The sequence below is a fragment of the Exiguobacterium sp. s141 genome (genome assembly GCF_018618085.1).
Classification (GTDB): Bacteria; Bacillota; Bacilli; order Exiguobacteriales; family Exiguobacteriaceae; genus Exiguobacterium; species Exiguobacterium mexicanum_A.
Genome location: NZ_JACSLJ010000001.1, coordinates 57,672 through 285,319, shown reverse-complemented (window position 1 = coordinate 285,319; position 227,648 = coordinate 57,672). Strand labels below are relative to the sequence as shown.

At 53.1% G+C, this 227,648-nt stretch carries 235 protein-coding genes, 1 tRNA gene, 1 other RNA gene, 3 pseudogenes and 4 riboswitches (1 of these 244 only partly in view); of the genes and pseudogenes, 164 read left to right on the top strand and 76 right to left on the bottom strand.

Annotated elements, in window-relative coordinates; genetic code table 11:
- Window positions 1–14 precede the first annotated feature (14 nt).
- The 6 genes from KNP74_RS01505 (at window position 15) to KNP74_RS01480 (ending at window position 4,065) form a co-directional block, all read left to right on the top strand.
- Window positions 15–356: a DUF952 domain-containing protein gene (locus tag KNP74_RS01505; RefSeq protein WP_214763212.1), complete on the top strand. Its 342-nt coding sequence runs from the start codon at window positions 15–17 to the stop codon at window positions 354–356.
- A 183-nt stretch (window positions 357–539) separates the two neighbouring features.
- A complete protein-coding gene (locus tag KNP74_RS01500) occupies window positions 540–1,328 on the top strand; it encodes a transporter substrate-binding domain-containing protein (RefSeq protein ID WP_138860293.1) in 789 nt (262 codons plus the stop codon).
- A gap of 57 nt (window positions 1,329–1,385) precedes the next feature.
- The gene (locus tag KNP74_RS01495; RefSeq protein ID WP_138859287.1) at window positions 1,386–2,045 is read left to right on the top strand and encodes an amino acid ABC transporter permease; all 660 of its coding nucleotides are present in this window, start codon (window positions 1,386–1,388) and stop codon (window positions 2,043–2,045) included.
- Window positions 2,042–2,764 carry an amino acid ABC transporter ATP-binding protein gene (locus tag KNP74_RS01490; protein WP_138859288.1) on the top strand — a complete coding sequence of 241 codons (723 nt, stop codon included), beginning with the start codon at window positions 2,042–2,044 and terminating at the stop codon, window positions 2,762–2,764. The genes KNP74_RS01495 and KNP74_RS01490 overlap by 4 nt, the downstream gene beginning before the upstream one ends.
- A 39-nt stretch (window positions 2,765–2,803) precedes the next feature.
- Complete coding sequence (locus tag KNP74_RS01485) at window positions 2,804–3,478, top strand: metal-dependent hydrolase (protein WP_214763211.1); 675 nt, start codon at window positions 2,804–2,806, stop codon at window positions 3,476–3,478.
- Window positions 3,478–4,065 (top strand): HD domain-containing protein, encoded by a 588-nt coding sequence (locus KNP74_RS01480; RefSeq protein WP_214763210.1) that lies wholly within the window; start codon window positions 3,478–3,480, stop codon window positions 4,063–4,065. The genes KNP74_RS01485 and KNP74_RS01480 overlap by 1 nt, the downstream gene beginning before the upstream one ends.
- A 32-nt stretch (window positions 4,066–4,097) precedes the next feature.
- Here KNP74_RS01480 and fadH read toward each other — a convergent pair whose 3' ends face one another.
- A complete protein-coding gene (fadH, locus tag KNP74_RS01475) occupies window positions 4,098–4,862 on the bottom strand; it encodes a 2,4-dienoyl-CoA reductase (RefSeq protein WP_034777934.1) in 765 nt (254 codons plus the stop codon).
- A 93-nt stretch (window positions 4,863–4,955) separates the two neighbouring features.
- A complete protein-coding gene (locus tag KNP74_RS01470; protein ID WP_240731339.1) occupies window positions 4,956–6,035 on the bottom strand; it encodes an N-acetylglucosaminidase in 1,080 nt (359 codons plus the stop codon).
- A gap of 67 nt (window positions 6,036–6,102) precedes the next feature.
- Here KNP74_RS01470 and KNP74_RS01465 point away from each other — a divergent pair, with 67 nt between their 5' ends.
- Together KNP74_RS01465 and KNP74_RS01460 are read left to right on the top strand one after the other, a co-directional pair.
- Window positions 6,103–7,092: an aromatic acid exporter family protein gene (locus tag KNP74_RS01465; RefSeq protein WP_214763209.1), complete on the top strand. Its 990-nt coding sequence runs from the start codon at window positions 6,103–6,105 to the stop codon at window positions 7,090–7,092.
- A gap of 179 nt (window positions 7,093–7,271) precedes the next feature.
- On the top strand, window positions 7,272–8,402 hold the full coding sequence (locus KNP74_RS01460; protein ID WP_214763208.1) for a M20/M25/M40 family metallo-hydrolase: 1,131 nt from the start codon (window positions 7,272–7,274) through the stop codon (window positions 8,400–8,402).
- Window positions 8,403–8,446: 44 nt separating this feature from the next.
- Here KNP74_RS01460 and KNP74_RS01455 read toward each other — a convergent pair whose 3' ends face one another.
- The gene (locus KNP74_RS01455) at window positions 8,447–8,620 is read right to left on the bottom strand and encodes a hypothetical protein (RefSeq protein WP_167491781.1); all 174 of its coding nucleotides are present in this window, start codon (window positions 8,618–8,620) and stop codon (window positions 8,447–8,449) included.
- A gap of 75 nt (window positions 8,621–8,695) precedes the next feature.
- On the opposite strand from KNP74_RS01455, the gene rnz reads away from it, so the two are divergent.
- Genes rnz through KNP74_RS01420 form a run of 7 tightly spaced genes read left to right on the top strand, consistent with a single transcriptional unit; the run spans window position 8,696 to window position 13,351 of the window.
- Complete coding sequence (gene rnz, locus KNP74_RS01450; RefSeq protein WP_138859294.1) at window positions 8,696–9,601, top strand: ribonuclease Z; 906 nt, start codon at window positions 8,696–8,698, stop codon at window positions 9,599–9,601.
- A gap of 1 nt (window position 9,602) precedes the next feature.
- A complete protein-coding gene (locus KNP74_RS01445) occupies window positions 9,603–10,493 on the top strand; it encodes a hypothetical protein (RefSeq protein WP_214763207.1) in 891 nt (296 codons plus the stop codon).
- A gap of 14 nt (window positions 10,494–10,507) precedes the next feature.
- Window positions 10,508–10,900, top strand: coding sequence for a DUF4430 domain-containing protein (locus KNP74_RS01440; RefSeq protein ID WP_233004359.1), 393 nt, complete (start codon window positions 10,508–10,510; stop codon window positions 10,898–10,900).
- A complete protein-coding gene (locus KNP74_RS01435; protein WP_138859297.1) occupies window positions 10,878–11,546 on the top strand; it encodes a hypothetical protein in 669 nt (222 codons plus the stop codon). Before KNP74_RS01440 ends, KNP74_RS01435 begins: the two co-directional genes overlap by 23 nt.
- A complete protein-coding gene (locus KNP74_RS01430) occupies window positions 11,515–12,477 on the top strand; it encodes an ATP-binding cassette domain-containing protein (protein WP_214763206.1) in 963 nt (320 codons plus the stop codon). Before KNP74_RS01435 ends, KNP74_RS01430 begins: the two co-directional genes overlap by 32 nt.
- Complete coding sequence (locus tag KNP74_RS01425; protein WP_214763205.1) at window positions 12,450–12,995, top strand: hypothetical protein; 546 nt, start codon at window positions 12,450–12,452, stop codon at window positions 12,993–12,995. The genes KNP74_RS01430 and KNP74_RS01425 overlap by 28 nt, the downstream gene beginning before the upstream one ends.
- A gap of 35 nt (window positions 12,996–13,030) precedes the next feature.
- Entirely contained in the window at window positions 13,031–13,351 is a 321-nt protein-coding gene (locus tag KNP74_RS01420) for a hypothetical protein (RefSeq protein ID WP_034777912.1), read from the top strand.
- A 68-nt stretch (window positions 13,352–13,419) separates the two neighbouring features.
- Here the strand turns inward: KNP74_RS01420 and KNP74_RS01415 are convergent, their stop codons facing one another.
- A complete protein-coding gene (locus tag KNP74_RS01415; RefSeq protein ID WP_233004355.1) occupies window positions 13,420–14,214 on the bottom strand; it encodes an SDR family NAD(P)-dependent oxidoreductase in 795 nt (264 codons plus the stop codon).
- Window positions 14,215–14,364: 150 nt separating this feature from the next.
- Here KNP74_RS01415 and KNP74_RS01410 point away from each other — a divergent pair, with 150 nt between their 5' ends.
- The 3 genes from KNP74_RS01410 to KNP74_RS01400 all read left to right on the top strand — a co-directional run bounded on the left by KNP74_RS01410 (window position 14,365) and on the right by KNP74_RS01400 (window position 17,998).
- A complete protein-coding gene (locus KNP74_RS01410) occupies window positions 14,365–15,267 on the top strand; it encodes a peptidase U32 family protein (RefSeq protein WP_084592826.1) in 903 nt (300 codons plus the stop codon).
- Window positions 15,268–15,277: 10 nt separating this feature from the next.
- Window positions 15,278–16,531 (top strand): peptidase U32 family protein, encoded by a 1,254-nt coding sequence (locus KNP74_RS01405; RefSeq protein ID WP_214763204.1) that lies wholly within the window; start codon window positions 15,278–15,280, stop codon window positions 16,529–16,531.
- An 81-nt stretch (window positions 16,532–16,612) separates the two neighbouring features.
- Window positions 16,613–17,998 (top strand): MATE family efflux transporter, encoded by a 1,386-nt coding sequence (locus KNP74_RS01400; protein ID WP_034777906.1) that lies wholly within the window; start codon window positions 16,613–16,615, stop codon window positions 17,996–17,998.
- On the opposite strand, the gene KNP74_RS01395 is transcribed toward KNP74_RS01400, so the two are convergent.
- Window positions 17,993–18,862: a DMT family transporter gene (locus tag KNP74_RS01395; RefSeq protein ID WP_214712636.1), complete on the bottom strand. Its 870-nt coding sequence runs from the start codon at window positions 18,860–18,862 to the stop codon at window positions 17,993–17,995. The genes KNP74_RS01400 and KNP74_RS01395 overlap by 6 nt on opposite strands.
- Before the next feature lie 126 nt (window positions 18,863–18,988).
- Here KNP74_RS01395 and KNP74_RS01390 point away from each other — a divergent pair, with 126 nt between their 5' ends.
- Window positions 18,989–21,115 carry a DNA topoisomerase III gene (locus tag KNP74_RS01390; protein ID WP_138859305.1) on the top strand — a complete coding sequence of 709 codons (2,127 nt, stop codon included), beginning with the start codon at window positions 18,989–18,991 and terminating at the stop codon, window positions 21,113–21,115.
- Window positions 21,116–21,145: 30 nt separating this feature from the next.
- Here the strand turns inward: KNP74_RS01390 and ytzI are convergent, their stop codons facing one another.
- On the bottom strand, window positions 21,146–21,313 hold the full coding sequence (ytzI, locus tag KNP74_RS01385; RefSeq protein WP_131436521.1) for a YtzI protein: 168 nt from the start codon (window positions 21,311–21,313) through the stop codon (window positions 21,146–21,148).
- Between the two features lie 155 nt (window positions 21,314–21,468).
- Between ytzI and KNP74_RS01380 the strand changes: the two genes are divergently transcribed.
- A complete protein-coding gene (locus KNP74_RS01380) occupies window positions 21,469–22,587 on the top strand; it encodes a PP2C family protein-serine/threonine phosphatase (RefSeq protein ID WP_251130056.1) in 1,119 nt (372 codons plus the stop codon).
- Between the two features lie 41 nt (window positions 22,588–22,628).
- Here the strand turns inward: KNP74_RS01380 and KNP74_RS01375 are convergent, their stop codons facing one another.
- On the bottom strand, window positions 22,629–23,564 hold the full coding sequence (locus KNP74_RS01375; RefSeq protein WP_034777898.1) for a magnesium transporter CorA family protein: 936 nt from the start codon (window positions 23,562–23,564) through the stop codon (window positions 22,629–22,631).
- Window positions 23,565–23,705: 141 nt separating this feature from the next.
- On the opposite strand from KNP74_RS01375, the gene KNP74_RS01370 reads away from it, so the two are divergent.
- Window positions 23,706–24,083 (top strand): Hpt domain-containing protein, encoded by a 378-nt coding sequence (locus tag KNP74_RS01370; RefSeq protein ID WP_138859307.1) that lies wholly within the window; start codon window positions 23,706–23,708, stop codon window positions 24,081–24,083.
- A 43-nt stretch (window positions 24,084–24,126) separates the two neighbouring features.
- On the opposite strand, the gene KNP74_RS01365 is transcribed toward KNP74_RS01370, so the two are convergent.
- Window positions 24,127–25,002, bottom strand: a complete 876-nt coding sequence (locus tag KNP74_RS01365) for a chemotaxis protein CheV (protein WP_034777893.1) — start codon at window positions 25,000–25,002, stop codon at window positions 24,127–24,129.
- A 227-nt stretch (window positions 25,003–25,229) separates the two neighbouring features.
- On the opposite strand from KNP74_RS01365, the gene KNP74_RS01360 reads away from it, so the two are divergent.
- The 9 genes from KNP74_RS01360 to KNP74_RS01320 all read left to right on the top strand — a co-directional run bounded on the left by KNP74_RS01360 (window position 25,230) and on the right by KNP74_RS01320 (window position 33,544).
- Window positions 25,230–26,666 carry an NADP-dependent glyceraldehyde-3-phosphate dehydrogenase gene (locus tag KNP74_RS01360; protein ID WP_138860294.1) on the top strand — a complete coding sequence of 479 codons (1,437 nt, stop codon included), beginning with the start codon at window positions 25,230–25,232 and terminating at the stop codon, window positions 26,664–26,666.
- Window positions 26,667–26,767: 101 nt separating this feature from the next.
- On the top strand, window positions 26,768–27,745 hold the full coding sequence (locus KNP74_RS01355) for an MBL fold metallo-hydrolase (RefSeq protein WP_138859308.1): 978 nt from the start codon (window positions 26,768–26,770) through the stop codon (window positions 27,743–27,745).
- On the top strand, window positions 27,742–28,488 hold the full coding sequence (locus KNP74_RS01350; protein WP_214763203.1) for an SDR family NAD(P)-dependent oxidoreductase: 747 nt from the start codon (window positions 27,742–27,744) through the stop codon (window positions 28,486–28,488). The genes KNP74_RS01355 and KNP74_RS01350 overlap by 4 nt, the downstream gene beginning before the upstream one ends.
- Before the next feature lie 34 nt (window positions 28,489–28,522).
- Window positions 28,523–29,692, top strand: coding sequence for an ABC transporter substrate-binding protein (locus KNP74_RS01345; RefSeq protein ID WP_214763202.1), 1,170 nt, complete (start codon window positions 28,523–28,525; stop codon window positions 29,690–29,692).
- The gene (locus KNP74_RS01340) at window positions 29,679–30,452 is read left to right on the top strand and encodes an ABC transporter permease family protein (protein ID WP_214763201.1); all 774 of its coding nucleotides are present in this window, start codon (window positions 29,679–29,681) and stop codon (window positions 30,450–30,452) included. Before KNP74_RS01345 ends, KNP74_RS01340 begins: the two co-directional genes overlap by 14 nt.
- Window positions 30,449–31,150 carry an ABC transporter permease gene (locus tag KNP74_RS01335; protein WP_034777884.1) on the top strand — a complete coding sequence of 234 codons (702 nt, stop codon included), beginning with the start codon at window positions 30,449–30,451 and terminating at the stop codon, window positions 31,148–31,150. The genes KNP74_RS01340 and KNP74_RS01335 overlap by 4 nt, the downstream gene beginning before the upstream one ends.
- Window positions 31,147–32,034 carry an ABC transporter ATP-binding protein gene (locus KNP74_RS01330; RefSeq protein WP_034777881.1) on the top strand — a complete coding sequence of 296 codons (888 nt, stop codon included), beginning with the start codon at window positions 31,147–31,149 and terminating at the stop codon, window positions 32,032–32,034. The genes KNP74_RS01335 and KNP74_RS01330 overlap by 4 nt, the downstream gene beginning before the upstream one ends.
- Entirely contained in the window at window positions 32,034–32,615 is a 582-nt protein-coding gene (locus KNP74_RS01325; RefSeq protein ID WP_214763200.1) for a CDP-alcohol phosphatidyltransferase family protein, read from the top strand. Before KNP74_RS01330 ends, KNP74_RS01325 begins: the two co-directional genes overlap by 1 nt.
- Window positions 32,612–33,544 (top strand): NAD(P)/FAD-dependent oxidoreductase, encoded by a 933-nt coding sequence (locus tag KNP74_RS01320; RefSeq protein WP_138859315.1) that lies wholly within the window; start codon window positions 32,612–32,614, stop codon window positions 33,542–33,544. The genes KNP74_RS01325 and KNP74_RS01320 overlap by 4 nt, the downstream gene beginning before the upstream one ends.
- Before the next feature lie 35 nt (window positions 33,545–33,579).
- Here the strand turns inward: KNP74_RS01320 and KNP74_RS01315 are convergent, their stop codons facing one another.
- Entirely contained in the window at window positions 33,580–33,894 is a 315-nt protein-coding gene (locus KNP74_RS01315) for a thioredoxin family protein (protein ID WP_138859316.1), read from the bottom strand.
- 127 nt (window positions 33,895–34,021) lie between these two features.
- Here KNP74_RS01315 and KNP74_RS01310 point away from each other — a divergent pair, with 127 nt between their 5' ends.
- Entirely contained in the window at window positions 34,022–34,561 is a 540-nt protein-coding gene (locus tag KNP74_RS01310; protein WP_034777872.1) for a PadR family transcriptional regulator, read from the top strand.
- Between the two features lie 3 nt (window positions 34,562–34,564).
- Here KNP74_RS01310 and KNP74_RS01305 read toward each other — a convergent pair whose 3' ends face one another.
- The gene (locus tag KNP74_RS01305) at window positions 34,565–35,395 is read right to left on the bottom strand and encodes an aldo/keto reductase (protein WP_240731321.1); all 831 of its coding nucleotides are present in this window, start codon (window positions 35,393–35,395) and stop codon (window positions 34,565–34,567) included.
- A 76-nt stretch (window positions 35,396–35,471) separates the two neighbouring features.
- On the opposite strand from KNP74_RS01305, the gene KNP74_RS01300 reads away from it, so the two are divergent.
- A complete protein-coding gene (locus KNP74_RS01300) occupies window positions 35,472–36,002 on the top strand; it encodes an NUDIX domain-containing protein (protein ID WP_138859318.1) in 531 nt (176 codons plus the stop codon).
- A 112-nt stretch (window positions 36,003–36,114) separates the two neighbouring features.
- Window positions 36,115–36,594 (top strand): ferric iron uptake transcriptional regulator, encoded by a 480-nt coding sequence (gene fur / locus KNP74_RS01295; protein ID WP_024371580.1) that lies wholly within the window; start codon window positions 36,115–36,117, stop codon window positions 36,592–36,594.
- Window positions 36,595–36,640: 46 nt separating this feature from the next.
- Here the strand turns inward: fur and KNP74_RS01290 are convergent, their stop codons facing one another.
- Together KNP74_RS01290 and KNP74_RS01285 are read right to left on the bottom strand one after the other, a co-directional pair.
- A complete protein-coding gene (locus KNP74_RS01290) occupies window positions 36,641–37,477 on the bottom strand; it encodes a Cof-type HAD-IIB family hydrolase (RefSeq protein WP_214763199.1) in 837 nt (278 codons plus the stop codon).
- Window positions 37,478–37,489: 12 nt separating this feature from the next.
- Window positions 37,490–37,870, bottom strand: coding sequence for a VOC family protein (locus KNP74_RS01285; protein WP_138859320.1), 381 nt, complete (start codon window positions 37,868–37,870; stop codon window positions 37,490–37,492).
- A gap of 262 nt (window positions 37,871–38,132) precedes the next feature.
- On the opposite strand from KNP74_RS01285, the gene xerD reads away from it, so the two are divergent.
- The 6 genes from xerD (at window position 38,133) to KNP74_RS01255 (ending at window position 43,361) form a co-directional block, all read left to right on the top strand.
- A complete protein-coding gene (gene xerD / locus KNP74_RS01280; RefSeq protein ID WP_114166052.1) occupies window positions 38,133–39,017 on the top strand; it encodes a site-specific tyrosine recombinase XerD in 885 nt (294 codons plus the stop codon).
- A gap of 23 nt (window positions 39,018–39,040) precedes the next feature.
- Window positions 39,041–40,207 (top strand): phosphopentomutase, encoded by a 1,167-nt coding sequence (deoB, locus tag KNP74_RS01275; RefSeq protein WP_131471227.1) that lies wholly within the window; start codon window positions 39,041–39,043, stop codon window positions 40,205–40,207.
- 13 nt (window positions 40,208–40,220) lie between these two features.
- Window positions 40,221–41,030 (top strand): purine-nucleoside phosphorylase, encoded by an 810-nt coding sequence (locus KNP74_RS01270; protein WP_034777854.1) that lies wholly within the window; start codon window positions 40,221–40,223, stop codon window positions 41,028–41,030.
- A gap of 28 nt (window positions 41,031–41,058) precedes the next feature.
- On the top strand, window positions 41,059–42,360 hold the full coding sequence (locus tag KNP74_RS01265) for a pyrimidine-nucleoside phosphorylase (protein ID WP_131471226.1): 1,302 nt from the start codon (window positions 41,059–41,061) through the stop codon (window positions 42,358–42,360).
- Between the two features lie 114 nt (window positions 42,361–42,474).
- Window positions 42,475–42,915 (top strand): peptidylprolyl isomerase, encoded by a 441-nt coding sequence (locus KNP74_RS01260; protein ID WP_029334855.1) that lies wholly within the window; start codon window positions 42,475–42,477, stop codon window positions 42,913–42,915.
- An 89-nt stretch (window positions 42,916–43,004) separates the two neighbouring features.
- A complete protein-coding gene (locus KNP74_RS01255) occupies window positions 43,005–43,361 on the top strand; it encodes a GNAT family N-acetyltransferase (RefSeq protein ID WP_034777852.1) in 357 nt (118 codons plus the stop codon).
- 12 nt (window positions 43,362–43,373) lie between these two features.
- Here the strand turns inward: KNP74_RS01255 and KNP74_RS01250 are convergent, their stop codons facing one another.
- Window positions 43,374–43,844 carry a DUF309 domain-containing protein gene (locus KNP74_RS01250; RefSeq protein ID WP_029595323.1) on the bottom strand — a complete coding sequence of 157 codons (471 nt, stop codon included), beginning with the start codon at window positions 43,842–43,844 and terminating at the stop codon, window positions 43,374–43,376.
- Window positions 43,845–43,922: 78 nt separating this feature from the next.
- On the opposite strand from KNP74_RS01250, the gene KNP74_RS01245 reads away from it, so the two are divergent.
- From KNP74_RS01245 to KNP74_RS01140, 22 genes are all read left to right on the top strand, one after another.
- On the top strand, window positions 43,923–44,690 hold the full coding sequence (locus tag KNP74_RS01245; protein WP_029595324.1) for a segregation and condensation protein A: 768 nt from the start codon (window positions 43,923–43,925) through the stop codon (window positions 44,688–44,690).
- On the top strand, window positions 44,668–45,261 hold the full coding sequence (scpB, locus tag KNP74_RS01240) for an SMC-Scp complex subunit ScpB (RefSeq protein ID WP_029595325.1): 594 nt from the start codon (window positions 44,668–44,670) through the stop codon (window positions 45,259–45,261). The genes KNP74_RS01245 and scpB overlap by 23 nt, the downstream gene beginning before the upstream one ends.
- Window positions 45,262–46,020: a pseudouridine synthase gene (locus KNP74_RS01235; RefSeq protein WP_029595326.1), complete on the top strand. Its 759-nt coding sequence runs from the start codon at window positions 45,262–45,264 to the stop codon at window positions 46,018–46,020.
- Between the two features lie 136 nt (window positions 46,021–46,156).
- The gene (locus tag KNP74_RS01230) at window positions 46,157–46,738 is read left to right on the top strand and encodes a redoxin domain-containing protein (protein WP_029595327.1); all 582 of its coding nucleotides are present in this window, start codon (window positions 46,157–46,159) and stop codon (window positions 46,736–46,738) included.
- A gap of 19 nt (window positions 46,739–46,757) precedes the next feature.
- Window positions 46,758–48,305, top strand: coding sequence for a cytochrome c biogenesis protein ResB (gene resB, locus KNP74_RS01225; protein WP_232819540.1), 1,548 nt, complete (start codon window positions 46,758–46,760; stop codon window positions 48,303–48,305).
- On the top strand, window positions 48,305–49,489 hold the full coding sequence (gene ccsB, locus KNP74_RS01220) for a c-type cytochrome biogenesis protein CcsB (protein ID WP_131471225.1): 1,185 nt from the start codon (window positions 48,305–48,307) through the stop codon (window positions 49,487–49,489). Before resB ends, ccsB begins: the two co-directional genes overlap by 1 nt.
- A 158-nt stretch (window positions 49,490–49,647) precedes the next feature.
- Window positions 49,648–50,364: a response regulator transcription factor gene (locus KNP74_RS01215; protein ID WP_029595330.1), complete on the top strand. Its 717-nt coding sequence runs from the start codon at window positions 49,648–49,650 to the stop codon at window positions 50,362–50,364.
- Complete coding sequence (locus KNP74_RS01210) at window positions 50,364–52,067, top strand: sensor histidine kinase (protein ID WP_029595331.1); 1,704 nt, start codon at window positions 50,364–50,366, stop codon at window positions 52,065–52,067. Before KNP74_RS01215 ends, KNP74_RS01210 begins: the two co-directional genes overlap by 1 nt.
- A 53-nt stretch (window positions 52,068–52,120) precedes the next feature.
- Complete coding sequence (locus KNP74_RS01205) at window positions 52,121–52,672, top strand: cob(I)yrinic acid a,c-diamide adenosyltransferase (protein ID WP_029595332.1); 552 nt, start codon at window positions 52,121–52,123, stop codon at window positions 52,670–52,672.
- Window positions 52,673–52,680: 8 nt separating this feature from the next.
- Window positions 52,681–53,919 carry an EF-P 5-aminopentanol modification-associated protein YfmF gene (gene yfmF, locus KNP74_RS01200; protein WP_138859321.1) on the top strand — a complete coding sequence of 413 codons (1,239 nt, stop codon included), beginning with the start codon at window positions 52,681–52,683 and terminating at the stop codon, window positions 53,917–53,919.
- The gene (yfmH, locus tag KNP74_RS01195; RefSeq protein ID WP_214763198.1) at window positions 53,916–55,175 is read left to right on the top strand and encodes an EF-P 5-aminopentanol modification-associated protein YfmH; all 1,260 of its coding nucleotides are present in this window, start codon (window positions 53,916–53,918) and stop codon (window positions 55,173–55,175) included. Before yfmF ends, yfmH begins: the two co-directional genes overlap by 4 nt.
- Window positions 55,172–55,867, top strand: a complete 696-nt coding sequence (gene ymfI, locus KNP74_RS01190; protein WP_138859323.1) for an elongation factor P 5-aminopentanone reductase — start codon at window positions 55,172–55,174, stop codon at window positions 55,865–55,867. The genes yfmH and ymfI overlap by 4 nt, the downstream gene beginning before the upstream one ends.
- A 97-nt stretch (window positions 55,868–55,964) precedes the next feature.
- A complete protein-coding gene (locus tag KNP74_RS01185; RefSeq protein ID WP_034777827.1) occupies window positions 55,965–56,741 on the top strand; it encodes a YmfK family protein in 777 nt (258 codons plus the stop codon).
- A gap of 48 nt (window positions 56,742–56,789) precedes the next feature.
- On the top strand, window positions 56,790–57,641 hold the full coding sequence (locus tag KNP74_RS01180) for a helix-turn-helix domain-containing protein (RefSeq protein ID WP_233004332.1): 852 nt from the start codon (window positions 56,790–56,792) through the stop codon (window positions 57,639–57,641).
- A 31-nt stretch (window positions 57,642–57,672) separates the two neighbouring features.
- On the top strand, window positions 57,673–58,251 hold the full coding sequence (pgsA, locus tag KNP74_RS01175) for a CDP-diacylglycerol--glycerol-3-phosphate 3-phosphatidyltransferase (RefSeq protein ID WP_138859324.1): 579 nt from the start codon (window positions 57,673–57,675) through the stop codon (window positions 58,249–58,251).
- Window positions 58,252–58,320: 69 nt separating this feature from the next.
- Entirely contained in the window at window positions 58,321–59,547 is a 1,227-nt protein-coding gene (locus KNP74_RS01170; protein WP_214763197.1) for a competence/damage-inducible protein A, read from the top strand.
- A gap of 76 nt (window positions 59,548–59,623) precedes the next feature.
- Window positions 59,624–60,673, top strand: a complete 1,050-nt coding sequence (gene recA, locus KNP74_RS01165) for a recombinase RecA (protein ID WP_021067612.1) — start codon at window positions 59,624–59,626, stop codon at window positions 60,671–60,673.
- A gap of 187 nt (window positions 60,674–60,860) precedes the next feature.
- Window positions 60,861–62,423, top strand: a complete 1,563-nt coding sequence (gene rny, locus KNP74_RS01160) for a ribonuclease Y (protein ID WP_029595337.1) — start codon at window positions 60,861–60,863, stop codon at window positions 62,421–62,423.
- A gap of 48 nt (window positions 62,424–62,471) precedes the next feature.
- Window positions 62,472–63,266 (top strand): TIGR00282 family metallophosphoesterase, encoded by a 795-nt coding sequence (locus KNP74_RS01155; RefSeq protein ID WP_138859326.1) that lies wholly within the window; start codon window positions 62,472–62,474, stop codon window positions 63,264–63,266.
- Window positions 63,267–63,292: 26 nt separating this feature from the next.
- Window positions 63,293–63,553, top strand: a complete 261-nt coding sequence (locus KNP74_RS01150) for a stage V sporulation protein S (protein ID WP_012726477.1) — start codon at window positions 63,293–63,295, stop codon at window positions 63,551–63,553.
- Window positions 63,554–63,722: 169 nt separating this feature from the next.
- Entirely contained in the window at window positions 63,723–64,799 is a 1,077-nt protein-coding gene (gene tdh, locus KNP74_RS01145; RefSeq protein WP_138859327.1) for an L-threonine 3-dehydrogenase, read from the top strand.
- A gap of 15 nt (window positions 64,800–64,814) precedes the next feature.
- Window positions 64,815–65,996, top strand: coding sequence for a glycine C-acetyltransferase (locus tag KNP74_RS01140; RefSeq protein WP_214707601.1), 1,182 nt, complete (start codon window positions 64,815–64,817; stop codon window positions 65,994–65,996).
- 386 nt (window positions 65,997–66,382) lie between these two features.
- Here the strand turns inward: KNP74_RS01140 and KNP74_RS01135 are convergent, their stop codons facing one another.
- Both KNP74_RS01135 and KNP74_RS01130 read right to left on the bottom strand, forming a co-directional pair.
- On the bottom strand, window positions 66,383–66,931 hold the full coding sequence (locus tag KNP74_RS01135; RefSeq protein ID WP_138859329.1) for a DUF4256 domain-containing protein: 549 nt from the start codon (window positions 66,929–66,931) through the stop codon (window positions 66,383–66,385).
- 103 nt (window positions 66,932–67,034) lie between these two features.
- Window positions 67,035–68,192, bottom strand: a complete 1,158-nt coding sequence (locus tag KNP74_RS01130) for an MFS transporter (protein WP_138859330.1) — start codon at window positions 68,190–68,192, stop codon at window positions 67,035–67,037.
- Window positions 68,193–68,337: 145 nt separating this feature from the next.
- Between KNP74_RS01130 and KNP74_RS01125 the strand changes: the two genes are divergently transcribed.
- On the top strand, window positions 68,338–68,886 hold the full coding sequence (locus KNP74_RS01125; protein ID WP_138859331.1) for a GNAT family N-acetyltransferase: 549 nt from the start codon (window positions 68,338–68,340) through the stop codon (window positions 68,884–68,886).
- Window positions 68,887–68,905: 19 nt separating this feature from the next.
- Here the strand turns inward: KNP74_RS01125 and KNP74_RS01120 are convergent, their stop codons facing one another.
- Window positions 68,906–69,916: a site-specific integrase gene (locus KNP74_RS01120; RefSeq protein WP_214711301.1), complete on the bottom strand. Its 1,011-nt coding sequence runs from the start codon at window positions 69,914–69,916 to the stop codon at window positions 68,906–68,908.
- A gap of 102 nt (window positions 69,917–70,018) precedes the next feature.
- On the opposite strand from KNP74_RS01120, the gene hflX reads away from it, so the two are divergent.
- The 5 genes from hflX to KNP74_RS01095 all read left to right on the top strand — a co-directional run bounded on the left by hflX (window position 70,019) and on the right by KNP74_RS01095 (window position 75,711).
- Window positions 70,019–71,263: a GTPase HflX gene (hflX, locus tag KNP74_RS01115; RefSeq protein WP_138859333.1), complete on the top strand. Its 1,245-nt coding sequence runs from the start codon at window positions 70,019–70,021 to the stop codon at window positions 71,261–71,263.
- Window positions 71,264–71,270: 7 nt separating this feature from the next.
- Complete coding sequence (locus tag KNP74_RS01110; protein WP_138860295.1) at window positions 71,271–72,566, top strand: methionine gamma-lyase family protein; 1,296 nt, start codon at window positions 71,271–71,273, stop codon at window positions 72,564–72,566.
- Between the two features lie 93 nt (window positions 72,567–72,659).
- Window positions 72,660–73,058, top strand: a complete 399-nt coding sequence (locus KNP74_RS01105; RefSeq protein ID WP_021067593.1) for a MerR family transcriptional regulator — start codon at window positions 72,660–72,662, stop codon at window positions 73,056–73,058.
- A gap of 46 nt (window positions 73,059–73,104) precedes the next feature.
- Window positions 73,105–74,445: a type I glutamate--ammonia ligase gene (glnA, locus tag KNP74_RS01100; RefSeq protein ID WP_034777799.1), complete on the top strand. Its 1,341-nt coding sequence runs from the start codon at window positions 73,105–73,107 to the stop codon at window positions 74,443–74,445.
- A gap of 165 nt (window positions 74,446–74,610) precedes the next feature.
- Window positions 74,611–75,711 (top strand): DNA alkylation repair protein, encoded by a 1,101-nt coding sequence (locus KNP74_RS01095; RefSeq protein ID WP_214763196.1) that lies wholly within the window; start codon window positions 74,611–74,613, stop codon window positions 75,709–75,711.
- 85 nt (window positions 75,712–75,796) lie between these two features.
- Here KNP74_RS01095 and KNP74_RS01090 read toward each other — a convergent pair whose 3' ends face one another.
- Together KNP74_RS01090 and lexA are read right to left on the bottom strand one after the other, a co-directional pair.
- Window positions 75,797–76,237, bottom strand: coding sequence for a metal-binding protein (locus KNP74_RS01090; RefSeq protein WP_214753023.1), 441 nt, complete (start codon window positions 76,235–76,237; stop codon window positions 75,797–75,799).
- Window positions 76,237–76,857: a transcriptional repressor LexA gene (lexA, locus tag KNP74_RS01085; RefSeq protein ID WP_021067589.1), complete on the bottom strand. Its 621-nt coding sequence runs from the start codon at window positions 76,855–76,857 to the stop codon at window positions 76,237–76,239. The genes KNP74_RS01090 and lexA overlap by 1 nt, the downstream gene beginning before the upstream one ends.
- Before the next feature lie 205 nt (window positions 76,858–77,062).
- On the opposite strand from lexA, the gene KNP74_RS01080 reads away from it, so the two are divergent.
- The 7 genes from KNP74_RS01080 to KNP74_RS01050 all read left to right on the top strand — a co-directional run bounded on the left by KNP74_RS01080 (window position 77,063) and on the right by KNP74_RS01050 (window position 84,493).
- A complete protein-coding gene (locus tag KNP74_RS01080) occupies window positions 77,063–77,299 on the top strand; it encodes a hypothetical protein (RefSeq protein ID WP_214711305.1) in 237 nt (78 codons plus the stop codon).
- 72 nt (window positions 77,300–77,371) lie between these two features.
- Window positions 77,372–78,016: a YneB family resolvase-like protein gene (locus tag KNP74_RS01075; RefSeq protein WP_034777790.1), complete on the top strand. Its 645-nt coding sequence runs from the start codon at window positions 77,372–77,374 to the stop codon at window positions 78,014–78,016.
- A gap of 60 nt (window positions 78,017–78,076) precedes the next feature.
- A complete protein-coding gene (locus KNP74_RS01070; protein ID WP_034777788.1) occupies window positions 78,077–78,310 on the top strand; it encodes a DUF896 domain-containing protein in 234 nt (77 codons plus the stop codon).
- Between the two features lie 199 nt (window positions 78,311–78,509).
- Window positions 78,510–80,501, top strand: a complete 1,992-nt coding sequence (gene tkt / locus KNP74_RS01065; RefSeq protein WP_214763195.1) for a transketolase — start codon at window positions 78,510–78,512, stop codon at window positions 80,499–80,501.
- 124 nt (window positions 80,502–80,625) lie between these two features.
- Window positions 80,626–80,856, top strand: coding sequence for a YneF family protein (locus KNP74_RS01060; protein WP_021067584.1), 231 nt, complete (start codon window positions 80,626–80,628; stop codon window positions 80,854–80,856).
- A gap of 129 nt (window positions 80,857–80,985) precedes the next feature.
- Window positions 80,986–82,740, top strand: a complete 1,755-nt coding sequence (locus tag KNP74_RS01055) for an ABC transporter transmembrane domain-containing protein (RefSeq protein ID WP_214763582.1) — start codon at window positions 80,986–80,988, stop codon at window positions 82,738–82,740.
- Entirely contained in the window at window positions 82,730–84,493 is a 1,764-nt protein-coding gene (locus KNP74_RS01050; protein WP_214763194.1) for an ABC transporter ATP-binding protein, read from the top strand. The genes KNP74_RS01055 and KNP74_RS01050 overlap by 11 nt, the downstream gene beginning before the upstream one ends.
- Window positions 84,494–84,576: 83 nt before the next feature.
- Here KNP74_RS01050 and KNP74_RS01045 read toward each other — a convergent pair whose 3' ends face one another.
- Complete coding sequence (locus KNP74_RS01045) at window positions 84,577–84,756, bottom strand: aspartyl-phosphate phosphatase Spo0E family protein (RefSeq protein WP_034777785.1); 180 nt, start codon at window positions 84,754–84,756, stop codon at window positions 84,577–84,579.
- A 192-nt stretch (window positions 84,757–84,948) separates the two neighbouring features.
- On the opposite strand from KNP74_RS01045, the gene KNP74_RS01040 reads away from it, so the two are divergent.
- Both KNP74_RS01040 and KNP74_RS01035 read left to right on the top strand, forming a co-directional pair.
- The gene (locus KNP74_RS01040; RefSeq protein WP_114166290.1) at window positions 84,949–85,647 is read left to right on the top strand and encodes a cytochrome c biogenesis CcdA family protein; all 699 of its coding nucleotides are present in this window, start codon (window positions 84,949–84,951) and stop codon (window positions 85,645–85,647) included.
- Window positions 85,648–85,667: 20 nt separating this feature from the next.
- The gene (locus KNP74_RS01035) at window positions 85,668–86,120 is read left to right on the top strand and encodes a CcdC family protein (RefSeq protein ID WP_034779932.1); all 453 of its coding nucleotides are present in this window, start codon (window positions 85,668–85,670) and stop codon (window positions 86,118–86,120) included.
- Window positions 86,121–86,154: 34 nt separating this feature from the next.
- On the opposite strand, the gene KNP74_RS01030 is transcribed toward KNP74_RS01035, so the two are convergent.
- From KNP74_RS01030 to KNP74_RS01020, 3 genes are all read right to left on the bottom strand, one after another.
- Window positions 86,155–87,717, bottom strand: a complete 1,563-nt coding sequence (locus KNP74_RS01030; RefSeq protein ID WP_214763193.1) for a solute symporter family protein — start codon at window positions 87,715–87,717, stop codon at window positions 86,155–86,157.
- Complete coding sequence (locus KNP74_RS01025; RefSeq protein WP_214763192.1) at window positions 87,714–88,046, bottom strand: DUF485 domain-containing protein; 333 nt, start codon at window positions 88,044–88,046, stop codon at window positions 87,714–87,716. Before KNP74_RS01025 ends, KNP74_RS01030 begins: the two co-directional genes overlap by 4 nt.
- 295 nt (window positions 88,047–88,341) lie before the next feature.
- Complete coding sequence (locus KNP74_RS01020; RefSeq protein WP_034777781.1) at window positions 88,342–88,773, bottom strand: DUF2621 family protein; 432 nt, start codon at window positions 88,771–88,773, stop codon at window positions 88,342–88,344.
- 193 nt (window positions 88,774–88,966) lie between these two features.
- Here KNP74_RS01020 and KNP74_RS01015 point away from each other — a divergent pair, with 193 nt between their 5' ends.
- The 12 genes from KNP74_RS01015 to KNP74_RS00960 all read left to right on the top strand — a co-directional run bounded on the left by KNP74_RS01015 (window position 88,967) and on the right by KNP74_RS00960 (window position 103,314).
- Window positions 88,967–90,562: a peptide chain release factor 3 gene (locus KNP74_RS01015; protein ID WP_214707626.1), complete on the top strand. Its 1,596-nt coding sequence runs from the start codon at window positions 88,967–88,969 to the stop codon at window positions 90,560–90,562.
- A 194-nt stretch (window positions 90,563–90,756) separates the two neighbouring features.
- Complete coding sequence (gene acnA / locus KNP74_RS01010) at window positions 90,757–93,471, top strand: aconitate hydratase AcnA (protein ID WP_214711309.1); 2,715 nt, start codon at window positions 90,757–90,759, stop codon at window positions 93,469–93,471.
- A 107-nt stretch (window positions 93,472–93,578) separates the two neighbouring features.
- The gene (locus KNP74_RS01005) at window positions 93,579–94,067 is read left to right on the top strand and encodes a DUF3939 domain-containing protein (RefSeq protein ID WP_214763191.1); all 489 of its coding nucleotides are present in this window, start codon (window positions 93,579–93,581) and stop codon (window positions 94,065–94,067) included.
- A 125-nt stretch (window positions 94,068–94,192) separates the two neighbouring features.
- Entirely contained in the window at window positions 94,193–95,758 is a 1,566-nt protein-coding gene (locus KNP74_RS01000) for a BCCT family transporter (RefSeq protein ID WP_214763190.1), read from the top strand.
- A gap of 102 nt (window positions 95,759–95,860) precedes the next feature.
- Window positions 95,861–96,544, top strand: a complete 684-nt coding sequence (locus tag KNP74_RS00995) for a hypothetical protein (RefSeq protein ID WP_138859346.1) — start codon at window positions 95,861–95,863, stop codon at window positions 96,542–96,544.
- A 57-nt stretch (window positions 96,545–96,601) separates the two neighbouring features.
- Window positions 96,602–98,863, top strand: a complete 2,262-nt coding sequence (locus tag KNP74_RS00990; RefSeq protein ID WP_214763189.1) for an AAA family ATPase — start codon at window positions 96,602–96,604, stop codon at window positions 98,861–98,863.
- Between the two features lie 30 nt (window positions 98,864–98,893).
- Entirely contained in the window at window positions 98,894–99,313 is a 420-nt protein-coding gene (locus tag KNP74_RS00985) for an acyl-CoA thioesterase (protein ID WP_214763188.1), read from the top strand.
- Window positions 99,314–99,388: 75 nt separating this feature from the next.
- Window positions 99,389–100,285, top strand: coding sequence for a M15 family metallopeptidase (locus tag KNP74_RS00980; RefSeq protein WP_214763187.1), 897 nt, complete (start codon window positions 99,389–99,391; stop codon window positions 100,283–100,285).
- A gap of 11 nt (window positions 100,286–100,296) precedes the next feature.
- Window positions 100,297–100,911: a glycerol-3-phosphate 1-O-acyltransferase PlsY gene (gene plsY / locus KNP74_RS00975; RefSeq protein ID WP_371816309.1), complete on the top strand. Its 615-nt coding sequence runs from the start codon at window positions 100,297–100,299 to the stop codon at window positions 100,909–100,911.
- A 246-nt stretch (window positions 100,912–101,157) separates the two neighbouring features.
- Window positions 101,158–101,928: a DeoR/GlpR family DNA-binding transcription regulator gene (locus tag KNP74_RS00970; RefSeq protein WP_034777760.1), complete on the top strand. Its 771-nt coding sequence runs from the start codon at window positions 101,158–101,160 to the stop codon at window positions 101,926–101,928.
- Window positions 101,929–101,944: 16 nt separating this feature from the next.
- The gene (locus KNP74_RS00965) at window positions 101,945–102,607 is read left to right on the top strand and encodes a copper homeostasis protein CutC (protein ID WP_214763186.1); all 663 of its coding nucleotides are present in this window, start codon (window positions 101,945–101,947) and stop codon (window positions 102,605–102,607) included.
- A 59-nt stretch (window positions 102,608–102,666) separates the two neighbouring features.
- A complete protein-coding gene (locus KNP74_RS00960) occupies window positions 102,667–103,314 on the top strand; it encodes a DUF975 family protein (RefSeq protein ID WP_214763185.1) in 648 nt (215 codons plus the stop codon).
- A gap of 19 nt (window positions 103,315–103,333) precedes the next feature.
- Here KNP74_RS00960 and KNP74_RS00955 read toward each other — a convergent pair whose 3' ends face one another.
- Genes KNP74_RS00955 through KNP74_RS00945 form a run of 3 tightly spaced genes read right to left on the bottom strand, consistent with a single transcriptional unit; the run spans window position 103,334 to window position 106,216 of the window.
- Entirely contained in the window at window positions 103,334–103,567 is a 234-nt protein-coding gene (locus tag KNP74_RS00955) for a DUF2188 domain-containing protein (protein ID WP_052090131.1), read from the bottom strand.
- Window positions 103,568–103,613: 46 nt separating this feature from the next.
- On the bottom strand, window positions 103,614–104,486 hold the full coding sequence (locus KNP74_RS00950; RefSeq protein ID WP_214763184.1) for an NAD(P)-dependent oxidoreductase: 873 nt from the start codon (window positions 104,484–104,486) through the stop codon (window positions 103,614–103,616).
- Window positions 104,483–106,216, bottom strand: coding sequence for an ABC transporter ATP-binding protein (locus KNP74_RS00945; protein WP_214763183.1), 1,734 nt, complete (start codon window positions 106,214–106,216; stop codon window positions 104,483–104,485). Before KNP74_RS00945 ends, KNP74_RS00950 begins: the two co-directional genes overlap by 4 nt.
- Before the next feature lie 105 nt (window positions 106,217–106,321).
- Here KNP74_RS00945 and KNP74_RS00940 point away from each other — a divergent pair, with 105 nt between their 5' ends.
- The 5 genes from KNP74_RS00940 (at window position 106,322) to KNP74_RS00920 (ending at window position 113,072) form a co-directional block, all read left to right on the top strand.
- The gene (locus KNP74_RS00940) at window positions 106,322–107,428 is read left to right on the top strand and encodes an exonuclease SbcCD subunit D (protein ID WP_138859352.1); all 1,107 of its coding nucleotides are present in this window, start codon (window positions 106,322–106,324) and stop codon (window positions 107,426–107,428) included.
- Window positions 107,425–110,436, top strand: a complete 3,012-nt coding sequence (locus tag KNP74_RS00935; RefSeq protein WP_214763182.1) for an AAA family ATPase — start codon at window positions 107,425–107,427, stop codon at window positions 110,434–110,436. The genes KNP74_RS00940 and KNP74_RS00935 overlap by 4 nt, the downstream gene beginning before the upstream one ends.
- Window positions 110,437–110,441: 5 nt before the next feature.
- Window positions 110,442–111,224, top strand: a complete 783-nt coding sequence (locus tag KNP74_RS00930; protein WP_034777745.1) for an AAC(3) family N-acetyltransferase — start codon at window positions 110,442–110,444, stop codon at window positions 111,222–111,224.
- Window positions 111,225–111,264: 40 nt separating this feature from the next.
- Window positions 111,265–112,152, top strand: coding sequence for an alpha/beta hydrolase (locus KNP74_RS00925; protein ID WP_214763181.1), 888 nt, complete (start codon window positions 111,265–111,267; stop codon window positions 112,150–112,152).
- Between the two features lie 71 nt (window positions 112,153–112,223).
- Window positions 112,224–113,072, top strand: a complete 849-nt coding sequence (locus KNP74_RS00920; protein ID WP_214763180.1) for a sulfite exporter TauE/SafE family protein — start codon at window positions 112,224–112,226, stop codon at window positions 113,070–113,072.
- 135 nt (window positions 113,073–113,207) lie between these two features.
- On the opposite strand, the gene KNP74_RS00915 is transcribed toward KNP74_RS00920, so the two are convergent.
- The 7 genes from KNP74_RS00915 to KNP74_RS00885 form a co-directional block, all read right to left on the bottom strand.
- Window positions 113,208–113,402, bottom strand: coding sequence for a hypothetical protein (locus KNP74_RS00915; RefSeq protein ID WP_138859357.1), 195 nt, complete (start codon window positions 113,400–113,402; stop codon window positions 113,208–113,210).
- A 63-nt stretch (window positions 113,403–113,465) separates the two neighbouring features.
- Window positions 113,466–113,996, bottom strand: a complete 531-nt coding sequence (locus tag KNP74_RS00910; protein WP_034777741.1) for a biotin transporter BioY — start codon at window positions 113,994–113,996, stop codon at window positions 113,466–113,468.
- Window positions 113,997–114,108: 112 nt separating this feature from the next.
- The gene (gene argH / locus KNP74_RS00905; RefSeq protein ID WP_034777740.1) at window positions 114,109–115,491 is read right to left on the bottom strand and encodes an argininosuccinate lyase; all 1,383 of its coding nucleotides are present in this window, start codon (window positions 115,489–115,491) and stop codon (window positions 114,109–114,111) included.
- Window positions 115,484–116,695: an argininosuccinate synthase gene (locus KNP74_RS00900; RefSeq protein WP_214763179.1), complete on the bottom strand. Its 1,212-nt coding sequence runs from the start codon at window positions 116,693–116,695 to the stop codon at window positions 115,484–115,486. The genes argH and KNP74_RS00900 overlap by 8 nt, the downstream gene beginning before the upstream one ends.
- A 126-nt stretch (window positions 116,696–116,821) precedes the next feature.
- On the bottom strand, window positions 116,822–117,970 hold the full coding sequence (locus KNP74_RS00895; protein ID WP_214763178.1) for a CapA family protein: 1,149 nt from the start codon (window positions 117,968–117,970) through the stop codon (window positions 116,822–116,824).
- Window positions 117,971–118,095: 125 nt separating this feature from the next.
- Window positions 118,096–119,583 carry a sodium/proline symporter PutP gene (gene putP, locus KNP74_RS00890; RefSeq protein ID WP_214763177.1) on the bottom strand — a complete coding sequence of 496 codons (1,488 nt, stop codon included), beginning with the start codon at window positions 119,581–119,583 and terminating at the stop codon, window positions 118,096–118,098.
- A 123-nt stretch (window positions 119,584–119,706) separates the two neighbouring features.
- Window positions 119,707–120,264 (bottom strand): DNA-3-methyladenine glycosylase I, encoded by a 558-nt coding sequence (locus tag KNP74_RS00885; RefSeq protein WP_214763176.1) that lies wholly within the window; start codon window positions 120,262–120,264, stop codon window positions 119,707–119,709.
- Window positions 120,265–120,366: 102 nt separating this feature from the next.
- Here KNP74_RS00885 and KNP74_RS00880 point away from each other — a divergent pair, with 102 nt between their 5' ends.
- The gene (locus KNP74_RS00880; RefSeq protein ID WP_214763175.1) at window positions 120,367–120,996 is read left to right on the top strand and encodes a DedA family protein; all 630 of its coding nucleotides are present in this window, start codon (window positions 120,367–120,369) and stop codon (window positions 120,994–120,996) included.
- A 46-nt stretch (window positions 120,997–121,042) separates the two neighbouring features.
- Here KNP74_RS00880 and KNP74_RS00875 read toward each other — a convergent pair whose 3' ends face one another.
- On the bottom strand, window positions 121,043–121,627 hold the full coding sequence (locus KNP74_RS00875; protein ID WP_251130054.1) for a cation:proton antiporter: 585 nt from the start codon (window positions 121,625–121,627) through the stop codon (window positions 121,043–121,045).
- A 245-nt stretch (window positions 121,628–121,872) separates the two neighbouring features.
- A complete protein-coding gene (locus tag KNP74_RS00870) occupies window positions 121,873–122,292 on the bottom strand; it encodes a GNAT family N-acetyltransferase (RefSeq protein WP_034777729.1) in 420 nt (139 codons plus the stop codon).
- Window positions 122,293–122,419: 127 nt separating this feature from the next.
- Here KNP74_RS00870 and KNP74_RS00865 point away from each other — a divergent pair, with 127 nt between their 5' ends.
- The 5 genes from KNP74_RS00865 to KNP74_RS00845 all read left to right on the top strand — a co-directional run bounded on the left by KNP74_RS00865 (window position 122,420) and on the right by KNP74_RS00845 (window position 127,049).
- Window positions 122,420–122,965: a glycerol-3-phosphate responsive antiterminator gene (locus tag KNP74_RS00865; RefSeq protein ID WP_214763174.1), complete on the top strand. Its 546-nt coding sequence runs from the start codon at window positions 122,420–122,422 to the stop codon at window positions 122,963–122,965.
- A gap of 52 nt (window positions 122,966–123,017) precedes the next feature.
- Window positions 123,018–123,722, top strand: a complete 705-nt coding sequence (locus KNP74_RS00860) for an SDR family NAD(P)-dependent oxidoreductase (RefSeq protein WP_214763173.1) — start codon at window positions 123,018–123,020, stop codon at window positions 123,720–123,722.
- 111 nt (window positions 123,723–123,833) lie between these two features.
- A complete protein-coding gene (locus KNP74_RS00855; RefSeq protein WP_371816308.1) occupies window positions 123,834–124,682 on the top strand; it encodes an HD domain-containing protein in 849 nt (282 codons plus the stop codon).
- A gap of 216 nt (window positions 124,683–124,898) precedes the next feature.
- Entirely contained in the window at window positions 124,899–125,888 is a 990-nt protein-coding gene (locus KNP74_RS00850; protein ID WP_214711327.1) for a sodium:calcium antiporter, read from the top strand.
- Between the two features lie 102 nt (window positions 125,889–125,990).
- Window positions 125,991–127,049, top strand: coding sequence for a bifunctional glycosyltransferase family 2/GtrA family protein (locus KNP74_RS00845; RefSeq protein WP_214763172.1), 1,059 nt, complete (start codon window positions 125,991–125,993; stop codon window positions 127,047–127,049).
- Between the two features lie 43 nt (window positions 127,050–127,092).
- Here KNP74_RS00845 and KNP74_RS00840 read toward each other — a convergent pair whose 3' ends face one another.
- From KNP74_RS00840 to KNP74_RS00830, 3 genes are all read right to left on the bottom strand, one after another.
- On the bottom strand, window positions 127,093–127,659 hold the full coding sequence (locus KNP74_RS00840) for a 3'-5' exonuclease (protein WP_034777719.1): 567 nt from the start codon (window positions 127,657–127,659) through the stop codon (window positions 127,093–127,095).
- 66 nt (window positions 127,660–127,725) lie between these two features.
- Complete coding sequence (locus tag KNP74_RS00835; RefSeq protein WP_034777716.1) at window positions 127,726–128,058, bottom strand: four-helix bundle copper-binding protein; 333 nt, start codon at window positions 128,056–128,058, stop codon at window positions 127,726–127,728.
- A gap of 114 nt (window positions 128,059–128,172) precedes the next feature.
- A tRNA-Ala gene (locus KNP74_RS00830) sits at window positions 128,173–128,245 on the bottom strand.
- A 133-nt stretch (window positions 128,246–128,378) separates the two neighbouring features.
- Here KNP74_RS00830 and KNP74_RS00825 point away from each other — a divergent pair.
- Entirely contained in the window at window positions 128,379–129,242 is an 864-nt protein-coding gene (locus KNP74_RS00825) for a GRP family sugar transporter (protein WP_214763171.1), read from the top strand.
- A gap of 28 nt (window positions 129,243–129,270) precedes the next feature.
- On the opposite strand, the gene msrA is transcribed toward KNP74_RS00825, so the two are convergent.
- Window positions 129,271–129,783, bottom strand: coding sequence for a peptide-methionine (S)-S-oxide reductase MsrA (gene msrA, locus KNP74_RS00820; protein ID WP_214763170.1), 513 nt, complete (start codon window positions 129,781–129,783; stop codon window positions 129,271–129,273).
- Window positions 129,784–129,845: 62 nt separating this feature from the next.
- Window positions 129,846–129,946, bottom strand: a riboswitch (SAM riboswitch).
- Window positions 129,947–129,990: 44 nt separating this feature from the next.
- Window positions 129,991–130,152 (bottom strand): hypothetical protein, encoded by a 162-nt coding sequence (locus KNP74_RS00815; RefSeq protein WP_034777709.1) that lies wholly within the window; start codon window positions 130,150–130,152, stop codon window positions 129,991–129,993.
- Between the two features lie 111 nt (window positions 130,153–130,263).
- On the opposite strand from KNP74_RS00815, the gene KNP74_RS00810 reads away from it, so the two are divergent.
- The 9 genes and pseudogenes from KNP74_RS00810 (at window position 130,264) to KNP74_RS00770 (ending at window position 138,883) form a co-directional block, all read left to right on the top strand.
- Window positions 130,264–131,667, top strand: coding sequence for an amidase family protein (locus tag KNP74_RS00810; protein WP_251130053.1), 1,404 nt, complete (start codon window positions 130,264–130,266; stop codon window positions 131,665–131,667).
- Between the two features lie 69 nt (window positions 131,668–131,736).
- Window positions 131,737–132,798, top strand: a complete 1,062-nt coding sequence (gene rlmN / locus KNP74_RS00805; protein WP_214763169.1) for a dual-specificity RNA methyltransferase RlmN — start codon at window positions 131,737–131,739, stop codon at window positions 132,796–132,798.
- Between the two features lie 172 nt (window positions 132,799–132,970).
- On the top strand, window positions 132,971–133,852 hold the full coding sequence (locus tag KNP74_RS00800) for an SMP-30/gluconolactonase/LRE family protein (protein ID WP_214707676.1): 882 nt from the start codon (window positions 132,971–132,973) through the stop codon (window positions 133,850–133,852).
- Window positions 133,853–133,864: 12 nt separating this feature from the next.
- Complete coding sequence (locus tag KNP74_RS00795; protein ID WP_034777704.1) at window positions 133,865–134,128, top strand: hypothetical protein; 264 nt, start codon at window positions 133,865–133,867, stop codon at window positions 134,126–134,128.
- A gap of 102 nt (window positions 134,129–134,230) precedes the next feature.
- A pseudogene (locus tag KNP74_RS00790) lies at window positions 134,231–135,424 on the top strand (GTP-binding protein).
- A 62-nt stretch (window positions 135,425–135,486) separates the two neighbouring features.
- A riboswitch (TPP riboswitch) is annotated at window positions 135,487–135,587 on the top strand.
- Between the two features lie 79 nt (window positions 135,588–135,666).
- A complete protein-coding gene (locus tag KNP74_RS00785; RefSeq protein ID WP_214763168.1) occupies window positions 135,667–136,260 on the top strand; it encodes a Ykof family thiamine-binding protein in 594 nt (197 codons plus the stop codon).
- Window positions 136,253–136,828: an ECF transporter S component gene (locus KNP74_RS00780; protein WP_214763167.1), complete on the top strand. Its 576-nt coding sequence runs from the start codon at window positions 136,253–136,255 to the stop codon at window positions 136,826–136,828. The genes KNP74_RS00785 and KNP74_RS00780 overlap by 8 nt, the downstream gene beginning before the upstream one ends.
- Window positions 136,821–138,152: an ABC transporter ATP-binding protein gene (locus KNP74_RS00775; RefSeq protein ID WP_214763166.1), complete on the top strand. Its 1,332-nt coding sequence runs from the start codon at window positions 136,821–136,823 to the stop codon at window positions 138,150–138,152. Before KNP74_RS00780 ends, KNP74_RS00775 begins: the two co-directional genes overlap by 8 nt.
- Window positions 138,149–138,883: an energy-coupling factor transporter transmembrane component T family protein gene (locus tag KNP74_RS00770; protein ID WP_214763165.1), complete on the top strand. Its 735-nt coding sequence runs from the start codon at window positions 138,149–138,151 to the stop codon at window positions 138,881–138,883. Before KNP74_RS00775 ends, KNP74_RS00770 begins: the two co-directional genes overlap by 4 nt.
- 15 nt (window positions 138,884–138,898) lie before the next feature.
- On the opposite strand, the gene KNP74_RS00765 is transcribed toward KNP74_RS00770, so the two are convergent.
- Both KNP74_RS00765 and KNP74_RS00760 read right to left on the bottom strand, forming a co-directional pair.
- Entirely contained in the window at window positions 138,899–139,486 is a 588-nt protein-coding gene (locus tag KNP74_RS00765) for a DUF1643 domain-containing protein (protein WP_034777694.1), read from the bottom strand.
- 34 nt (window positions 139,487–139,520) lie between these two features.
- Window positions 139,521–140,213 (bottom strand): lytic transglycosylase domain-containing protein, encoded by a 693-nt coding sequence (locus KNP74_RS00760; RefSeq protein ID WP_251126290.1) that lies wholly within the window; start codon window positions 140,211–140,213, stop codon window positions 139,521–139,523.
- A gap of 78 nt (window positions 140,214–140,291) precedes the next feature.
- Here KNP74_RS00760 and KNP74_RS00755 point away from each other — a divergent pair, with 78 nt between their 5' ends.
- On the top strand, window positions 140,292–140,990 hold the full coding sequence (locus tag KNP74_RS00755; protein ID WP_034777692.1) for a CPBP family intramembrane glutamic endopeptidase: 699 nt from the start codon (window positions 140,292–140,294) through the stop codon (window positions 140,988–140,990).
- Here the strand turns inward: KNP74_RS00755 and KNP74_RS00750 are convergent.
- Window positions 140,947–141,846, bottom strand: a complete 900-nt coding sequence (locus KNP74_RS00750) for an alpha/beta hydrolase (RefSeq protein WP_214763164.1) — start codon at window positions 141,844–141,846, stop codon at window positions 140,947–140,949. The two genes, KNP74_RS00755 and KNP74_RS00750, sit on opposite strands and share 44 nt — an antisense overlap.
- A gap of 189 nt (window positions 141,847–142,035) precedes the next feature.
- Between KNP74_RS00750 and KNP74_RS00745 the strand changes: the two genes are divergently transcribed.
- Window positions 142,036–142,464, top strand: a complete 429-nt coding sequence (locus KNP74_RS00745) for a hypothetical protein (RefSeq protein ID WP_034777688.1) — start codon at window positions 142,036–142,038, stop codon at window positions 142,462–142,464.
- Window positions 142,465–142,485: 21 nt separating this feature from the next.
- Here the strand turns inward: KNP74_RS00745 and KNP74_RS00740 are convergent, their stop codons facing one another.
- From KNP74_RS00740 to KNP74_RS00720, 5 genes are all read right to left on the bottom strand, one after another.
- Complete coding sequence (locus tag KNP74_RS00740) at window positions 142,486–143,154, bottom strand: ABC transporter ATP-binding protein (RefSeq protein WP_138859378.1); 669 nt, start codon at window positions 143,152–143,154, stop codon at window positions 142,486–142,488.
- Window positions 143,151–144,158, bottom strand: a complete 1,008-nt coding sequence (locus KNP74_RS00735; protein WP_214763163.1) for an ABC transporter permease — start codon at window positions 144,156–144,158, stop codon at window positions 143,151–143,153. The genes KNP74_RS00740 and KNP74_RS00735 overlap by 4 nt, the downstream gene beginning before the upstream one ends.
- A 68-nt stretch (window positions 144,159–144,226) precedes the next feature.
- Window positions 144,227–145,573 (bottom strand): sensor histidine kinase, encoded by a 1,347-nt coding sequence (locus KNP74_RS00730; protein WP_214711342.1) that lies wholly within the window; start codon window positions 145,571–145,573, stop codon window positions 144,227–144,229.
- Window positions 145,570–146,235 (bottom strand): response regulator transcription factor, encoded by a 666-nt coding sequence (locus KNP74_RS00725; RefSeq protein WP_138859381.1) that lies wholly within the window; start codon window positions 146,233–146,235, stop codon window positions 145,570–145,572. The genes KNP74_RS00730 and KNP74_RS00725 overlap by 4 nt, the downstream gene beginning before the upstream one ends.
- A gap of 61 nt (window positions 146,236–146,296) precedes the next feature.
- A complete protein-coding gene (locus KNP74_RS00720; RefSeq protein ID WP_138859382.1) occupies window positions 146,297–147,187 on the bottom strand; it encodes a hypothetical protein in 891 nt (296 codons plus the stop codon).
- Window positions 147,188–147,355: 168 nt separating this feature from the next.
- On the opposite strand from KNP74_RS00720, the gene KNP74_RS00715 reads away from it, so the two are divergent.
- Entirely contained in the window at window positions 147,356–147,763 is a 408-nt protein-coding gene (locus KNP74_RS00715; protein ID WP_214763162.1) for a hypothetical protein, read from the top strand.
- A 105-nt stretch (window positions 147,764–147,868) separates the two neighbouring features.
- Complete coding sequence (locus KNP74_RS00710) at window positions 147,869–149,323, top strand: S8 family peptidase (RefSeq protein WP_214763161.1); 1,455 nt, start codon at window positions 147,869–147,871, stop codon at window positions 149,321–149,323.
- 38 nt (window positions 149,324–149,361) lie between these two features.
- Here KNP74_RS00710 and KNP74_RS00705 read toward each other — a convergent pair whose 3' ends face one another.
- Window positions 149,362–149,766 (bottom strand): hypothetical protein, encoded by a 405-nt coding sequence (locus KNP74_RS00705; protein WP_034777681.1) that lies wholly within the window; start codon window positions 149,764–149,766, stop codon window positions 149,362–149,364.
- Between the two features lie 121 nt (window positions 149,767–149,887).
- Between KNP74_RS00705 and rnpB the strand changes: the two genes are divergently transcribed.
- Window positions 149,888–150,255: RNase P RNA component class B (gene rnpB / locus KNP74_RS00700), an RNA gene on the top strand.
- A 106-nt stretch (window positions 150,256–150,361) separates the two neighbouring features.
- Window positions 150,362–151,528: a THUMP domain-containing class I SAM-dependent RNA methyltransferase gene (locus KNP74_RS00695; RefSeq protein ID WP_214763160.1), complete on the top strand. Its 1,167-nt coding sequence runs from the start codon at window positions 150,362–150,364 to the stop codon at window positions 151,526–151,528.
- A gap of 66 nt (window positions 151,529–151,594) precedes the next feature.
- Here KNP74_RS00695 and KNP74_RS00690 read toward each other — a convergent pair whose 3' ends face one another.
- Together KNP74_RS00690 and KNP74_RS15005 are read right to left on the bottom strand one after the other, a co-directional pair.
- Window positions 151,595–152,527, bottom strand: coding sequence for a tyrosine-type recombinase/integrase (locus KNP74_RS00690; RefSeq protein ID WP_214763159.1), 933 nt, complete (start codon window positions 152,525–152,527; stop codon window positions 151,595–151,597).
- A gap of 72 nt (window positions 152,528–152,599) precedes the next feature.
- Window positions 152,600–152,728 (bottom strand): hypothetical protein, encoded by a 129-nt coding sequence (locus KNP74_RS15005; RefSeq protein WP_256441032.1) that lies wholly within the window; start codon window positions 152,726–152,728, stop codon window positions 152,600–152,602.
- Window positions 152,729–152,967: 239 nt separating this feature from the next.
- Between KNP74_RS15005 and merR the strand changes: the two genes are divergently transcribed.
- The 3 genes and pseudogenes from merR (at window position 152,968) to KNP74_RS00675 (ending at window position 156,511) form a co-directional block, all read left to right on the top strand.
- Window positions 152,968–153,360: a mercury resistance transcriptional regulator MerR gene (merR, locus tag KNP74_RS00685; protein ID WP_001863748.1), complete on the top strand. Its 393-nt coding sequence runs from the start codon at window positions 152,968–152,970 to the stop codon at window positions 153,358–153,360.
- Window positions 153,361–153,388: 28 nt separating this feature from the next.
- The gene (merA, locus tag KNP74_RS00680) at window positions 153,389–155,029 is read left to right on the top strand and encodes a mercury(II) reductase (RefSeq protein ID WP_002440486.1); all 1,641 of its coding nucleotides are present in this window, start codon (window positions 153,389–153,391) and stop codon (window positions 155,027–155,029) included.
- A gap of 159 nt (window positions 155,030–155,188) precedes the next feature.
- Window positions 155,189–156,511, top strand: a pseudogene (locus KNP74_RS00675) (ISL3 family transposase).
- A gap of 514 nt (window positions 156,512–157,025) precedes the next feature.
- On the opposite strand, the gene KNP74_RS00670 reads toward KNP74_RS00675, so the two are convergent.
- On the bottom strand, window positions 157,026–157,901 hold the full coding sequence (locus KNP74_RS00670; RefSeq protein ID WP_214707710.1) for a DNA/RNA non-specific endonuclease: 876 nt from the start codon (window positions 157,899–157,901) through the stop codon (window positions 157,026–157,028).
- A gap of 279 nt (window positions 157,902–158,180) precedes the next feature.
- On the opposite strand from KNP74_RS00670, the gene KNP74_RS00665 reads away from it, so the two are divergent.
- From KNP74_RS00665 to KNP74_RS00640, 6 genes are all read left to right on the top strand, one after another.
- Window positions 158,181–158,363: a hypothetical protein gene (locus tag KNP74_RS00665; RefSeq protein WP_034777673.1), complete on the top strand. Its 183-nt coding sequence runs from the start codon at window positions 158,181–158,183 to the stop codon at window positions 158,361–158,363.
- A 68-nt stretch (window positions 158,364–158,431) separates the two neighbouring features.
- Window positions 158,432–159,337, top strand: coding sequence for a Gfo/Idh/MocA family protein (locus KNP74_RS00660; protein ID WP_138859389.1), 906 nt, complete (start codon window positions 158,432–158,434; stop codon window positions 159,335–159,337).
- 59 nt (window positions 159,338–159,396) lie between these two features.
- The gene (locus KNP74_RS00655; RefSeq protein ID WP_205729363.1) at window positions 159,397–160,815 is read left to right on the top strand and encodes an alanine/glycine:cation symporter family protein; all 1,419 of its coding nucleotides are present in this window, start codon (window positions 159,397–159,399) and stop codon (window positions 160,813–160,815) included.
- A gap of 106 nt (window positions 160,816–160,921) precedes the next feature.
- Complete coding sequence (locus tag KNP74_RS00650; protein ID WP_034777670.1) at window positions 160,922–161,743, top strand: YihY/virulence factor BrkB family protein; 822 nt, start codon at window positions 160,922–160,924, stop codon at window positions 161,741–161,743.
- A 79-nt stretch (window positions 161,744–161,822) separates the two neighbouring features.
- A complete protein-coding gene (locus tag KNP74_RS00645; RefSeq protein WP_138859391.1) occupies window positions 161,823–162,377 on the top strand; it encodes a hypothetical protein in 555 nt (184 codons plus the stop codon).
- 14 nt (window positions 162,378–162,391) lie between these two features.
- On the top strand, window positions 162,392–162,685 hold the full coding sequence (locus KNP74_RS00640) for a hypothetical protein (protein ID WP_233004283.1): 294 nt from the start codon (window positions 162,392–162,394) through the stop codon (window positions 162,683–162,685).
- A 152-nt stretch (window positions 162,686–162,837) separates the two neighbouring features.
- Here the strand turns inward: KNP74_RS00640 and putP (KNP74_RS00635) are convergent, their stop codons facing one another.
- Window positions 162,838–164,319: a sodium/proline symporter PutP gene (gene putP / locus KNP74_RS00635; protein WP_138859392.1), complete on the bottom strand. Its 1,482-nt coding sequence runs from the start codon at window positions 164,317–164,319 to the stop codon at window positions 162,838–162,840.
- Between the two features lie 356 nt (window positions 164,320–164,675).
- Window positions 164,676–165,653, bottom strand: coding sequence for a D-alanyl-D-alanine carboxypeptidase family protein (locus tag KNP74_RS00630; RefSeq protein ID WP_214763158.1), 978 nt, complete (start codon window positions 165,651–165,653; stop codon window positions 164,676–164,678).
- A 201-nt stretch (window positions 165,654–165,854) separates the two neighbouring features.
- Between KNP74_RS00630 and KNP74_RS00625 the strand changes: the two genes are divergently transcribed.
- From KNP74_RS00625 to KNP74_RS00605, 5 genes are all read left to right on the top strand, one after another.
- The gene (locus tag KNP74_RS00625) at window positions 165,855–167,387 is read left to right on the top strand and encodes an FAD-dependent oxidoreductase (RefSeq protein ID WP_214763157.1); all 1,533 of its coding nucleotides are present in this window, start codon (window positions 165,855–165,857) and stop codon (window positions 167,385–167,387) included.
- 66 nt (window positions 167,388–167,453) lie between these two features.
- Window positions 167,454–168,920, top strand: coding sequence for a carboxypeptidase M32 (locus tag KNP74_RS00620; protein ID WP_138859395.1), 1,467 nt, complete (start codon window positions 167,454–167,456; stop codon window positions 168,918–168,920).
- 11 nt (window positions 168,921–168,931) lie between these two features.
- Window positions 168,932–169,645, top strand: a complete 714-nt coding sequence (locus KNP74_RS00615) for a glycerophosphodiester phosphodiesterase (protein ID WP_214763156.1) — start codon at window positions 168,932–168,934, stop codon at window positions 169,643–169,645.
- A 252-nt stretch (window positions 169,646–169,897) separates the two neighbouring features.
- On the top strand, window positions 169,898–170,695 hold the full coding sequence (locus tag KNP74_RS00610; RefSeq protein ID WP_034777661.1) for a DUF4397 domain-containing protein: 798 nt from the start codon (window positions 169,898–169,900) through the stop codon (window positions 170,693–170,695).
- A complete protein-coding gene (locus KNP74_RS00605) occupies window positions 170,643–171,281 on the top strand; it encodes a class F sortase (protein ID WP_233004279.1) in 639 nt (212 codons plus the stop codon). The genes KNP74_RS00610 and KNP74_RS00605 overlap by 53 nt, the downstream gene beginning before the upstream one ends.
- A 105-nt stretch (window positions 171,282–171,386) precedes the next feature.
- Here KNP74_RS00605 and KNP74_RS00600 read toward each other — a convergent pair whose 3' ends face one another.
- Together KNP74_RS00600 and KNP74_RS00595 are read right to left on the bottom strand one after the other, a co-directional pair.
- The gene (locus KNP74_RS00600; protein ID WP_034777659.1) at window positions 171,387–171,824 is read right to left on the bottom strand and encodes a MarR family winged helix-turn-helix transcriptional regulator; all 438 of its coding nucleotides are present in this window, start codon (window positions 171,822–171,824) and stop codon (window positions 171,387–171,389) included.
- Window positions 171,825–171,914: 90 nt separating this feature from the next.
- Window positions 171,915–172,973, bottom strand: coding sequence for a GTP pyrophosphokinase (locus KNP74_RS00595; protein WP_214763155.1), 1,059 nt, complete (start codon window positions 172,971–172,973; stop codon window positions 171,915–171,917).
- Between the two features lie 112 nt (window positions 172,974–173,085).
- Here KNP74_RS00595 and KNP74_RS00590 point away from each other — a divergent pair, with 112 nt between their 5' ends.
- Window positions 173,086–173,313 carry a hypothetical protein gene (locus KNP74_RS00590; protein ID WP_214763154.1) on the top strand — a complete coding sequence of 76 codons (228 nt, stop codon included), beginning with the start codon at window positions 173,086–173,088 and terminating at the stop codon, window positions 173,311–173,313.
- Between the two features lie 104 nt (window positions 173,314–173,417).
- On the top strand, window positions 173,418–173,741 hold the full coding sequence (locus KNP74_RS00585; RefSeq protein ID WP_232819557.1) for a YflT domain-containing protein: 324 nt from the start codon (window positions 173,418–173,420) through the stop codon (window positions 173,739–173,741).
- 38 nt (window positions 173,742–173,779) lie between these two features.
- On the opposite strand, the gene KNP74_RS00580 is transcribed toward KNP74_RS00585, so the two are convergent.
- Complete coding sequence (locus KNP74_RS00580; protein ID WP_214763153.1) at window positions 173,780–174,817, bottom strand: SDR family oxidoreductase; 1,038 nt, start codon at window positions 174,815–174,817, stop codon at window positions 173,780–173,782.
- Between the two features lie 192 nt (window positions 174,818–175,009).
- On the opposite strand from KNP74_RS00580, the gene KNP74_RS00575 reads away from it, so the two are divergent.
- Complete coding sequence (locus tag KNP74_RS00575) at window positions 175,010–176,305, top strand: glutamine synthetase family protein (RefSeq protein WP_034777655.1); 1,296 nt, start codon at window positions 175,010–175,012, stop codon at window positions 176,303–176,305.
- A gap of 49 nt (window positions 176,306–176,354) precedes the next feature.
- On the opposite strand, the gene KNP74_RS00570 is transcribed toward KNP74_RS00575, so the two are convergent.
- The 3 genes from KNP74_RS00570 to KNP74_RS00560 form a co-directional block, all read right to left on the bottom strand.
- Window positions 176,355–177,848, bottom strand: a complete 1,494-nt coding sequence (locus KNP74_RS00570; protein ID WP_138859401.1) for a peptide MFS transporter — start codon at window positions 177,846–177,848, stop codon at window positions 176,355–176,357.
- A 144-nt stretch (window positions 177,849–177,992) separates the two neighbouring features.
- Window positions 177,993–179,237 carry an MDR family MFS transporter gene (locus KNP74_RS00565; RefSeq protein WP_034777653.1) on the bottom strand — a complete coding sequence of 415 codons (1,245 nt, stop codon included), beginning with the start codon at window positions 179,235–179,237 and terminating at the stop codon, window positions 177,993–177,995.
- A 264-nt stretch (window positions 179,238–179,501) separates the two neighbouring features.
- A complete protein-coding gene (locus tag KNP74_RS00560; RefSeq protein WP_214763152.1) occupies window positions 179,502–180,602 on the bottom strand; it encodes an AI-2E family transporter in 1,101 nt (366 codons plus the stop codon).
- Window positions 180,603–180,776: 174 nt separating this feature from the next.
- Window positions 180,777–180,877: riboswitch (SAM riboswitch) on the top strand.
- A gap of 77 nt (window positions 180,878–180,954) precedes the next feature.
- Here KNP74_RS00560 and KNP74_RS00555 point away from each other — a divergent pair.
- From KNP74_RS00555 to KNP74_RS00535, 5 genes are all read left to right on the top strand, one after another.
- Window positions 180,955–182,130, top strand: a complete 1,176-nt coding sequence (locus KNP74_RS00555; protein ID WP_214763151.1) for an aminotransferase class I/II-fold pyridoxal phosphate-dependent enzyme — start codon at window positions 180,955–180,957, stop codon at window positions 182,128–182,130.
- Complete coding sequence (locus tag KNP74_RS00550) at window positions 182,127–183,143, top strand: iron-containing alcohol dehydrogenase family protein (protein ID WP_214763150.1); 1,017 nt, start codon at window positions 182,127–182,129, stop codon at window positions 183,141–183,143. The genes KNP74_RS00555 and KNP74_RS00550 overlap by 4 nt, the downstream gene beginning before the upstream one ends.
- Before the next feature lie 40 nt (window positions 183,144–183,183).
- Window positions 183,184–183,288, top strand: a riboswitch (SAM riboswitch).
- Between the two features lie 73 nt (window positions 183,289–183,361).
- Window positions 183,362–184,183 carry a MetQ/NlpA family ABC transporter substrate-binding protein gene (locus KNP74_RS00545; RefSeq protein WP_214763149.1) on the top strand — a complete coding sequence of 274 codons (822 nt, stop codon included), beginning with the start codon at window positions 183,362–183,364 and terminating at the stop codon, window positions 184,181–184,183.
- A 9-nt stretch (window positions 184,184–184,192) separates the two neighbouring features.
- Window positions 184,193–185,227, top strand: a complete 1,035-nt coding sequence (locus KNP74_RS00540) for a methionine ABC transporter ATP-binding protein (RefSeq protein WP_214763148.1) — start codon at window positions 184,193–184,195, stop codon at window positions 185,225–185,227.
- Window positions 185,199–185,861: a methionine ABC transporter permease gene (locus KNP74_RS00535; protein WP_034777647.1), complete on the top strand. Its 663-nt coding sequence runs from the start codon at window positions 185,199–185,201 to the stop codon at window positions 185,859–185,861. The genes KNP74_RS00540 and KNP74_RS00535 overlap by 29 nt, the downstream gene beginning before the upstream one ends.
- Window positions 185,862–185,889: 28 nt before the next feature.
- Here KNP74_RS00535 and KNP74_RS00530 read toward each other — a convergent pair whose 3' ends face one another.
- Window positions 185,890–186,285 (bottom strand): Spx/MgsR family RNA polymerase-binding regulatory protein, encoded by a 396-nt coding sequence (locus tag KNP74_RS00530; RefSeq protein WP_214751942.1) that lies wholly within the window; start codon window positions 186,283–186,285, stop codon window positions 185,890–185,892.
- Window positions 186,286–186,447: 162 nt separating this feature from the next.
- Between KNP74_RS00530 and KNP74_RS00525 the strand changes: the two genes are divergently transcribed.
- From KNP74_RS00525 to KNP74_RS00505, 5 genes are all read left to right on the top strand, one after another.
- Entirely contained in the window at window positions 186,448–186,831 is a 384-nt protein-coding gene (locus KNP74_RS00525; RefSeq protein ID WP_214751943.1) for a DUF302 domain-containing protein, read from the top strand.
- A gap of 105 nt (window positions 186,832–186,936) precedes the next feature.
- Window positions 186,937–188,229 carry a hypothetical protein gene (locus KNP74_RS00520; protein ID WP_214763147.1) on the top strand — a complete coding sequence of 431 codons (1,293 nt, stop codon included), beginning with the start codon at window positions 186,937–186,939 and terminating at the stop codon, window positions 188,227–188,229.
- Window positions 188,230–188,240: 11 nt separating this feature from the next.
- Window positions 188,241–189,497, top strand: coding sequence for a hypothetical protein (locus KNP74_RS00515; RefSeq protein ID WP_138859410.1), 1,257 nt, complete (start codon window positions 188,241–188,243; stop codon window positions 189,495–189,497).
- A gap of 34 nt (window positions 189,498–189,531) precedes the next feature.
- Window positions 189,532–189,831 carry a hypothetical protein gene (locus KNP74_RS00510; protein ID WP_214763146.1) on the top strand — a complete coding sequence of 100 codons (300 nt, stop codon included), beginning with the start codon at window positions 189,532–189,534 and terminating at the stop codon, window positions 189,829–189,831.
- Between the two features lie 310 nt (window positions 189,832–190,141).
- Complete coding sequence (locus tag KNP74_RS00505; RefSeq protein WP_138859412.1) at window positions 190,142–191,047, top strand: methyl-accepting chemotaxis protein; 906 nt, start codon at window positions 190,142–190,144, stop codon at window positions 191,045–191,047.
- Window positions 191,048–191,084: 37 nt separating this feature from the next.
- On the opposite strand, the gene KNP74_RS00500 is transcribed toward KNP74_RS00505, so the two are convergent.
- Window positions 191,085–191,741, bottom strand: coding sequence for a M48 family metallopeptidase (locus KNP74_RS00500; RefSeq protein ID WP_214763145.1), 657 nt, complete (start codon window positions 191,739–191,741; stop codon window positions 191,085–191,087).
- A gap of 116 nt (window positions 191,742–191,857) precedes the next feature.
- Between KNP74_RS00500 and KNP74_RS00495 the strand changes: the two genes are divergently transcribed.
- The 3 genes from KNP74_RS00495 to KNP74_RS00485 all read left to right on the top strand — a co-directional run bounded on the left by KNP74_RS00495 (window position 191,858) and on the right by KNP74_RS00485 (window position 195,445).
- On the top strand, window positions 191,858–193,030 hold the full coding sequence (locus KNP74_RS00495; RefSeq protein ID WP_138859414.1) for a MalY/PatB family protein: 1,173 nt from the start codon (window positions 191,858–191,860) through the stop codon (window positions 193,028–193,030).
- A gap of 70 nt (window positions 193,031–193,100) precedes the next feature.
- Entirely contained in the window at window positions 193,101–194,312 is a 1,212-nt protein-coding gene (locus KNP74_RS00490) for a hypothetical protein (RefSeq protein ID WP_214763144.1), read from the top strand.
- Window positions 194,309–195,445 (top strand): hypothetical protein, encoded by a 1,137-nt coding sequence (locus KNP74_RS00485; protein WP_214763143.1) that lies wholly within the window; start codon window positions 194,309–194,311, stop codon window positions 195,443–195,445. The genes KNP74_RS00490 and KNP74_RS00485 overlap by 4 nt, the downstream gene beginning before the upstream one ends.
- A 63-nt stretch (window positions 195,446–195,508) precedes the next feature.
- Here KNP74_RS00485 and KNP74_RS00480 read toward each other — a convergent pair whose 3' ends face one another.
- Both KNP74_RS00480 and KNP74_RS15070 read right to left on the bottom strand, forming a co-directional pair.
- Window positions 195,509–196,519 (bottom strand): tyrosine-type recombinase/integrase, encoded by a 1,011-nt coding sequence (locus KNP74_RS00480; RefSeq protein ID WP_214763142.1) that lies wholly within the window; start codon window positions 196,517–196,519, stop codon window positions 195,509–195,511.
- Between the two features lie 15 nt (window positions 196,520–196,534).
- Window positions 196,535–197,590, bottom strand: a complete 1,056-nt coding sequence (locus KNP74_RS15070; protein ID WP_214763141.1) for a GGDEF domain-containing protein — start codon at window positions 197,588–197,590, stop codon at window positions 196,535–196,537.
- A gap of 352 nt (window positions 197,591–197,942) precedes the next feature.
- Between KNP74_RS15070 and KNP74_RS00470 the strand changes: the two genes are divergently transcribed.
- From KNP74_RS00470 to parC, 3 genes are all read left to right on the top strand, one after another.
- On the top strand, window positions 197,943–198,347 hold the full coding sequence (locus tag KNP74_RS00470) for a CoA-binding protein (protein ID WP_138859418.1): 405 nt from the start codon (window positions 197,943–197,945) through the stop codon (window positions 198,345–198,347).
- Between the two features lie 129 nt (window positions 198,348–198,476).
- A complete protein-coding gene (gene parE / locus KNP74_RS00465) occupies window positions 198,477–200,444 on the top strand; it encodes a DNA topoisomerase IV subunit B (protein WP_031200243.1) in 1,968 nt (655 codons plus the stop codon).
- 2 nt (window positions 200,445–200,446) lie between these two features.
- Window positions 200,447–202,852 carry a DNA topoisomerase IV subunit A gene (gene parC, locus KNP74_RS00460; protein ID WP_214763140.1) on the top strand — a complete coding sequence of 802 codons (2,406 nt, stop codon included), beginning with the start codon at window positions 200,447–200,449 and terminating at the stop codon, window positions 202,850–202,852.
- A 65-nt stretch (window positions 202,853–202,917) separates the two neighbouring features.
- Here parC and KNP74_RS00455 read toward each other — a convergent pair whose 3' ends face one another.
- Window positions 202,918–203,424: a DinB family protein gene (locus KNP74_RS00455; RefSeq protein ID WP_214763139.1), complete on the bottom strand. Its 507-nt coding sequence runs from the start codon at window positions 203,422–203,424 to the stop codon at window positions 202,918–202,920.
- 166 nt (window positions 203,425–203,590) lie between these two features.
- On the opposite strand from KNP74_RS00455, the gene KNP74_RS00450 reads away from it, so the two are divergent.
- From KNP74_RS00450 to KNP74_RS00440, 3 genes are read left to right on the top strand one after another with little or no spacing between them, the layout of a single operon-like run.
- Window positions 203,591–204,202, top strand: coding sequence for an NUDIX hydrolase (locus KNP74_RS00450; protein ID WP_214763138.1), 612 nt, complete (start codon window positions 203,591–203,593; stop codon window positions 204,200–204,202).
- A 14-nt stretch (window positions 204,203–204,216) separates the two neighbouring features.
- A complete protein-coding gene (locus KNP74_RS00445; RefSeq protein ID WP_214763137.1) occupies window positions 204,217–204,933 on the top strand; it encodes an MBL fold metallo-hydrolase in 717 nt (238 codons plus the stop codon).
- 17 nt (window positions 204,934–204,950) lie between these two features.
- Window positions 204,951–205,400 carry a GNAT family N-acetyltransferase gene (locus KNP74_RS00440; RefSeq protein WP_021067461.1) on the top strand — a complete coding sequence of 150 codons (450 nt, stop codon included), beginning with the start codon at window positions 204,951–204,953 and terminating at the stop codon, window positions 205,398–205,400.
- A 157-nt stretch (window positions 205,401–205,557) separates the two neighbouring features.
- Here the strand turns inward: KNP74_RS00440 and KNP74_RS00435 are convergent, their stop codons facing one another.
- Window positions 205,558–206,100, bottom strand: a complete 543-nt coding sequence (locus KNP74_RS00435) for a GNAT family N-acetyltransferase (RefSeq protein WP_214763136.1) — start codon at window positions 206,098–206,100, stop codon at window positions 205,558–205,560.
- A gap of 80 nt (window positions 206,101–206,180) precedes the next feature.
- Window positions 206,181–206,576, bottom strand: a complete 396-nt coding sequence (locus tag KNP74_RS00430; RefSeq protein WP_214763135.1) for a hypothetical protein — start codon at window positions 206,574–206,576, stop codon at window positions 206,181–206,183.
- Between the two features lie 333 nt (window positions 206,577–206,909).
- On the opposite strand from KNP74_RS00430, the gene KNP74_RS00425 reads away from it, so the two are divergent.
- The 6 genes from KNP74_RS00425 (at window position 206,910) to KNP74_RS00400 (ending at window position 211,766) form a co-directional block, all read left to right on the top strand.
- Window positions 206,910–207,758, top strand: coding sequence for a transporter substrate-binding domain-containing protein (locus tag KNP74_RS00425; RefSeq protein WP_214763134.1), 849 nt, complete (start codon window positions 206,910–206,912; stop codon window positions 207,756–207,758).
- A 6-nt stretch (window positions 207,759–207,764) separates the two neighbouring features.
- Window positions 207,765–208,460 (top strand): amino acid ABC transporter permease, encoded by a 696-nt coding sequence (locus tag KNP74_RS00420; RefSeq protein ID WP_214763133.1) that lies wholly within the window; start codon window positions 207,765–207,767, stop codon window positions 208,458–208,460.
- Between the two features lie 110 nt (window positions 208,461–208,570).
- Window positions 208,571–208,744, top strand: coding sequence for a hypothetical protein (locus tag KNP74_RS00415; protein WP_214763132.1), 174 nt, complete (start codon window positions 208,571–208,573; stop codon window positions 208,742–208,744).
- Window positions 208,745–208,853: 109 nt separating this feature from the next.
- Window positions 208,854–209,762 (top strand): AAA family ATPase, encoded by a 909-nt coding sequence (locus KNP74_RS00410; protein ID WP_214763131.1) that lies wholly within the window; start codon window positions 208,854–208,856, stop codon window positions 209,760–209,762.
- 1 nt (window position 209,763) lies between these two features.
- A complete protein-coding gene (locus KNP74_RS00405) occupies window positions 209,764–210,792 on the top strand; it encodes a DUF58 domain-containing protein (RefSeq protein ID WP_034777619.1) in 1,029 nt (342 codons plus the stop codon).
- Window positions 210,789–211,766: a hypothetical protein gene (locus tag KNP74_RS00400; RefSeq protein ID WP_214763130.1), complete on the top strand. Its 978-nt coding sequence runs from the start codon at window positions 210,789–210,791 to the stop codon at window positions 211,764–211,766. Before KNP74_RS00405 ends, KNP74_RS00400 begins: the two co-directional genes overlap by 4 nt.
- A 49-nt stretch (window positions 211,767–211,815) precedes the next feature.
- On the opposite strand, the gene cls is transcribed toward KNP74_RS00400, so the two are convergent.
- Together cls and KNP74_RS00390 are read right to left on the bottom strand one after the other, a co-directional pair.
- The gene (gene cls, locus KNP74_RS00395; RefSeq protein ID WP_052090124.1) at window positions 211,816–213,282 is read right to left on the bottom strand and encodes a cardiolipin synthase; all 1,467 of its coding nucleotides are present in this window, start codon (window positions 213,280–213,282) and stop codon (window positions 211,816–211,818) included.
- A gap of 122 nt (window positions 213,283–213,404) precedes the next feature.
- Window positions 213,405–214,187, bottom strand: coding sequence for a LysM peptidoglycan-binding and 3D domain-containing protein (locus KNP74_RS00390; RefSeq protein WP_034777617.1), 783 nt, complete (start codon window positions 214,185–214,187; stop codon window positions 213,405–213,407).
- Window positions 214,188–214,395: 208 nt separating this feature from the next.
- On the opposite strand from KNP74_RS00390, the gene KNP74_RS00385 reads away from it, so the two are divergent.
- Together KNP74_RS00385 and KNP74_RS00380 are read left to right on the top strand one after the other, a co-directional pair.
- The gene (locus KNP74_RS00385) at window positions 214,396–214,656 is read left to right on the top strand and encodes a DUF1294 domain-containing protein (RefSeq protein ID WP_232939616.1); all 261 of its coding nucleotides are present in this window, start codon (window positions 214,396–214,398) and stop codon (window positions 214,654–214,656) included.
- Window positions 214,657–214,796: 140 nt separating this feature from the next.
- A complete protein-coding gene (locus tag KNP74_RS00380) occupies window positions 214,797–215,597 on the top strand; it encodes an AraC family transcriptional regulator (RefSeq protein ID WP_214763129.1) in 801 nt (266 codons plus the stop codon).
- A 32-nt stretch (window positions 215,598–215,629) separates the two neighbouring features.
- Here the strand turns inward: KNP74_RS00380 and KNP74_RS00375 are convergent.
- Window positions 215,630–216,389: pseudogene (locus tag KNP74_RS00375) on the bottom strand (glucose 1-dehydrogenase).
- 194 nt (window positions 216,390–216,583) lie between these two features.
- Between KNP74_RS00375 and KNP74_RS00370 the strand changes: the two are divergent.
- Window positions 216,584–217,444 (top strand): alpha/beta fold hydrolase, encoded by an 861-nt coding sequence (locus KNP74_RS00370; protein WP_214763128.1) that lies wholly within the window; start codon window positions 216,584–216,586, stop codon window positions 217,442–217,444.
- A complete protein-coding gene (locus tag KNP74_RS00365) occupies window positions 217,441–217,980 on the top strand; it encodes a hypothetical protein (protein WP_214763127.1) in 540 nt (179 codons plus the stop codon). Before KNP74_RS00370 ends, KNP74_RS00365 begins: the two co-directional genes overlap by 4 nt.
- Before the next feature lie 34 nt (window positions 217,981–218,014).
- On the opposite strand, the gene KNP74_RS14895 is transcribed toward KNP74_RS00365, so the two are convergent.
- Window positions 218,015–218,167, bottom strand: a complete 153-nt coding sequence (locus KNP74_RS14895) for an excalibur calcium-binding domain-containing protein (protein WP_251130076.1) — start codon at window positions 218,165–218,167, stop codon at window positions 218,015–218,017.
- 594 nt (window positions 218,168–218,761) lie between these two features.
- Here KNP74_RS14895 and KNP74_RS00355 point away from each other — a divergent pair.
- Window positions 218,762–218,977 (top strand): hypothetical protein, encoded by a 216-nt coding sequence (locus KNP74_RS00355; protein ID WP_214711388.1) that lies wholly within the window; start codon window positions 218,762–218,764, stop codon window positions 218,975–218,977.
- Window positions 218,978–219,066: 89 nt separating this feature from the next.
- Window positions 219,067–219,924, top strand: coding sequence for an AraC family transcriptional regulator (locus tag KNP74_RS00350; protein ID WP_214763125.1), 858 nt, complete (start codon window positions 219,067–219,069; stop codon window positions 219,922–219,924).
- Between the two features lie 139 nt (window positions 219,925–220,063).
- Here the strand turns inward: KNP74_RS00350 and KNP74_RS00345 are convergent, their stop codons facing one another.
- The 4 genes from KNP74_RS00345 to KNP74_RS00330 form a co-directional block, all read right to left on the bottom strand.
- The gene (locus tag KNP74_RS00345; protein WP_214763124.1) at window positions 220,064–220,684 is read right to left on the bottom strand and encodes a hypothetical protein; all 621 of its coding nucleotides are present in this window, start codon (window positions 220,682–220,684) and stop codon (window positions 220,064–220,066) included.
- Between the two features lie 108 nt (window positions 220,685–220,792).
- Window positions 220,793–221,554 carry a hypothetical protein gene (locus KNP74_RS00340; RefSeq protein WP_214763123.1) on the bottom strand — a complete coding sequence of 254 codons (762 nt, stop codon included), beginning with the start codon at window positions 221,552–221,554 and terminating at the stop codon, window positions 220,793–220,795.
- Window positions 221,555–221,635: 81 nt separating this feature from the next.
- Complete coding sequence (gene bglA / locus KNP74_RS00335; RefSeq protein ID WP_214763122.1) at window positions 221,636–223,090, bottom strand: 6-phospho-beta-glucosidase; 1,455 nt, start codon at window positions 223,088–223,090, stop codon at window positions 221,636–221,638.
- A gap of 12 nt (window positions 223,091–223,102) precedes the next feature.
- Window positions 223,103–224,992, bottom strand: a complete 1,890-nt coding sequence (locus tag KNP74_RS00330) for a beta-glucoside-specific PTS transporter subunit IIABC (RefSeq protein WP_214763121.1) — start codon at window positions 224,990–224,992, stop codon at window positions 223,103–223,105.
- Between the two features lie 162 nt (window positions 224,993–225,154).
- On the opposite strand from KNP74_RS00330, the gene KNP74_RS00325 reads away from it, so the two are divergent.
- Complete coding sequence (locus tag KNP74_RS00325) at window positions 225,155–225,865, top strand: GntR family transcriptional regulator (protein ID WP_214763120.1); 711 nt, start codon at window positions 225,155–225,157, stop codon at window positions 225,863–225,865.
- A gap of 92 nt (window positions 225,866–225,957) precedes the next feature.
- On the opposite strand, the gene KNP74_RS00320 is transcribed toward KNP74_RS00325, so the two are convergent.
- Window positions 225,958–226,659 carry a hypothetical protein gene (locus tag KNP74_RS00320; protein ID WP_214763119.1) on the bottom strand — a complete coding sequence of 234 codons (702 nt, stop codon included), beginning with the start codon at window positions 226,657–226,659 and terminating at the stop codon, window positions 225,958–225,960.
- Between the two features lie 14 nt (window positions 226,660–226,673).
- Window positions 226,674–227,648: the 3' portion of a DUF58 domain-containing protein gene (locus tag KNP74_RS00315; RefSeq protein ID WP_251130048.1), read on the bottom strand. 87 nt of this gene lie beyond the right edge of the window; 975 of the gene's 1,062 nt are visible here — the last part of the coding sequence; the start codon falls outside the window, past its right edge; the stop codon is at window positions 226,674–226,676.

Below are 227,648 nucleotides of genomic sequence, written 5' to 3'. Positions count from 1 at the left end.
AAGGGATCGATGAGATGGAACCAGTCGTCAAAATCATGAGCGAGGCCGAATATACGATTGCTTTGTCGCGCGGCGAGATCAACGAGCCGACCCTCCAGACGGAAGGTTATATTCGTTGTTGCACCCCGCAACAGATCGGCAAATTCGTGCGTCGACATTATCATCGGGAGCGAGTCGTGCTCGTCTCGTTCCATGTCGGACGTCTCGGCAGCCTGCTCCACTACGAGTTTGACGAGGACGGGGAACGCTATCCCCACGTGTATAGCGCCATCCCGATCGCGTCGGTCAAACGGGTGCAGCCCTACGGCTCTCGCGACAACGGTACGGTCACTTATTTTGCTTACGAGCGAATGTGACCGTATTTTTTTATATTTTATGCATGAATATACTTTACAAGTAATAATTATGTGTATATAGTGGTTGAAGAACAAGTCGGACATATGATGAGTTGAAGAACAGTTGAGCACTATTCACATATATGTCATAATTTTTTTAAAGTTCTGATAATTTCATCCTATATGAAGAAAGGGACGATGAATATGAAAAAAGGTTTTCTAGCATTATGTATCGCAAGTCTTGCCGCTTTCACGGTAGCTTGTGGGGCAGACGTGAACGAAGGAGGTTCGACGTCGACCGATGAGAAGGATAAAGTCATCGTCATGGGGACGAGTGCGGACTACTTCCCATATGAGTTCGTCGATACGGCGAACGGCGACGAGATCGTCGGTTTCGATATCGACATCGCCAAGCAAGTGGCCGAGAACATGGGCTATGAATTGAAAATTGAAGACATGGATTTCGGTAGCCTACTCGGGGCGCTGAACGCTGGCCGTGTCGATTTCGTCATGGCAGGTATGACACCGACAGAAGAACGAAAAGAGAACGCTGATTTCTCAGACATCTACTTCACTGCGAAGAACTTGATCTTGTCAAAAGGGGATGCCATCCAGTCGCTTGAAGATTTAGACGGGAAACAAGTCGGGGTCCAACTTGGTTCGATTCAAGAAGGAATCGCTAAAGAACAAATCCCGGGCGCTGAAATTGTCGCCTTGAACAAGATCCCGGAGATCATCCAGGAAATCAAGACTGGTCGCATCGATGCAATGGTCATCGAGGATACGGTCGCGAAGAAATACCTCGACCAAGACAGCGAACTTTCAACGTTTGAAATCGTCGACGAGGAAGAGGCCGGTTCTGCCGCCGCCTTCCGTAAGGACGATGAGCTCCGCGATCAATTCAATGAAGAATTGAACAAGATGATTGATTCAGGAGAAATCGAGAAGTTGGCACAAAAATGGTTCGAACAAGAAGCAGCACCAGCTGAATAAAGATTGAAGAAGGCTGACTGAAAATATCAGTCAGCCTTTTTTTAGGAGGAACTCACAATGGATTTTAGTCGGATTTATGATTCTATCCCGTATATTCTCGAAGGGATCCCGGTCATGTTTCAAGTCGTGCTCGTCTCGGCCTTGCTCGGGATCACGCTCGGGGTCGTCGTCGCCACATTCAAGATCGTCCCAAACCGTCTCATCAACTTCATCGGGCACGCCTACACGGCCGTGTTCCGCGGGACACCGCTCATCTTGCAACTCGCGATCATCCACTTCGGGTTACCGCAATTGACCGGTTATATCACGACGCCGTATCAGTCGGCCGTCATCGCCTTCTCACTCAACTCGGCGGCGTATATCTCGGAAATCATTCGGGCCGGGATTCAAGCGGTCGATAAAGGCCAGTGGGAAGCGTCGGATGCCCTCGGCGTCCCGTACGTCAAACAACTGCGGTCAATCATCTTGCCGCAGGCGTTCAAAAACATCTTGCCGGCCCTCGTCAACGAGATGATCACGCTCACGAAAGAATCGGCGCTCGTCTCGACGGTCGGTGTGCTCGACATCATGCGTCGGGCGCAAATCGTCGGTGGGCAAAAGGCGATCTACTTTGAACCGCTCCTGTTTGCCGGTGTGATATACTTTACAATAGTGATGGTGTTGACGTATCTTGGTCAACGTCTAGAAAAACGGCTTAGAAAGAGTGATGGCAGATGATACAAGTAAAGGATTTATACAAACAATTTGGTGACCTCGAGGTCCTCAAAGGCATTACGACATCGATTGAGAAAGGGGAAGTCGTCGCCGTCATCGGTCCGTCCGGTTCCGGGAAATCGACGTTCCTCCGTTGCTTGAACATGCTTGAAGTGCCGACGTCCGGCACGGTCAGCGTCGCCGGCTATGAGCTCACGAAAAAAGGGGCGAACGTCTCGAAGGCTCGTCAAAACATCGGCATGGTGTTCCAACAGTTCAACTTGTTCCCGCATATGAGCGTGCTCGACAATTTGACGTACGCGCCGATCAACGTCTTGAAAGTGAGCAAGGCCGAAGCGATCGAACGAGCTAAAAAGCTCCTCGAACGCGTCGGATTATCGGAGAAGATTGACGCTTACCCGAGCCAACTGTCGGGTGGACAGAAGCAACGGGTCGCGATCGCCCGGGCGCTCGCCATGGAGCCGAACGTCATGTTGTTCGATGAGCCGACGTCGGCGCTCGACCCAGAGATGGTCAACGAAGTGCTCGACGTCATGAAAGGACTCGCCGATTCAGGGATGACGATGGTCGTCGTCACGCACGAGATGGGCTTTGCCCGCGAAGTGGCGGACCGCGTCCTCTTTCTCGACGAAGGTATCTTGATGGAGGAAGGCAAACCGGCCGACCTGCTCCTCAACCCGCAGACCGACCGCGCAAAACGCTTCTTAGAAAAAGTATTATAAGTGAAAGATTCCATCTGATAACAGAAAGGGAGGATTTCTATGAAGATCACCTACTATGGCCATGCGACCGTACAACTCGATATCGACGGGACATCCGTCTTGATCGACCCGTTCTTGACGAGCAACCCGCATACGGACGTCGACCCGGCGAGCGTCAAAGCAGACTATATCCTGCTCACCCACGCTCATTTCGACCATATCGAAGACGTGGAACTGATCGCGAAACAGACGGGCGCGACAATCGTCGCGACGCACGAACTGGCGACATATTATGAGAAAAAAGGCTATTCGGTCCACGGGATGAACATCGGGGGCGGCCATTCGTTTTCGTTCGGTCGCGTCACGATGACGCAGGCTTTCCATAGCTCGAGTCTTGATATGGGGGACGTCCCGATCTACATGGGTATGCCGGGCGGGTTCATCCTCGAGACAGAGGCGCTCACGGTGTATCACGCCGGGGACACGGCCCTGTTCTCGGACATGAAACTGTACGGGGAGCGGTTCGATATCGACGTCGCGTTCCTCCCGATCGGTGACAACTTCACGATGGGACCGGTCGACGCACTCGATGCGGCGCACTGGCTCCAAGCGAAACGGGTCGTACCGATTCACTTCGACACGTTCCCACCCATCAAACAAGACGCACAGGCTTTCTGCGATCAATTGCATCAACGCGGCCTCTTGATCGAGCCGAACACGACGATCGAGATTTGATGAGTCATCCAGCGGTGCTCGAGACCGAACGGTACGTGACAAAGCTCCATGCCGGAGACCATACCGGGCATGACATGACTCATCTCGACCGCGTCCGCCGTTTGGCGATGCATCTCGCGGAAGGCGAGGTGGTCGATGGTCTCGCCTTGACGCTCGCGGCGCTCTTGCACGACGTCGAGGATGAGAAGCTCGGTCGCGAGGCGGGGCTCGTCGCGCGTCACTTGGACACGTTAGCGCTCGACCCGAATCGACGGGCGCACGTCCTGACGATCATCGGCGAGACATCGTTCTCGAAACATGGAAGTCCATCGACGTTGGAAAGTGCCATCCTGCAAGATGCGGATCGACTCGACGCGATTGGGGCGATCGGCATCGCCCGCACGTTCCAATTCGCGGGGTCACGCGGAACGGCTTTATATGACCCGAACGATGCGACAAGTGCGGTCGCCCACTTCGATGATAAGTTGCTCCGGCTCGCGGATGGGATGCATACGGAACGGGCACGACAGATTGCTCGGGAACGCCACGCATTCATGGTCTCATTTTTGGACAGGTTCGAAGCGGAATGGACGGGACAAGACATATGAAACGGCCGAGGAATCTCCTCGGCCGTTTCAGGTTAGAACGGATGTTTATTGAGCCAATGGCCGCCGTCGAGCGAGATACATTCTCCGTTCAAATAGCGCATCTCGTCCGACGCCATCCAATAGGCGAGGTCGGCAATCTCTTCGGGTGTGCCGAACCGTCCGAGCGGCACGTTACGACGGATGCGCTCGACTTCTTTGACGTGGACGGCGAGTTTGTCGGCACCACCGGTCCGCTCGATTGGGCCCGGGCTGATCGCGTTCACGCGTGCCCCGAACTGATACCCCCATTCGACGGCGAGCGTCCGCGTCAAATTGAGCACCCCGGCCTTGGCGGCGGCGCTCGGGGCGACACCGGCGCCCGCTTGCCAGGCGTAGGAGGCGACCATGTTGATGATGGAGCCGTCCCGCAGTTGCTCCCGTTCCCAATGTTTGCCGAGGACATGGGTACAATTGAACGTCCCGTTCAAGACGATGTCGATGACGCTCGTCCAGCCGTTCGGCGTCAAGTCGAGCGTCGGACAGACGAAGTTGCCGGCTGCGTTATTGACGAGCGCATGCACCGGTCCGAACCGTTCGCTGATTTGATCGAGTGCTTGTGAACACGCCTCGTAGTCACGCACATCGTGTTGCACGGCCATCGCTGCTCCGGCCCCGATGGCCTCCAGTTCGCCCATCGCTTCTTGTAGCCGCTCTTCGTTGCGGCCGCTGATGGCGACGTTCCAACCCTCGGTTTTGAATTTTAGCGCCATCGCCTTGCCCATCCCCGATGAGCCACCTGTGATCCAAATCGTTTTCATACAAATCCCCCTTTGGAATGAATGATCGTTCATTTAGGTATTCGCTCAGCGAAGGGGGGATTCCTGCAAAAAAAATGACGGCCGCCGTGGCCGTCATTTTAGCTGTTTGAAATAGGTCAATCCGAGTTCACGATCGATGCGATACATCGTCCCGGCGACTTTCTCGCCCCAATATGGGTCCGAGGCGTAAAAGACGTTGACGCCTTCTTGTTTATTGCCCGGAAACGGACCGCGGTCGTAATCTCCGGTCACGTACTTCTCGGCGAATAAACGAGCCGCCGCATCGATGCTCGCCTCGACGGATGGATAAGAGGCCGCATTTCCGCTCGGATCGTTGTCGGTCGCTTGGAAGCCGAACAAGTTATTTTTTTCACGGGCGATGGCAGACGTACCGAAACCGGACTCGTGTCCGGCTACAGCCATGAGGAACAAGGCGTTGATGCCGAATTCGGCCTCGGCGTCCTTGAAGGCGTCGCCTTTCCCAGCGAGCGGGCTATCGTCGAGTGATTCGAGGAATGCGTCGAGCTCGCGAGCCGAATACGGTGCCTTCGACGCGATTGAAGCGAATTGGTATGGCGAATCGAACACGTCGCGTACGTCCTCCGTGTAATATCGGTCGGACGACTGTTGCGGTGCCGGTCCGACGAGAAACGTCCCGGCCAAATTGCCGTTCGCCTCGACGGTATGGAACACTTGTCCGTCCTGTATCTGATAGAAGCCGCGCCGCTCGACGACAGCGTCCGGGTAAAGCGTCATGTCGGCCGGCTTCACGTAGACATCGGCCCCAGAGATATTTACCAACAAATGCTTGTCGCCCGTTTGTATGAGACGGAGACGTGTTCCACCGGCGACATAGGACTGCCGTTTCTTAAACTCGGCGTCCTGATATAGGTTTGTGATTCGGTCGGTCGGGGTGACCGCGATTCCAGTACCTGTGAAATCGATGACGTCTCCCGACGCATCGAGTAGGGCGCGATTGCCCCCGCGTTCCATGTAGGCGCGCGCCTCATCGAGCGACTCGAACGCCCGGGTCGAGACGTCCCCGTTGTCATAGGTCTGAACGGTATACGACCCGCTCGGACGATCTTGGAGCCAAAGGAAACCGGATATGGCGAGAGCGAGCGTGAGAATCGTCGGGATCACGCCGCGTTTCTTTCTTTTCAATACGATCACTTCCAAACATATGGATTGCCAAACGGAAGAAACTAGTGAACAATTTTGTGAGAGAGGAGGAGCTATTATGAAAATCGGATCACGTACGCTCAAGACGGCGGCAGCCGCCGGGATTGCCATGCTCATCTCGGAGACGATTCATCTCGACTATTACGTCTTCGCGGCCATCATCGCCATCCTCAGTATTCAGGAGACGCGGAAAAAGTCGTTTCGGGCCTCCTATGAACGGGTCATGGCCAGCTTGATTGCCATCGGCATGGGTGCGTTGATGTTCACCTTGCTCGGCTATTCGCCAGCGACGCTCACACTTTATTTTGTCATGTTTATCCCCCTCGTACAACAGCTCAAACTGCAAGATGGCATGATCACAAGTGTCGTCATCCTGACCCATCTGTATACGGAAGGACAGTTCTCACTCGATTTGTTCGTGAACGAGTTGTTGTTGATCGCCATCGGGGTCGGGGTCGGGCTCGTCGTCAACATGTATATGCCGACGCTCGATAAAGAGATCGAACGCATCAGGGACAATATCGACCGGGCGCTCGCCGTACATTTTTATGATGTGGCCGCATGTGTCGAGACCGGCGTCTATAACGACCATTCGATGATGCTGTTGAAGACACGCGATTATTTGAAGCAAGGAAAAGATCTTGCGCTCCGCCGGATGGGGAATTCGATCGGGAAGCGGAACGAGGACATGGATTACTTGTACTTCCGAATGCGGGAGCGGCAATATGACATCTTGAAACGCATCGCCGAGAACTCACGGGAAATCACACTCGTCGTCAATGAAGCCAAACCGGTCGCGACGTTCCTTCGACTCGTCGGCGACAACGTCAACCAACAAGCCGACGCCTCGACGTTTTTGCGGGAGCTCGAGGAGACGATTGAGCATTATCGAAAAAACGTACCCCTCCCCACGACACGTGAGGAATTTGAGGTACGTTCATCGTTGCTCAATATTTTGTCTGATGTGAAGAGCTACTTGATTTTGAAAGAGCGCTATATCCTATTGTTACAGGAACATGGCCATCCCCGACAAAAACGTGCTCAATAAAAAGATGGATACGATGACGACGACACCGATTTGAATGATGCGTTGCCGCTTTTTCTGTTTCTTACTCATGACGTTCCTCCAAATGTGTTTGTCCTCATTGTACAGAATGGAAAAGGTTCGTGCAAACGGCACGAGTTTGTTATAATAACCTAGAAATGTTTGGATGGAGGGATGTTTTCATGGTAAACGAGAAACGGGTGCTTGACACATTTTTACAGTTGGTCGGCATCGATTCGGAGACGAAAGAAGAGGCAGTCATCTGTGAGCATTTAAAGACGGTCTTCACTGAGCTCGGATGTGACGTCTACGAGGACGACGCATCGACGAAAACGGCTCATTCAGGTAACAACCTCATCATCACGCTACCTGCGACGAAACAAGCCGTCGACCCGATTTATTTCACGGCGCATATGGATACGGTCACACCAGGTAAAGCGATCAAGACGAGTATTCAAGATGGCTACATCGTGACGGATGGGACGACCATCCTCGGCGCTGATGATAAAACTGGTTTGACGGCGATGATTGAGCTGGTCCGTGTTTTGACGGAACAAGCGATTCCGCACGGTCAAATCCAATTCGTCATCACGGTCGGCGAAGAGTCAGGTCTCGTCGGGGCGAAAGTACTCGACTTGTCGAAAATTGATGCGAAGTTCGGTTTCGCGCTCGACTCGGACGGCCCGGTCGGCGATATCATCGTCGCTGCCCCGACACAAGCGAAAGTGAACGCTAGAATTTACGGTAAGACGGCGCATGCCGGTGTCGCGCCTGAGAAAGGGGTCTCGGCCATTCAAATCGCGGCGAAAGCGATCGCGAAGATGAAGCTTGGACGAATCGATGACGAGACGACAGCGAATATCGGACGGTTCGAAGGCGGACGTGCCACGAACATCGTCTGCGATTACGTCGAGGTGCTCGCCGAAGCGCGCTCGCTCATCCACGAGAAGATGGAAGCCCAAGCCGAGTCGATGAAACAAGCTTACGTCGAGGCGGCAGCGGCACATGGTGGCCGAGCCGAAGTCGACATCGACATCATGTACCCGGGCTTCAAGTTCGAAGAAGGCGACGAAGTCGTCGAAGTCGCGAAAGCGGCGGCAGCGGCCATCGGACGCCCGACACGAATCTTACATTCAGGTGGAGGGTCAGATGCGAACGTCATCGCTGGGGGCGGGATTCCGACCGTTAACCTCGCTGTCGGTTATGAAGAGATTCATACGACGAACGAGCGCATGCCGCTCGTCGAGCTATACAAGTTGGTTGAATATGTCGTTCAAATTGTCGAGCACGTCGCGACACCGAAAACGAAGTGAAAAAGAGCCGACGCGATGTCGGCTCTTCCTATGTGTTCGAGTGATTATGCGGCGAATTCCAATGATTCCAAGACGAGTTCGTCTGAACAGTGAAGTTCCATCGCTATGTCGTGAATGTGGATTGAGGTGCCTAGTTCTTGTTGGTGTTTGCGATTCATTGAAGTCGCCCGTTCCCGGATCAGTTCATAGATCGAGTCGGAATGTTCAACTTTATTCATCACGGATCACATCCTTTATCAACGATTGCCTACAGTATAGCATGGAATGCACTAGAAGAAAGGACAAAATTATTTATGAAGTTACAATTTTTAGGAACTGGCTCCGGCATGCCCTCGAAACAACGGAACGTTTCCGGTCTGGCGCTCACGCTTTCGAAACAGACGTGGCTCATCGATTGCGGTGAAGCGACCCAGCACCAAATGCTTCATACGAAAGTCAAACCGCGTAAAGTCTCGGCCGTCTGGGTGACCCACCTCCACGGTGACCACGTGTTCGGCCTGCCCGGTTTCTTGTCGACGCGTTCAGCGCTCGATGGGTCAAGCCCGCTCACGCTTTACGGACCGAAAGGCATCAAGAAGTGGCTCGAGTTGACGATGAAAGTGACTGGGTCGTATCTCGGTTATGACTTGTCGATCGTCGAATATGAGGACGGCGATACGTTCGAACAGGACGGTCATCTCGTCACGGTCAAACGATTGGACCATCGTTTTCCGTCGTACGGATTCCGGATCGAGGCACCCGAAAAGCCCGGTGCGCTTCTCGTCGATAAAGTGAAGGCGCTCGGGATTCCGAGCGGACCGATCTATCGGACGATCAAGCAAGAGGAGACGTTCGAGTTTGAAGGAGAAACCTATCTCTCTAAAGAATACGTCACTGACGCGGTCCGTGGACCGATCGTGGCGATTCTGGGGGATACGATTCCTTGTCCGAACGCGGTCGTCCTCGCCGAAGGCGTCGATGTGCTCGTCCACGAGGCGACGTTCATGGACGAAGAGGCAAAGCTCGCCCGTCAATATGGTCACTCGACGACGGTCGAGGCGGCGACGCTCGCGAAGACGGTTCAAGCCGGACGCTTGATTGTCACCCATATCTCGGCCCGCTATCAAGGTCGGGATGATGAATTTTTAGACGAAGTCCGAGCCGTCTTCAAAGACAGTTTTGTCGCCAGCGACTTCTTCGAGTTTACAGTGGGGGATTAACGTGACAGTACAACTATACGTATGGCTTGGATTTTTTGTCATCAGTACGTTGCTAGGTTTACGCTTGAATCAACTGAAAGAACCCGAACCGAACTTTTTCTTTAAATTTTTATTTTTCTCTTTGCTCGGAATCGTGTCGTTCCCGATTGGCGGGTTCCATATCCCCATCGGTTTTCTCATGTCATTCTTGTTTTTTCCGAAACGAAATAGCCGCTATAAATGGTACGGTGCGCTCGTCGGCTTCTTTTTCTTCATCGTCTTGTTGTTCGTCCCGTTGTTTGATCAATCTGAGTTCCGGACCGAGTCGCAACAAATCGGGGCGGTGTCGATTCAAGACGAGACATTTGACCGGATGACGGACAATATCTTACGTCGCATCAATAGTGACTCGATTAAACTCGACCGAAGCAAGATGGTGTTCACCGAGGACGGGGAACTCCGCTCGCTCGAATATTTGCTCATGGTCGAGCGCTCGAACTCGTTTCAACAGATTCGAATCAACTATGACGAGTCCGGTGAGTTGTCGTATCGCCAAGTCGACGAACTGAACATGGACTCGGGAAGTGCGTTTTTCGAGAAGCTCGTCGACTTTGAACATATGCTCGATGCCGTACGCGACACGCCTTGGTCTGAATTTGCGGACCGAGTCGACGCGCCGCTTCTCCAGTTCTCGTTTGACGGCCTGTACGACATGTACACGTTCGAGAACGAGTCGATGCTCATGATCAATCGTGATCGCAGGCTCGTCAAGTTCTGGTTGCAACGAGAACCTGTGCTCGCCAACAGCATCCAATTGTCTGGGCTCAGTCAAGAAGGCCGGACGACTGGTGAAAAATATACGATTCTATACAATTATTCTATCCATCAACGAGAGGATTTGACCGACCAATGAAAAAACTGCTCCTGATGAGTTTACTCGTCCCACTTTTGACCGCATGCGGCGGGGAAGAAACGACGAACGGAGATGCGGCCTGTGACGTCGAACCGACGATTTCCGTTTATGATGCTGCGACCGAGGAGACGTTGTTCCATGAGAAGAGCGTCTGTTTAGAGGACGGGGCGACAGTGCTCGATGCCCTTGAAGCGACTGAACTCGACATCGAATCGGTCGGTAGCGGGGAGATGACGTACGTGACGGCGATCGACGGCATTCAAGAGAAGTCGGCCGGTCAATCGTCGGGCTGGGTCTACGCCTTTAATGGAAGCCCGGGCGACGAAGGCGCTGGGGCCAAAGAAGTCGAATCGACCGATATTATTCAATGGCGTTTCGAAGAAGATGCGATTTCTTTCTTCGAATAAGGCAGATTGGGAGCGCAGACATCCGGTCACGCTCCTTTTCTTCTTAGTGGCCCATCTGTTCATCCTGACTTATTTAAATGACTCGGTCTGGTTCCTTCTTGGACTTGTCGGCCTGTTGCTCCTCGAACGACGGTTTCCGCTGGCGATGCTCGGTGTTTTGGCCGCGTTCATGCTGATCTCGTTTGCACCGATTGTTTTTGGGTGGAACGTCTCTCTCATGGGCATCACGAATCAATTGATTCCATTAGCCACATTTTTGTTCGGTATGATCTGGGTGAACCGGTTCATGCGACTCGAACGATTGCTTCCGTTCTTGAACAGATGGCCGCGTTCGACCCGGTTGCTCTATGGGGGATGGGCCCTCGTCCCGTCGATGGAGCGGGCGGTGCGATTATCCATTGCGAGCCATCCGAGGCGCGAGTGGCAAGAGGCGATCGTGGTCGGTATCGACAGTCAACGCCTTGAACCGGTGTACGTGACGAATCGAATGCGACGTTTCGAACGGCATGACACCGTCCAATGCCTCGTCTTGCTCGGTTTCGTGGCGATCGCCTCGATGGGAGTGCCGGTCGTGTGGTTACTGTATCCATATTTGACGAAAGGAGGGTTGCGCGATGCGTTGGTTATCCTTGACAGACGGACATGATGAATTCGATGAGTGGGTGAGGGAAGAACGAGCGCGAGTCATCCGCCTTGATACCCCGCTTGCCGGGAAGGTTTCATCGCTCATTTCTGGGAGTGACGCCCTGCGAGGAGCCGAACTGGCTGCCATTCTTCAAATCGATCATCTATTTCATAAGCGATTCGATGAGTGCTCAAGTGGAGAACGGCAACTCGTCCACATCGCTCACGCCCTCGCCGATTCAGCCGAGGCGCTCGTCTTGATTGAGCCGTTTCGACATTTAGATCGGTTTCGGGTCGAGCATTTAACGATGTTGCTCAGCAGGCTGACCGGGCTCGGCGTTCGGATTGCTTACACGGCTAGGGCGCGCGAACATAGTCCGTCCGGCGCGTTTCACGTCAATCCGACCATGAATCAGCCTCAACTTGTCGTCACGGACGTGTCCTATCGCCACCCGTTACAGGCGTCCTATGCGGTCGAGCATGTGTCTTACGTAATGAAGGGTCCGGGTTTGACCGTCTGTATCGGTACGAATGGCAGCGGGAAGTCGACGTTGCTCGAATTGATTGCCAAAAGCGTGCGTCCGTTGTATGGGAAGGTCAAATGGACCGAGCGGCCGGTTTATTTACCGGCCGAGCAAGAGTTTGGTCCGTTCCCGCATGCGACGAATCGTCGTCTCGCTCAACTGCAAGCCATATTCGATTCTGAGGCATCTCTGTTCTTGTTGGACGAGCCAAGCGTGGGCTTGACCGAGCAAGAGCGCTCTCAGTTTGAACGGGCGTTAATCGAGAAAGCCGGGACGGCGCACATCATGTGTGCCACCCATGACGAGCAACTGATTCAGGCGGCAGACCGCATCATTTGCCTGTCGAACGGGATGCTCGTCTTTGATGGGGATCGCAGCGACTATATGAAACGGAGTGCGCTATGGTCACATATGTCCTCATCCTCTTGATTGCAGCGGGGGTCATGTCGAGGTTCGAACGGAGTGACGCCCCGATTGCCGTCTTGACGCAAATTCTCGCTCTCGCGGTCATCGGACGTTGGCTGTTCGTGGCCATCCCGAATGTCCAACCTTCGACAGCGCTGCTCATGCTGACGACCCTTTATTTTGGATTCACGAGTGGGGCCATGTTGGCATTGTTCGTTCCGATTTTATCAGGTCTGTTGCTCGGGGTCGGCCCGTTCGTTCTGTTTCAATTTTTAGGGTGGCTCCTTGTCGTCGTCGTCGTCTCGTTCTTGAAGCCATTGCTCCGTCGCTCCCGGTTGTTCCTTGCCGCCGTCGGTCTCGGGGCCGGCTTTTTATTCGGATGGACGGCCAACCTGTCCTTCGCCGAGGTGATCGGGGTCGACTTCGTCAAATTGCTCGTGCTCAGTTTGCCGTTCGATATGGCCCATGGCATCGGGAATGCCGTCTTTCTCGTCTTATTGCACGATCTGTTCGTTCGCATATTTGTACGAGAAGACGGGTAACAAGTAGATATCACACCGAGTGAGGTGACGCGTGCATGAGCGGATACGTCAATCTAGTTGAAATCGGTTGGTTTCTTTTCATTGGACTGTTGTTTATGGGACTCAATTTATTGTTGATGTCTCGTCGTCTCATTCGAACGCGCTATGGGATGCTCAGTATTCTCGGCGCGAGTGTATGGCCTGCACTAATGATCGTCCTGTCTGTACAAGGGGGACGCGTCCTTGACGGACTGGCCGAGCGAGCGGTCACGCTCGAGAGCGTGTTGGCCTGGGCAGTCGTCGTGGCGACGGCTCTGATGGTGTGTATTCCGGGTGTTTCACTGATTCGGCGCATGGTGCAGTTGGCTCGACATTGAACAATCACTATACGTAAAAGGAGGAGGTCCCACAACGGGAACCTCCTCCTTTTTATTGATTATGATTGTCAGGTCGTCGGCACATCTTCCGTTCCGGCATCTGACGGTTTTTGGAACCGGCGCAAGATCTCGAGGCTGACCGCCCTAGGCATGAGTTTGGCCGCGGCCACGAGCAACTGGTTCGAGACGCCGGGAACGACCACGCGTTTGTTGTTCATGACGCCTTTATAGCCGAAGAAGGCGACGAGGTGGGACGGCATTTTCGACACCATCATTTCGCTGCCGGCACGATTGAAGAAACCGGTATCGGTCGGTCCCGGGCACAGGACGCTCACGTTCACACCTGTTCCTTTCACTTCGGCATGGAGCGCCTCGGTGAGTGACAACACGTACGCTTTCGTCGCATAATAGACCGCCATGTAAGGGCCAGGTTGGAAGGCAGCGACCGAGGCGACATTTAAGACATAACCATGATTTCGCTCGACCATGCCAGGTAAGTAGGCTTTCGTCAGTTCGGTCAAGGCGTTGACGTTCAAGCGGACCTCTTCGGCCTCGGTCTCGGCGTCGAGGTCGATGAACTCGCCGGCCGTCCCGAAACCGGCGTTGTTGATTAAAAAGTCGACCGTCAGTCCGGCGTCTTCAATCGCGTTTGTCAGTCGTTTTGCGGCCTGATGTTCAGACAAGTCGAGGGCGAATACGTGCACGTGGACACGGTACCGCTTCTCAAGTACTTTTTTCAATTCGTGCAAACGGGGCTCGTTGCGAGACACGAGGATACAGTCAAACCCGTCCCGGGCCGCTAAAACGGCAAGATCGAGGCCAATTCCGGTCGAGGCTCCAGTAATTAAGGCGGTTTTTGTCAAAATCGTCCACTCCTTCGATGTAAAAAGTCATACATTGTTACTGATTTCTTCACGAGATGTTAAATTCCTGCACGGCCACCACATCAAAACGTGTGCTAGAGTATAGCAAGAGTATGTGATTAGACTCACAAAGTGAGGGGAAGAAAGCAAATGATGATTCAGCTAGTGACTACGGCACAAAGCGTCGAGCAAGCAGAGGCGCTAATCATGGCGGGCTCCGACCGCATCTATATCGGAGATTCAAAATACGGGTTACGCCACAAAGGTGACTGGTCACTTCCGGCTGTGCGAGAAGTCACAGCAGTCGCCCACCGATACGGCAAAGAAGTGACGGTCGCTGTCAATAACTTGATGCATAACGAGCAGATCGAGACGCTCCCTGAATATTTGCAGGAACTCAAAGCGATCGGAATCGACAGTGTGACGGCAGGCGACCCTGGCGCCATCCGTCTGATCCGTAATGCCAATATCCCCTATTGGTATGATGCTCAAACGCTCGTCACGTCGGCGAGACACATTCAGTTTTGGGGGAAGCGTGACGCCATCGGGGCGATCGCAGCCCGTGAAGTGACGTTGACCGAACTCGGGATGATCCAACAACAGATCGGTTTGCCGGTCGAAGTGCAAGTGTATGGCCCGACGTGCATCCATCATTCGAAACGTCCGCTCTTGACGAACTACTTCAACGAGATCGGCCGGTCGAACACATTGGCAGAAGCACGAGAGTATTATGTGAGCGAACCGTCGGATGCGGACAGTCGCTACCCCGTCTATCAAGACGACAACGGTACGCACGTATTCTCTGAAGATTTGACACTCATGGGACAATTGCCCACGCTCTTGAAGGGCGGGTTGCACACGTGGAAACTCGAAGGCTGGCATGCGGGCGATGCGTTCGTCGACATCGTCCGTCTGTTCGATAAAGCCCGGTCGGATCTATTGAACGGGCGGTTCGACCGTCATGGCATGGAACGGCGTCTCGCCGAACTCCAACCTGAACAATTCCGGCTCGGGACCGGACTGTTGTTACGAAATCCAGAAGAGATCAAGTGAGGGAACCGAGATGAAAAAACGTCCAGAACTATTAGCACCAGCTGGGAACTTAGAAAAATTGAAGATGGCGATTTTGTACGGGGCCGATGCGGTCTTTATCGGGGGGCAACAGTTCGGGCTCCGTTCCCGGGCGGGTAACTTCGGTTATGAAGAGATGGCCGAAGGAGTCGCGTTCGCCCATGCGCGTGGCGCAAAAGTGTATGTCGCGGCCAACATGGTGACGCATGAAGGGGATATCGACGGTGCTGGCGAGTTCTTTTGCAAGCTTCGCGATATCGGCATCGATGCCGTCATCGTGTCCGATCCGGCCATGATCGAGGTGTGCCTCACGGATGCACCGGGACTTCCGGTCCACTTGTCGACGCAGGCGTCAGCAACGAACTATGAGACACTCCGTTTCTGGCAAGAGGAAGGATTGGAGCGAATCGTCCTCGCCCGCGAAGTTTCGATGGAAGAAATCAAAGAAATGAAACGGCAAGTCGATGTCGAAATCGAGACGTTCGTCCATGGGGCGATGTGCATCTCGTACTCGGGGCGTTGCACGTTATCGAATCATATGGCGCTCCGCGATGCGAACCGGGGTGGCTGTGCCCAATCTTGTCGTTGGAAATATGGTTTCTTCGAGGCGGACGAGCTGTTGACCGACGAGATGGCGGCACGCGACGAGGAACCGTTCTCGATGAGCTCGGTCGATTTGGCGATGGTACGCCACATCCCGGACTTGGTCGATGCTGGTGTCGACAGCTTGAAAATTGAGGGACGGATGAAATCGATTCACTATGTGGCAACCGTCTGTAACGTCTACCGTCAAGTCATCGACGCCTACTGCGCCGATTCTGAAGGGTTCGAGTTCGACCCGGCGTGGGAAGAAGAAATTTGGAAAGCGGCACAACGAGAACTCGCGACCGGATTCTATTACGGCGTCCCGACCGAGAACGAGCAACTGTTCGGCAAGCCGCGCGCCATCCCGCAATATGCATTCGCGGCACGCGTCATCTCCTATGATCCGACGACACAAATGGCAACACTCGAGCAGCGGAACCATTTCCGACGCGGAGAAGAAGTCGAGTTCTTCGGCCCCGGATTCGTCCGTTTCTCCCAGCGAATCGATGAGCTGTACGATGAGTCGGGAGAAAGACTTGAGACGGCGAACCAGGCGATGATGACGGTGCGCGTCAAAGTCGAGCAGCCGGTCGTGACCGATTTCATTATGCGCAAACGAAAAGCCGGCGTCGTGAGCCCTCCAGTGCCGAGCCCGGTCTGACACATCCGGTAAGACAACATAGTCGACCGTTCCATCCAATCTTGCTACCCTATTAACATAGACGAAAAAGGGGATGGAAGCATGAATCAAAATACGGAGCAGCTCCGGACCGACCCGATCGGACGCCTGCTATTCAAGCTGTCGCTACCTGCGATGATCGGCATGCTGGTGACGGCGCTCTACAATATCATCGATACGATCTTCGTCGCCCGCGGCATCGGGGCGACCGCCGTGGCCGCCATCGGGATCGCTTTCCCGATCCAGATGATTCTCATGGCCGTCTCGAGCGCGGTCGGGTTGGGCGGCGCCTCGATCAGTTCACGGAAACTAGGTAAAGGGGATGATGCCGGTGCCGCCGTCACGTTCTTGAACGTCCTCGTCCTCGTCGGGGTGTTTGCGGCCTTCGCAGTCAGTTCCGCCTTTTTCATGTTAGATGACATTTTGACAGTGTTCGGAGCGACGTCGGCCATCATGGAACTGAGCCGTCAATACTTATCTGTCGTGCTGATCAGCTCGCCGTTCTTCATGTTCACACTCGCGGCGAGCGCGATGGTACGGGCTGAAGGGCAAGCGCCCTATCAGATGAAAGTGATGCTCACGACCGTCGTCGTCAATTTGGTGACGACACCGCTATTCATCTTCACGTTCGACTGGGGCATTTACGGTGCGGCCTGGTCGACTGCGCTCGCCCAAGTCGTCGGATCGGTCCTCATGCTTCGGTTCTTCTTCGCGAAAAAAAATCGCCGGACCGAGCTCGACTTCCAATGGCGGAAGTTTCGACTACGGTTCGGCGAATTAAAAGAGATTATGGCGATTGGGTCGTCCTCATTCATCATGATGGTGTCGCAATCGATTCTATTCGTCGGCGTCAACGTCATGCTCGGAACGTATGGTGGCACCGAGGAGCTCGCCATCTTTGCGATCATCAATAAATTCATGGCGCTCGTCGGGATGCCGATCATGGGCATCGTTCAAGGCATGCAGCCGATCGTCGGGTACAATTTCGGGGCCAGACAATTCGACCGGATGCGCGAGACGATCTGGACGGCGTTGCGGGTCGGGATTGCCATCGCGGTCATCATCTGGCTGACGCTCCAGTTGATTCCGGAACAGCTCATGCGGATGTTCACGACCGACGCGAACTTGATTGCCGGCGGGGTGACGGCCATCCATGTGTTGTTCGCCGTCTCGTTTCTCCCGAGCGTGCAAATGCTCATCAACGGCATTTATCAATCGCTCGGAAAGGCCCGTGTCGCGATGTTCTTGTCACTGTCGCGCCAAACGCTCTATACGATTCCGCTCGTCTTCATCTTGCCGAACTTCTTCGGCGTGTTCGGGGTGTGGCTCGCGTTTCCAATCGCCGATGCCATGACCTTCTTGACGGCGGTCGGCATGGCGGTGTGGGACCGCAAGTTATTGTTCCGCCCGTCTGAGGAAGAAGTCGAAGCGAAAGCGACCAATTTATGAAGCGACGTCCGTTCTGGTGGAACGGGCGTCTTCTTTTAGGAACAAATAGATTCCGCCGAGCAGGACGGCCGCGCCGATCCATTGCATTACGCCGAGACGTTCGTCGAAGAAGACGAACCCGAACAGCATGCCCCACAGTGCCTCGCCAAGGATGGTGATGCTGACGACGGTGGCACTGACCCGGGCGAGCGCATAGTTGAACAAGTTATGCCCTAAAATCGTCGGGAAGAAGGCGAGGGCGAGGAAATACCACCAGTTGACCGATTCGAACGCGGTGAACGTCGTCCCCCGCACGAGGAGCATGAAGCAGAGGACGACCGTCGCGACGAGATAGACGCTGAACGAGTAAGTATTCGTGTTCATCTCGGTCCGGACGTGTTGACCGACGAGCCAATAGCCGGCGATAAGAAGGGCGGCGATTAAGGCGAGCAGGTCCCCGAAGAGCGCTTCGCGTCCAAGTTGGATGTCACCCGCCGCGACAAGCATGCCCCCAAGGACGGCGATGAGTGCAAAGGCTAAACCTTTTCGGGTCGGATTCTTTTTAAAAATCAAGGCGTTCCCGATTAAAACGAAAATCGGACTCGACGTCACGAATAACGTTGAACTCGCGACGGTCGTATAATCGAGCGATAAAAACCAGAGCCAAAAGTGGAACGCCAACAACGTCCCGCTGAGCAACAAGGCATATCTCGTCATGAGACGCGTCCCGATGAGTGACTTGAAGTCGACAAACGGCAACAACATCAGACACGTGATCAGCATTCGGTAAAACGCGGCCGTCTCGGCCGGTGCGGACGTCCATTTGACGAATAATACGCTCGTCGACAAGAAAAATACAGCGGCGAATAAAATGAGATAAGACAATCGACATCCCCCTTTATGTTGTACATACTCTTCTAATGATATTATAGAATAGATAAGAAAATACATTCTTTCTCGAAAGTGTCGTTCCGACGAGATATTTCGGATGACTTTGAAAGTAGGGATCCTATGAGACTAATCATCGCGGAGAAACCGTCGCAGGCTCAAAAACTGGCTGCGCCGTATCCATCAAAAAAGAAAAAAGACGAGATTGAGATTGCTTCTTGCGCCCGTTTCCCGGAAGGTGCCATCGTCGTGTGGGCGGTCGGTCACTTATGCGAGCTTCAAGAACCGTCCCACTATAAACCGGAATGGAAGTCGTGGAAATATGAGTCGCTCCCGATTGTGCCGGACCGATTCGACTATCGCATCTCGAAAGGTAAATCGAAACCGTTCCAGACGATCAAAAAATGGCTGCACGATCGCTCCATCACCGATATCATCATCGCGTCCGATGCCGAGCGAGAAGGAGAAGCGATTGTCCGGCTCATTTTACGACTCGCTGGCAATAAAAAACCGTTGTCACGCCTTTGGATCTCAAGTTTGACCGAACAGGCGGTCGACCGTGGTTTCGCCGAACTGTTGCCCGGCGACCAGACCGTCCCTTATTATCATGAGGCGATGAGTCGTGCTTGTGCCGACTGGCTCGTCGGTATGAACGCCTCAAGGGCATATACGACGCTGTTGAAGACGATCGGTATCGAGGACGTGTTCTCGCTCGGTCGTGTCCAGACGCCGACGCTCGCTTTGATCGTCAATCGTGAACGTGAGATTAAACAGTTCGTCCCAGAGCCGTATTTCGAGGTCGAGGCGACACTTCAAAAAGGACGTGGCACGTTCAAAGCGAAATACACGCTCGGGAAGACGACGAAACTGAAGACACGCGAACAAGCCGATGCGGTCGTCAACCGGGCGACCGGGACAGCGATTGTCCGTTCGATTGACAAAGAGGACAAGACGGAATACCCGCCGTTTTGGTTCAGTTTATCGGGTTTGCAGGCCGAGGCCGGCAAGCGGTTCGGCTTTGGGGCGAAGAAGACGCTCGATATCGCTCAAAAGTTGTATACAAAAGGGTGGATCAGTTATCCACGAACCGACTCGAGCTTCGTCACACCGGACGAAGCGACACTGTTCCCGCAGACGAAAGCCCGGCTGTTGAAGTCCGCGGCCTATGCCGGACTTCAGGACGTGTTGACCGAGAATCCGTCGCGAAACAGTCGCTACGTCAATGCGAAAAAGGTCAGTGATCACTATGCGATCATCCCGACGGAGGCGTGTGGCGATGTGGCTCGGCTCAGCGGGGACGAGGCAAAACTATACGATTTGATTAACCGTCGCTTTCTTGCGGCGTTCGCCCCTCCGGCGAAGCTTGAGAAGACGACGGTCGACCTCATGGACGGGGACGACCTATACCGGGCGAAAGGGACGGTCGTCGTCAGCCCCGGGTACCGGCAAGTCGTCGAGATGAAGTCCAAGGACGTGGAGCTCCCGGCACTTACGGTCGGTGAACCGTTGACCGAAAAAAAAGTCGAAGTATTATCGAAACAGACGGAGCCACCGAAACGGTATACGGAAGGGGCACTGATCATGGCGATGAAAGTGGCCGGCAAGCAACTCGATGATGAGGAACTGATTCACATCATGAAAGAAGTCGAAGGGCTCGGCACCGAGGCCACGCGGGCCAATATTATCGACGGATTGAAAAAACGGGGTTATGTCGACCTGCAAAAGAAAGAGCTCGTCCCGACCGACAAGGGCCGTCTCTTGATCGATGTGCTCGGCGACAGCATCCTCGCCTCGCCGGCCATGACAGCGAAGTGGGAGAAGCGGCTCCATGAGATTGGACAGGCATCGGCATCCGCCGCCGAGTTTATCGAACAGGCGAAAAAGATGTCGATTCATCTCGTCGAAGAGGCGAAAGCGCGTGTCGAGTCGGCAAACCCGGAAGGCTACACGATCGAAGCAAGACGTTTCGGGAAAAAATCTGCGGCACGGCCAAAAGCGTCGTTCGGCATCTGTCCGAGCTGCGGCAAAGGGCTCGTCGAGCATCCGAAGTTTATCGGCTGCAGCGGTTATCGCGAAGGGTGCAAGTTCACGATGTCGAAACAAGTGCTCGGCGTCGGGATTGCCAAGGATGAGCTGAAACAGATGATCAACGGCGGCCAGTCGAACGTGCATACGTTCAAAAAAGGGGACAAGACGTTCGACGCTGCGCTCTATCTTGAAAAAGGGGCGCTCCGATTCGAATTTAAATAAAAAATAAGAGCCATCCGTCGTGGATAGCTCTTATTTTTTCTGCTGCTCATCTTCGGTGATGCGGCGGTTAATCTCCTCGTAATCGAGCACGATGTCGTCTTTGTTGTCCTTGTAGGCGTATCCTTTTTGAATGACGACGATCGAGGCAATCAAGACGAGCAAGATAATCAAACCGCTCACTGCAAAAATCCATCCCATGGGCCATTCCTCGCTTTCGTACTTCTAGTATGCCAAAAACGAAAGAGATTCTCCATCTTTCGGGTACTTCGAACTGTCACAGCATTGAAATACCTAATGAGGCGATTAGATATGATACAATAATATGCAGAAGAACACTGACAGAGAAAGTAGGGATGACTATGGCGATTTTGATTGTGGACGACGAACCGGTCAATACGATGGTTCTCGAACAATTATTGCATCAACATGATTATGAGACGATTTCGGTCTCAAGTGGTGAAGATGCGCTCGCGCTCCTGATGGATCCGCAAGCCCCGTCGCTATACGACCTTGTCCTGCTTGATGTCGAGATGCCAGGGATTTCTGGGATTGAGACATGCAAACGGATTCGACAGATGACCGGTTACGAGGAATTGCCCGTGATCATGGTCTCGGGCCGCACCGAAGAAAAGCAGATTGCGGAAGGACTTGACGCTGAGGCGTCCGATTATACGACGAAACCGATTAAAATCACGGAACTGCTCGCACGGATCCGTTCGGCACTTCGCTATAAAGCAGCCGTGGATGAACGGAAGAAATATGAGGCACGTCTTCAATATGACCTCGATCTCGCGCAAAAGATTCAACAGAGTGCCTTGACCCCACCGATCAGTAACGATGAGATTGACGTCCGGGCCTTGTATTTGCCGTCTAAAAAACTGGCCGGTGACATGTATGCCTGGTTCCAGGTCGCACCTGATCGCTACGGCGTCATCATCTTTGATGTGATGGGGCATGGCGTGTCGTCGGCGTTGATTACGATGGGCATTCGTTCGATTTTACCGGGCCTCGTCGGCAACGTCCAATATCCGGTCGATGTGATGAGCGAGTTGAACCGCCAGATGACGTTCTTGTTCTCGGGAGAGGACATGCAGAGCTACTTCACGGCCGTATACTGCTATATCGATACGACGAAGCGTCAAATCGAGTACGTCAACGCCGGACATCCGCCAATCATCGTGACGTCTGATACAGGCGTCACGCGCCTCGAGACGACCGGAGTGCCGGTCGGTATGTTCGAGGAGCCGAACTATGAGTCAAACGTGATTGACATCGAGCCGGGTATGACGATGCATATGTATACGGATGGGCTGATGGAATGTTACAGCAAAGACATCGATGACGGCATCCGTTGGCTCGAGAAGGACATCGCGTCCTACGGGCTCGACTACGCACGCCATGTCGCCGAACAGCTCGTCCCTAAAATCGAGATCGACGATGACCTTTGTCTCGTCACGGTCAAATTGATGTAAATAAGAGGGTGTCACCGTAGCCGGCGACACCCTCCTTTTCTTTAGAAATAACGCTTACGCCACAAAATATAAAAGGCGAGGCTTGAGAAGCCGACCATCATCGCGAGCGCGAACACGAAACCGATCGATTGGCCTTCCCATGGGACTTGAACGTTCATCCCGAATATCCCAGAGATCATCGTCGGGATGCTCAGCACGATTGTGATCGAGGCCAAGAACTTCATGACGAAGTTGACGTTGTTCGAGATGATCGAACCGAAGGCGTCCATTTTAATGCTGATGATGTCGTTATAGATCGACGCCATCTCCATCGCCTGGCGGTGCTCGACGAACACGTCTTCGAGCAATTCCTCGTCTTCCTCGTGCTTCTCGAGGCTCGGTGTCTTGACGATGCGGTCGAGGACGCTGTCGTTCGCTTTAAGTGAGGTCATGAAATAGACGAGCGACTTCTGTAAGTTCATCAATTGAAAGATTTCCTGATTTCGCATCGAACGTTGCAACTCTTGCTCGAGCTCGTCCATGCGCCGGTCGATTTGGCGAAGGAAACGCAAGTACGTCATGCTGACTCGGTGCAAAATCTGGAAGACGAACCGGCTCCGATAGTTCGTTCGGAACAGCCGGGCTTTTCCGTTGGCGAACAGGTTGAGCACGTCGAGGTCTCGTGAGCAGACGGTGATGAAATGTCGGCCGGTGACGATGATACCGAGGGGAATCGTGTTGTAGGCGCGTCCCGTATCATCCTCTTCCACGTACGGGACGTCGATGATCATGAGGAGCCCCTCATCATCTTTTTCAAATCGTGGTTTTTCTTCAATATCAAGCGGGTCGTAGACGAAGTCTTCAGGAATGCCGGAGGCGGCGATGACTTGATCAGCCTCGTCTTTCGTCGGATTGACGAGTTGGATCCAGCTTCCTTTATCAAAGTCGTCGATTTCGTCGACACGCCCAGATGCGTCGGTACGGTAAATCGTTAGCATAATGTTCCTCCTACCTTAGCTCAACCTAATTATAGGTAGGGGATTGAGAGAGTGCAATCGGAAAAGGAGGAGTTTTTTTGTTTTTTCTCGAAAACATGCTACAGTGGGAAAGAATGGTAGTAGGATTGAGTCAAAGGAGGGATGGAGTTGTCACAAACGCCCCATAATGCTCTGTTTAACGAAGAAAAGTTGGCGGAGCTCCATCAAATCGCCAGCGGAAATAAAGAATTTTTGAAAAAGATTGCCGATACGTACGTGCGTCAATTCGAGGCGAAGTTCCCTGAATTGAAGCAGATGGTGCGTGAACAAAATCACGAACAAATCGAACAACTTGCTCACTTGTTGAAAGGGGCCTCTTATTCTGTCGGGCTCGATGAGACGGCCGCTCGATTCCATCAGCTCGAAATGGCTGGGGAGACGAACGAGACGTCGAACCTCGAACCGATTCTCGATGAGATTGAAGCCGATATGCATCGCTTCGATCAAGAATGGGACACCCACTTGAACGAGTTGCCATAGGAAAAACGGGATTCCGCCGCGAGGCGAAATCCCGTTTTTCAAATCAAGCTAAAAATTCGTCGAGTGTGGCGATCAGCATGCCGATCTCTGGTTTTGTGATCTGGGCGTTCGCCCCGACCGCGTCGCCTTTATGCTTCAAATCATCCGAGATGAGTGAAGAGAAGATGACGATTGGCAGGTCGGCGAATTGGTCCATCTCACGGAGTCGTTTCGTCAAATGCAAGCCGTCCATTTGCGGCATCTCGATGTCGGTGATGAGCAGGTCGCAATGAACGTCGCTCTGTTCGAACGCATCGAGCGCTTCCTTTCCGTTGTTGAAGATCGTCGTGTTGAAGTAGCCGGCATCGTCGAGCGTGTCGATGATGAGCGTCCGTAACATCTCTGAATCTTCCGCGATCCACACTTGTTTGTTCGACCGTTCCCGGGCACCGAGCCGTTTGACCGATTCGCGGGCCATGATATCCTTTCGTGACAATTCGAGCGCAATCCGCTCGTAATCGAGAAGGATAATCATCTGGTCTCCCGTTTTGACGACCCCGTTCGTGATGCCTTGCATGCCGCGCGCGAGATCGGACGGCGTGTCGATCTGTTCCCATGAGATTCGTTTAATTTCGGTCACTTGGTCGACGCGGAGCACCGACTTTTCTCCGTTGAACTCACAGACGATCAAGCGGTCGTTCTCTCCAACGTCACGCGGGTGACCGATGACCATTGGTAAATCGATGACGGTCATGACCTCGCCGCGAAGCTCGATGAGCCCCATGATCGCTTCCGGGGTACCCGGTAGAGGGGTGAGGGGAAGCATCGTGATGATTTCACGTACTTTCATGACGTTGATCCCGAAAATGAACGGGCCAGATTGGAAAATGACGATTTCTAATTCGTTCGTGCCTGCCTCAAGTAAAATATTATGATCCATGCTCACTGGTGGTCCCTCCTAGTTCACGTACTCTCTTCCTTTCTATCGGTCGATTTGATGAACATCTACAGTTGAAAGTGTCAAAGTCGAGGCGGAATTGACAAAAAATTGACGAGTAACCGTTTACATTACATAAACTGAATCTTTATAGTTGTTCTACCGATTTGATTTTGCATACAATGGGGGTGGCAACGAGATATCAAAGCTTACTCAGGAGGCAGATAGAGATTATGAGTATGAACACGTATCCATATTTAATTAATGGACAATGGCAGGAATCAACAACGAACGAAACAATCGAACTCGTTTCACCTTATACAGAAGAAGTCGTCGGACATGTCCAGGCGATGTCTCGTGATGAAGTCGATGAGGCAATTCACGGCGCGAAAAGCGCACAACAGGAATGGGCGGCGCTTCCGGTCAACAAGCGTGCCGAACTGTTGTACGCTTGGGCGGACAAACTCGAAGAGCGCGTAGATGAGATCGGTCAAATCATCATGCGCGAAGTCGGGAAAAACTTGAGCGATGCGAAGAAAGAAGTCGTCCGGACAGCAGAAATCATTCGCTATACGGCGGAAGAAGGACTTCGCTTCACAGGCGGATTCATGCAAGGCGACTCATTCCCGGGCGGTTCGAAGAACAAGATGGCGATCATCAAGAAAGAAGCACTCGGTGTCGTCCTCGCAATCTCGCCGTTCAACTATCCGGTCAACTTGGCAGCAGCCAAAATCGCACCGGCTCTTATCACTGGTAACGCGGTCGTGTTTAAACCAGCGACACAAGGCGCTATCAGCGGTGTGAAAATGGTCGAGGCACTTCAAGATGCAGGTCTTCCGAGCGGTCTATTGAACCTCGTCACAGGACGCGGATCGGTCATCGGTGACTACTTGACGTCACACCCTGGCATCGACATGATCACATTCACAGGTGGTACCGGGACAGGTCAACACTTGTCGCAACAGGCATCGATGGTACCTGTCGTGCTCGAACTCGGCGGGAAAGATCCGGCCCTTGTCCTCGAAGATGCGGACCTCACCCTGGCTGCCGATCAAATCATCAGCGGGGCGTTCTCGTATTCAGGACAACGCTGTACGGCGATCAAGCGCGTATTCGTGCTCGAGCATCAAGCAGACGAACTCGTCGGTATGTTGAAAGAACGTGTCGAGAAGCTCACGGTCGGCTCACCGGTCGATAACAGCTTTATCGTCCCACTCATCGACAAGAAGTCGGCAGATTACGTCCAAGGTTTGATTGACGACGCCGTCAACAAACAAGCGACGGTCGTCCACGGAAACGAACGCGACGGCAACCTCCTTCATCCGACGCTCCTCGACCACGTCACGCGTGAGATGCGCGTCGCTTGGGAAGAGCCGTTCGGACCGGTGTTGCCGGTCATCCGCGTCAAGTCGCTCGACGAGATGATTGAACTCACGAACGAGTCTGAGTTCGGTCTTCAAGCGAGCGTGTTCACACAAAACGTGAACAACGCCTTCACGGTCGCCGACAAGCTCGAAGTCGGTACAGTCCAAGTGAACGGTCGCACAGAACGCGGCCCTGACCACTTCCCGTTCATCGGCGTGAAGCAATCAGGCCTCGGGGTCCAAGGGATTGGACGCAGCCTCGAGACGATGACACGCGATAAAGTTACCGTCATCAACTTATAAGTGATTGGAGAGGAGAAATCCTCTCCTTTTTTTGTGTGATTGAAATCCATTCTGATCGACAGGTATAATGAGTGAAGATAGGTGGAAGGGGTTGTGGGGACGTGGCGAACTGGATTTCAAGCCAACTGGCAAGACTCGATATACCGACGCCGTTCGAGGTCGGCAACGTGAACGTCTATGTCGTCGAACATATGAACCGTTTCTTCATGGTCGATTGTGGACCAGACACGGAAGAGGCGTGGACTTCATTGACGACACAATTGGCCGAGCTCGAACTGAATCTCGCGGATATTGATTTTTTATTTTTGACGCACCATCATGCCGACCATGCAGGGCAGGCCTGGCGTTTACGTGACGCCTCGATTCCTGTATATGGACACGAGAAGCTCGTTCGCTATTTGGAACAGACACCGAACTTCATCAAACGGGGCAACCAGTTCTTACACGACTTGGCGCACTGGTTTGGTACACCCGAGTCGATTGTGAACAAACTGCCTGATTATCGGGAAGCGCTTCGTTGGATCGGTCCGACGACCGTCACGATGACGTTCGAGGACGGTCAGGATGTGACGAGTGACGGGGCATGGAAGACGATCCATCTGCCTGGTCATGCGAGTGACCAGCTCGGTCTGCTTGGTCCAGGCGGTGTCTTGATCGCGGGTGATCATTTGATCGATACGGTTGAACCGAACCCGCTCATTGAACAACCGTACGAGGAGGAAGGGTTTGCCTCACCGGTCGTCCTGTATCTCGATTCGCTCCGAAAACTTCAAGATGTCGATTTAAAGCTCGTCGTGAGCGGGCACGGGGAACCGATTCAAAAACCGCGACCGTTGATCGAGGCGCGCATCGCCCAGCGTTATGAACGGAGTGAGTTGCTGCTCGCCGATTGGGTCGACGGGTTGAGCGTGTTCGATTGGTCGATGCGCCTCTATGGCCGCAAGATGCGTCGGGCGATGCCGCTCGTCTTCAGTGAGGTGTTCGCGCGCTTGACGTTGCTCGAGGAACGTGGCCGCGTCGTCAAACGGTTGAAGGACGGAAAATGGATCTATATGAGAGCGGAGGAATTTGTGGAATGAGACATATTGTGATCACGGGTGCGTCGAGCGGCTTTGGGGCCGCGCTGGCGCATTCTTTTTATGAGGTGGGTGCCCGCTTGACATTGATTGCACGAAGTGAGGACCGATTGCGTGAACTCGGCACGAAACTATCGGCCGATTGGCTCGTCGCCGACGTCTGTACCGAATACGAGACGCTCGTGGCAAACGTCGAACGAACATACGGGCCAATCGACGTCTGGGTGAACAATGCCGGTATCGGTGAGTTCGACCGGGTCGTCGATCAATCGACCGACGTCATCGAGGAGACGATGCGCTTGAACGCGATCGCCCCGATGATGCTCGCACGTGACTGTGCCCGGTCGATGCGCCGCGGCAGCACGATCATCAACGTCTGCTCGCAAGCGGCGAAAGTACCGACGCCGAAGTCGGCCGTCTATGCCGGTTCAAAGGCGGCGTTACTTCAGTTCTCAAACGCGCTTCGGTTGGAACTGAAGCCGGAAGGGATTCATGTGTTGACGGTCAATCCGGGTCCGATCGCTACACCGTTCTTTCTCCGGGCCGACAAGAGTGGACGTTACGAGGCGAGCGTGAAATCGATTATGCTCGACCCCGATCGTCTCGCAAAACGCGTCGTCGCTGCATGTGAGGCGACAAAACGTGAAGTGAACGCCCCATGGTGGATGAATCTTGGCGCAAAACTGTACGCAATGTGCCCGGTCATGTTCGAGCGGCTCGCAAAACGGGGATTTGACAGAAAGTAAATGGGTCAACACAGAGAAAAAAGGGGGAGACACGATGCGCCGATTGAAACAATTTGGCTTGATGCTTTCACTCGTCTTCCTCGCTGCCTGCGGGACGACGCGCGCCGAAATCGCACCGACGTTCGAACAGGCGGCTGAAGAAGCGAAACAGTCGACGGTCAATTTCTATATGTGGGGAGGCGATGACGGCATCAATCGCTATATCGATGAATATGTCGCGCCCCGTCTGAAAGAGACGTATGACGTGGAATTGAACCGCGTCCCGATGGACACGGCCGAATTCGTGCGCCAATTGTCGCTCGACAAACGGGCGAACCGAGAAGAAGGCACCATCGATCTGATGTGGATCAATGGGGACAATTTCCGTAACGCCGCCGAGGCGGAGTTGCTCCAAGGCGACCTGCTCGACAAAATCCCGAACGCCGCGCTGTTGAACGAAGAAGCCCAGGCAACTGATGCGGGCACCCCGACCGACGGGCTCGAGGTCGCCTGGGGGAACGTGCAGTTCGTCATGCACTATGATGCGGACAAAGTGAAAAATCCGCCGACGACGTTCGACGAATTACATCGTTGGACCGAAGAAAATCCGGGCCGTTTCACGTATCCTGAAGTGACAGACTTCACGGGCAACGCGTTCGTGCGCCATCTGCTCTACGCCGAGTATGGGACTGCGGCCGGTGACGGAGAGATTCCAGACGAGTTCTGGGAGAAGCTTGCGACGTGGTCGCCGACCCTATGGAAACAAGGGTCAACATATCCGAAGTCACTCGCCCAACTCGACCAGTTGTACGCCGCGGGTGACGTCTGGATGACGATGGGCTTCAATGAGCGCCGGGCCGAGGCGGAACGTAACGAGGGCGTGTTCCCGAAGGGGACACGGGCACTCGTGCTCGAGCATTCAATCGCCTCGACGCATTTTCTCGCCGTTCCGTTTAACGCCAAAAATCCGAACGGTGCGCTCGTCGTCATCAATGAGTTACTGTCACCGGAAGCCCAGCTCGCCAAACAAGACGCGACGTATTGGGGGGACGGGACATCGCTCGATTTGACGAAACTCGATGCGGCCGACCGTGACGCCTTCTTGAAGCTCGATGACGGTGTCACCTATCCTGATCCGGAACGTCTCGCCGAACGATCGATTCCCGACTATGGGCCGGCCGTGATTGATGCGATTCGTGAGGAGTGGGATCGTGTCGCGAAGTAGTCTATGGCTTAGTTTAATCGTTTTGGCATTGCCATTCACCGGCGTCGCCTTCCTGCTCTATGAGACCGTCGGATTTGACTGGTCTGAGTTGAACGAGGCGGCGTGGCGTGCGAGCCTGACGGTGACGTTGTACGTGACGCTCACATCGACGTTCCTCTCACTCGTGATTGGGACGTGGCTTGCCCGGACGATCTATATGAGGCGTTCGATGTGGCTGGCATCACTCCTCAAATGGCCGATGTTCGTCCCGCACGTCGCGGCAGCCTATTTGTTTTATCTGTTGTTCTCAGGTGGCTTTCCGGTATATGGCCTCATTGAGGCAAATGAGCGCCATCATCTCGTCGTCATCTTGACGTACGTCTGGAAAGAAGTACCGTTCGTTTTTTTGATGGTGGTCGGCACATACGGCCAACTGAATCCAGGGTATTTGGATATGGCTAAGACGCTCCAGCTCAAACCGCTCGAACAGTTCAGAGTGGCCGAATGGCCATTTCTCATCAAACCGCTCCTCGACTCGTTCTGGGTGCTCGTGGCGCTCATCTCGTTCGCCTATGAAGTGCCGGCTTTGCTAGGTGTCACGTACCCCGAGCTGCTCGGGGTACTCGCCTACGAGCGATTGACGACTGGTCTGTTTTTAAATGCATTCGAGTCGTATGCGGTCGCGCTCGCTTGGACATTGTTCATCTTCAGCGGCGTCATCGCATCCTACGCTTTGACGGCCAAGCGGAGACGCCGAATCGAACGGGGGGTGAGACGATGAGTCGACTTCTCGTCGCTTGTTTCGTCGTCTTTCCGTTCGCCGGGTTGTTTTTGACGTTCCCGACGTCGCCCACGTGGGACGAGGCGATTTTGAATACGGTCGCCTACGTGGTCGCCGTGGCGCTCATCAACGTTTGGCTCGGCATCGGGACGGCCTGGTGGCTCTTGTTCACCGAGTCGAAATGGAAGGCGTGGGTCGAATGGCTCACGTTTCTGCCATTGTTTATCCCCGTCTTGGCGAGCATGTTCGGCATGTATATCGCCCTCGCCCAAGTCGGACTCATCGGGACGTACACGGGGGTCGGGCTCGTCCTGCTCGTCACGACGTTGCCGTATTCGATCCGATTGGCATACAACGCCATGTACGTGATCGGGAGACCGCTCCTCGAACAGTCACTGACGCTCGCGCCGCTCACCCGGATCGGGTTCGTCCTATTCCCGCTCATGAAAGAGTCGGTGCGGACGATCGTCTTGTTCTCGACCGTCATCGTGTTGAGTCAATTCGTGCTCGTCCAATTGATCGGGGCCGGACTCGTCCCGACGGTCACAACGAGGCTATATCAGGCCTACGGAGGCAATGACGTCTCATTGGCGTTACAAAATACATGGGTGCTCGTCTCGTTGCCGGTCTTATTTTATATCGGGCTCGGTGCGATGTTTGGCATCTGGATTAGATTGGTGAAGGGGCGTTTGCAATGAGCTTGGTATTGTCAGGAATACGAAAACGTTTTAAAGACCGCGACGTGTTGTGCGGCATCGATCTCACCATCCCGAACGGAGAAATCCATGCCCTCGTGGGTGTGAGCGGTTCCGGGAAGTCGACACTGCTCCGCATCGTCGCCGGACTTGAGACGCTTGATGCCGGGTCGGTGACGTGGGAGGAGATGCCGCTCGATGGGGTACCGCCTCACTTGCGCCGGATTACGATGTTGTCCCAATCCCCGCTCTTGTTCCCGCATCTGACAGTCGGGGAGAACGTGACGCTCGCCACGCCGAACCGGTCACGGGAAGAAGCGGAAGCGTGGCTCACCCGAGTCAAGCTTCCCGGCCGATACGACGCTGAAATTCATGAATTGTCTGGAGGGGAACAGCAACGCGCGAGCTTCGCCCGGGCGCTCGCGGCCGCGCCTCGACTCATTCTGCTCGATGAGCCGTTCACGAACCTCGACCCCGGTCTCAAATCCGAGTTGCAACGACTGATTCGTGACCTCGTCCGTGAACTCGAGTTGACGGCGCTCCTTGTGACCCACGACCGGGAAGAAGCGATGCTCGTCGCCGACCGGGTGACATTGCTCGCGACGGGCCAGGTTCTAGTGACCGGTACGCCGGGACGTTTATCCGAGACGGAGTCGACGTTCGGTGACTTTGTCGAAGTGAGCGGTACGCTGCTTCCGTCGACCGATATCGACGTGTCGACAGAGCCGACGTCCGATTCGATCGTGCTCGTCCGGACGTTCATTCGCTTCGGGCATCATTTCGGCGAGTATCGACGCCCGACCGGGGAATATGTCATCTTACCGCGGAGCAAATCGTTCAAAGTCGGCGAGACGTATTATTTGCGACAGAAACAAGGAGGAATTTGATGTTAGACACATACGGTAGCCGCTTCGTCCGTCCCGTCATCGAGCGCGGGGCCGATCGGCTTTTGAAATGGAACTTTACCCCGAACGAAGTGACGATCCTCGGAGGCATCATCGGTGTCTCGGTCGGTCTGTTCATTTATAACGATATGTTGTGGACGGCCGTGTTGCTGTTATGGGTGTCGGGTCTCTTCGACGTCCTCGATGGGACGATGGCCCGGCGCTCCCAAAAGACGAGGTTCGGCACGGTGCTCGACCTCGTCTTCGACCGCATCGTCGAGATTGCCGTCGTCATCGCGCTCGCGCTACGACATCCTGAACATATGCCGATCTTCCTGCTCTTGCTCGGGTCGTTCGTCGTGGCGATGACGTTGTTCCTCGCAGTCGGGGCGAGCAGCTCACGCCGTTCAGAGAAATCATTTTATTATCAGCCTGGTATCCTGGAGCGGACGGAATGTTTCATCTTGTTCACGCTCATGATTCTTTTCCCGACATGGATCGGCGTCATCGCGACGATTTTCCTCGTGCTTGAAGTGTTCACGATCCTCCAACGTTTGTTTGAAGCAAGGCGGATTCTAAGATGAAGCCGCGCCTTGTCTTGGTCGGGCTCGGTCATGGGCAGCTCGAGATTCTAGAACACCTCGATGCGCTTAACGAAAACTACGAAGTGTCGTATATCGGTGGACGAGAGGCGATTTATACGGGTGCGTTTCCTCAAGTGATCGCTGGCGAGATGGAATCGGCGACGACGCGGTTGCGTCGTGACGTCTCTCCCGTCGCCGAGCGCCTGATCGGTCTCGATCCGGATGCGCGCCTCGTCGAAACCGATCGCGGCCACGTCGCATATGACATCCTCGTGCTCGCGACCGGTGCGAAGAGTCGTGGGATCGGGAACCGGTTAAAACCGATGACGACAAACATGCTGGACGAGATTTTACAGAGTGATGCAATCACGATCGTCGGCGGGGGCAAAGCCGGAGTCGAACTCGCCTTCGCTTGCCTCAGACAGAAGCAACGCGTGACGCTCTATGCTCGTGACATCTTACCCGAACTTCCCCGTCATGTCGGGCGACAGATGGCGCGACGTCTCGTCCGCAGCGGCGTGATGCTCATTCTGACGTCGTTCCAACCAGGGACTCAGACAGAGGGACTCGTCTTAGACGCGACCGGTGTCGTTCCTGATGAGTTTTGGTCTGAGGCTGGACTTGCGGACGATGGGGCGTTCATCGACACGGAAGACGATTTGCGACACCCGGTCTACCGCGAGATTTATATCACCGGGGATATGGCGGCCCGATTGAACGGTGGTGTCGATGCCGTCCGTTCGGGTCGGCATGTCGCCCGTCAACTGCTCGGTACGCCACGCCGGTTCAAATCGCGGACGTCGCTCAATATTTTGTTGACGACCCCAGGACGGGCACTCTTGACGTTCGGGAAGCTGACATGGCACGGTCGTCTGCCGTTTTGGCTAAAGCGGCGCATCGACCGGCGTTATCTCGAGCGCTTCAAGTGAACAAAAAAAGACGACCACGACGGCCGTCTTTTTGTTTACGCGTTCAACGTATCGAGGAACGAGCGGATTTGCATCTCCGTCTTGGCGTTCGCCGAGTGGAGGTGTTCTTGTTTGACGCCTTCTTGATAGAAAAGAAGTGAGGGGATGCCTCGGACTTCTTGCGCGTCCGACAGTTCAGGCAACTCGTCGCGGTCGACGACGTACCAGTTGAACTGCGGATAATCTTTGACTAGTTCGTCGACGTACATATCAAGACGACGGCAGTCGGGACACCATGATGTCGTAAAGATGACCATACCTTTATTTTGGATGGCCTCTTGGAATTGTTGATCAGATTGGATCGGTTTCATAAAAATCTCTCCCTTCACATATATTGTCTGTGTATTCGTAACGGGCGTCAACCGATTGGCATTCTCGGTCGTATCGCAATATGTGATACACTTATAAAAATAGAACCGCAAGGGATAGGTGATGGTTATGGCGTTACGTCATGCACTACTCGGGTTATTGACCCATCAACCCGCTACCGGCTATGCCTTGAACGCGACGTTCAAAGCACAAATGATTCATTTTTGGCACGCCCATCATACACAGATTTATCGCGAACTGTTAAAGATGGAAGACGAATCACTCGTCTCCTCTGAGCACGTCGCTCAACATGACTTACCGGATAAAAAGATTTATTCAATCACCGAGGCGGGACGTCAAGAGCTAATCGACTGGCTCCGGCAACCGACCTCGTACCAACCGAAGATGAAAGATGAGAACTTGCTACGGGTCAGCCTCCTGCAACTACTCCCGCTCGACGAGGCGATCCGTTACGTCGAGGAGACGAAAGCGCATCATGAACAAGTCGCTCATCAGATTCGGGCGTTTCAAGCGGCGCACCAGTCCGAGGCTGACACGCTCGGTTATTTACTGACGAGCGAGTACGCCATCCGGATGATGGAAAATTACGCCGGTTGGGCTGATTGGGCCATCGAACAGATGAAACAGCGAGACAAACATGCGACCTGACGTTCAGGTCGCATGTTTTGTGTAGGGTTGGACCGGCAGCCGGTTCAACAGATCGTCGAGTTTGTGCGAATCGACGGCGTATTGATGAGCGGCGATCAAGTCGTTCAATTGGTCGACCGAGGACGCGCCCGGTAGGACGACGGCACATGTCCGCTCCGCGGCTGCGAGGGCGTACGCTTGAATCGGTTCGGGAATCGTCGGCATCAAGTCGCGCAACTCCGCTTCAGTCCAAGATTCAAAGCCCTTCTCCGACAAGCGGGCAGACCATTCGTCGGTCAGTATGCCTTTGGCGAGCGGACCGCGCCCGACGATCGGGATGTCGAGTTCGAGCGTTTCGATGCGGCGGTCGAGCAGGGAGTACGGGGTCATCAAGACATCGAGCTCTCCGTGTTCGAGCCAGTAGCGGATGACGTTCGGGCGAATCGAGGACAGTCCGATTTGGCGGATGGCGCCAGCTTGTTTCTGTCGACGCATGAAATCGATTGTCGCGTCCAGGTCGTCTTCCATCGTGCCGCCATGAACGTAATATAAATCCAAGTAATCTGTCTGTAAGCGTTCGAGAGAATCGTGTAGGGCCTGTTCTAAATAGGAGGGGGCTGGATTCCAACGCATTCCGTCCCCTGTCCATTGATTCCCGCCTTTACTGGTCAAGAACAGTTCGTTCCGGCGACCGGCGAACGTCGAGCCGACGAGTTTTTCGACTTCGAAGTGGTCATAGACGTCGGCCGTATCAAAGTGGCGGATGCCAGCCGCATAGGCGGCCTCTAAAATCTGTCGCGCTTCCGCCTCGCCATGTTTCAAAATCGACATAGTTCCTAATCCTAACTCTGCCATTGATAATTCCTCCTTGTTCCGTCTGTCAATATGAATCATAATTACAGTATATAGGAAAAGGTGAGGGGTACATACAATGGAAGAGAAAACGATTGAACGGGAAGTCATTTACGAAGGAAAGATCTTTAACGTGGAGAAGCACGTCGTGTCACTCCCGAACGGAGGGACGTCGGTCCGCGAACTCGTCTATCACAACGGGGCCGTCGCCGTCCTCGTCGTCGATGAAGACGACCGCATCGTCCTCGTCGAGCAGTACCGGAAAGCGTTCGAATCGATGTCGCTCGAAATTCCGGCCGGAAAATTGGAAGTTGGTGAGGAACCGCTTGCGAGCGCGAAGCGCGAGCTCGAAGAAGAGACCGGTTATACGGCCGAGAATCTTGAAAAAATCTTCTCGTTTTACGGGGCACCCGGCTTTTGTAGCGAACGGGTCGACGTCTACGTCGCACGCGGCTTGACGGCCGGTGTGATGAACCTCGATGAAGATGAATTTTTACAAGTCCAACGCTTTACGTTCGACGAGGCGGTCGACTTGTTAGCGAGCGGACGAATCACCGACGCGAAGACGATCATGGCGATTCAATGGTGGCAATTATCTAAATTGAAATGATTCTAAACTAGAGTGACATATGTTACACTTACATAGGAATCATTTTAATTTGAAAAACCGAACGAACTTCGGTATGCTTTGAATAGTGAATTATGCAAAGAGGGGGCGCCTTATGGAAACGCGAATTGAACGGATCAAACAGCAATTGAGCGCCAAAGGATATAAATTGACACCGCAACGAGAATCGACGGTCCGCATCTTACTTGAGAATGAAACGGATCATTTGAGTGCGGAGAACGTCTTCATGCTCGTCAAAGGCATCGCTCCGGAAATCGGGCTCGCGACGGTTTACCGGACGCTCGAGCTTTTGACCGAGCTCGGTGTCGTCGACAAAGTCAACTTCGGTGACGGCGTTGCCCGTTTCGACCTCAGACCAGAAGGCGCGAACCATTCGCACCATCATCTCGTCTGTGTCGAGTGCGGTTCGGTCGAGGAGATCATGGAAGACTTGCTCGTCGACGTTGAGAAGAAAGTCGAAAGCAAATACGAATTTTTAATCAAAGACCATCGCTTGACGTTTCACGGCATCTGTAAAGTGTGCCAAGCTAAAGGCGTCACGCTTGAGGGTCATAAAGCAGTCATCAACGGATAAAGCAAGACAGGCAGCCTCTTAAAGGCTGCCTGTCTTTTGTATGTCGTCACATCGTCAAATAACGGGACAAGCCGGTGGCGATGCCATCGTGATTGTTCGACAGCGTGATTTCGTTCGCAATAGCCTTGATGTCTTCGACGGCGTTGTCCATCGCGACCCCGATGCCGGCATACTCGATGATGGAGCGGTCGTTATGGCCGTCCCCGAACGCGATGACGTGCTCGCGGTCAATCCCAATCTCCCGGAACACGTGATCGAGTGCCCGGGCCTTGTCGATTCCGAGATCCGTGAACTCATAGTACATGGCTGCCGTGAACATGCCCGTCACGCGGTCCGTGAACGGTCCGGCGAGCGAGGCGGCATGGGCCTGTAGATAGTCCGGCTGTCCGGCGACGAGGATTTTATAGATCGGGAAGGTGATGGCGTCGGCGAGTCGCGGCTCTTCCCGCAATTGGAATCGTCCGCCGCGCGACTCATACTCGATGATATTGAACGGCTTACCATTTAACTCGAGCATGCCGCTGAAGACGTCATTAACGTACATATACGTCTCGTCATTGATCATCGGGATGACGTCGAATCCGGTCAAATGATCCAAGATGGCAATCGCGTCGTCCTGATTGATGGCCTGTTCGAACAGCGTCTCGTTCGTTCTGGCATCGGTCACACATGCCCCGTTCGAGGAGACGATGAGTCCCCCATTTTTATGGAGCATGAGCTCTTCGGCGAAAGGGTCGATTCCTCGCTTCGGACGTCCGGAAGTGAGCACCACTTTGACGCCGTTCGCCTGCAAATCGAGAAGTATCTGTTTCGTGCGCGGCGAGATCATTTTTTGATCGTTCAACAACGTCCCGTCAAGGTCTAGTAGAATCGCTTGGATCATCGTCGCGTCTCCTTAAATCGTCAATTCGAGTTTGTTTTGTTCGGGGTCGAGCAGGACGCTCTCATAATAACCGTCCCCAGTCGTGCGTGGGCCATCGACGAGTGGGTAGCCGTCGGTCTCGAGTCGTCGCGTCAAGCTGTCGACCGCTTCTTTGCTGCCGAGTGCGAACGCGATATGCGCATAGCCGAGCGTCTCACGCGAAGCGTCTTCAATGTCCGGACGGCGCATCAACTCGAAGCGGCATGAACTGTTTGGGAACGTCAGAAAATAGGATTCGAACTGTTTGCGTTCGTTGATATACTTCTCGTTCGCGGTTGCCCCGAGATACGTCTCATAAAAACGGCGCATCTGTTCAAGCTCGTTCACCCAGAGGGCGACGTGTTCAATCTTCATGGAATACCCCCCTTGGAATTGTTGTCGTATGCTGGGTGGTCAGCTTCATGACCGCTGCCTGGAATTCGAGCATTCGTCGTGTGGAGTGTATCAAATCCGGACAGGCTTGGTAAACTCGACATGAGAAAAGCGGCGTGAAAACCTCACCAATTCCTGTCACAAAAAAGCTTTAAAAAAAATGAGGTCAGACGTCTTCACAACGGTTTACATAAGTGATATGATGTAAGCGTATTCAGGTGTAGCGAGGAAGGAGGGGGATGTCATGCGTTCGCAAGTCGAGTTATTTTTGCAGTATATGACGGTTGAGAAACGAATGTCCACGAACACGAGACAAGCCTATGCGAGCGATTTGACCCAGTACTTATCGACACTTACCCAACTCGGGGTGACAGAATGGAATGAAGTCACGCGGGCACACATCGTCAAACATATGGAAGAGTTATCGCAAGCCGGTCGGGCTGCTTCATCACTCCGACGGGCCGTCAGTTCGATTCGGACGTTCCATCATCATTTGAAGATGACAGGTGGTGCAACGACTGACCCGGCACTTTATTTGGAGACGCCGAAAGCGGAACGGCATCTGCCAGACACGTGGTCTCAAGATGAAGTTGAACGGTTGCTCGACAGTGTGCCGACGTCAGACCCGCTCGCGCTCCGCGATCGGGCCATGCTCGAACTGCTCTACGGAACGGGCATGCGCGTCAGCGAACTTCTTGGGCTTGATTTGGATGATTTACAGTTCGAATTGGGGTATCTACAGTGTGAAGGCAAAGGCGAGAGCGCCCGGATCATCCCGGTGTCGTCTGTCGCCCAAGGTTTTGTCGAACGCTATATCCAACAGGCCCGTAACGGGCTCGGCGGTCGGGAGACCGAGGCGTTGTTCTTGAACGGGCGCGGCGGAAGGCTCAGCCGTCAAGGGTTCTGGAAGATGATCAAACGACGGGCCAAAGAGGCCGGCATCCAAAAAGAGATCACGCCACACGTGCTCCGTCATTCGTTCGCGACACACTTGCTCGAGAACGGGGCCGATCTTCGGGCCATCCAACAGATGCTTGGGCATGCCGATCTCTCCACGACTCAAATCTACACACATGTCAATAAGGCACGACTCCACGATGTCTATCGAAAACATCATCCGCGTGCGTAAAGACACTAAAGGAGGAACTTTTTGTGAAGAAATTTAAACGTATTTTCTTGGTCGTCATGGACTCGGTCGGGATTGGGGAAGCCCCAGATGCCGACCAGTTCGGAGACGTCGGTTCAGACACGCTCGGGCATATCGCTCGTGAACACGGTGGGTTGAACATGCCGAACATGGGCCGCCTCGGGCTGTCGAACATCAAGCCGATTGACGGCATCGAAGTGTCGACGACACCGAGCGCCTACGGACGCATGGAAGAAATCTCGGCCGGGAAAGACACGATGACTGGCCACTGGGAGATCATGGGCCTTCATATCGATACGCCTTTCCGCGTGTTCGAAGAATTCCCGGACGATTTGATCGACCGGCTCAAAGAGTTCAGCGGCCGTGACATCATCGGCAACAAGCCGGCATCAGGGACAGAGATCTTGGATGAGCTCGGCGAAGAGCATGTCAAAACAGGTGCCTTGATCGTCTATACATCAGCTGACTCGGTGCTCCAAATCGCGGCGCACGAAGAAGTCGTCCCGCTCGACGAGTTGTACCGCATCTGCGAATACGCCCGTGAAATCACGCGCGAAGACCCGTACATGCTCGGCCGCATCATCGCCCGACCGTTCCTCGGAACGCCTGGCGCGTGGGTCCGGACATCTAATCGTCACGACTATGCGCTCAAGCCGTTCGGCAAGACGGTCATGAACACGCTCGAGACGGCAGGGAAAGATGTGATCGCTCTCGGGAAAATCAGCGACATCTATGACGGCGAAGGTGTCACGAAAGCGATTCGGACAAAATCGAACATGGATGGCATGGACAAACTCGTCGAATCGCTCGATGAAGAGTTCGAAGGTCTCTGCTTCTTGAACCTCGTCGACTTCGATGCGCTCTTCGGTCACCGCCGTGACCCAGAAGGCTATGCGATCGCGCTTGAAGAGTATGACGCCCGTCTACCGGAAGTAATGGAGAAGTTGCGTGAAGACGACTTGCTCATCATTACGGCCGACCACGGGAACGACCCGACGGCACCGGGAACGGACCATACGCGTGAATATGTGCCGCTCATCGTCCATCATCACGGTTCGACAGCGGTCGACCTCGGCATCCGCGGAACGTTCGCCGATATCGGCGCCACAGTGGCCGATAACTTCGACGTCGATGCACCAGCACACGGAAAGAGTTTCTTAAACGAAATTTGAGGAGGCATTACTCATGGTAAATTGGAACGAAACAAAGGCATTTTTACAGGAACGCATGAACGGAACACCAGAAATCGGACTCATTCTCGGCTCAGGTCTCGGCGTCCTCGCGGATGAAATCGAGAACGCGGTGAAAATCCCTTATGAGGATATCCCGCACTTCCCGGTATCGACCGTCGAAGGCCACGCCGGCCAACTCGTCTTCGGGGACCTCGAAGGAAAACGCGTCGTCGCGATGCAAGGACGGTTCCACTTCTATGAAGGCTACTCAATGGAACAAGTGACGTTCCCGGTCCGCGTCCTCAAATTGATCGGTGTCGAAACGCTCATCGTCACGAATGCGGCTGGTGCTTGCAACGAGTCGTTCAACCCGGGGGACTTGATGATCATTACGGATCACATCAACTTCTTCGGTACGAGCCCACTCATCGGTAAGAACGCGAGCGACTTCGGAACACGTTTCCCGGACATGTCAGAAGCGTACGATAAGGAGCTCGTCACATTGACGGAAGGCGTCGCCACAAAACTTGGACTTTCTGTTCAAAAAGGCGTCTACTTCGGGAACACGGGTCCGACGTATGAGACACCGGCCGAAGTGAAGATGGCTCGCCTGCTCGGAGGCGACGTTGTCGGCATGTCGACGGTGCCTGAAGTCATCGTGGCCCGTCACTCAGATATGCGAGTGCTCGGCATCTCGTGCGTATCGAACATGGCAGCCGGGATTTTAGATCAACCGCTCAACCATGAAGAAGTCATCGAGACGACAGAACGCGTCCGCCAAGACTTCCTTTCACTCGTACGCGGCACGATTCAAAGCATGTAACCACTACCCAATTAGGAGGACGAAACTTATGCGCATGGTCGATTTGATTTTGAAAAAACGTAACGGTGGCGAATTGAACGAAGAGGAGATTCGCTTCATCATCGAAGGCTTCACGAACGAGACGATTCCTGATTATCAGATGTCGGCCCTTTCGATGGCGATTTACTTTAACGGCATGACAGAGAAAGAGACGGCGGCCTTGACGATGGAGATGGTCAAGTCTGGTGACGTCATCGATTTGTCGAACATTCAAGGTAAAAAAGTTGATAAACACTCGACTGGCGGCGTCGGTGACAAAATCAGCTTAATCGTCGCTCCGCTCGTCGCGTCAATCGGGATTCCGGTCGCGAAGATGAGCGGTCGCGGTCTCGGCCACACGGGCGGGACGATCGATAAGCTTGAATCGTTCCCTGGCTTCAACGTCGAGTTGACGGAAGAACAGTTCACGAAGCAAGTAAACGATATCAAGATGTCAATCATCGGTCAGACGGGCAACTTGACGCCTGCCGACAAACGTCTTTACGCACTCCGTGACGTGACGGCGACGGTCGATTCAATCCCGCTCATCGCGAGCTCGATCATGTCGAAGAAAATCGCGGCCGGTGCCGACAGCATCGTCCTCGACGTCAAGACGGGTTCAGGCGCGTTCATGAAGTCGTTCGACGACGCGAAAGCGCTCGCTGAAGAGATGGTCGCCATCGGTAAGAACGTCGGCCGTAAGACGGTCGCCGTCATCACGGATATGGATCAGCCGCTCGGTTTCGAAATCGGGAACGCCAATGAAGTGAAAGAAGCGATTGAAGTCCTCTCGGGCAAAGACGTGACTGACTTGAAGACGATTGCCCTCACGATTGCCGGTCATATGGCGGTACTCGGCGAGTTCTATCAGACGTTCGAGGAAGCGTACGCTGACCTTGAGAAACGGATGGCCGACGGTCATGCCCTCGAAGTGTTCCGTCAGTTCGTAGCGGCACAAGGTGGCGACGCGTCGCTCGTCGATGACTTGTCGAAACTTCCGCAAGCGAAGTATGAGACGACGTTCGTCGCGAAACAAGCAGGTTACGTCGAGTCGATTATCGCTGACGAAGTCGGTGTGGCAGCGATGCTCCTCGGCGCAGGTCGGGCGACAAAAGATGATCAGCTCGACTTCGCGGCCGGTATCACGCTCGAGAAGAAAGTCGGTGACAAGGTCGAGGCCGGTGACGTGATCGCCGTGCTCCGTTCGAACAAAGAAGACATGACATCTGCGCTCGAGCGGATGGACCACGCGTACACGATCGGTGCGACAGAGCCGACGGCGCGTCCACTCGTCCACGCTGTCATCCAGTAAGCGGCAAGTCAGAACGTCTGTTTCCACAAAATAGTGGAGACAGACGGTTTTTTTTGATAGAATGGGCAATGTGTGAGTGAGAATGACAATATGAACATAAAGGGGTAACTTTTCATGAAAAAAGGATCTATGAAATTAGAGAACGGCGAAATGATCGAATTCGACTTGTTCCACGATGCGGCACCGATCACGGTCGACAACTTCGAGGAGCTCGCGAACAGCGGCTTCTATAACGGTTTGACGTTCCACCGGGTCATCCCAGGTTTCGTCAGCCAAGGCGGTTGCCCAGACGGGACAGGCATGGGTGGTTCAGGCAAGACGATCCCATGTGAGACATCGACATCGTTCCCATACAAACATGAAGCGGGTTCGCTTTCAATGGCACACGCCGGACGCAACACGGGCTCGTCACAGTTCTTCATCGTCCATGAGCCACAACCACATCTCGACGGTGTCCACACGGTCTTCGGAAAAGTGACGTCTGGCCTTGAGCACGCGGTCAAACTTCGTCAAGGCACGAAGATGGCCGAAGTTAAAGTTTGGGACGAGAATTGATTTCTGCCTGAACGTTATGGCACAATGAGCCATGTCTCTCACGTGTTCACTTAGTGAAACATGAATGACTAAAGGTGGTGAAACCAGCAATGCTGGTGAAATACAAACAATCGTACGAAAAGACGGCGATGGGCTTGCTCGCGTTCTCATGTAGCGACAAATCTCCGCTCGCCTTGCTCGAACTCGTCCGGTCCTACGAAGAAGACCCTGCCAAATTCCTCTATCTGTGGAGAGTCGGGGAAGACTTCGTCGGGATCATCGGGATGGAGCAACAAGAGACGACGATGTTCATCCATCATATCGCGCTGTCTCCGTCGTTCCGCGGCGAGAAGCGTTCTTACGAATTGCTCGATGAGACCCGGAACTTATTGCCGCTCGACTTGACGCTTGTCGGTCAAGGCAAAACCGGTGACTTGCTCGATAAATGGAACCAAGTCGTCATTTAAAAAAAGCTAGGCTCAGCGCCTAGCTTTTTTACGTGCCTCAAGCGCCCGGAGCCGTTCGGTGACGACGGGTGTCCGGTCTCGATACATATGTTTATGGACGAGCTCGTCAAACGTCAAAGTGGTCGGTTCGAAGGCGGGCTTCAAACGCTCGATGCGTTGTCGTGTCGCTTCATTGAGCGGAAGCGCCTCCGGGAGCGGCCAACGCTCCAAGTCACGGGCAAACGTCGCGGTATCGATTCCGAGGGCTTCGAGTTCGGTCACGGCCAACGTGAGCTTCTGCTGTAACGCTGCGATACTCTTTTTTGCACCGGGCGTGTTACCGCGACGGGCATGGTAGTGGGCAACGGCGTATTGAATCAAGGCAGCGTAACCGAGATCCTCTCGCCCCCCGTCCTGCCATGCTTCTTCAAGCACTTCGTGGCACTCGAAATAATCGGCATGACATTCAAATAAGAGCGTATACTGGATAAAAGGCGTCGACATCAAATTTCTCCTTTCGTGGTCACGGTACTACAAAACATGTTATACTAAAGCGCAAAAATGTAAATGGCAGGTGTCTCTATGGAAGCGTACAACGTCAAAATCGATACGTTCGAAGGCCCGCTTGACCTGTTGCTCCACTTGATTGGAAAAATGGAGCTCGACATCGCAGACATCTCTGTCTCCGAGGTCACGGATCAGTATGTCGCCTATATCCGGACGATGCAAAAATTTGAACTCGATGTGGCCAGTGAATATTTGGTCATGGCGGCGACGTTGCTCCAATTGAAGAGCAAGCAACTGTTGCCACCGGTTCCAGTTGAAGAAGATGACATTCCCGACTTTGGGGAAGAACCGACCCGAGAAGGGTTGATTCGACAGTTGATTGAATATAAGGCGTATAAAGAAGCGGTCGTATTCATGCGCGAGCAAGAAGAGTCTCGCCTCGAACTGTATAGCCGTCCCGGTGAGGATTTGACGCGCTACATGTCCGACCTCGTCCAGCCGTATGACGGTCCACTCAACTTTGCGGACTTATTACACGCCTATTCGAAAATGGTCGAACGCAAGCGGTGGAAAGAGCGTCGCAAAAAGACGATCAAACGTGAAGAACGGACGCTTGAAGAACAGATGACACGGTTGCACGATCACGTCTCGGCAAAGCGGACAACATCGTTCTTCTCGTTTTTTGAGGAACGTCCCGATGTGTCGGACCTTGTCGTCACGTTCATGGCGCTACTCGAATTGATCAAGTTGCGCGTCGTTACGACTAAACAGGAAGAGCGAGACATTCAAATCTCGTTCGTCGAATCGTCAAAGGAAAGGGATGAAGCCGTTGCTGTCTTATGAAACGATTATTGAGAGTCTATTGTTCGTCGTCGGCGAAGAAGGAATGGAAGTGCGGGCCCTCGCGGACACGCTCGACATTTCGGAAGCCGCTGCACGCGAACAGTTGAGCAAACTAGAAGCATCGTTCAAAGATTCGGGTCGTCCGTTCCAACTGATTGAATCCGCGGGCGTGTATAAGCTCGTGACGATTCCTGAAGTGTCGGAGTACATTCAACGCTACGTCGGCACGATGGCCGAACAGGCGTTATCACGTGCCGCGATGGAGACGCTCGTCATCATCGCGTACAAGCAACCGGTCACCCGGGCTGATATCGAGGAAGTCCGGGGCGTTAAAGTCGAACGTGTCATCCATACGCTGTTGTCTAAAGGATTGATTGAAGCGGCCGGCCGGGCCAAGACAATCGGCCGGGCCAAGTTATACCGGACGACCGAACATTTCCTGGACCATTTTGGATTCAATTCACTCGATGAATTGCCCCCATTAACGTTTGAAGACGAGCTCTCGGACGAAGGCGATTTGTTCTTCGGCCAGCCGTCTGCGATTACGCAAGATAGATTGGAGAATGAATAAATGGAACGTTTACAAAAAGTGATTGCCCAAGCAGGTGTCGCCTCACGGCGTAAAGCCGAAGAAATGATTTTAGATGGACGGGTGCGCGTCAACGGGAAAGTCGTGCGCGAACTCGGTACGAAAGTCGGTCCAAAGTCTGAAGTCGAGGTCGACGGTGTGAAAATCGAACAAGAAGAGCATGTTTATTATGTGCTCTACAAGCCGAGCGGTTACGTCTCGACGGTCGAAGACGATAAAGGACGGAAAGTCATCACCGATCTCGTACCGCCTGGATCGCGTGTCTTCCCGGTTGGACGTCTCGACTATAACACGACGGGACTCATCATTTTAACGAATGACGGTGAGTTCTCGAATATGATGACCCATCCGAAGTTCAAGATCCCAAAACGTTATGTCGCGAAAGTGAAGAACATTCCTTCGTATATCGCGATTAAACAACTCGAGTCGGGTGTCGAACTCGATGACGGCTACAAGACGGGTAGCGCCCAAGTGAAGATGAAGACGGTCGACCATAAGAAAAACTCGGCCATCTTAGAAATCGTCATCTCGGAAGGCCATAACCGTCAAATCCGTCGCATGCTCGAAGCAGTCGGTTCAGAAGTCATCAAACTGAAACGCGAACAGTTCGGTTTCTTGACGCTCGACGGTCTCACGACGGGCGAATGGCGTGAACTGTCACGCAAGGAAGTATCGAAGCTACGTGAGCTTGCCAACCCGACCGTACCACCCGTACAACGGGGCAAGAAAAAGAAAAAATAACAACTAAAAAATCGTCCTGAGATAGGATGATTTTTTATTTTGTGGAGATTGTGTGACAAAAAGATGAAAAAAGTCTGTTAATGTGCGTTTTTGGTGTTTTTTCAGTACAATAACAACTAAAGGATGGTGTGAACTCATGACGAAAGAAACAAAGTCGGGTGATCGCATGAACCAGGCGATGGCCCATAAGAAAAAACGGTCATTTTGGCGGCTCATGATTATGACGATGGTCCTGTTCGCAGGAGCGGTCGTTATCATGCAATTGTTTGAACAAGCCGGCAACGACGGACGTATCGAGGCCGGTGACGATGCGCCGAACTTCAAGCTCGTCAGTCTTGACGGGACGACGATGGTCGAGCGTGACACATACGACGGTAAAGGGTTGCTCTTGAACTTCTGGGGCACATTCTGTGAACCGTGTGAGAAAGAGATGCCGGTCGTCCAGGATAACTATGCCGCACTCCAAGACATGGGCGTCGATTTTTGGGCGGTCAACGTCGGCGAGACACCGCTTCGGGTCGATAATTTCGTGAACGGCCTCGGCGTCAAGCTCGACTATCCGATTTTGATGGACACGCGCAGCGAAGTCGAGAAGGCGTACGGGATTTATAACTTGCCGGTCACGTTCGTCATCGATGCCGACGGCAAAGTGATTGAAAAGTACGAAGGTGAACTCACGAAAGAGAAACTGATGGAGTTGGCCGAGAAGTCATTGTAAGCGAACGGGGGGCGCACAAATGCTAGATATGAAATACGACGGCGCCGATTTACGATCGAAGCGTCGTCCACGGTCATGGATTGACCGGGTGTGGAGCTTTTTTGCATCGGTCAAGGTCGGTCTATGGCTCATCGGGCTTATCATCGTCGGGTCGGCGATCGGAACGATTTTCCCGCAAGAGATGTATATTCCGCAACAGTTGCCGGCGAACCAGTATTACACGGACGAGTACGGGACACCGGGTACGATTTACTACACGCTAGGATTCCACAACCTCTATACATCGTGGTGGTACATCACGTTGATCGTGATGCTGACGTTATCGCTCATCGTTGTATCGATTGATCGATTTTTCCCGCTGTATAAAGCGTTGAAATTTCAACCGGTCCGACGTACCGATCGCTTCATGCGCGGACAACGTTTGATTGGTGAGGGAAAAGGGACGGACGAGCAAATCGATGCGTTCGGAGAGGCTTTAAAAGCCAAGCGTTATCAAGTGAAGCGTGATGGGGATGCCTTACTCGCCGAGAAATATCGATTCGGTCGCTGGGGTCCATACGTCAATCACATTGGGCTCGTCATCTTCTTCATCGGGGCGATGCTTCGCGTTTTCCCGGCATTCCATACGGATACGCTCGAATGGGTGCGCGAAGGCGATACGGTTCCGCTCGAAGCGACGGATGATGAATATTATCTTCGCAACGATCAGTTCATCTTAGAGATATATGATCCGGAAAATAACGCGGAAGATGCGAAATTTGCCAAGGCGATCGAGAAAGCGGGCGCAGTCCCGAAAAACTATGAGACGGAATTGACGCTGTTCAAGAAGACCGGGACGAACGAGGACGGATCGCCGCAACTCGAGGAAGTCGATACCGGTTCGACGAAAGTGAACCACCCGTTCAAGTTTGAAAAGTACGAAGTGTATCAAGAACAGTATTCGAGTCGCCTGGAATTCTTGTCGATGTCCTTTAACGTTGCCGATAAAGAGACAGGTGATGTGTATGGACCGTTCACGGTCGATTTGACGAACCCGGAGACGACGTATGACCTCGGAGACGTCACGGTCAAACTGAACGACCTGTATCCTGACTTTGAGGTCAAGGACGGCCAACCGAACACGAAATCGCCACGGGCACTCAACCCGGCCTTCTTCATGGCGATTGACACACCAGACGGCACGACGGAATCGAATTTGATTGGAATTCGTTTAAACGTGGCCGATGAAGATAATCGCTATGTGTTCCAGTTCGCTGGTACGGAGATGGCAAGTACGAGTGGTCTACGCGTCAAGAGTGACTCGACGTATCCGATTTTGATTGTCGGTGGAGTCATCTTCATGATTGGAATTGTCATGGGGATGTATTGGCCGCACCGTCGTATCTGGATTCGCCGACACAATGAGACGGACGTGCTCGTCGCTGGTTTCACCAACAAGAACCCGTCCTCGCTCAATCGCGAAATCACACCGCTCCTAGAGAAAAATGGCCTGCCGATCTGGGAAGATCAGGCACGGTTTGAAAAAAAGACGGACGACAACTCAACCAATGAAAGAGGGGAATCATAATGGAGTGGATTCAGTGGAGCAGTCGTTTGCTCTTTATCGCGTTCATCCTTTACGCTGTCGCGACCGTGTTATTCACGATCGCGGTCAGCGGGATGCGCAAAGGCCGAAACGTCAACCGTATCGCCTACGGCAAATATGCGTTCATTTTGGCCGTCATCGGCTTCATCGCTCAAATGACATATTTTATTTTACGTTGGGTCGGGGTCGGTTATGCACCGGTATCGAACCTGTACGAATACACGACGTTCTTCGGCATGATGATGGTGTTCGGGTTCCTCGTCGTGTACGGGATTTATAAAAATGACGTGCTTGGCTTGTTCGCCATGCCGGTGGCGCTTCTCGTCATCGCTTTCGCTTCGATGTTCTCGAGCGAAGTGGCACCGCTTATCCCGGCCTTGAACAGTGTCTGGTTGAAAATTCACGTCACGACGGCCGCGCTCGGCCAAGGAATTCTCGCCATCAGCTTCGCCTCAGGTCTCATTTTCTTATTGAATGAGACGTCGATGCGGGAACAGTCGAAGTCACGAACGTGGCTTGAGATTACGATGTTCGTCCTCATGTGCACGCTCGGCTTCATTCTCGTCTCGATGCTCTTCAAGGCGATCGGTGCCGGTGGCGTGGTCGAGTTCACGAACGACCGCGGGACACAAGAGTCGTATGAATACTTCATGCCGATGTTGTTCGTGCCGGAAGGGGCTCAGCTTCTCTCTGGTTCGGGCGGACTGTCACTTGAGTTACCGACGTTCATCAATACATTGAAGTTGAACACGCTCATTTGGTCGGTCATCGCCGGCGTCGTGATTTATGTACTGCTTCGTTTCGTCATCTTGCGAAAACGGATTTCCGAGGCGCTTCAACCGCTCGCGAAAAAAGTCGACCTTGATCTCGCCGACGAGATCAGTTACCGGTCGATCGCCATCGGCTTGCCGGTGTTCATCCTCGGTGGACTCATCTTCGCGATGATTTGGGCACAAATCGCCTGGAACCGTTTCTGGGGCTGGGACCCGAAAGAAGTGTGGGCGCTCATCACGATGCTCATCTATATCTACTATTTGCATATGCGCATCCAACGTGGTTGGACGGGAACAAAAGCCGCTTGGTTATGTGTCGGCGGCTTCGCCGTCATCATGTTCAACTTGGTGTTCGTCAACCTCGTCATCGCAGGTTTGCACTCATATGCGTAAAAAAAGAAGTCACTTCGGTGGCTTCTTTTTTTACGCCGCTGTCAACTGACCGTTGTGAAGCCAAATAATAGAGTGGTATAGTTATGAAAGAGAGCGAAATGTTCACAATTGTGCAACATTCGCTACATCTTGTAATGGTTCTTTAGGAGGTTTAGTGGATGGCTAATAAAACTAAAATTTTAGTGGTCGACGACGAGGAAAGAATTCGCCGCCTATTAAAAATGTATTTGGAACGGGAACAATATGTGATCGTCGAAGCGACGAACGGGGAAGAGGCGCTTCAGCTCGCCCTTGAGCACAATTTTGATGTCATCCTGCTTGATTTGATGATGCCGAAAATGGACGGGGTCGAAGTATGTACCGAGCTTCGGAAATCGAAGGCGACACCGGTCATCATGCTGACGGCGAAAGGCGAAGAAGTCGATCGTGTCCAAGGTTTCGAAGTCGGAGCGGACGATTATATCGTCAAACCGTTCAGTCCGCGTGAGGTCGTCTTGCGCGTCAAGGCACTCCTTCGCCGCTCGGGCTCGACGAAATATTTGCGTACGGCCGAAAAATCAAAAGACTTGATCGTCTTCGCGCATTTGACGATCGACAACGATGCGCACCGCGTCACGGTCGACGGAGAAGAAATCGCGCTCACGCCGAAAGAGTATGAGCTCTTGTTCTTCTTGGCCAAACAAGTCGACAAAGTATTTTCACGGGAGCAACTGTTGAAAGAAGTTTGGAACTATGAATTCTTTGGAGACCTTCGAACGGTCGACACACACGTGAAACGACTCCGGGAGAAGTTGAACCGGGTCTCTCCAAAAGCCGCGCAAATGATCACGACGGTATGGGGTGTCGGGTACAAGTTCGAAGTCGTCAGTGAGTGATGATTCGCCGGAATAGCATCGTCACAAAACTATGGTTGACGATTCTCGTATTGGTCAGTCTCATCTTGTTCATCGTCTCTGTGTTGATGCTCGAGTTTTTCAACTCGTTCCATATCGACCAGGAACGCGGCCACTTGGCCAAGCTCGGCGGGCAGGTCCAGTCGGTGTTGCTTCAAGAAGGGGACGCGTCACGGACGGTCGACCAAATCATTGAAGTGTACGGTGCGAACTATATATTAGAGAACGGGACGGTCCGTTCGAACTTTGGAACGGAAGTCGACGGTCTCATGACGGAGCTCGGCCGTCAGGATTGGGAAACGTATCAGGCAGTCGGGGAGACCGCGATTGGAAACTTTTCGTCATTTGACGATCAGGCGGCACTCGCGTATCGGACGACATTCTCACTCGAGACAGGGGAATACACGCTCTATTTGATCGAACCGCTCGACGCGATCTCGAGTGCGAACGAAGGGGCCCGGACGATCATCTTTTGGACGGTCGCGTCGGCCATCATCGTCACGACCGTATTTGCCTTCTTCTTATCGACTCGGATTACGGCACCGCTCCGCGAGATGCGTGACGCGGTCAATAAGACAGGAGAAGGACAATTCGACCTCCGTCTCGTCCAGAAGTCGAACGATGAGATTGGGGAGTTGGCCGGGTCGTTCAATGCGATGAGCAGCCAACTGTCGACATACGTGAATGCGCTCGATCGAGAACGGCTCCAACTCGCCTCGATTTTACGATCGATGGCCGACGGGGTCATCACGCTCGATCGTCATGCGAACGTCATCGTCACGAACCCGCAAGCCCAACCGCTCCTCATCGACGAACAGCCGCATGAAGTCGTCCTGTCTCTCTATGAGGACGTCGTTGCCGGGGCACCGGAGAAGACGATCGAAGTGAAACAAGACGATCATTATTATACGTTGACGGTGACACCGCTTCTCGGCGAGGACGATTTTGAAGGTGCGGTTGTCGTCATCCGTGACACGACCGAGAGCCATCGTCTTGACAAGATGCGAACCGATTTTGTTGCCAACGTCAGCCACGAGCTACGCACACCGCTCGTGACGCTTCAAGGGTATTCCGAGGCGATTATCGACGGCATGACCGAAAGTGATGACGCGACGAAAGAGTTCGCTTCCATCATCTACGATGAATCGCTTCGATTGGCCCGTCTCGTCAACGATTTGCTCGACCTGGCACGAATCGAGTCAGGCAAAGAGACGATGCAGTTCACGACGTTCGACCTCGGTGAATTCCTTCCGCGCGTCATGCGCAAATTCAACCAAATGGCGAACGAAAAAGGCATTACGCTGTCAACGGAGGCCCCGCGTCATGCCATCGAGGCGGACGGGGACCGATTGGAACAAGTGTTCACGAACTTGATCGGCAATGCCATCGCCCATACCGAGTCGGGATCAATCCGGCTCGAGGCGAGTGAAGAGGAGGCCGGCTTCGTGATCCGTTTGTCGGATACGGGCAGCGGTATCCCGAAAGAAGATTTGCCGTTCGTGTTCGAACGGTTCTACAAAGCGGATAAAGCGCGGACGAGCGGCGGCAAGACGGGTACCGGCATCGGTCTCGCCATCGTCAAAAACGTCATCGATGCCCATCAAGGCACGGTCGACGTCTCGAGCACGCACGGGGAAGGAACAACGTTCACGATTCATCTTCCGTACACACAACCGCACGCATAACGACAATGGTGACTCCTATGGGTCACCATTTGTGGCATCAAGGAGGAAATGACATGAAACTGTACACACGAGGCGGGGACAAAGGGGAAACATCACTCATCGGCGGACGTGTCTTAAAGATTCATCCGCACATCCAGGCGATGGGGCTGTTAGATGAATTGAACAGTCAGATCGGTCTCGCGCTCGTCCATCAGACAGACGAGACGCTCCGGTCCCAGCTGACGAAGATTCAACATGATCTATTCGATCTCGGTTCCGAGCTCATGTATACTGAGACGCCGCCACAACAAGTCGATTTGACAATCGTCACCGAGCTCGAGACGTGGATTGACGAACTTGAACCGAAATGTCCGGAGCTCGTCCGCTTCATCTTGCCGGGTGGCAGTGTCGGTGCGGCGAGCCTGCACGTCTCACGTACCGTCTGTCGCCGTGTCGAGCGAGAGCTCGTCAACGTCGACGCCGCCGCTCGTCAGCTCCCGTACTATAACCGGCTGAGCGACTATTTGTTCACCGCGGCCCGTTACGCCAATGTCGTGGCCGGAGTTCCCGATCAAGAATACGCCCGCGGTGCGGACGTGTTCAAAACGAAAAAGAAAAAGGAGTAGATCAACTTATGAAAGGAATCGAACAATTCCAACAACGACTGCATTATTCGGTCTACCCGACCCAAAAATTTAAAACGACGACATGCCTCGTCTCATTTGCGGCCCCACTGTCGGCTGAGACGATTGCCGACCGGGCTTTACTGCCGTATGTGATGGAGAAAGCGACCGAAGCCTATCCGTCGATCGAACTGTTTCATACGCCGCTCGAACAATTATATGACGCGAGCCTTTACGCCGGAGCGTCGAAAGTCGGCAAAGAACATGTCATCCAGTTCCAACTCGAAGTCGTGAGCGATGCGCTCGTCGGCGAACCGGTGCTCAGTGAGGCGATCAAGCTGCTCGAAGAAGTACTCCTTCGTCCGAACGCCTATGACGGGGCGTTCCAACCGCTCATCGTCGAACAGGAGGCCCGTCTCCAGCGTCAGCGCATCGAATCGGTATACGATGACAAGATGCGCTTCGCCCAGCAACGTCTTCAAGAACTGCTCGGCGGCGAACTCGCCATCCAGTCGCTCGGTACACTCGAACAGTTGGAGCACGTGACGCCTAAGACGCTCTTTGATGCCTATACCTCGATGATCCGTCACGATCGTGTCGACGTCTACGTCGTCGGCGACGTGAGTCGTGAGCAAGTGACTGCCGCGTTCGCGCCGCTCGAAGGGCTCGGGGAACGACTCGTCCGTGAGTATCCACAGCCGGTCGACCGTGAGTTTCAGCGCCTCGAGGAACATCAAACGATCAATCAGAGCAAATTGCACCTCGCCTATCAAGTCGACGTCGACCCGCGCAGTGAAGACGCTGTCCGGATGCAAGTCGTCAACGGCCTGTTCGGCGGCTTCCCGCACTCGAAACTGTTCATGAACGTCCGGGAGAAAGAGAGTTTGGCCTACTATGCCGCCTCGCAGTACAGCTCACTCAGCCGGATGTTATTCGTCTATGCCGGGATCGATGCCTCGAACCAGGCGAAGACCGAGGCAATCATCGCCGACCAACTCGCCGACCTCCAGGCCGGGACTTTCGAGGACGAGACACTCGAACAGACGAAAGCGATGCTGTACCATCAACGTCGTCAACTCGGGGATAACCCGCGCCAATTGATCGCTTGGATGAGCGGCTCGGACATCCGTCCGTTCTCGCTCGAGGAAGAGATGGCCATCATCGAGCGGACCTCGCGGGATGATGTGGCCGCGCTCGCTAAGGGCCTGGATTTACAGGCTGTCTATTGTTTAAAGGGGGGAACTGTATGAAACTCGATTTTCCAAACGTCGGAGAAACGCTCCATCACACCGTCCTCGAGAACGGATTGACGGTCTATTTATTGAAGAAGACCGGTTATGAGAAGACGTATGCCACGTTCACGACGAGATATGGTTCGATCGACCGTCGCTTTAAAACGGAAGATTGGGTCGACGTGCCAGACGGGATCGCCCATTTCCTTGAGCATAAGATGTTCGAGAAAGAAGACGGCGACGTGTTCCAACAGTTCGGACGCCTCGGCGCGTCGGCGAACGCGTTCACGTCGTTCACCCGGACGGCATACTTGTTCGGTGCGACGTCGAACGTCAGTGAGAACTTGAAGACGTTAATCGACTTTGTCCAAACGCCGTACTTCACGGAGGCCTCGGTCGAGAAAGAGAAAGGGATCATCGGCCAAGAGATTCAAATGTATCAGGACAATCCGGGCTGGCGCCTCTACTTCGGTTTGATTGAGGCGATGTATGCCGAACATCCGGTCAAAATCGATATCGCCGGCACGATCGAATCGATTAGCGCCATCACGGCCGACGATTTATATCGCTGTCACGAGGCGTTTTACCATCCGAGCAATATGGTGCTGTTCGTCGTCTGCAATATCGACCCTGACGCTGTCCTTGCCGAGATTACCGCCAATCAGGCGGCGAAGACGTTTGATGAGCCGCTATTGACGGCGCGTGAGGTGGTCGAGGAGCCCGAGACGGTCCATATGACGGAACGGGTCATCGAGATGGATGTCTCGGTCCCGAAAGTGATGATCGGCTATAAAGATACGCCACGCTCCGGCAAAGAGGGCATGAAGCAAGAGCTCATCGTCGAACTTCTCATGCACGCCTTGTTCGATACGACGGCACCGCTCTATGCGGAACTGTATGCCGAAGGATTGATTGATGACGCGTTCTCGTTCGACTATACGTCAGAAGAGACGTTCGCCTTCGCCGTCCTGTCAATGGAGACGCCGCACGTCGAGCCGTTCGTCGACCGGATCACGTCCGCTCTCGAGCGTCCGCTCGAACTCGGCGGCGAGACACTCGATCGCAAGAAGCGCATGATGAAAGGACAGTTTTTGAAGGCGCTCAACTCACCAGAGTTTATCGCCAACCAGTTCTCACGCTACGCGCTCAGCGGCGGCAACATGTTCGACATCCCGGACTTGCTCGATACGATCACGCTTGACGACCTGTATGCGGCGTACGACCGTCTGTTCCAAGCCGATCATCGGACGGTCTGTGTCGTCAAGAAACCGTGACGACGCTCATCACGGGAGCGAGCGGAGCGATTGGCCGTGCCGTCGCGCTAGCGTTTCGAGACGATGCACTCATTTTGCAGGCGCATTCGCAAACGGAGTCGCTTCGTGCGTTCGTTTCACACGAACAGTTGACGGCCGACGTCGTCACGTGTGACCTCGACGATGAGGCAGGACTCGAAGCTTGGCTCGAGACGCTCGGACCGGTCGACCGCCTCATCTATGTCGCCGGTAATCATGCCTACGGTCTGCTCGTCGATCAGTCACTCTTCGAGCTCGACCGGCTGTATCGCATACATGTCCGCTCGATGGTCCGTCTCGTCCAGCACGTTGTCGGGCTGAAACCGTATGACCGCCCGCTCGACATCGTCGTCGTCTCGAGTGTCTGGGGCGAGGTCGGTGCGGCCGGAGAAGTCCTCTATTCAACGGTCAAGGCCGCCCAGCTTGGATTCGTCAAGGCGTTCGCGCGTGAGGCCGGACCGTTTCACGTCCGCATCAACGCGGTCACGCCGGGGTGGATTGACACCCCGATGAATGATACGGTAGAAGAGACGAAACAAGACGTTCGGGATGAGATTCCGCTCGGCCGGTTAGGAGGCCCAGGGGAAGTAGCGGAGACAATCCGCTTCCTCTGCTCTCCGGCAGCCGCATACATGACCGGCACCGTGCTTCGGATCGACGGCGGTTGGGTGTGAAACTTTGTTGGCTCGGTTGAAACGAGTTCTTTTCAATTCTTCTAAAATAATTTAGAATGAACAAGGTAGCGAGCACACATCAGAAAGGATGGACGAGATGGATCATAAGTTCGAAGAATGGTATCTCGAATATGAACTTTGCCAAAATCGACCCGGTATCCTCGGGGATATCGCCTCACTGATGGGGATGCTTCAAATCTCAATCGTGACGATCAACGGCGTCGATCTACAGCGCCGCGGCATGCTGTTAAAGGCACCGGCGGCCGATCACGTCCATCGTCTGGAACATATTTTGCGCAAGATGGAAGCTATCGTCGTCATCAAGCTCCGGCGCCCGAAACTCCGGGACCGGATCGCAATTCGACACGGACGTTACATCGAGCACGATAACGATGACAAGAAGACGTTTCGTTTCGTGCGTGAGGACCTGGGTGTCCTCGTCGATTTCGTCGCCGAACTGATGAAAGAAGAGCGGCATTTGTTGATCGGCGTGCGCGGCAACCCGCGTGTCGGAAAGACCGAGTCGATTGTGGCAGCGAGCGTCTGTGCGAACAAGCGCTGGCTATTCCTGTCCTCGACGCTCATGAAGCAGACGGTGCGGACTTCGCTGTTCGAGGAAGAACGCGAAGGAGACCACGTCTACATCATCGACGGTGCCGTCTCGACGCGGACGATGGATGAACGCCATCGGCAATTGATTCGCGAAGTCATGCGACTTCCGTCTGTCAAAGTCATCGAGCACCCAGATCTTTATGTGCGCAACACCGACTGTGTGTTCGAGGACTTTGATTACATCATCGAACTACGGAACTCACAAGATGAGGAGATCATTATTCCTCAAGAGACACATCGTGAGGCAGAATGGTTTGAATAACTACTTGAATGGAAGGTGTGGACCCCTGTGACAGAACTAGGGACTTTTTTGAAACAAAGGCGTGAGGCGAGCGGTTTGACGCTCGACCAAATCCAGCAGACGACGAAGATTCAAAAACGCTATATCATCGCGATCGAGGAAGGTGATTACAAAAATCTCCCTGGCTCGTTCTATGCACGGGCGTTCATCAAAACGTACGCGGAATCGTTAGGGCTTGATGTCGATGAACTGTACGAGACGTATGCGAAAGACTTGCCGAAAATCGAGCCGCAGCCGACCGTTCAATTGTCGCGAAAACAAACCTACTCGAAAGCCTCGGAAACGTCGAGCCGTGTGTCGCGTTGGGTACCAAAAGTCATGCTCGTGCTCGTCGCCTTCCTCTTGATGACGGCCGTCTATTACGTCGTCCGAAACCTTGATTTTGGTGATCAAAACGCGTCACCGGCCGAGCCGTCGAACTCGGGTGTGACGATTGACCAAAATAAGGATGTCCCGAAAGAGGAACCGGTTGAAGAAGAACCGGTCGAGGAAGAGCCGGTCGAAGAAGAGCCTGCTGAAGAGACGGGGCCGATTGCGGTCGCGTCGACGAGCGGAGCTGATCTCACGTACGAGATTGCGACAGCCGATAAGTTGACGACGGAGATCCATGTGAAAGAATCGCCGGCGACGTATGTCGGCGTCCGAGACACATCACTCGAAGGACCGTTCCTCGCGCCGGAATATCCGAACCAATCGAAACAGAACCCGATTGTCATCGAGGACGCGGAGACGGATACGCTTCGCATCCGCATCGGCTTGATCGGTGGGGTCGAGAAAATTGTTGTCAATGGCCGGGAGCTTGAATTAGCCGACTCGCCGGTCACACAAAATATATTTGTAAAGAGAGTCGACGCAGAATAAGTTGACTCTCCTTCTAGAGGAGGAGTTCTCGATGAACCTACCTAACCGCTTGACGATGTTACGGGTGTTGCTCATCCCTGTTTTCGTCGTCTTGCTCGCCGTAGATTTTGATTGGGGAGACATCGCTTTCCTCGGAGCGGACGTTCCGCTCCAACAATTCATCGCCGGCGTCGTGTTTACGATTGCCGCTATCACTGACTGGCTTGACGGACATCTCGCCCGCAAGCACAACTTGGTCACCAACTTCGGGAAGTTCATGGATCCGCTCGCTGACAAACTACTCGTCACGGCGGCACTTGTCCTGCTCGTCGAGATGGACCTCGTCGCGGCTTGGGTCGTCGTCGTCATCCTATCGCGTGAATTCGCGGTGACGGGGCTACGTCTTGTGGCTGCCGATGAAGGCATCGTCGTCGCGGCCGGGAAGTCGGGCAAAGCGAAGACATGGGTCCAACTCTTTGCCATCATCTTCCTGTTGTTCGGTAATCCGATTTTCAGCTATGTCGGCATCCCGTTCGGTGAATGGGCCATGTGGCTCGCGCTCGTCTTGACGATTTACTCAGGGGCCGAATATTTTGCACAAAATTACAAGATCATTGTAAAGTCGATGTAACCGTCGGCACAGACGAGTTGTTCAGCTTGGCCGAACAGCTCGTTTTTTTATTTGGGGGGAGGAATTCGGATGAAACGGACCGAAATCATTGCGGTAGGCTCTGAACTGCTCTTAGGGGAAATCACCAACACGAACGCCCGTTACTTGTCAGAACAGCTGTCGAAATACGGACTGTCCGTCCTGTATCATGTAGTCGTCGGGGATAACAGGGAGCGCCTGAAAGCGACGCTCGAAGAAGCGAAGTCCCGTAGCGAGCTCGTTATCGTCACTGGCGGACTTGGCCCGACGGCCGATGATATCACGAAGACGACGCTTGCCGACGTGCTCGGCCGCCCACTCGTCCGTGACGAGGCCTCGCTCGAGACAATTCGTCGTTTTGTCGCCTCGCGCGGACGGACGATGAACGAAGGAGATGCTCGTCAGGCCGACGTCTTATCCGGGTCCGAAGTACTTGACAACCCGGTCGGTCTTGCGCCCGGCATGTGGATTGAAGGGGAGACGACATGGCTCTTACTGCCTGGCGTACCGTGGGAAATGAAAGCGATTGTCGAGTCGACGTTCCCGAACAAGTTCACGGGTGCGACGATTCATTCCGAGTCGCTTCGGTTTTATGAAATCGGCGAGTCCGCGTTAGATGAGGCGGTGGTCGATTTAACGACCGGTGCCAATCCGACGGTCGCCCCGTATGCCGAGTCAGGCGAGGCACGGCTTCGGATCAGTGCTCGGGCCGAGACGGAATCCGAGGCGCGGCAAATGGTCGACCGGGTCAAACGGGACATTTTAAATCGGGTCGGCCGGTATTACTTTGGTTCCGATGAGGAGACGCTCGCTACCCATTTGATTCGAGAGTTGCAAGCGCGCAAGGCGACGCTGTCGATTGCCGAGTCGCTTACGGGTGGTCAAGCCCAAGCGATGCTCACGGCCGTCCCGGGGGCGTCCTCGGTGTTCAAGGGCGGGGTCGTCACGTACTCTGACGAGCTAAAAAATAGGTTTTTAGGGGTGTCCCTTGATACAATTGAGTCACACTCGGTCGTCTCAAAAGAAGTCGCCTTTGAAATGGTCCTCGGTCTGACGCGTCAGACCGGGACGGATTATGGACTGGCGTTCACCGGCGAGGCCGGCCCGACTTCAAGTTCGGGTCAACCGGTCGGCAAAGTGTTTATCGGTATCCGGTCACCGGCCGGGATTGACGTGATTGAACGCAACTATCCACATCAAGAGCGGCATGTCATTCAAGCCCGGGCTACGAAAGACGGAATGTGGGCGCTCCTGCAACAAATGAAAAAAGGCGAATAAACGTTCGCAAAAAACTTGTGTATCGTCTTCGCTTCGCTTATAATGAAAGTATCAATCAAAGGAGGCTCATTAATCTATGAGTGATCGTAAACAAGCGTTAGAAATGGCATTACGCCAAATTGAGAAACAATTCGGTAAAGGCTCAATCATGCGCCTCGGTGAAAATACAGATCAGCAAGTTTCGGTGACCCCGTCAGGCTCAATCGCCCTCGACATCGCCCTCGGTGCAGGTGGTTATCCACGTGGTCGTGTCATCGAAGTGTACGGACCTGAATCGTCAGGTAAGACGACGGTAGCGCTTCATGCCATCGCTGAAGTTCAAAAGCGCGGCGGACAAGCTGCCTTCGTCGACGCTGAGCACGCGCTCGACCCGAAATACGCACAAAACTTGGGCGTCAACATCGATGAGTTGCTCCTATCACAACCGGATACAGGGGAACAAGCCCTTGAAATCGCGGAAGCCCTCGTCCGCTCTGGTGCGGTCGATATCCTCGTCGTCGACTCGGTTGCGGCACTCGTTCCGAAAGCCGAGATTGAAGGGGAGATGGGTGACTCACACGTCGGTCTTCAAGCCCGCCTCATGAGCCAAGCGCTCCGTAAATTGTCTGGTGCGACGAACAAGTCGAAGACGATCGTCATCTTCATCAACCAAATCCGTGAGAAAATCGGAATCATGTTCGGTAACCCGGAAACGACACCTGGTGGTCGTGCCCTCAAGTTCTACTCGTCGGTCCGTCTCGAAGTCCGTCGTGCTGAAACGCTCAAACAAGGCCAAGACATGGTCGGGAACCGGACGAAAATCAAAGTCGTCAAAAACAAGATCGCGCCTCCGTTCAAGACGGCGGAAGTCGATATCATGTACGGCGAAGGCATCTCGCGTGAAGGCGAGCTCATCGACATCGGGGCCGACCTCGATATCGTTCAAAAGAGCGGCGCGTGGTACTCGTACAACGAAGAGCGTCTCGGTCAAGGCCGTGAGAACGCGAAGCAGTATATGAAAGAGAACCCGTCGGTGGCCGCATCGGTCGAAGAACGAATCCGCGACCACTACGGTCTCAACGGTGAAAAGACGGTCACAGTCGAAGCTGACAACGATGACGTCCTCTCACTTTTAGACGAAGAGTAAGCAACGTTTCTCGCCTGACATGGTTCAGGCGAGATTTTTTTAGTATAATTTTTTTGATGAATTGGTAGTTCTATCCTGTCCGTGCATTGCATTCTAACAGGTAAATAAGTACAATAAAGCTATACGCGGGCTCGCTCGCGTTTTCATTCATGAAAAAATAAAATAACCTTGCGAAAGGGAGGTGAACATGATGGAATGGCTATTAGAGCTTATTCTGATCCTCCTTTTGCCGATAGCTTTTGTTGCAGGTTTTTTTGTGCGTAAATCGATCGCCGAAGCGAAGATTCAAGGTGCCGAGACGGAAGCGACCAAGATTGTAGAGCAAGCGCGACAACAATCGGAAGCGATGCAAAAAGAAGCACGGCTTGAAGTAAAAGAAGAGATGATTCAACTTCGCAATGAAACCGAACAAGAATTGCGCGAACGACGTGAAGAGCAGAAAGTGAAAGAAAATCGTTTCGTCCAAAAGGAAGAGCTTCTCGACCGGAAAGCAGACATGCTTGAACGGAAAGAAGACGCCTTGGATGAACGTGAGGCTGCACTCGCGAAACGGAAGCGTGAAGCGGAAACGCTCGAGAGCAAAGTGGAGGAATTATATGAGGAGGCACGCCAAGAACTAGTACGCGTGGCAGCCTTGTCGAAAGAAGAAGCACGGACCATCATCATGGACGAAGCGAAGCAGGAAGCGCTTCACGATGCTGCTCTCCTTCAAAAAGAAATCGAGCAAAAAGCAAAATTAGAAGCTGATAAAAAAGCGAAACACCTCTTGTCTCTCACGATGCAACGTTATGCGGCCGAACACGTCGCCGAGACGACCGTATCAGTCGTCAACTTGCCGAGTGATGAGATGAAAGGACGCATCATCGGACGTGAAGGACGTAACATCCGCACGCTCGAGACGCTCACCGGCATCGACCTCATCATCGATGACACGCCGGAAGCGGTCATCCTGTCTGGATTCGACCCGGTCCGTCGTGAAATCGCCAAGATGACGCTCGAGAAACTCGTTCAAGACGGTCGGATTCACCCGGCCCGCATCGAAGAGATGGTCGAGAAGTCGCGTCGAGAAGTCGATGAGCGCATCCGTGAATACGGAGAAGAAGCGACATTCTCAGCCGGCATCCACGGTGTCCACCCGGACCTCGTCAAGACGCTCGGTCGAATGCGTTACCGGACGAGTTACGGTCAAAACGTGCTCGCCCACTCGGTCGAAGTGGCCCATCTCGCTGGGATGATGGCCGCCGAGCTCGGGGAAGACGTCACGCTCGCCAAACGAGCGGGTCTCCTCCACGATATCGGGAAAGCCATCGACCATGAAGTCGAAGGCAGCCACGTCGAAATCGGTGTCGAGCTCGCCACGAAGTACAAAGAGCATCCGGTCGTCATCAACTCGATCGCCTCGCACCACGGGGACGTCGAAGCGACCTCGACGATCGCGGTTCTCGTCGCAGCGGCTGACGCCTTGTCAGCGGCGCGTCCAGGAGCCCGTCAAGAGACGCTCGAAAGCTATATCCGACGCCTTGAGCGCCTCGAAGCGATTTGTGAGTCGTTCGAAGGAGTCGAGAAATCATATGCCATCCAAGCGGGACGTGAAGTCCGGATCATCGTCCGCCCAGACGTCGTCGACGACGTCGTGGCGAACAAGATGGCCCGCGACATCTGTAAACGGATCGAAGATGAGCTTGATTATCCAGGCCAAATCAAAGTGACGGTCATTCGCGAAACGCGTGCCGTCGATTATGCGAAGTAACAAGAGCGGAGACATTCTCCGCTTTTTCTATTGGAGGAGGACAAAACTATGAAAATTTTATTTATCGGCGACGTGGTCGGAAAACCGGGTCGCGACATCCTGAGTGCCCAAATCGGACGCTTGAAGAGCAAGTATAGCCCGACGTTCATGCTCGTCAACGGTGAAAACGCAGCCAACGGACGCGGTATCACAAAAAAAATCTACCAACAGTTCCTTGAGCTTGGGTTCCATGGCGTGACGATGGGGAATCATACTTGGGACAACCGTGACATCTTCGACTGGATCGATGATGCCGACCGTATCATCCGTCCGGCCAACTATCCGGAAGGCACACCTGGTGTCGGCATGATGGTGTTGAAACAAGGTGGGAAGAAGCTCGCCGTCATCAATGCGATGGGGACGGTGTTCCTGCCATCGCTCGACTGTCCGTTCCGCACGGTCGATGCCCTCGTCGAAGAAATCCGTGGTGAGGTCGATGCGATCTTCGTCGATATGCACGCTGAAGCGACGAGTGAGAAGATTGCGATGGGCTATCATCTCGATGGACGCGTTCAAGCCGTCGTCGGCACCCATACGCACGTCCAGACGGCTGACAACCGCGTATTGAACAACGGCACGGCATACATCACCGACGTCGGGATGACCGGCCCGCTCGACGGGGTGCTCGGCATGGATGCCGAGGTCGTCTTGAGAAAATTCATGACACAACTCCCGGTCCGGTTTGAAGTTGCCGAGGGACGGGAACAACTTAATGGAGTTTTAATCACTATCGATGACCAATCGAAACGAGCCACAAAAATCGAACGCATACACCTAGATGATCAGACCGTATGGTTTGATTGAACAACCTACCCGAGGGGGAAACAAGAATGGACGTACTCAAAGTTTCGGCAAAATCGAATCCTAACTCCGTGGCGGGTGCACTCGCTGGCGTACTTCGTGAAAAAGGAACGTGTGAGATTCAAGCAATCGGCGCCGGGGCGCTCAATCAATCCATCAAAGCGGTCGCGATCGCGCGTGGTTTCGTCGCGCCGAGCGGGCTGGATTTGATTTGCATCCCTGCGTTCACCGATATTATGATTGACGGAGAAGAACGAACGGCAATCAAGCTCATCATCGAACCACGATGAGCTTGCGGTCGGGACATAGGTCCTATTCTTGTAAGAGAAGCCATCGGCGCGGATGGCTTCTCTTTTGTGTCTGAAAATATGACGTTCTATCTTCTCAGGTTCGTCATTTTATGACAAGATGAAAGGGAACGTGAAGTTCGATCAAGAGATGAAGAGGGGGACGTTTTCAATGGAACAGCTCGTGTCTATGACAGAGAAGGAAGCAACGACACCTGTGATGAAAGCGATTCAAAAACATACGGCCGGATTCGGGGCGAAGTTGGTCGAAGTGCCAATCCCGACACCAGGAGCCGGGCAAGTGTTGATCAAAGTGAAGGCGACATCGATTTGCGGGACCGATGTCCACATCTATGAGTGGGACGACTGGGCGAAGAGCCGAGTTAAACCGCCATACGTGTTCGGTCACGAGTTCGCGGGGGAAGTCGTGGCGCTCGGGGAAGGTACGAAACGCATCCAAATCGGACAGACCGTGTCGGCCGAGACGCATATCGTCTGTCATCAATGCAAACAATGTTTGCGAGGGCAATATCACATCTGTAAGAACACGAAAATCATCGGTGTCGACACGCAAGGCTGTTTCGCCGAGTACGTCGTCATGCCGGAAGAGAACTTGTGGGTCAACCCCGAGTCGATGCCGTCGAAGCTCGCCTCGATTCAAGAACCGCTCGGTAACGCTGTCCATACGGTGCTCGCCAGTGACGTGTCGGCCAAGTCGGTCGCCATCGTCGGTTGTGGGCCGATCGGACTCATGGCCGTCGGTGTCGCCAAAGCAGCGGGCGCGAGCCGGGTCTATGCGATCGATGTCAACCCGTATCGGTTGAAGCTCGCCGAAGACATGGGGGCGGACGTCGTCATCAATAGCCTTGAGCAAAATCCGCTCGAGCTGATCATGGATCAGACGGAGGGGGACGGCATCGATGTCGTTTGTGAGATGAGCGGGCATCCGGTCGCCATCGACCAGGCGTTCAAGATGGTCACGGCCGGCGGCGATGTCAACGTGTTGTCACTCCCGGCCAAACCGGTCGCGATCGACCTGACACGTGACGTCGTCTTTAAAGGGGTACGCGTCCAAGGCATCACCGGACGCAAGATGTATGAGACGTGGGGCCAAGTGTCGACGCTTCTCGCGACGGGTCAGCTGAACGTGGAACCGATTATCACGCACGTGTTCAAGCTCGAGGAGTTCGAGCAAGGTTTCGAGCTCATGCGGGCCGGGAAATGTGGAAAGGTCGTCTTATTACCATAAACAGGGGGAATCAATATGGCATTTGAACATATTACAGAAGCAGTCAATGAAATGAAACAAGCGGGCACGTTCCGCTCGCTCGTGCCGCTCGAATCAGCACAAGGGAACGAGGTCACGATCGGTGGCAAGTCGCTCGTCCAGCTATCGTCGAACAACTATCTCGGTCTCGCCAACCATCCGCGCTTGAAGCAAGCGGCAATCGAAGCGGTCGAACAGTTTGGTGCCGGCACTGGGTCGGTGCGGACGATCGCCGGGACGTTCGAGATGCATGAGGCGTTCGAACGCGAGCTCGCCGAGTTCAAGCATACGGAAGCGGCGCTCGTGTTCCAGTCGGGCTTCGCGACGAACCTCGGCGTCTTGTCGGCGCTACTCGGCCCAGAAGACGTCGTCATCAGCGACGCGCTCAACCACGCTTCGATCATCGACGGCATCCGGTTGACGAAAGCGGCCCGCCGCATCTATAAACACGTCGATCTCGAGGACTTAGAAGCGGCCTTGAAAGAGACTCAAGATTACCGGACACGTCTCATCGTTACGGACGGCGTCTTCTCGATGGACGGCAATATCGCGCCTCTCCCGGAAATCGTCGAGCTCGCCGAGAAGTATGACGCGGCGGTCATGGTCGACGACGCCCACGCTTCGGGCGTGCTCGGGAAGAATGGTCGCGGTACGGTCAACCACTTCGGTCTCGACGGACGGGTCGCGCTCCAAGTCGGGACGCTATCGAAAGCGATCGGCGTCCTCGGCGGATACGTCGCCTGCTCGAACGACGTGCGTGACTTCTTGATTCAAAAAGGACGCCCGTTCTTGTTCTCGACGTCACACCCGCCAGCGGTCGTTGCGGCGAACCGTGAAGCGATTCGTGTCATGAAGGAAGAAGAGGAACTGTTCGATAAGTTATGGGCGAACACCGAGTTCTTTAAGACAGGACTTCGTGATCTCGGCTTCGATATCGGGCATGCGACGACACCGATCACGCCGGTCATGCTCGGTGAAGAGACACTCGCACACACGTTCTCGGACAAGCTGAAAGACCACGGCGTGTTCGCACAGAGCATCGCCTTCCCGACGGTCGAGAAAGGTAAGGCCCGGATTCGGACGATCGTGACGGCGGAACATACCCGTGACGACCTCGAACGTGCGCTCGCTGCCTTCAAGGCGGTCGCCGAAGAATTGAATGTCACGCTTCACGCGTAAGATTGAACTGCAGACGAATCGTCTGCAGTTTTTTTGTTGGGGTGATGTAGACGTGAGATAAACCATCATGCCCATCCGTTCATTCATTTGAAATTTTTGGTAGGCATATAGGAGGTAGGCTTTAAAATTTGAACAGTTAAGACATGATGAATGGTTATCGTTTATTTCAAACACCGTATTTTGATCAAAAAATCTTAAGAAAGATATTCGGAGTAGGCTAACCTTCTTTTGATTGTCTGAACATATTTTTTCTTGGCTGGGGTCCGTGTGCATCTGGGGAACAAATATTGTTTCAAGATTTAGAGGAGCCAACGCTGATGGGTGACATAGTTCCCAGTCATTTTCTTTTGGCTATCCACATCAAAAAGCAAGGCCCGTGGCCCTGCTCAAAGAATCAACATCCCGCGGAATCCACGGGCCGCATAATACGAATCGGCACCATTATGATAGAGGAAGATATGGTCGTAGCGGCGGTCGCAGAATAAGGCGCCACCTTTTTGACGAATCGTTTCTGGAGTGACAATCCAGCTCGATGTTTTCAAATCGAACGAACCGAGCGTCTGTAGATGACGATACGTTGCTTCGTCGAGTAGCTCGATTCCCATCTCCTCAGCCAATGCGACGGCGCTCCCATCCGGTTTGTTCTTCTTCCGTGCCGCCAACGCCGAAGCGTCATAGCATAGGCTGCGTCGACCACTCGGACTTTCTGGAGAGCAGTCGCAAAAAGCTAAGGCGCCATTCGGAAGTCGAATCACATCAGGTTCGCCGCCGGTTCGTTCCATCTCGGCAAGCACGACGAGTTTCTGGTCGTCCTCTTGAAGGCGAGTCAAGACGTCGGGCCAAGTGAGATCAGGATGTCGTTCGGGATGGGCGTTAAATCGTACATGTAGAGTTTGCAATATCTCGTCCTTTTCCTGGTTTGATAACGTGTTCATATTTAGATTCCTCCTAACTAGTATTTTCTTTTAGTATACGTGATGCGGAATGAATCTGTTGTAACCAAAGGAATTGTAAATCATATAAGGGGGCGCCTTTTTGTTATGAAGATTGGACCACATCTCCCATCTGGTCGATTTGTCGACCGACCCAGACGAGCGGAACGGTCAACGCTGCGCCAATCAAATAGACGATGGCAATCGGCAATCCGTCCGCGAGTAGTCCGAACGTCAGGCTGCCGATGCTGAAGGCGAGGGTGTAGGCCGTCTGTTGGACGCTATACACGTACGGAAGTTGCGAGGCAGGTGTCATTTCTTGGAGCACCGTGTTCGTCTGGATGATGCGGAGCTGGGTGGCGTATCCTTGAACCGCGAGCGCGATGAGCGCGAACGCGATATGAGATGTCATGCCGAACAATAGGGCCGCTAAGACAGACAAGATGGAGCTGACGGCGAGCGAGCTGTTGCGCTTTGCGCGATACAGGTAAGCGCTGGCCAGAATCATGCTAATCAAGAAGCTCGCGTTCATCGTTCCCCACCAGCCCGTATCGATGTGGAGGTGGCGTTCCAAATAGACGAGCAAGAGCGCCGAGATCCAGAGTGTGCTGACGAACGACTCGAACGTGACGAACACCGTGATTAACCTGGCGAAAGGAGCAGTGCGCACGAAGGCGAGGCTGTCCTTAAGCGATATGTCTGATTCGCCATCTTCTACCGTCACGTCGCGGTCGAGTGAACGGACGAAGCGAAGCGTGACGAGCGTCGAGAGCATGAACAACATCAACGCGATCATCAGAGCGAGCTCGCTTGAGAAGGAAGCGACGACCATCGTGCCGAGAGGCCACATCGCCAGCTGAATGAACTGGTTCGACCCTTGGACGAGACTGTTCGCTTGTTGGCGATTCGTCGTCAGCCTGGGGATGAACGACGCCTGGACCGGACGGGCGAACCCATCCAAGAAGGCGATGAGCACGACGAGGCCGAGGACGAGAATCGACTCCGACCAAATGACGGCCCCGAGCAAGACTGTCTTCAACAGTTGTGTGACGAGCAACATCTGACCGAAGGTGAACCGAGATAAGATGCGGGCAAAGAACAGACCGCTCACGGTCATGCCGAGCGTGACGGCAATCGGGAAACTGGCCGCAGCCAGGGCGGAACCGGTCTGTTGATATAACAAAGCGATTAAGGCGACGATATAAAGCACGTCACCAATATTGGCCAGCCATTGACTGACCAGCATCAGGTAAAACGACTTCATCATGACTCTCCTCCGGAACTATTCAATTTTGGGTGGATGACATGAGGTCGAATTACATACTTTCACCGCTTTCAAATTATTTACAAATAGTTTACGATAAAATCATTAAGAGTACAATAATTGGAAAGTAAACGGGGGAAACGACATGTTACGCTATGACATCAACGACCAGCTTCAACTACGAATGTTCACCATTGACGACGCGGAGGCGTTGTTCCAATTGACGATGGCATCGAAGCCATACCTTCGCGAGTGGCTCGGGTGGCTCGATTACACCGAGACGGTCGAAGATTCGCGGCAAAACATCGAAGGACGAATCAAAGGATTGATGGAGACGGGCGGCTATCCGAAATCGTTCGCGATTGTGTATCAGGACGAGCTCGCCGGGACGATCGGCTTCAATGACATCGACCGGGGCATCAAATGCGGGACGGTCGGCTATTGGCTCGGCCAAGACTTTCAAGGCAAGGGCATCATGAGTCAAGCGCTCGAGACGGTCATCGATTATGGGTTCCGTGATTTGAAACTCGATAAAATCGAGATTCGGGTCGCAACTGGGAACGTGAAGAGCCGGGCGCTGCCCGAGCGATTCGGTTTCCTCGAAGAAGGGGTGCTTCGCAATGCGGAGTGGCTCTATGACCGCTACGTCGACCACGTCGTGTACGGGCTGTTGCGAGATGAATGGGCCCATTAACATACAAAACCCCGTCCTGTTACAAGGCGGGGTTTTCGTTTGGGATTTGTTCGCCGTAGAGTTCGCTACCGAACTCCGCGTACGCCTGTTCGTAGCGCCGGAGTGATGACTCTTTATGCATACATGTCACATTCATCCGCTCGAGTGACGTCATGTCGGTCGCGTACGTCTTCAAGACGTGGGCGTTCCGGAGCATCGATGGTGTGACCGAGCGGGTGAGACCGCTCCGTTCGTTCAATTGGCGCATCATCTTCGTGATCATGACGATCGTCAACTGTTTCGGCTGGTTCTTCGCATACACCCAGCGGAATGTCATTCGGGCGAAATCGAAAGAGACGAATACAGGATCATCCGAGTACCAGCGCGGACGGACCGGCGTCGGGATGTCGGCCAAATAGTTCATGAGAAGTGCCTGGTCCTCTGGACTAAGTTTCAACGTGAACCGGTTGCCGAGCCGGTCATAGACGTCGAACTCGTGGCTCGCGAGGTGCAGGTCGTTCATCCGGAGACGGATGATATGGTGGACCCGGAGACCGTACTTATAGAACAGAGTGACGATCAACTCGTTTCGGTTGACGAGGTATGGATGCGCCTGAAGCTGATTCTCGCTCAGACCGCTTGTTGAGCGGATCGTTCGGACGAGCTTGTTGAACTCAGCGGGCAAGGCAATCTGGTCGACGGTGAGCGTGTGGGCCGGTTGCGCATACGTCAGCATCTTCTTACGGAGCGGGTTCAAGAAGACGGTCAGGCTATTGATGACGGTGACAATCCGGGCGACCGTCGCCTGTTGATATTGTTTCTCCTCGATGAGGAAGTCGTTGACGAACGTCTTCCACGATTCGAGCGGGACGGCGAGCCACGCCTCCGGGGCATCGAGCTCGACGTTATGGTCATGAAAGTATTTGTGCACATCGATCAAATCGTACCGATAGCGTTTCAGCGTGGACGGTTGACGGCCGCTCGCGCCGAGATGGAACAAGTACGCCTCGATATATTCAGGCAATGGATACTCTTTTCTACGTTTCGTCATGGACGTTCCTCCTTCTCCTCATATCTTACCACAAACGGACGTTCTCCATTCGTCGTTTCGTGGTAAGATGGAGGATGAGACTTATAGGAATGAGGGATTTTTATGCAACGAGAGAAAGTCATTATCGTCGGGTGTCAATTACCGACCGTCGACGATTGGACATATGAACAATCGATGGGAGAACTCGTCGAATTGGTCGATACGGCACGAGGTGAGGTCGTCGCCCGTCTCGACCAGAAACGGCAACAAGTCGACCGCCGCACATTCATCGGAAAAGGGAAAGTCGAGGAGCTCGCGGTGCTCATCGAACAGTTCGAGCCGGACATCGTCATCTTCAACGCCGAGCTGTCGCCGGCCCAATCGAAGAATATCCGCATCTCGCTGAACGACCCGGACGAGATGAAACTGATTGACCGGACGCAATTGATTTTAGACATCTTTGCCGGACGGGCCCAATCGAAAGAAGGGAAGCTCCAAGTCGAGCTCGCTCAGATGAACTACCTGCTTCCACGTTTGATCGGACAAGGCACGCAGTTGTCACGTCTCGGTGGCGGAATCGGGACTCGGGGACCGGGTGAGACGAAACTCGAGTCCGACCGTCGTCACATCAAGCGCCGCATCGATGAAATCAAGAAAAATCTCGAAGGCACGGTCGCGCACCGTGACCGTTACCGGGAGCGTCGGAAAGAAAACCGTGTGTTCCAAGTCGCGCTCGTCGGTTACACGAACGCCGGGAAGTCGACAATCTTTAACCGCTTGACGGATGCGGATACGTACGAACAGGACGAACTGTTCGCGACGCTCGACCCGCTCACGCGCGAGCTCGAGTTGCCGCGGGGCGGTAAAGTGCTGATCACGGACACGGTCGGATTTATCCGGGACTTGCCGACGAAACTCGTCGCCGCGTTCCGCTCGACGCTCGAGGAAGTGCTCGGGGCCGACCTCGTCTTGCACGTCATCGACGCATCGAATCCGCATTACATGAACCAAATCGACACGACGAATTCGGTCTTGTCGGAACTCGGGGCGAGTGAGGTACCGCAGCTCGAGGTATACAATAAGAAAGACCGGTTGACCGAAGACTTCGTCGGCGGACCGCTCGTCATCTCGGCGCTCGATTCGACCGATATCGAGACGCTCATCGGCGCGATTGAAGATAAGATTGCGGATGTGTTGACGAAAGTACACGTCGTCTTGCCGGTCCGCTCGTTCGAGCATTACCATCCGGCCAAAGATTCGATGTATCGTCTCGAGGAGAAGTTCCTCGATGACGGTTCGGTCGAACTCGTCGGATATATGAGAGAAGACACGCGTCTATATGCGACGCTGAAACCATTTGAGGTGTGAAACAATGATGTGGCAAGAAAAGATTGCGTACTATGATGAATTGGCCCCGTTCGTGACCGAGGCGGAAGAACGGGTAAAACCATATTTTGAAACGATCGAGGCGACGGCGGAGTTCAACCAATACCGTGTCCTCGAGTCGTTCAAGAAACACAAAGTGTCGGATTTCCATTTCAATCCGACGACCGGGTACGGCTATGACGATATCGGGCGCGACACGCTCGAGTCGATCTACGCCGACGTGTTCGGGGCGGACCTCGCCCTATGCCGTCCGCAAATCATCTCCGGGACACACGCCATCGGGATCGCCTTGTTCGGTGTGTTGTTGCCAGGAGATGAGCTGCTCTATATCACCGGCAAGCCGTACGATACGCTCGAAGAGATCGTCGGGATTCGTGGAGACGGCCGTGGGTCGCTCAAAGAACTCGGTGTCGGCTACGACACGGTCGAGCTGAAAGAGGACCGAATCGACGTCGAGACCGTCATCGGACGGATTCGTCCTGAGACAAAGCTCGTCGGCATCCAGCGCTCGAAAGGTTACGCCAATCGTCGCAGCATCCCGGTCCAAGAAATCGGTGAGGCGATCAGGAAGATCAAAGCGGCACATCCGCACGTCTTCATCTTCGTCGACAACTGCTACGGCGAGTTCGTCGAGACGATCGAACCGACCCACGTCGGGGCCGATCTCATGGCCGGCTCGCTCATCAAGAACCCGGGTGGCGGCTTGGCGAAGACGGGCGGCTATATCGCCGGGACGAAAGAACTCGTCGAACGCTGTTCGTTCCGCATGACGACGCCAGGCATCGGGAGCGAGGCCGGTCCGTCACTCTACTCGCTCCAAGAGATGTACCAAGGGTTTTACATGGCGCCACATACGGTCGCCCAAGCGTTGAAAGGGGCACACTTGACGGCGAGCCTACTCGGATTGCTCGGTTTCGAGACCGACCCGCATTATACGACGCCCCGGACCGATTTGATTCAATCGGTGACGTTCCGCGACCGTGACAAGATGATCGCCTTCTGTCAGAGCATCCAAATGGCGTCACCGGTCAATGCCCACGCGTTGCCGGTACCAGCCTATATGCCGGGCTATGAGGATGACGTCATCATGGCGGCCGGGACGTTCATTCAAGGATCATCGATTGAACTGTCGGCCGATGGACCACTCCGGGCTCCATACACGGCCTACGTCCAAGGCGGATTGACTTACGCCCACGTCAAGGTCGCGCTCATGCTCGCCTTGAGCCAATTGCGGACGAAAGAGCTCGTCACATTTGACCGTGACAATATCTCACAGAAGTTGTAACCGAAATGTCATGTTAACTTTCTTAACATCTATTGACAGGTAAGTTGTCATGTATTATTCTCACAGTGTGAGACAGAAAAGGAGGGATAAGAGATGGCCGATCAATTTCGTCGCTCCAACCCGTTGTTTCCGATTGGAATCGTTCAAGATTTGACACAGCTGACAGGTAGACAGATTCGGTACTATGAAGAACAGGGTCTAATTTCGCCTAGTCGGACGGAATCGAAACGACGGCTCTATTCCTTTAATGATGTCGAACGTCTACTCACGATCAAGGATTTTATCGACCAAGGCTTCAACTTGGCGGCGATTCGTCATATGCTCGACAACACGGACGCCAAAGATGCGGAGTCACCAAAGGCACCGGTCGATGAAGCACCGAAAATCTCTGAACAAGAGTTACACAAATTATTGAAAACACAGCTTCAAGAAGCTGGCCGTTTCAATAAGACGTCGCTCATTCAAGGTGAGCTGTCACGTTTTTATCGATGACGCCAGTACACTAACCATTACACAATGTGAGAGGGGACATTTCACCATGGCCAGAAAAACGTTCACGAAAGAAGACATCAAACGCATCGCACAAGAAGAGGACGTACGCTTTATTCGTCTTCAATTCACGGATATCCTCGGTACGATCAAAAACGTCGAGGTTCCGATCAGCCAATTGGACAAAGCACTTGATAACAAGATGATGTTCGATGGCTCTTCAATCGAAGGGTTCGTACGCATCGAGGAATCAGACATGAACCTCTATCCAGACCTTGACACATGGGTTGTCTTCCCGTGGACAGACGGCAGCGGTAAAGTCGCTCGCTTGATTTGTGATATTTATACCCCGGACGGCAAACCGTTCAGCGGTGACCCGCGCGGCAATTTGAAGCGTAACCTCGAGCGCATGCAGAAGCTCGGCTTCACAGCGTTCAACGTCGGACCAGAGCCTGAGTTCTTCCTCTTCAAGAAAGACTTGAACGGCCAACCGACACTCGAACTCAACGACCAAGGCGGTTACTTCGACTTGGCACCGGTCGACCTCGGCGAGAACTGCCGTAAAGAGATCGTCATCGAGCTCGAAAACATGGGCTTCGAAATCGAAGCATCACACCACGAAGTCGCACCAGGTCAGCACGAGATCGACTTCAAATACGCAGATGCGGTCACGACGGCCGATAACATCCAAACGTTCAAACTCGTCGTCAAGACGATCGCAGCAAAATACGGTCTTCACGCGACGTTTATGCCGAAGCCACTCTTCGGTGTCAACGGTTCAGGGATGCACGCCAATATGTCGCTCTTCAAAGGTGACACGAACGTCTTCTACGATCCAAACGGCGAAATGGAACTCTCTGACACGGCTCGCGCCTTCACAGCAGGGATTCTCGAGCACGCTCGTGCGTTCACGGCTGTCTGTAACCCGACTGTCAACTCGTACAAGCGCCTCGTTCCTGGTTACGAAGCACCTTGCTACGTAGCATGGAGCGCGCGCAACCGTTCACCACTCGTTCGTGTACCAGCGGCCCGTGGCCTCTCGACACGGATCGAAGTACGTTCGGTCGACCCGGCGGCGAACCCGTACCTCGCTTTGGCCACGCTATTGGCTGCAGGTCTTGATGGAATCGAGAAAGAAATGGCGGCTCCGAAGCCGATCGATAGCAACATCTACGTCATGGACAAGCCAGAACGTGTTGCTAACGGGATTGACGACCTTCCGGCTACGCTCTTCGACGCGCTCGAAGTACTCCGTACCGACAAAGTCGTCATGGAATCACTCGGTGAACATATCGGTGAGCACTTCCTCGAGTTGAAAGAAATCGAGTGGGATATGTTCCGTACGCAAGTGACAGAGTGGGAGCGCGATCAGTACATGACGCTCTACTAAGTCGACTAATGAGGGATATTCCCTTTAAAATCAGAGTCCTGAACGAGTCTTCGTATGAAGTGCTCATTCAGGACTCTTTTTCTATAATTCGCTTCAACTAATCAATATAATGAGGGAGAATGTATATCACTATAAATGTAATGGAATGGGATAGGGGGACGAGAAGTGGCAACACCATTAAAAGACGTGTATGATGAGACCTTTTTGTTGGAATTTGGACGACGTATTCAAACCGTGTATCCGTCATTTGACGTACAGGCTTTTATCGCATCAATCATAGATGAATCGTGGGAAGCGTTGGCACTCAAAGGGCGTACTCGACGTATTTCGATAAAACTAGGTCAGTATTTGCCACAGAATTACGAATCAGCTTTGGACGTATTGGTTGAAATTGCAGATGACTGCGTCGGCTTTCCTTATTTGTTTTTCCCGGACTTTGTAGCGGTGTATGGACAGGCAGAAGAGCATTGGGAACGCTCGATGTCAGCGCTCGAACGCTTCACACAGAAGTCGTCTTCTGAATTTGCGATCAGGTCTTTTTTGTTGCGGGAACCAACGCGTGTGATGAACCAAATGACAGCTTGGGCCATTCATCCGAACGAACATGTTCGGCGTTTGGCGAGTGAGGGTTGTCGTCCTCGCCTTCCGTGGGCGGAATCGTTACCGATGTTCAAAGAAGACCCAGCTCCAGTGTTGGAGATTTTAGAGTTGTTAAAAGAAGATCCATCATTATATGTGAGAAAAAGTGTCGCTAACAACCTCAACGATATCTCGAAAGATCACCCAGAAGCTGTACTCGCAGTCTCGCGACGATGGCAGGGCGAGCATCCTCATACCGATTGGATCATTAGACACGGATGCCGGACACTGATCAAGTCAGCCCATCCTGACGCGTTAACGATATTCGGTTATACGCAGGAAACAAATTTAACCGTCGACTCATCGATTTCTATACATCCGAACGTGATCCGCATAGGGGAGGCGTGCGAGATTCAGTACGATGTGTCCATTCGTCCAGGGGATGCTGCTTATGTTCGTATCGAATACGCGATTGAGTTTATAAAGGCCAACGGGAAAGCGAGTCGTAAAGCATTCCTGCTAGCGAATAGAACCGTCGCTGGGGGTGCGCGACTTGCAGCGACCAGAGTGCACGACTGGTCAGATTTGACGACCCGTCGGCATTATCCAGGGGAGCATCGTGTCGTCTTGTTGGTAAATGGACGAGAAGTGGCTGAAAATCATGTCATGTTGCATAAAAGTTGTTGAACTTCTATATAATAAACGGTTCGAAAAAGGGCAACCCAGTCTAATAGACGGGTTGCCCTTTTAGGTGTATGGCATAAGCATTTGCTTAAAACGCACGTTTGAAGAACGTCGATGCATAGTCGAGCGTCGTATGTAGCGTCGTCGCGAAGACGAGTCCGAAGAAGCAGGCTGCCCCGTTCAGGTCGAGCCACGATTTGGCAGCTTCCTCATACGGCGTGAACGTGAGCACGAGCGTGAGCGGGAAACCGAGATAGATGACCCGGATCAGATCGCTCAAGAGCGGCAAATGCGAGAATAACGACCGATGGGGCATAAGCTTCACGTAAGGGAGCCAAAAGCCCCGAAGCGGTCCCCATCGATAATAGGCGTCCGACTTCAAGTCGAGGTCCGGGGAGAGCCAGAACGTCCCGATCAGGGCGCCGAATAGGAACACGGTCGGAACATCGATGTCAATAAAAGGCGTGGCAATCGCAAGAGCACCGATTGCCACGAGATTCGTACGGGTATGTGTCTTGCCACTCGCCATTAGTGAATCGTGCGGTATACACCGATGACCTTCCCTAAAATCGACACGTTATCGAAATACATCGCTTCGAGCTCGTCGTTCTCCGGCTGGAGGCGAACTTTCGAAGCTTCTTTATAAATCCGCTTCACGGTCGCTTCACCTTCATCCGTCATGGCGACGACAATCTCTCCATTGTCGGCCGTGTTCTGTTGACGGACGAGGACGCGGTCCCCATCCAAGATCCCCGCGTTAATCATCGAGTCTCCTGAGACAGAGAGCATGTAGACGTTGTCGGAACCGACGACGTGAGCCGGGAGCGGGAAGTGTTCTTCCACGTTCTCGATGGCCGTGATCGGCGTACCGGCTGTGACTTTCCCGATGACCGGCACGTACATGACGGCATCGTGGTCTTCGACGACGGACATCTCTTCATCCAAAATCTCGATGGCGCGTGGCTTCGTCTTATCACGTCGAATCAATCCACGCTTCTCAAGACGGTCCAAGTGACCGTGTACAGTCGAGCTCGATGCGAGCCCGACAGCCTCGCCAATTTCGCGGACCGAAGGGGGATACCCTTTCGCCCGAACCTCAGCTTTTATAAAATCAAGAATCTGTTGTTGTCTTGCTGACATTTTTTTCAATGGATTTCACCTCGATTATGTCGAATAACCTGCGAACGCATCCTATTCTTTATGGGTTTAGTTTAACACAAGAACACATGAGCGCACAAACATTCGTTCGTTTTTTTCTGCTTGACCGAACAGAAGTTCTTGTTTTATGATGAGAACAGATAAACGAACAGACGTTCTCGAGAACGTGTATTCTTATTCCCAGGAGGCAATGATTATGAGAGACACAATCAATGGAATCATCTTAGTCGGCATGTTGGCACTCGGTATGTTCGTATTTTTCGCGGTCGGAGAGCTTCGTGACAACGAAGCGGTCGTCGTGACCGAACAAAAAGTCGAACACAGTATTGAAGAAGAAGTCGCCTTGAAAGAGGCGGAGACGCTCGAAGCGCACATTCTCGCTAAACGGGATGAGGAAAAAGACGACAAGACGACGTGGTTCGCCGCCGAATAATCGTTTCTGATTGCGAACATCCCTTCATCCTGTGTATCGTAGAGGGCGAATGGAAAGAAAGGAAGTGACGCGATGCGAGTCGTCATTTATTGTCGCGTATCGACGAACAAGTCCACCCAAGAGACGTCGCTCAGTCGTCAGGCGGACGAATTGAAGCAGATGGCGAGACGTCTTGATGCTGAGGTGGTCGATGTGATCAGTGAACAAGAGAGCGGGTATGAGGTCAATCGGGCGGGACTGCTCGATCTATTGGAGCACGTCTCGACGTCCGATCTCGATGCCGTGCTCGTGAGCGATGACAGCCGTCTCGGACGGGGAAATGCAAAAATCGCTATCTTGCATACGCTCATGAAACATAACGTGCGCTTGTTGACGATGCAGTCGTCCGATGAATATATCGTCTCCGACGCCGAGAAGATGGTACTCGAGATCGTCAGTGTCGTCGAAGAGTATCAACGAAAGATCCATAACGCTAAAATTTCACGCGGAATGCGTCGGGCGGTCGCGAACGGATTTAATCCGCATCGGAATATCCAGCACCATGACCAGGGAGGCCGGAGCCGAATCGAAGTTCCGATTGAAGAAATCGTCCAATTGCGTGAACGTGGACTCACGTTCGCTGAAATTGCCGCCACCCTCCGCGGTTTTGGTTATGAGGTATCGAAAGCGACCGTGAACCGGCGCTACTTGGAGCACGTGTCGGTACCAGAAACTTGATTCCTGCTCGCTGATTTTGTACAGTAGAAGGACAAATTCAGTAGAGAGGGGGCGAGCCCGATGCTAGCACCTGAACAGTTGGAGCGAATCAATTTCCTCGCCAACAAAGCAAAGACAGATGGTCTGTCACCACAAGAGATGGACGAGCAGCAAGCGCTGCGCCAACAATATTTGCAAGCGTTCCGCCAATCATTCAAATCACAGATGATGGGAATGAAGGTCGTCGATCCGGAAGGAAACGACGTAACGCCAGAAAAATTAAAAGATGAGCAGGAACGTTACCGCTCAGAATGACCATGAATGCACATCCTATTTCATATAGGATGTGCATGTTTGTTATACGCGAACGTTGATCAGGGGGACTCATTGATGCGTTTTCAAACGAAAGGAAGTAAACGATTCCATTTAATGTGTTATACTAATTAATTAGTTGTGACACACGAATGAGTGTGCTAAAATATGACGGGTAGAAACTTTGTTAACAACAGAGAGGATGAAATTAGTGGAAACAACTACTAAAGAATTATTAGCGATTAACTCGATTCGGACGCTCTCAATCGACGCGGTCCAAAAAGCGAACTCAGGTCACCCGGGTATGCCGATGGGTGCGGCTCCGATGGCGTTCACACTTTGGACGGACAAAATGCGTCACAACCCGAAAAACCCGAACTGGTTCAACCGTGATCGGTTCGTCCTTTCAGCGGGACACGGTTCGATGCTCTTGTACTCGCTTCTTCACTTATCTGGTTACGATCTCTCAATGGACGATCTCAAATCGTTCCGCCAAATGGATTCGAAAACGCCTGGGCATCCAGAGTACCGTCACACGGCAGGTGTCGACGCGACGACTGGACCGCTCGGACAAGGGATCGCCATGGCTGTCGGGATGGCAATGGCAGAGAAACATTTGGAAGCGACGTACAACCGCGATGAGTTCAAAGTGGTTGACCACTTCACATACGGGATTTGCGGAGACGGTGACTTGATGGAAGGCGTATCGGCAGAAGCTGCTTCGCTCGCTGGTCACTTGAAACTTGGCAAACTCGTCGTCCTTTACGATTCAAATGATATCTCGCTTGACGGCGACCTTCACAAATCGTTCTCGGAAAGCGTTGAAGATCGTTTCAACGCCTACGGTTGGCAAGTGATCCGTGTCGAAGATGGTACGGATATCGATACAATCGCGAAAGCAATCGACGAAGCGAAAGCAGAAACGTCGAAACCGACCCTCATCGAAGTGAAGACGGTTATCGGCTTCGGTTCACCGAACAAGTCAGGCAAATCGGCATCACACGGTGCACCGCTCGGCGAAGCTGAAATTGAGCTCACGAAGCAGTTCTACAAGTGGGAAGGCGAGAACTTCTACGTACCGAACGAAGTATACGACTTGTTCAACGATAAAGTCGTTGAGCCAGGCGCGAAGCATGAAGCGGACTGGAACGAACTCGTTGAAGCTTACAAGTCAGCACACCCTGAACTTGGTGCCCAGTTCGAGCGTGCGATGAACAACGAGCTCCCAGAAGGTTGGGACAGCGAATTGCCGACGTTCGAAATCGGTTCGAAAAAAGCGACTCGTCAAACGAGCGGTGAAGTATTGAACGCGATCGCCAAAGCGGTTCCGACTCTCTTCGGAGGCTCGGCTGACCTCGCTGGTTCGAACAACACGATGATCAAAGGCGCTGCGGACTTTGATGAAGATCCAGCCGGCCGCAACATCTGGTTCGGAGTCCGTGAATTCGCGATGGCAGCAGCCGTCAACGGGATGGCGCTCCACGGTGGGGTCCTCCCATACGGCGCGACGTTCTTCGTCTTCTCGGATTACCTTCGCCCGGCAGTTCGACTTGCTGCGCTCATGGGAATCCCATCAACGTTCGTCTTGACACACGATTCAATCGCGGTCGGCGAAGACGGCCCGACGCACGAACCGGTCGAGCACTTGATGAGCTTCCGTGCGATGCCAAACTTGTCTGTTCTCCGTCCGGCTGACGGAAAAGAGACGATTGCGGCTTGGAAGCAAGCAATCACGACGAAAACATCACCATCGCTTCTCGTCTTGACGCGTCAAGCGTTGCCAGAACTCGAGGGCACGTCGGTTGAAGACGCAGCTAAAGGTGGCTATGTCGTCGCCGGCAACTCAAGCGAGGCAGACGTCCTTCTTCTCGGTACAGGTTCTGAAGTACACGTCCTCGTCGAAGCTCGCGAAGCACTCGCGGCTGAAGGCGTGAACGCGGCTGTCGTCTCGATGCCTTCGTGGGAATTGTTCGAAGCGCAATCGGCAGAGTATAAAGAATCGGTCCTTCCGTCGTCGATTACGAAACGTGTCTCGCTCGAAGCGGGCGCGACGCTCGGTTGGTACAAATACGTCGGTTTCGGCGGAAAAGTACTCGGCATCGACAAGTTCGGCGCCTCTGCTCCTGGGGATCTCCTCATGAAAGAATACGGCATGTCGGTCGACAACGTCGTCGCAGCTGTCAAATCACTTTAATCGCATGTTGTCAGTGGTGGCCCGGAGGTTTTGGGTCACCACTTTTTTTTCAGACGACTAGCGAATTAGCGTAATATAGTGTATAGTAAAAAACGATGTTTCATATGGTAGAGGAGGTTAAGCCTTGAGTACATTATTCTGGATTCTTCTTATCGTGGCAGCACTAATCGGGGGTATTGCGATCGGTTTCTTTATCGCTCGTAAATACATGATGAACTACCTCGAACAGAACCCACCGATCAACGAAGATATGATTCGTACATTGATGATGCAAATGGGTCAAAAGCCGTCACAGAAGAAAGTCAACCAAGTGATGCGCGCCATGAACGTTCAAATGAAGAACGAAAAGAAATAAACTCGATTGACCGAAGCACTTTGCGCCCGCAAAGTGCTTTTTTCATCCAGTTTTTGTTAGACAATCGAACAAACTTTCGCTAATCTAATAGAATAGTCTGAATTCAAGACAACATAGGGGGTGTTTCCAATTCGTGTATTCAAACAACTAGCTTGGTTCTTCAAGCTCGAGTGGCGGACGTATGCGCTCGGCATCGTCTTACTCATGTTCGTCGCGGCGCTCGAACTTATACCGCCGCGCATCATCGGACGAATCGTCGATGAAATCAACCGGGGAACGCTTGGAACAGATTTATTATGGATGTTGCTCGGCGGGCTCGCGGCCGTCGGGATCGGGAACTATGTGGCCCGTTTCTTCTGGCGATACTTCATCTTCGGGGCTTCGATTCGCCTCGGTCGGATGTTGCGGAGTCAGCTCTATCGTCATTTCACCGATTTAGATCAACGGTTTTATAAGAAGTCGCGGGTCGGGGATTTGATGGCCCATGCGACAAACGATGTCCAGGCCGTCTCGACGACGGCGGGTGCGGGGATTTTGACACTCGTCGATAGCATCACCATGGGAACGTTCGTCATCATCACCATGGTGACGACCATCAGTTGGAAGTTGACGGTCGTGGCATTGTTGCCGCTGCCGATCATGGTCGCGTTGACGACGCGATACGGCAAACTCTTACATAATCGGTTCGGGGTCGCCCAAGCGGCGTTCTCTGAACTGAACGATAAAGTCCAAGAGAGCGTCAGCGGTGTCCGGGTGTTGAAGTCGACCGGGGAAGTCGGCCGCGACGTTGACTCGTTCGAGAAGCTATCCGACGAAGTCATGGCGAAAAACGTACGTGTCGCGAAAATCGACGCCTTGTACGACCCGACCATCTTCGGGATTGTAGGCCTCTCGTATATCTTGTCGATTGGTTATGGCGCGTATTTGATTGAACAAGGAGAGCTGACCATCGGACAGATCGTTAGTTTCACCGCCTATCTCGGCTTGCTCACATGGCCGATGCTCGCGTTCGGCTGGCTGTTCAATATCGTCGAACGAGGGCGGGCGTCTTACGACCGGATTGAGCGGATGCTCGCCGTCAAACCTGAGATTCAGGATGATCCGATGGCGGCGACGAAACTCGCCCATTCGGAGATTGAAGCGGATATTCGTGCGTTCCGTTATGACGAGACGCCCGTCCTGCAAGACGTCACATTCCGCCTCGAACGCGGACGGACGCTCGGACTCGTCGGCCGTACCGGTTCTGGTAAGACGACGATTGTACGCTTGTTGACACGAGAGTATGACGTACATGATGGGACGATCAAAATCGGTGGTGTCAACATTCGCCAAGTGAAAAAATCACTCCTGCTCGATAAAGTTGCCGTCGTCCCGCAAGATCATTTCTTGTTCAGCGATTCGATTGCGAACAATATCGCATTCGGCAAACCGGAAGCGAAACTCGACGAAATCATGGAGGTGGCAAAAATCGCCGAGGTTCATGATGACATCATGCGGCTGCCGGAAGGATACGCCACGCTCGTCGGGGAACGAGGTGTGACGTTGTCGGGTGGTCAGAAGCAACGGATTTCAATCGCACGTGCCCTCATGATTGAGGCGGACGTGTTGATCCTCGACGATGCCCTCTCGGCTGTCGATGCGAAGACGGAGGAGGCGATCATCGAGCATTTCCGGACCGGGAACCCTGACCAGTCCCGCTTGATCGTGGCGCATCGACTGTCTGCGGTCGAGCATGCCGACGAAATTCTCGTCCTTGAGGACGGTCGAATCATCCAACGCGGGCGTCATCAGGACTTGATTCGCGAGCCCGGTTGGTACAAAGACACGTACGATCGCCAACAACTCGAGGCGATTGTCGAAGGAGGTGGCCACCATGAAGCATGACGTTCAGGAATGGGCGGTCATTAAACGCCTATTGGCCTACACGAACCGCTACGCACGTCCGCTCGTACTCGCTTTTGTGTTCTTGCTGCTCGCCACCGGCGCAAAACTCGCAGGACCGTTCTTAATCAAAGTGTTCATCGATGAGTTCGTGACGCCTGGCGTCTATCCGACAAACTGGGTCGTCACCTTGCTCGTTGTTTATTTGGTCTTGCATGTGTCGGCGATCATCTTCGACTACTTGCAGTCGATCTCGTTCCAAAAGATTGCCTTAAAGATCGTGCAAAACATCCGGATGGATATCTTCCGTCACGTGATGGGGATGCGGCTCGCCTACTTTGACCGAACTCCGGCGGGAGTGCTTGTCTCTCGAATCACGAACGACACCGAGGCCGTCAAGGAACTGTACGTCGGGGTAATGAGCACGTTCGTACAGTCAGCGGTTCAATTGGTCGGGACGTACGTGTTCCTTTATATCCTCGAACCGACGCTCGCGACGATGGGGCTCGTCCTTGTTCCGCTGTTCTGGCTCATCATCTGGGCGTATCGCCGCTATTCGACAAAATATTTTGCCCAAGTGCGTGACTTGTTGTCACAACTGAACGGGCAATTGAATGAATCGATCAACGGGATGGGAATCGTTCAACAGTTCCGACAAGAAGAGCGGCTCGTCCGCCAGTTCGAAGAAACGAACAAGGCCCACCAAGAGGCACGCTATCGAAACTTGAAGCTCGACAGCATGTTGCTGCGACCGATCATCGAGCTGTTGCTCGCCTTCTCCATCATTGGACTGCTCGGCTATTACGGCGTCTTGTCGACGACCGAGCAAGTGCAGGTCGGGGTCGTCTATGCCTTCATCAGCTACATCGAGCGCATCTTCCGTCCGGTGCTCGACATCATGCAACGCTTGAGCGAGTTTCAACAGGCGGTCGTCTCGGCGGACCGTGTCTTCAAAGTCTTGGACACGGATGAACCGGCTCCAGGAAAGAGTCTTGCCGGTCCTGCCGAAATCGGCTCCGGGGAAGTCCGGTTCGAGAACGTCACGTTCAGCTACGATGGGGAAGTCGATGTATTGAAACAGATATCATTCGTCGCCAAACCAGGCGAGACGGTCGCCCTCGTCGGTCACACGGGTAGCGGAAAGAGTTCAATCATCAACCTGTTGACCCGGTTCTATCCGTATCAATCAGGCCAAATCACGATCGACGGGTATCCGATCGAGCAGTTCGAGGAAGCCGAGCTCCGAGCCAAAGTCGGGCTTGTGCTCCAAGATCCATTTTTGTTCACAGGGACGATCGAGGATAACTTGAAACTGTTCAATCCGACGATCGACTCGGACAAAGTCCGGGAAGCGGCCGAGTTCGTGCAAGCTCATACGTTCGTCGAGAAGCTTGAGGCCGGTTACGGACATACGGTCGGTGAGCGCGGCGCGACATTCTCGAGCGGGGAACGGCAACTGCTCGCCTTCGCCCGGACGGTCGCCCGTGACCCGAAGATTTTGATTTTAGATGAGGCGACGAGTTCGATTGACACCGAGACCGAGGAGCGTGTCCAGCTCGCCCTCGATCGGATGAGACGGGGACGGACGACGATTGCCATCGCTCACCGTCTGTCGACGATTCAAGATGCCGACTTGATTCTCGTCCTTCATCGGGGTGAGATCGTCGAACGAGGTAACCATCAGGCGCTTTTAAAACAGGATGGGCTGTACAAAAAGATGTACGAACTTCAATCTGGCCAACGTCTGATGTCATAAATTACAAAAAAGACACCGTCAAGGTGTCTTTTTTCCATGGAAAAAGCCCGCCACTTCAAGGAAGGACGGGCCGTTTGGTTCGATTAATTTATGTGGTCTGAAGCGTGTATGGCTAGGACGTGACGTGTAATCAGCTTGTCCAATTCTTGGCTGACATGAATCACTTCTGGAGACGTCCAACTGTGCTGCGAGGCGATTTCATACAGTTCATCGCGTTTCTGTTCAATGGCATAATGTAAGTTTTCAGCTGTGATGACCGCCACGGTGTTTCCCCCATCGTTGTAAGATCGATACTGACTAATAAGAATATCCAAATCTTAGCATCTAACACTACCGTTTACAAGTTTCATTTCCATTTCAAAGATTACAAATTCAATCATGTAAGGTGCTCGGAAAAAGATGCGAGCATTTTGAAAAGGTTTTCGCTATAATGGGGCTGAAAGGTGGAAGATCGCATGGAAGTCACACTTTGGCTCGCATTTGGGGCGGGCGTCTTATCATTTTTATCGCCGTGCACGCTACCGTTGTATCCAGTCTTTTTATCGTATATCACTGGGGTCTCAGTCTCTGATTTAAAGAGCGAGGGACTGCGACAACGCACGGCCTGGTTTCACACGTTCTCATTCTTGATTGGTTTCTCGATCGTCTTCCTCGTGCTCGGTCTGTCGACCTCGCTCATTGCCGACGTATTCATTCAATATAAGGATAGTTTGCGCATGTTCGGTGCCATCCTCATCTTCGTATTCGGCGTCTTTTTGGCGGGACTTTGGCAACCTAGTTTCATGATGCGCGAGAAAAAGCTCGCTTTAGGGGAGCGTAAAAGCGGCTACTTTGGAACGGCATTGATTGGAATTGGATTCGCGGCGGGATGGACCCCGTGTACCGGACCGATTCTTGCCGGTGTCATCGCGCTCGCGGCCTCGAACCCGAGTCAAGGGATGGGCTATATGTTGGCGTACGTCATCGGCTTCGCCATCCCATTCCTCATCATGGCGAGATTTGTCGGGAAAATCAAATACTTGGCGCGCAACAGTGCCAAGGTGGCAAAATTCGGAGGTTATTTGATGATGGCCTTCGGCGTCGTATTATATTTTGATGGCATGAATCGCTTCGCTGCTTGGATGAGCGAATTAGTAGGATTCACCGGATTTTAAAAGGGGTTGACCGAATGTCGATATTTTGGGGATCGACCCTCGTCGCACTAATGATGGGCCTGATTGCGAGCTTCGTTCGCGTCAAAGCATCAGCACGTCCGACGAATGCTAAAAAGATCTTGATTCCGCCCTTGGCGATGTCGACCGGGATGTTGCAATTTCTCGTCCCGGCGTTTCGATTGACTTGGCTCGAGGTCGGAGAAGCTTTAATCGTCGGATTGATTTTCAGCGTATTTCTCATCAAGACATCGAACTTCGAGAAACGTGATGGTGAGGTGTACTTATCCCGCTCGAAAGCGTTCTTTATCGTCGTCTTCGTCTTATTGGCGATTCGGACGGTCATGAAGGCGTTTCTCGGAGACGAAGTCAATATTTTCGCGACGGGCGGACTGTTCTATTTGATTGCCTGGGGCATGATCGTCCCATGGCGCATCGCCATGTACCAAAAATATAAACAAATCGCTTCAACATGAACGGCGTCCCTCGCGAGGGACGCCGTTTTGTCGATTATGAAGATTTTTTCGTCATGGCAGCTTCCGTCTCGGCATCGATCCCGGTGTTCGCTTTGACGAGGATGCGTTCGAAGTTTCCGGCGACTTCGTCCGACTTCGTCACGTACGTCCCGACGATGGCGGCCAGGAAGCCGAGCGGGATCGAGACGATTCCCGGGTTCGTGAGCGGGAATAACGCCTCACCGATAAAGATTGCCGAGCCATCCGGTGCCCACACGTTCGGGCTGATGGCGACGAGGAAACGCGACGAGAATAATCCGACGACCATGCCGAACACGGCTCCGTCCGTATTGAACCGTCTCCAATAAATCGTGAACAAAATGACCGGCAAGTTCGCGCTGGCAGCGACAGCGAATGCGAGAGAGACGAGAAATGCGACGTTCATCGATTGGGCGAAGAAGGCGAGTCCCATCGAGACGAGTGCGACCGCGATTGAAGCGATCCGGGCCGCTGTGACTTGTTCTTTTTCGGTCGCTTCGCCCTTCCGGATGAAATGACCATAAAAGTCGTGGGCGAACGCCGAGGCCGCCGATAAGACGAGTCCTGCGACGACGGCAAGAATCGTGGCGAAGGCGATGGCGGCCACGAAAGCGAACAATAAGTCACCGCCGAGCACTTGGGCGAGGAGAGGCGCGGCCATGTTCCCGGCCGGGTTGGCGGCGACGATGGCGTCCGATCCGACGAACGCGGCGGCCCCAAATCCGAGGAAGATCGTCAGTATGTAGAACGCACCGATGACCCATGTCGCATAGACGACGGATTGTCGTGCCGTCGGTGCATCCTTGACCGTGAAGAAGCGGATGAGAATGTGCGGTAGACCGGCCGTCCCAAGGACGAGTGCCAAATTGAGTGAAATCGTATCGAGCGGGAGCTTGAACTTGTTGCCAGGGTTCAAGAAGCTCTCCCCGAGCGGTGTCGCCTTACTGACCTCGGAAAACATGGTGAAGACGGAGAAGTCAAAGCGGGCGAACACGAGGAATGAAATGATGGCGGTCCCGATCATCAACAAGACGGCTTTTGTGATCTGTACCCATGATGTCGCGGTCATCCCCCCGAAAACGACATAGACGGTCATTAAGATTCCGACGACGATGACGCTCGTCGTGTAGGGGATGCCGAGCAAGAGCTCGATGAGTGCCCCGGCGCCGACGAGTTGGGCGATCATATAAAAGATGGAGATGACGATAGCATTCATGGCGGCAACCCCTCGCACGCGCGGCTTGTTGAAGCGTGCCGCAATCATATCGGCCATCGTATACTTTCCAAGGTTACGGAGCGGCTCGGCGACCAAATATAGGACGACGAGGTAGGCAACGAGGAAACCAATCGAGTAAAAGAACCCATCGAACCCGGCGAGGGCAATCATCCCGGCAATCCCGAGGAATGAAGCGGCCGACATATAATCACCGGCGATGGCCAGACCATTTTGGAATCCGGTCAAACCACCGTCGGCCGTATAAAAGTCGCTTGCGGTCTTTGTCTTTTGGGCGGCGAAAAATGTGATGACGAGCGTGAGTCCAACAATCGCGACGAATAGAAGAATAGCTGTCCAGTTCATCGTCCCTCCTCCTCTTGTTTGATGGCTGCGACGAGCTCGTCGAAGCGGCGGGCCCGGCGGCTATACATGACACAAAACGTCCAGGTCATGAAGAATTGAGCGAAGGCGAGCACCCAGGCCCAAGTGATCTCACCGGCGACAGCGATGTTCAAGAACGTGAAGTAGCTCGTGGAGATTGGTAACGTAAAATAAAAGATGAGTGAGAAGATGATGGATGGAACAATGAACCGGTTCTTTTCTTGCATCAACTTGTGGAATGAAGGGCTCTCGATGATTGTTTCGGCGGAGCGAGTGCTGTCAGTTCGCGTGACGTGCGTGACATCATGCATCGGAAAACCTCCTTTTGGAATCAAGATACGTACATTATAGAAATATAAATAAAGGAAAATCTATCCATTTTTATTGCTAAAACCCATGCATGTTATACTAATATTGGTCATACCACTTTATTGTAATCGTTTTTAATATTGTCTATATTATGAACGGTATTTAAGAATAATTAATCCGTCCAAAAAAGGTACTTTGGACTTAGTATTCGTATGGCACAATTTCCGTTTCGTATAACTTAGTTGAACTGGTGAAGACAAAAAAAGATGCCAAGCCCAAGGCCGGCATCTCGTTTCATCATTGTTGGAAATAATGTTGATACATTTTCCAGTCGATTTGTTCTTCTTCAAGCGCCTTTTTTAAAAATTTATGGTCCCGTTTCGGTGTCGCGGCGATATAGCCTTTGACGACGAGCTCAGTCGTCATTTCACGGGCTCGCGTCTCGAGAGCGAACTGTCCGATTTTGCCCGCAATCTTTCGGATGGCGACGTCGCGGAACAGCTCCGGTACCGGTGTGACGAGACGATCAAGCAATGTACGCGTCTCCGGTGTCCATAAGTGGCGTGTCTTGTCGATGTAATCATCCTCGATGTCGAGGAGTGAGCGCCCGTCTTCTTTCGGCATTCGTTTTAAAAATTTGCGGAACATGAAGTAGCCGCCGATCGACATCAACCCGATCATCACGAATCCCCAGAAGACAATGAAATACATCACCAAGTTTTCTGGCATCGTCTTTCCCCCGTTCTGTCATTTCACGATCATTCAAGCTAAGTATACAAAAAAGGGGCGCGATACAAAAGCTACAGCTATCCGTTCCTTACTATAAAGATGGACGAAACGCGCGGGCTTCGTTAGAATAGATAGCGTTGCAATGAGCAAGAGCCAGTGTAAATCGTAATGTTCAGAAAGGAAAGAGCCATACATGAACCAATTAAAACAAGAAGTTGAGAAGCGGCGTATTTTCGGCATCATCTCGCACCCGGATGCCGGTAAGACGACGCTCACCGAGAAATTGCTCCTTCACGGGGGAGCCATCCGTGAAGCGGGGACGGTCAAAGCCCGTAAAAACTCTAAACACGCCAAATCTGACTGGATGGAGATCGAGAAACAACGTGGAATCTCGGTCACGTCATCGGTCATGCAGTTCGTCTATCAAGACAAGGTCGTCTCGATCATGGACACACCAGGACACAACGATTTCGGGGAAGATACGTATCGCGTCTTGACTTCGGTCGACAGTGCCGTCATGGTCATCGATGCGGCCAAAGGGATCGAGACGCAGACGAAGAAATTGTTCCAAGTCTGTCGGATGCGCGGGATTCCGATTTTCACGTTCATGAACAAGCTTGACCGACAAGCGAAAGATCCGCTCGAGCTCATGGAAGAACTTGAAGAAGTGCTCGGCATGCCTTCGGTCGCCGTGACTTGGCCGATCGGGAGCGGAATGCAGTTCGAAGGGGTATACGATCGCTTAAAAAACGAAGTGCACTTGTTCCGTGGTGACAAAGCGACGCTCACATTGAACGAAGAAGGGGTCAATGATCCAATCCTCGCCGATCACTTGACGGAAGAGAACTTAACGAACCTTCGAGATGAAATCGATCTTCTCGACGGTGCCGGCAATGAAATCGACGTCGATGCGATCCAGCACGGGAAATTGACGCCGGTCTTCTTCGGGACGGCGCTCGTCGACTTCGGGGTGACGTCATTCTTGAATCACTACCTTGATATGTCACCGGCGCCTGAGGCACGTAAGTCGAACGTCGGTCCAATCGACCCGACGTCAGAGGACTTCAGCGGCTTCGTCTTCAAAATTCAAGCGAACATGAACCCGGCCCACCGCGACCGCATCGCTTTCGTTCGCATCTGTTCGGGCGTCTTTGAGCGCGGCATGGATGTCACGCTCACACGGACGGGCAAAAAAATCAAGTTAAGCCAGTCGACACAGCTCATGGCCAACGACCGGGAGACGGTCGACAAGGCGTTCGCTGGAGACGTGATCGGGATTTATGATTCAGGCACGTACCAAATCGGCGACACGATCACGACATCGAAACAAAAAATCGCGTTCGAGGCGTTGCCGACGTTCCCACCGGAACTCTTTATGCGCGTCTCGCCGGTCAACTCGCTCAAGTCGAAACATTTCCACAAAGGTGTCGAGCAGCTCGCCCAAGAAGGAGCGATCCAAGTGTACCGTAACGAGTACAACGAGATTTATCTCGGTGCGGTCGGTCAACTCCAATTCGAAGTGTTCGAGTATCGATTGAACAACGAGTACGGCGTCGACATCCGCATGGAGCCGGTCTCGTACAGCGTCGCCCGTTGGGTGAAGGACAAGGAATTGAAGGCGCTCAAGCCGTTCCAGGACTCACGCAACATGCTCGTGACAGACCGCTGGGAGCGTCCCGTGTTCTTGTTCGCCAACGAGTTCACGTTCGACCGCTTCAAAGAACGCTATGAAGACGAGCTCACGCTCGTCGACGCCCTCGACGTCAACGTCGAGATCGGCGCAGAATAATAGATGGACGGCTCTTCATAGGGCCGTCCTTTTTTTGTTTCAGTGACTTGGTTGATTTTGATAAGTTTTACTTATGGCTAATTTGTGACGGAATGTATTTTACGTCACGCTATAGTTGTATTATGATAAACATGTGATAAGTAAGCGATTACGGCACATGCCGAAGTCGCCGCTTTCAAAAAGGGGGATATCGTATGGAACAGACGAACGTATTAGACGCTTTCAAATCTCGGACGCAGTTCGAGGTCAATGGCAAAGCGTACGATTATTACCGGCTCAAAAAGCTTGAAGAAGAAGGGGTGACGGAACTTAGTCGACTTCCGTACTCGATTCGTGTATTGCTCGAATCTGTACTTCGCCAGCAGGATGGTCGCGCCATCACGAAAGAACATGTCGAGAACTTGGCTAAATGGGGTACTGCCGAAGTCTCGAAAGACATCGATGTTCCGTTCAAACCGGCTCGCGTCGTCCTTCAGGACTTCACGGGTGTACCGACGGTCGTTGACCTCGCTTCACTTCGTAAAGCGATGGCCGACCTCGGTGGAGACCCGAACAAGATCAACCCGGAAATTCCGGTTGACCTCGTCGTCGACCACTCGGTCCAAGTCGATGCGTACGGTTTCGCCGGCGCACTCATGAAAAACATGGACATCGAGTTCGAGCGTAACGAAGAGCGTTACAAGTTCTTACGTTGGGCCCAGACGGCGTTCGACAACTATCGTGCCGTCCCGCCAGCAACAGGGATCGTCCACCAAGTCAACTTGGAGTACTTGGCTTCGGTCGTGCTCGAAAAGAATGATGGAACGGGCAATGTCGCCTATCCAGACTCGCTCGTCGGAACGGACTCGCACACGACGATGATCAACGGACTCGGTGTCCTCGGCTGGGGTGTCGGTGGAATCGAAGCCGAAGCGAGCATGCTCGGACAACCGTCTTACTTCCCGGTACCAGACGTCGTCGGCGTCAAAATCGTCGGTGAAGTCAACCCGGGTGTCACAGCGACAGACGTCGCGCTCGTCGTCACAGAGATGCTCCGTAACGAGAAAGTCGTCGGCAAGTTCGTCGAGTTCTTCGGACCGTCGCTTCACACGATGCCGCTCTCGGACCGGGCGACGATCGCCAACATGGCACCTGAATATGGCGCGACATGTGGCTTCTTCCCAGTCGATACAGAGACGCTCAACTACATGCGCACGACAGGTCGCCCAGAAGAATTGATCGACCTCGTCGAAGCCTACTCGAAAGCGAACGACTTGTTCTATACGCCAGACCAGGCTGACCCGTCGTTCACGAAAACGCTCACGCTCGACTTGTCGAAAGTAGAGCCGTCCCTCGCTGGACCGAAACGTCCACAAGACCGGATCAACTTATCAGACCTTCAGACGGCGTTCGTCGACAGCGTGACGGCACCAGCCGGACACAGTGGTTTCGGTCTTGAAAAAGCCGAGCTTGAGAAGACGGCAGCTGTCAACTACACGGACGGCGCTGTCGACATGCGTACAGGTGACGTGGCAATCGCAGCGATCACAAGTTGTACGAACACGTCGAACCCATACGTCATGGTCGGCGCAGGACTTGTCGCGAAGAAAGCCGTCGAACGTGGTCTCACGGTTCCGAAATTCGTGAAGACGTCGCTCGCACCAGGCTCGAAAGTCGTTACCGATTACCTCGATAAAGCCGGTCTAACGCCGTATCTCGACCAACTCGGTTTCAACACCGTCGGTTACGGATGTACGACTTGTATTGGAAACTCGGGTCCACTCGACCGCGAAGTCGAAGAAGCGATCACATCGAACGATTTGCTCGTCTCGTCTGTCCTCTCGGGGAACCGTAACTTCGAAGGCCGTGTCCACCCGCTCGTGAAAGCGAACTTCTTGGCGTCACCGCCACTCGTCGTCGCCTACGCGCTCGCCGGATCGGTCAACTTCGACATCATGAACGAGTCGTTCGGAACGGACAAAGATGGCAACGAGGTCTTCTTCAAAGACATCTGGCCATCAAACGATGAGATCAAGATGGTCGTTCAAGACGTCGTCTCACCGGAAGCGTTCCGTAAAGAGTACGACACAGTGTTCACAGGGAACGAGCGTTGGAACGCCCTCGACGTGCCAGAAGGCAACTTGTATGACTTCTCGGACGATTCAACGTATATCCAAAACCCGCCATTCTTCGAAAACCTCGAGCCGGAAGCGGGCGTCGTCCATGCGTTGAACGGACTCCGCGTCATCGGGAAGTTTGCTGATTCGGTCACGACCGACCACATCTCACCAGCCGGAGCATTCTCGAAAACGACACCAGCTGGCCAATACCTTCAATCAAAAGGTGTTGCACCGCTCGACTTCAACTCGTACGGCTCACGCCGCGGAAACCACGAAGTCATGATGCGCGGTACGTTTGCGAACATCCGTATTCGTAACCAAGTCGCACCAGGCACTGAAGGCGGCTTCACGACGTACTGGCCGACTGGCGAAATCATGCCTATGTATGATGCGGCCATGAAGTACAAAGAGCAGGGCACAGGCCTCGTCGTCTTCGCTGGGAACGACTACGGAATGGGCTCGTCACGTGACTGGGCAGCCAAAGGAACGAACTTGCTCGGCATTCGTGCCGTCATCGCGCAAAGCTTCGAACGGATTCACCGCTCGAACCTCGTCATGATGGGCGTCTTGCCACTCCAGTTCATGGACGGGGAGTCGGCCGACTCACTCGGACTCACAGGTGAAGAGGCGATCGACATCCAAGTCGACGAATCGGTTCGCCCACGTGATATCCTGAACGTCAAAGCGACTCATGAGAACGGTACGGTGACCGAGTTCCAAGTCGTCGCCCGCTTCGATTCTGAAGTCGAAATCGATTACTACCGTCACGGTGGAATCTTGCAGATGGTCCTCCGTAACAAATTGAAATAAGCCAACTGACCTTCCTTTGAAAAAAGGAAGGTTTTTTTAGTGAATGTGCGAATATAAGGTGAGACGGTGCACGATATCGGGAAGAGAATGGGGAGAGGGGGGAGTGTATGGAGCGACAAACGAAATCAGGCAAAAACTGGTGGCAACGGCTGACGCAAAAAGAGGAAGTGCCGGAGGAAGAGATCGACCTCACGCTTCCACAATTGCGAGAAGCCATCCATGAATATGAGCAGACGTTACCGAAAGGCGTCAATCGTACGGTCTTACTCGACGAGGCGCAAGAAATCGATTTGGCTCGACTGAAAAAACACTTGCCCGGAAAAACGAGACAGCGGTTTTATATGTCAAAAGAGACGTTTCATATCGTTCCCGAGGACGAGCGGGAATTAGTTTATGAGATGGATCAAGTGCAGCGGGCGCTCGATTTATACTTTGAGCAAGAAAAAAAAATACCGTTTCGAAAATTTCATCAGACACTGCAATTGGATTTGACTCGATTACGTGAGGGCGGCTACTTGAAAGTATTGCCAAAACGGCCTTATTACGTCGTTGACGAGACGTTAATCGTGTCTTTAGAACCGAAACCGCCAGAGTGACGACACGCCATCGTCACTTTTTTAACATGGCCGGCCAAACACGTCGCGGGGTTGAGTCGGGTTTATAAACTATGTTACGGTGGAAAACGTATATGAAAATAAGAAAATTGAATAGGAGTGAGATTATGGAAAGAAAAAGCCAAGTGACGACCGTTTTCCTCGTTTCAGCCATCATCACGGTCTTGTTCACGATTTGGGGTATCTTCCCTGAGCGCCTCCTCGGTAACGCGAGTCTCTTGAACGTGACGACGAAGTTACAAGGTTGGCTCTCGAACGGGATGGGTTGGTTTTATTTGCTCAGCGCGACTGGGATTTTACTCGTCGCCGTCTTTTTAATTTTTTCGAGATTTGGTTCGATTCGACTCGGCAAAGATACGGACCGACCAGAATTCAGCTATTTGACATGGTTCGCCATGTTGTTCAGTGCCGGAATGGGGATTGGCCTCATCTTCTGGGGGGCGGCAGAACCGTTGTCGCATTTCCATGCACCACCGTTTGAGTCGCCGACGCCGGAAGGCGATGCGCGCACTGCGATGCGTTATTCCTTCTTCCATTGGGGCTTCCACCCGTGGGCGATTTATGCGATGATCGCGCTCGCCATCGCCTATTCGACGTTCCGCAAAGGTCGTCCGGCGACGATCGGAGAGACGATCGGATCGCTCGTCAATGACCGCTATGAACGTCCTGTCAAACAGACAGTCGATATTTTAGCAGTCATCGCGACCGCTTTCGGTGTCGCGACCTCGCTCGGATTCGGGGCCCAGCAAATCGCTGGTGGTCTGCATTACTTGATTCCAGGAGTGCCGAACGCGTTCTCGACACAACTGATCATCATCGCTGTCGTAACGGTGCTATACATGATTAGCGCTTCGACGGGTCTCGAGAAAGGGATTCGGATTTTAAGTAACACGAACATCTTCCTTGCCATCGTCTTGCTTGGAGCAACACTGGTGGCCGGACCGAGCGCGTTCATTCTCGATTTGTTCACACAGACAATCGGGACATATTTGCAACAGTTGCCGTCGATGAGTTTCCGTACGGGTGCATTTGAGCCTGTCGAACGGGAATGGATCAACGATTGGACGATTTTCTATTGGGCATGGTGGATCTCTTGGTCACCATTCGTCGGAACCTTTATCGCCCGCGTCTCAAAAGGACGTACAATTCGTGAGTTCATCATCGGGATTCTGCTCGTACCGACTTCATTCGGTCTGCTTTGGTTCTCTGTCTTCGGCGGATCGGCCATTTGGGCCGACTTGTTCGGTGGCGCAGCACTGATCGACCAAGTCAACGAAATCGGGACGGAAGTCGGGTTGTTCGCCTTGTTCGAGACGTTCGGCGGATTTGGGATGGTACTCAGTATCCTGGCCATCTTCCTGATTTCGACATTCTTCATCACGTCAGCAGATTCGGCCACCTACGTGCTCGGAATGCTGACGACGAACGGGAAACTGATCCCGCCGATGCGCATCAAGTTGATTTGGGGCTTCATCCAGTCCTCGATCGCTGCCGTCCTCTTATATGCAGGTGGGCTCGGAGCGCTGCAAGCGGTCGCCATCCTCGTCGCGTTCCCGTTCATTTTTGTCTTGATTCTGATGATCGTCGCCTTGTTCAAGGACTTGGCCAACGAACCGGATGAGCGGGACAAGTGGATTGAAGCGTATAAAGACGAAGAAGATAAACTCGGATAAGTCGAAGAGGCCTCTTATGGAGGCCTTTTTTAGTGGTTAATGTTTTGCATGACTCTCTCGCTAGTGTAGGATAGTAAGTGAAGAAGATTGGGAGGGCATTCTATGAAACAACACGTAAAGAAGCGATTGAGTTGGGTGATTTTTGCCGGTATTCTCATTGTCGGCGCCCTGCTCGCCTATAATTTTTATTTGGTCACCAATTTAAATGACGACGACGGCCGCACCAATCGGGCCGAGCCTTTCTATACGTCTGTGGTCATCGGCTATGAAGAGAAAAAGTTGCCGGAGGACGGGGAGACGCTAGAAGTTCGTGAATATAAAGTGACATATGACGAAGACGGACATTTCGTGTCCGAGGTCGTAGAGGGCCCGAACGTCGGTGCCCGTGCCGAGTGGGACGGGACCGTCTATCGTGAGTTCAATCAGGACGGTGAGGAGACGAACAGTCAAGAGACGAGCTCAGGCGCGGTCGCCCCGCACCCGTTCTTGTCACGGGCGACGAACGAACAGATTCGTAAATGGCTAGACGACGGAACACTTGGCTCGAGCGAAGGCGATGTCGATATCATCGGTCGTACGGCACAAGCGTTCGTCAAGAAAGAAACACCGGAAGCCGTCCCAGCAGAATGGGTCGAGAAGTATCCATCGATTTTCAGTGAAGATGAGAATGAAGAAGCGGTGACGTACTATGTCGATGCGAACGAGCGCATCCTGCTCGCCGCCGAGTCGCGTAACAACGGAAAGTTGTTCCATTCGATTCGCATGACTTCTTTTGAATCACGATAATCCGGCGAGGAGCAGACTGAGACGTCGGCTCCTTTGTCGTCTAAAAAGGAGAATATTATGAAACAGATCACCTTGGAGCAAGTCCAAACCGATTTGACGGCTTGGGAAGAAGGTGGGCGCGTCGATGAAGCGGCTCTCCTGTCTTACGCCCATTGGTCACGCGCGACCGGGCATCGTCAAGAATTGATTCGCACACTGACACTACTCGCGACGAGACGGTTACAGCACCGTCAGTCGATCGACCCGCTGTTAACTCGTTGGGTGAAAGAGTTGGAGTCGCTCGGTGCTTTGCCGCCAGCCCTTCGTGTCAGTCAATTGTATGATCTTTTGCGGCGCCACAAGCAACAGCTGCATGTCGAGTGGCCGAAGCTACGCGAGACGGATTACGCGTCGATGAAAGTTCAAATATTGACCGAATATGAGTCGAAGACATCCGAGTTGCTCGAACATCTCGAGCAGCTTCACGATGAGATTGACCGCGCCAAATCTGATTTACGGGACTCGGAGTTTAAAGGGCAACTCGAACGTTTGTTCATCGTCGTCATCGAAGCGATGCAAGAAGTTGCCGCGCTCGAAGACGACACAGCCTCACTCTTGGCGTCGATGCAAGGGAATTATTTCAGCCGCGAGGCGTTTCACCGCTTCGGCGAACGAGTCGGTCTCGTCAAGGAACGACTCGACGCGATCGTTGCGTTGTTACCAGAACAAACTGAAGCGACACGGTCGAGTGCGATTGAGTCGCTTGAGTCGATGATTGGCTTGTCTGACGTGAAGCAACGTGTCAAAGCATGGTATCGGTTCTTGTTGTTCCAGAAAGAGCGTGAGAAAGCGGGGTTCTCGTCCAAACACCAACCTTCACTCCATCTCGTGTTCACCGGCAATCCAGGGACCGGCAAGACGACGCTCGCGCGTCTCATGGCCGAGATTTATTTCGAGCTCGGTCTGCTCGCACGTCCCGATGTCGTCGAGGCGGACCGGTCGAGTCTCGTCGGTGCGTTCGTCGGTCAAACGGAAGAACAGGTCATGAACAAGGTGAAGGAAGCCGAGGGCGGTGTCTTATTCATCGACGAGGCGTATGCCTTGAAACGTCAAGATGCGAGTGGGAGTGACTATGGACAAGCAGCCATCGACACGCTCGTCGCCGCGATGACGAGCGGGGAGTATGCGGGAAAATTTGTCGTGATTCTCGCCGGTTACCCGGAAGAAATGCGTCATTTTCTGCTTGCGAACCCAGGACTTCGTTCCCGCTTCCCGGAATCCAACCATTACGAGCTCCCGAATTACAGTGATGACGAACTCGTCGCCATCGGTGAAAAAGTGGCGGCGGAGAACAACTACGTCCTGACGGTCGAAGCGAAGCGCGCCTTGATTGCGCGAATCGACCGGGAACGGGTCGACGCGACGTTCGGCAACGCGCGGACGGTGCACAACATTCTACTCGACGCCATGTTCAAGAAAGGGTCGCGATTTGGTGCCGATGCCCCACTCGACGAGATGGCCCTCCTGACAGAAGTCGATTTTGATATGGATGCGACCGAGGATACCTCCGGTCCGACACTCGACGATTTGGTCGGGATGGATGAGGCGAAACGTCAACTGCGCGAGATTGAGGCACTCGTCACGATTCAGAAGCGTCGGCGTGAACTCGGGTTGAAGACGGCACCCGTCCAGCTCCATGCCGCCCTCGTCGGGAACAGCGGGACCGGAAAAACAACGTTCGCCCACCTGTACGCCCAGCTCTTGAAGAAGACGGGCTATTTAAAACGCGGACATTTGAAAGTCGTCAGCCGGGCCGATCTCGTCAGCGGCTATGTCGGACAAACGGCACAAAAAACGAAAGCCGCGATTCGCGATGCGCTCGGTGGCGTGTTGTTGATTGATGAGGCATACAGCCTGAATGGAGGACCGAACGACTACGGGCGTGAAGCGATTGATACGCTCGTCGACGAGATGCCAAAGCATGGAGACAACCTCGTCGTCGTGATGGCGGGCTATGAGGCACCAATGCGTCGCCTGATCGACTCAAACCCAGGGCTCAACAGCCGGATCAAACGGACGATTCACTTCGAGGACTACTCGCTTGAACAGCTCGTCGATATCGCCAAGAAGTATGCCGCAAAATTCGGCTATACGTGTGATGAAGATGTCAGTCTGGCACTCCTTGACCGTCTAAAAGAAATCGACCGACCGAATGCACGGACGGCCCTATCGTTGATCGATGAAGCGATCGCGAGACAATCATATCGTTTGATCGAAGCATCGTCACAAGACAGTGAATTGAATCAGATTTTAGTAGTAGATATTAAGACCAAGTTATAATATAATCAAGTTGAAAGTGAGGACGATTCAATGCATACGATTCAGATTCCGGTCCGCTATCAAGAGACCGACATGATGGGCATCGTCTATCATGCAAACTATTTAGTATATCTTGAAATGGCACGCACCGAATTGTTGCGCCAGCTCGGGGTCGAATATAAAGACATGGAGGAAGCGGGATTTGTTTCCCCAGTGACGAACGTCTCGATCGATTATAAGAAGAGCGTGACGTACGGAGACACAGTCCACGTACGAGTTTGGGTCGATAGTTATTCGAAGGTCCGGACGGTCTACGGCTATGAGTTGACTGATCAAAACGGTCATCTCGTCGGTTCGGCGAAGACCACACATGTCGTCGTCAAACGCGGTGACTTCAAACCGATTCGACTCGACCGTGAGTTTCCTGAGTGGCATGACATGTATATGCGCGTCATGAGTCCCGTCTTATAACAGTGGTTCTTTTGTACCGTCAGTATGGTATCATATCTTGACGGTATTTTTTGTACAATGAAAGGGGAAGATCGCATGCGAAAACCATCTATGCTGATGGTGTGCTGCGCCTTGACGCTCACATTAGTGGGCTGTACCACAAGCGACCAAAGCAAAACGGAAGAAACCGAGAACAAACCGGCCGAAACCGAACAACAAACAGAAACTCCGGCCGAAACGCCGACGGATAAAGAAGACGAGCAAGCAGAACAACCGACTCCGGAAACGGAGGAACCGACAGCGGAAGAGCCTTCCGAGGATCAGCCTGAAGAAGAATTGCCGGTTGCCGAGGCCCCTCCTGTAGAGGAGCCGACTGAAGCGCCGAGCGAACCGCTTGAACAGAATGGGACGGCGAATTTGAAGCTCGATACACTCATCCTTGTCAATAAGCAAATCGCCTTGCCAGCGGGCTATAAACCAGCCGATCTCGTGACGGCGAATATCGATTTCGTCGAATCGGCGACCGGGGAGCGGAAGATGCTTCGTAAAGAAGCGGCACAGGCCATCGAGAAGCTCATGACGGGCGCGAAAGCGGCCGACATTGAGTTGAAAGGGACGAGTGCGTTCCGTTCCTACGATTATCAAGTGCAACTGTTCAATAACTATGTCGCCCGGGACGGGAAAGAACAGGCGATGAAATATTCGGCACCACCAGGACACTCGGAACATCAGACCGGGCTCGCCATCGATGTTTCGAGCGCCTCGGTCGGCTATCAATTGACACAAAGTCTAGATCAGACGAAAGAGGGCAAGTGGTTGGCCGACAATGCCCACACGTACGGATTCATCGTCCGTTATCAACGTGCATATGAGGCCGAAACCGGTTATATGTACGAACCGTGGCACTTACGCTATATCGGGGTAGAGCATGCGACGGAGGTCCACAAGGCGAACGTCCCGCTTGAGCACTATCTCGAGCAATTAATGGATTAAGGGGAATTGCGATGCCTTACATGACAGAAATCATCATCATTTTAATCAGCTATTTACTCGGTGCGATTCCGTTTGCTCTTATCGTCGGAAAACTCGGCTATAAGGTCGACGTCCGGGAGCATGGGAGTGGGAATTTGGGCACGACGAACACGTTCCGTGTGCTCGGCAAAAAAGCCGGCACGCTCGTTCTGCTCGGGGATATGGGTAAAGGGTTGGTGGCAGCGCTATTACCGCTCCTCTTCGGGAGCGAGATGAGCTTGCTCCTCGCCGGGATCCCGGCCATCATCGGTCATTCGTATCCGGTGTTTGCCAAGTTCAAAGGCGGAAAATCGGTGGCGACGAGTGCGGGCGTTCTGCTCGCGGCGTTCCCATGGTTTTTCGTCGTCGTCGTCGGGACGTTCCTCTTGACGCTGTTCGTCTCGAAGATGGTATCGCTATCTTCGATGGCTGCCGCAGCCGTGGGGATCGTGACCGTCGTCACGTATGGTGTCATCGCGAAAGATTGGCTACCGCTCATCGTCATCGTTCCGCTCGCCTTGTTCATCATCATCAAACACCGCACGAACTGGCAGCGGATTCGCTCCGGCACTGAACCGAAAGTACCACTGTTCCAAAAACGAAAATGAATGTTTCGATGACCGGCAAGCTCTCGGAGGACACGGAGAGAAGGTCGGTCATTTTCATGAGATGCGCTCGGGATTGAAAGCAAGATGTCAACTTTCGACTGTCTTTTTTGTGGATTTCTGTTGATTTTCGTCGAAATGAGCGAAAAATCTGTTGGATTTGCCCGTTCTTTACTTTCTGTTTACGTTAAATTTACATCCGTTCGCTACACTGAGAAAGGAAGCGATATTTGCGGAGGAGGCAGGGAAGTGTCTTTAATTGGAGAAGAACGTAAGCAAAAGATTGTGGAATGGATTGAACGAGAAGGCAAAGTGAAGACGAGTGAGTTGATTGAACGGTTGAACGTCTCTGGGGAGTCGATCCGCCGCTACTTAGAAGAACTTGAAAAAGAACATCGCATCAAACGGGTGTATGGCGGGGCGGTGCTGCATCAAAGCGTATCGTTCCAACCGATGATGATTTCAAACATGGACGGGATTCGTCGCATCGCCTATACGGCGTTTCAGCTCGTCGAGGATGATACCCTCCTTTACATCGGTCATGGGGTCGCCCCGGAACAAGTCGCCGCGAGACTTCGCGGACGAAATTTGACGGTCGTCACACCGTCACTCATGGCGGCAAAGGCCCTCTTCGAGCAACGGGCCAAAGGCGTCTTCACGGGGGACATCCAACTGCTCGGCGGCACGATTGATCCGAAGCATCTCGTCACCGTCGGCGAACACGTCTTGCAGCAGTTAAAGACGTACATGTTTGACATGGCGATTTTCTCTGTCGAGGGGGTCGATCCCTCGCTCGGTTTGACGTGTGATGCTCACGGTCTCTCGACCGTGACGCAAGCGGTACTCGACCAAAGTAGACAATGTTTTCTACTGGCCGACCATACCCAGTTCAACCAACAAAAGCGGTATCGGGTCTCCGATTTTTCCAAGGTGACGACAATCATCTCGGATTTCCCGGAGCCCGCAGATTGGAAACGTGCGTTAGCGGAGCACGAGGTCGAATGGCGCTTCGCACCTTAATAAGGAGGCAGAAGACATGATTGAAGTGATTGTGACCACATTGAAAGAAGCGAAACAGGCAGAGCGTTACGGGGCGGACCGTCTCGAATTGATTGCGAATAAGGGAGCTGGCGGGACGACACCAAGTTTCGGGACGATTCGAAACGTGCTCGAACAAGCGACGATTCCGGTCCACGTCATGATTCGTCCGCATGCAGACTCATTCGTCTATGATGAAGCGGACGCGGAGACGATTTTGGCAGACGTCGGTCTGTGTCGTGAGCTCGGAGCCGATGGCATCGTGTTCGGTGCTTTGACGAATGACGGGCGCATCGATGAGGCACTGCTCGGGGAAGTGATTAAACATAAGGGCGAGATGGCATTGACGTTCCATCGGGCCATTGATGACGCGGTCGATTTGATGGACGCCATCACCGTGTTGAATGATTTCCCTGAAGTGGACCATGTGCTGACGTCTGGCGGTCAAGCGACGGCATTAGAGGGCTTAGAGCGGTTGAGCGCGATGCACGACGTCGCGGAAATGAACATCCTTCCAGGCGCTGGGATCACGGCGGACAACGTGTCCCAACTCGTCGACCGATTAGGCATTGACTTTGTCCATGTCGGTAGTGGTGTAAGGACCGATGGACAGCTAGATGAGCAGAAGTTCAACGCCATCAAGGAAACGATGACACGCTAAAAACAGTCGGATGACTGTTTTTTTGCTATAATGAAAAAAACGATACAGTAGGTGAAGTCATGCAATCATCAGTCTATAAACAATTTGCCCTTCGGATGTTGTCCGGGAACTGGGGCATCTCGTTCCTTGCGGTCGTGGCAACGATGCTCGTTCAAGCGGTCATCACGACGCAGCTCGATTTAGAATCGACAGACCCGAGCATCCTGTTCGTCTCGATCGGTTTGCTATACACCGCGACCGTCTTGCTCGCTCCGCTAGAACTTGGCCGAAACTGGGTGTTCCTTGACATCGCCAAAGCCGAGAAACCGTCGTTCGGTCTGCTGTTCGAAGCGTTCGGTTCGCTCAAAGATTACATGCGTGCCGTCACGTATTATGCCGTCTTTTATCTCGGCTTGAACGTGCTCATGCTGTTCTTGATCGTGCCGGGAATCTGGTTCTATTTGACGTATCGGATCGTCCCGTTCGTCCTACGGGACCGGCCGGAACTATCCACTTTCGGCGCGATGCGTGAAAGCCGCCGTCTCATGTTTGGACACAAGCGCACGATGCTTCGTCTATATGCGAGTTTCATCGGTTGGTATGTGCTCGTGTTATTCACCGGCGGATTGGCCTATATCTTCGTGCAACCTTATATCAACACGGCGCTCGCCGGACTGTACGTCGAAATCAAGGCAGAAACAGAAGCAAACGAACAACCGGTCGGCTGAATGAGCCGACCGGTTGTTTTTATGTCCCGTGCCGATCCGACTTTTGTGGGTCGGGAGCGTCACGGAACTCGTCTTTCTCTTCTTTTGAGGCATGTTCATGCCATTTTTTCGCTTGTTCCGTGGCGATCGGAATCGCCTTTTGATCGGAGTAGCCTTGGGCGAGCAAGGCGTTGGCGATATCAATGGCTTTCTTTTTGACGAGCGGGTCGAAGTTTTTCAGTGATTCCGGATAATCTTTCATATTCCATGGCATCTTACATCGCTCCCTTCTGTACTACTAATTCCACGAGCGAGCCGATTCAAACGTCCTGGTGCATGTAGTATTCGATGAGCGCCTGCGTCCCGTTCTCGCCGTAGCCGTTCTCTTCGAGGATCGAGTACAGTTTATGCGCCAACTCGAGGCTCGGCAGTTTGATATTCAACTGGTCTGCGCTCTCGAGGGCAAGTTTCATATCTTTGATGAAATGTTTGATGAAGAAACCAGGAGCGTAGTCCTCGATGATCATCCGCGGGACAAGGTTCTCGAGCGTCCAGCTGCCGGCTGCGCCGCCTCGGATCGTCTGGCGCAGTTGATCGGGATTGAGCCCGGCTTGTTTCGCAAAGGCGAGCATCTCGGCGTTGCCCATCATGATGCCGGCGATTGCGATTTGATTGGCGAGCTTTCCATATTGGCCACTCCCGGCATAGCCCATCCGTTCGATCGATTGGCCCATCGCCTCGAACAGCGGTCGTGCCTTCGTGAAGGCGTATTCGCCGCCACCGACGAGAATCGACAACGTCCCGTTCTTCGCACCGACATCGCCACCCGTGACCGGTGCGTCGAGCGGGAGTAAGCTGCGATCGATTGCCGCCTCAGCGATACGTTCGGCAAGCGTCGGCGAAGACGTCGTCATATCGATCACGAGCGTTCCCGGCTCGGCCGACTGCAAAATCATACCGTCCCCGAAATAAAGGCTCTCGACGTCAGACGGGTAACCGACGATGGTGATGACGGCATCGGCGTTTTGACAGACGGCTTCGACCGAATCACACCAGCGGACATCTTCCGCCAATAAATCAGCCGCCTTCTCTTTCGTCCGCGTATACGCTTGGACTTCGAATCCCGCCTTCATTAAGTTTCTGACCATCGATTGACCCATCACACCGAGTCCGATAAATCCGATTGTCTTCATAATTGATTGCCTCCTAAAAGTTGTTGTTTCACGAGTCGTTCATAGAGTTTGTTGTCCCGAAGCAACTCTTGGTGCGTCCCGAGCCCGCTGATGCCGCCGTCCTCGAGCACGACGATTTGGTCGGCATGTTGGACGGTCGAGAGGCGGTGGGCGATGACGAGCGTCGTCCGGCCTTTCATGAGCCGGTCGAGCGCTTCTTGGACGACACGCTCAGATTCCGAGTCGAGACTTGATGTCGCCTCGTCGAGCAATAAGATTTGCGGGTCGCGTAACAGCGCCCGGGCAATGGCGAGTCGTTGTCGTTGACCACCCGACAAGCGGACGCCGCGCTCACCGATCTCTGTATCGAGCCCGTCCGGCATCGACTCGATGAACGACCAGGCGTTGGCCATGTCGCAGGCTCGTCGAATCTCGTCCTCGGTCGCTGTCCGGGTCAAGCCGTACAAGATATTTTGCCGCACCGTCCCGGATAGGACGGGCGAATCTTGGGCGACGTAGCCGATGACTTGTCGCCATTCGTTGCGGCCGTAGGTTGAGATATCCCGGTCCCCGTAATAGATGTGACCGCTCGACGGAAGGTAGAACTGCTCGACGAGGGCAAACAGTGTCGTCTTGCCGGCACCGCTGCGTCCGACGATGGCTGTCGTGGCACCGAACGGGACAATGAGGGACACGTCGTCAATCACAGGTTGGTCGCCATAACGGAACGTCAGGCCCTCGAACGAGAGCGACGACTGTCGAATCGTCGACGGCTCAGCCGTGTATGGTTCCGGCTCGACGGCGAGCAGTTCCGAGATTCTTTCGGTCGCCCCGCGTGCTTTTTGAAGCCGGGTGATAAACTCCGTCATCGTGATGAGCGGCGTGATGATTTGGAACAAGTACAGCATGAACGCGAGCAACGAGCCGGTCGACAGGGCACCGGTCGAGACCCGATAAGCCCCGAAGCCGAGAATGGCGATCAGCATCGCCGTCAACGTGACGTTCAAGAGCGGAATCAAGATTGCTTGAATCCGTCCCTCGCGCACACCGAGACCGAAGAGCCGCTCGATGCGGCGTTTTCCTTCTGCGACCTCGACGGATTCGGTCGCCTGTGATTTCACGAGCCGAATCTCCCCGAGCAGTTCGGCGAAAAACCCGGACAAGTCACCGAGTTCATGTTGGGTCGCCTTGGCGATTTTCCGAAGTTTACGCCCGAGCGGGATGACAATCAAGAGTGTCGTCGGCACCGAAAACAAGATGACGAGCGTCATCTGCCAATCGAGTGTGAATAAGATGCCAACAGCGCCGATGACCGAGACGAACGACGTCAACAAGCGGACGCTCTGTTCGGACAAGAGCTGCTGCAACGTCGTCGTGTCATTGCTGAGCCGCGAGACGAGATCCCCCGATTTGACGCCGTCATAGAACGGAATCGGAAGCGCGACGAGATGCTCCCATAACGTCGTCCGCAGGTTGGCGACGACGCGTTGTCCGACGATATGTAACCAATAGATCGAAATCGCGCTCGAGATAACTTGAATCAGAAACGCGATGACGAAGATGGCGACGAGACGGGCGTCAAGCGCGGCCTCGCTCCAATTGTCGACGACGCGTTGCAAGATGAGCGGGATGGCGAGTGACGCCATCGCTTGGAGCAACGAAATCAATACAGCGCCGATGAACAGACCTTTCGGTGGTCGAGCGACGCGGAACAAGCGTAGAAAGGCTTGCCATGTGGATGTGGACTCCATGATACGTCCCCCTTTCCTTTTAACTTTCGCTGTTTCGAAAACAAGTGTCAAGACGTCGAATCGTACACCGGAATAATGCTAGAATGGAATCAGAGGTGAAGTCGCATGAAATGGATACATACGGCCGATTGGCATTTAGGTAAAATCGTCCACGGCCGCCACATGACAGAAGAACAACAAATCATTTTATTTGAATCATTTTTACACATCGTCGACGAGGAGAAGCCTGATGCCATCGTCGTCGCCGGTGATTTATATGACCGGGCCGTGCCGCCCGTCGAGGCCGTCGACTTGCTCGATGAGATGTGGCGTGCGCTCGTCCTCGAGCGGGGCATCCCCGTGCTCGCCATCGCCGGCAATCATGATTCGGCCGAGCGGCTCCAATACAGCTCCAAACTGTTGACGAAAGTCGGTCTCCATATCGTCGGGAAATATGACCCGGGAACAGGGCCGATTGTCGTGAACGACATCCCGTTTTATTTGATGCCGTTCCTCGAGCCGGCGCGCATCCGTTACGCGTTCGGCGACGAGTCGATTCGGACTCACCATGACGCGCTCGCCGCAGTCGTCGACTCTTATGGGGCGATCGACGCACGAGCGGTCGCCGTCGGCCACAGTTTCGTCGCCGGCGGACTCGAGACCGACTCCGAACGGCAACTGTCCGTCGGGACGGCCGGGCAAGTCGCCAAAGGACTATACGCGCCGTTCGGCTATACGGCGCTCGGACACCTGCATAACCGTGACGCCATTCGCGACGACCGGATCGCGTACAGCGGGTCGCTCATGAAATATTCGTTCTCCGAGGCGACGCATGTGAAATCGGTCGACGTCATCGAATGGGACGGGACGTGGACACGTCGACGTCGTCCACTCCAGGCGCGCCGTGACTTGCGCATCTTGACCGGGACGCTGAACGAGCTGCTCGACCCGTCGTTTTATCAAGACGAGGCCGTCGACGACTATTTAAAAATCGTCTTGACCGATGAACGTGCGTTATTCGACCCGATGGCGAAGTTGCGGACCGTCTATCCGAACATCTTACACCTCGAACTTGAGTTGTTGCGTCGCCAAGACCAGACGTCCCGCTTCGAACGGGAGAAGCTTGAACGGCAATCGGTCGAGGATGTATATATGGACTTCTTTAAAGCCGTCCACGGCCGCGATGCCGATGCGACGGTGCAACGCTTCTTAGAAGGGGAGGAATCGATTTGAGACCGGAACAATTGACCATCACCGCCTTCGGTCCTTACGCCGAGACAGAACAAATCGATTTTACGCAGCTTGAAGGCCGTTCGATGTTCGTCATCAGCGGCCGGACCGGTGCAGGGAAGACGACGATTTTTGACGCGATGACGTTCGCGCTGTACGGCCGGGCGAGTGGGACGCTCCGAAACGCGAGTGATTTTAGAAGCCAATATGCGGACCCGGAGCGAAAGACCGAGATCGACTTTTCGTTCACGATTCGCGACGAACGATATCGGATCGTCCGCCAACCACAACAGCCGCACCCGAAAAATAAGACGCCAATCCCGCACGAGGCGGTGCTCTACGAATGGAAAGACGCTTGGAAACCGATTGCGACGAAAGTGAACGACGTCGAACAGACGATTGAATCGTTGTTGCAACTGAGCTATGAGCAGTTCAGCCAAATCTTGCTGTTGCCGCAGAACCAGTTCCGTCAGCTCCTCGATTCCGATTCGACGAAGAAGCAACAAATTCTGCAATCGATCTTCAAGACGGAGGCGTACCGTGCCTTTCAGGAAGATTGGATCGAACGTTACGGCAAATACCGCAAACGAGTCGAATGGGCGGTCGAGACGACGCGCTTAAAACTGTTGGAACTTGAAGACGAGGCCGTCGAGGACATGTCGACCCGTAACTTGCCTGAAATCGTGACGTGGCTCGACGCCCGGGAGGAGCGGCTCTTGGCGGCGAGAGACTCGCTACAGGCACAGCGCCGGACTGGTGAAGAACGGCTCGAGGCGCTGCGTCGAGAAGTGAATCAGGCGACCGTGCTCGCCGAGTTGATGGAAGAGCGGGACGTGCGCGCGACCGCGCTCCAAGCATTCCGCGAAGCGGCACAGGAGCGTGAAGAACGCCAAGCGCTCATCCAACGACTTGAACAAGTGGCGAGCGTCAGCCCGCTCTATCAACGTACCGAAACGGTGCGTCACGACATCGAACGGTTGACCCGTGAACGCGGTGTATCCCGTCAACGAGACGAAGGCTACACGAAACAGCTGGAAGAGTTGAAGGCAGAAGCAGAAGCCATCACGTCCATGCGCCAGGAGGCAGATCAAGCCACAAGTCGCGTCAATGCGATTGACGAGATGTTGCCCTACGTCGACGAATGGCACCGGGCCACGAGACGTCGGGATGACTTGAAACGCCAGTTGGAGCCGCTCAGCCTGTTCTCAGAAGAAGCGCGTCTCCAGGAGCTCCAAGCGACTGAAGGCGTACTTGCGGCTAAGCTGGAACACGCACCGGCCCCAAACCAACTCGTCGAGGCCGAACGGCTGTATAGTCAGCTCCAACATCAGGTTCGGCTCGAGGCGAAAGTGGCAGAGGTCACGGAACGACTCGGTGCCTGTGAACGCAACGGGAAGGAAGTCCAGCGACAATTCACTGCCCAGACGAAACAAGTCGACCAATTCGTCGAGGCCGAGCATGCACTCATGGCCGACACGCTGCGGGAGCAACTCGAAGCGGGGGAACCTTGTCCGGTCTGCGGTTCATTGACCCACGGACACGTGGAGCGAACGGGGACGTCCATCGACCAAGCCGGTCATCGCTCAGCCATCGAGACGCTGAAACGAATCGAGGCCGACCTCCATGAAGCACGGGCGGATTATCGGGCGCTCAAACGCCAACTCGATGAGCTGATCCGTGAACGTGATCTCGCTCGACTCGAATTGAAGCTCGATGGCGCGGCTGACGCTGCGATGCAACACCAAGACGCCCGCGTCCGGCAGTTGCGTCAAGGAGCCGAAGAACGACAACGGATGGAGCGTCTCTTGCGCGCGACCACGACCGAATTGAAGCAACTCGAGACGGCGAAGCGTGTGCAGGCAGATGCACGACAGAAGTTGTTCGAACAGCTCCAGACCGTCCAAGAGCAGCTTCAGTCGATGCGTCAACCGGATGGGACGACGTTAGAAATGTTGCAGACCGAGCGAAATCAGCTCACGACGCGACTCACTCACATCGAACGAAACGTGGGGACGTATGAACGTCGGCTTGAAGAATTGAATCGATTGAAGTGGGGGGAAGCGGAGCGACTCCGTCTCCTTGGTGAGCAACTCGAGTTCGAGCATGTTCGTCTTTCCGAAGCGACGGCTGAACTGGAGACCGCTCTCGAGAAGATTGAGTTGACTGAAGCTGTGTTCAAGGAGTATTGTGCGCGCGTCGAGCAACTGCCCGAGCTGCGCGAACGCCAAGCGACCGAGCTGGAGGAAGGTGTCCGGCTCGAACACGCCGTCAAGGCGCTGAACGATAAAATCGGGGACCGTCCGCGACCAGACCTTGAACGACTCCAGGAGAAGTTGCACGAGGAGAACCGTTCGTTCGAAGCGCTGTCCGAACAACTCGTGACGGCGGACGGGCAATTGAAACGTCATCGTCACATCGTAGCCGAATGGAACGCGCTTCGGGAGAAGACGGATGAAGATCAACGGAATCTGGAGACGGTCAAGTTGATCGCCGACACCGGTCGAGGACTGAATCCGCAAAAGTTAACGTTCGAGACGTACGTGCAGACGGCGTTCTTCGATCAAATTCTCCATGCGGCCAACGTCCATCTCGATCAAATGACGAGCGGACAGTTCCAATTGGAGCGGAAAATCGAGACGGCGAGAGGAAATGCCAAGTCCGGTCTCGAACTATTAGTCTTTGACGCCTATACGGGTCAGTCACGCCGCGTCCAAAACCTGTCGGGTGGGGAAGGGTTCAAAGCATCATTGTCGCTCGCCCTTGGACTCGCCGAAGTCGTCCAGCAACTGAGTGGCGGGGTCAGCCTTGAGACGATGCTCATCGATGAGGGGTTCGGGACACTCGACGCTGAATCGCTCGACCAAGCGATCGAGCTTCTCATGTCGCTCCAATCGAGCGGGCGGCTCGTCGGGGTCATCAGTCACGTTCAGGAATTAAAGGACCGGGTCGACGCCCGGATTGAAGTCAAAAAATCAAGGAGCGGGTCGACGATCCAGCTCATCGTGGAGTGAATCCGATGAAACATATCGAAACGAAAACAAGTTTAGTTGCCCACTTACAGGGTGCCGGCGTCAAGCCGGGGGACACCCTATTCGTCCACACGTCCTTATCAAAGCTCGGATGGGTATGTGGCGGGGCTCAGACCGTCATCGAGGCGCTCCAAGATACGGTCGGTCCGGACGGGCTGATCATGATGGCGACCCAGAGCAGTGATAATTCAGACCCGGCTGAATGGGAAGCCCCACCCGTCCCAGTCGAGTGGTGGCCAACGATCCGGGAGGAAATGCCGGCGTATGACCAGGAAAAGACACCGACTCGAGGCATGGGCCGTGTCCCGGAACTGTTCCGTACGTATCCGAACGTGTTTCGGAGCGATCATCCGATGTGGTCGGTCGCTGCGTGGGGGAATGGTGCCGAGGAAATCGTGGCAGGACATACACTTGAAGTCGGTTTTGGGCCGGGTTCGCCAATCGAACGCATGATCGAGCGTAATGCAAAAATCCTACATCTCGGTTCACCCCTCGATGCGACGACGTTATGGCATTATGCCGAGTATGGAATTGACGGACCGGTGAAGTCGTTTGGGTGCGCGCTTTATGAGGACGGGGCGCGGGTGTGGAAGACATTCGACCATACGGATGTCAACAGTGACCCGTTCGGTCCAATCGGTGAAAATATCGTTCGACGTGCCGATGTGACGACGTTTCACATTGCGGAGGCGACGTGTTACGTCATTCCGTCTGAGACATGGGAACCGGTACAACATGCGTTAATCGCTTTACGGAGTTGGCTCCGATGAGTCAACTGAAAGCAAGTGGACAATGGAGAGGGGCAGTGCGATGAATCGTTGGGTTAAATATATAGGGATTGCGACCGGTGTGTTGCTTCTCATCGTGTTTCTCGCCGTCGTGGGCATCTCGGCCCACATCGGCGATCAGTTGACGTCGCCCGAACGTGAGACGTTGACGTATACGCCGAAGACGTTAGGTGTCAAATACGAGAATGTGACCATCGAAGCCGAGGATGGTCACGATTTGTACGGGTGGTGGATCCCGCACCCGACACCGCGCGCAACGATCGTGTTCGCACATGGTTATGGGAAGAATCGCGAGCAGTCCGATTTGCCGCTCAAAGAATTGATCCCCGAGTTTCATGAACAAGGATATCAGTTCTTGACGTTCGATTTTCGTGGGTCAGGCATCTCGGAAGGTGACCGTGTGACGGTCGGGGCGAAAGAACAAGCGGACCTCGCTTCCGCAATCGCCTATGCGAAAGAACGCTCGGACGGTCCAATCGTCTTATACGGGGTGTCGATGGGCGCGGCAACTGCGTTGTCTGCGGCTGATGAGACCGACGTGGCCGCTGTGATCGCCGATAGTCCGTTCAGTGACCTCCGGGGCTACCTCGAGACAAACTTGCCTGTATGGAGCGATTTACCGAACTTTCCGTTCACACCGGTCATTATGACGGTGACGCCGTGGTTCACGGGTCTCGATCCCGATGTGGTCAAGCCGATTGACGATATCGCTCAAATCGAGGCACCGGTGTTGTTGATTCATAGTGAAGGCGATGAGGCCATCCCTGTGAGCGAGAGTGAACAATTGGCCGAGGCCGGGGAGGAAGTCGAACTGTGGGTGACCGAGAATGATGGGCACGTGCAGTCGCATCGCTCGTTCCAAACCGAATATCGTCAAAAAGTATTCGGATTTTTAGAGAAGGTATTATAAACGAGGGGCGTCATAAAGCGCTCCTTTTTTGTTATGATTAGTTATGAAAAGGAAAGAAAGAAGGTTTTTTCATGGATGTCACAGCATTACTATCGTTTCTACTGCTCGGAACGCTCATCGGGATTTTGAGCGGATTCTTCGGCATCGGGGGCGGAATCTTACTCACGCCGCTGCTGCTCGTCTTCGGATACGAGGCGAGTGCGGCCATCGCGCTCAGTCTGATGCTCACGCTCGGATCGACCACGGCCGGTACAATCTCCCATCTTAAATTAAAGAACGTCAATCCGAAACATGCCCTCATGATTGGCGCCTTCGGTGTCGCCGGCACGTGGGTGGCGACGCCGCTCGTGTTCTACCTTGAGACGCTCGACGGTGCGAAGCCGGTCATCTCGCTCGCCTACATCGCGCTACTGACGTACTTTGCCGTCTCGTTCTTCCGGTCGAAGCAACATGAAGAAGGAAGTGTCGGCTCGGAGTCGGTCCCACGCCTCGGTTTTATCGGGTTGTTCGGCGGGTTCATCTCGTCACTCATGGGTGTTAGCGGCGGATTCGTATTGACACCGCTTCAAGTCAAACTGCTCAATACCGAGATGAAACGAGCCGTCGGGACGAGTATCGCCGCGGCGTTCCTTATCGTCGTCTCGGGCGTTATCAACTATGCCGTCGCCGGGGCCGATGCAAACTATTGGCATGGTCTCGCGCTCATCGCCGGGGCGATGATTGGCTCACCGATCGGGGCGAAGCAGTTGCAACGGTTCAGTTCGCAACTCGTCAAAAAGGCGCTCGGTGGCTTCTATGTCGCTGTCGCCATCAGCGTCGGACTCAACTTGCTCGGCTTCAACGACATCTCGCTCGGACTACTCGTCGTCCTCGCGCTCTCGTTCATTGTCGCGCTGTTTATCCGGCCGCGTTCGAAGTGATGATCGACCCTCGTCTACATGACGAGGGTCTTACTTATAGGGATAGTCGGAGCATGATATATCCTACATATAAACATCACCATCGGTATAACGTGTGCTGAAGCGCATCAAAAAACCCTGTCCGAGGACAGGGTGTTAACGTCTGGCGATATGGTCAATGTTCTCTTGAATCTCTCCGACTTTGCTCTTCGCTTCACGCAACCGTCGTTCGAACGCCTCGGTGTCGAGTTTTTCACGTTGCGGCTCGTCTTTCCCGCGACGCTGTCCTTTCGGGGAGCGATGGATATGGGTCGCTTTCATCAAGCGCTTTTTAAACGTTGAATCGCTCATCAGGACACCCCCTTCCATACTATATACGTTCCACATCTTCTATCCGATGAAACGTTTGAACCTTCACGAGGCGAGGGTTCTGCGCATTTGCGGGTTCGTTGAGACTTTGTAGGCGATGCCCGCAGCTAACACTGCTTTAATCAAGTCACCGAGGATGAATGGGATATTCACTTTGAGTGCATCGATGAACGTTAGTCCGAACACGGCTTGGAGACCGAGACTGCCGACTACATAGACGAAGCCGAGTCCGATTAGGATGTTATAAGCGACGAGGGCGGGGAACGTACGATGTCGTTCCGATAACCAACCGATCAAAAAGGCAGCGATCGGGAAGGCGATCAAATAACCGACCGTCGGACCGACGAACGGGGCGAGCCCGCCCGAACCACTTAAGACGGGTAGACCGATCAAGCCGAGCAATAAGTAGACGACGACGGCAAGACCGCCTTTTTTGGCGCCGAGCACGGAAGCGACCGTCATGATGCCGAGCATTTGAAGGGTGATCGGAACGGGGCCGATCGGGATGGCAATGGAGCCGATGCTCGCAAGCAAGGCGGCACCGATGGCAACTTGTGTCAAATCATGAATTTTCAATATGTAAACCCCTTTTCTGTTAACGTTGACTAAAGTTAGGTTAACATCATTTTTTTCGTCTGACAAGTAGAAAAATGAGGACCTGGTCGCAAATTGACCAGGTCCTCATTGTTTACGCATGTGTCGGTAGGTTCTCTTTCGCTTCTGTCAGTTGAATCCGAACTGAGTCAAAGCCCGTCCCGCCGTAACTGTTGCGGCGTTTGACGGCCGTCACCGGCGAGAGTGCCTCGTACACATCCGCTTCAATCAATTCAGAGTGGGCTTGGTACGTCTCGATCGGTAATTCTGATAAATACAGACGCTGGTCGATACAATACCGGACGAGCGTGCCCGTCACTTCATGGGCCTCACGGAACGGCATCCCTTTTGCCGTCAAATAATCGGCGAGTTCGGTCGCGTTCGAGAAATCGCGTTCGGTTGCTTGCTTCATCGTTTCCGTGTGGAACGTCATGTCTTGAATCATACCGGCCATGATGCTGAGACTGCCCTGAACCGTCTTGACGGTGTCGAACATGCCTTCCTTATCTTCCTGCAGGTCCTTGTTATAGGCGAGTGGGAGTCCCTTCATAATCGTCAAAAGTCCCATCAGATTGCCGACGACGCGACCTGACTTTCCGCGGACGAGTTCGGCCATGTCCGGGTTCTTCTTCTGAGGCATCATGCTCGATCCCGTAGAGAACACGTCAGAGATCGTGATGAACCGATACTCTTCGCTGCTCCAAAGGATCAACTCCTCGCAGAACCGTGACAAGTGCATCATGAGCAGCGACGCATTCGACAAGAACTCTAAGATGAAGTCACGGTCGCTGACGGCGTCCAGACTGTTCGGATAGACTTGGGCGAAACCGAGCAACTCGGCCGAGCGATGACGATCGATTGGGAATGTCGTCCCAGCCAGGGCACCCGCTCCGAGCGGGCTCATGTCAATCCGTTTCAAGCTGTCACTGAAACGCTCTTTGTCGCGCTCGAGCATCCAGAAGTAAGCGAGCAAGTGATGGGCGAGTGAGACCGGCTGGGCCCGTTGCAAGTGTGTATAACCTGGCATGATCGATTCGACGTTTTGAGCGGCGTGGTCATAGAGTGCCGTCTGCACGGCCTCGATTCCGTCAATCGTCTCGAGGACGCGGCGTTTCAAATACAGGTGCATATCCGTCGCGACTTGGTCGTTCCGGCTCCGCGCCGTGTGCATCTTGCCAGCGACCGGGCCGATTTCCTCATGCAACAGCGCCTCGAGGTTCATATGGATGTCTTCATGGAAGACGTTGAACGTCAATTCGTCCGCTTGTGCCTTCTTGGCTAGCGTCTTCAACCCCGCGACGATTTGCGCGACTTCGTCTGCTGTCAAAATGTGTTGTTCCCCGAGCATCGTCACGTGGGCGATGCTCCCTTCAATATCTTCTAACACGAGCTGGGCGTCGAAATGAATCGAGGCCCCGAACTCGTCGACCCATTCACTGGCCGTCTGTTCGAACCGGCCGCCCCATAGTTTACTCATGCACCATCGTTCCTTTCTCCGCTAGCACTTCCGCTTGCACTTTCGTCGGCAGTCCCCATAACTTGATGAAACCGACGGCGGCTTGTTGGTCGAACGTGTCGGCCGACGTGTACGTCGCGAGATGTTCGTCATAGAGCGAGATCGGCGACTTCCGTCCGTCGACGATGGCTTGACCTTTGAACAGTTTCATCCGGACCGTACCGGTCACGGTTTGTTGTGTCTCATCGATGAAGGCGAGAAGTGCTTTCGTCAGTGGCGAGTACCAGAGACCGTTGTAGATCGTCTCCGTCAATTTCTGTTCGACGATCGGTTTGAAGTGGGCGACTTCCCGGACGAGCGTGAGCGCCTCGAGCGCTTGGTGTGCCGTGATGAGCGTCATCGCACCCGGTGCTTCGTACACTTCCCGCGATTTGATTCCGACGACCCGGTTTTCGATATGGTCGATTTTCCCGATACCGTGAGCCCCGGCGACGATATTCAACTGCTCGAGAATGGCTGTGAACGTCGCTGCTTGTCCATTGATGGCGACTGGTACGCCGGCGTTGAACTCGATTTCGACATAAGTCGGTTCGTTTGGAGTGTCTTCGAGGTGTGCCGTCAATTCATAAGCGCTCGCCGGTGGAGCGGCCCATGGGTCCTCAAGAATGCCGCATTCGACGGCCCGGCCCCAAATGTTTTGGTCGATCGAGAACGGCTCTTCTTGGACGATCGGAATCGGGATACCGTGCTCGGCCGCATAGGCGATTTCTTCTTCCCGTGACCATTTCCACTCCCGGACCGGCGCGATGATTTCAAGCGACGGGTCGAGCGCATGAATTGACACCTCGAACCGGACTTGGTCATTCCCTTTCCCCGTACACCCGTGAGCGACGGCGATGGCACCTTCGGCTTGCGCGACCTCGACTAGCTTCTTCGAGATGAGCGGCCGCGATAGGGCAGAGACGAGTGGATAGACGCCTTCATACATTGTATGTGCCTGCATCGAGTAACGGGCGAAATCGTTGACGAATTCATCGACCGCATCGATGACGACCGATTTGACGGCCCCGACTTTGAGTGCCTTCTGTTGAATGCGCTCCAGGTCTTTCCCTTCTCCCACGTTCAAACAGCAGGCGATGACGTCATATCCCTGTTCATCCAACCATTTGATTGCGACCGATGTGTCAAGTCCACCTGAATAAGCTAATACGAGTTTTTGTTTCATTTCCTTACACCCCTTATACATAATTATTCATCTGTATTTATAAATATACGAATTAGTCTAACGGATGATTTCATGTAAAGCAACCTTTTTTGGCAAAAAAAAAGAATCACTTGTGAAAGTGATCCTTCATTGAACAATTTCGAGTTCTGGCATCCATTGCGACATATGTTGGCTCGTGGCATCGAACAACTCGGGTTTTGCCGTCTGTAACGGCACGACCTCGAACGGTCCGTCCGCACTAGAGCGCCGGGTGAACGTCGGATAGAACATCGGATTGGCGAGTTCGAACGTCGTCTCATCCGCATCGACGGTCTTGACGACATCGATGCCGACGATGCCACCCGTATTGCGATCGTCCCCTTGTTGACCGGACAGGAAGTTGCCGAGCGAGTAGGCGACGAACGTTCGGTTGCCTTCAGCGCCGTCCACCCAAGCGACCGGTTGGAGGACGTGGGGGTGATGGCCGATGATGAGATCGACCCCGAGGTCAGACAGCTCTTGGACGAGTGTCTGTTGTGCCTCGTTCGGGAGTATCTCATATTCATTCCCGAAATGGAGCGAGACGACGGTGAGGTCGGCTGCTTGTTCGGCCGCTTCAATCTCAGGCTTCATTGCCTCGAAATCGATGTAGTTGACATGGTACGGTTGTTTCGGAACGACCCCGTTCGTGCCATACGTGTAGGCGAGAAACGCGAACGAGATATCATTCTTCGTCAACGTCCGAATCTCAGCTTTGTCCGCTTCCGATAAGAACGAACCAGTATACGGCATACCGATCTCGTTCCAGTGGGCAATCGAATTCTCGATGGCCGTGACACCTCGATCGAGCGTATGGTTGTTCGCCGTCGTCACCAAGTCGATGCCAGCGTCTTGGAGCGCATCACCGACCTCATACGGACTGTTGAAAGCCGGGTAGCTCGATAAGCCGATCTCACTGCCACCGATCATGCTCTCTTGGTTGGCGATGGCAATATCGGCCTCGGTCAAAATCGGGGCGATCGGTTCGAAGGCGGCAGTGAAGTCATAGCCGTCCCCGCTCTTGGCGGCATTATATACGCTATCGTGTAACAAGATATCGCCAATCGCATAGAGCGACGTCGTCGTCACGACTGGTTCTGGCTCTTCCGGAACAGGCGCCGGCTCCTCCGCCTCGGTCTCTGGTGCCGGGGTCTCCGTTTGCTCGGTAGACGTCTCGACTTCGGCGGTCGCACAGCCGAATAGAAAGAGGAGGGGCAAGGTCAATATGGCTTGTTTATACGGGATTACTCGTTTCAAGAGACGAGTCACTTCCTTTCTTATGATACAAATTGATCTATATGTACCATTCGCTATTGATTGTCAATTTCCTTGTTAGGCGACAAGAAAAAGTGCCAGGCTATAGTAGCATGGCACTTCGATCGTTAAATCCGTTCTGTCTTCAAAATGTGTTCCATTTCCTCAAACTCGTTCGTAATCGTCGAGCTCGGTGGTGGTGTCATCAGACTGACGACATAAATGGCGAGGCTCGACAAGAAGAACGCTGGAATCATCTCATAGAGCTCACCGACGGTCCCGAACCAATCGGCGGCAAAGTTTTTCCAGAGGATGACGATGAAGGCACCGGTTAGCATACCTGCGAGCGCCCCTTGTCGCGTCGTCCGTTTCCAGAACAGGCTGAACAAGATGAGTGGCCCGAACGACGAGCCGAAGCCGGCCCAGGCGTAACCGACCAAGTTCAAGATTGTATCATCCGCCCCGAACGCGAGCCAAATCGAGATGAGCGACACGAGGATGACCGTGATCCGGCCGACCATGACGAGCTCACGGTCGCCGGCGTCTCTTCGGAAGAACTTCTGATAGAAGTCGGTCGTCGCAGCACTCGACGAGACGAGGAGCTGTGACGAGATGGTCGACATGATGGCAGCGAGCAACGCCGCAAGCAAGACGCCGGTGATGAGATCGACGAACAACAAATCAGATAGATTGATGAATATATTTTCCGGATTGTCGATTTCTAGCCCGCGCTGAGTATAGTAGGCGAGTCCGAACAGCCCGGTCGCCATCGCGCCGACGACGGTGAACAGCATCCATGAGATGCCGATCCGTCGCGCCTTCTTGATGTCCTGTAACTTCTCGATGGCCATAAAACGGACGATGATGTGCGGTTGCCCGAAGTAACCGAGCCCCCAGGCGAATAGCGAGACGATGCCGATGAGTGACTGACCGGTCAGCGGATCAAGCAGCGCCTCATCGATGTCACCGATCGTCTGGAAGGCGGCGCTCACGCCATCGGTCGCCGTGATGGCGATGGCCGGGACGAGGATGAGGGCGAACAACATGATCAACCCTTGAACGAAATCCGTCCAACTGACCGCCAAAAATCCTCCGATGAACGTATAGATGATGATAATCGATGCCAAAATCAAGACGCCCGTCCCGAACCCGATTCCGAAGACGGCATTGAATAACCGACCACCGGCCACGAATCCGCTCGTGGCATAGAGGGTGAAAAAGATGAGTGTCACAGCCGCCGAGAACGTCCGCAACGTGCCGCGTGAATCTTTAAAACGTTTCTCGAAAAAATCTGGAATCGTGATGGCATCCTCGGACAAATATGAGTACGTCCGCAAGCGAGGTGCGACGAGCAACCAGTTCAAGTACGCGCCGATCGTCAACCCGATGACGATCCATCCGCTCGAGAGCCCGGTCGCGAACATCGCACCCGGTAGTCCCATCAAAAGCCAACCACTCATGTCGGAAGCACCTGCCGACAAAGCCGCGACGGCGGGACCGAGTCCGCGCCCTCCGAGCATATAGTCGCCGATGCTCTCCGTCCGCCGATAGGCGATGACGCCGAGTAGTACCATGAGCGCCATGTAAACGGTGATGGATATTAAAATCCCGTTCATAAAACATCCCCCTCAATCATAACGAAAACGCTTTCAATGTTTATGGTATGCACCATGTCAAAATTTTGTCACCAAACTAAATCAATTGCACGATTTTATTGAAGGATTGACCAAATAATCAAATTATTTAGCGAAGCAAGAGGTCAGGTGGTCATTGACGAGTCCCGTCGCCTGCAGATGGGCATAGACGGTCGTCGGTCCTAAAAATTTGAACCCGCGCCGTTTCAAATCCTTGCTGATCTGATGAGACAGTTCGGTCGTGGCGGGGATGGCGTCATTGGCCGCCCATTGGTTATTGATCACCGTATTGTCGACGAACGACCAGATGTAGGCATCGAACGTGCCGAACTCTTGTTGAATCTCGATGAAGCGCTTGGCATTATTGATTGACGCCTCGATTTTTCGGCGGTTCCGGACGATACCGGGATTGGCCAGCAACCGTTCAACATCCGTCTCGTCGAACGCAGCAACGGTCTCGACGTCGAAGTTGGCGTAGGCTTCCCGGTAATGGTCGCGCTTTCGTAAAATGGTGATCCAACTGAGTCCCGCCTGGGCGCTCTCAAGGGTCAAACATTCGAAGTGCTTCTGATCATCGTGGACGGGTTTGCCCCATTCCTCGTCATGATAACGGACGTACGTGGGGTCTGTGCCGCACCAAGGGCAACGTATCGGTTCGGTCATTATTGTTTCCTCGCTTTCGTTCAAGTACTTCACTTTAGCACGTCGGGACGGTTTTTGAAGTGAGGTGACGGGTATAATAGGGGATATTGGAGGTTGAACGATATGAGAGAGTGGATGATCCAGGTCATTGAACAGTTCGGTTATTTCGGTATCGCGTTCATGATTTTTATTGAAAATGTGTTCCCGCCGATTCCATCAGAGGTCGTGCTCTTATTCGGTGGATTCTTTGCCGTGAAGACTGATTTGAACGTCCCGCTCGTCATTTTCGCTGCGACAGCCGGTGCCATTTTAGGAGCCATTTTGTTATACGGCATCGGTCTCTATCTTGATGTCGAACAGATTGAGAAGTGGACGAAGAAATACGGGAAATGGATTCGACTCGATATCGCGGACGTTCGACGGGCGGATGCTTGGTTCGACAAATATGGGGGCTGGATGGTGTTCTTTGGACGATTGATGCCCGTCGTCCGAAGCTTGATCTCGTTACCGGCGGGCATGTCGAATATGCCGTTTCTGAAATTCTTGTTGCTCAGTACGGCCGGCACGGTCATTTGGAACACGATTCTCATTTATATCGGCATCCGTGTCGGTGAGAATTGGGAATCGATTTTACGATATTTAGATGTGTATTCGTACGCGATTTATGGGTTATTGGCCGTCGGTCTGATTGTCTTTTTAATCTGGCGCAAGAAACGCAAGAAAAAACAGTCGAAACAAGAATCATCATTTTGACGAACAAAGGAGGACCTTCGCGTGAAGGTCCTCCTTTTGTGTTCTATCATTGATCTTCTTTATTTTTTGTCTCATCGGGAAGTACTTTCTCAAGTTTTTCCTCCGTCTTGTTAGCAAGAATCTCAGAGAAGCGGAACAAGACGATGCTGACGATGGCCGAGACGAAAATATAGAGACCGACAAATAAGTTGATCGCTCCGTTCGATAGGGCGGTGAACAAAATCGAGAACTCGCCACGCGGGGCGAGTGAGAAGCCGGCCTCGTTCGCCTGCACCCGCGTCAAGCCATACATGCGACCCCCGACGCGTCCGACGATCCACTTCGACAATACACCCCAAACGATCAGGACGAAGAAGAGGGCATTGACGATGACCCTTGATCGAGATTGATGGAGATCCCGAACGAGATGAAGAAAATCGGCAAAAACAAGTCGCGAACGGGTACCGTCAATCGTTTCAACGGCCGCACATCGTGGATGCCCGCAAGCATGATTCAGGCGATGAATGCCCCGAGGATCTCGGACAGGCCGAACACCATGCCAATCCCGGTGAAAAAATAGAATCAATCCAATCAAACCGATACTCGCATCATCTTGTCGCAACAAATGTTTGACGAACCGCTGTCGGTTCAAAACGAAACGAGACCCGATGAAGAGGAGCACTCCAAAAAATCAGAAATCCGGCGAACACTTTCCCGATGTCCGTGAAAGCGATCGGTTCGTCTTGGATGATGAACGGAGCAACGGTCAATAGGAAAGAACAACCGCTCGATAATCAAACTGAGCACCGAGATTAAGGTAAGTGCCAATCCGAGGAATACGATTACATTGAATACGTCCATACGTCCCCCCTAAAAAAGGGAAGGATTGCTTCACCATCAGTTTTCACTCCATTGATATTCCATCCCGACCGATTCGGGACGAGAATAGTCAAATCCGAACTGGCGATACAGGCCGTCTGCCGGAATGTCAGCGATCAGACTAATGATGGCCGTCTCGTCTGCTTCCTGTAAAATCCAATCCATCAATCGTTCCATGATCAATTTACCAAGCCCAAGGCCTTGACACTCGGGATCGACGACGATATCGACGAGATGAAACACCATGCCGCCGTCCCCGACGACACGTCCCATCCCGACCATCGTGTCGTCTTTATATAAACAAACGCCGTATAACGTGTTAGCGAGCCCTTTTACCGTGCCTGAGTCGGAACGCTTCGGCATGCCTGCTTTGACGCGAAGGCGTTGATGCTCCTCCGGTGTCGGTGTCTCAATCCGTACATCTACTTCATTCACCATGTCACTACTCCCTCTCTGCGCATAGGTTAAAATTATTTTCCCGCTATATTGAATCGGTAAACCTTGATTTCCAGATGACGTTGTACAGATAATGAGAGAAACTGGAATGGAGAAAGGTTGTGTGGGAATGATTGAAGGTCAAACGATTTTGCCTGCTCTCCGAGACATGAGAGACCTCGAGACATTTGTGAAAGGGCCATTCAAAGTTGGCGTCTTGCTTGAAGTCCATGTGGCCCGGCTTGATGCCGTGTTTCAGTTACTAGCGGCCCATGACAAGCAAGTGTTCGTCCATCTCGATTTGATTCAAGGTCTGAAGGCGGATGAATATGCGACCGAATATGTGTGTCAGACGTTTCGACCGTATGGAATCATCTCGACGAAAGGCAGTGTCATTTTAAAAGCGAAACAAAAGCAAATTAAAACGGTGCAACGTCTATTTTTAATCGATTCGAGTTCGCTCGAGAAGAGTTATCGCCTCATCAACCGCACTCAACCGGATTATATTGAGGTATTACCAGGTCTCGTCCCGAAATATATCCGGTGCGTGAAAGCAGCGACAAATATTCCAGTCTTCGCTGGCGGCTTGATCTCGTCGTCTGAAGAAATCGAGGCTGCCCTTGAGGCAGGTGCGACCGTCGTGACGACGTCAGACCAAACACTTTGGTCGAACTGATAGGACTCATTTTCATGCAATCAGGGTATTCTACTGTCCAGGAGGGATGACAATGAAACAGACGATGATTATAACCGGTGTCAGCCAAGGAATCGGGCGGGAACTGGCCCGCCATTTTAGCACGATATATCGTGTTGTCGGACTCGATATCGGGCAAGACCCACAACTTGAAGGAGTGACGTTCCATCAGATGGATCTGGGGGATCATGAGGATGTGAACCGCGTATTCAAAACAATTCATCAAGAAGTCGGTACCGCCCATGTGCTTATCAATAACGGTGGCGTATCCTCACTCGTCAAACCGATGGCTGAACTCGACGTCGAGACGTTCAAACGCGTAATCGATGTCAACCTCGTCGGGACGTTCGCTTGCTCGAAAGCTTTCTTAACGTTGAACGAAGGGGCTGATTTCGGCCGCATCATCAACGTGGCCTCGACCCGCGCGCTTCAGAACGAGGCTGACTGGGAAGCATACGGCGCCTCAAAAGGCGGGATCGTTTCGTTGACCCAGTCGATGGCGGTCTCTTTGGCTGAACGACCGATCACGGTGAATGCGGTCAGTCCCGGATGGATCCATACCTCGGATGAAGCCCTTCGTGATATCGATCACGCGCAGCATCCGTCAGGACGTGTCGGGACACCGGAGGATATCGTCCGCGCCGTCTCTTATTTGATTGACGAGAAAAACGATTTCGTCAATGGGCATAATTTGATCGTTGATGGGGGCATGACGAAAAAGATGATTTACGAAGCTTGAATCAAGAAACTGGGACCATTACCCTATATTTTAACAACCGATATGCGTGTAAAGGCCTAGTGACGGGTATAGGATGGGGAGTACATTGAAACTAGCGAAGGAGGAAACGTCGTGCATCAAATCATCGAGGAGGCACTCCGTTTCGCGGCCGTCCGTCACGACGGACAGTTTCGAAAAGGAACGAATATTCCTTATTTGACCCATCCTGTGGCGGTCTCCATGTTGCTCGTCGAAGATCGCCAACCCGTCCCGGTCGTCGTGGCGGGTCTGCTCCACGACTTGCTCGAAGATACGTTGACGACACCTGATGAACTGAGTGAACGATTTGGACATGAAGTGACACGTCTAGTCAAGGCTGTGTCCGAGTCGGGGAAACACCAGTCGTGGGAAGAACGCAAACGGATGACGATTCAGCATGTGCAGACGATGCAGTATGATGAAGTCGCACTCTTGGCCGCGGACAAGCTACATAATCTGCGTTCGATTCGTCTCGACGTCGAGTCTTCCGGCAAACAAGTATGGGACCGTTTCAATCGGCCGCTCCGCGACCAATCCTGGTATTATCATGAACTGCTCCATGCGTTGAAGCCGTTCGCGCAGACGACGACGCTCATCGAAGCGTTCGAGACGGAAATGAACTTGTTGTTTTACGGAGTCGAAGAAGGGCGGACCGAGAAGTTAGAGAAGTTGTTCGGTGTCATCAAACATGGGTTCCGTGAAGAGGAGTGGCTTCAAGAGACGACGACGCTTTGTCAGACCGCTTTCGAGCTGAACGAGACGATGCGCGAAGGATATCGTCACGGGACCGAGGTCAACCAACCCGAGCTCGACGCCTTGTCGGCTCAATTGAAAGAAGCAGGACTGTGGGAACGCTTGTCGCTCCCGGCACTCCAAGCAATCGATGAATTATCGTATCGAATGGCATTGCAGTCGGACGAGATCGTCACGTGGCTTGAGTGAAATGATTGTCAAGTAACCTTAAACGTGATATATTCATCGTGAACATAAGAAGGGGAGTAGCGACCACGAATGTGGTCGATGGATCGTCACTACGGTGCAACGCACTCGGTCCATCGAGCTTCTGATCCAAGTCCGCGAGACCTTTTTATGGATGCTTCTTCGGCGTCCATAAAGAGGTCTTTTTTGATTTTTTGAAAAAAGGGGAGACAGAGGAAAATGGTATTTATTTACTTCATCTTGGCCGCAGCACTCACTGTGTATGCTGCCATCAAACTATCGACGTATGCCGACGTCATCAGCGAGAAGTCGACGATGAGCGGCATGCTCGTCGGGACGGTATTGCTAGCCGGTGCCACATCGTTGCCGGAAGTGACGACGAGCGTATCGGCCGTCATGATCAATAACCCGGACATCGCCATCGGGAACATGCTCGGTTCGAACTTGTTCAACATCTTTATCTTGGCGATGTTTGACTTGTATTATCGTCAGAAGCGTCTATTTAACGAAGCAAGTCGGGATCACCTCTACACGGCGAGTCTCGGTTTGATGTTGACGCTCGTGACGATGCTCGCACTCGTCATCCGCATCGACTTCACGATTCTCGGGATCGGGATCGATGCCTTATTGATTGCAGGGTTGTACGCGATTGGGATTTACTATATCGGACAACGTCCAAAAGAACCTACGACAGAACGGGAAGTCGAGCAAGAGGTCGGTGTCAGCGTCACCGACTCAATTCCGATCAAGCGCGCGGTCATCGGCTTCATCATCGCCGCACTCGTCATCATGGCGGCCGGAACGGCGCTTTCAGTGTTAGGTGACCAAATCGCCGTCGTGACCGGACTCGGTTCGAGCTTTGTCGGCAGTTTCTTGATCGCGGCCTCGACGTCGCTCCCAGAAGCGGTCGCCGTCTTCGTCGCCTTGAAGCTTGGTAACGTCAACTTGGCGTTCGGTTCGATTTTGGGGAGTAACATCTTCAATATGCTCATCATCGCGATGTCGGACGTCTTCTACCGAGGCGGTTCGATTTTGGCGGATGTGTCCACGTCACACTTGGTGACGGCGATCGGGATCACGATCTTGTCGGTCTTGGTCATGTACAGTGTCCTTCGAAAAGATGTCACGTCGAAGTTCCGCTACGTCTTGCCGTCCGTTCTCGTCGTCCTCGTCTATTTCGCGTCGTCTTACTTCATCTTCATCGGTTGATCGACCACACGGTGTCCTCGGACATCGTGTTTTTTGTTTGAGGCGGTTCGAGGAATCACTTTTCACTCACTTGGGTATAGAAGGAGGGAAGGAGGGGTGGCGATGCAAATGCATTCCGTGGAACGTCTTGATGATTACGTCATATTAATCCCAGCATATAACCCCGATCAAGCGCTCGTCACACTGGTCCGGGAGTTGAAAGAAGAAGGGTTCGTCCATCTGTTCGTCGTGAACGATGGGAGTGCCGAGACGTCCCGTCCGATTTTTGACGAGGTCGGAAAATGGGTCACGGTGCTCGAGCATACCCGGAATCAAGGGAAGGGTGCGGCGTTGAAAACCGGGATTCGACATGTCGTTCAGCATTTCCCTAGAACGAACGGGGTCATCACGGTCGATGCGGATGGGCAACATCTGCCGACTGATGTCTTGAAGCTGTATGAAGAAGGCATACGTTGGCCTCATCATTTGATTATGGGCTGCCGCGACTTTTCAGGGTCCGATATCCCGTTCCGGAGCCGATTCGGAAATCAGATGACGCGCGGCGTCATGTTGCTCGGCAGCGGTCTTCGTCTGAAGGACACCCAGACCGGCCTTCGGGCGATTCCGCTGCGGTATGCGGAACAATTGCTTGATGTGCCGGGGAACCGTTATGAGTTCGAGATGAACATGTTGACGTTCACGAAACGATTGCAAGTCCCGATTCATCAGACACCAATTCAAACCGTCTATGTGGCAGAAAACGCCTCGTCCCATTTCCGGCCGGTGATCGACTCGATTCTTATCTATCGCATGTTTTTGGCCTATTCATTATCATCGGTCGCATCATTTCTGTTAGACATCGGGTTCTATGCCTTGTTCGTCTATTTGTTGAATCCGTGGTTCGAGACGACGCACGTCTTGATTGCGACGGTCGTGGCCCGTATCCTGTCATCGCTGTTCAATTATTTCGTCAATCGGAAAATTGTGTTCCATTCGAAGGCGAAGCGGGCGATGCCGAAATACTTCGGTCTCGTCGGATTGCAGATGGCGCTGTCGGCCGGTCTCGTCTATGCGCTGTTCTATGTCATCCGCGACGGTGAGGTGTGGATCAAAGTGTTCGTCGACAGCTTCTTGTTCGTCGTCAGTTATTATGTCCAGAAAAAATGGATCTTTAAACGCTAACAGGCCAAGACGTGTGTCTTGGCCTGTCTGGCATGCATATCGTTCAATAAGCGAGTTTTCCGAGTTTGACCGATGTGTACCGGTGCAGTTCACGCGGATCATGGATCCCGGTCTTCTGCATCATGTCGCGCATGAGCAGGGCACAGACGCGAGCATCTTCAGCCGCATCGTGATGCATGAACGGGACGTTCAAATATTCCGCCATCGTGTTCAGCTTGTGATTCGGCAGACCTGGATACAGTTTTCTCGACAACTTGACGGTACAGCCGTACTCGATCGTCGGAAACGTATATAAATCGTATTTGGCGATCGCTTTCTTGAACGCGCCCATATCGAACGATGCGTTGTGTGCCATGACGAGGTCGACATCCCGCAGCGTCGGATAGAGCTGTTCGAGCACCTCGGGTAACGCTGGGGCGTCCCAGACATCGCTCGGCCGGATGCCATGGACCCGGATATTGCCGGCATCGAAGTCTTCCTCCGGATTGACGAGCAGTTGGTTCGTTTCGATGATTTCACCGTCGACGAGCAGGCTCCAGCCGACAGAGCAGATGCTGCGACTATCGCGGTTCGCCGTCTCGACGTCGATGGCAAGAATTGAATGTGGCATAATTGATCCCTTTCTCGTAAAAACAAGTATAAAAAAAGTCTAACATATCGTTAGACTAAAAAGCGATTATGCGGCCACGAGGTTGCGGCATGCTTCGGCACAGCGGAGACATGCTTCGGCACAGCGTTGGCAATGGTCGTGCAAGTGGCGGCCACATTCGACGGCGCACGTGTCACACACCTGGGCGCAGAGTGCACCAATCGGTTTGGTGAAAGCCGAATCGGTCTCGAGCGCGTTCAGGGCGAGTGCACACACTTCCGAACATTCTTTCGTCAGCCGGATACACTCGGCGACCATCAACAAGTCTTCTTCTTGTAAGCATTTTGAGAAACAATGATTGCTTGCCCGCATACAGTCGATGACGGCTAAAATGGTCTCTTCGACAGAGGCTCGGTCCATGATAAGTCCCCCTTTGGAATAATGATGTCTTACAATCATTACCCGCTAGCGGATGAGTTAAACCGGGCGGCGACGCAAAAAAGTCACCCCTCAAATGAGTGGTGACTTCAATAATGGAGCATAGCGGGCTCGAACCGCTGACCTCCACGCTGCCAGCGTGGCGCTCTCCCAGCTGAGCTAATGCCCCGTTCGAAAATTATTATATCATCCTAGTAAAACATTTGGCAATGGCTATTTTTAATTTTTTTGAACAAAGTTTAATCAGCACTGAACGTGGGAAAATCACAAATGATGTTATATTACGAAAGCAGGTGTCATGTATGGAAATGATTTTACTCGCACTCTTACCTGCCTTGATGTGGGGGAGTATCCCGCTCATCGTCTCAAAGGTCGGTGGGAAGCCGATTCAACAGTTGATCGGGACGACAATCGGGGCGATGGTGATGGCGGTCATCATCGCACTCGTGTTCAATCCCGGGTTCACGACGCTTGCAATCGTGACCGGCTTCATCTCCGGCGCATTCTGGGCACTCGGACAATATTTACAGTTCCAATCGTTTCAAATTTTAAGTGTATCGAAGGCGATGCCAATCAGCACCGGCATGCAGCTTCTCGGTACATCGTTGTTCGGTGTCATCGTCCTCGGAGACTGGAAAACGACGACCGAACTATGGCTCGGATTTTCGGCGCTCGTTCTCATCGTGATTGGGGCTGCGTTGACGTCGTATCAGCAGAACAAAGACGGAGACAGTAGCGGCGCCTTGAAGAAAGGATTGCTCGTTCTGCTCGTGTCGAGTATCGGTTACGTGACGTACGCCGTCCTGACGAACTATTTCGAAGTCGACGGGATTACGGCCATCTTGCCACAGTCGGTGGGGATGTTCGTCGCGGCGCTGTTGTTCAGCCTGCGTGAGAAAGACGTGAAGAAGTTCGATCCGAAGACGTTCAAAAACATCATGGCCGGTCTCGCCTGGGGGATCGGGAACTTCGGGCTGTTCGTGTCGAGCGGTGAAGTCGGGATCGCGACCTCGTTCGCCTTGTCGCAATTGAACGTCGTCGTGGCGACGCTCGGCGGAATCTATCTATTGAAAGAAGAGAAGACGACGAAAGAACGTGTCTTCGTCTTTATGGGTATCGGCCTCATCGTCGTGGCCGGATTCATGCTCGGAATCGCCAAAAGCTAAAAGACGGGTCAGACGACCCGTCTTTCGCTTACCAGGCTTGTTCAATGAATGCGTCACGCCCAGATTTTTTCCGGTCCTCTTTATAGTGGGCCGGATTTTTTTTATGGAAGTCTTGATGGTACTCCTCGGCCGGATAGAACGTGTCGGCCGGTAAAATCTTCGTGACGATCGGCTGTTTGAAACGTCCGCTCGCCGCGAGCGCGTCGCGACTCTGTTCTGCCTGCACGCGTTGTTCTTCTGTATGATAGAAGATGGCCGGCGCATATTGACTGCCTCGGTCTTGGAATTGACCGCCGTCATCGGTCGGATCGGTCTGAATCCAATACAGTTCGAGCAGGCGCTCGTATGCGAACAGCGTCGGGTCGAACGTGATCTCGACGACCTCATAGTGTCCTGTCGTCCCTGTCTTCACTTGCTCATACGTCGGATCGTCGACGTGACCTCCCGTATAACCTGATACGATCGACTCGATGCCGGGCTGTTCCTCGAACGGTGTCACCATGCACCAAAAGCAGCCGCCTGCGAATGTTGCTTTCTCCATTATCTTGTCCCCCTCATCTTCATTCCAAAAAAAGCGCCCATGTCATCGACATGAGCGCTCTGTCATATCGGCCAAGGCAATCACCTTGCTGGTAGTAGCACCTTGCCGTAGCAGGTTGCTGTGAAGTCATAGAGCCAGGTCTCTCGTTCACTCAAGATATCGATATGTAGTTGGTGACAGCATCATACCATCAGATTTGAAGCGGCGTCAACGGTTTGGCTTGCGCCGTAGTTGGAGCAAGGTGGCACCGAGAATCAGGATGACGAGCACGATGGAGAGCGGTAACGTATACGGGGCGTCCCCGGCATATAACTGTAAGAAGAACAAGGCAAAGACGGACAATAAGACGAGTACGTACGAACGGTTCATAGTAACCTCCTTTTTCTTTCAGTGTACCAAGTTACACATTCGTTGGCGAACGAAAACAGGAAATCATGTGGCGATAGCGAATACCATCGAGTGACCAAAGGAGGAATCAATATGACTGACACATTTGATTTTATGGAACTCGATATCGAAACCGCCCATCGCGGATATAAAGAAGGAACAATTACGGCGCGTGACGTGACGGCCTATTATTTGACCCGGATCGCCCAGTTTAACGACAAACTGAAGGCGGTCATTCAAGTGAACCCGGACGCCTTGTTCGAGGCAGAGTCGGCTGACCGGGCATTTCGTCGCGGGCTACGCTTGCCGCTACTCGGCATCCCGGTGCTGATCAAAGACAATGTCGAGACAGCCGGACTCATGAAGACGACGGCCGGGGCCGTCGTCCTCGCGCATCACTTCGCAGGCCGGGACGCCAATCTCGTCCAAAACCTGCGAGCGAGCGGGGCCATCATCCTCGGGAAAGCGAACTTGTCCGAATGGGCCAACTTTTTGACCGAGGGCATGCCGAACGGCTGGAGCGGTGTCGGTGGGCAGACGCTCAATCCATATGGGGATAAGCTCGATGTCGGAGGTTCGAGCTCAGGTTCGGCCTCTGCGGTTGCAGCGAACCTGACACTGCTCGCTGTCGGTAGCGAGACGAGCGGCTCCATCATCCATCCGAGCGTGCACAATGGCATCGTCGGCATCAAACCGACCGTCGGCCTCATCAGTCGGAGTGGCATCATCCCGATCTCGCGGTCGCAAGACACGGCGGGACCGATGGCACGAACGCTCGAAGACGCGGTAAGGGCACTTGAGGTGATGGTAGGGGAAGACCCGGCGGACCCGGCGACACTCAACCTCCCGGCCGGTCCGCCGTATCGGACGTGCCTCGACGAGCGCCAAGCGGTCGGGATGCGTGTCGGGATCGTCAAAGCTGATTTATTAGCAGAAGAACAAGCATTATACGGTGAGGCGACCGAGCTGTTGAAACAGAGCGGCATCGACCTTGTCGAAGTCGAGCTGCCCGCCCATGATACGCTCGACCAAGGCGATATTTTGTACCACGAGTTCAAACTCGGGATCGAGGCGTACCTGGCCACGACGACACTCCCATACGAGACGTTGTCTGATTTGATGGACTGGAACAACAGACATCCTGAGACGATCCCGCACGGACAAAAGACGTTCGAAAAGGCGGAAAGATTGTCGGGACGTCTCATCGAGGCGGCCTATTTGACGCGCCGGCTCGATGACGTGCGTGACGCCAAGACGGACGGACTCGACCGCCTATTAAACGAACAACAGTTGCACGCGCTCGTCTTGCCTCACGATTTGAACTATGACATGGCGGCAAAAGCCGGGCATCCGACCATCACGATCCCATATCGCTTGAAAGCGAGTGGGGCACCGTTCGGCCTATCGTTCACCGGGACGAGTTATGCCGAACGTGACTTGATCCGTCTGGCGTATGCGTTCGAGCGACATATTTCGCGTCCCGTTCCACCGTTATAAGAACGTTGCACCCGTCGTCCACGTCCGCTACAATGGTACGTATGCGGATTGAAGAAAGGACAGATAGCAATGAAACCATCTATATACGGGCTGACGTTCGATCAGCTGACAGAAGCGTGTGTCTCTTGGGGATACAGCGCCTTCCATGCGAGACAAATCTGGGACTCGCTCTACATCGACCGAGTGAAACAAATCGAGGACATCTCGGTACGGGCCGAGGTGCGTGAGGCGCTCGCCGCCGAATACGTCATCTCGACGCAAGACCTGTTCGTCAAACAAGAGGCGGGCGACGGGACGGTCAAATTTTTACTTAAACTACACGACGGGCACTATATCGAGACTGTGCTCATGCGACATAAGTACGGCCGTTCGGTCTGTGTGACAACGCAGGTCGGGTGCAATATCGGCTGCAGCTTCTGTGCGAGCGGTCTCTTGAAGAAGACACGTGATTTGACGGCGGGCGAAGTCGTCGAACAAATTATGACCGTGCAACACTACTTGGACGAAGTCGGCGAAGGGGCCCGGGTCAGCCATATCGTCGTCATGGGAATCGGCGAACCGTTCGATAACTTTGACAACTTGGTCGACTTCCTGCGTGTCGTCAAGGACGAGCGCGGTCTCGCGATCGCCCCGCGTAAAATCAACGTCTCGACGAGCGGACTTGCCGACAAGATTTACAAGTTCGCGGACCTCGATTTGCGCATCAACTTGGCGCTGTCGCTCCATGCGCCTAACGACGCGCTACGGACGCAAATCATGAAAATCAACCGGGCGTTCCCGCTCGACAAGCTCATGCCGGCCATCCGGTATTACGTCGAGAAGACGAACAAACGAATCACGTTCGAATATATTCTCCTGTCGAAAGTGAACGATTTGCCGGAGCACGCTGAGGAATTGGCGGACCTCATCGACGATATCAAGGACAAGTCGTACGTCAACTTGATCCCGTATAACCCGGTCAACGAGCATATCCAATACGAGCGCAGTACCTCGGAGGACATCATGGCGTTCTATGATGTCTTGAAGAAGCGTGGCATCAACACCGGTGTCCGCCTTGAGCACGGGACTGACATCGATGCGGCATGCGGCCAGTTGCGCAGTAAACATATGAACGTCGAAGGTGCGAAATAAGTGGACTCCTTGAATCGAATGATTCAAGGAGTTTTTTCGTACAGCCGCTCCGACGAAGGAAAAAACGGACATCGCCCCCAACTCTGCGGAACGATTTTGAAAAATCTTGAATAGACCTCGTCCGCTCAGGGAATAGTCAGTTGAAATCAATGTAGAGAGTGGAGGCAATTCAATGGAGACAGTAAACGCTGCGTTATGGATTCGAGTCAGAAATACACTTGGGGAAGGCCCGTGTTGGGATGCTGAACTGAAACGGTTCTATTGGGTCGACATCGAAGGACACACACTTTGGTGGTACGACGAAAAGGAAGATGAGCTGTCATCGTTCGATATGGGACAACAGATCGGGTTTGCGGTCCCGAAAGTGACAGACGGCGTCGTCGTCGGCTTGAAAGACGGCATCTATGAATGGGACGAGGGATCGAAGCGACTCGATAAACTCGTCGAACTCGATGACCCGGAAGGTGATCTTCGCTTCAACGACGGAAAGGCCGACCCGTACGGACGAATCTTTGCAGGGACGCTTCATCTCAACGACGAGGAGAACGAGGCGACGCTCTATCGCTTGAACCGTGACGGCACGACCGAGATCATGCTCAGTGAATTGACGCTATCGAACGGTCTGACATGGTCTCCGGACCACTCGACGTTCTACCATATCGATACACCGACCGAGACGGTCCGCAAATACCCGTTCGACTTGAAAACAGGAACACTCGGGGATGGGGAAGTCGTCATCGATTTCAAAGATGAGGAAGGATTCCCGGACGGTATGACATCCGATGAAGACGGCTTTTTATGGATTGCCCACTTTGCGGGCGGACGCGTCTCGCGCTGGAACCCGAAGACGGGTGAAAAAGTGCTCGAGGTGCTCGTGCCGGCCCCGAACGTCACGTCATGCTGTTTCGTCGGTGATGACTTGAAACAACTTGCCATCACGACGGCGCGCGAAGGAATGGATGACGCGGCGCTCGAGGCCCATCCGGACGCAGGTTCGGTCTTTAAAATTGATACAGATGTGAAAGGGATGCCGCTCTATCGGTTTGGTCGATAAGGAGGTACGAAGATGGTAAAACGATTGCTCGTTCGTGCGGGAATCGGTTTGGCGCTCGCGGCGGTCGCCCGGGTCGGGATTCAAAAGCTGTTGGAAGCGAACCGGGAAGACGATCATACGTATTTGAATCCGCGGTGGGATGAGACGCCGAGTGTGGATGCCGATAAGGACGCGGATGAGGTCGGTCTGACCCAGCTCGACTCGATTTATCGAGCCGAGTGGCAGGCGAACGCCTATCCACGCTCAGAGGCCGAACGCAAGGCGTTAGAAGAATAGGCAGGAGAACACGTCCGGAAACGGGCGTGTTTTTTTCTTGACAAGACGTCACCGACCCGTCATTATCTAAAAAGTAATCATTACGATTTAGGAGTGGGTAGAATGAGACGAATCCCGATCACCGTGCTGTCCGGTTATTTAGGAAGCGGTAAGACGACACTATTGAACCACATATTGAACAATCGGACGGGCAAGAAATACGCCGTCATCGTCAACGACATGAGCGAGTTGAATATCGATGAGCGATTGATTGAACAGGGCGGTTTTTCAAGGACGGACGAAAAGTTGGTCGAACTATCGAACGGCTGCATCTGTTGCACGCTCCGTGAGGACCTGCTCGAGGCGGTAGCAGAGCTTGCGAACGACCGGGACCTCGACGGAATCATCATCGAGTCGTCCGATATCTCAGAGCCGATCCCGGTCGCCCAAACGTTTACATATGCCGATGACGCCCTCGGCATCGATTTGACGAGCCGAGTCTATATCGATGCGATGGTGAGCGTCGTCGATGCGTTTCGGTTCTTAAAAGATTTCAACTCAGGCGAGTCGCTCCATGAACGCAAGCAGGCGATTGAGGCGACAGACGTCCGCGAAGTCGTCGACCTGCTCGTCGACCAAGTCGAATTCGCCGATATCATCGTCTTGAACAAGGCGGATCGCGTGAACGAGACCGAACTCGGCGAGATGACCGGACTGTTGAAGGCGCTCAACCCGACCGCGAAGCTGTTGACGTCTGTCCATGCGAACGTGGAATTGACCGAGCTGTTGGATGTCAATTTGTTCGATTTCGAACAGGCGATGCATGCGGCCGGGTGGATTCAAGAACTTGAGACAGATGTGCACACGCCGGAGACGGAAGAATACGGCATCAGTTCATTCGTCTATCGTCGGCGTCGGCCGTTCCACCCGGAGCGTCTCCATGCCTGGATCGAGGCGTTTCCGGAAGAAATCGTCCGCGCGAAAGGGTTCTTATGGATTGCTTCCCGGAACGACCTCGCCTGTCTGTTTTCACAAGCGGGCTAGGCCTCGACGCTCGAACATGCCGGGCGCTGGCTCGCGACGCTTCCGGAAGATGAGCGTCGTCACATGTTCGCGGCCGAACCGGAACTCGCCGCCGACTATGTCGAACCGTACGGGGACCGACAGACGGAGCTCGTCTTGATCGGGCAGCGGATGGATCGAGCCATCATCGAACAAGAGCTCGATCACTGTCTGCTGACAGATGAGGAGATGACGCTGGATTGGTCGACGCTCCGGGACACACTTCCGGGGAACGAGGTCGTCACGTTCTCATAAGACCGTTTACAAAATGAAAGCGGTCGTCTATACTGATTCTTGCATGAACAACCGCATACATTGGACTACACTAGGGGTGCTTCGGCTGAGATGTGAGCATGGCTCCAATCCCTTATGACTCGATCCGGGTAATACCGGCGTGAGGAAGTGTGGCACTTTTTCTAATGGATTAAAATTGGACGAGTGGCCGCATTCTCATGGATGCGGCTTTTTTGTGTACACATAATAAGGGGGAATAGAACATGAACAAACAATGTGGAACGAGCCCGATCGTCGGGTTCCGCTTTACACTGAGCCCGATGACGACTGATTTCGTGAGCATCATCAAAGGGGCGTTGAAGGAGACGGATTTGCAAAACGTCTGGCGACATACCGATGACGTGTCGACGGTCATCCGTGGACGAAGTGAGCATGTATTCGATGTGGCTAAGGCCGTGCTGTCACACGCGACAAAGACAGGGGAACATGTGTCGATGAGCGGGACGTTCTCGGTCGGGTGTCCAGGGGATACAGCCGGAGATGAAGTGCTCGTTGTGTCGAGCGAACCGCTTAATGGTCCCGTCGGTCCGCAATATGTCTCCTCACAGTTCGCGCTCTATCCGCTCGGTGATGACGACTATATGGACATCATCTACGAAGAAATCGCTTTTGCGAAAGAGCGAGGTGTCTTCAATGACTCGATGCATTACGCCTCAGGTATACATGGGGACATCGAGCCGGTGTTCGCTTTCTATGAGGCGACGTTTGATCGCGTCCGACAGAAGACAAGCCACGTCGTCATGACGGTGACGTTCAGCGTGAACAGTCCGTCACACGAGGGACGTATGGATGCTTAAATCGTGGAAGTTAAAAGAGATCGTCTTGTTGTCGATTTTATCGGTCGTGTTCGCGGTGGTCTATTTGGCGTTCGTCCATGCTGGGAACTTGTGGGCAGGCTTGATTGGACCAATCGCATACGAATGGATTTTTGGGATTTGGTTCATCGTTTCGATAATTGCGGCTTATATCATCCGCAGACCTGGCGCAGCATTCTTGTCCGAAGTGCTCGCGGCGACGATTGAAATGATGATTGGTAACGCGATTGGACCTCGTATTATTTTAGTCGGAATCATTCAAGGACTTGGTGCTGAATCGGCATTCGCGGTCACGGGCTACAAACGATATGACCTTTGGGTGCTCATGCTGGCTGGATTCGGTGCAGCTGTGACGAGTTTCGCATATACGTACGTCATGGGAGGGCTCAATGCCCTCAGTCCGACATATGTGGCTACGATGTTCGCACTACGCGCAACGAGCGGGATGTTGATTGCTGGTCTGGGCGGTAAGATTTTGAGCGACTTGTTGCTTCGGACGGGCGCGCTTGATGGGTATGCTCTCGCGCGACAGGACCGTATGCATGGTTGAGGCAGAACATCTGACATTTCGTTATCCGAACAAGAAATGCGATGTCTTGACGGATATCACACTACGTCTAACAAAAGGGAGAACGGTCATTACAGGGGCAAGTGGGTCGGGAAAATCAACATTGCTCGCTTTGATGAATCGTCTCTATCCGGACAATTGTGATGGCATCGTGACGGGCAGATTGCACTTGTTCGATCGCTCTTATGATACGTATGAAGCTGGCGAAGTGAACCGGCGCGTCGGAACGGTCTTTCAGGACCCGGACAGTCAGTTCGTCATGCAGACGGTCGAAGAAGAATTGATTTTCACGCTCGAAAACTTTGCCGTCGCGAGAGACGAGATGATGGCCCGTGTCACCACAATGTTAGAGGCGTTGCATTTGACCGATTATCGTCACCGTACCATTCATGACCTATCGGGGGGTGAGAAGCAGCAAATTGCCGTCGCTTGTGCCTTGATTGGCCGTCCCGAGTGGCTCCTCCTCGATGAGCCGCTCGCTCACCTCGATCCTGAGACCGCCCATCATTTCGTTCGTTGGCTCGACGGCGTCGCACAGACCGTAAACGTTGTCGTCATCGAGCATCGGCCATACATATGGGGTGATTTTTTTAACCGACAAATAAAGCTCGTGAGTGGGCGCATCGACTATGATGGACCGTTCATCGTCCGACCAGATTATGCGTTCTCTCCAATTAAAGTTGAACGAGGAAAGGAAATGTTATTTCACATACCGGAATTAAAACGAAAAACATTTCAATTAGCAGCGAGCGAGTTAAAGGTCGCTGAGGGTGATCTCATTGCGGTGCTCGGTCGAAATGGTAGCGGAAAGTCGACATGGCTGCGAAGCCTAGCCCGGAAACATCGTGAAGTCGGCCTCGTCCCGCAATCACCGGCGCATCTATTCGTTACGAATGATGTGACCCGAGAACTCGCATATGGCCATAATCGCCCGATTGAGGACGTCTTAACGCGGCTCGGGCTCGAATCAGTGCGTGACCACCATCCACTCTCCCTTAGTCACGGTCAAAAACGAAGGCTCGCCATCGGAGTGATGATGCTGTCTAATAAACAACTGATTGCGTTTGATGAACCGACTGCCGGACAAGACGAGGTATCGCTTCGTGCGCTATATGACTTAATGGTCGAACGAACACGATCCGGCCAGACGATTTTGTTTGTGACGCACGACCTCAGCTTCGCGCGGATTGCGAACACATATTATTTGATGTGTGACGGCGACTTGAGTGGGCCATATGACGCTTCACTCTGGGATGAAAAAGAATTACTACGCACCCACGGCTTATTGATGGAGGAATCGCGATGACATTTCATGAGATGAACCCGACGATTAAATTTCTGACCGTGGCATGTCTCATGTTCGGTCTCGCCTTCATGTATAACCCTTGGACTCCGCTTGCTGTTTTTCTCGGTACAGTTACACTTCAAACGCTATTCTCTGCTGTGAGCTGGAGAAGATGGGGGTTGTACATGATCCCATTTTTATTGACCGCGCTCGGGACATTGTGGACGACGCTCGTCTTTGGAAAGCAATCAAGCGGAGATGTCGTGTTCAAGCTGTTTGGCAATGATGTGACCGACGAGAATGTGATGCTAGCAGCGACGCTCTCCTTGCGTGTGTTGGCATTCACAGCCTTGTCGCTTCTGTTCACGCTGACGACGGACCCGAAACGGTTCGTCTACAGTTTGATGCAACAAGGAAAGCTGTCACCAAAAATCGCATATAGTGTCTTCGTCGGTTTTCGTTTCTTTCCGATTCTAAAAAAAGAACTGATGCAACTATATGAAACGCATGCGCTACGAGGCGTACGTTTGGAGACGAGACTCGATCACATCCGCCACGTCCCCAAATTAATCGTTCCGCTTCTTGCTGGATCGATCCGCCAAGCGGAACGAATCGCGTTCTCGATGGAAGCACGTGGGTTTACGGGGGAACCTCGAGCGACGTACGAGGTTGTGCCCGTCACCAGGAACGACTTTCTGTTGGCGTCGCTTTTGCTCCTATTGTTTGGAGTGAGCGTATGGATTGGCATATAAACGAAACAAGACGACTCACTCGGAGTCGTCTTGTTTCGTCTCTTTTACGATTCTAAATTTCGGTTTGATCGATTCGTTATTGAACGCCTCGAGCACGGTGTTCTCGTTGGCCATACGAATCTGTTGCGGCTCGCCTTTGGAAGTCGTGCCGATACAGAACATATGCGCCTCATGATCGGCAAAGAGCGCCTTATACGGGGTGGCATGATGCATCAAGCGTCCCGGAGAGCCCCAGCCGACGATAATCATACCTCCGCTCGCCTCGACCTCGTCGAGCGTTTCCTCAACGTAATGAAAGTTGACTTCGTCGAGTTGCGATTCGACGTACGGCAGATTGTCATTGATGGCGAGTGTTGGGACGAGGCTGATGACGCGCATCTCACGGATCGGTTGATCGAGATGGTTCCGCATGAGCATATACGCCCGCTGCGTTGTCGTACCGGACAAGAAAGCATCGCTCATCCGGGGCGAGTAGATGATGACGGCACAGATGACGCCGTCGACGACATCTGTGAATTCGTACGAACGCAAGTAGCGCTTCGTCTTGTCCTCATTGAAGACCGACTTGACACGAATCGTCACTTCCTCGATATGGGTGTTCATAAGGTTTCCTCACTTTTAATCAAATAGTGCCGGGTCAGACCCAGCCTGCGAACCATTCCAAGTAGCGGATTGTGTAGCGCGCGACACTTTGGGTTGCCGACGCCTTGTCATCCGGTAAATAAGACACATCGGTTTGATATGACTCATAAAACGACATCACATCATTGACATACTGTTCACTGCGGTTGTACTCGAAGATGGCGTTTCGAATCGAGTCCGTCGTGTCTGTCTTCGTCCCGCCGTGCTCGCTCAAATAGTAAGCGGCCGTATGGGCCGAGTCGACGAGACTGTGCGGGTCGGCTTTGCCATCATTGTTGCCATCGCGTCCGAGACCGCCGTACTGTTCGATGAGCGCGAGATCCGTCAAATCGACTTCGTCCTCAGGGACATCGCCTTTTTGATCATCCGTGTCATATTGCCAACCGAGCCACGTCCGCGGCATGAATTGGAACGGTCCGATCGCCCCGACCGATGAACGCATCGATGAACTATGGGAGAAAATCGTCTCGACGCGATGGACGGCGGCAAGTAAGCGCCAATCGACGTCATACGTGGCCGCGGCATCCTCATACACATCGCGATGGACGGACGGGACGCCATGGTCCCCGTAATAGGCCCGGTACAGGGCGTTGTTCACTTTATCATGTTGACCAAACCAGCCGATTGCGCCGAGGCACAGCACGATCACAAGCATGAGACCGGTCAGTCGCAAAATCAATCGTTTCAAGATTCCGCCTCCTAGCTTTCTAGACAATACCCGAATAGTGTAGCATATAGCTAACAGGAAGGACAGGAGTGGATATAGATGCTCGAACAGGCCGTCTTTACCATCATTCTCATGTATTTGTTGATCGTTCAATTGTTCAACGCCCGGTTGATGAAGCCGATGATCGAAACGCTCGGTCGTGGACGTGTCTATGAACAGACAGTCAAGTCGTCGTGGGGGCTCAGTCTGCTTTTGCTCGCCCTCGTCTTCTTGTTCGGCGTCCCGCCAGACATGGTCGGTCTCGGATTCGCCCCGGTCGAAGGGGACATGTCCGCTTGGAAGTTTTTCTTTTTCACGACCATCCTCATCTCCGTGCTGCTGGCGTTTTACTTGCTCGTCAAAACCTCGTCTCGGTTACGGCGGCGGTTACGACCGTACTATGAGCTCGAAATCGAGCGGTTGCTCTTGCCGCGGACGGATATTGAGGCGAAGGCGTGGAGCGCTGTCTCGTGGACGGCAGGTGTGACCGAGGAATTCATCTTCCGTGGTGTGCTCCTCTACACCGTCAGTCTCTATCTTGACGTCTCATCCTTGACACTCGCCTTCATCGGCGGCGCCTTGTTCGGGTTGGCCCATGCTTATCAAGGCGTCAGGGGCGTTCTGGTCACCGGGATCGTCGGCTGGGGACTCGGCTATTTGTACTTGGCGATGGGGGTATTATGGCCAGTGATGGTCGTCCATGCCTTGCTCGACCTTATCGCTGGACCGATTCACGTCGTCGATTCAGAAACTGACTGACGGCCGCCTCATAGGCGGGTTGATCTTTCAAGATACAGTTTGTGTGCTCGGCCCCATGGATGAGGGCTAACTCGTTTTGCCGGTTGAGCGCGTTCATCTCGACCGACATCCACGTCGGCACGAAATCATCTTTCGTCCCGTGGATGAACAAGACGGGCGCGTCAATCGCGGCGAGGTCGTATTTGGGCCGGACTTGATGCATCCGGAAACCGGCCCGCGTCCACAAGAAATAGTTGATCCCTGGCAAGAGCAGGTCCCCGGGCAACCGGTGTAACACGTTCAACTGATGGCGCATGAGCTGTCTCATGTCGTCAAACGGACATTCGGCGATCAAGAAGTCGACGTCGGTTAACGGTCCGGCCTGTAAGATCGAGGCAGCTCCCATCGAGACACCGTGCAATCCGACTTCCGTGACCACTTCATTGGCCCGCACCCAGTCGACCCAATCGGTGATGTCATGCTTTTCGTGGTAACCATAAGAGGCGTATACGCCCTCGGACTCACCGTGCGATCTCAAGTCGACAGCGAGGAGGTTGTACCCGAGGCGATGGAACATCGCCAAATGTGGGGCCATGAAACTGTGAGAGGCGGTATAGCCGTGAACGAACACGATCCATTTCGTCGACCCTTCATTGCGGTAGACGCGTCCATACAGCCGATAGCCATCCTGAGAACGGAGCGAGACGTGCTCGAACGGCACGTCATGATAAAACGATTGATCTTCTTTCGTATACGGGGCCAAGAGCATCTCTGGTGTCTTGCGTTTGCCTCGCGTCATGCGCTTGAACGCATAATAACTGATGGCATAGTAGCCGGTGAATAGTGTTGCAAGTCCAACTTTCCATCTCTTCTGCATCTGAACCGCTCCTTTCTCCATTATTGTACCCGAAAACGTGACGATAGTTCACGCGCAGTGTCAGTTTGACGGCGGGTTCATGCCGTTAAGCAAGGGACTTACCGATGATTGTCCCGTTCGTTTGAGCAGTATCGTCTTGCTATGATGGAACCAGACAATCATCAAGGTGAAGCGGGAGGAGACGAAGCGATGGGGCGAGAGGTGATGGATCAGTTGCTGCACGCGTGCTTGACGGGGCAGGTGGATTACAAGACCGCCGAAGGGGTGACCTTCTATCGTGCCCCGGTCAACGGCCATCGTCAGCATGCGATGGTACTCGATGTGCTGATTGACCGCTATGTGCTTGAGCCGGCACGACCGATCGAACTGTCCGTGTCGGACGTGGCGCAAGCGATTGGGTCATCGGCGGACGAGGTCTTCCAATCAGTCCTAGCGCTCGCCCGCATCACTCTCGTCTCGCAACATATCGAGGAAAGACTAATCCGGGTCGATTCGGCCGGAATCGACGAGCATGGGAACATGACACTCATCATCGGTTTCAACGCCTGGTTGACGCATCATTTAGGAAAACTCGTAAGTGCATCGATTGAGGAGCCACTTCACGCGCACGTCATCTGACAAACAACAGGGAAGGCCGCCTCAATCGCGGTCTTCCCTGTTTTGATGTCGGGGCGACGGTTGGAGCAGGCCGTCCTGAAGCATGAGGACCCGGTCACAGACGTCGAGCATCCGTTCGTCATGGGTGATAACGATGACCCGTCGCGCACTCATCCGTGCCTCAGTAACGAGCAACTCCATCACCCGTCGGCCATTCTCATAATCGAGGCTCGCCGTCGGCTCATCGGCCAAAATCAGTCGGGGGCGATTGACCAAGGCCCGAGCGACCGCGACACGTTGACGTTCGCCTCCGGACAGTTGCCCTGGTAACTGGTCGAGACGATGCCCCAAACCGAGCGCGTCGAGCAGCCGAATCGGATCTTGTTTCGACTCGCTCTCGGCCTGGACGAGCTCGAGTTGTTCCCGGACCGTCAAGTAAGGGACGAGATGTGCTTGCTGGAACACAAATCCGATTTCGTTCAGCCTCAAGAGGCGTCGCTCTTCTTCAGTGGCACCGAGCAAGTCTCGTCCTTCGAGCTCGACCTGTCCCGAGACCGGTCGTTTCAATAGTCCGAGAATTTGGAGCAAGGTACTTTTCCCGCTGCCGCTCGGTCCGATGATGCCGATACATTCCCCGGCATCGACCTGCAAATCGATTCCACGCAACACAGATTGTCCGTCATAGGCGTGGCTGATGTTCATCAATTTCATTGTAATGTCCCTCCTAAAGCGTCGGCGGCGTCAAGGTGACGCAGTTTCCAAAGCGGTAACAACGTACCGATGAGTGAGAGCCCGAACATGATCACACTGTAGAGCAGCACATGTCCCGCATCGAAACGGAATGGGATATCAGTTGGGACGAACGAGGCGACGAGGGCCGTCAAGGCGGCTGCCGACAGGCTCGCGACGAGCACCGTTGCCATGACTTGCGTGACGAGCGCCGTGCCGATCACACGAGGGCGAATCCCGATCGCTTTCAAAATTCCGAGTTCTGGCAGTTTCTGGAGCGTCAACATATAAAAGAATGCGGTCAAGATGAACGCACCGATGAACAATAAGAAGCCGCGCATCATCGTGAACGTGCCTTGTTCGGCTGTATAGCCCGGGACGGCCTCGACGACGTCTTGTTTGGAGAGCGTTGCGAGCGACGTCTCAGTTTCTCCGAGCCAGGCCGAGACGTATTCGGGTTGTCCGCTGTCTGCTTGGAACGCCTCCCACGTCTCCATCGATGCCCACATGACGGGTGCATGACTGTAACGTCCGTCCGTCGTCCCCGCGATGGTGAATGAGTAGCCGGTCGTGAAATCTTGAATCGTGTCCCCGAGTTTAAAGTCCCCGAGAAAGCTTGGATCGACGAGGACTTCGCCGACGGCGAGATCGAGGGCGGGTCCGATGTCAGAATCCCGCGGTAACGTGAATAGCGTGGCGTCCTGTTTCACGGTCCCATCGACGAGTGTCAACGGTTTGACCCCAAACGGTGTAAGTGTTTCTGGCGTCGGCAGTTCGATGAACGAGCGGGTCAGTTGCCCGTCCGCATCCTCAGCCAACTGAAACGTCTCGGTGTCGAGTTCACGCAAACTGGCCCCGTTGTCATAGGCGAGCCCATCGGCAAGCCCGGTGATCAGCGTCGACAATAAGACGATGAGTAGGGTGATGACAAAAATTAATGAAAATTTTCGTTTTTGCCGCCACATTTCTTTAAATGCTAAATTCATACAAAAAAGCCTCCTTCATAGCGATGAAGGAAGCATAACTGACGGATATGAACAGAATATGAACGGGACTAAAACCGGACGTAAAAGGTGCTTCCTGTCCCGAGACGGGATTCGACCGTCATCTCACCGCCATGCAGGCGGACGATGTCTTGGGCAATAGCAAGTCCGAGACCGGTGCCCCGGCCGGTCCGAGAGATATCTCCTTTATAGAAACGTTCGAACAGGCGTGCCTGCGTCGCCTCATCCATTCCGACGCCGGCATCTTGAATCGAGACGGTCGGACGATCGGCTGCATACGCTTTGATGGTGATCAGCCCCCCGTCATGAGAGGCGTGAATCGCGTTCGTCAACAAGTTGGTCCAGACTTGGGCCAATAAGAGCGGGTCGCCGGTCACGACGAGCGATGTGTCAAGCTCTGTCGCGACGGCGATCCCTTTCTCATCCAGCTGGAACGCATGGCGACGAATGACGTCCTCGATCGATGCGCTCACATCAACTTGTTCGGAGAGCGACACGTTCGACTCGTCGAGCCGGGCGAGCAGGAGCAACTGTTTTGTCAAATCCGAGAGGCGATCCGTCTCGTCACGAATGATCCCGGCATACATCAAGGCGTCCCCTTCGGTTCGGGCGGCCAGTTCCGAGGCGTAGCCTTTGATTGAGGTGAGCGGTGTTTGGAATTCGTGCGAGACGCTTGAGACGAAGCGACGCCGTTCACCCTCGGATTTCTCCAGTGAGTCGACCATGTCAGAGAAACGACGGGCGAGGGTTCCAATCTCATCGTTGCGCTCGGTCGGGAGATCGAGCGGACGGGCCCCGGATGCGACGGAGCGGGTCGCATCTGTCAATGTGCGCACCGGTCGGACGATCAGGCTTGTCGATAGGGCGATCAAGATGAAGGCGAGGCCGGTCAGGAGTGCAAAGAACAAGCCGACGAACAAGTGCAATTCTCGGATTTGGGCGCCAAGGTCGGGGCGGATGAAGACGGCATCTTCCCCGTCCAGGCTGAAGCCATACGTGTTGACGACTTCATTGTCGAACAAGCCGAGCCAAAACAAGTGGAACGGATAAGCGCGCATCCCGTCGTAGCGTTCGCCGGACCGGACCGAGGCGATGACGGCTTCGTCGAGTTGCTCGTCCCGGAACGAACCTCCATAGCGGTCGACCTCACCGTCAGGACGCACGACGAGGAGTTGATAGCCCGTCTGAGCGAGCAATCGATAAAAGGCCGATGCCTCACTGTCCGTATGCGTCTCGAAGTAGTCAAGGGCGGCTTGTGCCGTCTGTTCGGTCTTTTCGCTGTAGGACGGCTGCCACCAGACGTAATAGGCGACATTGCTGACGAGAAGGGCGATGGCGCCGGACAAGAGCAAAATCATGAACACGGTCAGGACGATCCGGGTATAGAGCGTCTTCATGGCGAGACCTCGAGCGTATAGCCGACGCCCCGAACCGTTCGAATCGTGATCGTGTCGTCATGCAAGCGGCCTCGGAGCCGTTTGATGTGCACATCGATGGTCCGGTCATCGCCCTCAAAGTCAAGGCCCCATACTTGTTCGATCAGTTCATCCCGGGTGAACACCCGGCCCGGGAACGCCGCCAGCTGATAGAGCAGCTCGAATTCCTTTTTCGGCAGGTGGATCGTCTCACTGTTCAGTTCAAGGCGATAATCGCGCAAGTCGAGCTTGAGCGGTCCGACTGTGACGAGTGTGGCCGCATTTTTGGCGTAACGTTTTGCGACGGCTTGAAGGCGGAACAGCAGCTCTTCCGGGATGAACGGTTTTGTCATATAATCATCGGCCCCGTGTTCGAAGCCGCTTCGTTTTTCTTCCCATTCCCCGAGGGCGGTCAATAAAATGACGGGAATGTCCGTCATTTGCTTCAGACGTGAGCAGAGCGTCCGTCCGTCGAGGCCGGGCAGCAAGATGTCGATGATCGCGGCATCGGCAGGGTTCGCCATAAACAGTCGCTCGGCGTCGGCCCCATCCATGGCAGCTGTCACCGTATGTCCGGCTCGCTGTAGCGTGGTCTCAACGAGGTGAAGGATAGCCAAATCGTCCTCTACAATCAGTACGTGCATCGCTCTCTTCCTTTCTATCACGACACCGAAAACAGGTGACCCGTGGCAGGTCACCTGCATGTTATGTCGTTTTGGTCAGTTCTTTATGCAAGGCTCGAAGCGCCCGCAAGAAGGCATCTTTGAAATACTTGTCTTCTTGCGCCTCGAGTGTCTCAAGAGCAGAAGCGTCGCCGGCGCTCGCCTTGACGAGCAGGTTGACGACTGTGCCCCACCGCTTGACGTGCTCGGGCTTCGGATGGTTCATCGCGACAGTCAACGTGAACCAGTACGGTTGGTCACGGCGTTGGAGCGTGGCAATCATCTGTTTGGCCGTCATCGCTTCATCCTCGGTTGGTAACGTGGCGGTGGCGAACCAGCCGAGCAGCGCGGCGCTCATCGCCTCGAGCCGGACTTTGGCGTCCGGGTCGATCGGTTCGCGCCCGAACTCGGAAATGTTGACAAAGACGAGTCGGTCTTTCCGGTCGAGGTGGGTGATCCATCCTTTGACCGATTTGAGTTTTTCTTTATCTTTCGACTGGGCTTTCACCGTGTAGCCGTTCAGTTTACCGATGTAAATCCGGAACTGACCGCGATCGAGCTGTTTATCGACCTTGAACTCGATATCTTGGCCCACAGTGAACGGTTGATCCTTTTTGCTGAGCGTCTCGCCTTTCTTCAGCTCAGGCCGACGCACGATATAGCGGAGTGCCTCCTGCTCGGTCCGATCGTCAAGCGTCCAAAGGTTGTTCGGCGTGACGTTTTTGAAACGGTGTCGTCGGACATAGATGTATTGGTCGAGCGCCTCGACGGCGTCGGCGACGGAATTTTTTCCACTCAAATAGTCGTCTGCGATATCCCGGAGCGTGATCGACTCGAGCCGGTCGATGTGCCCGACGTAAGGGACGTTCCCGACGACGAACAAGGCCGTGGCGATCAATTCACTCTCGCGAGGGGTCAAAGGGCGTTTGGCCATACTGCACTTCCTCTCTTCATGTCATCTCATTCAGTATACCAAAAACAGATTTCGTCATGTTGTATGAATCGACTAGATGGAAAATTTTACAGGCATACAGGATTTCGCGGTTTCGTTCCGAATATTTGTTAAGATAGAGCTATGTGGAAGTTGAGATGAGGTGATGAGATGAAGCTATCGATTGATCCGGGGGACTATGTCGTCTTGATTGAAATCAATAAAGAGGTCTTGAAATGTACGTCCCTCGACCAAGCCGAGTATGCCGATCGGGACCGCTATGAATTGGTCGGCCGCATGAGTGAGCGGCTTCCGGCCGAGGTGATCGTGCCTTCCATCATCGATTATATCCGGTTCGGGAGCGGCTATATCGGCGACAATATCGTCTGGGACAAGGAGACGGAATCGTTCTTCTGTCAACAGTTCGAGACGATCGACGGCTCACCGCTTGGCGAGGACTTGGACGGATTCACACCTGACCCGTATCGGACGGAGCTGGCGCGCTATTACACGTATTTGACGATCGGAAAAATCATTGAATACGAGATGCACGACCCTGACCAGCCGGACTATTGGTAAGCGTCGCAAAAATGTCACAATCTATTTTTTGAAAAAAAGGGAAATTAACCGCGTGATTTGAGATAATGGGGTCATCTTATGAAGTGTGGATTGGAGCGGAAGGCGATGAAAAAAATAATGATTGCAGCAGCGCTCGCGCTGCTTGTCCCTTCGTCTGTGGACGCGGCCAAACCGGTGCTGTTGGAAAAGCACGGCTATGTCGTGGCCGAGCCTAGGGTCGGTCATCAGTACTATATCAAGCAAACGGGTACCGACTTGACGTGGAATACGACCCGAGGGGCGTCGGACATCGTCATCGCTTTGATCGATTCATCGGCCGACCGGAGTCATAAAGAGCTGTATAACGTCCCGCGTGTCGTCAACTCGATGAAAGGCCCGTATAGTGTCGACTATCACGGCACGCACACGGCAGGCATCATGTCCGGACGTCACAACAAGTTCGGAATGGCAGGGCTCGCTCCAAACGTGCGTTATCATTTTTATAACGTCTTTTACGGCAAAAATTCGGAGTACACGGATTCTTGGACGGTCGCCAAGGCGGTTGACACGGCGGTCGCGAAAGGGGCGAACGTCATCAACATGTCGCTCGGAGGTCAAGACTATGACCGCGTCCTCGCCGACTCGATTCGTCGGGCCCGTGCCAAAGGTGTCGTCATCGTCGCCTCATCCGGGAATGACGGGAAGAATAAAACGTCGTTCCCGGCCAATATGAAAGAAGTCATCGCGGTCGGGGCGATCGACGCAAACCGCCGTGTCGCTGCTTTTAGCAATATGGACAGCCAAGTCAAAATCGTGGCGCCCGGGGTGAATGTCTTGTCGCTCGGCGTGAAAAATAGCTTCGTCTACATGGACGGGACATCGATGGCGGCGCCGATGGTGTCGGCTGGGATCGCGCTCGTCAAATCGGTCAATCCGTTCCTGACGCCGGCCGACATCGATGCTTTGCTTCAAAAAATGCCACGTGCGAGCGGGAAGACGTATACCGAGCTCAACACGAAGCGGCTGATCGATGCGACGCCACGACCAGTCGCGCTCTCCGCACCATCGACGCTCAAGAGCCGCTATGTGAAAGAAGCGAAACTGACGGTCATGAAAAAGTCGAACTTGAAGACGACGTATACGTTGTATCAAGGAACGCGTAAAGTGAAGACGCTCTCAGCCGGGAAATCGATGTTTACGATGTATGCCGGAGGAGATTGGTTACCGAGCGGGAAATATCGCCTGAATGCCACCGTCACCGACGGGAAACACAAACGCTCGGTCAATCGTTCGTTCACCTATGTGAACGCCGTCAAGCCGTTAGTCACGGTCAGAGCGGCCGATGCCGGAACGTTTGAGTTGACCACGTCCCGAAAAGGCGTCGTCACCGTGCTCGACGCGAACAAGAAAGTCGTCTATGAGGCGCTTCATGTACCGGGCAAGTTCCCTGTTCGTGGTGACACGGAATCGGCCTATACGGTGCTGTTGAAGCCGACCGACGTTACTGAAAAAGTGGTGACGGTCAAATATGCGCCGCAACCGATTCAAGTCGAGACGGACACTTCGGCGGAATCGACATAAAAAAACACCCGGAGCCAGTGCTGGCTTCGGGTGTTGATTTATGCTTTCGTGATGGCTTCACCACTCCAACGGATATTCGCTTCTAAGACGTTGCCGTTATCGTCGATATGTTCAAAACTCAGTTTCCCGTCGACGATGATCTCGCAGAGGCCGACGCGGACGTCGTCGCTCCAGGCGCGACGTGTCTGTGTCGACGCGTCGAACGTCGGGATTGATTCAGGAAAACGTTCCTGTAAGTGGGCCAAGTTATGATGGTCGAAGTGATACGAACGTTTGGACAATTCATTTGGTGCTTTGATGTCAAACGGCTCGAATCCTCGAACGAGTCGATTATTCCGGTAGAAGGCGAACACGCCGTTGTTCGGGTGGAGCGCTTTAATGTCATCGATTTCAATCACATAGGTCAGTCGTTGAATCCAACCGTTTTTTGCATCTTGACGCATCAAAATCCCTCCTTGTTCAATGGAACACGCCTTATTTTAGCGCTGACGCCCATGAAAATCAAGTTCAGGTTCTCGGTTGTCATTTCGCGGGTTATCCGCTACAATGGGTAAAGTGACTATGAGGTCTGGGCAATCGCGGGACGCAAGTCTTGAGGAAAGTCCATGCTCGCACAGCCTGTGATGGCTGTAGTGATCGTGCTACACGAAAAGATAAGTGTAGGCAACGCAAGTTGACGGCAGAAGAAGCACCTAAGTCCTCGGATATGGTGCAAGCTTCTTGAAAGTGCCACAGTGACGGAGTCTGATCGGAAACGTTCAGAGTGGAACGAGGTAAACCCCACGAGCGAGAAACCCAAACTATGGTAGGGGAACTTCCTGACTGGAACCGAACGGGACGGAAGGCGCCAATCGGCGCAGATAGATGATTGTCACTCCATCGTGCCAGGGAGACCGTTATGAGCACCGGAGTACAGAACATGGCTTATAGGGCAGCATAGTCTCTCATTTAACATTGACCAGGAGTTCAAGCAATCCTACTTGAGCTCCTTTTTACATGACCATTTTAGGAGTAACACTTATAGAAAGTAGGGATAGTATGGCAAAACGAAAACTGATTGCCACCGCAGCGATGGGCATCGAAGCGCTCGTCGCCAAAGAAGTGCGCGACCTCGGCTACACGTGTGAGGTCGAGAACGGACGCGTCTATATCGACGCAGAAATGGAAGACATTCCGCGATTGAACCTATGGCTCCGAACGGCAGACCGCGTCAAGCTCGTCGTCGCCGAGTTCAAGGCGACGACGTTCACGGAACTGTTCGATGGTGTGGTCGAGCTGCCTTGGACGGATCTCATGCCGTGGGACGCCCGATTCATCGTCGACGGCCGCTCGGTCAAGTCGAAGTTGTTCTCGATCCGCGACTGTCAGAAAATCACGGAGAAGGCAATCGTCGACGCGATGCAACGCGGCTACGATAAGCCGGGCGAATGGCTACCGAAGACGGGCGCCTACTATCCGATTGAAGTCGCCTTGTTAAAAGATGTGGCGACGATCACGATCGACACGTCAGGTGACGCGCTTCACCGTCGTGGCTACCGTGAGCTCCACTCACAGGCGCCGCTCAAAGAGACGATGGCGGCGGCGATGATTCAGCTGACGAACTGGAAGCCGGACATGCCGTTCTACGACGTCTTCACCGGTTCGGGGACGCTCGCCATCGAGGCGGCGCTCATCGGCCGCAACATCGCGCCGGGTCTCAACCGTGAGTTCTGTTCACAAGACTGGCCGTGCGTGCCGAAGAAGGCCTGGTATGATGCCATCAATGAAGCAAACGAGAAAGCGGAGTGGGACAAACCGCTCAAAATCTACGGCATCGACCTCGACCCACGCATGGTCAAGCTCGCCAAGGATAACGCCGAGCTCGCCGACGTCCGTGACGCGATCACGTTCGTCCACAGTGACGCGGCTGCCTTGAAGCCGAAAGAAGAGTACGGCGTCATCATCGGGAACCCGCCATATGGGGAACGGTTGCAGACCGAAGAAGAGATTATCGACCTGTACGAGCGGATCGGGCAACAGTTCGCCAAGTATCCGGGTTACAGCGTCTATATGTTGACGAGCTATGAGGACTTCGAGAAAGCGTACGGCCGTCCAGCGACGAAACGCCGTAAGCTGTACAACGGAAATATTGAGACGCAATACTACCAGTATTATGGTTTACGTCCAAAAAGACGCTCAACAGAGACGTTTGTAGAGGGTAAGTAATCACCCATTGCACACTAATTGCACACTTTTTATTTTTTTCTGCCGCAGACACACGAAAACCGCTCCCTAGAGCGGTTTTTTTACGTCCTCGATCATGGTGGAGAAGAGCTCGGCCGTATCTCCCTGAGTAGTGTGCAATACGTGAGCGTAGATATCCATCGTCGTCTTGGCATCGGCCCCCAGACGTTCTTGGATGACCTTCGCATGGACACCGGCCTTGATGAGCAGCGTCGCATGGGTATGTCGTAACTCACGCATCGTGACCTCAGGAATCTCGGCCGTTTTGACGGTCAGGGTATGGCGTCGTCGCAATCCGGAATACCAGACATAGGCGCCCTTGATGCCGAGGCAGACAAGGTCCTCGTCGTTGCGCCATCCGAACTTGACCATGTCATACTTCTGACGAAGCCGCGACTTCTCGAGGAAGCGGATCAACTGGTCGGGGATGGTGACGACCCGCACCTTTTTCCCTTTGGTCTGCTCGAACGAATAGCCGCCCTTCGTCTCGATGGCGGTACGGGCAATCGTGATCTGTTTCCGGTCGAAGTCGATGTCGGACCAACGGAGGGACGTCGCCTCGCGGGCACGCATGCCGGTATAGGCGATCAGGTGGACCGCTGTACGATAACCATTCGCCATCGTCTCATCCGCCGTCTCGAGGTAACGTCTCAGCTCATCAGGCGTGAGCGTCTTGTATTCTTTCAAGCCCTCCGACAGTTTCTCGACGGCAGCCATCGGGTTGTCACCTTTATAATAGCCCAGACGGCGCGCCCAGGAGAAGAAGCCGACATAGACGCTCCGGCGAATGTTGACGGTGTTCGGCTGTAAGCCAGAGTCGAGGTATTCACGGAGTAAACGTAGGCAGTGCTGCGGTTTCACGTTGTCCATGTTCAGGCGCTTGAACCAACCCGGCACGTTCTCGACGAAACTCGTGTATGAGTGGTACGTCGTCTTGGCCATCGTCGTCTTGATGTAAAACTCGAGCCAGTCATCGAGCACCTCGCCGACCCGTCCTTTCGGACGTACCTTGACGAACTCGCCTTCCTTCTGCGCTCGGATTTGGTCGGCGACCTAATATTCGACCGTCTTCTTTCGCTCGTCGGAGAAGTAGCGCTGCACGCGCTTGCCTTCCTCGTTGAACCCCAGAGAGAGTCGAACCTCCCATTTGCCGGTCTTCTCGTTCTTCTTGCTGTTTGCCATGATGTTCACTCCTTTGGAATAAGGGGTCTTCGGAATATATAGTGGAATTACTTTCTTAATAGTTTAAAAACAACTGGTGTTTAAATCGGATTTTCTGGTGGGATGTTAGGATAATCAATAATATTATATAAAAGTATCAATCACATACGAGTGATACTTTGGGAAAAAAATAAAATAGTCCAATTTACTTGACCGTGTACTATGGTACACGGTTTATAATATTCATGGGGTGAAATAAGATGATTTATCGCATTAGTGAGTTTGCAGATAAATGTGGAGTTAATAAAGAAACGATCAGATATTACGAGCGAAAAAATTTATTACAAGAACCTCACCGAACGGAAGCTGGTTATCGGATATATTCATATGATGACGTTAAGCGTGTTGGGTTTATTAAACGAATACAGGAACTTGGTTTTTCTTTAAGCGAGATTTATAAATTACTTGGTGTTGTAGATAAAGATGAAGTTCGTTGTCAAGATATGTTCGAATTTGTTTCTAAAAAACAAAAAGAAGTGCAAAAACAAATAGAGGATTTAAAACGAATTGAAACTATGTTAGACGACTTAAAACAACGATGTCCAGATGAAAAGCAATTACATTCGTGTCCAATAATAGAAACATTAACATGAGAGATTAATTAACGAAAGGAGCTTTTTTATGAATAAATTTAAGGTAAACATTTCAGGAATGACTTGTACGGGTTGTGAAAAACACGTAGAATCAGCACTTGAAAAGATAGGTGCTAAAAATATTGAGTCTAGTTATCGTCGTGGTGAAGCAGTATTTGAACTGCCCGATGATATTGAGGTTGAAAGTGCAATAAAGGCGATTGATGAAGCAAATTACCAAGCCGGAGAAATTGAAGAAGTATCATCACTAGAAAACGTGGCGTTAATTAATGAAGACAATTATGACCTTCTTATTATTGGTTCTGGTGCTGCTGCCTTTTCTTCGGCAATTAAAGCTATAGAATACGGTGCAAAAGTTGGAATGATTGAGCGTGGAACGGTTGGGGGAACCTGTGTGAATATTGGCTGTGTTCCGTCAAAAACTCTTCTTAGGGCAGGGGAAATCAATCATTTATCAAAAGACAATCCGTTTATAGGTTTACAAACATCCGCTGGAGAAGTGGATTTAGCTAGTTTAATCACGCAAAAGGATAAATTGGTGAGCGAACTTCGGAATCAAAAATATATGGATTTAATTGATGAATATAATTTTGATTTAATTAAAGGTGAAGCAAAATTCGTTGATGCTAGTACGGTTGAGGTCAATGGGGCAAAGTTATCTGCAAAACGCTTTTTAATTGCAACAGGTGCATCGCCTTCGTTGCCCCAAATTTCAGGACTTGAAAAAATGGACTATTTAACTAGTACAACACTTCTTGAGTTAAAGAAAATACCAAAACGATTAACTGTAATTGGTTCAGGATACATTGGAATGGAGCTTGGACAACTATTTCATCATTTAGGTTCAGAAATAACGCTTATGCAAAGAAGTGAGCGACTTTTAAAGGAGTATGATCCTGAGATTTCAGAGTCAGTTGAAAAAGCGTTAATTGAACAGGGTATAAACCTTGTCAAAGGGGCAACTTTTGAGCGTGTTGAACAAAGTGGAGAGATAAAAAGGGTTTACGTAACAGTAAATGGCAGTAGAGAAGTCATTGAATCAGATCAGTTACTTGTTGCCACTGGAAGAAAACCAAATACGGATTCTTTAAATTTAAGTGCAGCAGGTGTTGAAACTGGAAAAAATAATGAAATCCTGATCAATGATTTTGGTCAAACAAGTAATGAAAAGATTTATGCAGCAGGAGATGTGACTTTAGGACCACAATTTGTATATGTAGCAGCCTATGAAGGTGGAATTATTACTGATAATGCTATTGGTGGATTAAACAAAAAAATAGATTTATCGGTAGTTCCTGCTGTTACGTTTACGAATCCGACGGTTGCAACGGTTGGTTTAACAGAAGAACAAGCAAAAGAGAAAGGGTATGATGTGAAGACATCTGTATTACCTTTAGATGCTGTTCCAAGAGCAATTGTAAACCGTGAAACAACCGGTGTATTTAAACTAGTAGCAGATGCAGAAACACTAAAAGTATTAGGGGTTCATATTGTATCTGAGAATGCAGGAGATGTCATCTATGCAGCATCATTAGCTGTTAAATTTGGCTTAACTATAGAAGATTTAACAGAAACCCTAGCACCATATTTAACAATGGCTGAAGGGCTAAAATTAGCTGCACTTACGTTCGATAAAGATATTTCGAAATTATCTTGTTGTGCAGGCTAAGGGAACTTTTTTACAACTCCCTATTCAAGTGAACCAGCTAATGCTTTAAGGGATTTTCTAAGTGCATTTGTGGTCACAAAAATAATTTAACACTGATGATTTCGACATCAAATCTATAATTGATACCTTAACACCGCAGAGTAATAAAGGATGAATAATATGTCAGACTTATTATCCCTACCAGACATTAAAACAATAGAACCGCCACAAGAAAATGAAACCGATATGATGTTTAAAGTTGAAGCAGTCGGACCACCTGAACGTTGTCCTGAATGTGGTTTTGACAAGTTGTACAAACACAGTTCAAGAAATCAACTAATTATGGATTTGCCCATTCGTTAAAAGCGAGTGGGCTTACAATTGAACCGTAGACGATACAAGTGTCGTGAATGCGGATCTACCTTCTGGGAACGCCTAATATCTGTAGATGAAAAGCGTAGTATGACCAAAAGGCTTTTAAAGTCCATTCAAGAGCAATCCATGTCTAAGACCTTTGTAGAAGTCGCAGAAAGCGTTGGTGTTGACGAGAAAACCATTAGGAACGTTTTTAAGGACTATGTGGCACTCAAAGAACGTGAATACCAGTTTGAAACTCCTAAGTGGCTTGGGATAGACGAGATACATATTATCCGTAGACCTCGGCTTGTATTGACTAATATTGAACGCAGGACTATTTATGACATCAAGCCTAACCGTAACAAGGAAACAGTCATCCAACGTCTTTCAGAAATCAGTGACAGGACTTACATTGAGTACGTCACAATGGATATGTGGAAGCCCTACAAAGACGCAGTGAACACTATCCTTCCACACGCTAAAGTTGTCGTAGATAAGTTTCATGTAGTTAGAATGGCTAATCAAGCCTTAGATAACGTCAGAAAGTCTTTGAAAGCCCATATGAGCCAAAAAGAAAGACGTACCCTTATACGTGAAAGGTTTATCCTTCTAAAGCGTAAACACGATCTAAATGAACGTGAATCATTCCTCTTAGATACTTGGTTAGGTAATCTTCCTGCTTTAAAAGAAGCCTATGAACTCAAAGAAGAGTTTTACTGGATATGGGATACTCCTGATTCAGATGAAGGTCATCTTCGTTATAGTCAATGGAGACACCGTTGCATGTCCAGCAACTCTAAAGACGCATATAAAGACCTCGTGAGAGCCGTAGACAACTGGCATGTCGAAATATTCAACTACTTTGATAAAAGGCTCACTAATGCTTATACGGAGTCAATTAACAGCATTATTAGGCAGGTAGAGCGAATGGGTAGAGGTTACTCGTTTGATGCCTTACGAGCCAAAATCCTTTTCAATGAGAAGCTCCATAAAAAGCGTAAGCCACGATTTAATTCAAGTGCTTTCAATAAAGCTATGTTATACGATACTTTCAATTGGTATGAAGTGAATGATCACGACATTACAGACAACTTTGGTGTCGATTTTTCCACACTTATTAAGAATTTGGAGAAGGGTGATTTATAAGCCCTTTTCCACCATGAAATCCGAATACCCAAGATATTTAGCGTTTATGTATAAAGGCATCGTTTAAGTATAGAGTTACTATTATAATACAGGATAATGATTTGTTTTATTAAATTATATAAACCATATTGCACAGAATCGTATTTATATTGCATTGCACACTGCATTGCAGACTAGGTGGATAATTAATGGTGTCAACCCAATCATTTTACTTCGTATGGATATCAAGAGATGGTGATTGATAACGGATGGAATGTTATAAACAGTACTACCAGTTTTTCGGCAAGCGTCCGCCGAGACGTCCTGTTGAGTCGGCTGACTCAAAATAACAATTGGTCGAAGGATCGTAGACACTCGTCTATGGTCCTTTTTTTGCTTGATTTTATGTTTTACAATATCGAAGGGCCGACAATTCAATCTCATATCGACGCGCCATAAAAAAACGCTCTCCCTTTGATCAGGAAGAGCGTGACGTCGATGATTCTTTCATATCGTTGTGGGTGATCCCGATAGCTTATTCTCCGACCATCCCGTCGCCATCATTGTCATGCATGTAAGGATAGAGCCAATGATCGCTTGTGATCGGCATGCTGAACCCGGCATCTTTTGCTTCTTGGATCGTCACTTGGCCGTTCCCATTCATATCGATGCTCGCGACGTCACCGTCTTCAGACACGGACTCGGCTTCAGTCGCACTCTCGGTCAGCCCGAGCGACTCGTTCACCTCGTCCGGGTTCACGTTGTCGAACGAATCGGTAATAACATTTCCTTTGACAGTGTATGTGTACTCATAGTGTGAAGGGATTTGCGTCTCCGTATCCGGATAGGTGATGATGGCCTCGAAGTCGGTCGCGCCGCCTGCGCTCCGGATCACGCTCTCCATGTACGCCTGGTCCCCGTGGCGGTTGAGCGTGCTGTCTTGCGGAGTGATGTTGAAGGCGTTCGAGACGCCGCCGAGCGAATCGGCGATGACGTGCCCTTCGTCGAGGTCGCGATGCTCGACACCAGGCACTTTCGCCTCGTCTGAATAATAGCGACCCGAAGACGTGACGTCCTCGAGCTCATCATCTTGCAAGACGATCTCGTCGGCGAGCACTTTCACGAGTTGTCCGTGCTCGTTCGTGAACGCCCAGTACTCGCGTTCCCCGTATCCGATATCGACGACGACATTATGCTCGCGGTCGCCTGACAAATCTCCACCCTCGACTTCAATCAAGTCGTAGCCCGTGAAGTGATCGTTCGTTTCGGTCTGGTCAGGGGGCTCCGTCTCAACGGTAACCTGTTCCTGAGGTTCCGTCTTCGACTCGGGATTCGGTTCTGTCTCGTTCGTGCAACCGGCCAACAACAGCATGGCCAGCGGGAAGGCAAGATAAGTAAGATTGTTTTTCATGTTAAAACTCCTATGTCTTTGATGCATACTTGTCCATTCTAGGAATCTTCGCCCACATTTACAAGCAAACGGATTGGAGGCGGTTTTAATCGTGCTTCCGACAAACGAGACAGATTTTGTCACAGATGGGGGAGGCGTCGCCCTAGGTACGAATGGTACAATGGGGGAGAACGGGTCGAACAGGGGGCTCTCGAGCGATTTGAGTCGCACACCCGAGGTGTTTCAATCATTTCGTTTCAGGCTATACATACGTATACATCGCTTGAGAGGAGACATATCATGCAGACATATACGATTGAATATGCGTTTCAAGATAAGGAACAGACGACACGAACGTGTGAAGTCGAGCTCGACCGGACGCCAGATTTAAAGGATAATGAGCAACTCGCCGACCTATATCAAATCGTGTCGGATGCGATTCGCAAGCCGATCACGAGTTTTGAGATTCTTGCCGTCCATTAAGTGAACCATCGACCCCGGGCGTACGCCATGGGGTTTTGTTCAGTCCATCGAAGAGGAGAGATGTTGAAATGAAGATCGTGGTTGTTGGGTTAGGGGATGTCGCGAAAAAAGCGTATTTACCGGTTTATGCCGGATTAGAAGGGGTGGACGTCTATCTCGTCTCGAGAGATGAGGCGAAAGCGGGGCAGCTCGTCGACAAATACCGATTCAGCGGCCATTACCGGTCGTTACAAGACGTGCCGCTCGATGAGGTGGATGGCGTGTTGATCCATTCGACGACGTCGGCCCACGCGGACCAGGTCGGCTACGTGCTCGAGCGGGGCGTCCATGTGTTCATCGATAAGCCGGTCACGTTCTCGCTCGACGAGACGGAGCGGCTCGTGCGGCTCGCGGCAGACAACGGGGTCGAACTCGTCACCGGCTTCAATCGTCGTTTCGCGACGGCGACGGCGGCCTTGAAGGAAGTCACGGACCAAAACCTCGTCCTCATTCAAAAGAATCGCACGTATCAACCGGCGACGCTCCGAGAGTTCATCATCGAGGATTTCGTCCACGTCGTCGACACGCTCCGTTACTTGACGAGGCTCGCACCGGTTGAGAATTTGTCGGTGCGGACGCGCTATGAAGGAGAGACGCTGAAACAGTTGCAGATTCAATTCACGGCGGGTGGGATCGAAGCGCTCGGGATCATGAACCGCGACAACGGTTGTACGGAAGAAGTGATGGAAGTGATGTCTCCGCGTCTGAAGCGGGTGTCCCGCGACGTCGAGCGCGTGTATGACTTCACGCGCGACGGCATGCTCGAGCGGGCTCTGAGTCCGTGGGAGTCGAACCTTATGCGTCGCGGCTTCACGACGATGATCGATGCGTTCATCAAGTTACTGAACGGCGAACCGAACGAGTCGGTGCTCGCTGCTGATAGTCTGACGACGCATGCGCTCTGTGAACGCATACTAGAAGAGGCTTCGCGCTGACCGTCTCGTTTCTGCGGTCCGTCGAGCGGGTAATAACTCCGTAAAAGGAGGGGATGCGCATGGACATTCGCGAGCTCGTCATGCAGGCGAATGATTTGTTATGGACGTACGTACTTATTTTTGTATTGATTGCCGGTGGGCTTTATTTCACGATTCGGATGGGGTTCGTCCAGTTCCGGATGCTGCCCGAGATGTTCAAGCTGTTATTCGTCAAAGGGATCAAGCACGAAAAAGGACAAGTATCGTCGTTCCAGGCGTTCGCCATCGGGACGGCAGCACGGGTCGGGACCGGGAATATCGCCGGCGTCTCGACCGCGATCGCACTCGGGGGACCGGGTGCCGTGTTTTGGATGTGGCTCATCGCGTTGATTGGTTCGGCGTCAGCGTTCGTCGAGAGCACGCTCGCCCAAGTGTACAAAGTGCATGACGGCAAGGCGTGGCGCGGCGGACCGGCCTACTATATCGAACGGGCGCTCGGCCAGCGATGGCTCGGCGTCGTTTTCGCCATTCTGATCACGTTCGCGTTTGGATTTGCATTCAACTCGGTCCAGGCCAACACGATCGCCTTGTCGGTCAACAACGTCTTCGAGATCGATACGCTTTGGATCGGAATTATTTTGGCTGTCGTGACGGGGATCGTCATCTTCGGTGGGATCCGGTCCATCTCGACGCTGTCAGGGATTATCGTCCCAATCATGGCTGGCGGTTATATCTTGCTCGCCCTGTGGGTCGTCTTGACGAATTTGGAGGTCGTCCCGGCCGTATTCTCGGCCATTTTCTCAGAAGGTGTGCTCGGGTTCCGACAACTGCTTGGCGGAGCGGTCGGTGCGGCCGTCTTGCAAGGGATTCGCCGAGGCTTGTTCTCGAACGAGGCGGGGATGGGGTCGGCCCCGAACGCGGCTGCGACCGCCGAGGTCAGTCACCCGGTCAAGCAAGGTCTCATTCAGTCACTCAGCGTGTTCGTCGATACGCTCTTTATCTGTACGGCGACGGCGATGATCGTCCTCATCTCCGGCGTGCCGGGTTCAGAAGATTTCCAAGGCATCGAACTTGCCCAAGAGGCGCTCCTCACCGAGATCGGGCCGGTCGCGACATCGCTCATGACGATCGCGATTTTATTGTTCGCCTTCAGCTCGATCTTGGCAAACTATTATTACGGGGAGACGAACATCGAGTTCATCTCGGAACGGAAAGTGTATCTCGTCATTTACCGGATCGCCGTCATCGGGATGGTGTTGTTCGGTTCGGTCCGTTCGGCCGGGCTTGTCTGGTCGATCGCCGACATCTTCATGGGTCTGATGGCACTCGTCAACATGTACGCCATCTTCCGGCTCAGTAAAGTCGCAAAACTGTTGCTTGATGATTACGTGGCCCAGAAACGAGCAGGGCGCGATCCGGTGTTCAATCGGGACGACGTCGAGCTACCAGGGAAAGAGCACGTCGAAGCATGGGAAGCGAAACGAGAGAATATTAGTTGAGCGTAAGGCAAGGATTGACGTACAGCGCCAGCCTTGCCTTTGCTTGTTGAATCTTTTTATTTCACGTACCGCATTTATATAATAAAAACAGAAAAGAGCGCACGACATGATACAACCCTTTCTTCACACATTCAAACGATTTTTTGCCGAACGATTCTTCGATCAAGCCGCGATGTTGGCTTACTATTTCATCCTGTCCACATTCCCATTTCTATTGTTCGTCCTCGGTATCGTCGGGTGGCTGCCGTTCTCGAGCGGAGACGTCATATCGGCGTTGTCCTTGGTGATGCCCGAGGCGAGTTATCGATTGTTACAAGGGAACATCGAGGCCATTTTTGATGATTCGAGACTGCGCTTGGCCTCGCTCAGCATCTTACCGGCACTTTGGATCTCTTCGATGGCCGTCCAATCGCTCGTTCGCTCCTTAAACGACGCCTATCGACTGATCCGAAACAAAGCGTTCTGGCGCGGGGTGTTGCAAGACATCGCCGTGACGCTCGCGCTCATGTTCGTTTTGCCGTTCTCGTTGCTCGTCCCGGTCATCGAGACGGCGCTACGAGAGTTGGCGACCCATATCATCTTTATCGATGACATCGTCGCCCGATATGCCCAGATTTGGTTCTACTTCCGTTGGATCATCGGGACACTCATCCTGTTCAGTGTCTTCCTGCTCGTCTATAAGTGGTTGCCGAGCCATCGCGGCACATTCCGAGACAGCTGGGCCGGGGCGGCTTTTGCGACAATCGGCATCTTGACAGTTTCGAACGTATTCAGCTACTATTCACAGTATGCAAACTATGAACAGTTTTACGGTCAGCTCGGTGCCTTTATCATCTTGTTGATCTGGTTCTACCTGGCGGCCTCGGTCATCCTTCTCGGGGGACTCCTGAACGCCACGCTCATCGAACAAAAAGAAATATCCGGTTGACGTGTAAATCGTTGTTATCAATCTTTGATTCAGGGAATGATATCGATAAGATCACATCTTTTAATCGGAGGTGGGAAACATGGATATGCAACGGCTCGTACACAATCGTCGTTTCATCGATCAAACATTGTTTTACCTCGCCTTACAATTATGGAAGTGGGTCATGTTACTGCCGATCTTGTTCTATTTGGACGTTGAGATGAGTAGCGCTCCGTTCACCCAGTATGTGATGGTCAGTCTGTTACTGTACGTGGCCTTCCGCGTCATGCAGTACGTGATTGCCGGTCGAGCCTCTTTGATGGAGCTCCTCGAGTTCGGTTATGCGGTCTTATCGCTTCTGCTCGTCCTCTCGTTACTGCTTGAAGTGGCCGCCTCACCGGGAGCCATCGCTTTGATCATTGGTGTGTTCTTGGTTCATCCGTCGCTCGCCTTGCATCATTACCGTGACTTCTCGGAGCGGAAATGGTTGAACAAACAGTTTCAACTGTTTAGCCCGATGTTACGAAAAGGTGAGATTCCAGTCCATGTGCTCGTATTGACAGAGGATGAAATCATCATCACGGCAGAGAGTGGTAAAGAATACACGTATCGACATATTTACTGGGGCGGGTTCTATATTGAAAATGTCTCATGAAGGTGGTCTAGTCATTGAATAGTATCATTGTGATGGTGTTTTGGATCGTGACGTTTATCGTATTCTTCAAAGGGGCGTTCGACATGTGGCGCGAATGGCGCACCACGAAACAACGCTCTGTGTTATATTTTTTTATCGTCTTGATGCTCACCTGGTTCTGGTTCAACCCATATCAGCTGACGGCGCTACATCCGTTCGTCTTGATGGCGTACTATTGGAACCGTAACCGATGGATGCGCAATGCAATGCTCGTCCTTGTGTTGGTACCATTTTTCATTCAATTATGGTTCATGGCGAGAGCGATGTAATCGAGTCTCAAGCCCGCAGATATGATATCTGCGGGCTTTTCTTTAATGCATTGTTCACGGTGTTCTATAAAACAAGCCGCGTTAGAGTAAAGATACGTGACCGTGCGCAACAAAAAAAACGCGAGCCGTTCGGCCCGCGTTTTTGATTGATGTTATTCTTTTTTCGCAACGGCGAGTTCAGCTTCCATTTCACTGAATTCACGGTTGATTCGTTTTTGTTCACGTTGGCTCGTGAACGTGCTGACGAGAACGATGGCAAGCATACTGAGGAAGAAGCCTGGCACCATCTCATAAATCACGCTCGAGAGTCCAGTCACGATCCAAAGGATGACCGTAATGGCACCGACAAGGATTCCGGCGAGGGCACCTTGACGCGTCATCTTGTTCCAATAGAGCGACAACAGAATCGCTGGACCAAAGGCTGAACCGAAGCCTGCCCATGCATAGCCGACGAGCGTCAAAATCGTGTTCGACGGGCTGAGCGACATGAGAGTCGCGACAACTCCGACCGTTAAGACACCGATTCGACCGGCGAGAACCATCGTCTTCTCACTTGCTTCTTTATTGAAGAACTTGCGATAGAAGTCTTCTGTCAACGCTGACGATGTCACGAGAAGCTGTGACGATACGGTCGACATGACCGCTGCTAGAATCGCAGCGAGCAAGAATCCAGTGATGAACGGGTGGAACAATACTTCTGAGAAGCGGATGAATACCGTTTCCGGGTCAGCCAGGGCATTCCCTTGACCACGGAAGTAGGCGATTCCGACGAGACCTGTCATAACGGCACCGATGATCGAGACTGTCATCCAGCCCATACCGATACGGCGTGCCGTCTTCAATGATTTCACATCACGGATCGCCATAAAGCGGACGATGATGTGCGGTTGACCGAAGTAACCAAGTCCCCAAGCGAGGAGACCGATAATCCCGAGCGTCGACGTCCCTTTAAAGAGGTCGAACAAATCCGTGTTGAGCGTCGTGGCCGTGTTGACGGCGTTAGAAACACCACCGACGTCTGTCAAAGCGACGATTGGGACGAGGACGAGCGCAAGAAACATGATGACACCTTGTGCAAAGTCCGTCCAACTAACGGCTGTAAAACCACCGAAGAGCGTATAAAGAATGACGACGCTAATCGTCACGATGACGCCCATCTGATAGTCAAGCCCGAACGAGCTTGCGAACAACTTCCCACCAGACACAAGTCCGGCTGACGTGTAGAACGTGAAGAAGATGATGATAACGGATGCAGACAGGATCCGTAGCCAGTTCGAGTGATCTCGGAACCGATTCTCTAAAAAGTCAGGAATCGTGATCGAGTCATTTGCCATCTCCGTGAAGACGCGTAGACGGGGAGCGACTAACAAGTAGTTCAAGTAAGCTCCGATGACCAATCCAACGGCTAACCAAATCGCTGATAATCCCGTAGCGTACATTGCGCCCGGAAGTCCCATTAACATCCAACCACTCATATCCGAAGCTCCGGCTGACATGGCGGTAACACCTGGCCCCATTTTACGGCCACCTAACATATAATCTGATGAATCGGTCGTTCGCTTATAGGCGACGTATCCGATGAGGAGCATCATCACGAGATAAAGCGCGATGGATACCCATTCTTGCCATAACATTTGATTACCTCCTGTACGTGTTCAATTGTTGTCGTTTTATCAATCGTAGTCCAACCATGTGTGAATCTCACACAAATGCGTCAAACTTGAATGACTCGGCGAACTTGTGACTAACCATAACGGACCTACTCAATCATTGCAAACTGTCATCTTTTCATAAAAATGGCTCTAAAGCGCATTGTATCAATGGATAAGGCCGATATTTTTCACGGTTAAAGCTTAAATATTCTGACAATTAGTCATATAGGTGTTATCCCTGTGTCATCTGATTGTCATATAACTCGTCTATTTTCTGATGTTTTAACACAACCACCCGCTCTTCCCTGTACAGGGAAGAGCGGGTGGTTGATGTCCATTTATTCATAAGTAATGCCGAAAGCAATCTGTTCAACCGTACGCATCGTCGGGAACGTCTGTCCTGACTTGGCCTGCATGGTTACCAAAGCGTATTGTTTGCCGTCGCGTTCCATCAAGAACACCATCGTGTAGCCTGATTCGTCCGTATATCCGGTTTTCGTTGCGGTGACAAGCTTCGAATAGTGGATGCTCCGCTCGTTGATGGCTGATCCGAGATGATACCACCAACGTCGTTTCAAATCTCCGTCCTGATCGACAAACTTCGCCTCGTATTCGTACGTCCCGGCGATGTCGACTAGCTCTGGATACGTGCCGAACGCGTAAGTGATTTTAGCCATGTCGAGTGCAGTCGTAAAGTGTTCCGGGTCGGAGTAGCCGTGCGCATTCCGAAATTGGGTCCCGGTCAACCCGAGTACTTTCGAACGGGCGTTCATCAAGTCGACGAACTCGGATGTCGAACCGCTTACGTATTCTGCGAGGCTATTGGCGGCGTCATTCCCCGACTCGAGTAACGTCGCATAGAGCGCCTGGCGGACAGTGAGTCGGTCACCGACTGCGAGATGGACGATGTGACTGTCCCACGGGATATCGAGTGTCGACTGTTTCACGACTACCACGTCTTTGTCGAGCTCGTCTTTTTCGACTGCCGTCTCATACGCGAGGAGGGCGGTCATCAGTTTTGTCGTACTAGCGGGAAAGACGCGTTCCGATGCGTTCTTATCCACTAAAATCTGACCGTCCGTCAAATTGACGAACGCCATCGACCCGACGAGCAGATCCGGTGTATCGGCTGCTGCAATCGGTTGATGTGTCCATTCCTTGATTGGAATCTCCGGGAAAGTTGGTCCGGATTTGACGGGGACGGCTACCGGAGCGGATGGTTCTGCTTTTGGTTCTGAGTCTTGCTTGAAGCCGATTAGGGCAGGGATGATGGCGAGTAGTCCGATCAGGGCGAGGCCGACGGTCAATCGCCTCATGATGTACGTCTTTCTACGGTGTCTTCGGTTTCGTTTCACTATGTAATCGCTCCTTCATTGTTTACTTTTCTACCATAATGGATGGAGCCTATTGAAATCGTCATCAAAATAAAGAATCAGGTCAATAATTGACGCGTATGAAATGAAGTGTAATGGGTATACACAATAACAGACACTCAACCCACTAAAGGAGGCACCTTCATGCATCGTTATCCATTCACCAATTCCCTGTGGCGTCAACACGACGAGACCGTCCCGTATCCAAAGTTAGAAAGCTCGGTCTCATGTGACGTCGTCGTCATTGGAGCGGGCATCGCCGGGCTCGTGACAGCCTACGAACTACAGCGACGCGGTAAACAAGTCGTCCTGCTCGAGGCGGCCGAGGTCGGACGGGGGACGACCGGTCATACGACGGCGAAATGTTCCGTGCAGCACGGGACCGTTTACTCCAAATTGATTCGAACGTTCAATCATGAGACGGCCCGACTTTATTATGAGTTCAATCAAGAGGCCCTTCGCTATTTGCAGGACCAGGTCGCGGACGGTTTCGACATCGATTACGAGACGAAAGATTCTTACTTATATTCTATCGACGGATCGAGCCAACTCGTCGCCGAACGGGAGGCGTATGAGCAGCTCGACCTCGCAGGCGGGGACGCGAAGGAGGAAGTGAATGCCGCGCTCCCGCTCCAAGTGAAACAGGCCCTTGTCATCCGGGACCAAGGCCAATTCCACCCGGTCAAGTACTTGAACGAGCTAGCCGATCGTTTCGTTGAGGCGGGCGGTCGACTCCATGAGAAGACGCGGGCGACTGAGATCAGCTCCGGACCCCGACCGATCGTCACGACATCGACGGGGCGGCGGGTCCAGGCGAACCAAGTCGTCGTCGCCACCCATTACCCGTTCAATGATATCCGGGGACTTTATTTCTCGAAGTTCGAGGTCGAACGCTCTTATATCGTCGCTTGCGAGACCGAGCAAAGCGTGCCTGAGGGGATGTATTTGAGCGTCGATTCACCGAGTCGGTCGTTCCGTACGTTTCAGGAAGGGGAGAAGACGTACATGCTCGTCGGAGGGGAGGGTCACTTGAGTGGTCACGTGACGGAGACACGCTCGCGTTATGACCGGCTCGAGCGGTTTGCCCATGACGTGTTCGAAACGAAGAAGGCCAGCTTCCGTTGGTCCTCACAAGACTTGATCACACTCGACCATCTCCCCTATGTCGGACAGATGTTTAGCCGGGAGCCGGATGTGTTCGTCGCGACGGGATTCGCCAAGTGGGGGATGACGAACGGGATCGCCTCGGGGCTCCTCTTGGCTGATCTGTTGACCGGTCAGGACAATCGCTTCCGAGAACTATTAAATCCACTCCGTTCCAAGTTCAAGTCGGCGGATGTCGGTCAGTTCTTGAAAACGAACCTCGACACGGCGACCCAGTTCGTCAAAGGTTCACTCGAGAAACCCGGTTCGCTCGACGACCTGCAACTGGACGAAGGAGGCATCGTCCAAGTCGACGGAAAGAAGGTCGGTGCCTATCGAGACCTCGACAACGAATGCCATCTCGTCTCGACACGGTGCACGCATATGGGCTGCACGGTCAATTGGAACGACGCCGAACGCTCGTGGGATTGCCCTTGCCACGGGTCACGATTCGATACGAAAGGGAACGTATTGGAGGGGCCGGCGACGAAGCCGCTCTCATATGAACGGAAAACTGATGTGTCGAAAGAATAGGCAACTTCCTTCGTCTATATTAAAGTAAAGAAGTAACGATATAACTGTCATAGGGGTGGAATCAGAATGGAACTAACAAAGCAGTGGCGTGACCATTTTAAACAATTGCGTGCCTTCGATGAGGCGATTTCTTTACTATACTGGGACATGCGCACCCAGATGCCGGAACAATCGGCACCGCTTCGGGCCGAGACGATCGGCTATCTGTCGACCGAGGCGTTCAAGCGCCAGACGAGCGAGTCGTTCAAAGACTTGCTCGCGCAAATGACCGAGACCGAGGAATTGACGCCGATTGAAGTCCGGTCGGTCGCCGTCGCCAAGACACAGTATGAGCGGAACGCTAAAATTCCTTCATCGGAATATCAGGCGTACGTGACGCTCGTCTCTGAAGCCGAGACGGCATGGGAGAAAGCGAAGGACCAGGATGACTGGCACATGTTCGCCCCATATCTCGAGAAGATCATCGGGTTCCAACGCAAGTTCGCGGAGTATTTCGGCTACGAGTCTCACCCGTATGATGCTTTGCTGTACGACTATGAACCTGGCATGACGGTCGAACAGCTCGATGCATTGTTCCAGACGCTCCGGGACGAACTCGTCCCGCTCATCCGCGAATTGCCGGAACCTGTACAAGGACTCGACTGGGCGATGGACAAGTCGGTCCAACAGCGGTTGTGCGAGGATTGGATGCGTGTCGTCGACTACGATTTGACACGGGGCCGACTCGACGCGACGGTCCATCCGTTCGAGATTACGATCAACCGGCGCGACGTGCGCATTACGACAAAATATGACGAGGCCGACTTCCGCAACGCCTTGTTCGGGACGATGCACGAAGCGGGCCATGCCACGTATGAGCAACAAATCGACTCGGAACTCGACGAGCTCGGGCTCGGAGGCGGGGCCTCGATGGGAATCCATGAATCACAGTCGCTCTTTTTCGAGAATTTTGTCGGGCGAAGCGAAGCGTTCCTGAAGAGCGTCTATCCGCGTCTTCAAACAGAACACCCTGCGCTTCAGGACGTTTCTTTCGAGACGTTTTATGCCGGGGTGAACGAGGCGAAACCCTCTCTCATTCGAATCGAAGCGGACGAGTTGACGTATAGTCTGCACATCATCATCCGCTATGAGCTCGAAAAGAAACTGATCCAAGGCGATCTTTCGGTCGAGGAATTACCAGAGGCATGGAACGCGCTGTATAAGGAATATCTCGGTGTCGATGTCCCGAGTGATGCGAAAGGCGTCCTGCAAGACGTGCACTGGGCCGGCGGTTCATTCGGTTACTTCCCAAGCTATGCACTCGGCTTGGTCTATGCCGCCCAATTGACAGAGGCGCTTCGTGATGCCCATCCAGAGTTTGAATCGCTCGTCAGCAGTGGCGAGTTCGGCCCGATCAAACAGTGGCTCGAAGACAATGTCCATCGTCATGGGAAGGCGCTCACCCCGAACGAATTGATCAAACAAGTGACCGGGGAAGACATCTCGGTACGTCCGCTCGTCCGCTACTTGACGAGCAAATATAAAACGAACTGAGGCGAATACAGATGAGATTCTTCGCGCATCGAGGAGTGATGGCCCGCCATCCCGAAAATACGATGACAGCGTTCCGGGCTGCACTCGAGGCCGGGGCAGATGGGATTGAAGCGGACGTTCATATGACGAAAGATGATCGTCTCGTCCTCATCCATGACGAGACGATCAATCGGACGACAGATGGTCAAGGGCGGATCGCCGATATGACGCTATCAGAACTGCGAGCGGTCAACGCGGGCGTCACGTTTGCGGTCCACGAGCAGATTCCGACGTTAGATGAACTGTTCGATTTGTGTCAAGGGACGTCGGTGGTACTGAACCTCGAGGTCAAGACCGATATCGAACGGTATCCCGGGATTGAGCAGCGCCTGGTCGACACGATCCGTAACCGACGTGTCCCTGTTGAACAAGTCGTGTTCTCTTCATTCAATCATGCGACGCTCAAACGTTTGAAACGGTTGGCGCCAGATATCGAGTGTGCGGTGCTCTTGGCCCAACCTCTCTATGACCTTGTGGCGTACTGTGCGAAGGTCGGGGCGACCGCCGTGCATCCGAACGTCCGGACGATGACCGATGAGGAAATCCTACAGCTGCAAGCAAAAGGGCTCGCCGTGCGTCCCTATACCGTCAAGACGGTGCATGACCTCGAACGGTTTCGCCGGCTCGGGGTCGATGCGGTGTTCGTAAACGACATCGACTGGGCCAAAGCACATTCAACCCCGTAACGTTACGCGTTGCGGGGTTTTTACATTAAGGTGAAGGCGAAGTGCGGGTAATGTAAAGAGAGCGGTTTCTTCTCGATGTGCCCAGCGGCATATTCAGAGCACACCGTCACCTTTACGCCATTGCTCCGTTGTCTTAAATTTAAGATGTCACCAGCTACATAGCAATCAGATGTAGCACACTTTGTAGCACGTATCAAACTTGTCGTACGCAGTCAATCGGTCAACCCAAGCAGAAAAAGGAGGAAATTTCACATGAAGAAATTGATGTCTTTACTTGGTACACTCGCCTTGGCGTTTGCACTCATCGTACCGGTCAGTGCGGATGGACACGAGAACGCGATGGTACGTGTACTCCATGCTTCACCTGATGCACCGGCGGTAGATGTCTACGTCAACGGTGAAGTCGCAGTCGAAGGCGCAGAGTTCAAAGCGCTCACCGACTATTTGACACTCCCGGCTGGAGATTACAATGTTGAGATCAAGCCGGCAGGTGATGCCGAGACGGTCGTCGTTGCGGCAGACCTCTCGATCGAAGCAGGCAAGTTCTACACAGCGGCAGCAATCGGCCAACTTGAAAACATCGAGATCGCAGCAATGGAAGACGATGCGAACTTTGAAGACGGTAAATCGAAAGTCCGTGTCGCTCACTTCTCACCTGACGCACCGGCAGTCGATGTAGCCCCTAAAGGTGGCGATCCGCTCTTCTCGAACCTTGAGTTCAAAGCAGTCAGCGACTATGGCACACTCGACGCTGGCACGTATGACCTCGAAGTTCGTCCGGCCGGCGCGACTGACGTCGTGAAGGCACTTGACGGTGTTGCCCTCGAAGGCGGCAAAAACTATACGGCGTTCGCCATCGGACTCCTTGAAGGCGAACCAGCGTTTGAAGTCCTCCTTGCAGCAGACGGCGGTGAAATGGCCGGAGCTCCAGAAACAGGACAAGGCGGTCTCGCTCAGACAGCATCAATGAACTGGTTGCTCGCAGCAGCGGTCCTTGGTGCAGCAGCAGCTGGCTTCTACGTCTTTCGTCGTCAGAAGCAAGACGCTTAAGCTTCTCTTGATTGGAACGCTATCGTTCCTTATGATCGCACCGGGCGCGGACGCACCGGACGCGGACTCGAAACTGACGACCGTCGGTTTCGCCGAACCGCTCGTCTTGTCAGCGACCGAGATCGATCGTCAATCTTTTCACACAGAGACGTTCGTCCCAAAACGACTGAAGATTCCGTCAATTGATGTCGATGCTGTCATCCAACCGGTCGGGAAAGACCGACTCGACCGGATGGATACGCCGACAGACGCTGATGAGGTCGGATGGTATCGTTACGGGGCCAAAGCGGGTGCGACGGGTAACGTCGTACTATCCGGTCATCTCGATGACCTTCGCGGACCGGCCATCTTCGCAAGCCTTGGCGAACTGCGCCTCGGAGAATCGGTGACGCTCCAGCGTAGCAAAAAGGTGATCGAATATGAAGTCGTCTCCGTCGAACGATACCGACTCGAAGACGTTCCGCTCGCCTCGATCTTTGCGGCGACCCAAGCGACACGGCTTCAGCTCATCACATGTGCGGGCCCGTATGACCCGGAACACGGATATCGTGACCGGATCGTCGTCACGGCAATCGCCAAAGCATAAACGAAGAACCCTCGAACAAGGCAACTGCCTTGACCGAGGGTTCTTCGTTTGTAGGACGACACAAGAAAAACGACTGTGGCCGAAATGAATCGGGCCCAGTCGTTTTTATGCGTCCATTCGATCAAGCAATTTGGACAGAAGAATCAATTCGTCATCTGAAAAGTCTTCGAACACGTCCATCAAGTACTCGATTTTCATATCTTCTAACGTCTCGAACAAGGCACGACCTTCCTCGGTCGCCTGTAACTCGACGACGCGACGGTCGCGTTCGCTACGTTCGCGTGAGATCAACCCTTTTTTCGTGAGCTCATCTGCGAGGGCCGTAATCATCGAAGCCGAGAACTGAAACTCGTTCGATAAGGCCGAGGCGATTTGAGGACTATTTTGACAAAGCGAACGAAGGATGAAGAATTCGTTGCGCGTCAAGTATTGAGAGAACATCGACCGGAGGTTTTTCTTCACTCCGCGATAGTTCATGCGAATCCCTCGCTCAGCATCAGCGACGAGCTGACGGCGGGATGCTGTTTGTACAGGCGTTGTCATCCTCAAGCGTACCTCCTAGGTAAATATCATTATTTGCATATATTTCAGAACATAAAAACATTCTACAACAAAAACATGAAGTCTGTAAAGTTATGATGGCTCTTCACGGATGCGAAGTTCTTGGATGACTTCATCGTAATGTTTCAAGTCCGGATAGAAGCGGCGGAAGAAGAACTCGATCTGCTGGTCATCCCCTTCGGCGAGCAGCTTGGCGAGGACTGCGTAGACGACGCCCATCCCTTGCCGCGGCAATAATGACGACGGTAAGAGCGTCGCGCATTGGATGGCCCGGTTGAAATAACGATTGAGCGTGTCACTCAAGTCCTGGAACGTGCGAATCTCGGCGTAATGGAACATGCGCGTCAGTTCGATGATCGTCGACAGGTCGGTGTCGAGCAACCAGTCGCTCTGGAAGATGGCGTTATCGAGCTTCTCGACAGTGACGTCATTGGCGATATAATAATTCAAGTTGTCCCGGGTGATGCTCACTTTGTCCGGTGACTCGACGATCCGTTCGACCGTCTCCTGCTCGAACGTCCGCAGTTGCTTGCGGATGTTGACGAACTCGGAATCAGCGATTTCGAGCAGTCCCGCGACACGGCTGAAGCTGCGTTTGATCTCCGGCGGGACGGCGTTCGGGTTTTTATAGCCTAGGTCGTGCTCAATCTCGGCCCAAGCGTGTTGCAAGATGGACCGGACTTGAATCTCGGCCTCTTTCTCCTCGAAGCGGCGATACTCTCCGAGGGCGAGCCGCTTGTCACTCAAACCGACGACGTAATGGACCGAGAGGTAGCCGAACTCGTTCGGGTCGAGCAGGGTGGATTTATCAATCGACTGTTCACGGTCGATTCGGAACTCGTCCTCAAGGATTTGGGCCACGGCCCGGACGTCGTCATGGAAATAGGTCACGATCCGAATCCCCGCCAAGTCTTGGACGTCGCGCAATGACCGGTATTGGTACGGTTTGCGGGACAGTTTGGCATATAGACTCTCCGCTTCCTTGGCCCGGGCGACGATCGAGTGGAACTGAATCCCGGCGTCATTCAATAGTTCACTGAGAAGCGACTTCAGTTTGGCGGCGAACGCCTCGTAATCCTCTTTCTCATTCATATAGTCGAGCATGATCGTATTCATATCCTGTCTCGGCATCTACATCACTCCTTGTCTCATTATAAGTAGTATAGCATCATTGAAATCGCTGTCGCACCTGTCTGCCGTCCCTATGATACAATACGGCTTGGAACGGGAAGGAGTGTCGCATGTGAGAGTGAGCCATACATTGAAATCGATGGAGCGCGAGAAGCTCGAGATCGTCGCCGGCCTGTTGCAACAGGGCGGTTATCGGGCGGGGAAGATCGATTGGCAGACCGGGGTCAATATCGTCCGTCTCAGCCGTGAAGGGGTCTCGTCTGAGCCGGAGGAACGGGCACGAATCCAAGGCATCGTCGATCATTTTGGAATCGATGACTGGACCGCCACGTTTTCTTGAGTCCCTCTTTTTCAAATCGCTGACGGAAAATGGGTTTTACGACTCATTTTTCGGGAATAGTATATTATTCGATTTTAGAACAGCGGACGTTTAGGAGGATGAATATGTTAGAAACAAGAATCGTACGGGATATGACCTCGGTCGACCATGAAGTGAATGGAATGGTGTCAGGCGGATGTGTCAACGAGAACATTTACTTATTTGCCAAAGATGAAGAATTGACGGTGCGTCTTGCCGCAGAAGCAGGTGTACAACCATACCGCATCACTGAAAAAGGATTGTGGGAATCGCTCATGTCGAAGTTCACGAAAAACTCGGATGACCGCATCGATCAGCTTGAGAGCCTCGGTCTGACGAAAGAGATGGTCGAGTCCCTCGAAGGTGAAATCCAAGCCGGGAAGATCGTCCTCGTTTGCGACAAATCATAAAAACAGCCGGAACTGATACGGATCAGTCCCGGCTGTTGTCATTTCGTCTCGTAATAGGCGTTCACGATCCGGCGCAGCGAGCGCTCGTTCAAATCGAGCGGTTTGAACCCGGCGTCCTGCAACAGGCGTTTCGTGTTCGCATCCTGGAATGAGATGTTGCGGTTCAAGTACGGGTTGAACACTTTTACCATCTCGTTGAACGTCTGCTCGACGTTGCTCAACGAGGACGTTGCCGTCTCGGTGATTTTCAAATGTGGGAACTCGAGCGCCTGCTTCATATATTCGAGCATCGTCTCGTTGCGCGGCGGGGCATCGTTCGTCACGTTATAGATGGTATCCGGCATGGCGTGTTCGATGGCCGCGAGCAGCACGTCGGCGACATAGTCGACCGGGACGAGGTTTGACGTGCCCGTCTCAGAGCCGAGGAGTCGGATCGGACCGACAGGCGCGCCTTTGCGTTCGAGTCGACGCTTGAACACTTCCAGGGCCCGCATATAGCCGTACATCGTGAACTTCGAATCGGCTTCGCCGGTCTTCGAGTCACCGACGATGATGGCGGGCCGGAAAATGGAGACGGCCAGGTCATGCCGGGCTTCCCAGACGGCTTGTTCGGCATGGGCCTTGCTCTCCTCGTACGGGTTATGGAACGTCTGATCGGTCGCATACAGCGACTCATCTCCGATCTCGCGTGCGCCGAGCGTATAGGCCGTACTGACGTGGAAGAAGCGGGGGCAGTGCAAAGCTTTCGCGAGGGCGAGCGCTTGCTGCGTCCCCGTCAAGTTCGTCTCGAACAGCTCATCGCGGAGCTCCTCGTCGAATTTGACGAGCGCGGCCATGTGGAGCACCAAGTCGAAGCTCCGCTCATGTTTTTTGATAAACTCATCGTCCGCTCCAAGGAACGGGGCGGTCAAATCCCCGGCCAGCACTGTCATCGAGCGGCGTTCGTCCTGCGAGAACATCGCCTCCACTTTTTCAGGCGTGCGGGCGAGGACACATAACGTGTGGCCTCGATGAATCAACTCGCGGGCGAGCCGTCCTCCTAAAAATCCGGTCGCACCGGTCATAAAAATGTTCACAGCGTTCTTCCTCTCTTTTCAGTCTCTCCCCATCATAACAAGCGACGGCGGAATGAGCCACTTTCAGCCCGATGTTTCAAATTAGGGGTTTAACATTTTTTAAAGTGGGTTATGACTTAAGGAGAAGCGTACGCAAGGTGCGTCATGACAGTGTTGATCTGTCAAATAACTTAAGTGAGGTTTTTTAGAATCATGGCTAATCTATTCGGAACTGACAAGGATGGCAACAGGAAGAAGCAAGAAGAGATTGAAAAAACGGTTCAGGAGAAAGGGATCACTCAGATCCACATGTACTTCTCCGACGTGCTTGGAGACTTGAAGCTATTGACTCTCTCTGCAAAATTGTTGCCGGAAGTTTTTGAAGGGAAGACGATGTTTGACGGTTCATCCATCGCTGGTTTTTCTTCCATCAAAAACTCAGACCTATTCTTGAGACCGGATTTAGATCGTCCACGCTACGAACAGGACGGGGACGAGAGCATCCTCGCGTTCTTCTGTGACGTCTGCACACCAGACGGGGAACGGTATGAGTTCGACCCGCGTAACGTCTTGAAGGATGCCCTCGAGCGCGCTGCTCGTGACGGATACTCGATCTTCGTCGGTGCCGAGCCGGAATTCTTCATCTTCGACGAAAACGGAGAGTTCTATGACGAGGCCGGATACTTCTCGACACGTTCGGAAGACAAAGGCTATGAGGTACGTCAACATATCGCCAACCGGTTGAGCGATGTCGGCTTCAACATCGAAGCGGTCCACCATGAAGTGGCACCGGCCCAGCACGAGATCGGCATCAAGTACGATGACGCGTTGCATACGGCCGACAACATCCAGTTCTTCAAAGAAATCGTCACGTTGGCAGCCCAAGAGAAAAACGCGAAAGTGTCGTTCTTGCCGAAACCGCTCCGCGACGTGAACGGTTCGGGGATGCACCTCAACATCTCGGTCTGGAAGAACGACAAGGACGGCAATCCGACGGTCAACGCGTTCGAAGAGCCGGAGTCGGATTACGGCCTGTCGGTCACAGCTCGTCATTTCATCGAAGGCATCTTGAAGCATGCCCGTGCGACGGCCATCTTCACGAACCCGCTCCCAGAATCATATGAACGTCTCGTTCCAGGCTTCGAGGCACCGGTCAACATCTGTTGGAGCCCGTCGAACCGCAGTTCGATGATTCGAATCCCGGCGTCACGCGGCAGTGCGACACGCGTCGAAGTCCGTAACCCAGACCCGAGCGCCAACCCATATCTCGCCCTCGCGGCCCTGATTTACGCTGGACTCGAAGGGATCGAGCAACAGCTTGAGCCGTCATCACCGAACGAGGACGACTTGTTTGAGTACTCGGCCAAACAAATCGAGAGTCAAGGCATCTCGTCACTCCCGGCGACGTTCCATGAGTCGATTCAATCGCTCAAGTCGGACCGGTTCCACGATTACTTCAACCATGACTTGATTGACCGCTACTTGTCGCTCATCCAAGTCCGTAAATAAGCAAAGCATACAAAAGCCCATTCCTCGGCCGAGGAATGGGCTTTTGCGCTTAATGAATGCCGCGCATATACTTTTTGATGACCGGGGCGAGTGCGAACAGGATCAGACTGAGCACGATGGCCGCGCCACCGATAATCCCGAAGTAAAGCATCTCGTTCTCCGGTGAATAGAAACGGACGAGTTGAGCGTTGATCCCTTGCGCCGCAGCGTTCGACAAGAACCAGAGCGACATCGTCTGGGCCGAGAAAGCGGCCGGGGCGAGTTTCGTCGTCGCCGACAGACCGACCGGCGACAGGCTGAGCTCACCGAGCACGACGATGAAGTAGCTAAGGACGAGCCAGAGCGGGTTGACGAGCGTGTCCGGGCCTCCGAAATAGGCCGGGAGCAAGATCACCAAGAAACTTAACCCTGCGAACAAGATCCCGAACGCGAATTTCGTCGGGATGCTCGGCGCACGGTCACCGAGTCGGACCCAAAGCCATGCGAAGACCGGTGCGAGCATGATGATGAACAGCGGGTTGAGCGACTGGAACCAGGCCGGTGAGAGCGTGATCCCTAAAAATTCAAGATCGGTCCGCTTATCGGCATAGCTGGCCAAAATCGTCGCCCCTTGCTCTTGAATCGCCCAGAACATGACCGAGGCGATGAAGAGCGGGATGTAGGCGATGATCCGTGACCGTTCGACTTCCGTCGTTTTCGGACTGCGATACATGATAATGAAGTAAATCGTCGGAATGGCGATCCCGAACACACCGACGAGGCCGATGAACGTGTTGATCGTGAACAAACCTTGCGGGATGAGCACGGCCAACAGGCCACCGATGAGGATGACCGCGATCGTCGTATACTTGATCGCGTTTCTCTTCTCAGACGGCGTCAACGGGTTCGGCACATATGAACCGGCAAGACCGAGGTTGCCTTTCTTCGTGACGAGGAAGACGACGAGACCGATGAACATCCCGACCGCGGCGAGTGCGAAGCCCCAATGGAAGCCGTAGCTCTTTTGGACTCCACCGACAATCAAAGGTGAAATGAAGGCACCGAGGTTGATCCCCATATAGAAGATGCTGAACCCGGCGTCACGACGACGGTCCGTCTCGTGATACAGGTCACCGACGATGCTTGAAACGTTCGGTTTCAACAAGCCCGTACCGATGACAATCAGTGCCATCGAGATGAACAAGAACGTCAGGCTGCCTGGAATCGACAAGACGATATGCCCGAGCATGATGAACACTCCGCCAAAGAAGACGGCCCGAGACGTCCCGAAGACACGGTCGGCGAGCCATCCCCCAATGACCCCCGACATGTAGACGAGTGCGCCGTATACCGACATGATTGACAAGGCGACATTCTGGTCGAGACCGAGACCGCCCTCAGATACCTCGTAGTACATGTAGAACACGAGGATGGCGCGCATCCCGTAATACGAGAACCGTTCCCAAAACTCAGTGAAGAATAGCGTGAACAAGCCTTTAGGCTGTCCGAAAAAACCTTTTTGTGGCACGCTGTCCACAATTTTCTGTTTATCGATCCTTTCCATGAAAGATCCCTCCTTAACCGTATCATCATAAAAAAGAATCATTATGTTTGTAAAGAATAAACGAATGAAAAATTCAAAATTTAATGATATTCGAACGAAATCAAAAACCACACTAAACGACTAGGTTCAGTGTGGTTTTATAAGTCAAGCTGTCTTTTGTTTCGCTTCGGCTGCGCTGACGCGGCGTCCAAGTTGCCAATAGATGAGTCCCGACACGCAACTGGCCGCCCCGACGAGGATCAACGCGATATGTCCGGCGCGTTGGTCGAAGAACAGGCTTGCCATGATCGGTGCGGTCACCCCGCCGATCAACCATTGGATGCTGGCGGCCCCGTTGTAGGCACCGCGCATATTCTCCGGAGCGATCAAGGCGATGAACGTCTGTTGGACCGGGGACATGATCATCTCGCCGAGCGTATAGAAGGCGTACACCGCGAGCAAGACGCTGACGAGAACGAGGTACGGTGTCCCGAGTGAATAGAGGAGACGCGGCATGACGGCGATCAGAATCATGCCGACCCCGAAGATGGTCGCCCCGGCGAGCATGACGTTGCCGAACGGCTTGCGGCCGAGTTTCGAAGCGATCGGAAACTGGAACAACACGACCATGATGCCGTTCAAGGCGAGCATATAGGCGAACGGGTTCTCACGATCGGTGTACGATGGCATCGACTCTCTCAAGAAGAGGGGCAGCATGCTCTCGATGAGCGAGAAGCCCATCGAGATGAAGACACCGGCAAAGATGAACACGAGGAACACCTTGTCATTGTAGAACACGCGCAGGACATCCCGGTTCGATGGCGTGTCGACATCGGTCGTCTCTGGGAGCGACTCCCGGATGAAGCGACCGAGGACGAGTGCGTACAAGACGAAGACGAGAGCGGCCGAGTAGAAGATATACTGCCGGTCGATAAAGAGGACGGCACTCCCGAGGAGCGGGCCGAATGCAGCCCCGATATTGTGCCCCATCCGCAACAGACCGAACGCCTCGTTCATCTGTTCGGGCTCGGTCACATCGGCTACCATCGCGCTTGCGGCCGGGTGGAACAATGAGTTCGTCAAACCGAGCATGGCGTTCAAGAGAAGGAGCGGCCAAAACGTTTCGGCGAAGGCGAAACCGACGAGGGCGAGGGCGTCGCCAAGAATGGCAGCCATCATGATTGGTTTGCGGCCATACAGGTCTGCGAGCCGTCCACCGACGACCGATCCGATGAGCGCCATGATTGGTCCGGTCGCCATGATGACCCCGACCTGGATATAACTGTCGAGCTTGTCGCTATAGTATAGGACGAGGAACGGTGCGATCATGAACATCATGACACCGGTGATCGTCTCTCCGAGGAAGCGGATCCAAATGTTACGGTCGAGCTGTTTGAGTGATTGAATCATTAAGGTCACCTGCTTTAGTTGATAGAATAAGAAAAGGGACGCAGCATGCACAAAGGCATACGCGTCCCTACGATCTTAGGCATGCCTCGGAAGGCAGGCGACATCACGGATTCAAATCACGGAGAGGCGCCTGCCGGTCAATATGAACTTGGACGTGCGAGCGTTGAATGACTGACATCGGTACCTCTCCTTTCTGCATTGGACTGTCTTCTCTTCAAGATTATGATATTTCCGTGAAATGTGTCAACATAAATCGTCAATGTGTCATAATAATTCGTTCAAATTCTTTCGGCTGAGCCGGTAGTCGATCAACCGAGAGAACACGACTTGAATCATCGCCGTGACCGGGACACTGATGAACATCCCGACGAGACCGAACAGGCTACCTCCGATGATGATCGAGGTGATGACCCAAAACGGGGTGATGCCGACGCTGTCGCCGAGAATCTTCGGGCCGAGCCAAAGTCCGTCGAATTGTTGCAACAAGAAGATGAACAAGAGGACGATGAGCGCCGTGAACGGGTCATAGAAGTAAGTGATGATGAACGCCGGGATCATCCCGAGCAGCGGTCCGACGTACGGGATGAAGTTCAAGACACCGACGATGACGCCGAGCAGAAGCGCGTATGGCGCCCCGATGATCAACAGACCGGCGACGGCCAGCACCCCGATGATGAGGCAGTCGAGCGACTTCCCGATGATATAGCGTTTGAAGATATAATCCATCTCTTGGAAGATGTCGATCGTCGTCTTGGCTGACGCGACCGGGAACATCGCATACAACAGACGCTTGAACATGCGGGCAAAAATCTCTTTGTCTTTCAACAGATAGATCGAGATGACGATCCCAATCAAGAAGTTGATGAGCGTCATCGTGAAGCTCGACACGTAGCTGACCGACGACAAGACGGCGGTCTCGACCCAGCCCGAGTAACGTTCCTCGAAGCGGCTGAAATCGATGGCTTGGGCAATCGTCGCGTTGTACTCTTTCAAGTACGTGTTCAACTGGGCGAGGAACCCGTCAATCTGTCGGATGTAGAACGGGAGCTCTTCGATGAGTGAGGCGAGGCTCGAATAAATGCGTGGGAACAGCGTCACCGCAGAGATGACGAGAATCCCGATGAAGACGATGTAAACGATCAGCAAACCTTGATAGCGTTTTAATTGAAACCGTTCTTCTATATAGGACAGGACGGTATTCAGGAGCAGCGCGATGGCAATTCCCATGATAATCGGCGTCAGCAACTGGAACGTATAGTGCAACACACTAGAAATCGTGTCCGGTTCACTGATGACTTTCCATAGGACGAGCAGAATCAATCCGATCACGCTCAACTTCCAAATCAATTGACGATTTAATTCCAAAGGTCCATCCCCTCATCTTTTAAATTTTGTAGAATAACGTTCACTTTGTACTATGACCTTTTTTTTATCGGGATTCAATAGGCCACACCTATTTTCGAAAAAGGATTGACAAGATTGGTAACGTTTGGTTAACTAAGTGACATATTACAAAAAGACAAATCGCATATAAAACACTTTCTATCAAGAGAAGCGGAGGGACTGGCCCGATGAAGCTTCAGCAACAGATTGATTCAATACTGTGCTAATTCCAGCAAGGTGACCTTGAGAGATGGAAAGGTGGTTGTTTGAATACGTCCGTATCTCGACACCCCTTTCCGCGGAAAGGGGTGTTTTTTGCATAGGAGGACTATTCATGACTGACAGACGCTCACATCTACTTAAAACGTTACCACCACAACATTTCGTCGGACTCGCGAACGAGTTGGCCGAACTCGAACAGGCCGGCCGCGACATCATCCGACTCGGACAAGGGACGCCTGACCTGCCTACGCCTGAGCCAATCTGTGACGCGCTTCAGACGGCGCTCCTCGACGCCTCGACCCATCAATACGGTCCGTTCCGCGGTCAGGCCCGCCTGAAGCAAGCAGTGGCGACGTTCTATTTGAATGAGTATGGAGTCGAACTTGATCCCGAGACAGAAGTAGCGATTCTCATCGGCTCAAAATCTGGTCTCATCACGTTGCCGCAATGCGTACTCGAACCTGGCGACGGGATCTTGCTACCGAATCCCGGCTATCCTGATTACATCTCGGGGGCACGCCTCGCCGGTGCCGTCGTCCGTGACCTCGTCCTCCGGGAAGAGAACGGCTTCTTGCCGGACTATGAGACGCTCGATACGCAAGATGCAAAACTCATGTATTTGAACTACCCGAGCAATCCGACCGGAGCCGTCGCCTCACCCGCTTTCTTTGACGATACCGTCCGTTTCGCCCGGGAGCGGGACTTGATGGTCGTCCACGATTTCGCATACGGCAGCATCGGATTCGATGGCCACGTCCCGCCTAGCTTTCTGCAGGCGGATGGGGCGAAAGAAGTCGGCATCGAGGTATATACGATGTCGAAAGCTTTCAACATGTCCGGTTGGCGCGTCGCCTTCGCCGTCGGGAACGCGGACATCATCGAGGCGATCAACACGTATCAGGACCACGTCCACGTCAGCGTGTTCTCGGCCATCCAGGCGGCGGCTGTCGCTGCGCTCGAGGCGCCCCGTACCATTCGCGATGACTTGGCACGACTGTACGAGGCACGGCGTGATCGCCTGATCGACGGGTTGAACCGGGCCGGCTGGGCCGTCGAACCGCCGGAGGGTTCGTTCTTCGTCTGGGCGAAAGTGCCCGAGGGCGATGCCAAATCGTTCTCGCGTAAGTTATTGTACGAGGCAGGAGTCGCCGTCACCCCGGGCTATTTCTTCGGTTCGGAAGGGAACGGATACGTCCGCTTCGGTCTCGTCTCACCGGAACCGAAGATTGACGAGGCCGTCGAACGAATCGAGCGGTTGTTTGCCGCCTATGAGGAGGTGCGCGCATGATTCGTCAGGCCGTCCTTGAATATGACCACGCCGATGACGCGCTCGACCGTCTTGATGACTTAGTCGACGGCCGACGTGCCCACGTCCTGCACGGTCAGAACGGGTATGACGTCGTCCGAGCCATCTTTCCGGCCATCGCGGACTATCCGGCAACAAGGTTCAGCGGGGAGTGCACGGACTCGGAAGTCAAACGGCTCAAACCGTTGGACGCCGACGTGTTAATCGCCGTCGGAGGCGGCAAGCTCGTCGATACGGCCAAACTCGTCGCCTATCAACGGAACGTCCCGCTCATCGTCGTTCCAACGCTCGCCTCGAACTGTGCGGCGTTCACACCGCTCAGCGTCGTCTATCAGGAGGACGGGAGCTACGACCGCTACGACATGTTCCGCGTCGTCATCGAACGGGTCATCGTTGACTCACGGGTCATCTCACGCTCACCATATGAATACTTTCGGGCCGGTGTCATCGACACGGTCGCGAAGTTTTACGAGGCCCGTTATTTGAGTGGTGACAGCTCAGCTGACGCCGGCGTCAACACCGGACTCGTCTTGGCCGAGCAGTGCGGGCGTCTCGTCGAACTTGAATTGAGCGAGCACGCTTTTGAGTCGTATAGTGACGACGTCCGCTTCGCGGTCGATCACGTGCTCGCCATCGGTGGCGCCGTCGGTGGATTTGGTGACGCCGGGACACGCGTCGCCGTGGGCCATGCGGTCCATAATGCGCTCAGCCGCTTCGAGTCGACCCACTCTTTCTTGCATGGAGACAAGGTCGGCTTCGGCCTAATCATCCAGGAGCGGTTGCGTCGCTCGGCCGATGCTCCGTATTTGGAGGCCTGGTTGAAACGGTTCGGTGCACCGACGACGCTCGAGGCGCTCGGGGTCGGGTCGGGCGACATCCCGGTACTGGTCGACTCCGTCATGATGGAAACCGAACTGCAACAGTTGCCGGAACCACTCGATAAAGACTTTTTGAAAATAATTTTTGAAAATTTACAATTTTCTATTTACAATTAAAAGAATTAAAAGTAAGATGATAACAACTTAATAGACCGATTGCTTATCAAGAGTGGTGGAGGGACTGGCCCTGTGAAACCCGGCAACCAGATCGTAATGATCATGGTGCTAATTCCAACAGACGATATCGTCTGGGAGATGAGCGTGTCCGACTTTGACTTGTCGTGCCCGCCACTCTGAATGAGTAGCGGGCTTTCATTTTGGAGGAGGAAAAACAGATGAACTTCAAACAGAAAACAGTACTTGCAGGGACATCACTACTCGCCGCCATCGCGCTCTCGGCATGCGGACAATCGGACGCGAGCGAGGCGCTCAGCACGGAGTCGCTCACGATCGGCGTCACGGGCGGGCCGCACCAACAGATCGCCGAGAAAGTGAAAGAACTCGCGGCCGAAGACGGCCTCGAACTCGATATCAAAGTGTTCAACGACTATAATACGCCGAACACGGCGCTCGCCGAGGGTAGCCTCGACGTGAACAGTTATCAGACGCTCTCATTCCTAGAACTGCAAAAGTCCGATAAAGGCTATAAAATCGACGACGTGTTCAAGACCGTCGCTTTCCCGATGGGTCTCTACTCAGAGAAATTGACCGACATCGAGGACTTGAAAGAAGGTGACAAGGTCGCCGTCCCGAACGACCCGGCGAACGAGCTACGCGCGCTCCGTCTCTATGAGACAGCGGGACTAATCACGCTGAAGGAAGGATTGACGGACAAGGCGACGAAACGTGATATCGCCGAGAACCCGCTCAACCTTGAATTCATCGAACTCGAGGCGTCGCAGCTCCCGACCCAGCTCCCGGAAGTCGCACTCGCTGCCATCAATACGAACTTCGCGATGGGTGCCGGCCTGTCGATCAATGAGGACGCCTTGTTCCACGAAGACACGGTCGACAACCCGTATCCGAACTACGTCGTCGTCCGCACCGATAACAAGGATGACGAAGTCGTCGAGACACTCAAATCGTACTATCACTCGGACGAGGTCCGGACGTTCATCGAAGAGACGTTCAACGGCTCAATCGTCCCGGCGTTTTAAGGAGGACCTATGATCGCACTTAAAGGAATCACGAAGACGTTCACGGTGAACAAAGGTGCCGTCACCGCACTCGATGACGTCTCGCTCACGATCGAGAAAGGCGAAATCTTCGGCATCATCGGTCGAAGCGGGGCCGGCAAGAGCACGCTCATCCGCATGATCAACCTGCTCGAACGCCCGACGTCGGGCCAGGTCGAGATCGAAGGACAGGACATCACGAAGCTCGACAAACGTGGGCTCTCAAAACTCCGCCATCGAATCGGAATGATCTTCCAACATTACAACCTGCTCAAGACGGCGACCGTCGAAGAGAACGTCGCCATCCCGCTCCGTCTCGAGGGGCTTGATAAGCGCATGATCCGGGAGCGTGTCGAAAAGTATCTCGACATCGTCGGATTGACCGACCATCGGAAACATTACCCGGAGCAATTGTCGGGCGGACAGAAGCAACGTGTCGCCATCGCCCGCGCCCTCGCACACGAACCGGACATCCTGCTTAGCGACGAGGCGACGAGCGCGCTCGACCCGGAGACGACCGAGTCGATTCTCGACCTGTTGCTCGACATCAATCGCGAGCTCGGGCTGACGATTTTCTTGATCACACACGAGATGGAAGTCATCGAGCGCATCTGTGACCGGGTCGCCGTCATCGAGGCCGGCCGGATCATCGAGGAAGGGGATGTGCTCGACGTGTTCTCGGACCCGCAGCATGCGACGACGCGCAAATTCTTGAAAACGAACCTCGATGTCCCAAAAGAGGTCGTCGACGAATTGAGCACGCACGGGACGCTCGTCAACTTGTCGTTCATCGGCCATCAAAGTGAACAGGCCGTGCTCGCCCAATTGACGAAACGGTTCGGCTTACTGCCGAACATCATCGGGGGCGGCATCAAAAAGTTGAAAGGTGGTCTCGTCGGTAATCTGCTCGTCCATTTGGACGGCGATGAGGCCCAGACCGACCAAGCCGTCCGTTTCTTAGAGGCGAGCGGTGTGAAAGTGAAGGAGGTGACGAACCATGCTTCAGTTTTGGGAAAATTGGGGTGACTTGATTTGGACGGGGACGATTCAGACGCTCACGATGACCGGCATCGCGCTCGTCATCTCGACGTTGATCGGACTGCCGCTCGGGACGCTGCTCGTCTTGACGCGACCGAACGGCCGGCTCGCCAACCGTTATTTCTACGGCATCTTATCGAGTGTCATCAACGTCGTCCGTTCGATCCCGTTCATCATCCTCTTGTTCTTCATCCTCCCGTTCACCCGCTTCATCATGGGAACGACGATCGGCGTCCAAGGCGTGCTGTTACCGCTAATCGTGTTCACGGCCCCGTATATCGCGCGACTCATGGAGTCGGCGCTGCTCGAGGTCGACCGCGGCGTCGTCGAGGCGTATGAGGCGATGGGCATCTCGACCCGGAAAATCATCTGGTACGTATTGATTCGGGAGGCCCGCTCCTCGATCGTGCTCGGTTTGACGATCGCGACGATCGGTTTGATCGGGGCGACCGCGATGGCCGGACTCGTCGGGGCCGGTGGACTCGGCGATATCGCCTATCAGTACGGGCATCTCCGCTTCGAGCCGGAGGTCATGTATGTGACCATCTTCGTCTTGATTCTGCTCGTCCAATCGATTCAGTCATTCGGCAACCGCTTGGCGGCCCGGCTCAAGAAGGCATAACAAAAAGAGCTCTGCTTCGGCAGGGCTCTTACTTGTTGTCGAGCAATCGTTTCAATTCGGCGATGCGGTCATGGCGCGGGATGAATGTGCGAATCTCTTTCTCGCTGAACCCGATTTGAATCCGATTATCATCGACAACGATCGGACTCTTCAAAATCTGGGGATGCGATGCCACGAAGCTGTACAGCTCACGGAGCGACATCTCGTCAAGTTGATCCGCCGCTTGTTTGTATACACTCTTTTGGACGGACAACAGGTCGGTCGTCCCGTTCTCGGTGAGGCGGAGCATGTCTTTGAACTCGTTGAACGACATCCCTTGGTCCGTCAATTTCTTCTCGATGAACGGGATATTCTGTTCACGTAACCAATCGAGCGTCTTACGGGAAGAACTGCAGCTTGTATGTGTGAATACGGTGACCGTCACGGCAACCACTTCTCCTTTACGTAAGGTTGGACTTCTTTATTTTCTCTCATCCATACGTAATGGACGTCGAATATGTTTCAAATCACATATACTTTTTTCACGATTTGTTGATCCTCAGTTCGGGTACATGACGAGAGAGACTACAATCGAGGAGGGATTCACATGTTTGATTATACGGTCAAGACCGATCAGACGGTCGAAGCGGTCGTCGAGAAGCTGAAAACGACGCTCAAAGAAGAAGAGTTCGGGGTGCTCTGGGACTTCAATTTGAGTGAGACGCTTGAAGAGAAAGGCCAGCCAATTGAGGGGGACTATCGTATCCTTGAGGTATGCAATCCGAAAGAGGCGAAGAAAGTCATCACGGCGCACCGAGAAGGCGGGTATTTCCTCCCATGTAAGCTTGCCGTGTTCACAAAGGACGGGGCGACCCATGTCGGGATGCCGAAGCCGACGAAACTGATCGAACTGATTGAGGATGAATCGCTTCAAACTGTGGCCCGTGACGTCGAGACGCGATTGACGCGTGCGATTGATCAAGCCGTCTAATTGATACACGTATCCCGTCCATGAAAGTGGACGGGTTTTTCGTATTCCCACCTAAAGTCATATAATGGTAAAATTGGTACAAACAGATGGTAAGGGGCGGATGTTTTGAAAAAGTTAGTCGGTTTACTTGTGTTATCCACCGGGTTATTGGTCGGATGCAGGGAGGAAAAGCCAGACGTCGTCAACTTGTCGTACGTCAACGCACATTGGACTGTCAGTAAGTATTCACTCGAACAACCTGAGGAGATTGAGGCGGTCGGTGAGACGCTACAGGCCTGTACCGGGAAATTGACGACTGAATTGAAGGGAGACTTGACGGTTTACGATACGGTCATTGCGAATCGCCATCCGATGACAGACACCGGCGAAGAGTATGCCTATAAAGCGGTGACCTACATAAAAGGGGATGAGCATTATGTGCTTTGTCGTGACGTGCTCTCGGAACGTTTCCAAGCCGAGGTCATCGATGCGTTCCCTCACTTCGTCAATACTGAGAAAGGGAACCACATACAGCGAATCCCGTTCATCGAACCTGCTGGTGAGAGCGCCGAAGCAACATTCCTCGATGCGGATGAATTAATGGATCCGAGTAATGCTGTCGAACCTTTTCTTGATACCCTCGTCACGTTCACACCGGCCGTCCACGGCGAGATGGAATTGACGATTGGAGATCGACCGGTCCAATTTCCGTTGGTGATGTTCGACCCGACGATGGCGCATATGGACGAGATTAAAGTCGCAATCGGATATCATCCTGAAGAACAGAAACCATATGTGTTGATGAATCTCGCGGACCTGTTTTTCTCGGTGAGTCCGATAGATGAAATCGTCGACCCGTTGAATGAAGAACGGTTATATGAGGAGTTGACAGTCAAACGCCTGCCGCTCCAATCGGAACTGTTGCCCGACAAGTCCTATCCACTGTACGAGTTCAATTATACCCGTGAAGGAAAGCCGGTGACCGAGATGGTGACCATCACATATCGTGCCAAGGAACTGTTGACGACTTCCGAACAAAAGGCGCTCAAGGACAATCCGGACGAGCAGTATATGCCGACTGTGAGCGGTCCACTGATTTACCTACACGAGAAACCGTTCAACAACGAATCGATTTTGACGTATCCGACCGTGTTGCGTGCGTCTGGGAACGAGATGGACGACCTGATTCAAGCAATCGACGGCGCTGAGCCGACCAACCGCTCGGGCGATGCAGGGGAGTATCCGTACCTCACAATCGTCGACGGGCTTAAAGGTCAAGAATTTGAGGTGACATATAAACAGCGCTCGAAGAAGCTGGACGTTTACGTGACCGACCGAGTGACTGAGGAGACGTACAAACTGACGAGCGAAGGGGCCGAGACGTTCTTGTCCTATTTCCCGGATTTGAAGAAGAAATGAGTGGCTTGAACATGAAGAAACGAACGCTAATGACATTGTCACTGTTGTGGTTGACGGCAGGCTGCTCGGAAGATATTGACGTCGTCCGTTATGGTCATATCGAGGAACATTGGCAGGCCGAGCGGGTTACGATGAACAGTCAGGAGCCTGTAGTGGATGCCGAAGCCATATTGAACCAATGTGAAGACGGTGAACCCCTGTCCGAACTGAATGGAGAGACGTTTTCCGTGCTTGGAATGGCGTATGCGACCCGGGCCCCGCTTATGAATGATGACTATTATGGATATAGTTTTAATGAAGTGACCTATGTCGAGGGGGATACAATCTATGCGCTCTGTAAATCAGACCGGATGGACGGGATGGAAGGGTATCGGGCCGTCGAGCTTGCAGAAAGACCTGCCTACTTGAAAGACGAGGTCGGAACTGAAATGTCTGCTCTTCCGACCGTCTATATCGCGACCGAAAATGAACGGGCTGCGTTACATAAGCCGGACGCCTTCTATGACAATGAACAAGACATCGAACCGTATCCGGTCACACTTATGAGGATTTCGCCTGGATTTAGTGGCACGGTCGAGATTGGGATTGAAGAAGGGGGCTACTTTACCCCATCTTTCCACTTTTTGCCGAACCTTAGACCGTCCGATGTGTTTATCGCATTAGGACGAGATAAGGCCACGAACATGCCTCATCTGCTCCAGTCTTATGGTGGAGACAAGGCTCGCTATTCCTCCTCCATTTTACAAGATGCCGATTTGCTCAACGGGGCTGACAGTTTAACCTTCCGTCGAATCCATAACGGTGGCACGATGGAACCGATGACAGCCTATCCGCTATATGACGTCACGATTGACGTGGACGGACAAAACGTAACAAAAACCGTGTCGATGCGCTATCGAACGAGCCCTCTCTTGACCGTTTCTGCAGATCAAGACGAGATAGCGGTCGCTTACCTCCATCAGTATCCGTATCACCGGGAAGTCCCGCTCCCTTACCCTGATGCTGTAAACGTGAGCGGCAAAGCTTATGACCAGTTGGTCGAAGCCATCGAGACCGCGCGCCCGTCGACGAAGAGTGGTGAGACGAAAGACTATAAGTATTTGACGCTGTGGCGTGGGAATCTCGGTCAACAGTTCGAAGTCAGTTATCAGCAACGGTCGAAAAAAGTCGATGTCTATGTGAAGGACGTGAAGACCGGGAAAGTGTTCAAACTGTCGAGCGCCGGGGCGGAGACGTTCCAACAGCTGTTCCCGCAGGCGTTCGAATGAATGGATTGGACGTAAATCGAGGAGGGATGCACTGTTGAAACGCATGTTGTCAGGATGTGTCATCTGTATGGGACTGCTTCTTGGCGGTTGTGCCAGTAGCGAGGAAGACTTGGATCCGTCTCGCATCGACTATCAGACGTTAAACACGGATGGTGCCTATGGACCCATACGCACCATTACCGACGCTGAGACGATTACTCAGCTTGATCGAACGACGGATGAGGTTGAATGGGAAGACCAACCCGTTCCAATCGAGCGGGACCCGGATGTGAGAGCGACGTTCGTCTATACGCCGGACGATGCGCCCGAGCGTTCGCTCGACTTCGGGATTTAGTACGAAGAACAGATGATGGGTGGCATCAATCCAAAGGATAGCCGCGGTGAACTTAACGCCGCACAAGTCACGTTGTTGCAAGCCATTTTCAAGGAATCGGAATAATCAAGGGTCCGTGCCTGGCATGGGCCTTTTTTTGATGACCATCGTCAGAGAGAACAATTGGAAAACACTTCAAATTCAAGATATTGACTCGATTTCAAAAACCGATGCTATTCAGGACTTTTCGCACAAGGTACACTAGAATTCCGCTACATTCCAGGAAGAAAGCACTAAAGGAAATCGAGAAAAGAAGGTAGGAATAATCGGAATGGAACTGACAACAACGGCTAGTCTCTCATCCCCTGACGTGCTCCGTGCCCTCGAGGCCAACGTGGCGATGATTCGATTCGACCGTCAGCGACGCGTCGTCGATGTGAACGACCTGTTCGCCAAGACGATGAAATACAAGCGTGATGAAATGATCGGGATGCACCATCATTTGTTCTGTGCCCCGAGTTTCGTCAGCAGCCCAGACTATCAAGCGTTTTGGAACAAATTGTTCGACGGCTTCAGCTCGGCCGACAAAATCGAGCGAATCGACGCCCGGGGTGATTCGATATGGCTCGAGGCGACGTATATGCCGATCTATGAACAGGACGAGGTCGTCGGCGTCGTCAAAATCGCCTCCGATATCACGAGTCGGCAACAGACGATCGAGGAATATGCGCGCTCGTTCCGTGACATGGCAGAAAACCTTGACGACCGTGCCCGGCGTGGCATGGAGGAGAGTCAACAGTTGAAGCGGACAATCGAACGCCTCGACGCGGACTCAAATCAGAATTTAAAGACGCTCGCTAACTTGCAGGAGCAGGCTGCCGAGATCACGAAGATCGCCAGTACAATCAAAGAGATCGCCGCCCAGACGAACCTGTTGTCGCTCAACGCCGCCATCGAGGCCGCGCGAGCAGGTGAACATGGTCTCGGTTTCAACGTCGTCGCGACCGAGGTGCGGAACTTGTCACGTCTCGTCGAACGTGCCGTCATCGAAGTGCGCGCGAACACGGACGGGATGAATAAAGAACTCGTCTCGATTGTTGACGGTGTCTCTCGCTCCAGTACGGATATTCAAGAGAGTGTGCGCATCATGGAACAGACGCTCGAGCGGTTCGTGCATATCGAACAGTCGGCCGAATCGCTGAACGGAACAGCCGAGCGGTTCACGTCCGCCATCTAAAAAAACCAATCGGACGTGCCCTGTACGAGGGACACGTTCAATTGGTTTTTTTGATTTGCAGCGTATGGCCATGCTGTCTCAACCAGGCCATCGCGCCGGTGACATCCGGATAGACCGAAGCGAGCGTCGACCAGAACGCGTTCGAGTGGTCAAAGTGGACGAGGTGGGTCCATTCGTGGGCGATGACGTAATCCATCACTTCTTTCGGGGCGAGCATGAGCCGGACGTTGATGGAAATCGTCCCAGTTGAACTGCACGACCCCCAACGCGTCTTTTGGTTACCGATGCGAATCCGCTTCGCCCTCACACCGAGCAATCGTTCGTAGTGGGGTGCACGTTCGGTGACGTGGGCGAGCGCATGCTCTCGGAGCCAAGCCTCGTACGCTTCCCGTAGCGACGACTCGCCCCACGCGAGCGGACAATAGAATTTTTCCCCATCGAAGCGAAATCCGGTCTCAGCATCGCGTTTCACAAGCGGCAACGTTTCCCCGTACAGGAGCAACCTGTCGTCGGGCAAGAGGTCACGCTTCGGTAATGTCGCGATGCGTTCCGCAATCCACTCGGCATGATCTGTTAAAATCGCCTCGACGACCCGGTTCGGGAGCCTTGCCGGAATCCGCAGCTCGATCCCGTCCGGTGTGACGAAAAAGGCTGCCCGTTTCCGGCGTTTATGGCGGATGACGGTCACGGTCATCGGATTCACCTCCTTGAAGTATCTCGGTCGATTATAGCTGACGCGTCCCGAATCCGCCACCGTTTTGCGGACTCGCACGCTCTTTTTTTGTTACAGTAGAGATAGGAGGGATGAACATGAAATCAATCTTACATCAATCGCTTGATCGGACGGGAACGGATTCAGTGAAATGGGACGGTCTCGACCGTTGGTTCCGTCTAAAGGACGACGTCTTACCGCTCTGGGTCGCTGACATCGATATCCGCACGGCACCGTCCATCTCAGAGGCGCTCGCGGCACGGGCCGCGACCGGGGAGTTCGGGTATACGCTGTTCTCGAGAGACGCGCAGGCTGCCGTGAGTTCCTGGTATGGGCGCCGTCACAAGCTGAAGGTCGATGCCGATCACGTCCTGTTCTCGAACGGTGTCGTACCAGGATTGACACATATCGTCGAGGCGTTGACGGAGGAAGGGGACGGGGTCGTCATCCAATCGCCCGTCTATCCGCCGTTCCATGAACTTGTGACCGGGTTGAAGCGGGAGCTGCTGGACGCGCCGCTCCGTCAAGTCGATGGTCGTTACGAGATGGACTTTGATGCGCTCGATACACAGATGCGCAAGGCGAAGCTGTTCTTGCTCTGCTCGCCGCACAATCCGGTCGGACGGGTATGGACCGAGTCCGAGCTGAAGCAAGTCGTCGAACTGGCGCGTCGTCATGACGTCATCCTCGTCGCGGATGAGATTCATGCCGACTTGACCTATCCGTCACAACGGCACACCGCCCTCAACCGGCTCGATGACAATGTCATCACGGTGAGTGCACCATCGAAGGCGTTCAATATCGCCGGATTATTCGCGTCATACATCATCTGTCCGGACGGTGCGATGCGGAAGCGGATCACCCAAGTCCAAAACAAACACCACGTGCTGCCGACACCGTTCGCGAACACGGCCATCATCGCGGCCTATACGGATTCGCGGGCCGAGCGTTGGCTCGACCAGTTGACGGCCGAACTCGAGGAGCAGGCGACATATCTCGTCAATCGGTTCAATGAGGAACTGCCTCAATTGAAGACGTTCCTGCCCGAGGCGAGTTATCTCCTCTGGATCGACTTCGCAGCGCTCGACCTGGAACCGGAAGCGCGGAAGAAGTGGCTGCATGAGGAAGTCCGTCTGTTCTTGTCGCCAGGTGGCCCATTCGGCGAATCGGGCCAGACGTTCGAACGGATCAATTTCGGGACGTCGCGCGCCGTTCTCGACGAGGCGTTCAAACGTCTTACGGAACATGCCGACGGAAAGGCGTTTGTATGAATCAAGAAACGGGAAAAATTTCACAATGAGCCACACAAGAACGATGGCCACGGAAAGCGAGTGAATGTGCATGGAGACGATCAATTGGAAAAAGAAGATGGAGGAACAACTGAGGCGTAGCGGTTTCACGTTACAAGTCGAGAACATGGCCAACCTCGGTCTGACGGAGATTCATGCATCTTCGTCCCCATTGATTTCGTATCCGCTCCGGATTCGCCTGTACGTCCGCATGGGTTGGCTCATGTGTACGGTCGATGCGACATCGGTCGACCGGAACGAGGATCATCCGTTGTTCGAACGGATGATTGCCGCGGTGTTCGAGCGGATCGTCCGTCACCTGTACCATGCCTACGACTTCCATGTCTTGACGTATATCGGTAACACCGGCAATTATATCGCACCAAAAGAGTCGGAGACGGGAGAAATCGTCCGCTTGCTCGCGCAGCTGTGGACCGACCGTTCCTATCTGCACCTTGAGACGTATGAGGAGTATCCGGCTCTATACGTGACGCCGCCATGGGCGCATCAAGCCTACGCGTTCGAGAGCACGGAAGACGAATGGATCATCTATGCAGGCCGGAGCGGACGTCCGGCTACGGATTATCGAGCCGACGGGACGGAGCTCAAACCACATCGCCTGGCTGAAGGGGATTTGTTCTTCCCGGTGCACCGCATCCGAAAGGACCGCGGGACGCTCGCACTCGCCGAATGGTTACGGCTCGAACGCCGCGAGGTCGAGGATTTCATGCTCGCCTTCATGAAGACGATTCAGAAATTCGACCCCGCTTTCGGCTATTCCTGGGGCGGAACCGATACGTTCTTTCATGGGGTACCGGTCGAGCCGTATGCGCAAGTACTCCGGCTCGAGAGCGGAAAACGACGTTACCGGGTCATGAACAACTCGGCTAAGCGACTGTTCGCCGTCGGGAACGACCCGCTCGAGTGTCTGAAGGAAGTGGAGCAGACGCTCCGGACAGTCCGTCTGCCGGAGAAACGGGTCTCCTCGCTCGGGCAGCTCGTGATGGGCATTTGGCAACAGTTCGAACCCGATGAATCGACCTATATCCAAGAAGTCGCCTATCGCGGCATCTCGCAGTTCCAAATCGAAGAAAAAATCGGTCATGCCTTGGCGAACCGGCAACGAATTCGCTGGATCGAGAAGGCCGACCCTCGCCAGTCTGTCATCGAATTCGCCCATCTGCGGATTTCATTCCCGAAACGACCACCCGGTATCGTCACCGTCGAACCGGTCGAATCTTCTTATGAGAGAGGTGCGCTATGAGAATCGTTGATGCACGTGCCATGTCAATCAGCCATGAGGACTTGATCGCGGTCACCGAGACGTCCGTCTATTACCGCGAAAAGTCGAGTGAGACAAGTTTCTCGATCTTCCGCTATGACGAAGAAGACGGTTCCGTCACTCCGGTCGGCCGTCGTGTGTATGAAGACTACGGGATCTCGAAGCTGTTCGTCAGTAAGGACCGCGTCTATTTCTTGAACGAGACGCCGGACCGGACCGGGGTCGTCCGAACGGAACTGATCGCCTTCGATTACCGCTCTGGACAGGAGGTTGTGCTCGCGACATTCGAGAAGCGAGGCAACAGCACGCTCTATTGGGTACTCGCCGATCGTTACTTCCTGTTCTTGACGAGTTTCGGGGATGCGGACGAGGCATGGTTGTATGATGCCGAGACGTCGTTCCAAGAACGGATCCGTGATGAACGGCTCGTCGGCCATGCCGGTAAGTTCCGCGAGCTGTATCTGTTCACGACCGAGCTGGACGGGGTTCCTTATATCGTATGTAACGCCCGATTGGACGAGTTCGCCTATTACGAGGCGCTCGAGGACGGACGGGTCTCGCCAGACGATGCGATCGACCACTCCGAAGCGATCCTCATCTGTTCGCTCGACGAGGCGGTCGAGGCTATCCGGGACCGAAAAGGGGAGATTCCGTTCGAGGACTTGATTCGGCTCCATGGGGAAGGGGACACGGTCCAATATCTCGGGGAACGGGACGCGAAACTGCGGTTCTCTGCGTTCGTCGATGCAGCGAATGAGGAGACGATTTATGAGTTGGCGGCACCGGACGTGCTCCGGGAGGTCACGGTTGTCGACTGGGGGGCCTATGAACCGATCGACTTCACGTATGATGATGTCAGTTCGACGGTCTTTATCAAAGTCGAGGAATCAGAAGATCACACCGAACTGATTGACGCGACGACCGGTGCCCGCTTCCTCGATACGGCTCCGTTCGAGCGCGTACTCGCTTCGACCTATTTCATCCATGAATCGGCTGAAGGAGGGAGCGGCGTGAGCATCTTCAACCTCGAGACGAACGAACGTCAAACGTTCGAGGACGCCTACTATACAGTGCTCGATGAGACGATTGTCATCCTCTCGACAAAACAGTTATGACTAAAACACCCGAACCTATCCTGTTGATAGATTCGGGTGTTTTATCTTGGTTTACATAATAAGTTATCGTAAACCGGTTAGCGCTTGTTTTTTCTTCTCGTCACCGATATGGGCATATACTTGCGTTGTCGCCACCGACTCGTGTCCAAGCAGTTGTTGGATCGTCAAGACGTCGACCCCGCTCATGGCGAGACGAGAGGCGAATGTGTGTCGCAATTTATGCGGCGTGACCTGCTTGTGCGTCAAAAATGGCAGATATGGCTTCAGGCGGTCGATGTGCCCTTTCAACGCGTGCTGCACCGTGCGGACCGAGATCCGTTTGCCTTTCTCGGAGCAGAACAAGGGACCTGCGCCTTGACCACGATAGCCGTCGAGGAGCGGCTCGAGCGGGGAGGCGATCGGGATGACGCGTTCCTTGTTCCCTTTCCCGATGACACGGATCGTCCCGTTCTCTCGGTCGATGTCGTTCCAATCAAGGCCAACAAGTTCAGAGACACGCATCCCGGTCAATCCGAGTAGTTGGATCATCAGGAAGTCCCGGTCCCGATTGCGTTCGTACCAGCTCGCTTCGCGGTCGGACATGCCGACGTTGCTGCGGACGAGCGTCGAGAAGTCGAGCCATTCCTGTTCGGTCAAATAGACCGGGTTGCGCTTGGCGCGCTTCGGTCGCTCGACGGCCTGGAACGGGTTGTGCGCCGTGATGCCCGTCTCGATCAGATGATTGAACAGCGACTGCATCGACGACAATTTGCGGTTGATCACGCTCGGTGCGTTGTCGAGCTCGAGGGCGAGGTACGTCGCGTACGCCTCAGCCCCGGCATGGTCGAACTCGACGAACGATTCGATTTCGACCGATGACGGGTCGACCTCGGAAGCACTCGCGGTCTCGACCCAGCGGAAGAAATCCAAAAAATCATACAGATAGCGCTGCGCGGTCTGCTCCGAGTAGTGTTTGGCGGCCAAGTGGTTCAAGAACCGTTGGATAAAGCCCGGCATGCGTTCATAGCCGCTCAAGTTGAAACGTCTCGCGTCGACTTTCGTCGGTGATTGGCCGAGCTGGCGGAATATACTCAAAAAATCGCTCCTCGCTTAATGATGGATTGACGTGACGATGCGGTCTTTCCCGGCCTGTTTCCCGGCCCGGAGCCGGTCGTCCGCCTCTTTGACGAGCGTGTCGACAGGCTTGAACCCACGGTGTGTCGTGACACCGAATGTCATTGTCACACTGAGCCGTCGTCCCTCATAAATCGTCTCGAGAGATTTGATTTGCTGTCTCAGGTGGTCGATTGCTTGCGCCGCCTCGTCCTCTGACTGGTTCGTCAAGAACAAGAGGAACTCCTCGCCGCCCCAACGGACGGCAATGCCATCGGTCCGCGTGAGCGCAGAGGCGACTTGTTTGAGCACGAGGTCGCCGCAGTCGTGGCCATGCCGTTCATTGAACGACTTGAAATGGTCGATGTCGGCCAAGACGACCGCATACGGGCGTCCCGACAAGACCGCTTCACGGATCGCCTCTTCGATTAAACGGTATCCGGTCGTACGATTATAGAGGCCGGTCAGACCGTCCCGCGAGGCGAGGGTATGTAGCCGTTCGTTCGTCTGTTCGAGTTCGGACGTCACCTCGACGACCGCCCCTTCGAAGATGAATGACAGCCCGGCGATCAAGGCGATGGTCGCGAGTAAACATGTCACCCCGATGACTTGCTCGAGGGTCGGGTCGAGTGGCGATGTCCCGTCCGTCACGTTCACATATAAATAGCCATAGATTACCATGGCGAGCATCGTCGAGGCGATCCGGATGGCCCGGCTCACGTTCGGCATGAAGAACACGCCATAGGCGACCGTGAGGATGAAGTAGTGGACGTTCGCGCCCCAGCCAAGGACGATTGTCGAGATGATGGCGTTATAGACGACCTCGACGAAGAGGCCGATGAAGAACGTCCGATAATATCGTTTATGTACAAAATAAAAAGACAATGTGTAATAGAGAACGCTGAGCACGTTCGACCAGGCAAGGACGGTTACGTCAAGCCGCCAAAACGTGATCAAGAACACGACATGGATGAGCCAAGCGAACACGTTCCCATAAAAAGTGATGCGGTAATTATATAGTGTACCGCGACGTTCCTCATAGGCTGTTCCCACGCGAACACCTCCTTTTTTCAGTATACCGAACCCATCTTCATTTGCCCATGCCTATCCAACAATCGATTAAAATCGACACGCGCAAACGCCTTTAAATCGTGCGTATAGTTGCGTGAAATAGATATTTCACGCAACGTTCGTTCACACGTCATTTCCATCCGAGACACACATCGACCTGCAAACCAGAAAAATAATGTCATATATCACGGTTTACATAATAAGTTATGGTGAACCAATTGATTTGTTATAAAAATTTGAAAGAGTTACAGTTATATGATAAAAGAAAATAAAGCTTGAAACGGTGATTCAGGTAAAGGTACACTGAGAACGTAAACAAAAGGGGGATTTCAGGATGGACGATCAACGTTTGAAACAATGGCTCACCGAAGCGAAGACGATCGCTGTCGTCGGCGTGTCAGCGAACCCGAACAAGACCGCGAACCAAATCGCAGACTATCTGCTGTTGCAAGGTTACACGGTAATCCCTGTCAATCCGACGCTCGAGACGTGGAACGGACGCAAAGTCTATCCGACGGTCGAGAGCATCCCGGGTCGCGTCGATATCGTCGACGTCTTCCGACGCAATGAGTATTTGGCCGGCGTGGCCGAAGATGCCGTCCGACATGGGGATGTCGGTCTCGTCTTCAACCAGCTCGGGCTCACCAGCCCGGACGCCGAGCGGATCGCTCGCGATGCCGGACTCGACTACATCGAAAATCGATGCATCTATGTCGAGCACGCCCGCCTTCTCGGTTAAGACCTACCTCCTTGGTAGGTCTCCTTTTTTTCACGAGCCCCGCTCGCGGAGGGAGGCTTGCCAGAATCCAAAAACAGCTATACAATAGGATAGAAAAACGAACGTGTGTTCGAAATTGAGGTGACGAAGATGTCAACAGACTTATTTAATTACAATGAAGACGCCATCCAGGTGCTCGAAGGACTGACTGCTGTCCGGAAACGTCCAGGGATGTATATCGGTTCGACCGACCATCGCGGCTTGCACCATCTCGTCTATGAGATCGTCGATAACGCGATCGATGAGGCGCTCGCCGGATTCGGTGGCCAAATCGACGTGACCATCCATAAAGATGACGCGATCACGGTACGCGACCACGGGCGTGGTATGCCGACCGGGATGCACGCCTCCGGGAAACCAACGCCAGAGGTCATCTTCACGGTCCTCCACGCCGGCGGTAAGTTCGGCCAAGGTGGCTACAAGACATCAGGTGGACTCCACGGGGTCGGCGCCTCGGTCGTGAACGCACTCTCGAGCAAGGTCCTCGTCACGATTTATCGCGACGGCAAAGTGTTCGAGCAGACGTTTGCCGACGGCGGGATTCCGCAGACGACGCTCCTCGAGACCGGAAAGACGCGTCAGACGGGGACGAGCGTCTACTTCAAACCGGACGCCTCGATCTTCTCGACGACGACATATAACTACGACACGCTCGCTGAACGGCTCCGTGAATCGGCATTCCTGTTAAAAGGATTGACGATCACGTTGACGGACGAGCGTTCGGATAAAGAAGAGACGTTCCATTACGAGGAAGGGATTGCCGAGTTCGTCCAATATTTGAACGACGACAAGGCGACGCTTCATCCGATCGTCTACTTCGAAGGGACGGAGAACGATATCGAGCTAGAGCTCGCCTTCCAGTTCACGGACGCCTATTCTGAGAACGTCCTCTCGTTCGTCAACAACGTCCGGACTCGTGACGGCGGCACGCATGAGGTCGGCGCCAAGACGGCGATGACCCGCATCGTGAATGAATACGCCCGTAAGAACGGATTGTTGAAAGAAAAAGACAAGAACCTCGACGGCGGTGACGTCCGCGAAGGCTTGACGCTCATCGTCTCGGTACGGATCCCGGAAGAATTCCTCCAGTTCGAGGGGCAGACGAAATCGAAACTCGGTTCGCCCGAGGCACGTACGAGCGCTGATGGTGTCATGGCCAAACAACTGACGATTTTCCTCGAGGAGAACCCGCAGATGGCGACGATGCTCATCAAGAAGGCGATCCGCGCCGCCCAGGCCCGCGAAGCCGCCCGGAAAGCCCGGGAAGAGGCGCGCAACGGCAAGAAGAAGAAACGTTCGAGCATCTTGAACGGAAAACTGACGCCGGCGACATCGAAAAACGCCGCCAAGAACGAACTGTTCCTCGTCGAGGGTGACTCGGCCGGCGGTTCGGCTAAACAGGGTCGTGACCGAACATTCCAGGCCATCCTGCCGCTGCGCGGGAAGGTCATCAACTCGGAGAAGTCGAAACTCCAGGACATCATGAAGAATGAGGAAATCAATACGATCATCCACGCGATCGGTGCCGGGGTCGGCCATGACTTCGACCTTGAGGACTGCAATTTCGACAAAATCATCATCATGACCGATGCCGATACGGACGGGGCACACATCCAAGTGCTCCTGTTGACGTTCTTCTTCCGTTATATGCGCCCGCTCGTCGAGGCCGGCAAAGTGTTCGTCGCCTTGCCGCCGCTCTATCGGATTTCGAAAGGGAAAGGCAAGTCGGAACAGTTCGAGTACGCTTGGGACGAAGAGGCGCTCGAGAAGCTCGTCAAAGTGTATAAGAAGGGCTATATCCTCCAGCGCTACAAAGGTCTCGGTGAGATGAACGCCGACCAGCTATGGGAGACGACGATGAACCCCGACACACGGACGCTCATCCGTGTCACGGTCGACGATGCTGCCGTCGCCGATAAGCGTGTCTCGGTGCTCATGGGGGACAATGTCGCCCATCGCCGGGAGTGGATCGAGGAGAACGTCGCCTTCGGCCTCCAGGAAGATGATTCGATCATCGCCAATGAACACGTGACTAAAGCGATTGAGGAAGTGATGTAACGATGTCGACGATTCAACACATTTTAAACTTGTCGCTCGAACAGGTCGTCGGTGACCGCTTCGGGCGTTACTCGAAATATATCATCCAGGACCGGGCCCTCCCGGACGCGCGCGACGGGCTCAAACCCGTTCAACGCCGCATCCTGTATGCGATGCACCATGAAGGCAACACGAACGAGAAACCGTACCGCAAATCGGCCAAGACGGTCGGTAACGTCATCGGTAACTATCACCCGCACGGTGACAGTTCCGTCTATGAGGCGATGGTACGCCTATCGCAGGACTGGAAGTTGCGTTACCCGCTCATCGACATGCACGGGAACAACGGCTCGATGGACGGCGACTCGGCCGCCGCGATGCGGTATACCGAGGCCCGTCTGTCGAAGATTGCCGGCGTCATGCTGACGTCGATCTCGAAGAACACGGTCGACTATACGCCGAACTTCGACGATTCGACTGAAGAGCCGCTTGTCTTGCCGTCACTCCTCCCGAACCTGCTCATGAACGGGACGACGGGGATCTCTGCCGGTTATGCGACCGAGATTCCGCCGCACAATTTGACCGAGGTGCTCAACCTCGCCATCGCCCGTCTGAAAGGTGAGGTCGAGACGACGAATGACGCTTTCCGTTATATGCAAGGGCCGGACTTCCCGTCTGGCGGGATCGTTATGGGCAAAGACGGCATCTTGAAGGCGTTCGAGACCGGCAAAGGCAAGGTCATCATCCGTGCCAAATCGGTCATCGAGCCACTTAAGGGCGGCCGTGAACAGATCACGATCACCGAACTCCCGTATGAGGTGAACAAGGCGAACCTCGTCAAGAAGATGGAAGAGCTCCGTCTCGACCGTAAAGTCGAAGGCGTCGCCGAAGTCCGTGACGAGACCGACCGGACCGGCGTCCGCGTCGTCATCGAGTTGAAGAAGGAAGCCGATGCGGAAGGTGTGCTCCATTTCTTCTTGAAGCATACCGATCTGCAACTCGCCTACAACTACAACATGGTCTCCATCGTCAACCGGACACCGAAACAGATGGGTCTCTTGTCGATCATCGACGCGTACTTGAAGCACGTCGAAGAAGTCGTCACCCGTCGCACGACGTTCGAACTCGATCAGGCGAAGAAACGCGCCGAAATCGTCGACGCGCTCGAACAGGCCATCTCGGTCCTAGACGAGACGCTCGAACTCATCCGTTCGGCCAAAGACAAGTCCGAGGCGAAACAGAAGCTCATGGAGCGGTTCTCGTTCACGGACCGTCAAGCCGAAGCGGTCGTCATGCTCCAACTCTACCGGTTGACGAACACGGATATCGTCGAGCTCCAGAAAGAGGCGAAGGCACTCCAGAAAGAGATCACCCGCCTCGCCAACATCTTGAACGTCGACGCCACGAAACGGAAGCTCATCTCGAAAGAGTTGACCGCACTCCGTGACGAGTTCGGCGACGCACGGCGCTCGGTCATCGAGTCCGAGGTCGAAGAGTTGAAACTGAAGACAGAGGTCATGATCGCCGTCGAAGAGACGATGGTGTTCGTCAGCCGCGACGGTTACGTCAAACGTTCATCGATGCGCTCATATGGCGCCTCGAGCGACGAGATGCCGGAGATGAAGCAGAAAGACCGTCCCGTCCTCGTCACCCAGGCGATGACGACGGACCACTTGCTCGTCTGGACGAACAAAGGCAGTTACTTGCTCATCCCGGTCCATCAGATTCCAGAGTCGAAATGGAAAGACGCCGGTCAGCATGTCGCCAACCTCGTGCCGATCGAAGGCGAACAAGTCGTCTCGGCCGATGTCGTCTCGACGTTCGACACCGACGCACATTGTCTGTTCGTGACGCGTGAAGGCATGGTCAAACGGACGCCGCTCCGTGACTATGACGCCCAACGCAAGTCGAAGGCGCTCATGGCGCTCAAGCTAAAAGGCGACGACGAGGTCGTCTTCGCGGGCATCAGTGACGGGCCAGGTCAACTGTTCCTCGTCTCCGAGCGCGGTTACGGCCTCTGGTTCAAAGAAGATGACGTGCCGGTCGTCGGCCAGCGGGCCGCCGGTGTCAAAGCGATGAACTTGAAGGATGGGGACATGGTCGCAGATGCCTTCGCCTTCTTCACACCGCCACTGTTCGTCCTCGTGACGCAACGTGGAGCGGTCAAGAAGATGAAGCTCGAGGACCAGTTCGACTGCACGAACCGTAACTTGCGCGGGACGATGCTCATCCGCGAAGTCAAATCGAAACCACACCAGATTCGTCGTGTGCTCCCGGTGCATGACGATGAAACGCTCCACATCATCGGGAAAGAGAAAGCGAAGACGGTCAAGACGAAGCAATTGACACTTCTAGATCGCTACGCCAACGGATCGTTCGTGTTTGATGAAGAGACGTTCGGAGAGATTGAGGACGTGTACCTCGATTGATGTCGAACTAAAGAAAACCCTGTACCAGAGACCATTGTCTTTGATACAGGGTTTTTCTTATGGATTCAAAGCTCGGCCTCTATCAGATATCGCTCCAAATCGACCTGTTGCCGTAAGTGATGACGGGTATGCATCTCGATGAGGTCGTACCATTCCTGTGCGTTCAGCCAGCCGAAACCGCCATGTCGGGCTTTGACGTCAGGGTTTGCCGCGCGGGCGAGCGGTTCAAGGCGGTTCAAGCGTGCAGATAACTCGTCGATTCGTCCTTCGAGCGTCTCGCGCTTGTCCGTGTTGTTCGGGGGTTGGTTCATCTCATCAGGTAAGCGGATTTTGACCGGTGGGAAACCACCCATCCGGAACAATCGTTCACCGAACTCGGTCTTCCCGAGCGGTTGTTCTTCAGTGGAAGCGAGACACCGGTCAATCTCGTCCGCATATTCCTCGGCCACCACGATGATATGGTCGTACATCTGTCCGATTGACCAGACGTCTGCTGCTGCCTGATAACGGAGCTGCCGCTCGGTATAGCCGTCCAAGTCTGCTTTGAACTGGGATAACAGTGAAATCGGCATGTCCAACCTCCTTCGATTTGATTCTCTATCCAGTATAACACGGGGGCATCAGCTGATTTTTTCAACTCCATGTCACATTAGTTTCTCTTAGGAGCGGGTATTTCTAAAAGGAACAACGATCCCTTTTGGCGAATGGGACAGGAGGACAAATCATGGGGGGATACGTATGTCACAGTGGCTCGATTGGGCCAAGCGGCTACAAGCGCTGTCACAGGCTGGCTTGACGTTTACGAAAGACGAGTTCGATCGAGAACGTTACCTCGAACTCCAACGAATCGCAACCGAGATGTTCGAGCAACAATCTAATCTTGCTTTGCATGAAATCACCGAATTGACCCACGTCGATGGTTATCCGACACCGAAGCTCGACGTCCGAGGCGTCGTCTTCAAGGATGACGCAGTGTTACTCGTCAAGGAAAGGTCAGACGGACTTTGGACGCTTCCGGGTGGCTTTTGTGAGATCGGACTGTCCCCGGCAGAGAACATCATCAAAGAGATCGAGGAAGAGGCCGGTTTCGACGTCGCACCGATTCGGCTGCTTGCTTTGTTCGACATGCATCATCACGACCATCCGCCGTTGTCGCAGCATTACTATAAACTGTTTATCGAATGCGAGTTGATTGGTGGCGAGGCACAGGTGAGCCATGAGACGAGCGAGGTCGCGTTCTTCACGCGGGACAACTTACCACCTCTATCGACCGCACGTAACACGCAGGAACAGCTTTATATGTGTTTTGAGGCTAGATGGCAAGAAGATTGGATCACGTTGTTTGATTAAGGGGAGGGGATACCATGAAAGTCACACGGATTGATCACGTTCATCAACTGACATTCTATGCGCCTGTATTACCGATTAACGTCCAATTGATTGAGCGGGAACTTGGACTCATCTTGATTGATACCGCCCTCGCGCGTAACGCGGAAGCGATTTTAGCATATATTGAGGCACTGGAGCGGCCGCTGCTCGCCATCTTGCTGACGCACGCCCATGGCGATCACGTTGGTGGTGTCGATACCATCTTGAAGGCGCATCCGCACGCCGAGCTGTACGTCTCACGGCGAGATGCCCGTCTCCTTGAAGGGGACAAGACGACCGACCCGGATGAGCGGCCACTCAAACTAAAAGGATCGCTCCCGACCATCCACTCCTTGCCGGATAAATTGCTCGACCCAGGTGAGCGCTTGTTCGGTCTGCGCGTCTATCCCGCAGCCGGTCATACACCGGGCTCCATCGCTTATTTCGATGAGAAGGAGCGGAACTTGTTTGCTGGTGACGCGTTCCAGACACGTGGGGGAGTCGCTGTGGCAGGGGACGTGCGCCCGTTGTTCCCGCTCCCGGGCGTTGCGACATGGGATAAACGGGCAGCGGTCGAACATGCGGAGAAATTGATCGACCTGGCCCCGCGCCACACGTTCGTCGGGCACGGACAGCCGGTCGCTGGGACACATCGTCTCTATTTGGCGCTCAAACGGGCCAAACGCAAGCAAGCACGTCTATTTTCACGATAAGCCGGAGGTGCTGACAGATGGAGTTACGCGAGATTCAGACGACAGATTATCAACTGGCCGAGCAGATGCTCGAGATTCAACGGAACGCCTATGCGGTCGAGGCCGAGCTGATCGGATTCGATGAGATTCCAGCGCGTTATGAGACGGTTGAAGTGATTCAAAATCTGCCTGGGACGAGCTATGGCTTATATAACGACGAGCGGTTGATTGGATTCATCACGGTCGAAGCGGCCGAGAACACGGTCGAGGTCACGAAATTATGCATCGATCCGACATATTTCAGGGCGAGACTCGCGACGACGTTGCTCGAACACGTGCTCAGCTTGCATGAAGACAAGCTTGTCTATGTGCACACCGGCAAACATAACGGTCCGGCCAAGAAGCTGTACACGAAGCTCGGGTTCGAACCGAGTGCCGAGTTTGAACCGGAACCGGGTGTCACTTTGATTCGATTTACGCGATCTTGAATCCCTTATCTCAAATTTCAGATTCCGTCTCACTTCTTTAAGTATACTAAAGGATTGAGACGGAGTTTTATTTTTACTGATAATATATGTTATGTTAACTAATAGAAAAAATAGAGAAAATCGATGTCAGATGTGACGTCTCTCCTCTCGAAAAAAATCAGAATATCTTGTACCAATACAACGTCATATCGATGTTCGGATTGCCGGTCTGTTTGAGCGTATCGACACCTCCGAGCGCGAACCCTTCTTTCGCATAAAATCGACACGCGATCACGTTATCGTTCTGTGCTTCGAGAGACAATCCAAGCAACGAGTGCCCGTTTGCCCATGTCTCTGCAACTTCCATCAGCAAATGACCAATCCCGCTGTGTCGATCGCTATTACGGACCGCGATGTTCTCGATATACGCAAAACGGTTCCAGTCTTTCACCACACGGATTTGTCCGATACATGTCGTCTCGTCGAACGCCAAGAATACTTGTTTGTCTTCACTGTTGATGTATTCATGCCAGTCCAGTGAATCGTCCGGGAAGCTCGTCTCATGGGCTTTCTCATATAACTGTTCCTCATACGTCCAAACTCCGTCACAAAAGCTCGGAATGATTTTCCCGATGACTGGAAACGGATTATTGGCTTCGTTCACGACGCTGATAGAATACTCATCTAAAGCTTTGATTGTGATGTTCGGGGCTTCTTCCATTGCATCTTTCTCCCTTCATATGTAATGACCGCTCCATCCCAGAACCAAATGGTCTCACTAGACTAGCCATAAAGTGGCGATCATGAAATCAAAGTCGGTGGTTCTGTCGACAACACTTCAATTACATCATTTGATGTCAGGAACACGTAATGCTGAATATTATACACCGTTTCGTAAATGTTTGTTGATTCTTCAGCTAACCATTTTAAATAGCTGGAATCGGTCACTTTAAAGAGTGTCCAGTCGCCAAAAAAATCAGGGTCATGATGTTTGTATAAATGTTCTAGCGTTCTAATAAGCGTTCCTTCGTCTGTATGTCGATACGACGATACAAGTCCGTTAAACAAGAATGTATGTGTGTTTTCATGCGCATCGGTAAACACGAGTCTTAATCCGTCTTTATCATCAATTAGCGCCTGCAGATATAGTTTATCCGGTATCTCTGGATTGGCGGTCCATCTTTCCCATTTCTCCATGTGTGCCCTCCTCTCCTCATTTTGATATGTTCCAAATAAGCCTTCACTATCTATCATACATTAATTAATGACGTTCACATGCGTGGGAGTCGGCTGATCAACACGATGATATTTTCGCTTAAACCGTATTGTTCAAACCGACATCCACTCATCTGTTTCATCACAATTAATAAACTGTATCATTCGATTGAATCCTTCATTTATCAACATGTTAGCGCTTAATGGATTTATGTTTCGAAAATAACTTTAACGCTGTTCATCCGCTCTTAGGAGTTGCCTGTAAGCGTATGTCATGCTATTTTTAGACAGATGATAACTTAAGGAGGAACTTGAATGAAACGTATGACAAAAGGTTTGGCAGCATCCCTATTATTGGCTGTCCCGCTCGCGGCGTGTGGTGATTCTAGCACCGATCAGGCCGAAACTTCGCGCTGGGACGAAATCAAAGAAGACGGTACGCTCACGGTCGGTACGGCCGGTACACTCTATCCCGCCTCGTTCCGTGAAGAAGATAGCGATACATTGACTGGGTTTGACGTCGAGCTCATGAAAGAGGTCGGGAAACGCCTCGACCTCGAGGTCCAATTCAAAGAGATGGCGTTCGACAACATGTTGACGAGCGTCCAAAACGGACAAGTTGACGTCGCAGCGAACGATATCTCGGTCACAGAGGACCGGAAAGAGAAGTTCGCCTTCTCAACACCGTACAAGTACACGTACGGGACGGCCATCGTTCGCAAGAGCGATTTGTCTGGCATCGAGTCAATTGAGGATTTGAAAGGCAAAAAGGCCGCTGGTGAAGCGACGACCGTCTTTATGGACGTGGCACGTCAATACGGAGCCGAGGAAGTCATCTATGACAACGCGACGAACGACCAGTACCTTCGTGACGTCTCGACAGGACGGACCGACGTCATCTTGAACGACTACTATCTTCAGACACTCGCCCTCGCCTTCTTCCCGGACTTCGATATCACGATCCACCCGGATATCGCCTATAACCCACAGGAAGTCGCGTTCTTGATGGACAAAGAGAATGCAGAGCTCCAAGAGAACATCGACCGCGTCCTTGGCGAGATGCTTGAAGACGGTACGGTGAAAGAATTGTCGGAAACGTTCTATAACGGAGCCGATATCTCGGTAGAACCGGACGTCGACGCGACGATCGTCGAATTGGACTAAGCGGTCATGTTCGAAGGTGTGAAATGGGAAGCAATCTTCGACGTCGACCTGGCTGTGCGCTCGTTCCCTTATCTGCTAGGCGGTTTGCCGAACACGCTTTGGATCTCATTCGTCAGCATGTTCTTCGGCTTGTTGCTCGGTCTCGTGCTTGCCCTTGGGAAACTGTCACCGTCCCGGATGCTGCGGTTCCCGTCGACGTTCTATATCTCGTTCATGCGGGGCGTGCCGATTTTGATTATCCTGTTCATCTTATATTCAGGGTTTCCATTCATCGGCATCGAGTTCGCGGCGCTGACGGCGGCGGTCATCGGGTTCAGTCTGAACTCGGCGGCCTATATCGCTGAGATTATCCGGTCGGCGATCCGTGCCGTCGATCCGGGACAGGTCGAGGCGGCCCGCTCGCTCGGGATGAACAAGTGGCTGACGCTCAAAGGGGTCATCTTGCCGCAGGCGACGCGAATCGCGCTCCCCCCGCTTTCGAACGTGTTCCTCGATTTGATTAAAGCGAGTTCGCTCGCCGCCATGATCACCGTCCCTGAAATTTTCAACAAGGCGAAGATCGTCGGGGGCCGGGAGTTCGACTATATGACCGTCTATCTGGTCGTCGCCCTCATCTACTGGGGCATCTGTACGTTCATGTCGTTCTTCCAAGATTGGCTCGAACGGCATTTTGAACGCTATTTGGATACACCGAAGCGATGACTGACTTGCCTCATACAGGCAGGTCAGTTTTTTTGTCGGGCGGTTATCGCGAAAGTGACATGGTATAGTCAACTTATTCTATATTTCGCTTCAAAGGAGACACATCACCTATGTTCTCAAAGCTATTATTCGTCGCATCCGGCCTCATCACACTCACGTATATTTTGTTCGATGGACCGGCATGGGTCAGTGCCTTAAACCCATACACGAGTATGATTGTCCTTTATTACTTGGTTTTTAAGTTCCCGAGCCGGAAAAGAGCGAAGGCGGCCTCTTCAAATTGACCACACGTGACGTACATATTTTGAAGCGCTGGTCTTTAGCGTTCCATCTCGGACCGCGAGTGTGCTATGATTTTCTTAATTATCAGAAAATAGACGGGGGAATTTTATTATGGTGCAACAATGGACGACACATTTAAACGATCAAGTGATCGGGCAGTCAAAGGCGATCAAGCTGTCGACGATCGCCCTCCTCTCCGGGGGACACGTCCTGCTCGAGGACCGACCGGGGACAGGAAAGACGACGCTCGCGCGTAGCCTGGCCACCTCGGTATCGGCCGCATTCCAACGCGTACAGTGTACGCCGGACACGTTGCCGAGTGACATTTTAGGGATGGAACTGTTCAATCCGACGACAGGCACGTTCGAACGGAGAACGGGCCCAATCTTCACGTCGATTTTACTCGTCGATGAAATCAACCGGACGACACCACGGACGCAGTCGGCACTGTTAGAGGCGATGCAGGAGCGGCAAGTGACGCTCGGTGAGGTGTCACTTCGTTTACCGGACCCGTTCTTCGTCATCGCGACGCAAAATCCGTTCGACGGGCAAGGGACGTTCCCGTTGCCTCAGGCGCAGCTCGACCGCTTCTTATTCAAACTGTCACTCGCCCCGCTCTCACGAGAGTCGGAACGCCGGTTGCTGCGTAATGAGCATTTGAGTTCGGCTCCGTTCACGTTGCAACAGACCGAGCTTGTCGAGATGCAGCAAACCGTCCGTGACGTCTTGTTTCACGATGCGATGGAAGATTATCTGCTCGATTTCGTCGAGGCGCTCCGTCATCACCGAGACATCGAGGTCGGACCGAGCCCGCGGGCGACGCTCGCCTACACGATGGCAGCTCGGGCGCATGCCTATATGGACGGACGGGATTACGTCACGCCTGAAGACATTCGCGCGCTCGCCCTGCCCATCCTCGGCCACCGGATCGTCTTGACGGTCGAGGCGTCGCTCAAGACGAAGCCGTCCAAATTGATCAAGTCCGTTCTGGAGACCATCCCGGTCCCGTCAGAGGTGTGACATGCAACTCGTCAGCCCTCGCTACCTCGAGTCCGGGTATATGTGGCTCTTGTTCGTCGTCGGGGTGTTCACCGCCCTATACGGGAACGTCTTCCTCGCAAGTGTGATTATCGGGTTCAGCCTGTATGCGCTCATCATGCCGGAGTTATTATTCCGACTCGCTGAGTACGTCCACGTCGAAGTGACTGACGAACTGAAGCTGTTCCCGAACGATGAAGAGACGTATACGCTCAAATTGATTTCGACGGCGCCCGTGCCCCTTGGCGTCGTCCGATTGTCGGGTTATCTCCATCCGACCGTCGAGTCGGAGGCGCACGCCTTCTGGCGCCAAGAGAACTTTGTCGGTCGTGAGGCGGCCGTCGCCTACACGCTTCCACTAAAGGCAATCAAGCGTGGTCCGATCCGCATGGAGGCGATCGGCATGGAGATCCGGGACCCGCTCCGTATGTTCTCACTCTATAAAGAAGATCCGCTCGACCGTATCGGGTATGTGTTCCCTGAATTCCTGCCTTATCCGATCCCGAAACGTCCGCCGACGTTACCAGGCGAAGAGATGGTCCGTCATAGCGCCTACCGTGACCCGGAGACGTTCCAGTCGGTGGCGCCGTATCACGGACAGCCGATGCGGCAACTGTATTGGTCGGCCTACGCGAAGACAGGTGAACTGCTCGCCCGTACCGAGCAACCCGTCCAAGCGAACGAATATGTCGTCGTGCTCGACTTGTTGACGAAAGACGGACGCGCCCTCACCCATCAGATGGAGCGGTTGATTTCACAGGCTGCGGCGCTATGCCGCGACTTCGAGAAAGAGAACGCGAGCTATGGGCTGATTGTGCCGACATTGACGAAGGAAGGGATCACCTATGACCTCGCCCCGGGGAGCGGTGAGACGCATTTCCGCAAGGTCATGACGACGCTCGCCTGCCTGTCGGAACGGGATTTCCCACTCGCCCGGTCGCTATTCGAACGGAAGGTCGCCAAATACGGCGGCAGCCAGTCCATTTTACGACTGGGAGGTGACGGACGATGAGACTACTCTGGTGGGTGTTCGCCGCGTTCTATGTCGGTCACGTGTTTCCGCTCGTCTTTCTGCTGACGCTCCGTTTGCCGCGCAACTGGCAGCTTGGGGTGCAGACGGCCCTGAGCATCGCCGCGCTCTTGTTCTCGTATGAGATGAGCATCACGCTACTGTTGTTCACGTACGTCCACGCCTTTATCCGAACTCTCGATTGGACGGACCGTTACGCGATCGCAAGTGTGCTCTTCCTCATTGTCGATTGGTTGTTCCCGCCGGCGTCTCAGCCGCTGGCGATGATCGTCTTCCCGTTCTTGTTCTTGTTTTGGCAACGGAGCCTGTATTATCGCCGTGACTATAAACGGATGTTGTCCACGCTCGTCGTCGCCCTAGGGGTCGGCCTCGGTTTAGCGATAATCATCCGGACCATCAAAGAGCTATTGTTCGGCAACCTCGTCGCCTGGATTCAGCCCATCCTGATTTGGATCGGCGGTTGGTTCGACGGAGTCAATCTCGATCCGACCGATCGCGTCAACCGTATCCTCGTCCCGGACAATCCGAACATCGATGCCGAGACGATTTCAAACGAGACGTTACTCGAATCGGCGACGAATCAATCGCTATTCTTGGTCGTCACGTTTCTCGTCGTTCTCGTCAGCGTCATCGCTTTATTCATCTATGTGCAACGCCGAAAAGAAATCCATGAGGATGGGACGGTGCCGAAGCAACGCCATCAAGCGGCCGATTCGGTTCGCCGCTCGACACGGGCCCCACGGCACGTCCGTCTGCTTGATGCCGGGAGACGTCTCGAACAGGCCCATCCCCGCCAGCGCGAAGAGACTGTTTCGGAATGGTTCGAACGAATCGGATTTACCGAAGGAAGTCGCTTTGCCACATGGCTGGAGGCGGCCGAGTACGGAGAGAAAGAAGCGCCGGCTCCAATCGTCGAGGCGTTCGAACGACATGTCACCCAGACGCTCAAAAAATAAGAGACCAGTCAGTTCGCCGGGCACTCCCGGACGGTCTGACTGGTCTTTTTTAAAGAATTGGGCTGAGCAAGCGTGACACGCTCTCTTTGAAACGGATCCATTTCGTTCGTGTCTCATAACGCTCAATCGTTAACCTGTCGGCACATGCGAGGTCGCGATCGAATGCATCGATGACAGACTGGGCCACGACCTCATCATAGACGAGCGCCGAGATCTCGAAATTGAGTCGGAAACTGCGGGCGTCGATGTTCGTCGTGCCGATCGAGGCGACCTCGCCATCGATGACGAGCGTCTTCGCGTGCAAAAAGCCGCCTTCATACGTATATACCTCGGCCCCGTAGCGGACGAGCTCGGCCGCATTCGTATACGTCGCCCAGTAGACAAACATGTGATCCGGCTTGTTCGGGATCATCAGGCGGATTTTCGTCCCGGACATGAGCGCATTGCGGCAGGCGTCGAGGAAGCTGGCGTCAGGGATGAAATAAGGGGTCTGGATGTAAATCGTCTCTTTCGCCTCGGTGATCATCTTGACGAGCATGTTTTTCAAGTGCTCGGTCGATGAGTTCGGGCCCGATGTGACGATTTGCACCGGTGATTGGGCCGTCTCAATAAGGATGGACGGCCAAATGAAATCCTCTTTCTCGGCTCGATGCTTCGTCGGTACGGCACGGTTCCAATCGAGGAGGAAACGCTCGAGCAGTTCTCGGACCGCCTCCCCTCTCATCCGTAGATGCACATCGCGCCAATAGCCGAACTGACGATTCGTCCCGAGGTATTCATTCCCGACGTTGAAACCACCGATATAGCCGATCTCCCCATCGATGATACATAGCTTTCGGTGATTCCGGTTATTGACGCGGAAGTTGATACCGAGACGTGACGGGAAGAACGATTTGACCTCGCCGCCATGCGCGAGCAGTTGTTTAAAATGGGAACGTCGCAATCCGCGGGAGCCGACGGCGTCATAGAGTAGACGGACCTTGACCCCTTCCTTGGCCCGTCGCGTCAAGGCCGAGATGAGAGCCTGACCGAGCGAGTCGTTTTGGATGATATAGTATTGGATGTTGATTTCCTTTGTTGCCACCTCGATGTCATGGAACAACGCCTCGAACTTCTGCTCGCCGTCATGGATGACTTGAATTGCATTATGATACGTCACGAGCGCATTCGTGGAGGATAAGTTCAAGCGGGCGAGGCGACGATACTTGGATAAGAGCGGATCACTGGCAAACAAGCCGCCATGGGCGTCGAGCTCAGTCAACTGGTTATGGACGTGTTCCGCGTATTCATGCCGTCGTTCCTCGTCGACTTGGTAGAAGTTATTCGATTTGATTAATCGTCCGAAGAAGATATAGATGAAGAATCCGAGCAGCGGCACGAAGAATAAAACAAGTAGCCAGGCCCACGTCGACCCGATATCGCGCCGTTCGAAGAAGATAATGGTGACCGCAAACGTCACGTTGAGGATGACCAATACGATACCGAGTATGCCTAGAATGAATTCTGTCGTGACCATCTCGATCTCCTCCTTTTGTCTCTTGTTTACCCATTCTTCGTAAGAATGAAATGCTCGTTTACAGGTAAAGGGATAGACACACAAAAAAACACCGCGCCTGCGGTGTTTTTAGGGAAAATCGATTAGTTTAAGACTTTGATTGTGATTGATTTACGACCGAAGTTGAGCGCTTGCTCTCGTGTCGGCATCAAGATATCGATTTTGTTACCTTTGATGGCGCCACCAGTATCTCCAGCGATTGCTTCGCCGTAGCCTTCAACCCATACTTTAGAGCCGAGTGGGATGACTGAAGGGTCAACCGCGATGACTTTTTGGTTCGGGTTCGAGCGGACGTCGATTCCTGTTGCCGTGATTCCTGAGCATCCTGCACAGTATGGTGTGTAAGCCGTTGCTTCCACAGTCATCGTCTTACCTGAAGCCGGAGCTTGGGTTTGCGTTGTAGACGTAGACTGTTTCGTCACTGGTGCAGATGTTGATGCTTTTGGTTTAGCGGCTGGTGCGCTGTTCGCAACCGATGCTGCTTTAGCACCTTTTACAGAGAATTGTTGACCAGGGAAAATGAGATCTGAATTAAGACCGTTCCATGTCATCAACTGTTTGACAGATACGCCGTTGTTTGTCGCGATGCGATACAACGTGTCACCTGATTTTACTGTATACGTTTTTGAAGCGCTTGAAGCTTTAGCTTCTGACTTCGCAAGCTTCAATACTTGGTTTGGATAAATCATATTAGAGTTTAAGCCGTTCGCTTGTTTGATGTCATTAACTGATACACCGTTGTTCACGGCGATACGGTAAAGTGTATCTCCAGACTGAACTGTGTGTGTTGATGCTGCCGAAGCTGGAGCAGCGACTCCTAAACTAAGGCCAGCGAGTGCCGTTAGTGTCAATAGTGGTTTTTTCATAAGAATATTCCTCCCTTTTCTAACGCCCCCTTACTGTAACACCTGTATATTTCACTGCCGTTACAGGCTGATATGAGAGTGATATCAGTTCAGTTACAGAAGCTTTCAGCGAGATGAGAGGAATCTGAATTTTTACAATCCAAATACAAATGGCTTAGTTGAGCCATTTTCAGCTATACTAAAGAGAAGAGAAAGGAGGTTTTAGTCTTTGGAACTATTACTGCTATATTACATTGTGACTAATTTCCTAGCGTTTATGTCATTTTACCTCGATAAACGTCGTGCTAAATCTGGGGAATGGCGCATTTCGGAACAAACGTTACTCATTCTCGTTTGGATCGGTGGCGCATTCGGGGCCTATCTCGCGATGCGGTTCTTCCGTCATAAGACATTGAAACCGAAATTCCGCATTGGTGTTCCAATCGCCATCTTAGTGCATGCGGGTGTCACCGGTTGGTTCATCTTTTGACGCCATTATATAGAAGGAACTTGTTCAATCGCCACGTAGAAAATTCCGATGAAATGTCTTGATAGACGCTTCGTGGTGAAAAAGAAGTGTGTCCATCCGGTGTTAAAACGAAATAAATGTTCAATTATTGAGGTGTTCGGATGAAGGTTGAAGGAAATCTGATTGATATCCAAGAGTGGACTGAAACGACGATTGAGACGACGATCAAAGTGAATCCGCTGTTTCAAATCTGGTTAATCACGAACGGACAACTCGACCTGCTCGTCAATGGGACACGGTCTCGGCTCCGCTCCGGGATGGCGTTGATCTTAGACCGTGGACAAATCGTGAAAGTTGAACCGAAAGGAGAGCCATTTCGTTTGGTCGTGATCTCCGTCGAGCCGTTAGACCTATTCTCTCCGTCGCTTGCGGAGTTGTACGTGACACCGCACGCCGAGACGTCGCGTAGTAAAGTGTTGCATCCCGGTGAACCAGGAGATAAGCCCGTCCTCGACATAATCGACAAAGTGATTCGCAGCCTGAAGAAGAAGTCCTCGTTCGCGTTGCTCGATGCGAGCTTACAGCTCGCAGTCATTTGGCGCTATTGGATTCAACAGCCGCAAAGCAGAACGAAACATCATGTTCAGGAACGGATGCGTCTCATGCTCGCCTACATACATGACCATGACACGATGAAACTGACGCTCGAAGACATCGCAGCAACGGGTGGTCTGAGCCGGGCGGAATGTTGCCGCTACTTTACAAAATGGGGCGACACATCGCCGCTCGCCTACGTCCAGAACGTCCGCATGCATCGTGCGGCGCGCCTCGTCGAGGAGTCGAAGGAACCGATCGCCGATCTAGCGCATCGTCTCGGCTACACGAGCGTGAGCCATTTCGTGCAATCGTTTAAAAAAGTCCATGCGGTGACACCATTGGCGTACCGAAAGCGACAGACATAACAAAAGCCGACAATCGTGTCGGCTTTTTCTCGTTAACGGGCGGTCCAACCGCCGTCTGCTTTCAAGACGTCTCCATTGACGAAACTCGAATCGTCGGAGGCGAGGAACAACGCGACCTTGGCAATTTGCTCCGGTTCACCCATCGGAGCCTCCCCTGCCCCTTGGATGGCTCGCATCCCGAGTTCGCTCGGCGCGGTGATGGTGGCGCCGATATTCGTATTGACCCCGCCCGGTGCGATGGCGTTGGCCCGAATCTTGTTGAACGTACCGTATGTGGCGGCGATATTTTTCGTCAGGCCGATGAGCGCGTGCTTCGAGGCGACGTACGAGGCACCGCCGCGTGTCCCGAACAGGCCACCGACCGAGGCGTTATTGATGATGACGCCGCCCGTTTCTTGCTTGTCCATGATGTTGATCGCGGCCCGGGCCAGTTTCATCGGTCCGGTCAAATTGACGGCGATGACGCGGTCCCACACCTCTTCGGTCACTTCGCCGACGGTCAAAAAGTTGTCCATGATGCCGGCATTGTTGACCAAGATGTCGAGCGAACCGAACGTGCTCGTCGCCGTCTCGACCATCTTGTCGATATCTTCCTGCTTTGTGACGTTCCCGGCGACGCCGACGGCTTCCCCGCCGCTCGCTTTAATCTCTGAGGCGACCGCTTCGACTGAGTCCCCGTTCATGTCGATGGCGACGACGCGTGCCCCCTTCCTCGGCAAACAGTTTGGCGATGGCCCGACCCATCCCTGACCCGGCCCCGGTGACAATTGCCGTTCTACCCGATAATTTCACACCGCATTCCTCCTTGTTGAGACAACTCAAGAGCGACAGAGAAAACGACAAGTGCAACCTGCTCACGTGTCATTAGTCTATACCTGGATTTGGGTGAAAACGTATCTCCGTTTGAAAGAATCTGCTTCTGTTCCAATCACTAGTCACGTACAATGGAAAGATACAGATATTGGGAGTTGGAAGGTGGGATTCAATTGAATCGTTATCATGCAGAAGTGATGGGAAGCGGGACACCCGTTATATTTTTACCGGCTGGAGGATTCACCGGAGAAGAAGGTCGTTCACTCGCTGAGGTGCTATGCGACGACTTCGAGGTGCATTTGCTGGATTTGCCAGGGTTCGGGCGAAGTGAAGGGATTAAGCAGGTCGTGACGTCCGAACAGTTGGCGGATTGGGTCAACGACTACGTCATCACACATCGAATCGGACCCGTCCATGTGATCGCGCATTCACTTGGAGGTGCGATCGCTCTCGCTTTCGCCACGCATTATCCCGAGCACGTGGAGCGGCTCGTCTTGCTCGATCAAGGCCATAAGGCGTTCCCTTGCGTTCCGTTGAGAGAGTATGGCGTGTTTGGCCTTGCCGTCCCGCTCCTGAGCGGACTTTATCGTCTGTTCGGACCTCGACTCGTCCCCAAAATCGAGACGAAGGTCATTTCAGATGAAGGTACATCTCCAGTTACAGAGGAACAGGTTAAGACTTTCTGCGCACAGACAGGCCTCTCTGAACGAAACGAGATTCGGCGCGCGTTGAACGACCCGGCTAAACTCGGACGAGGCGGATTGAATCTGCTGTTCGGCTTCTATCACCTTGACGTGCCGCAGCTTATGCGTTCACTTCAAGTCCCGACGTTACTTATTTACGGCGATTTTGTCGGACTGGACGACAAAGAAGTCCGATTGACGAAGTCAGCCATTCTGGACCTGCAACGGCATGAGCTGCCGATCACTTACATACGAATGACAGGCGGCCACTTCGTCCATTGGAACCCGGCGTTCCCGCTTGAACAGGTACGACAGTTTTTACAAGTTGAGAAAGCGAGCGGTCTGTTATGAAGCGTCAGCAAAAGATTGTCCTCATTCTTGTGTGCTTATTGTTGGTATCAGCCGGAGTGGCCTGGGCATTTGATTCGACGAAGCAGACACAATTGCCCGAGGGAGCGGAACCGATTCTCACCTACCCTGTTGATGACCGTAATATGAGTCTTCGCTTTTTCACGAACAGTTACATCGTCGAGGAATGGAGTGAAGAGCCGGTTGCGCAAGGCATAGGTCTTGAACTTACTGTCGACAATCAGGTTCAGTCAATTACATCTGAATCGCTGTCCGAGGCAGGGCTCACGTGGGCCACTTTCGGCCAATCGTGCGGGGATCGGTCAGAATGCTCCCCCTACGACATCCTTTATGGGATGAACCACGGTGATACGACCCGAGTCGTCGTCGAGTTGAACGGAGACAAATTCGAACCGGAACTGTTGAAGACAAAGGCCGGGAATGACGTCTGGTTCGTGCTCGTCGACCAAATCGAGTCGATTGAGTCCATCATCGGCTACGATGCTGCGGGAGACATATCCTACCGCTTCAACAACTAAAAAAAGAGACGGAGGACGGCTGTCCTCTCATCTCTTAGCGCTCGCAAGCGATGCCGTCCTTGTCTCGATCTTTTGATTTGTTCGCTTCGTATAACGAACTGTTGGCATAAGGCTTGTACTTCGTCTTACCACCTTTGTTTTTCGTCGTCTTCGTTTTGGCGACACCGCCCTTGTACGTCTTATTCAGTTCGGTGCAGCGTCCGCGGTTTCTGACGGCGCGATGCTCAGCGTGAACAACGCGATGCCGGCGATGGTCGCACGAAGTAGTTTCTTCATGATTGTTTCCTCCTTGATCACAAACGATATGCGTTACCATTCTCGTTCATTATAGGAGGGATTAGGATAACTAACCTGATTTATAAAATGTTCAAATGAAAGGACCATCACATTGACCTTATCACCGTTTCATATCGACAATAATAATGAACAAGTTTATCAAGGGAATTTGCTTGTCTCGGAACACGAGATAGTTGAACCGCTTACTTTGGAGTTCATCGAACGGTTGGTGTTTGGTCCTGAGGCCATCAAGTGTTTGATCACCCGACACCATTCTTCGCGGCGGATCCAGTTAGAAGAACAGCCACTCGACCAACTACAGACATTGTGGGACAAGACATTCAAACACCAGATCACCTTTGATCATGCGTTTTCTCTTGACGACTTTCCGAACGGATCTTGTTGGACGATACGCGTCTGGCAAGGATACGACTGTTGGTATCTCGTCTTTACCGAGCATCACTGATTTCATTGTTAACAAACCCGCAAAGAAAGGGAATTAGTTATGGACTTACTTATGTTGATACAGGACCGGGCTCTCCCGTTACTGCTGCTCGCACTATTTCTCATTTTGAACGTCGTGTTCGTCATCGGGATTTGGAAACGACGACGCCACTTCTCCAAAGGTTTTCTCGTGTTCGCGAGCTCGCTTGCGTTTCTACTCATGACGTCATCGATCATTCTCATCATGTTCACGATGTTCATCGGCTACAACCAGTGATGCCTTCTATCCGATGATATCCGTATCAAAATCATCGAGTGCCCCTACGACGTTCGAAGTATGATGAATGCAGAAAGGAGGGAATGCTGATGCTTGAATCATTGAACCGATTGATGGACCACATCGATCAACATTTAACAGAAGACATCACGAGTGAGGATATCACACGCATCGTCGGGGTATCCGACTATCATTTTCGACGCATGTTTTCCTACATGGCCGGGATGACGCTCAATGAATATATCCGAAATCGTCGGCTGTCAGAAGCGAACAAGGACTTGATTCATGGGAAATCGGTCACGGACGTGGCGTATACGTATGGATACCAATCCGTCGACGGGTTCTCGCGAGCGTTTCGAGACTGGTGTGGCTTTTTACCGTCTGAAGTGATCAAGAACAAGATTCAAAAGTCATTCCCGAAATTCACTTTCTACATCGACATCAAAGGAGGAATTTCAATGGAATTCAAATTAGAACATAAACCTTCATTCAACGTCGTCGGCGTGTCCAAACGCGTCCCGATTCAATTTGAAGGTGTGAACAATGCAATCGTCGAGTTGGCGCAATCAATCACGTCGCAACAGCGAAGCGAGATGCATCAGTTGGCGGACCTCTATCCGCATCAAGTGCTCAACGTGTCGTACGACTTCGATGAAGGCTATTTGGACGAAACGGGTTCACTCACGCACATGATTGGCTTCGCGACCACACAAGATAATCCGTACGAGGATCTTGAACAGATTACGATCGAGTCGAACCTGTGGGCCGTTTTCCCGAATGCCGGCCCGTTCCCGGAGACGCTCCAGGAGACGATGGCCAAAACGTATGCCGAATGGCTACCGACGTCTGGGTACGAACTGGCCGACTTGCCGAGCATCTCGTTCACGAAGCATGACGGACCATCGGACAACGTCTATAGCGAAGTGTGGGTAGCGGTGAAAGAATAAACAGTCTCCTAGTCAAAAACGCCCTCTCTAGAGTTAATATCTAGGGGGGCGTTTTCGACTCGTTTATAATTCATTCGTTAGAGTAGTTCATTGGTTTTGTGTGTTATAAATCCTGAATTGTCTACTTCAAGTCGTGTTTTCAATCCATTTCTTTAAGTTCAATCATTCGATCTTTTAAAGTCATAAATTCTGATTCGTAATCGCCTAAAAGCAATTCCACTTCAGAGAAAGGACAGAATGCAGCACCATTACTAAAGAAAATTACTAAATGATTTGTAATGTCATGTTTCTTTTTCTTAAAGACTCCCCATTCGGCACCATCTATTCTTTGCCTCAAACACTCGCCAAAATATAAACCTAAATCCATTAATAATTTGTAATCGTGAATGTCTATCATATTTATAGCGGCGTGATTCTCATTTTTTATTTTTAGCAACGAGGCTAGAAATTTCCTTTTTGATAATTCGTATGGCGCAGCATTTTCAAGGTTACAGTTTAATAGTTCTTCCTCCGTATATTCTGAGAGTTTTCTGATTTCCAGATTTTCTATGGCCCAATCAAATACTTCATCCATGACTTGATCACTAAATATTTCTTTATGCTCTACTACGCGGTTTAGTGTTGTTTGTTTTATTAAAACCCATATTCTAGTTTCTAGATTAGTCATCATGTATTCGAAATATTGATTTAACAATTTTGGAGTAAGTTCTTCATATCTTACACTAAAAAAAATTGGAGTTTTAAGTACAGGGTATTCCACTTGATGTCCCTCCCGTTATGAATGGTGATTGGCTTAGAGTTATTCATACAATGACAGTTACTGTCGTTTAGTCATAGCGTTCTATATCTCCGAGATGGCTTTGCTTCCTTAGTCCCTTATTTGTTTATAAATGTCGATTGTTCCATTCAGGACATCAACTCGCGCATTCCAATTTCGAACTTTGGAATGGATCGTGAACACGTCATCGGACTCCCAACTACTCGTTCCGAAATATAATGAGAACGAATTAGGGTTCGCGATTTCTTCAATCACTTTTGCTTGGAATAACCTCATGTCTTTTTCATAAACTTCAATCCAAAACGTAGCACCTGTCACAGAGACAATCAATTTAAAAACAGCTATCCGATTTCGTTTTTTATTTGATTTTGGAGTTTTATTTGGCAAAATGACCAACTTGTAGTCATTCATTTCGATTTGCCTCAAACATTGTTCGATGATGTCAGAAATCGCTTCTCTCTTACTGAACGTATGTACTTCTAATAGTGGTACGAGCACTTCACGAACGAGCTCAGCGAAATGACGAAACTTCTCTTTCTCGTCAAGAATCATTAAATAATTCTCATAGTTGAACGTTTTACTCGTGAACTCATGGACCAGCACCTGATTGTCTGTCTCATCAAACGTATGGTGCATATATGACTTCGTCTCATGTGCCACTAGAAGCTCTATCCCAACGAGTTCGTCGGATGTGAATCGGACCTCGTCTTGCTCGATGAATCGAGACAGATAATTCGCAAGCAATTCTTCAAACACGTATGACGAGTGAATCTCGGTGATGTGTCGCTTCCTCCAGTTCCGATCATGTGGTTGATTAAGAGTTGTACCTAAACGAATTGAGATATGTCTCATGGAGTGCCCCCATTTCTTTCTACTTACCATCATACAAAAACTCCCTTTGACTATCACTTAGAAAGTCAAAAGGAGTCATTTTTATTTTGTCACTTTGTATTCCAACGCTTCCCCGTTCGTCTCGATCACATGCTTGTACCAATCGAACGAGTCTTTCTTCATCCGCTCCATCGAGCCGTTGCCTTCATTGTCACGGTCGACATAAATCATGCCGTACCGTTTCTTCATCTCGCCCGTCGTGAACGAGACGATGTCGATGATGCCCCATGGCGTGTAGCCGATCAAGTCGACGCCGTCATAGACGACCGCTTGTTTCAACTGTTCGATATGCGCCTTCAAGTAGTCGATGCGTGCCGCATCATGGATTTTCCCGTCGACAATCTCGTCGACGGCGCCGAACCCGTTCTCGACGATGAAGAGCGGGATTTGATAACGGTCATACAACCGGTTGAGCACGTAGCGGAGGCCGACCGGGTCGATTGCCCAGCCCCAGTCGCTCGACTTGATATATGGGTTCTCGACGCCGTTCGGCAGACCGCCATTGACGATGTCACCACTGTTGTCGGCGACGACGTCACTCTTCACGGTCGTCGACATGTAGTAACTGAAGCCAAGGTAGTCGACGGTTCCGTTCTTCAAGATTTCCTCGTCCCCTTCAAGGAACGGGATTGTGTACCCTTCCCGCTCGAATTCGTTCAAGGCGTAGCTCGGGTACACCCCGCGCACTTGCACGTCCGGGAAGAAGTAACGCTGACGCATCATCTCTTCAGCAAGCATGACGTCGTCCGGGTTTGACGAGAACGGATAGATCGGCACGTGTGATACCATCGCCCCGATCTCGAAGTCCGGGTTGATCGCTTTCCCTTTCGCGACGGCGAGCGCGCTCGCAATCAACTCATGGTGCCCCGTCTGATACATCACTTCACGGGCGTTCTCCCCGTCTTCGACGATGACGCCAGAGTTCGTCCATAAGAAGAGCGGGTTGTTGACGTCCATCTTGTTGTTGATCTCGTTGAACGTCATCCAGTATTTGACCTTGTCTTTATAGCGGTCGAAACACACCTCGGCGAAGCGGACGAAATGGTCGACGACGGCACGGTTGCGGAACCCGCCGTACTCACGTGCGAGGTGGAGCGGCATCTCGAAGTGGGACAACGTGATGATCGGCTCGATGTCGTGCTTCAACAGCTCGTCGAACAAGTCGTCATAAAATTGGAGCCCTGCCTCGTTCGGCTCCGCATCGTCCCCGTTCGGGAAGATCCGGCTCCAACCGATTGACGTGCGGAGACACTTCAAGCCCATCTCAGCGAAGAGCGCGACGTCTTCTTTATAACGGTGATAGAAGTCGATTGCTTCATGGTTCGGATAAAATTCGTCCGGCTCGACCTTGTCCGTGATCCGACGCGCGACGCCGTGAGCGCCGGCCGTCAACACGTCGACGACGCTCGGCCCTTTGCCGTCGGCGTCCCAGCCGCCTTCAAATTGGTGGGCGGCAAGCGCGCCGCCCCATAGAAAGTCTTTTGGTAATGTCTTCATGGTAGTTCCTCCTTATTGATTAACAATCGTGAGCATTGGTGTCGTCGTGTCTGTCTGATTACTTGCTTGGACGAGTACGTCGGCGTATGTCGCGCTGTTCGTCACGATGACAGGTGTGATGCTTGAAATATTATGTGCAGCGATCATGTCACGGTCGAACGTCGTCAACACATCGCCCGCTTTAAAGCCGTCGCCGTCTTTGACGTGCACGGTGAACGGTTTCCCATCGAGCGTCACCGTATCGAGACCAACGTGGATCAAGAGTTCAACCCCAGTGTTCGAACGGAGACCGATCGCATGTTTCGTTGGTGCGACCATGACGACCGTCCCGTCAAACGGTGCAATGACCTTATTCCCGTCTGGCTCGACGGCATAACCTTTCCCCATCGCTCCGGAGGCGAATACGTCGTCCGGAACATCGTTCAAGGCGATGACTTTTCCAGAGAGCGGTGAAGCAATCGTCTCTTCCTGGACGAGCGTCGCACTCGCTTCTGCCGTCGCAGGTGTTTCCGTCACTTCTGTCACTTGTTTGGCCGTGTCTTCTCCGAAACCGAAGATTTGAATCAAGACGACCGGAAGGATGATGGCGATCGCTGTCCCGATTAACAATCCCCAAATCGAGGTCGGTACGTCTTCACTGATTCCGTTCACAAGGGTGAGCGGACCTGGGAGACCAGCGTAAGCGAAGTAATACGGGTTGAAGAAACTGGCCACGATGGCTCCGATGGCCCCTGAGATACATCCAAAGATGAACGGTTTCTTGAAGCGGAGTGTCACCCCGTAAATGGCAGGCTCTGTGATTCCGAATAGTCCAGTAATCCCAGCCGAGACACCGACTTTTTTGATTTCTTGGCTCTTCGCCTTCAAGATGACACCGAGGACGGCACCGACTTGGGCGATGACGGCGATCGTCTGATATGCCTGGAACGAGTCACGGCCATACAAGTCGAAGTTTGCGAGCACCATCGGCGTCACACCCCAATGGACCCCGAAGATGACGATGACTTGCCAGAGACCACCGATAATCGCGCCAGCGAGCATCGGCGCGTTTTCCGCCAAGAAGTTGTAGCCGTTGGCGATTCCGACCGCACCCATCGTCGTGATCGGTCCGACGACGAGAATCGTGAGCGGCACCATGAGCACCAAACTGAAGAACGGTACGAACAGAGGGCGAATGACCTCGTTCATGTGTCGGTTCAAGAACCGCTCGACGTAAGATAAGATCCAGACGAGGAAGAGCGGTGGTAATACCGATGACGTATACGTCGTACCTGACAAGGCGAGGCCGAGGAAACTGATCGTCTCCCCTGACGTGATGCGAGCCGCCATCTCGGCCCATGTCGGACTGACCAACGCCGCACTGGCTGCGACGGAGATGAACGTGTTCGTCTTAAAGTGTTTCGATGCCGTGATGGCGATGAAAATCGGTAAGAACGTGAACGGTGCCCATGAGATGAAGCTGAACACTTCGTACGTCCCCGTCTTGGCGAAACCGTCGAACAACAATGTCGTGATGATGAGTACCCCTTGCAAAATCCCGGCTGCGGCCAAGATATAGATGAACGGTGCGAATACGGCGGACATCGTTGCGATGATGCGGTTGAGGACGGTCCCCTTGTTTCCGTCTTCGACCTCCGTCCCTTCGATCTGTACCAGTTTCGTGAACTCATCGAACACTTCCCCGACATGCTGCCCGATGACGACCTGGAACTGGCCACCCGTCTCGACGACCGTGATGACACCTGGCATCGCCATGACTTGTTCTTTCGCTTGCGGATTCGACCGCTTCAAGACGAGGCGGAGTCGCGTCGCACAGCGGGCCGCATTGATGACGTTGTCTTCCCCTCCGACGGCCTCTAAAATATCCCGAGCCAGTTTTGAATAATCCCGAACTTTACTCAACTGAAAACCCTCCTTTGATGTAACGCTTACATTTTGTACACTCTTACTATAATTGTACCGGTACAATTAATCAATAGCGATACAATAAATAGTTTGTGAACGTTTCGTAGACATGTGTGTGGTATAATGAAGGCAACATTTTCAAGTAGATGAGGGATGAGCGTGCTTAAATATCAACAAGTGGCAGCAGAGATTGAACAGTACATCAATCAACATGATTTGAAGCAAGGAGATAAACTGCCCGTCCTCGAGCAGTTGATGAGCCAATATGCCGTCAGCAAGAGTACGATCACGAAAGCGCTCGAGTTGCTGGAACGGAAAGGCGTCATCTTTCAATTGCGGGGGAGCGGCATCTTCGTCCGGCGCCACAACCGTCCGGGCTATATGAGCCTGTTCTCGACACAAGGGTTCAAGAGCAACCTTGGTGACCGGGTGTTGACGTCGGACGTGCTCGACGTCTCGGTCACGAAACCGGACGCGATGGTCGCACAGAACCTTGGCATCGACGTGACGGATGACGTCTATCGCGTCGAGCGGGTCCGCTTCGTCGACGGCGAGGTGTTCTGTTACGAGGAGTCGTACTATGTGAAGGCGATTGTCCCGTATTTGAACCGAGAGATCGTCGCCGACTCGATCTTCGATTACGTACAAGGCGCACTCGGCGTCACCATCGGCTTTTCGGACATGTACATGCAGGTCGGGCGATTGACCGAGACGGAATCCGGCTATCTAGGTTTACAGACGGAGGACCCGACGCTCCGCATCGAGACGATTTTCCATCTTTCGAACGGGAAGCCGTTCGATTATTCACGCATCACGTATCATTACGAACACTCACAGTTCGTCGTCCAAGCGAACGGACCATACATGTGAAAACACCGCTCTACGCGATTTGCGTGGAGCGGTGTTTTTGTATGGCTCAGACGAGCGGTTTTCGCTTTAAATCAATCACTGACGTTTACATTTCACTTTCTCCATCGCCTTCGGAAAAAAAGATAAGCGAGCGGGAGCACCGCCAACAACGCGAGTCCGAGCATCCGATATGATGTTGGTTCTGTTGTCTGAACGTCACCTGAACCACCAGTAAGCGCATCCCCTGGCTGCGCTTCGGTGTTGGATTGTGTCTCGACCAAGCGTTTCTGATACATCTCGAGCGTGATCCTGTCTCCTTCGATGAACCGTTTCGCATCGGTCGTCAAGGCGGTCAACTTCTTTCCATCATAGTCAAACCAGGCATTCTCTCGCGAGGAATGGACCAATGTACCGGACACATCAGCTAAGGCAATGGCCAACTCGTCACCATACCCGAACGTGGAGAAGGCGAAGAGGCCCGGTTCCTGCTCGTACGTGCCGATGACATTTCTCGGCTCTCCATCTTGTAGGACGGCTGATACGTACTCCTTGCTCGAGACAAACGTACACATTTCGTCCGACGAATAACAGGATTGCGCGGCAATCATCACTTCATGGAGCGAACCGAACGAGATGGCGCGACTTTCCGTCAAATGATAGTTACTCGGGTCGTCACCTTCGATATGGTCGAGGACGATTGACTCGAAATGTTTTTCAGCAAAACGCTCCGCGGATCGTTCAGTCGGCGCGGCAGCTGCTGACGTAGCAACGAGCGTGAAGGCCCCAGCTAGGGCGAATGTTGTGAGGTGGCGCAACATGTTTTCTCCTTTCAACTGATAGACATCTGTTTGAGCAGTGACGCGTCAATCCGAATCACTTCCGCATGCGGATGATTCTGTCGCTCGATGATTTGATTGAACCGTTTCGAAGCGACGAATCGATCGGATTCATGGACCCACGCCAGACGTACGAGGGCGAGGCGCAATTGCTTGCGACCGTCACTCATTCGCAGGTGGTCGATATGATTCTCAGCATCGAGCCGATTGATGAACAGCTCGACTTTACAATCTTCCTTCACTAAATAGGATACCAGATAAGCGGCCTGTTGAATCAACTCTTCATAGCGCGCATGAAGGCCATTCCCTAGCGGACCGCTCAAGTCGAGCACGAGCGTGAATGTATCGAGGTTTTGGCGTTGATACACTTTCGCCTGAAGTTTTCCTGTCTTGGCTGTCGCGATCCAGTCAATCTGTTTGACCGGCTCTTGCTCATACCGTTTTGTGCTTTGAATCATCAACGGGTCGTTGAGCGGTGAATGTTTAACGAGTCGGTCCCCCATCCGTACCAGGCGTGAGTCAAATCTGTTCTGTCTCGTGATGGATGGGAGTATGATCCAGGATGGAAGCGTATGATTTGTGACGAAGATGGTGCCAAGCCAAAATGGGAGTCTGAACTGAAGTGTACATTCATTGACTTGGACGGGCCCGCGCTGTTTCGCATGAATTGGAAGCGAATAGGTCGATTCCTCACGAAGTTGAATGACATGTACGCGCTGATCTTCGTCAAACGTCAAGCCGTGTCCCGTGACCAGGCGGACCGATGTCGGGATTCCGAGTTCTTGGAGACGTTCTACACCTGTCACCTCCATTCTTAGCGAGACACGATCATTTACGAACAACAACTGCTCTTTCTGGTGGAACGATAAACGTGTCCCTTCGACAATTTTCTGCGTCAGCCATTTCCGAATCAGCATCAATCCTAGTAATGCGCCAGACAGATAGGCGAGCGGCCACACATATGGGAA

What these genes read in the sequence shown, in the direction of transcription:
- KNP74_RS15005 (WP_256441032.1), bottom strand. Translation starts at nt 152,728, where the DNA reads ATGGCAAACAGCAAGAAGAACGAGAAGACCGGCAAATGGGAGGTTCGA.
- KNP74_RS01405 (WP_214763204.1), top strand. Translation starts at nt 15,278, where the DNA reads ATGAAAAAACGTCCAGAACTATTAGCACCAGCTGGGAACTTAGAAAAA.
- KNP74_RS00670 (WP_214707710.1), bottom strand. Translation starts at nt 157,901, where the DNA reads ATGAAAAACAATCTTACTTATCTTGCCTTCCCGCTGGCCATGCTGTTG.
- KNP74_RS00960 (WP_214763185.1), top strand. Translation starts at nt 102,667, where the DNA reads ATGCAATCATCAGTCTATAAACAATTTGCCCTTCGGATGTTGTCCGGG.
- cls (WP_052090124.1), bottom strand. Translation starts at nt 213,282, where the DNA reads ATGGTCACGACAGAATTCATTCTAGGCATACTCGGTATCGTATTGGTC.
- KNP74_RS01485 (WP_214763211.1), top strand. Translation starts at nt 2,804, where the DNA reads ATGAAGATCACCTACTATGGCCATGCGACCGTACAACTCGATATCGAC.
- KNP74_RS00770 (WP_214763165.1), top strand. Translation starts at nt 138,149, where the DNA reads ATGACATTTCATGAGATGAACCCGACGATTAAATTTCTGACCGTGGCA.
- KNP74_RS00945 (WP_214763183.1), bottom strand. Translation starts at nt 106,216, where the DNA reads ATGGAGTCCACATCCACATGGCAAGCCTTTCTACGCTTGTTCCGCGTC.
- KNP74_RS00525 (WP_214751943.1), top strand. Translation starts at nt 186,448, where the DNA reads ATGTTTGATTATACGGTCAAGACCGATCAGACGGTCGAAGCGGTCGTC.
- KNP74_RS01135 (WP_138859329.1), bottom strand. Translation starts at nt 66,931, where the DNA reads ATGAACACGTTATCAAACCAGGAAAAGGACGAGATATTGCAAACTCTA.
- rnz (WP_138859294.1), top strand. Translation starts at nt 8,696, where the DNA reads ATGAAGTTACAATTTTTAGGAACTGGCTCCGGCATGCCCTCGAAACAA.
- KNP74_RS00785 (WP_214763168.1), top strand. Translation starts at nt 135,667, where the DNA reads ATGAACAAACAATGTGGAACGAGCCCGATCGTCGGGTTCCGCTTTACA.
- KNP74_RS01090 (WP_214753023.1), bottom strand. Translation starts at nt 76,237, where the DNA reads ATGGCGAGTGGCAAGACACATACCCGTACGAATCTCGTGGCAATCGGT.
- hflX (WP_138859333.1), top strand. Translation starts at nt 70,019, where the DNA reads ATGCAACGAGAGAAAGTCATTATCGTCGGGTGTCAATTACCGACCGTC.
- acnA (WP_214711309.1), top strand. Translation starts at nt 90,757, where the DNA reads ATGGAACAGACGAACGTATTAGACGCTTTCAAATCTCGGACGCAGTTC.
- putP (WP_214763177.1), bottom strand. Translation starts at nt 119,583, where the DNA reads ATGAACGGGATTTTAATATCCATCACCGTTTACATGGCGCTCATGGTA.
- KNP74_RS00980 (WP_214763187.1), top strand. Translation starts at nt 99,389, where the DNA reads ATGCGAAAACCATCTATGCTGATGGTGTGCTGCGCCTTGACGCTCACA.
- KNP74_RS00695 (WP_214763160.1), top strand. Translation starts at nt 150,362, where the DNA reads ATGGCAAAACGAAAACTGATTGCCACCGCAGCGATGGGCATCGAAGCG.
- KNP74_RS01290 (WP_214763199.1), bottom strand. Translation starts at nt 37,477, where the DNA reads ATGATCCAAGCGATTCTACTAGACCTTGACGGGACGTTGTTGAACGAT.
- KNP74_RS01325 (WP_214763200.1), top strand. Translation starts at nt 32,034, where the DNA reads ATGTTAGACACATACGGTAGCCGCTTCGTCCGTCCCGTCATCGAGCGC.
- KNP74_RS00350 (WP_214763125.1), top strand. Translation starts at nt 219,067, where the DNA reads ATGCTTGAATCATTGAACCGATTGATGGACCACATCGATCAACATTTA.
- KNP74_RS00745 (WP_034777688.1), top strand. Translation starts at nt 142,036, where the DNA reads ATGGGGCGAGAGGTGATGGATCAGTTGCTGCACGCGTGCTTGACGGGG.
- KNP74_RS00965 (WP_214763186.1), top strand. Translation starts at nt 101,945, where the DNA reads ATGATTGAAGTGATTGTGACCACATTGAAAGAAGCGAAACAGGCAGAG.
- KNP74_RS01150 (WP_012726477.1), top strand. Translation starts at nt 63,293, where the DNA reads ATGGACGTACTCAAAGTTTCGGCAAAATCGAATCCTAACTCCGTGGCG.
- KNP74_RS00555 (WP_214763151.1), top strand. Translation starts at nt 180,955, where the DNA reads ATGACTGACAGACGCTCACATCTACTTAAAACGTTACCACCACAACAT.
- KNP74_RS00840 (WP_034777719.1), bottom strand. Translation starts at nt 127,659, where the DNA reads ATGCCACATTCAATTCTTGCCATCGACGTCGAGACGGCGAACCGCGAT.
- KNP74_RS01300 (WP_138859318.1), top strand. Translation starts at nt 35,472, where the DNA reads ATGGAAGAGAAAACGATTGAACGGGAAGTCATTTACGAAGGAAAGATC.
- KNP74_RS00535 (WP_034777647.1), top strand. Translation starts at nt 185,199, where the DNA reads ATGCTTCAGTTTTGGGAAAATTGGGGTGACTTGATTTGGACGGGGACG.
- argH (WP_034777740.1), bottom strand. Translation starts at nt 115,491, where the DNA reads ATGAGTAAACTATGGGGCGGCCGGTTCGAACAGACGGCCAGTGAATGG.
- KNP74_RS01185 (WP_034777827.1), top strand. Translation starts at nt 55,965, where the DNA reads ATGGATCATAAGTTCGAAGAATGGTATCTCGAATATGAACTTTGCCAA.
- KNP74_RS01460 (WP_214763208.1), top strand. Translation starts at nt 7,272, where the DNA reads ATGGTAAACGAGAAACGGGTGCTTGACACATTTTTACAGTTGGTCGGC.
- KNP74_RS00595 (WP_214763155.1), bottom strand. Translation starts at nt 172,973, where the DNA reads ATGCCGAGACAGGATATGAATACGATCATGCTCGACTATATGAATGAG.
- KNP74_RS00435 (WP_214763136.1), bottom strand. Translation starts at nt 206,100, where the DNA reads ATGGAAGAAGCCCCGAACATCACAATCAAAGCTTTAGATGAGTATTCT.
- KNP74_RS01345 (WP_214763202.1), top strand. Translation starts at nt 28,523, where the DNA reads ATGCGCCGATTGAAACAATTTGGCTTGATGCTTTCACTCGTCTTCCTC.
- merA (WP_002440486.1), top strand. Translation starts at nt 153,389, where the DNA reads ATGAATAAATTTAAGGTAAACATTTCAGGAATGACTTGTACGGGTTGT.
- KNP74_RS00495 (WP_138859414.1), top strand. Translation starts at nt 191,858, where the DNA reads ATGAAATCAATCTTACATCAATCGCTTGATCGGACGGGAACGGATTCA.
- KNP74_RS01380 (WP_251130056.1), top strand. Translation starts at nt 21,469, where the DNA reads ATGACTATGGCGATTTTGATTGTGGACGACGAACCGGTCAATACGATG.
- KNP74_RS00705 (WP_034777681.1), bottom strand. Translation starts at nt 149,766, where the DNA reads ATGCGTCAAGATGCAAAAAACGGTTGGATTCAACGACTGACCTATGTG.
- KNP74_RS00430 (WP_214763135.1), bottom strand. Translation starts at nt 206,576, where the DNA reads ATGGAGAAATGGGAAAGATGGACCGCCAATCCAGAGATACCGGATAAA.
- ccsB (WP_131471225.1), top strand. Translation starts at nt 48,305, where the DNA reads ATGGAGTGGATTCAGTGGAGCAGTCGTTTGCTCTTTATCGCGTTCATC.
- KNP74_RS00645 (WP_138859391.1), top strand. Translation starts at nt 161,823, where the DNA reads ATGGATATGCAACGGCTCGTACACAATCGTCGTTTCATCGATCAAACA.
- tkt (WP_214763195.1), top strand. Translation starts at nt 78,510, where the DNA reads ATGAAATTAGTGGAAACAACTACTAAAGAATTATTAGCGATTAACTCG.
- KNP74_RS00340 (WP_214763123.1), bottom strand. Translation starts at nt 221,554, where the DNA reads ATGAGACATATCTCAATTCGTTTAGGTACAACTCTTAATCAACCACAT.
- KNP74_RS01465 (WP_214763209.1), top strand. Translation starts at nt 6,103, where the DNA reads ATGAAAATCGGATCACGTACGCTCAAGACGGCGGCAGCCGCCGGGATT.
- KNP74_RS00880 (WP_214763175.1), top strand. Translation starts at nt 120,367, where the DNA reads ATGAGAGAGTGGATGATCCAGGTCATTGAACAGTTCGGTTATTTCGGT.
- bglA (WP_214763122.1), bottom strand. Translation starts at nt 223,090, where the DNA reads ATGAAGACATTACCAAAAGACTTTCTATGGGGCGGCGCGCTTGCCGCC.
- KNP74_RS00540 (WP_214763148.1), top strand. Translation starts at nt 184,193, where the DNA reads ATGATCGCACTTAAAGGAATCACGAAGACGTTCACGGTGAACAAAGGT.
- KNP74_RS00610 (WP_034777661.1), top strand. Translation starts at nt 169,898, where the DNA reads ATGAAGAAATTGATGTCTTTACTTGGTACACTCGCCTTGGCGTTTGCA.
- KNP74_RS00545 (WP_214763149.1), top strand. Translation starts at nt 183,362, where the DNA reads ATGAACTTCAAACAGAAAACAGTACTTGCAGGGACATCACTACTCGCC.
- KNP74_RS01425 (WP_214763205.1), top strand. Translation starts at nt 12,450, where the DNA reads ATGGTCACATATGTCCTCATCCTCTTGATTGCAGCGGGGGTCATGTCG.
- KNP74_RS00655 (WP_205729363.1), top strand. Translation starts at nt 159,397, where the DNA reads ATGGACATTCGCGAGCTCGTCATGCAGGCGAATGATTTGTTATGGACG.
- KNP74_RS00915 (WP_138859357.1), bottom strand. Translation starts at nt 113,402, where the DNA reads ATGAGCGATTCAACGTTTAAAAAGCGCTTGATGAAAGCGACCCATATC.
- KNP74_RS01505 (WP_214763212.1), top strand. Translation starts at nt 15, where the DNA reads ATGGAACCAGTCGTCAAAATCATGAGCGAGGCCGAATATACGATTGCT.
- KNP74_RS01170 (WP_214763197.1), top strand. Translation starts at nt 58,321, where the DNA reads ATGAAACGGACCGAAATCATTGCGGTAGGCTCTGAACTGCTCTTAGGG.
- KNP74_RS01500 (WP_138860293.1), top strand. Translation starts at nt 540, where the DNA reads ATGAAAAAAGGTTTTCTAGCATTATGTATCGCAAGTCTTGCCGCTTTC.
- KNP74_RS00775 (WP_214763166.1), top strand. Translation starts at nt 136,821, where the DNA reads ATGGTTGAGGCAGAACATCTGACATTTCGTTATCCGAACAAGAAATGC.
- KNP74_RS01215 (WP_029595330.1), top strand. Translation starts at nt 49,648, where the DNA reads ATGGCTAATAAAACTAAAATTTTAGTGGTCGACGACGAGGAAAGAATT.
- KNP74_RS01420 (WP_034777912.1), top strand. Translation starts at nt 13,031, where the DNA reads ATGAGCGGATACGTCAATCTAGTTGAAATCGGTTGGTTTCTTTTCATT.
- KNP74_RS00470 (WP_138859418.1), top strand. Translation starts at nt 197,943, where the DNA reads ATGGACGATCAACGTTTGAAACAATGGCTCACCGAAGCGAAGACGATC.
- KNP74_RS00865 (WP_214763174.1), top strand. Translation starts at nt 122,420, where the DNA reads ATGATTGAAGGTCAAACGATTTTGCCTGCTCTCCGAGACATGAGAGAC.
- fadH (WP_034777934.1), bottom strand. Translation starts at nt 4,862, where the DNA reads ATGAAAACGATTTGGATCACAGGTGGCTCATCGGGGATGGGCAAGGCG.
- KNP74_RS01430 (WP_214763206.1), top strand. Translation starts at nt 11,515, where the DNA reads ATGCGTTGGTTATCCTTGACAGACGGACATGATGAATTCGATGAGTGG.
- KNP74_RS00730 (WP_214711342.1), bottom strand. Translation starts at nt 145,573, where the DNA reads ATGAAGACGCTCTATACCCGGATCGTCCTGACCGTGTTCATGATTTTG.
- KNP74_RS00410 (WP_214763131.1), top strand. Translation starts at nt 208,854, where the DNA reads ATGGTGCAACAATGGACGACACATTTAAACGATCAAGTGATCGGGCAG.
- KNP74_RS01005 (WP_214763191.1), top strand. Translation starts at nt 93,579, where the DNA reads ATGGAGCGACAAACGAAATCAGGCAAAAACTGGTGGCAACGGCTGACG.
- KNP74_RS01305 (WP_240731321.1), bottom strand. Translation starts at nt 35,395, where the DNA reads ATGGCAGAGTTAGGATTAGGAACTATGTCGATTTTGAAACATGGCGAG.
- KNP74_RS00600 (WP_034777659.1), bottom strand. Translation starts at nt 171,824, where the DNA reads ATGACAACGCCTGTACAAACAGCATCCCGCCGTCAGCTCGTCGCTGAT.
- KNP74_RS01120 (WP_214711301.1), bottom strand. Translation starts at nt 69,916, where the DNA reads ATGACGAAACGTAGAAAAGAGTATCCATTGCCTGAATATATCGAGGCG.
- KNP74_RS00440 (WP_021067461.1), top strand. Translation starts at nt 204,951, where the DNA reads ATGGAGTTACGCGAGATTCAGACGACAGATTATCAACTGGCCGAGCAG.
- KNP74_RS00445 (WP_214763137.1), top strand. Translation starts at nt 204,217, where the DNA reads ATGAAAGTCACACGGATTGATCACGTTCATCAACTGACATTCTATGCG.
- KNP74_RS01230 (WP_029595327.1), top strand. Translation starts at nt 46,157, where the DNA reads ATGACGAAAGAAACAAAGTCGGGTGATCGCATGAACCAGGCGATGGCC.
- KNP74_RS01480 (WP_214763210.1), top strand. Translation starts at nt 3,478, where the DNA reads ATGAGTCATCCAGCGGTGCTCGAGACCGAACGGTACGTGACAAAGCTC.
- KNP74_RS00990 (WP_214763189.1), top strand. Translation starts at nt 96,602, where the DNA reads ATGAAACAGATCACCTTGGAGCAAGTCCAAACCGATTTGACGGCTTGG.
- KNP74_RS00425 (WP_214763134.1), top strand. Translation starts at nt 206,910, where the DNA reads ATGAAACGTATGACAAAAGGTTTGGCAGCATCCCTATTATTGGCTGTC.
- KNP74_RS00485 (WP_214763143.1), top strand. Translation starts at nt 194,309, where the DNA reads ATGAGAATCGTTGATGCACGTGCCATGTCAATCAGCCATGAGGACTTG.
- KNP74_RS00810 (WP_251130053.1), top strand. Translation starts at nt 130,264, where the DNA reads ATGACTGACACATTTGATTTTATGGAACTCGATATCGAAACCGCCCAT.
- parC (WP_214763140.1), top strand. Translation starts at nt 200,447, where the DNA reads ATGTCGACGATTCAACACATTTTAAACTTGTCGCTCGAACAGGTCGTC.
- KNP74_RS01080 (WP_214711305.1), top strand. Translation starts at nt 77,063, where the DNA reads ATGAGAGACACAATCAATGGAATCATCTTAGTCGGCATGTTGGCACTC.
- KNP74_RS00710 (WP_214763161.1), top strand. Translation starts at nt 147,869, where the DNA reads ATGAAAAAAATAATGATTGCAGCAGCGCTCGCGCTGCTTGTCCCTTCG.
- resB (WP_232819540.1), top strand. Translation starts at nt 46,758, where the DNA reads ATGCTAGATATGAAATACGACGGCGCCGATTTACGATCGAAGCGTCGT.
- KNP74_RS01370 (WP_138859307.1), top strand. Translation starts at nt 23,706, where the DNA reads ATGGAGTTGTCACAAACGCCCCATAATGCTCTGTTTAACGAAGAAAAG.
- KNP74_RS00620 (WP_138859395.1), top strand. Translation starts at nt 167,454, where the DNA reads ATGGAACTAACAAAGCAGTGGCGTGACCATTTTAAACAATTGCGTGCC.
- KNP74_RS01260 (WP_029334855.1), top strand. Translation starts at nt 42,475, where the DNA reads ATGAAAAAAGGATCTATGAAATTAGAGAACGGCGAAATGATCGAATTC.
- KNP74_RS01125 (WP_138859331.1), top strand. Translation starts at nt 68,338, where the DNA reads ATGTTACGCTATGACATCAACGACCAGCTTCAACTACGAATGTTCACC.
- KNP74_RS01285 (WP_138859320.1), bottom strand. Translation starts at nt 37,870, where the DNA reads ATGAAGATTGAACACGTCGCCCTCTGGGTGAACGAGCTTGAACAGATG.
- xerD (WP_114166052.1), top strand. Translation starts at nt 38,133, where the DNA reads ATGCGTTCGCAAGTCGAGTTATTTTTGCAGTATATGACGGTTGAGAAA.
- KNP74_RS01210 (WP_029595331.1), top strand. Translation starts at nt 50,364, where the DNA reads ATGATTCGCCGGAATAGCATCGTCACAAAACTATGGTTGACGATTCTC.
- KNP74_RS00630 (WP_214763158.1), bottom strand. Translation starts at nt 165,653, where the DNA reads ATGAGGCGATTGACCGTCGGCCTCGCCCTGATCGGACTACTCGCCATC.
- KNP74_RS01205 (WP_029595332.1), top strand. Translation starts at nt 52,121, where the DNA reads ATGAAACTGTACACACGAGGCGGGGACAAAGGGGAAACATCACTCATC.
- KNP74_RS01320 (WP_138859315.1), top strand. Translation starts at nt 32,612, where the DNA reads ATGAAGCCGCGCCTTGTCTTGGTCGGGCTCGGTCATGGGCAGCTCGAG.
- KNP74_RS01365 (WP_034777893.1), bottom strand. Translation starts at nt 25,002, where the DNA reads ATGGATCATAATATTTTACTTGAGGCAGGCACGAACGAATTAGAAATC.
- KNP74_RS00725 (WP_138859381.1), bottom strand. Translation starts at nt 146,235, where the DNA reads ATGCACGTACTGATTGTAGAGGACGATTTGGCTATCCTTCACCTCGTT.
- KNP74_RS01000 (WP_214763190.1), top strand. Translation starts at nt 94,193, where the DNA reads ATGGAAAGAAAAAGCCAAGTGACGACCGTTTTCCTCGTTTCAGCCATC.
- KNP74_RS00515 (WP_138859410.1), top strand. Translation starts at nt 188,241, where the DNA reads ATGAAGAAACGAACGCTAATGACATTGTCACTGTTGTGGTTGACGGCA.
- KNP74_RS01390 (WP_138859305.1), top strand. Translation starts at nt 18,989, where the DNA reads ATGAGACTAATCATCGCGGAGAAACCGTCGCAGGCTCAAAAACTGGCT.
- KNP74_RS00930 (WP_034777745.1), top strand. Translation starts at nt 110,442, where the DNA reads ATGAAACATATCGAAACGAAAACAAGTTTAGTTGCCCACTTACAGGGT.
- tdh (WP_138859327.1), top strand. Translation starts at nt 63,723, where the DNA reads ATGGAACAGCTCGTGTCTATGACAGAGAAGGAAGCAACGACACCTGTG.
- KNP74_RS01495 (WP_138859287.1), top strand. Translation starts at nt 1,386, where the DNA reads ATGGATTTTAGTCGGATTTATGATTCTATCCCGTATATTCTCGAAGGG.
- scpB (WP_029595325.1), top strand. Translation starts at nt 44,668, where the DNA reads ATGAAGCCGTTGCTGTCTTATGAAACGATTATTGAGAGTCTATTGTTC.
- ytzI (WP_131436521.1), bottom strand. Translation starts at nt 21,313, where the DNA reads ATGGGATGGATTTTTGCAGTGAGCGGTTTGATTATCTTGCTCGTCTTG.
- KNP74_RS01130 (WP_138859330.1), bottom strand. Translation starts at nt 68,192, where the DNA reads ATGAAGTCGTTTTACCTGATGCTGGTCAGTCAATGGCTGGCCAATATT.
- KNP74_RS01270 (WP_034777854.1), top strand. Translation starts at nt 40,221, where the DNA reads ATGGTAAATTGGAACGAAACAAAGGCATTTTTACAGGAACGCATGAAC.
- KNP74_RS01025 (WP_214763192.1), bottom strand. Translation starts at nt 88,046, where the DNA reads ATGCATGATGTCACGCACGTCACGCGAACTGACAGCACTCGCTCCGCC.
- KNP74_RS00755 (WP_034777692.1), top strand. Translation starts at nt 140,292, where the DNA reads ATGCTCGAACAGGCCGTCTTTACCATCATTCTCATGTATTTGTTGATC.
- KNP74_RS00995 (WP_138859346.1), top strand. Translation starts at nt 95,861, where the DNA reads ATGAAACAACACGTAAAGAAGCGATTGAGTTGGGTGATTTTTGCCGGT.
- KNP74_RS00765 (WP_034777694.1), bottom strand. Translation starts at nt 139,486, where the DNA reads ATGAACACCCATATCGAGGAAGTGACGATTCGTGTCAAGTCGGTCTTC.
- KNP74_RS01440 (WP_233004359.1), top strand. Translation starts at nt 10,508, where the DNA reads ATGAGTTTACTCGTCCCACTTTTGACCGCATGCGGCGGGGAAGAAACG.
- KNP74_RS00505 (WP_138859412.1), top strand. Translation starts at nt 190,142, where the DNA reads ATGGAACTGACAACAACGGCTAGTCTCTCATCCCCTGACGTGCTCCGT.
- KNP74_RS00925 (WP_214763181.1), top strand. Translation starts at nt 111,265, where the DNA reads ATGAATCGTTGGGTTAAATATATAGGGATTGCGACCGGTGTGTTGCTT.
- KNP74_RS00365 (WP_214763127.1), top strand. Translation starts at nt 217,441, where the DNA reads ATGAAGCGTCAGCAAAAGATTGTCCTCATTCTTGTGTGCTTATTGTTG.
- KNP74_RS01255 (WP_034777852.1), top strand. Translation starts at nt 43,005, where the DNA reads ATGCTGGTGAAATACAAACAATCGTACGAAAAGACGGCGATGGGCTTG.
- KNP74_RS00885 (WP_214763176.1), bottom strand. Translation starts at nt 120,264, where the DNA reads ATGACCGAACCGATACGTTGCCCTTGGTGCGGCACAGACCCCACGTAC.
- KNP74_RS01050 (WP_214763194.1), top strand. Translation starts at nt 82,730, where the DNA reads ATGAAGCATGACGTTCAGGAATGGGCGGTCATTAAACGCCTATTGGCC.
- KNP74_RS00795 (WP_034777704.1), top strand. Translation starts at nt 133,865, where the DNA reads ATGGTAAAACGATTGCTCGTTCGTGCGGGAATCGGTTTGGCGCTCGCG.
- pgsA (WP_138859324.1), top strand. Translation starts at nt 57,673, where the DNA reads ATGAACCTACCTAACCGCTTGACGATGTTACGGGTGTTGCTCATCCCT.
- KNP74_RS00750 (WP_214763164.1), bottom strand. Translation starts at nt 141,846, where the DNA reads ATGCAGAAGAGATGGAAAGTTGGACTTGCAACACTATTCACCGGCTAC.
- KNP74_RS00390 (WP_034777617.1), bottom strand. Translation starts at nt 214,187, where the DNA reads ATGAAAAAACCACTATTGACACTAACGGCACTCGCTGGCCTTAGTTTA.
- KNP74_RS00720 (WP_138859382.1), bottom strand. Translation starts at nt 147,187, where the DNA reads ATGGCCAAACGCCCTTTGACCCCTCGCGAGAGTGAATTGATCGCCACG.
- KNP74_RS00450 (WP_214763138.1), top strand. Translation starts at nt 203,591, where the DNA reads ATGTCACAGTGGCTCGATTGGGCCAAGCGGCTACAAGCGCTGTCACAG.
- KNP74_RS01140 (WP_214707601.1), top strand. Translation starts at nt 64,815, where the DNA reads ATGGCATTTGAACATATTACAGAAGCAGTCAATGAAATGAAACAAGCG.
- plsY (WP_371816309.1), top strand. Translation starts at nt 100,297, where the DNA reads ATGCCTTACATGACAGAAATCATCATCATTTTAATCAGCTATTTACTC.
- KNP74_RS00815 (WP_034777709.1), bottom strand. Translation starts at nt 130,152, where the DNA reads ATGAACCGTTCGTACGTACTCGTCTTATTGTCCGTCTTTGCCTTGTTC.
- KNP74_RS00615 (WP_214763156.1), top strand. Translation starts at nt 168,932, where the DNA reads ATGAGATTCTTCGCGCATCGAGGAGTGATGGCCCGCCATCCCGAAAAT.
- KNP74_RS00860 (WP_214763173.1), top strand. Translation starts at nt 123,018, where the DNA reads ATGAAACAGACGATGATTATAACCGGTGTCAGCCAAGGAATCGGGCGG.
- KNP74_RS01155 (WP_138859326.1), top strand. Translation starts at nt 62,472, where the DNA reads ATGAAAATTTTATTTATCGGCGACGTGGTCGGAAAACCGGGTCGCGAC.
- KNP74_RS00825 (WP_214763171.1), top strand. Translation starts at nt 128,379, where the DNA reads ATGGAAATGATTTTACTCGCACTCTTACCTGCCTTGATGTGGGGGAGT.
- KNP74_RS00380 (WP_214763129.1), top strand. Translation starts at nt 214,797, where the DNA reads ATGAAGGTTGAAGGAAATCTGATTGATATCCAAGAGTGGACTGAAACG.
- KNP74_RS01075 (WP_034777790.1), top strand. Translation starts at nt 77,372, where the DNA reads ATGCGAGTCGTCATTTATTGTCGCGTATCGACGAACAAGTCCACCCAA.
- KNP74_RS00420 (WP_214763133.1), top strand. Translation starts at nt 207,765, where the DNA reads ATGTTCGAAGGTGTGAAATGGGAAGCAATCTTCGACGTCGACCTGGCT.
- KNP74_RS00500 (WP_214763145.1), bottom strand. Translation starts at nt 191,741, where the DNA reads ATGACCGTGACCGTCATCCGCCATAAACGCCGGAAACGGGCAGCCTTT.
- KNP74_RS01235 (WP_029595326.1), top strand. Translation starts at nt 45,262, where the DNA reads ATGGAACGTTTACAAAAAGTGATTGCCCAAGCAGGTGTCGCCTCACGG.
- recA (WP_021067612.1), top strand. Translation starts at nt 59,624, where the DNA reads ATGAGTGATCGTAAACAAGCGTTAGAAATGGCATTACGCCAAATTGAG.
- parE (WP_031200243.1), top strand. Translation starts at nt 198,477, where the DNA reads ATGTCAACAGACTTATTTAATTACAATGAAGACGCCATCCAGGTGCTC.
- KNP74_RS01105 (WP_021067593.1), top strand. Translation starts at nt 72,660, where the DNA reads ATGGCCGATCAATTTCGTCGCTCCAACCCGTTGTTTCCGATTGGAATC.
- glnA (WP_034777799.1), top strand. Translation starts at nt 73,105, where the DNA reads ATGGCCAGAAAAACGTTCACGAAAGAAGACATCAAACGCATCGCACAA.
- KNP74_RS01410 (WP_084592826.1), top strand. Translation starts at nt 14,365, where the DNA reads ATGATGATTCAGCTAGTGACTACGGCACAAAGCGTCGAGCAAGCAGAG.
- KNP74_RS00835 (WP_034777716.1), bottom strand. Translation starts at nt 128,058, where the DNA reads ATGGACCGAGCCTCTGTCGAAGAGACCATTTTAGCCGTCATCGACTGT.
- KNP74_RS01400 (WP_034777906.1), top strand. Translation starts at nt 16,613, where the DNA reads ATGAATCAAAATACGGAGCAGCTCCGGACCGACCCGATCGGACGCCTG.
- KNP74_RS00625 (WP_214763157.1), top strand. Translation starts at nt 165,855, where the DNA reads ATGCATCGTTATCCATTCACCAATTCCCTGTGGCGTCAACACGACGAG.
- KNP74_RS01490 (WP_138859288.1), top strand. Translation starts at nt 2,042, where the DNA reads ATGATACAAGTAAAGGATTTATACAAACAATTTGGTGACCTCGAGGTC.
- KNP74_RS00955 (WP_052090131.1), bottom strand. Translation starts at nt 103,567, where the DNA reads ATGCCATGGAATATGAAAGATTATCCGGAATCACTGAAAAACTTCGAC.
- KNP74_RS00455 (WP_214763139.1), bottom strand. Translation starts at nt 203,424, where the DNA reads ATGCCGATTTCACTGTTATCCCAGTTCAAAGCAGACTTGGACGGCTAT.
- KNP74_RS01250 (WP_029595323.1), bottom strand. Translation starts at nt 43,844, where the DNA reads ATGTCGACGCCTTTTATCCAGTATACGCTCTTATTTGAATGTCATGCC.
- KNP74_RS01030 (WP_214763193.1), bottom strand. Translation starts at nt 87,717, where the DNA reads ATGAACTGGACAGCTATTCTTCTATTCGTCGCGATTGTTGGACTCACG.
- KNP74_RS00650 (WP_034777670.1), top strand. Translation starts at nt 160,922, where the DNA reads ATGATACAACCCTTTCTTCACACATTCAAACGATTTTTTGCCGAACGA.
- KNP74_RS00740 (WP_138859378.1), bottom strand. Translation starts at nt 143,154, where the DNA reads ATGAAATTGATGAACATCAGCCACGCCTATGACGGACAATCTGTGTTG.
- KNP74_RS00585 (WP_232819557.1), top strand. Translation starts at nt 173,418, where the DNA reads ATGTTAGAAACAAGAATCGTACGGGATATGACCTCGGTCGACCATGAA.
- rlmN (WP_214763169.1), top strand. Translation starts at nt 131,737, where the DNA reads ATGAAACCATCTATATACGGGCTGACGTTCGATCAGCTGACAGAAGCG.
- KNP74_RS01020 (WP_034777781.1), bottom strand. Translation starts at nt 88,773, where the DNA reads ATGCCAGAAAACTTGGTGATGTATTTCATTGTCTTCTGGGGATTCGTG.
- KNP74_RS01375 (WP_034777898.1), bottom strand. Translation starts at nt 23,564, where the DNA reads ATGCTAACGATTTACCGTACCGACGCATCTGGGCGTGTCGACGAAATC.
- msrA (WP_214763170.1), bottom strand. Translation starts at nt 129,783, where the DNA reads ATGGAGAAAGCAACATTCGCAGGCGGCTGCTTTTGGTGCATGGTGACA.
- KNP74_RS01435 (WP_138859297.1), top strand. Translation starts at nt 10,878, where the DNA reads ATGCGATTTCTTTCTTCGAATAAGGCAGATTGGGAGCGCAGACATCCG.
- KNP74_RS00850 (WP_214711327.1), top strand. Translation starts at nt 124,899, where the DNA reads ATGGTATTTATTTACTTCATCTTGGCCGCAGCACTCACTGTGTATGCT.
- KNP74_RS01265 (WP_131471226.1), top strand. Translation starts at nt 41,059, where the DNA reads ATGCGCATGGTCGATTTGATTTTGAAAAAACGTAACGGTGGCGAATTG.
- KNP74_RS01015 (WP_214707626.1), top strand. Translation starts at nt 88,967, where the DNA reads ATGAACCAATTAAAACAAGAAGTTGAGAAGCGGCGTATTTTCGGCATC.
- putP (WP_138859392.1), bottom strand. Translation starts at nt 164,319, where the DNA reads ATGTTATGGCAAGAATGGGTATCCATCGCGCTTTATCTCGTGATGATG.
- KNP74_RS01245 (WP_029595324.1), top strand. Translation starts at nt 43,923, where the DNA reads ATGGAAGCGTACAACGTCAAAATCGATACGTTCGAAGGCCCGCTTGAC.
- KNP74_RS00570 (WP_138859401.1), bottom strand. Translation starts at nt 177,848, where the DNA reads ATGGAAAGGATCGATAAACAGAAAATTGTGGACAGCGTGCCACAAAAA.
- KNP74_RS00940 (WP_138859352.1), top strand. Translation starts at nt 106,322, where the DNA reads ATGAAATGGATACATACGGCCGATTGGCATTTAGGTAAAATCGTCCAC.
- KNP74_RS01350 (WP_214763203.1), top strand. Translation starts at nt 27,742, where the DNA reads ATGAGACATATTGTGATCACGGGTGCGTCGAGCGGCTTTGGGGCCGCG.
- KNP74_RS00490 (WP_214763144.1), top strand. Translation starts at nt 193,101, where the DNA reads ATGGAGACGATCAATTGGAAAAAGAAGATGGAGGAACAACTGAGGCGT.
- KNP74_RS00575 (WP_034777655.1), top strand. Translation starts at nt 175,010, where the DNA reads ATGGCTAATCTATTCGGAACTGACAAGGATGGCAACAGGAAGAAGCAA.
- KNP74_RS00550 (WP_214763150.1), top strand. Translation starts at nt 182,127, where the DNA reads ATGATTCGTCAGGCCGTCCTTGAATATGACCACGCCGATGACGCGCTC.
- KNP74_RS01310 (WP_034777872.1), top strand. Translation starts at nt 34,022, where the DNA reads ATGGCGTTACGTCATGCACTACTCGGGTTATTGACCCATCAACCCGCT.
- KNP74_RS01315 (WP_138859316.1), bottom strand. Translation starts at nt 33,894, where the DNA reads ATGAAACCGATCCAATCTGATCAACAATTCCAAGAGGCCATCCAAAAT.
- KNP74_RS00870 (WP_034777729.1), bottom strand. Translation starts at nt 122,292, where the DNA reads ATGGTGAATGAAGTAGATGTACGGATTGAGACACCGACACCGGAGGAG.
- fur (WP_024371580.1), top strand. Translation starts at nt 36,115, where the DNA reads ATGGAAACGCGAATTGAACGGATCAAACAGCAATTGAGCGCCAAAGGA.
- KNP74_RS00400 (WP_214763130.1), top strand. Translation starts at nt 210,789, where the DNA reads ATGAGACTACTCTGGTGGGTGTTCGCCGCGTTCTATGTCGGTCACGTG.
- KNP74_RS00415 (WP_214763132.1), top strand. Translation starts at nt 208,571, where the DNA reads ATGTTCTCAAAGCTATTATTCGTCGCATCCGGCCTCATCACACTCACG.
- KNP74_RS01070 (WP_034777788.1), top strand. Translation starts at nt 78,077, where the DNA reads ATGCTAGCACCTGAACAGTTGGAGCGAATCAATTTCCTCGCCAACAAA.
- KNP74_RS01335 (WP_034777884.1), top strand. Translation starts at nt 30,449, where the DNA reads ATGAGTCGACTTCTCGTCGCTTGTTTCGTCGTCTTTCCGTTCGCCGGG.
- KNP74_RS00735 (WP_214763163.1), bottom strand. Translation starts at nt 144,158, where the DNA reads ATGAATTTAGCATTTAAAGAAATGTGGCGGCAAAAACGAAAATTTTCA.
- yfmF (WP_138859321.1), top strand. Translation starts at nt 52,681, where the DNA reads ATGAAAGGAATCGAACAATTCCAACAACGACTGCATTATTCGGTCTAC.
- KNP74_RS00900 (WP_214763179.1), bottom strand. Translation starts at nt 116,695, where the DNA reads ATGAAACAAAAACTCGTATTAGCTTATTCAGGTGGACTTGACACATCG.
- KNP74_RS00665 (WP_034777673.1), top strand. Translation starts at nt 158,181, where the DNA reads ATGCAGACATATACGATTGAATATGCGTTTCAAGATAAGGAACAGACG.
- KNP74_RS00565 (WP_034777653.1), bottom strand. Translation starts at nt 179,237, where the DNA reads ATGATTCAATCACTCAAACAGCTCGACCGTAACATTTGGATCCGCTTC.
- KNP74_RS00660 (WP_138859389.1), top strand. Translation starts at nt 158,432, where the DNA reads ATGAAGATCGTGGTTGTTGGGTTAGGGGATGTCGCGAAAAAAGCGTAT.
- KNP74_RS00405 (WP_034777619.1), top strand. Translation starts at nt 209,764, where the DNA reads ATGCAACTCGTCAGCCCTCGCTACCTCGAGTCCGGGTATATGTGGCTC.
- KNP74_RS01330 (WP_034777881.1), top strand. Translation starts at nt 31,147, where the DNA reads ATGAGCTTGGTATTGTCAGGAATACGAAAACGTTTTAAAGACCGCGAC.
- KNP74_RS00800 (WP_214707676.1), top strand. Translation starts at nt 132,971, where the DNA reads ATGGAGACAGTAAACGCTGCGTTATGGATTCGAGTCAGAAATACACTT.
- KNP74_RS00845 (WP_214763172.1), top strand. Translation starts at nt 125,991, where the DNA reads ATGCAAATGCATTCCGTGGAACGTCTTGATGATTACGTCATATTAATC.
- KNP74_RS01110 (WP_138860295.1), top strand. Translation starts at nt 71,271, where the DNA reads ATGTGGCAAGAAAAGATTGCGTACTATGATGAATTGGCCCCGTTCGTG.
- yfmH (WP_214763198.1), top strand. Translation starts at nt 53,916, where the DNA reads ATGAAACTCGATTTTCCAAACGTCGGAGAAACGCTCCATCACACCGTC.
- KNP74_RS01040 (WP_114166290.1), top strand. Translation starts at nt 84,949, where the DNA reads ATGGAAGTCACACTTTGGCTCGCATTTGGGGCGGGCGTCTTATCATTT.
- KNP74_RS00355 (WP_214711388.1), top strand. Translation starts at nt 218,762, where the DNA reads ATGGACTTACTTATGTTGATACAGGACCGGGCTCTCCCGTTACTGCTG.
- KNP74_RS00985 (WP_214763188.1), top strand. Translation starts at nt 98,894, where the DNA reads ATGCATACGATTCAGATTCCGGTCCGCTATCAAGAGACCGACATGATG.
- KNP74_RS00715 (WP_214763162.1), top strand. Translation starts at nt 147,356, where the DNA reads ATGAAGCTATCGATTGATCCGGGGGACTATGTCGTCTTGATTGAAATC.
- KNP74_RS00920 (WP_214763180.1), top strand. Translation starts at nt 112,224, where the DNA reads ATGGATGTCACAGCATTACTATCGTTTCTACTGCTCGGAACGCTCATC.
- rny (WP_029595337.1), top strand. Translation starts at nt 60,861, where the DNA reads ATGATGGAATGGCTATTAGAGCTTATTCTGATCCTCCTTTTGCCGATA.
- KNP74_RS01455 (WP_167491781.1), bottom strand. Translation starts at nt 8,620, where the DNA reads ATGAATAAAGTTGAACATTCCGACTCGATCTATGAACTGATCCGGGAA.
- KNP74_RS00950 (WP_214763184.1), bottom strand. Translation starts at nt 104,486, where the DNA reads ATGAAGACAATCGGATTTATCGGACTCGGTGTGATGGGTCAATCGATG.
- merR (WP_001863748.1), top strand. Translation starts at nt 152,968, where the DNA reads ATGATTTATCGCATTAGTGAGTTTGCAGATAAATGTGGAGTTAATAAA.
- KNP74_RS00780 (WP_214763167.1), top strand. Translation starts at nt 136,253, where the DNA reads ATGCTTAAATCGTGGAAGTTAAAAGAGATCGTCTTGTTGTCGATTTTA.